We start from the raw sequence: 177478 nt of genomic DNA, 5'->3' as shown, positions 1-177478 counted from the left end.
TATGCGGTATTAGCTACCGTTTCCAGTAGTTATCCCCCTCCATCGGGCAGTTTCCCAGACATTACTCACCCGTCCGCCACTCGTCACCCGAGAGCAAGCTCTCTGTGCTACCGTTCGACTTGCATGTGTTAGGCCTGCCGCCAGCGTTCAATCTGAGCCATGATCAAACTCTTCAATTTAAGTTTGATGCTCGTGAATTAAACTTCGTAATGAATTACGTGTTCACTCAGAGACTTGGTATTCATTTATTGTCCGAAGACATTAAGAATCCATGTCACTTTTAGTGCCCACACAGATTGTCTGATAAATTGTTAAAGAGCAGTTGCGACGCGCTTCAGCGCTCTGTCGCGAGGTCCCGTATAATACGTTTTCCTCATTCAGAGTCAAGCGTTAATTTTTGCTTTTCCCTGTCGGTTTTCACGGTGACTTTTCACCGCTTAACCCCGCTGACCCGGCGGCTTGCGTGCCGTTGTTCCGTGTCAGTGGAGGCGCATTATAGGGAGTAATTCCGGTGTGACAAGGGGTAATTGCAAAAAACTTTCCAACTGTCTCTTTTTTCATCATTTTACTGTGTAATATGACAAAAACCGTTATTTTGCCGTTTTAACCAACCAGGTAAGCCGCCAGATGGCATACTGGCAGAGTCGAAAAGAAAGGAACTGCATTTATGTCTTTAAGCGCACAGCAACTGGCGGCACAAAAAAATATCTCCTGGGTTTTAGCGGAGAAACTGGCTCAAAAAATACTGACCGGTGAATATCAGCCAGAAAGCATTCTTCCGGGAGAGATGGAATTAGGCGAACAGTTTGGTGTAAGCCGTACCGCTGTGCGTGAAGCGGTTAAGACACTGGCAGCAAAAGGAATGCTTCTGCCACGCCCACGCATCGGAACCCGGGTTATGCCCCGCAGCAGTTGGAACTTTCTCGACAAAGAGTTACTGTCATGGTGGCTCACAGAAGATAACTTTGCAGAGGTTGTGAACCATTTTCTCATTATGCGCAGCAGCCTGGAGCCTCAGGCCTGCTTTCTGGCGGCAGCATCAGGCACTTCAGAACAAAAAGCGCAGCTCAATACCTTAATGGAGGAGATGGTTGAACTGAAAAGAAATTTTCAGCGTGAACGCTGGATTGACGTCGATATGGCCTGGCATGAACACATATATGAAATGAGCGGAAACCCTTTCCTGACCTCTTTCGCCTCCTTATTCCATTCGGTCTATCATACCTATTTCACGTCGATTACTCAGAATGAAGTAGTAAAGCTGGATCTTCATCAAGCAATAGTTGACGCAATTCTGGACAACGACGGTCCACGAGCATTTAACGCTTGCCAGGCGTTATTGAGCGCACCACCCCATTCAGGCAAATAACAAGGGCATCGAATGACCGGAAAAAAAGGGCACAGTATGGCCGGGCTGCCGTGGATTGCAGCAATGGCCTTTTTTATGCAGGCGCTGGACGCCACCATTCTGAATACCGCCCTCCCGGCTATCGCCCACAGTCTCAACCATTCTCCACTAGCGATGCAATCAGCTATCATCAGCTATACACTTACCGTAGCCATGCTTATTCCGATCAGCGGCTGGCTGGCCGACCGCTTCGGCACACGGAAAGTGTTTATCATCGCCGTGAGTCTGTTTATTCTGGGTTCGCTTGCCTGCGCCCTGTCGGGTTCACTGATGGAGCTGGTCATCTTCCGTGTCATTCAAGGCATCGGCGGAGCGATGATGATGCCGGTGGCGAGGCTGGCATTATTGCGCGCTTATCCACGTAGTGAATTACTGCCGGTATTAAACTTCGTTACGATGCCCGGACTGGTCGGCCCGATACTCGGACCGGTACTCGGTGGCGTCCTGGTCACCTGGGCCAGTTGGCACTGGATTTTCCTGATCAATATTCCCATTGGCATTATCGGGATTATTTACGCCCGCAAATATATGCCGAATTTCACCACCCCCAGACGCCGTTTTGATTTGTCAGGCTTTCTGCTATTTGGCTTCAGTCTGGTGCTGTTTTCCAGCGGAATAGAACTGTTTGGCGAAAAGCTCGTTGCGACATGGATTGCCCTGATTATCCTTGCCTTGAGTATTGTTTTACTGGTGATCTATATTCGCCACGCGCGCCATCATCCCACACCGCTCATTTCGCTTTCTTTATTTAAAACACATACGTTTTCCGTAGGCATTGCGGGGAATCTGGCCACCCGCCTCGGCACCGGGTGCGTTCCGTTCCTGATGCCTCTGATGCTACAGGTCGGCTTTGGCTATCCGGCGATTATCGCGGGCTGCATGATAGCGCCTACGGCTATCGGTTCAATTATCGCGAAATCAACCGTCACGCAGATTCTTCGCTGGTTTGGCTACCGGAAAACGCTGGTTGGGGTCACGGTATTTATCGGACTGATGATTTCTCAGTTTTCACTGCAATCACCGGATATGGCGCTCTGGATGCTGCTATTACCGCTATTTGTACTGGGAATGGCGATGTCCACTCAGTTCACAGCAATGAATACCATCACTCTCGCAGATTTGACCGATGAAAACGCCAGCAGCGGTAACAGTATGCTGGCGGTTACCCAACAACTCTCCATCAGCCTCGGTGTCGCCATAAGCGCAGCAGTACTGCGCTTTTATCAAGGATTCGATAGTGCAAATACTATTGAACAGTTTCACTACACCTTTATTACCATGGGGGCGATCACCGTGGTATCGGCGCTGGTATTTACCTTATTAAGCGCGAAGGATGGCCGTAATCTGATTAAGGAGCGGCACAAGCATTAGGCTGAGCCGCGAATCACCAGTTCCGGCGTCAATTGGACACGCTGTTGTTTTTGTTCTGGCTCGGCCATACGGTGGATTAGCACATCAATGGCCAGTTCGCCCAGTTCATCTTTCGGCTGATGAATGGTGGTCAGCGGTGGCGTCATGTAGCGCGCCAGTTCAATATCGTCATAACCCACCAGCGCCATATCCTGCGGAATATGCAATCCTCGCTGATAAAGGGCCTGATAGGCGCCCACCGCCATAGCGTCGTTACCGACAAATACCGCCTGCGGTCGCTCAGGCAGATCCAACAGCTTCTGCATGGCGCTAAACCCACCGCCAAATTCAAAATCGCTGCTAATCACATATCCTTCAGGTACAACTAACCCGGCGCGGGCCATCGCGGAGTGATAGCCTTCCAGACGTAGCCGCGACGGCGTTTTATCCAGCGGCCCGGCAATGCAGGCGATCCTTATATAACCTTGATCAATCAGATACTGCGTCGCCATATCGCCTCCCAGCAGAGAGTTATCCTGAATCAGGTCGCTATCGCCGTCGAATGGTGCCCAGTCCATCATTACTGTCGGTACAGAAGGATAGCGCTGCATAATCTCCGGGGAAGGTTGGTGAGTTTCAGTGCACAACAGCAGTAAACCATCGACGCGCTTTTGCATCAGCGTTTCCAGATTGCGGTTCATACGCTGCTCATCGCCTTCGGTATTACACAGCACGAGACTGTATCCGCGTTCAAAACAGCTACGCTCCACGCCGCGTACCAGCTCCGAGTAAAAGGGATTGGTACTGGCGGTAATGAGCATGCCTATGGTGCGAGTTTGATTTAATTTGAGGCTGCGCGCCAACGCAGAGGGCGCATAATTCAGGCTCTTAATCGCAGCATTAACTTTAGCGGTAATGGCGTCGCTGACGAAGCGATCTTTGTTGATGACATGAGAAACCGTCGAAGTGGAAACGCCCGCAATGCGGGCTACATCCTTCATGGTGGCCAAGCGTTACCCCTGTTGACGTAAAAATTCGTCTATCTCTTCTCGCCATGGCACGGAGGGCTGGGCGCCTTTACGGGTGACCGCGATCGCCGCAGCAGCATGGGCAAAACGAATCGCTTCAGACAGTACGCTGCCTTCAAGTAACGCGGTAACCAGGGCACCGTTAAAAGTATCGCCAGCGGCAATGGTATCAACTACCTGCACGTTAAAGCCAGGAACCCGGCGACCTTCACCGTCGCTGCTGGCCCAGACGCCACGGCTGCCAAGCGTAATAATCACTGTACCGATACCTTTATCATGGAGCACATTCGCCGCTTTTGCCGCATCATCGTCATTTTCCACTCGAACACCGGTCAGCTTTTCCGCTTCGGTCTCGTTAGGGGTAATAATATCCACCAGCGCTAACAGTTCATCAGGCAGTTCACGGGCTGGAGCAGGATTGAGTATCACTAAAGTCTGATTCTGGTGTGCGATTTTCGCCGCCGCCAGTACGCTTTCCAACGGTGATTCCAGTTGCATCAGCAATGCCTGTGCGCCGACGATACGATCTTTTTCTGCCTCAACCTGAGCAACGGAGAGCGCAGCATTAGCGCCGGCATGAATACCAATAGTATTTTCGCCTTCAGCGTTCACAAAAATCAGCGCCACGCCAGTTGATTCACCGGCAACGGCTCTGACTGGCGCGACATCGATGTTATCGCTTTTCATCTGGCGACAAATACGTTCGCCAATATCGTCATCGCCGGTACAGGCAATAAAGGAGATATTTGCTCCGCTACGCCCGGCAGCAACAGCCTGGTTTGCACCTTTACCGCCAAAGGCGACCTGATAATGATGACCAGTGACCGTTTCCCCCGGTGTAGGGAAATCGTCGAGGTTGAGGATATGATCGACGTTGATACTGCCAAGGACGACAAGTCTGCCTGCGGTTTTCATAATCAATATTCCCGGGAAGCGCGCCACCGGAACCCGGTGGCGCATGCCCTGCTTTTCTTTATTATGTTGTCCCTCGGACTGTCACCAGCCCGAATAACACATTATTGCTTAATGACCAGTTTCAACTCAACCGGGTAGCTGGCATCCACTTTTTCGCCCTTCAGCACTTTATCGGCAATCTCAACACCCTTCACGCCGATCTGTTCCGGTAATTGGGCGATGGTCGCAGCCAGTTTGCCACTTTTTACCGCTTTCTCGCCATCCGCAGTACCATCAAATCCAACAACCATCACATCAGATCTACCCGCAGTTTGCAGCGCACGCAGGGCGCCCAGCGCCATCTCATCATTCTGGGCAAATACCGCCTGCACATCCGGATGCGCCGTCAGCAGGTTTTGCATAACGTTCAGGCCCTTAGTACGGTCAAAATCTGCCGGTTGGCTGGCCAGAACGTTAAATTTATGCGCAGCAACGGCCTGCCGGAAACCTTCTCCACGTTCGCGTGCCGCAGATGTCCCCGCAATCCCCTGTAATTCAATGATTTTCGCTTTGTCGCCAAGTTTCTTCGCGATATAGTCACCGGCCATTTTGCCACCAAGCACGTTATCGGAAGCAATATGGCTAACCACTTCGCCTTTTGATGCCTGGCGGTCGAGAGTGATGACCGGAATTTTGGCCTGGTTCGCCAGCTTCACAGCGTTGCCAACCGCATCAGAATCCGTTGGGTTAATCAGCAGCAATTTCGTGCCGCGAACGGTTAAATCCTGAACGTTGGCCAGTTCTTTTGCCGGGTTGTTCTGCGAATCCAGCACCACCAGGTTATACCCCAGTTTGTCAGCTTCTTTTTGCGCGCCATCTTTCAGCGAGACGAAGAACGGATTGTTAAGCGTAGAGATAACCAGAGCGATGGTATCTTTGGCCATCGCGTTTGCGCTAATGGTCGCACTTAACGCGACAGCAGAGACCAGGGTCGCCAGTTTTTTCATATTCATAGTTAAGATGTCCTGTAGAGTTCTCAGTTACTGCTTCTTGTTATCTACCAGTACCGCCAGCAAAATGACCACCGCTTTCACGATCATCTGGTAATAGGATGAAACACCTAATAAATTCAGGCCGTTGTTCAGAAAACCAAGGATCAACGCCCCAATTAACGTGCCGACAATACGGCCTTTACCGCCAGAAAGACTGGTACCGCCGAGCACAACCGCAGCTATCGCATCCAGTTCATAACCGGTGCCCGCCGTCGGTTGCGCGGAAGAGAGACGAGCGACTTCAATAATTCCGGCCAGCGAGGCGGTCATGCCGCATAAAGAATAGACGATGATTTTAACTTTATTGACGCTGATGCCGGAAAGGCGCGTTGCTGCCTCATTACCGCCAAGCGCGTAAATATAACGACCGAGACGAGTCTGGTGCAGCATGTACCAGGCGGCGATAAAAACAATCGCCATAATCCATACCGGGGTAGGGATCCCCAGCGGGCGGCCAATCCCGAACCAGCCAAACAGATCGGCATTGTCGGTAAAGCCGGTATTTACCGGGCTACCATCGGTATAAACCATGGTCACACCGCGCAACAGCAGCATCATCACCAGCGTGGCGATAAATGCCTGGACTCGCCCTTTCGCCACAATCACGCCTGTGACTGCGCCGATGGCCGCGCCTAATGCCAGCGCAGCGACAACAGCCACCAGCGCGTTCACCTCAATCCCGACAATTGATGCGGCTACCGCCCCGGTAAGCGCCAGCAGGGAACCGACGGACAGGTCGATACCTGATGTCAGAATAACCAGCGTCATTCCCACCGCCATAATGGCGTTAACTGACGTTTGTTGCAGAATATTGAACAGGTTATTCACGGTAAAAAAGTTGGGGCTCATGGTGGAAACAATCGCGATCAGCACCAACAGGGCAATCAACGATTTTTGCTCCATCAGCCACGCTTTTGTGAAATAGCGACGACCAGAAACAGCCGGGTTATTCATCTTTTTTACTCCTGATTCACTCGGTTAAGCTTGCCCACGGCGGCAGCCATCAATACTTCCTGAGTGGCCTGCTCGCGTGTGAATTCACCGCCGAGATGCCCTTCATGCATCACGATGATGCGATCGCTCATACCCAGCACTTCTGGCATCTCCGAAGAGACCAGAATGATGCTCAGCCCTTCAGCTTTAAACTGGTTAATCAGTTGATATATTTCTTTTTTCGCGCCCACATCCACACCGCGAGTCGGCTCGTCGAGGATCAACACCTTCGGGCGGGTCATCAGCCCACGAGCTATCGCGACCTTCTGCTGGTTACCACCAGAAAGCAGTCCAATGGACTGCTCCATCGAGGGCGTTTTTACATTAAACAAACGGATAAAATCACTCACCGCCTGCTGTTCATCTTTGTGTTTGAGGCTCCCCCCACTGCGGCTGAAGTAACGCAGTGCGGTGAGGGACATATTTTCTTTGACCGACATGCCCAACACTAAGCCATCGCGCTTACGGTCTTCAGAAATGTAGACAATACCGTTCGCCAGGCCATCCTGCGGAGAACGAGTCACCACTTCGCGCCCATCAAGCGTGACCGAACCGCTGCTGCGTGGCAGAGCGCCGTACAGCACCTTCATCAGTTCAGTACGCCCCGCGCCCATCAGCCCGGCAACGCCAAGAATCTCGCCCTGATGCAACGTAAAGGAGATGTTTTCCACACCCGAACCACACAGGTTATCAACCTTCAGACGAACCGCACCTGGCGCTTTATCCAGATGCGGATACTGATCTTCCAGCTTGCGACCCACCATCATCTCAATCAGCAGATCTTCATTCAGACTGGCGACTTCGCGCTCGGCGATAAACTGCCCGTCGCGGAAAACCGTAACATCATCGCAAATCTCAAAGATCTCTTTCATACGGTGGGAAATATAGACAATACCGCGGCCCTGCGATTTCAGTTCACGGATCACACGGAACAGGGATTCGGTCTCGGTATCGGTCAGGGCGTCGGTCGGTTCATCCATAATGATGACCTTCGACTCGAAACTGAGGACTTTAGCGATCTCCACCATTTGTTGATCGCCGATTGACAGATCGCCCACCAGCTTTTGGCTGTTGAAGCGTAAATTCAGCTTTGCCAGCAGCTTGTCGGCTTCGGCATACATCATTTTCCAGTCGATTTTGCCAAAGCGATTGACGAACTCTCGACCGAGGAAAATATTCTCAGCAATCGTCAGTTGCGGGATAAGATTAAGCTCCTGATGAATGATGCCGATACCGGCTTCCTGAGAGAATTTGGGGCCGTTAAACGTGGTCTCTTTCCCCAACCACAACAACGAGCCCGCGTCGCGGGAGTAGATACCGGTCAGCACCTTCATCATGGTGGACTTACCGGCGCCATTTTCCCCGACCAGCGCCATCACGCGCCCTGGATAAACGTTTAGCGAAGCGCCGGAAAGCGCCTTGACGCCAGGAAAGGCTTTATCGATGCCTTTTAATTGCAATAAGGCTTCCATATTAACAGCCTCAGAACGTGACGCCGGCGCAGAGAATAATGTTCGCATACGGGGAACACTCCCCGCTGCGAATCACCGCCTGACTATCCGCGGTTTCTTTTTTGAACTGCTCATGACTGGTGTAACGAATTTCAATGGTGTTTCCCTGGTGTTGCTGCAGTTGCTCAAGATGGCTGAGCAACGTCGCGTGGAGCTGCGGATTAAGCGTTTTAATCTCTTCCGCGAGGATAGCCGCTTCAACCTGCATTTCGCTCGTCACAACCTCCAGAACCTGCATAAAGGAAGGCACCCCGTGAGTTAATGCCATATCAATACGCGCGCTGCTGCCGGGAATGGGTAACCCGGCGTCACAAACCACCAGCGTATCGGTATGACCCAGACGGGAAATGACCGACGAAATATCAGCATTAAGCACGACACCTTTTTTCATTTTCTCTTTTACTCCACGAGCGAAACGTTTCGCTGAGGTAAGTATGAGCACGACAAAAACAAAAAACCATCAGCAAGTGTGAGAATTGTGATCGCTATCGAAACGTTTCGCACACGGGAGAAAAGAAAGAGGGAACAGTTCAAATAAACAAAAACCCTTCATGAAGAAGGGTTTTAACTAATCAGATCTCAACCTGGGTTCCGAGCTCAATAACCCGATTAGGCGGAATTTCGAACTGGTCAGGCGCCCGCAAAGCATTGCGCTGCAGCAGAAGATACAGTTTGCCGCGCAGACGCAGATACCAGGGGCGTTTGCCGATGATCAGCGATTCATGCGACATAAAGAAGGAGGTCTCCATCATCCGGCAGCTCAAACCTTCCAGCCCGCAACGGTGGAAAACCTCTTCGACGTTCGGCGTTTCGCGCCAGCCATAGCTGGCAACCACCCGCCAGAATGAAGGCGACATTTGCTCGATTTGTACGCGGCGAACGTTATGCACGTATGGCGCATCTTCGGTACGCAGCGTCAGCAGAATGACTCGCTCATGCAGCACCTTGTTATGCTTCAGATTATGCAACAGGGCAAAAGGAATCACGTTCAGCGCCCGGGACATGTACACCGCGGTGCCGGGTACGCGCACCGGCGGCGATTTCTCAAGAGATGAGATCATCGCCTCCAGAGAATTACCATGCTCATGCATCCGGCGCAGCAGGCGAAAACGTTCGCTCTTCCAGGTGGTCATGATGATGAACATGATTAAACCAAGCGTCAGTGGCAGCCAGCCGCCGGAGACTATTTTATCCAGGTTGGCCGAGAACAGCGGGACATCAATGCACATAAAGGCCAGCAGCAACAGCGCCACAACAAACTTATTCCAGAGCCAGTTTTGCCGCGCCACCGTCGTGAACAGAATGGTGGTCAGCACCATCGTCCCGGTAACCGCAATACCGTATGCGGCAGCCAGATTCGACGAATGCTCAAAATTAACAATAACAATAACCACCGAGATATAGAGCAACCAGTTGATAAACGGGATATAAATCTGGCCCGACTCCATTTCTGATGTATGAATAATACGCATCGGCGACAGGTATCCCAGGCGCACCGCCTGGCGAGTCAGCGAGAAGACCCCGGAGATAACCGCCTGAGAGGCGATAACCGTCGCCAGGGTGGCGATAATCAGCATCGGAATCAATGCCCACCCCGGCGCCAGCAGGAAAAACGGGTTTTTAATCGCTTCCGGATGTTTTAACAACAGCGCGCCCTGGCCAAAATAGTTTAGTACCAGAGAAGGTAACACCACCGAAAACCACGCCAGGCGAATAGGTAATTTACCGAAATGCCCCATATCGGCATAAAGCGCCTCCACACCGGTAATCGACAGAACCACCGCGCCCAGCGCCACAAAGGAGACAGTTTTATATTCGAGGAAGAAGTGAACCGCCCAGTAGGGGTTTAGCGCCTGCAGAACGACCGGATTAGCAAAGATGCTACGCGCGCCAAGCACTGCCAGCAGCAGGAACCAGATTAGCATGATCGGCGCGAACAGCTTGCCCACCATACTGGTGCCGTGTTTTTGAATAACAAACAGCAGCGTCAGGACGATAATGGATATGGGGACAACCCAGGTATCCAGATCCGGGGCGATAATTTCCAGCCCCTCTATCGCCGACATCACAGAGATAGCAGGAGTAATCACCACCTCACCATAAAAAAAACTCCCACCGATAAGCCCGAGGATCACCAGAACGGATGTCGTTCGGGCAGACGTATTTCGTCCCGCCAAAGACATTAACGTCAGTATTCCACCTTCACCGGCATTATCCGCCCGCATAACGAAGGTAATATATTTGAGCGATACGGTGAGAATTAATAGCCAGAAAATGAGCGACAGGAAGCCAAAAACAGCATCATGCTCCACGCCGAAGCCAAACTGACCAGACAGACATTCACGAAGTGTATACAGTGGGCTGGTACCGATATCGCCGTATACCACGCCGATTGCCGCCAGCGTTATTGCCGACAACGATTGCTTATTATCAGAGCTCATAGACTAGTCTTTTCGTTTATACACAGCACTGTTCAGGCTGCCTCTGCGTTAGCTGCGCTCAGAAACCCGAGGTCATCTTTATGACGCTCCGAAGAATTCATCCCTTGCCGCCTTGACGCATCCTGAACAATTTTGTGTATATCAAACAGATGTGTTCCTGATCCCTTGGCCCACAAAAAGCGCACAGTATGCACGATTATTTGCTGAATCGTACCCCTAACCGACATCATCTTAACCTGAAGCAAAGAAAATAAATGGATTCTTCGGTCTATTACCACCCCTGATCAAGCATCTATACTCGACTCAACAACGACATCCTGAAAAGCACGCAACTCAATTATGGCTCAATCACATTTACTGGCAGAAAGAATTTCCCGTCTCAGCGCCGCTCTTGAAAATGGACTCTTTGAACGCAGCCATGCAATACGGCTTTGCCTGCTTGCTGCGCTAAGCGGCGAGAGCGTTTTTCTGCTGGGCCCGCCGGGTATCGCCAAAAGCCTGATAGCCCGTCGCCTCAAGTTTGCTTTTCAGCAAGCCCGCGCGTTTGAATATCTGATGACCCGCTTCTCGACGCCGGAAGAAGTCTTTGGCCCGCTCTCCATCCAGGCGCTGAAAGATGAAGGCCGCTACGAACGTTTAACCACGGGGTACCTGCCGGAAGCCGAAATTGTTTTTCTCGATGAAATCTGGAAAGCCGGTCCGGCGATCCTTAACACGCTGCTTACGGCGATAAACGAACGTCATTTCCGCAATGGCGCGACCGAGAAAAAAATCCCCATGCGCCTGCTGGTGGCGGCATCGAACGAATTACCTGAAGCGGACAACAGCCTCGAAGCTCTCTACGATCGTCTGCTCATCCGTTTGTGGCTCGATAAGGTACAGGACAAAACCAACTTCCGTTCAATGCTGATAAGCCAGCAGGATGAGAACAACAATCCCGTTCCGGCTAATTTGCAGGTCAGCGACGAAGAGTTCCGGCAGTGGCAACAGGATATCGGCAACGTCAAGCTACCGGACAGCGTTTTTGAACTGATTTTCCAGCTGCGCCAGCAACTGGATACGCTGCCAAATGCGCCTTACGTTTCAGATCGTCGCTGGAAAAAAGCCATCCGCCTGCTGCAGGCCAGCGCCTACTTTAGCGGCCGCGATGCGATTGCGCCTGTCGACCTGATCCTGTTAAAAGATTGCCTGTGGCACAATATTGAAACCATGAATCTGATGTCCGCGCAGCTGGAAACCTTAATGACCAGCCACGCCTGGCAGCAGCAGGCGATGCTTACCCGACTGGGGGCGATTCTCCAAAGGCGTATTCAGCTTCAGCAACAGCACAGCGACAAAACCGCGCTGAAGGTAACGCGCCTGGGCGGAATGTTTAGCCGTAAACCCCATTATGAACTGCCTGCGTCTGTGCAGGATGCCACCTTAACGCTGCTCCTCCAGCAGCCGCTCAAACTACACGATCTGGACGTTATTCATATTACATTTGTCCGTGACGAGCTATCCCATTGGCTGGAAAAAGGCGGTGAGATCCGCGGTAAACTCAACGGTATTGGTTTTGCCCAGCCGTTGAATATGGATGTCGATACCAGCCAGCACCTCGTCGTACGCGATGTCAGTTTACAGGGGTCGCGTCTCTCTCTGCCCGGCAGCGAATCGCAGGAAAATATGCCGACCGAAATCAGGCAGCAGTTAGAAGCACTGGATGACGAGTGGCATCAACAGCATCACCGATTCAGTGAACAACAAAAGTGTCTGTTTATTCCCGGTGAGTGGCTGGGGCGAATTGAAGCCAGCCTGCAGGACGTCCGGACGCAGATTAAACAGGCGCGCCAGTCATGACGCTGGACATGCTGAATGTCATGCTGGCAGTCGGCGAAGAGGGAATGATCGATGAGATGCTGTTGGCGCTGCTGGCGGCACCTCAGTTAGCCGTTTTCTTTGAAAAATTTCCTCGGCTTAAAAATATCATCGCGGACGACATTCCCCGCTGGCGTGAAACGATTAAATCGCGGCTAAAAGAAACTCACATTCCCGCCGAACTGGATGCGGAAGTTCAGTGTTATCAACAATCTCAACGACTTTCCACCTCGCAGTTCATCGTCCAGCTCCCGCAAATCCTGAACCAACTGGACAAGCTTCACTCCCCTTTTGCCGCCCAGGCGCAGCAACTGGTGGCGAACAACCCCACGTTTACCCCGTCATTACATACGCTCTTTCTCCAGCGCTGGCGTCTGAGTCTGGTGGTGCAGGCAACCTCTCTCAATCAGCAGTTGCTGGATGAAGAGCGCGAGCAACTGCTAAGCGAAGTTCAGGAACGAATGACCCTCAGCGGACAACTGGAGCCGGTGCTGGTGGAAAATGATAACGCCGCCGGACATCTGTGGGATATGAGCGCCGGAGAACTGAAGCGTGGGGATTATCAGTTGATCGTTCGCTATGGTGATTTTTTAACTCAACAACCTGAACTCATGCAGTTGGCCGAGCAATTGGGTCGCGCACGTGAAGCGAAAATGGTGCCCAAAAAAGATGCGCCGATGGAAACTTTCCGCCGTCTGGTACGCGAGCCAGCCACCGTGCCAGAGCAGATCGACGGACTTCAGCAGAGCGATGATATTCTGCGTTTGCTGCCGCCGGAGCTGGCGACGCTTGGCATTACCGAACTGGAATTTGAGTTCTACCGTAAGCTGGTGGAAAAGCAACTGCTGACCTATCGACTACACGGCGATGCATGGAAGGAAAAAATCACCGAGCGCCCGGTCACTCGCCAGGACGTCGATGAACAACCGCGCGGACCGTTTATCGTCTGCGTCGATACCTCCGGTTCTATGGGAGGGTTTAATGAACAGTGCGCGAAAGCGTTTTGCCTGGCGCTGATGCGCGTTGCGCTGGCGGATAACCGCCGCTGCTTTATTATGCTGTTTTCCAGCGAAGTAGTGCATTACGAACTCACCAGCCCGCAGGGCCTGGAACAGGCGATCCGCTTTTTAAGCCAGCGTTTTCGGGGGGGTACTGATCTGGCCAGTTGCTTGCGGGCCATTATTGAGCGAATGCAAAACCCGCAATGGGTGGACGCTGATGCGGTAGTCATTTCCGATTTTATCGCCCAGCGCTTGCCGGATGAGGTAATCAATAAAGTGGGAGAGCTACAGCGTAAATATCAGCACCGTTTCCATGCGGTTGCGATGTCAGTACACGGTAAGCCCGGCATTATGCGCATTTTCGACCATATCTGGCGCTTTGATACCGGGTTACGCAGCCGCCTGTTGCGACGCTGGCGACGTTAAGCCGTCATTAAAGAAGCGCGGTAACGCTTTGACGAACCTGCTGCGGCCATACGCCGCACTGGACCTGACCAATATGCTCAAGCTGCAGAAGCAGCATGGTCAGGCGAGACTGGCCAATGCCGCCGCCGATAGTCTGCGGCATTTCTCCGCGCAATAGCGCCTGATGCCAGTCCAGCAGCAGGCGATCCTCATCACCGGTGATGGCAAGCTGGCGTTTCAGCGCCTCAGCATCCACGCGAATCCCCATGGAAGAGAGTTCGAATGCATCTTCCAGAACCGGGTTCCACACCAGAATATCACCGTTCAGACCAGCAAAACCTTCCGTCGTCGGCGTACTCCAGTCATCATAATCCGGCGCGCGAACGTCGTGACGCTTGCCGTCAGACAGCTTACCGCCAATCCCCATCAGGAATACCGCCCCAAGCTCTTTGGCGATTGCCCGCTCGCGGCCTTTAGCGTCAAGCTCCGGGTAGCGGCTTAAAAGCTCCTGGCTATGGACAAACTGGATCGTCTCCGGCAGAAACGGCTTGAGGCCAAATTCTTTACTGACGGCGTCTTCGGTAGCTTTGATCCCGGCATAGATCGCGGCAACGGTTGATTTCAACGTTCCGCAGTGGCGTTCTTCGTCGCCCATTACGCGCTCCCAGTCCCACTGATCAACGTAAACGGAATGGATGGCGGTTAACCGGTCTTCATCGGGGCGAAGGGCTTTCATGTGCGTGTACAGCCCTTCTCCCGCACTGAAATCATGTTGTCCCAGGGTTTGACGCTTCCACTTCGCCAGTGAATGAACCACTTCAAACCGGGCATCTGGCAGCGTTTTCACTTTCACCTGCACCGCTTTCTCGCAACCAGAAAGGTTATCCTGGGTCCCGTCTCCCACACGGCTTAAGATTGGCGCCTGGACTTCAATCAGGCCGAGCTTCTCTTCAAGCTGACGGGAAAAGTGAGACTTAACGAAACTAATCTGTCGTTGTTTGGCGATATATGCGGTTTTCATTATTTATAACTCCTGCGTCCTGTTGCCACTGATTAAGCAACAAAAGCGCGATACAATTCAATAATCCAACAACAAAAAGGTCATCATAGTTTTAATCCATTAAAATATAGCGCTAAAATAGAGTGATCCATCAAACTTCATAAGAAAAAGCTATGGAAAATTATCAGATCGACAATCTGGATCGCGGCATCCTCGAAGCCTTAATGGCCAACGCGCGCACTGCCTATGCAGAACTGGCAAAACAGTTTGGCGTCAGTCCAGGAACCATTCACGTCCGGGTAGAGAAAATGAAGCAGGCGGGGATCATTACCGGCGCCCGTATAGATGTCAGTCCAAAACAGCTGGGTTACGACGTGGGTTGCTTTATCGGTATCATTCTGAAGAGCGCGAAAGATTATCCTTCCGCCCTGGCAAAACTGAATAGCCTGGATGAAGTAACGGAAGCGTATTACACCACCGGCCACTACAGCATCTTTATAAAAGTGATGTGCCGATCGATCGATGCCCTTCAGCATGTACTTATCAACAAGATCCAAACAATTGATGAAATTCAGTCCACTGAAACATTGATCGTCCTGCAGAACCCGATTATGCGTACCATTCGCCCCTGATCGGGCCTTTTAATCCCACATTTTTCCACAGGTAGATCCCAACTCTCACACAGCGTACAATACGCCACTCTGAATAGTTGAGGGGCGATCATGGCAGACATTACTCTTATCAGCGGTAGCACCCTGGGTAGTGCGGAATATGTATCAGAACATCTGGCGGAAAAGCTTGAAGAGGCTGGTCACAACACGACTATTCAGCACGGTCCATTGATTGAGGATCTGCAAGCAGAAGGGATCTGGCTGGTTATCTCTTCAACCCACGGGGCTGGCGATATTCCCGATAACCTGGTGCCATTTTACGAAGCGTTACTGGAGAAGCAGGTCGATCTTTCTGCGCTCCATTTTGGCGCGGTCGGCATCGGTAGCCGTGAATACGATACCTTCTGCGGGGCGATTGATAAGCTCGAAACAGCGCTCAAAGCCTGCGGAGCAAAACAGATCGGCGAAACGCTGAAGATTAACGTCCTCGAACACGAGATTCCTGAAGATCCGGCTGAGATTTGGCTGGGATCCTGGAAGAATTTGCTCTGAGAAATGTAAAGATCCTATTTTTTTTCTGTGGATAACCATGCTTAAAAGCTTGGATCAACCGGTAGTTATCCAAGTATAACCGTAGATTGTTTTTTGTGCTGTGTATAACCATTCATTTTGATCCCAGCTTATACGGACCAGGATCACCGATCATTCACAGATAGTGATCCTTCTTAAGCGTTTGATCTTAAATCGCGGATCTGACTTATCCACAACATGAGTCGATCCTAATAAGAGATCACAATAAAACAGATCTCTAAATAAAAGATCTTCTTTTTAATACTCAGGATCCCGGCGCTTTCTCCGAAGGTGAAAGTTGAGTAGAATCCACGGCCCGGGCTTCAATCCATTTTCAAACCGCTTTATGCGAGGCATACCACATGTTTTATCAGGATCCTTTTGACGTCATCATCATTGGCGGGGGTCATGCAGGCACTGAGGCCGCAATGGCCGCAGCGCGTATGGGGCAACAGACCCTGCTTTTGACACACAATATCGACACGCTGGGGCAAATGAGCTGCAACCCGGCAATTGGCGGTATTGGGAAGGGACACCTGGTAAAAGAAGTGGATGCACTCGGCGGGCTGATGGCAAAAGCCATCGACCAGGCGGGTATCCAGTTTAGGATACTAAACGCAAGCAAAGGTCCGGCCGTTCGTGCAACCCGCGCGCAGGCGGATCGCATGTTATATCGCCAGGCGATACGTACGGCACTGGAGAATCAGCCGAACCTGATGATCTTCCAGCAGGCGGTTGAAGATCTGATTGTTGAGAACGATCGCGTCGTGGGCGCCGTGACCCAAATGGGGCTCAAATTCCGCGCTAAAGCCGTTGTTCTTACCGTCGGGACGTTTCTCGACGGCAAGATCCATATCGGTCTGGATAACTATAGCGGCGGTCGCGCCGGTGATCCCCCGTCGATCCCGTTATCTCGCCGTCTGCGTGAACTTCCGCTGCGCGTCAGCCGTCTGAAAACCGGGACACCACCGCGTATTGACGCACGCACCATTGATTTCAGCGTTCTGGCGCAGCAGCACGGTGATAATCCAATGCCGGTTTTCTCGTTTATGGGGGATGCTTCCCGGCATCCGCGCCAGGTACCGTGCTACATCACGCACACTAACGAAAAAACCCATGACGTTATCCGCAATAATCTTGATCGTAGCCCAATGTACGCCGGCGTGATCGAAGGCATTGGCCCACGTTATTGCCCGTCGATCGAAGATAAAGTGATGCGTTTTGCCGATCGTAATCAGCATCAGATTTTCCTTGAGCCGGAAGGGCTGACCTCTAACGAAATTTACCCGAACGGTATCTCCACCAGCCTGCCGTTCGATGTGCAGATGCAGATCGTTCGCTCAATGCAGGGAATGGAAAATGCGAAAATCGTTCGCCCTGGTTATGCCATTGAGTACGATTTCTTCGATCCGCGGGACCTGAAACCAACGCTGGAGAGCAAATTTATCCAGGGTTTATTCTTCGCCGGGCAAATCAACGGCACGACAGGTTACGAAGAAGCGGCCGCGCAAGGCCTGCTTGCTGGTCTGAACGCCGCCCGTCTGTCCGCTGAAAAGGAGGGCTGGGCGCCTGTGCGTTCTCTGGCTTACCTCGGCGTGCTGGTGGACGATCTCTGCACGCTGGGTACCAAAGAACCGTACCGCATGTTTACCTCCCGTGCGGAATACCGCCTGATGCTGCGTGAAGATAACGCCGATCTGCGTCTGACCGAAGTAGGGCGTGAACTGGGTCTGGTGGATGATGAACGCTGGGCGCGCTTTAACGAGAAACTGGAACGCATTGAGCGTGAACGTCAGCGCCTGAAAGCAAGCTGGGTTAATCCGCAGGCGGAGAGCGCTGCGGAAGTTAACGCTCATCTGACAGCGCCTTTGTCTCGCGAAGCCAACGGCGAAGATTTGCTCCGTCGTCCGGAGATGACCTACGAACAGCTGGTGCAACTGTCGCCGTTTTCGCCGGGTCTTGACGATCAGCAGGCGGCTGAGCAGGTGGAAATTCAGGTAAAATACGAAGGCTATATCGCGCGTCAGCAGGATGAGATCGAAAAACAGCAGCGTAATGAAAATACTTTATTGCCAGCCACTCTTGATTATCGGCTGGTTAACGGACTGTCGAACGAGGTGATTGCTAAATTGAACGATCATAAGCCATCTTCGATAGGACAGGCATCGCGCATTTCCGGGATCACCCCGGCAGCAATATCCATTTTGTTGGTGTGGCTGAAAAAGCAGGGAATGCTGCGCCGCAGCGCCTGATCTTTCCCTGAACGATACATTAAGCGGATAACGTATCCGGTATCCGCCCGATTCATTTCTCAGCCCGGTCAGCGTATCGCCTCCGGGCTCATTATTTTTAGACAGGTACTGACCGTGCTCAATAAACTTTCTCGCCTGCTTGACGAAGCGAGTATTACGCTTACCGATCACCAGAAAAACCAATTGGTGGCCTACGTGGGCATGTTGAATAAGTGGAACAAAGCCTACAACCTGACATCCGTTCGCGATCCGAACGAGATGCTGGTGCGCCATATTCTCGATAGCATTGTCGTTGCACCCTACCTTAAAGGGACACGTTTTATTGATGTGGGTACCGGGCCTGGGTTACCGGGGATCCCGCTGGCTATTGTGCGTCCTGAGTCCCACTTTACCTTGCTGGACAGTCTCGGTAAGCGCGTGCGTTTCCTGCGGCAGGTACAGCATGAGTTAAAGCTGGATAACATCACCCCGGTGCAAAGCCGTGTAGAAGCCTTCCCGGCTGAACCGCCGTTTGATGGTGTGATTAGCCGGGCATTTGCGTCGCTAGCTGACATGGTGAGCTGGTGCAAGCATTTGCCTGCTGAGAACGGACTTTTCTATGCGCTCAAGGGATTAGCGCAGGAAGATGAAATGGCAAATCTGCCTCAGGGATATACCGTTAATGAGGTTCGTGAGCTACATGTTCCGCAACTGGAAGGGGCGCGTCACCTGGTCGTGATTCAGGCAAAAAAAATTTAATTTTTATCAAAAGATGTGACAAAAAGCCGGATTATGCATGTTACAGAAATACTGGTTTCGGCAGAGGATTACTGAAGACGCTTTAACCTTGCTTTTACTGCGCCTTTTCTTTCGGTTAACTTTGTCACCTGCTTTACACACTAAATAGTCAACATTGAAAATATCAGTATGCTAAAAATCAAGGAGATTGCAGCCCATAGTGATGTTAAAAAATTATTATGGATGTCAATGAAAGGTTTTTATTGTATATGGTGTTGTTTTAGAAAAAATACCTGATTTTTATGTTGATTATCAAAATGATGAAAAAATGCGTTTTATGTACAGAATTAATTCAACGATAAGCTCAATGTTTATTATGTGATCTAAAGCACGCTTTAATTGCCGTGTTTTCGCGTTGTTTGCGGTTTTGTACCCGTGCTCACAGATTGATGAAATTCAGGAAAAGTTGTCAGTCGGAAGATAATTAAACATTTATTCACTATTTTGCTACTTATTGTTTGAAATCACGAGGCGTCACCGTATAATTTGTCCGCTTTTTGATGCTTGACTCTTCGCCTCAAAGGACGTTTTATACGACACGCGACATACCTCAAAGGGAGCAGGAGTAAAAACGTGATGTCTGTGTCGCTCTTGAGTCGAAACGTTGCTCGTAAGCTTCTGTTTATTCAGTTACTGGCGGTAATGGCAAGTGGACTGCTGTTTAGCCTCAAAGACCCTTTCTGGGGCATCTCCGCCGTTAGCGGAGGTTTGGCGATTGTGTTGCCAAATGTAATTTTTATGATTTTTGCCTGGCGTCATCAGGCACATACACCTGTTAAAGGCCGTGTGGCCTGGACCTTCGCTTTCGGCGAAGCCTGCAAGGTGTTGCTGACCTTCACCCTTCTGGTGGTGGCGCTGGCGGTTTTCAACGTGGCATTTTTGCCGCTGATAGTGACGTGGGTTTTGGTGCTGGTGGTACAAGTTCTGGCGCCAGCTGTAATTAACAACAAAGGGTAAAAGGCATCATGGCTTCAGAAAATATGACGCCGCAGGATTACATAGGACATCACCTGAAGAACCTTCAGCTGGACCTGCGTACATTCTCGCTGGTGGATCCGCATAACGCCCCGGCCACCTTCTGGACGCTCAACATTGACTCCATGTTTTTCTCAGTGGTGCTCGGTCTGTTGTTCCTGTTTATGTTCCGCAGCGTGGCGAAAAAGGCGACAACCGGCGTTCCTGGCAAGTTTCAGACCTTTATTGAGATGATCATCGGCTTCGTCCATGGCAGCGTCAAAGATATGTACCATGGCAAGAGCAAGGTCATTGCGCCGCTGGCTCTTACCGTGTTCGTCTGGGTATTCCTGATGAACCTGATGGATCTGCTGCCAATCGACCTGCTGCCGTACATCGCTGAGCACTGGATTGGTCTGCCGTCATTGCGTGTCGTACCGTCCGCTGACGTCAACATCACTCTGTCGATGGCGCTGGGCGTGTTTATCCTGATTCTTTTCTACAGCATCAAAATGAAAGGCGTGGGCGGGTTCGTTAAAGAACTGACTCTGCAGCCGTTCAATCACTGGGCGTTCATTCCTGTCAACTTAATCCTTGAAGGGGTAAGCCTGCTGTCTAAACCTGTATCATTGGGTCTGCGACTGTTCGGCAATATGTATGCCGGTGAGCTGATTTTCATTCTGATTGCTGGTCTGTTGCCGTGGTGGTCACAGTGGATTCTGAATGTGCCGTGGGCCATTTTCCACATCCTGATTATTACGCTGCAAGCCTTCATTTTCATGGTTCTGACGATCGTTTATCTGTCGATGGCATCTGAAGAGCATTGATTTTTTACCAACATACTACGTTTTAACTGAAACAAACTGGAGACTGTCATGGAAAACCTGAATATGGATCTGCTGTACATGGCTGCCGCTGTGATGATGGGTCTGGCGGCAATCGGTGCTGCGATCGGTATCGGCATCCTCGGGGGTAAATTTCTGGAAGGCGCCGCGCGTCAGCCGGATCTGATTCCTCTGCTGCGTACTCAGTTCTTTATCGTTATGGGTCTGGTGGATGCTATCCCGATGATCGCTGTAGGTCTGGGTCTGTACGTGATGTTCGCCGTCGCGTAGTAAGTTGTTCGAAAGAAACCAAGCCACAGAGTAATTTTTTAAGAGGTATTGTGCTGTGAATATGAACGCAACAATCCTCGGCCAGGCCATCGCGTTTGTTCTCTTCGTATGGTTCTGCATGAAGTATGTATGGCCGCCTTTAATGGCAGCCATCGAAAAGCGCCAGAAAGAGATTTCTGACGGTTTAGCTTCTGCAGAACGCGCTAAGAAAGATTTGGACCTTGCACAGGCCAACGCGACCGACCAGCTGAAAAAAGCGAAAGCAGAAGCCCAGGTGATCATCGAGCAGGCGAACAAACGCCGTTCGCAGATTCTGGACGAAGCGAAAGCTGAAGCAGAACAGGAACGCACTAAGATCGTCGCACAGGCGCAGGCTGAAATTGATGCCGAACGTAAACGTGCTCGTGAGGAACTGCGTAAGCAGGTTGCTATCCTGGCTGTTGCTGGCGCCGAGAAGATCATCGAACGTTCCGTGGATGAAGCTGCTAACAGCGACATCGTGGATAAACTTGTCGCTGAACTGTAAGGAGGGAGGGGCTGATGTCTGAATTTGTAACGGTAGCTCGCCCCTACGCCAAAGCAGCTTTTGACTTTGCCGTCGAACACCAAAGCGTCGAGCGCTGGCAGGATATGCTGGCGTTTGCCGCTGAAGTGACTAAAAACGAACAAATGGCAGAGCTACTCTCTGGCGCGCTGGCGCCGGAAACGCTCTCTGATGCGTTTATCGCGGTTTGTGGTGAGCAACTGGACGAAAATAGTCAAAACCTGATTCGGGTGATGGCTGAGAATGGTCGTCTGAATGCGCTCCCTGATGTTCTTGAGCAGTTCATTCATCTGCGCGCTGCCAGTGAGGCAACCGCTGAGGTAGAGGTTATTTCTGCCACCCAAATGAGTGAAGAACAGCTTGCGAAGATCGCCAGCGCGATGGAAAAACGTCTGTCACGCAAAGTTAAGCTGAATTGCAAAATCGATAAGTCTGTAATGGCAGGCGTTATCATCCGTGCGGGTGATATGGTCATTGATGGTAGCGTACGCGGCCGTCTTGAACGCCTTGCAGACGTCTTGCAGTCTTAAGGGGACTGGAGCATGCAACTGAATTCCACCGAAATCAGCGAACTGATCAAGCAGCGCATTGCTCAGTTCAATGTTGTGAGCGAGGCTCACAACGAAGGTACTATTGTTTCTGTAAGTGACGGTGTTATCCGCATTCACGGCCTGGCCGATTGTATGCAGGGTGAAATGATTGCCCTACCGGGTAGCCGTTACGCTATCGCACTGAACCTGGAGCGCGACTCCGTCGGCGCGGTTGTGATGGGTCCGTACGCTGACCTTGCCGAAGGCATGAAGGTTAAATGTACTGGTCGTATCCTGGAAGTTCCGGTTGGTCGTGGCCTGCTGGGCCGCGTGGTTAACACCCTGGGCGCGCCAATCGACGGTAAAGGTCCGGTTGAGCACGACGGTTTCTCCGCCGTTGAAGCTATCGCGCCGGGCGTTATCGAACGTCAGTCAGTCGATCAGCCGGTGCAGACAGGTTATAAAGCCGTCGACTCCATGATCCCAATCGGTCGTGGTCAGCGTGAACTGATCATCGGCGACCGTCAGACCGGTAAAACCGCGCTGGCAATCGACGCCATCATCAACCAGCGTGATTCCGGCATCAAGTGTGTCTACGTGGCTATCGGTCAGAAAGCGTCCACCATTTCTAACGTGGTGCGTAAACTGGAAGAACACGGCGCGCTGGCTAACACCATCGTTGTGGTTGCTACCGCATCTGAATCTGCCGCACTGCAGTACCTGGCGCCGTATGCCGGTTGCTCAATGGGTGAATATTTCCGCGATCGTGGTGAAGATGCGCTGATTATTTATGACGACCTGTCGAAACAGGCTGTTGCTTACCGTCAGATCTCCCTGCTGCTGCGCCGTCCGCCTGGACGTGAAGCATTCCCGGGCGACGTATTCTACCTCCACTCTCGTCTGCTGGAGCGTGCTGCACGTGTTAACGTCGAGTACGTTGAAGCTTTCACCAAAGGTGAAGTGAAAGGGAAAACCGGTTCTCTGACCGCGCTGCCGATTATCGAAACCCAGGCGGGTGACGTTTCCGCGTTCGTTCCGACCAACGTAATTTCTATTACTGATGGTCAGATCTTCCTGGAAACCAACCTGTTCAACTCCGGTATTCGTCCTGCGGTTAACCCGGGGATCTCCGTTTCCCGTGTCGGTGGTGCAGCGCAGACCAAGATCATGAAGAAACTGTCCGGTGGTATCCGTACCGCACTGGCGCAGTATCGTGAACTGGCAGCGTTCTCCCAGTTTGCATCTGACCTTGACGATGCAACCCGTAAACAGCTTGACCACGGTCAGAAAGTGACTGAACTGCTGAAACAGAAACAGTATGCGCCAATGTCCGTTGCGCAGCAGTCTCTGGTTCTGTTTGCTGCAGAACGTGGTTATCTGGCGGATGTCGAGCTGGCGAAAATCGGTAGCTTCGAAGCCGCTCTGCTGGCTTACGTCGACCGTGATCACGCTCCGTTGATGCAAGAGATCAACCAGTCCGGTGGCTATAACGACGAAATCGAAGGTAAGCTGAAAGGCATCCTCGATTCCTTCAAAGCAACCCAATCCTGGTAACGTCTGGCGGCTTGCTTTAGGGCAGGCCGCAAGGCATTGAGGAGAAGCTCATGGCCGGCGCAAAAGAGATACGTAGTAAGATCGCAAGCGTCCAGAACACGCAAAAGATCACTAAAGCGATGGAAATGGTCGCCGCTTCCAAAATGCGTAAATCGCAGGAGCGTATGGCGGCCAGCCGTCCTTATGCAGATACTATGCGCAAAGTGATTGGTCACCTTGCGAACGGCAATCTGGAATATAAGCACCCGTACCTGGAAGAACGCGACGTTAAACGCGTGGGCTACCTGGTGGTGTCTACCGACCGTGGTCTGTGTGGTGGCTTGAACATTAACCTGTTCAAAAAGCTGCTGGCGGAAATGAAAGCATGGTCCGATAAAGGCGTTCAGTGCGAACTCGCAATGATTGGCTCTAAAGGCGTGTCGTTCTTTAATTCTGTTAGCGGTAATGTTGTCGCCCAGGTGACAGGTATGGGAGATAACCCATCCCTGTCCGAACTGATCGGTCCGGTAAAAGTGATGTTGCAGGCCTATGATGAAGGCCGTCTGGACAAGCTGTATATTGTCAGCAACAAATTTATTAACACCATGTCTCAGGTTCCAACCATTACTCAGTTGCTGCCGTTACCGGCATCAGAAGATGGTGAGTTGAAGCGTAAATCCTGGGATTACCTGTACGAACCCGATCCGAAAGCGCTGCTGGATACCCTCCTGCGTCGTTATGTGGAATCTCAGGTTTATCAGGGCGTGGTAGAAAACCTGGCCAGCGAGCAGGCCGCACGTATGGTGGCGATGAAAGCCGCGACCGACAATGGCGGCAGCCTGATTAAAGAGCTGCAGTTGGTATACAACAAAGCTCGTCAGGCCAGCATTACTCAGGAACTCACCGAGATCGTCGGTGGAGCATCCGCGGTATAACCAGGTTAATTCGTAGAGGATTCAAGATGGCTACTGGAAAAATTGTCCAGGTAATCGGCGCCGTGGTCGACGTCGAATTCCCTCAGGATGCCGTACCGCGCGTGTACGAGGCTCTTGAGGTACAAAATGGTAGTGAGAATCTGGTGCTGGAAGTTCAGCAGCAGCTTGGCGGCGGTATTGTTCGTACCATCGCGATGGGGTCTTCCGACGGTCTGCGTCGTGGTCTGGATGTCAAAGATCTTGAGCACCCGATCGAAGTCCCGGTCGGTAAAGCAACGCTGGGTCGTATCATGAACGTACTGGGTCAACCGGTAGACATGAAAGGCGAGATCGGTGAAGAAGAGCGTTGGGCTATCCACCGCGCAGCGCCTTCCTATGAAGAGCTGTCAAGTTCTCAGGAACTGCTGGAAACCGGCATTAAAGTTATCGACCTGATGTGTCCGTTCGCGAAGGGCGGTAAAGTCGGTCTGTTCGGCGGTGCGGGCGTAGGTAAAACCGTAAACATGATGGAGCTGATCCGTAACATCGCGATCGAGCACTCCGGTTACTCCGTGTTTGCGGGCGTAGGTGAACGTACTCGTGAGGGTAACGACTTCTACCACGAAATGACCGACTCCAACGTTATCGACAAAGTATCCCTGGTGTATGGCCAGATGAACGAGCCGCCGGGAAACCGTCTGCGCGTTGCGCTGACCGGCCTGACCATGGCTGAGAAGTTCCGTGACGAAGGTCGTGACGTTCTGCTGTTCGTTGATAACATCTATCGTTACACCCTGGCCGGTACGGAAGTATCCGCTCTGCTGGGCCGTATGCCTTCAGCGGTAGGTTACCAGCCGACCCTGGCGGAAGAGATGGGCGTTCTGCAGGAACGTATCACCTCCACCAAAACCGGTTCTATCACCTCCGTTCAGGCGGTATACGTACCTGCGGATGACTTGACTGACCCGTCTCCAGCCACCACCTTTGCGCACCTTGACGCAACCGTGGTACTGAGCCGTCAGATCGCCTCTCTGGGTATCTACCCGGCCGTTGACCCGCTGGATTCCACCAGCCGTCAGTTGGACCCGCTGGTTGTTGGTCAGGAGCACTACGACACCGCGCGTGGCGTACAGTCCATTCTGCAGCGTTACCAGGAACTGAAAGACATTATCGCCATCCTGGGGATGGATGAACTGTCTGAAGAAGACAAACTGGTGGTAGCGCGCGCACGTAAGATCCAGCGCTTCCTGTCCCAGCCGTTCTTCGTGGCGGAAGTATTTACCGGTTCTCCGGGCAAATACGTCTCCCTGAAAGACACCATCCGTGGCTTTAAGGGCATCATGGAAGGCGAATACGATCACCTGCCGGAGCAGGCGTTCTACATGGTCGGTTCTATCGACGAAGCCGTGGAAAAAGCCAAAAAACTTTAACGCCTTAATCGGAGGGTGATATGGCAATGACTTACCACCTGGACGTCGTCAGCGCAGAGCAACAAATGTTCTCTGGTCTGGTCGAGAAAATCCAGGTAACGGGTAGTGAAGGTGAACTGGGTATTTACCCGGGGCATGCGCCGCTGCTCACCGCCATTAAGCCTGGTATGATTCGCATCGTTAAGCAGCACGGTCATGAAGAGTTTATCTATCTGTCAGGCGGCATTCTTGAAGTGCAGCCCGGTAGCACGACTGTTCTGGCTGATACGGCAATTCGTGGCCAGGATCTCGACGAAGCGCGAGCTCTGGAAGCGAAGCGTAAGGCCGAAGAGCACATTAAGAGCTCTCACGGTGACGTGGATTACGCTCAGGCGTCTGCGGAACTGGCCAAAGCGATCGCCAAACTGCGCGTTATCGAGTTGACCAAAAAAGCGATGTAACACCGGCTTGCAAGTCAAAAAGCCAGTCTGGTTTCCAGGCTGGCTTTTTTTATGGAACCGTTTCATAAATAGCGAAACTAAAAAGCAGGTTTAAAATTTTGTGACTAATGTCTCATTTTTGTTGATCGATTAAACAATGAAGCGTAGACTTGTTTTTGTGATGTGAGTCACATAAAAATAATCCATCAAAACATAATCGCTATTCAGGAAGACATCATGAAACTGATCAATAAAATCGTCGCTTTCTTCAGTGCTATGAACATTACTTTTGGTACTTTCAACAACTAAGAAGCAAGCTCTCCAGACTGCACTTGCGCTGTACCGCTAACTAAAACGACAACACATGCGGTGTGAGGCAGGAAAGAAAGTGATAAGGTCGCCCTCCGGCGACCTTTGTTTTTTGTGGTGAGATTAGTTGCGGTTAAGAAAGTTACCGGTATTGAAACTCCCGTCCGCATTGCGTAGCAGCGGATCCGGCAGCGTCAGCGTCTGGTAATCGGCGCTGTTGATGCTTTGCCCTTTAGTATTGATACTGTTACCGCCGTGGATAAAGTAGTTGCTGTCGTCGATGTTACCGACCACGGCATCATCATATTTCCCCGGCTGAGTTCGTAGCGAAAGGTTGTCGCTAAACACGCCTTGCGTATCCGGTGCCCCATAAGGGCTTGGGCGGAAGATATAGTTGAAGCGCTGGTTATCCACCGCGACGTTATTTTCCACCACCAGCTTGCCGGGGTTAAAGTTGTCGGTAAAACCGTCCAGATGGTTGCCGATGGCGATGCTGTTACGTACCTCATGAGCAACCGGCTGCCCTTCTCCGCCGAGCTTAAAGCCGTTGCTGGTGTTATTGCGGGCAATTGAATTCTCGATCACCACAACGCCGTTAGCGCCGTCTTCAATCTTGTTAAACAGATCGAATCCGTCGTCGATATTATCGTGCGAATAACAACCCTCCAGCCTATTTCCCTCCCCTACGCGCATCTTCACCGCGAAGCCATCAGCGTTAATTTTCCCAGGATCTTCATTACTAAAGGACTCTGAATTGACCACCCGGTTATAGCTGGCCCATAGCGGTCGGCCAACATTTGCCGGAGAGGAAATTTGAATCCCGGTATCATCGTTACGATAAGTGACAACGTTCTCAATCAGGTTATGGTTACCCTGCACGCGCAGACTTTTGTCTGTAACCTCTATGCCATCAATATGCCAGTAACTGGCGTCCAGCAGCAGCCCGTGAATCACGGCTTTTCCTTCAACCTTCAGCGTCTTGACTTTATCTTTTAATCCACTGGCGCTAAGAGGAATTGTCGTTTGCGGATAATCTCCGGCAGCTAACAGAATTTGCCCGCCAGGCGGGATGAGTTCGACAGCGGAGGCTAAATCCAGCGGCGAATCTGCTGTTCCTTTCGCCTGGGGTTGTCCGTCAGGTGCGGCATAGAGCTTGTTCCCTGTCACATTGGTACTTTGTTCAACCGTCAGCGTTTGAGTTATCGCTTGTGCGCCGGAGGCTGGGGTAAAGCTGATTTCGAACGTGCTTTTATCTTTCAGTACGACAGGCTGGGTAAACATCTCTCCGGCTTTTACCGCTTTGTTCTGCCCGATCACCACTTCATCCTGGCGAACGGTTATGTGTCCGTCATCATTGGTACGAGCCTGTAACACGTAATCTTTGCTTTGGCTTTTTGTTCCAGAGGTTATTTGCATAACCGGTGGCCAGCTTTTGGCGACATAGGGTGCAGAAGGAACCGTTTTTGCCGTAGATGTGGTGAGCGAAGCATCGCTGATGGTGATTTTTGCGTTACGTGAGGCAAAGAAACCCACGTAGTAATGTTTTTTATCCTGCTGTGCGATCAGGTCGGCATGAGGAACCTTCAGGTCAACCCACTGATTGCTGTTCATCGGTGCCCACGCGGTTATAAACCCATCGTTAGTGCGCTCCAGCTTGAGCTGAAAAGTCGGTGTTTGCTGCAGGTCTATCTTCTCTTTATAGCTCTGGCGTTTTATTGTTGCGCCTGCGTTCCCCCAGGGGTGGATAATCCCCTCCCGGCTGATAGCCTGTAACTTGATATGTGAGTTATCTTTTTTATCCTGAGTCATAATGGCGTTCATCACCATATTGGATGCTGCCGGAAACTCTTCGTAGCCGACTTTTAGCGGTTGTTGGCGCGGATTGCCTTTCACGTCGCGGACCAGCAATCCGGCCCCTTCCTGAGCAGCCGGGCGAGCGCCATTTTCCGGTCCAAACTGATTGACGGTGACCGTCGCTTGCAGGATAAAATTCTGGCTGGTGGGCAGTTCGGTATAAAAGAAGGTCAACCCATCGTGGGAGTTGGCTATTTTACCGCCGCGGCTCTCAATGGTGATCGGTTGGCTAAGATCCGCGATATCGCTGGGCGTCAGCTTCTTCCCGGCGATCGTCACATCATTGACGCCAATTTTTTCTGGCAGGACGTTGGAGGAAAAATTGCTGTCGGTTGATTGTCCAAAGGTGATAGCCCGCCACTGATGCGCGTCGTTAGCCTGCAGCGGTAACGCAATCATCGTACTGCATAAGGTTAATGCCAGAGGTATTTTGTTCGTCATTTTTTTCTCCTGGGTAATATTTGAATGACATTATCAGGAAAATGAAATGGCGTTTCTATTTATTGCGTCACAATTAATGAATAGTAAAACCATGTTTTATTTTTATGGTTTTCTTTATTCATGCATCAAAAAAACAACGAAAGCAGTGGGATAGCCGTTATAACCCATCGTAAAATTGATGTTTTAGTGCCAAACAGGTTTGCGCCGGAGAAAAATCCCCCTCTAAAATGGAGTTGAGCGTGAAGCTTGTATGTTTTATCTCCGTCTCGTTTCATGATGAAAAATATGTAGATATTTCAACGTGAAAGGCTTTTACTTTTTGTTCTAACAGCTGTCAGGATGCGTATGTCAAATAGTGCGATGAGCGTGGTGATCCTTGCCGCAGGCAAAGGTACCCGCATGTATTCCGATCTTCCTAAAGTGTTGCATTCGCTGGCCGGGAAGCCGATGGTGCAGCATGTTATTGATGCGGCTAAAGACTTAGGGGCCTCAGCCGTGCATCTGGTGTACGGACATGGCGGCGATCTGCTTCGTCAGACGCTGCGCGAAGATAATCTTAACTGGGTCTTACAGGCGGAGCAGCTTGGTACCGGCCATGCAATGCAGCAGGCGGCACCGTTCTTCAGCGACGATGAAGATATCCTGATGCTGTATGGTGATGTGCCGCTGATTTCTGTTGAAACATTAACGCGTCTTAGAGAGGCGAAGCCGCAGGGTGGGATTGGTCTGTTGACAGTGAAGCTGGACGATCCGAGCGGTTACGGCCGTATTACGCGTGAGAACGGTAAAGTGACCGGTATCGTTGAGCATAAAGATGCTACCGACGAACAGCGTCAGATCCGGGAAATTAATACCGGTATCCTGATCGCTAATGGCGCGGACATGAAGCGCTGGCTGGCAAAACTGACCAACAATAACGCTCAGGGTGAATATTACATTACCGATATCATTGCGCTGGCGTATCAGGAAGGCCGCGAAATCGCTGCTGTACACCCGGATCGTTTAAGCGAAGTGGAAGGCGTAAACAACCGTCTGCAACTCGCTCGTCTGGAGCGCGTTTATCAGTCTGAGCAGGCCGAAAAGCTGCTGCTGGCCGGTGTGATGCTGCGCGATCCTGCGCGTTTTGACCTGCGCGGCGTTCTCACCCACGGGCGTGATGTTGAAATTGATACTAACGTTATCATTGAAGGCACAGTCATCCTTGGCCACCGCGTGAAGATTGGCGCGGGTTGCGTCATTAAAAACAGCGTGATTGGCGATGACTGTGAAATTAGCCCGTACAGCGTGGTGGACGATGCCCACCTGGAAGCGGCCTGTACTATTGGTCCGTTTGCCCGTCTGCGTCCTGGCGCGCAACTGCGGGAAGGTGTTCACGTGGGCAACTTTGTCGAAATTAAAAAGGCGCGCCTGGGTAAAGGCACTAAGGCCGGGCATTTGTCCTATCTGGGCGATGCCGAGATTGGCGATGACGTTAATATCGGCGCAGGGACCATCACCTGTAACTATGATGGCGCGAATAAACATAAAACGGTTATTGGCGATGATGTATTTGTCGGTTCGGATACGCAACTGGTCGCGCCGGTCACCGTGGGTAAAGGTGTGACCATCGCTGCGGGAACAACCGTTACCCGCGATGTTGCGGATAACGAACTGGTGTTAAGCCGCGTGCCGCAGGTGCACAAACAGGGCTGGCAGCGTCCGGTGAAGAAGAAGTAACTCTTTTTGCCGGATGGTGGCTTTGTCTTACCTGACCTACGTTCGATAATGTTCTGTAGGCCGGATAAGTGTAAGCGCCATCCGGCAGATGAGGGATGAGGCGATAAAGATATATCGCTCGCCCAAAAGCAGTACCTATAAAAATACCCCCACTCTCTACAAGGCTCGGGGCGCCCGAAATACGGGTATTAACAGGTCAGCGACAACGACAGGCATAATGCCAAAATCGGAATTAAAAACTATGTGTGGAATTGTTGGCGCAGTCGCGCAGCGTGATATTGCTGAAATCCTTCTCGAAGGTTTACGCCGTCTGGAATACCGCGGTTATGACTCCGCTGGTCTGGCGGTTGTGGATAACGAAGGCCATATGAACCGTGTTCGTCGCCTCGGGAAAGTACAAATACTGGCTCAGGCGGTAGAAGAACATCCTCTCCACGGCGGAACCGGGATTGCCCATACCCGCTGGGCAACGCATGGTGAGCCGTCTGAAGGTAACGCACATCCGCATGTTTCTGACCATATTGTGGTGGTGCATAACGGTATCATCGAAAACCATGAGCCGCTGCGTGAGCTGTTGCAGTCCCGGGGCTACGTTTTTGTCTCCGAAACGGACACCGAAGTGATTGCTCACTTAGTGCACTGGGAACTGGAGCAAGGCGGCACGCTACGTGATGCTGTTCTGCGTGCGATTCCGCAGCTGCGCGGTGCATATGGCACGGTAATCATGGATACCCGTCACCCGGATACGCTGCTGGCGGCGCGTTCTGGCAGCCCGCTGGTTATCGGTCTGGGTATGGGCGAAAACTTTATCGCTTCCGACCAGCTGGCGCTGCTGCCGGTAACCCGTCGCTTCATCTTCCTGGAAGAGGGCGATATTGCGGAAGTGACCCGTCGTTCGGTCTCCATTTTTGATAAATCCGGCGCGGAAGTGAAACGTCAGGATATCGAATCCAGTCTGCAATATGACGCGGGCGATAAAGGTATCTACCGTCACTACATGCAGAAAGAGATCTACGAACAGCCGAATGCGATTAAAAATACGCTGACCGGGCGTATCAGCCACGGTGAAGTGGATTTAAGCGAGCTGGGGCCAAAAGCGAACGAACTGCTGTCTCAGGTTGAACATATTCAGATTATCGCCTGCGGCACGTCGTATAACTCCGGTATGGTCTCTCGCTACTGGTTTGAATCGCTGGCCGGTATTCCGTGCGACGTCGAAATCGCCTCTGAATTCCGCTACCGCAAATCCGCCGTGCGGCGTAACAGTCTGATGATTACCCTCTCTCAGTCCGGCGAAACGGCGGATACCCTGGCCGGTCTACGCCTGTCGAAAGAGCTGGGCTATCTGGGTTCCCTCGCCATCTGTAACGTTCCGGGCTCTTCCCTGGTGCGTGAATCCGATCTGGCGATGATGACCAACGCCGGGACGGAAATCGGTGTGGCTTCTACCAAAGCGTTCACCACTCAGCTGACCGTTCTGCTGATGCTGGTGGCGAAACTGGCGCGTCTGAAAGGTCAGGATGCGTCTATCGAGCATGACATCGTGCACGGTCTGCAGGCGCTGCCGAGCCGTATCGAACAGATGCTGTCTCAGGACAAGCGTATCGAAGCGCTGGCGGAAGATTTTTCTGACAAACACCATGCCTTGTTCCTGGGGCGTGGCGATCAGTATCCGATCGCGCTGGAAGGCGCACTGAAGCTGAAAGAGATCTCTTATATTCACGCGGAAGCGTATGCGGCAGGTGAGCTGAAACACGGCCCGCTGGCGCTGATCGACGCAGATATGCCGGTTATCGTGGTGGCGCCGAACAATGAACTGCTGGAAAAACTGAAATCCAACATCGAAGAAGTCCGCGCCCGTGGCGGCCAGCTGTACGTCTTCGCCGACCAGGATGCCGGTTTTGTCAGCAGCGACAACATGCACATCATTGAGATGCCGCATGTGGAAGAGGTGATTGCACCGATCTTCTACACCGTTCCGCTGCAACTGCTGGCGTATCACGTTGCGCTGATCAAAGGCACCGACGTGGACCAGCCGCGTAACCTGGCGAAATCTGTTACCGTTGAGTAATCGTGACGATGCCCTGCGAAAGCGGGGCATTTTTTTCTGCGCTGTTCTGTTTTTAATCAATTATCCCGTCGTTTTAATGTGACAAACCGTCATCTTCAGCTACTGTTTTCAGTGTCATTAAAAGAAAATCTTCATGACATCTCAACGTCATAAAATGATTAAACATGTTGTTTATTAATGCTTTTTTTGGTGGTTTATTTCATCGTTTTTGATTGTCATAAAACTGTCATATTTCGTACATTTAACTGTCACCTGTTTGTCCTATTTTGCTCATCGTAGCCACTTAACAATGATTTACGAAAATCTTGCAGGAGACATTATGAAAGTCATGCGTACCACTGTCGCAACTGTTGTCGCCGCGACCTTATCCATGAGCGCGTTCTCTGCTTTTGCAGCAGCGAGCCTGACAGGTGCAGGTGCAACTTTCCCTGCGCCAGTGTATGCCAAATGGGCGGATACCTATCAGAAAGAGACCGGTAACAAAGTCAATTACCAGGGTATCGGTTCCTCTGGCGGTGTAAAACAAATCATTGCTAACACCGTAGATTTCGGTGCTTCTGATGCTCCTCTGACTGATGAAAAACTCGCTCAGGAAGGTCTGTTCCAGTTCCCGACCGTTATCGGCGGCGTCGTACTGGCGGTTAACCTGCCTGGTGTGAAATCCGGTGAGCTGGTGCTCGACGGTAAAACCCTGGGTGATATCTATCTGGGCAAAATCAAAAAATGGGATGATGCTGCGATTGCTAAGCTCAACCCTGGACTGAAGCTGCCTTCTCAGAATATCGCGGTGGTTCGTCGCGCCGATGGTTCCGGTACGTCCTTTGTTTTCACCAGCTACCTGTCGAAAGTAAACGAAGAGTGGAAATCTAAAATCGGTGCCGGTACGACCGTAAACTGGCCGACCGGTCTGGGCGGTAAAGGTAACGACGGCATCGCCGCTTTCGTTCAGCGTCTGCCGGGCGCTATCGGCTACGTTGAGTACGCTTACGCCAAACAGAACAACCTGGCCTACACCAGGCTGATTTCCGCTGACGGCAAGCCGGTTAGCCCGACCGAAGATAACTTTGCTAACGCCGCGAAAGAGATCGACTGGAGCAAATCCTTTGCCCAGGATCTGACTAACCAGAAAGGTGAGAACGCATGGCCGATCACCTCCACGACTTTTATCCTGGTTCACAAGACCTCGACTAAACCGGCGCAAACCACGGAAGTGCTGAAGTTTTTCGATTGGGCATACAAAAATGGCGGTAAAGAAGCTAATGCGCTGGACTATGCGACGCTGCCGGAAAACGTCGTTGAGCAGATTCATGCTGCATGGAAGACCAATGTGAAAGACAGCAGCGGTAAAGCGCTGTACTAATAGAATATCTTTAACGAACTGGCGGATGGCGCTACGCTTATCCGCCCTACAGTTCCGACTGTAGGCCCGATTTGTAGGCCGGATAAGCGTAGCGCCATCCGGCATGGGCAAACTTCGTAAACGCGTTTAATGAAAAGAGTAATTTATGGCTGCAACCAAGCCGACATTTAACCCTCCGGGGAAAAAAGGGGACATCATTTTCAGCGTGCTGGTAAAACTGGCGGCGCTGATTGTGTTATTGATGCTTGGCGGCATCATTGTCTCCCTCATCATCTCCTCCTGGCCGAGTATTGAGAAATTTGGTTTCTCCTTCCTGTGGACCAAAGAGTGGGATGCGCCAAATCAAATTTTTGGTGGCCTGGTACCGATTTACGGCACGCTGGTAACCTCTTTTATCGCACTGCTGATCGCCGTACCGGTGAGTTTCGGTATTGCACTGTTTCTGACGGAACTCTCTCCCGCATGGATGAAGCGTCCGCTGGGCATTGCCATTGAACTGCTGGCGGCGATCCCCAGTATCGTTTATGGCATGTGGGGCCTGTTTATCTTCGCGCCGCTGTTTGCCACCTGGTTTCAGGAACCGGTCGGGAATATTCTTTCCAATATTCCGTTTATCGGCGCGCTGTTCTCCGGCCCGGCATTTGGTATTGGTATTCTGGCGGCGGGCGTTATTCTTGCCATTATGATCATTCCTTACATTGCGGCCGTTATGCGCGATGTCTTCGAACAAACCCCGGTGATGATGAAAGAGTCTGCCTATGGCATCGGCTGCACGACCTGGGAAGTGATCTGGCGTATCGTCCTGCCGTTCACCAAAAATGGGGTGATTGGCGGCATTATGCTCGGGCTGGGGCGTGCGCTGGGGGAAACCATGGCGGTAACCTTTATCATCGGTAATACCTACCAGCTCGACAGCGCCTCGCTATATATGCCAGGCAACAGTATTACCTCTGCGCTGGCGAACGAATTTGCCGAAGCGGAGACGGGTCTGCACGTTGCCGCGCTGATGGAACTGGGCCTGATTCTGTTTGTGATTACCTTCATTGTGCTGGCGATTTCTAAGCTCATGATTATGCGCCTGGCGAAGAATGAGGGGGCACGCTAATGGCGACGCTTGAAATGCAAACCACCACAGAACTGGCGGAGTCCCGCCGTAAAATGCAGGCTAAACGCCGCATGATAAACCGCATCGCATTGACACTATCAATGGCGACGATGGTGTTCGGTCTGTTCTGGCTTATCTGGATCCTGATGTCCACCGTGACGCGTGGTTTCGACGGTATGAGCCTGGCGCTGTTTACCGAAATGACGCCGCCGCCGAATACGGCGGGAGGCGGTCTGGCGAACGCTCTGGCGGGGAGCGGGCTGTTAATTTTGTGGGCAACGGTACTGGGTACGCCGCTTGGCATCATGGCGGGGATTTATCTGGCGGAATATGGCCGTAAGTCCTGGCTGGCGGAAGTGATTCGTTTTATTAACGATATCCTGCTTTCCGCGCCGTCTATTGTGGTCGGTCTGTTTGTTTACACCATCGTGGTGGCGAAAATGCAGCACTTTTCCGGCTGGGCGGGCGTGATTGCGCTGGCGTTGCTGCAGGTGCCAATCGTCATCCGTACCACCGAGAATATGCTGAAGCTGGTGCCGGATAGCCTGCGTGAAGCGGCTTATGCGTTGGGAACGCCGAAATGGAAAATGATCTCGGCGATTACCCTGAAAGCGTCTGTTTCCGGGATCATCACCGGGGTACTGCTGGCGGTTGCCCGTATTGCCGGTGAGACTGCGCCACTGCTGTTTACCGCGCTCTCCAATCAGTTCTGGAGCACCGATATGATGCAGCCGATTGCTAACCTGCCGGTAACGATTTTCAAATTTGCCATGAGTCCGTTTGCAGAGTGGCAGCAACTGGCATGGGCCGGGGTATTGATTATCACCCTGTGCGTATTGCTGCTGAATATTCTGGCGCGCGTGATTTTCGCTAAGAATAAACACGGTTAATTTTTTGCGGCGTGGCGAAACGCGGCGCCGAATGAGGAAGAAAACGAGATGAGTATGGTGAATACGACCCCGGGTAAACTTTCAGTGCGTAACCTGAACTTTTACTACGGCAAATTCCATGCCCTGAAGAACATTAACCTGGATATTGCTAAAAACCAGGTGACGGCGTTTATCGGCCCGTCTGGGTGCGGTAAATCTACGCTACTCCGTACGTTCAACAAGATGTTTGAACTGTACCCGGAACAGCGTGCGGAAGGTGAAATTCTGCTGGATGGCGACAATATTCTTACCAATACCCAGGATGTCGCTCTGCTGCGTGCCAAAGTGGGGATGGTGTTCCAGAAGCCGACGCCGTTTCCGATGTCGATTTACGACAATATCGCCTTTGGTGTGCGCCTGTTTGAGAAACTTTCCCGTGCGGATATGGATGAGCGCGTGCAGTGGGCATTGACCAAGGCTGCATTGTGGAACGAAACCAAAGATAAGCTGCATCAAAGCGGATATTCTCTTTCTGGTGGTCAGCAGCAGCGTCTGTGCATTGCGCGTGGTATCGCCATTCGCCCGGAAGTTCTGCTGTTGGATGAGCCGTGTTCAGCGCTGGACCCAATTTCCACCGGGCGTATTGAAGAGCTGATCACTGAGCTGAAGCAGGACTACACCGTGGTGATCGTGACGCACAACATGCAGCAGGCTGCGCGTTGTTCCGACCATACGGCATTTATGTATCTTGGCGAGCTGATTGAATTCAGTAACACGGACGATCTGTTTACCAAGCCCGCGAAGAAACAAACTGAAGACTACATTACTGGCCGCTACGGTTGATTTGGAGCTAACCATGGACAACCTAAACCTTAACAAACATATTTCCGGCCAGTTCAACGCAGAACTGGAAAGTATCCGTACCCAGGTGATGACCATGGGCGGCATGGTGGAGCAGCAGCTTTCTGATGCCATTACCGCCATGCATAACCAGGACAGTGAACTGGCGAAGCGCGTTATTGATGGCGACAAACAGGTCAATATGATGGAAGTTGCCATCGATGAAGCCTGCGTGCGTATTATTGCCAAACGTCAGCCCACCGCCAGCGACCTGCGTCTGGTGATGGCGATTATCAAAACTATCGCGGAGCTGGAACGTATCGGCGATGTGGCGGATAAGATTTGCCGCACTGCGCTGGAAAAATTCTCCCACCAGCATCAGCCGCTGCTGGTGAGCCTGGAATCGCTGGGCCGCCATACCGTACAGATGTTGCATGATGTGCTTGACGCTTTCGCCCGTATGGATCTTGATGAAGCGGTGCGTATTTATCGCGAAGATAAGAAAGTCGACAAGGAATATGAAGGCATCGTGCGGCAACTGATGACGTATATGATGGAAGACTCGCGCACGATCCCAAGCGTCCTGACCGCGCTGTTCTGCGCCCGTTCTATTGAGCGTATCGGCGACCGCTGCCAGAATATCTGCGAGTATATTTTCTATTTTGTCAAAGGCCAGGATTTCCGTCATGTTGGCGGCGATGAGCTGGACAAACTGCTCGCCGGGAAAGACCCGAAAGAGTGATGCCAGTGCTGGCAGGCCCGATAAACATCCGCGCATCCGGTTGTCGGCCGGTAGCGTGAGCTTACCGGGCCGACAAAAATCTATCGTGTGATATCCCATCCGCGCGCTTTCCACAATTCTGGCAACTGCGCCAGATCGGTAAATGTCGTCACATGCGGATGATTGATTGGCTTGTTGTGCGGGTCGGCGCAGAAGTAGAACACCTCCATGCCTGCGTCAATCCCCGATCGGGCACCTGCGCTGGAATCATCGACCAGAATGCAGTTCTCTACGTTAACGTTCATCGCTTGTGCGGCATGCAACATCAGCGCCGGGTCCGGTTTCCAGCGCTGAATGTCGTAGCCGCTGTAAAGACGCTCGTGGAAATGGTGCAGCATGCCTGTTTTGCCCAGCGAGTGCGTCATTTTACTGACTGGCCCGTTGGAGACCACGCACATCGGCACGTTGACCGCATCCAGCAGCGCAGGCGCGCCAGAGATAACGTCCAGCTCAGTATCAAACAGGCGTGCGACTTCGGCGCGGTAAACTGGCTCAAGCGTCGCTTTTTCCAGATTAACACCGTACTCCGCATTAATGGTGTCGATAATCTCGTACAGCTTTACCCCTTTGAAGCGCTTAAAAATCTCGTCTAAATCCAGCGTAATGCCAAATTCTTTGAACATGTGAACGTAAGCACGGGAGCAGATCACCTCGCTGTCGACCAGCGTGCCGTCACAGTCGAAAAATACTGCTTCTGGTTGGGTCATATCGTTTCCATTTTAATAAGTTAACGTTTTCGTCATACTGATTTGTGAGACGCAATCGTTGCCGTATAAGCAAAATCGATGAAAAAAGTATCCCACAGCTGCCCTTATTGTCGCATTTTGGTATAGGATAGCGACGAATTTTCCCTCCTTTGTTCGGAAACCGATAATGAGTCAACAACAAACCAGCCAGTCTTCTGGCCAGGGACTGCTGGAGCGAGTGTTCAAACTACGCGAACACGGTACGACGGCACGCACGGAAGCGATAGCAGGGGTCACCACCTTCCTGACGATGGTGTACATCGTTTTCGTTAACCCACAAATTCTCGGCGTGGCGGGGATGGATACCAGCGCCGTGTTTGTTACCACCTGCCTGATTGCCGCATTCGGCAGCATCATGATGGGGCTGTTTGCTAACTTGCCGGTCGCGCTGGCACCAGCAATGGGACTGAACGCCTTTTTTGCTTTTGTGGTGGTTCAGGCGATGGGCCTGCCGTGGCAGGTTGGGATGGGTGCTATTTTCTGGGGTGCGGTCGGCTTGTTGCTGCTGACGATTTTCCGCGTACGCTACTGGATGATTGCGAATATCCCGGTCAGCCTGCGCGTGGGGATCACCAGCGGTATCGGCCTGTTTATCGGCATGATGGGCCTGAAAAACGCGGGCGTGATCGTGGCAAACCCTGACACCCTGGTAAGCATTGGCAAGCTGACTTCTCACAGCGTGCTGCTGGGCATTCTTGGATTCTTTATTATCGCGATTCTGGCTTCCCGCAATATTCATGCCGCGGTGCTGGTGTCCATTGTGGTGACGACGCTGCTGGGCTGGATGCTGGGAGATGTTCACTATACCGGTATTATTTCCGCGCCGCCGAGCGTCACAACAGTAATTGGGCATGTGGACCTGGCTGGTTCACTGAATCTTGGCCTGGCGGGCGTTATTTTCTCCTTCATGCTGGTGAACCTGTTCGACTCCTCCGGTACCCTGATTGGCGTCACCGATAAAGCCGGTCTGGCGGATGCGCAGGGCAAGTTCCCGCGCATGAAGCAGGCGCTGTTTGTCGATAGCGTCTCGTCGGTTGCAGGTTCCTTTATCGGTACTTCTTCCGTCACCGCTTATATCGAATCTTCTTCCGGAGTTTCCGTGGGAGGCCGTACCGGCCTGACGGCGGTCGTCGTGGGGATTTTGTTCCTGCTGGTTATTTTCCTGTCGCCGCTTGCCGGAATGGTGCCGGGCTATGCCGCCGCCGGGGCGCTGATTTACGTTGGCGTGCTGATGACCTCCAGCCTGGCGCGCGTGAAGTGGGATGATCTGACGGAAGCGGTTCCGGCGTTTATTACCGCCGTGATGATGCCGTTTAGTTTCTCTATCACCGAAGGTATTGCCCTGGGCTTTATTTCTTACTGCGTAATGAAGATTTTTACAGGCCGCCTGCGTGACCTCAGCCCGTGCGTGATTGTGGTTTCACTGCTGTTCTTGCTGAAGATTGTGTTTATCGACGCGCACTAAGCGCCGAATATCCGGAGGCCCGGTAAGACGCGTAAGCGCGCCGCCGGGCATTTCGGATTACGCTTTAACGCGCTGAATGTAATCGCCAAACGCGGTGAGCTGGCCGGTAAGATGATCAATCGTGCTTTGATCAACCACTTCCCCGGTTTGTGGGTCAACTTTATTCTGAATCACACCGCCCATAAACTCCGGTTTGTTCATTACCATCGCATCAAGGAATACCAGAATCTGACGCAGATGATACTGGCAGCGTGCACCGCCGATTGCCCCCATTGAGCTGGTCTGGATCAGTACCGGTTTCCCGGCTAACGGCTGTTCTGGCAGTCGGGACAGCCAGTCGATGGCGTTCTTCAGTCCACCAGGCACCGAGTAGTTGTATTCTGGTGTGACGATGACGACGCCGTCTGCTTTACGGATTTGTTCCGCCAGCGCTTCAACGCTTGCCGGGAAGCCCTCTTCCTGTTGCACATCAGCGTCATACAGCGGAATATCGCCAATCGAAGGTAATGCGCTGACCTCCATGCCTGCCGGGGCAATTTTCGGCAGCGTGCGGGCGACCATACCGTTAAATGAACCTTTGCGCAGGCTCCCCAGTAACGTAACAACATTCAACGTATCAGACATGATTGCTCCTTTGCATCATGATGGCCGGCAAAACCGGTCAGTTGAGAGATAAGGCCTTTTCTGGTGGTAAGCTGGTAAAGCGCATCAGTCGGGCGGACGGCGCTTTTGCACGCGCTTGCGCATCCGGCAGGCTACGCCAGCCCTCTTTTCCGTTATATTCCCATACTTTCAGTTGGCCAATATCCGGTGTTGCGGCGATAGACCATACCAGTACTGTTTCAGCATCGCAGACGGCTTCGATTGGCTCTGTTCCGGCCGTTCGCAGACGGCCGGACCCTGGAAGCAACTGCAGATGAAGCGGCGATTCGCAGGTGAGTTTCAGAACGCTTTTTCGCAATGCGATGAGCTGAGCGCGGGCTTCGTCAGGATCATGTTGATTGTTAATCCATAAATGCTCGTTGCTGTCAAAAGCATGGCACTCTGCGTCGTGCAAGGAATGTAAGCCGTGGGCAGCGTGCTGTAATTCCATATCCAGACCGCAATCGCCTTCGGTGGTTAATGCGACGCCAGCGATATTTCCGGCATAGGAGAGAGAAAAACGCGGAAGATGTTCATCGCGAAAAGCCGGTTTTCCATTCTCATCATCAATTATTTCGGGAAGTTCGCTGATGCCATACAACATAAAGAGTAGCTCGGCGAGTAACGATCGCGATGCATAATAGCGATTTTGACGGTATGCAGGCAGGTGTCTTGCGGACTGATGACAAGCCGCAGACAGGCGTGTTGATAGCGGTTCTCGCGTGTTAAGTATCCCTCTTGCAAAATGCGTTGCCATTCGTCGCTCCGTGATTAATGGTCAATGATAAAAACAGTGAATAACATTATCACTCAGAATTACCAGGTTTTACTGCGGAAATTCCCCCCTGGAAAGGGAAATAATGTGAATTTTACAATTTATTGCGTGAGACAATCAAAACAGGAGGATAGCGATTTGCCATGGGACTGTATGAGGAGGACAAAACCCGCTTTAGCGAGTGCTAAAGCGGGTTAGTCAATACTCACAAACTACACTTACTTACCGATACAAAAGCTGGAGAAAATCCGTCCTAACAGGTCGTCGGAAGTAAACTCGCCGGTGATTTCGCTTAATGCTTGTTGAGATAGCCTCAGTTCTTCCGCCAGCAGTTCGCCGGCCCATGCCCCCAGTAACTGCGCTTTACCCTGTTGCAGATGCTCTGCGGCCTCGGACAGCGCCTGAAGATGGCGACGGCGGGCAAGGAAGCCGCCTTCCATATTGGTTTCGAAGCCCATGCTCTGTTTAAGATGGTTGCGCAGTACGTCTACGCCCTCGCCGGTACGCGCGGAGAGGCGCACAACTGAGTGGCTATTTACTTCGCTTAGCCCCAGCGTCTCGCCGGTAATATCCGCTTTATTACGCACGACGGTAATCGGCAAGTTCTTTGGTAAACGGGCGATAAAGTCCGGCCAGATATTCACCGGGTCGGTGGCTTCAGTCGTAGTGCCATCCACCATAAACAGCACGCGGTCAGCTTGTTCAATTTCCTGCCAGGCGCGTTCGATACCAATGCGTTCCACTTCGTCGTTCGCGTCGCGCAGACCGGCGGTATCAATGATATGCAGCGGCATACCGTCGATATGAATATGTTCGCGCAGCACGTCGCGAGTAGTGCCGGCAATATCGGTGACAATAGCCGCTTCACGGCCCGCCAGGGCGTTCAGCAGGCTCGATTTTCCGGCATTCGGGCGGCCGGCAATCACCACCTTCATCCCTTCGCGCAGCAGGCTGCCCTGGCGCGCTTCGGCGCGGACGGCGTCGAGATCGGCGATCACTTCGTTGAGCTGCGCTTCGATTTTGCCGTCGGAGAGGAAGTCGATCTCTTCGTCCGGAAAGTCTATGGCCGCTTCCACATAGATGCGCAGGTGAGTGAGCGCTTCCACAAGATGGTTAACGCGGGTGGAGAACGCCCCTTGCAACGAGTTCAGGGCGGATCGTGCCGCCTGTTCGGAGCTGGCGTCAATCAGGTCGGCAATGGCTTCCGCCTGCGCCAGGTCAAGCTTGTCGTTGAGAAACGCGCGCTCGGAAAATTCGCCGGGTCTGGCGATACGTACGCCCGGTAGCGTCAGAATGCGTTTCAGCAGCAGATCGAGGATTACGGGGCCGCCGTGTCCCTGTAGTTCCAGCACATCTTCGCCGGTAAAGGAGTTAGGGCCGGGGAACCACAGCGCAATCCCCTGATCCAGCACGCTGCCGTCGCCGTCTTTAAATGGCAGGTAGTCGGCATAGCGCGGCTTTGGCAATTTGCCCAGCACCGCCTGCGCGACGTCGTGCGCTTTCAGGCCTGAGATGCGCAGAATGCCCACTCCACCGCGTCCCGGAGGGGTGGCCTGGGCGACGATAGTGTCGTTATGGCTCATAATGACTCTCTATGTAAATGTAAAAAAGGCGGTCTGTTGACCGCCTTCTCTGGCATTTAATTTACCGTAGACTCTCAAAATAATTCACGTTGCAGGACAAAACGGCTAATCGTTTTGAACCGCAGACGCGCTGGCTACGAAGCCTGCGCATCTGCTACCTGAAGAACAAAGAGTATCAGGTTTTTTTCTTCTCACGGCTATGCAGGCCGCGTTTTTCCAGACCACGGTAAATCAGCTGCTGCTGAATAATGGTGACCAGGTTGCTGACGATATAGTAAACCACCAGACCAGACGGGAACCACAGGAAGAACACCGTGAAGATGACCGGCATAAAGGTCATGATCTTCTGCTGCATCGGATCGGTCACGGTGGTCGGGGACATCTTCTGAATGAAGAACATCGTCGCGCCCATGATGATCGGCAGGATGTAGTACGGGTCCTGTGCAGACAGGTCGTGGATCCACAGGATAAACGGCGCATGACGCAGTTCAACCGAGGCGCTCAGCATGTAGTACAGCGCAAGGAAGATAGGCATCTGGATAATCAGCGGGAAGCAGCCGCCCAGCGGGTTAACCTTCTCCGCTTTATACAGCGCCATCATTTCCTGGCTTTGACGCTGTTTGTCGTCGCCCAGACGCTCGCGCATTGCCTGAATCTTCGGCTGTAGCATACGCATCTTCGCCATGGAGGTGTACTGCGCTTTAGTCAGCGGGTACATGATGCCACGAACGATGAAGGTGATAACGATGATGGAGAAGCCCCAGTTGCCGAGGAAGCTATGAATCCATTTCAGCAGTTTGAACAGCGGCTGAGAGATGAACCACAGCCAGCCGTAGTCAACGGTCAGATCAAGATGCGGCGCAACGGCGGCCATTTTATCCTGAATGGCCGGGCCAACCCACAGTACGCTATCCAGCTTATCGGTCTGGCCTGGCTGCACCAGGACCGGCTGCGATTTATAGCCGATAGCCACAAGACCGTTACCGAGGTTGGAGGTGTAGAAGCTGTTGGTACCGTTATTCTGCGGAACCCATGCGGTAGTAAAGTACTGCTGCAGCATGGCAACCCAACCGTTTTTGGTGCTGACGTTCAGGTTTTCGTTATCGAGAATGGTATCAAATTTGTATTTTTCGTATTTCGACTCGGAGGTTGAATACGCCGCACCACGGAAAGTGTGCATTGTCGTCAGGCCACCGGTCTGAGTGTCGCGATGGGTCGGCAGATTGGCGGTTTGTTTTAGTTGACCGAAAGTCGACACTTCCAGCGGTTTTTCGCTGGCGTTATGTACGCTGTAGCCAACGTTCACCGCATAGTCACCGCGCTTCAGGGTGAAGGTTTTAGTGAAAACGTTGCCTGATTTATCTGTGTACGTCAGTGGAATGACGATTTCGTTCTGGCCGTTAGCCAGCACAAACGCATCTTTATCGACGTTATACAGCGGACGTGGTCCGTTAGCCGGGTTGTCCGGGCCATCACGGCCGGTTAAACCGCTCTGTGCCTGATAGGTAAACTGCGGCGTGGTTTCCAGTAACTGGAACGGTTCAGTCGATTTCAGCTCTTTTGGATAATCCAGAAGCAGCGCTTGCTCAACATCTCCACCGCGGGTGTTAATGGTCAAATCAAGCACATCGGTTTTAACCGTAATCAGTTTCCCCTGGCCACTGGCCGGTACGCCCTGGTCGGCGGCGCTACCCGCTGCTGTGGTCGTTGTCTGCGTGGTCTGCTGCTGAGGCTGAGGATTGTTATCCTGCTCCCAGGCTTGCCAGATCATGAAAGACACGAACAACAAAGCGATGATAAGAAGATTGCGTTGCGAATCCATCGTTAGTGTTCTCTGGTATCAAATGGTCCAGGCGGGACGGGATCGTCACCACCAGGGTGTAAAGGGTGGCATTTTAATACGCGTTTCACCGTCAACCAACTGCCTTTTATCAATCCAAACCTGCGCAATGCCTCAATTCCGTATTGAGAACAGGTTGGCGTGAAACGACAGTGCGGCCCGAGTAGCGGACTAATCAGGCGTTGATAGACCCGAATCAGGCCTATCAGGACCCGCGAGCCAGGCGACAGTGGCGGCGCCATAATTTTTCCAACGCTTCCGAGAGAGCACGGTTATCGAGGTCGGCAACCCCTTTCTTTGCCACCACCACGAAATCCATCGGCGGGAGTTCGTGTTGACGTAAACGGAAGCTTTCACGCGTCAGACGTTTAATCCGGTTGCGTTCATGCGCGCGCTTAACGTTTTTCTTGGCGACCGTAAGACCGATGCGGGGATGCCCCAGCGAATTTTGGCGGCCGAGGATGGTGATTTGCGGCGTGCCAGCCCGTAATGGCTGCTGGAAGACGAAAGTGAAATGATTGGGAGTTAACAAACGTAACTCCCTGGGAAATGCGAGCTTAACCACTCAGGGTTAGCTTTATTACTTGGAAACGGTCAGACGAGCACGGCCTTTAGCACGACGACGTGCCAGAACCTGACGACCATTTTTAGTAGCCATACGAGCACGGAAGCCGTGAGAACGGTTGCGCTTCAGTACAGACGGTTGAAAAGTGCGTTTCATGGCGATTTCTACCTAAACTTGAATAATTTCACTGACTTTCACGTAAACCCGAACAAACTTTGCACGGCCTACGCCTCAGCGTGGGTGATTAAAGAGGCCGGATTGTAATAATTGTACACTCCGGAGTCAATTCTCTTTCCTTATTTCTCGCACCTTGCCGCACAAAAAATAAGCGATGACGCGTTGCGGAAAACGGTATTACGCGCCGGGTGGGGGATTATACGGCGTGATGAGTAAAGCGCAAGGATCGCAAAGGATCTTCGTTAGATCGATTAAGTCCAAAACGCGCGCAGGTCATTAATTTTTCCAATATGCGGCTGAAATCGTACTCTACTCCAGCCAGGATCGATTACACTTACCGGGCTTCGATCCTTCCTGTGGATAAATCGGGAAGAATCTGTTGAGAAACACAAGATCTCTTTCTCAGTTTAGGCTATGATCCCCGGTCCCGATCGGGATCCAGGGATCCGCATCGGGTAACAACCGCAAATAGCGGTTCGCACGTCACCCCTTTTGTGCAGGGGCTTTTCGGCTATGCAGGGTCTTGTCGACGTGTGCCAACAATCATGATTGTTTCAGTTTCTCTTTGTATATCGATTTTTGTTCGAGTGGAGTCCGCCGTGTCACTTTCGCTTTGGCAGCAGTGTCTTGCCCGATTGCAGGATGAGTTACCAGCCACAGAATTCAGTATGTGGATACGCCCTTTGCAGGCGGAATTGAGCGATAACACGCTGGCACTGTATGCGCCAAACCGTTTTGTGCTCGATTGGGTAAGGGATAAATACCTCAATAATATCAATGGGCTCCTCAATGATTTTTGTGGTGCGGATGCCCCGCAGCTGCGTTTTGAAGTCGGCGCTAAGCCTGCTGTTCAACCGCAGAGAGGCACGGTGAGCGTTGCGGCAGCCGCGCCTGCCGCGCAGATCCAGACGACGCGCGTTGAGCCAACTATCGTGCGGTCTGGCTGGGATAACGTCCCGGCGCCGGCAGAGCCGACCTATCGCTCCAATGTTAATGTAAAGCATACGTTTGATAACTTCGTCGAAGGTAAATCTAACCAGCTGGCGCGCGCGGCGGCACGCCAGGTTGCCGATAACCCAGGCGGGGCATACAACCCACTGTTCCTTTATGGCGGCACCGGTCTGGGGAAAACCCACCTGTTGCACGCGGTGGGTAATGGCATCGTGGCGCGCAAACCCAACGCGAAAGTGGTCTATATGCACTCTGAGCGCTTTGTGCAGGACATGGTAAAAGCCCTGCAAAATAACGCGATTGAAGAGTTTAAACGCTACTACCGTTCCGTTGATGCCCTGTTGATCGATGATATTCAATTCTTTGCGAATAAAGAGCGTTCGCAGGAGGAGTTTTTCCACACCTTTAATGCCCTGCTGGAAGGTAATCAGCAGATCATTCTGACGTCGGATCGTTATCCGAAAGAGATCAACGGCGTTGAGGATCGTCTGAAATCACGCTTCGGCTGGGGGCTGACGGTGGCGATTGAACCGCCAGAGCTGGAAACCCGCGTGGCAATCCTGATGAAAAAAGCTGACGAAAACGACATTCGCCTGCCCGGCGAGGTGGCGTTCTTTATTGCTAAGCGACTACGCTCTAATGTGCGTGAGCTTGAAGGGGCGCTGAACCGCGTGATCGCCAACGCCAACTTTACCGGCCGGGCGATTACCATCGATTTCGTGCGTGAAGCGCTGCGCGATCTGCTGGCTTTACAGGAAAAACTGGTCACCATCGACAATATTCAGAAGACGGTGGCGGAGTATTACAAAATTAAAATCGCGGATCTGCTTTCCAAGCGTCGATCTCGCTCGGTGGCGCGTCCTCGCCAGATGGCGATGGCGCTGGCAAAAGAGCTGACCAACCACAGTTTGCCGGAAATTGGCGATGCGTTTGGCGGTCGCGACCATACCACCGTCCTGCACGCCTGTCGTAAGATTGAGCAACTGCGTGAAGAAAGCCACGATATCAAAGAAGATTTCTCTAATTTAATCAGAACATTATCCTCGTGACGCTATGAAATTTACCGTAGAACGTGAACATTTATTAAAACCACTGCAACAGGTCAGTGGTCCGTTAGGTGGTCGTCCGACGCTACCGATTCTCGGCAACCTGCTGCTGCAGGTTACCGATGGCGCGCTGTCGCTGACCGGTACCGATCTGGAAATGGAAATGGTCGCGCGCGTCGCGCTGATTCAACCGCATGAAGCGGGGGCGACGACCGTTCCGGCGCGTAAATTTTTTGATATTTGCCGCGGTTTGCCGGAAGGTGCGGAAATCGCGGTGCAGCTGGAAGGCGAGCGGATGCTGGTGCGCTCCGGGCGTAGTCGTTTCTCGCTTTCCACGCTGCCTGCAGCAGACTTCCCGAATCTTGACGACTGGCAGAGCGAAGTGGAATTCACCCTGCCGCAGGCGACAATGAAGCGTCTGATCGAAGCAACCCAGTTCTCAATGGCGCATCAGGACGTGCGTTACTACTTAAACGGCATGCTGTTTGAAACCGAAGGGAGCGAACTGCGCACTGTCGCGACCGATGGCCACCGTCTGGCGGTCTGTTCGATGCCGCTGGAAGAGTCGCTGCCGAATCATTCGGTGATCGTGCCGCGTAAAGGGGTGATTGAACTGATGCGTATGCTTGACGGCGGTGAGACTCCGCTGCGCGTACAAATCGGCAGCAATAATATTCGTGCCCACGTCGGCGATTTTATCTTTACATCGAAGCTGGTTGATGGCCGTTTCCCGGATTATCGTCGCGTATTGCCGAAAAATCCGGACAAACACCTTGATGCGGGCTGCGATATTCTCAAACAGGCTTTTGCCCGCGCGGCGATTCTCTCCAACGAGAAATTTCGCGGTGTGCGCCTGTACGTCAGTGAAAATCAGCTGAAAATCACCGCCAACAACCCGGAACAGGAAGAAGCAGAAGAGATTCTGGACGTCACCTATGCCGGCGCTGAGATGGAGATCGGCTTTAACGTCAGCTACGTGCTGGACGTGCTGAACGCACTGAAGTGCGAGAATGTGCGTATTCTGCTGACGGACTCGGTATCAAGCGTGCAGATTGAGGATGCGGCATCGCAATCCGCAGCTTACGTCGTCATGCCTATGAGATTGTAGAATCTGCAAAGGGGCTGGTTTACTTGCCATTTCGCCTTCCGGCAGTGCTCGAAATGCTCACGTACTTCGTGTACGCTCCGCTTTCTGCGCGCTGGCGATAGACGAACTGGCTGCGACACCCACGCCCCTTGAATGATGACGAGCTGACTATGTCGCTATCCCGACTGCTAATCAAAGATTTCCGTAATATCGAAAATGCGGATCTCGCCTTATCTCCCGGCTTTAATTTTCTGGTTGGCGCCAACGGCAGCGGTAAAACCAGCGTGCTGGAAGCTATCTATACGCTCGGCCACGGTCGGGCGTTTCGCAGTTTGCAGATTGGTCGGGTGATCCGTCACGAGCAGCCGTCCTTTGTTCTCCACGGTCGTTTGCAGGGCGAGGAGCGTGAAGTCTCTATCGGCCTGACCAAAGATAAGCAGGGTGACAGCAAGGTTCGTATCGACGGCACCGACGGCCATAAAGTGGCGGAGCTGGCGCACCTGATGCCGATGCAGCTCATCACGCCTGAGGGCTTTACTTTACTCAACGGTGGCCCCAAATACAGAAGAGCGTTCCTTGACTGGGGATGCTTTCACAATGAAGCCGGGTTCTTCACCGCCTGGAGCAACCTGAAGCGGCTGGTAAAGCAGCGCAACGCCGCGCTGCGTCAGGTCAGCCGCTATGCCCAACTGCGGCCCTGGGATCTGGAACTGATCCCGCTGGCGGAACAAATCAGCCGCTGGCGCGCCGAATACAGCGCCGCTATCGTCGACGACATGGCGGACACCTGTCGGCAGTTTTTACCGGAGTTCGCTCTCACCTTTTCTTTCCAGCGCGGCTGGGAGAAAGAAACGGATTATGCCGAGGTGCTGGAGAAGAATTTCGAGCGTGATCGTATGTTAACCTACACCGCCCATGGCCCGCACAAAGCGGATTTCCGCATTCGTGCTGACGGTGCGCCGGTGGAAGATACTTTATCGCGTGGGCAGCTTAAACTGCTGATGTGCGCTTTACGACTGGCGCAAGGCGAGTTTCTGACTCGCGAGAGCGGGCGGCGTTGCCTGTACCTGATAGATGATTTTGCCTCGGAACTTGATGACGCGCGGCGCGGGCTGCTGGCCAGCCGTTTAAAAGCCACGCAGTCGCAGGTTTTCGTCAGCGCCATTAGCGCTGAGCACGTTATGGACATGTCCGATGAAAATTCGAAGATGTTTACCGTGGAAAAGGGTAAAATAGCGGATTAACCTAAGATGAAATGAGCGAGAAACGTTGATGTCGAATTCTTATGACTCCTCCAGTATCAAAGTCCTGAAAGGGCTGGATGCGGTGCGTAAGCGCCCGGGTATGTATATCGGCGACACGGATGACGGCACTGGCCTGCACCACATGGTATTCGAGGTTGTGGATAACGCTATCGACGAAGCGCTCGCGGGTTACTGTAAAGACATCGTGGTCACTATTCACAGCGATAATTCCGTCTCCGTACAGGATGACGGTCGCGGTATTCCGACGGGTATTCACCCGGAAGAGGGGGTTTCTGCTGCGGAAGTGATCATGACCGTGCTGCACGCGGGCGGTAAATTCGACGATAACTCCTATAAAGTCTCCGGCGGTCTGCACGGCGTGGGTGTTTCGGTGGTTAACGCCCTGTCCCAGAAGCTGGAGCTGGTTATCCAGCGTGATAACAAAATCCACCGTCAGATCTATGAGCATGGCGTACCGCAGGCGCCGCTGGCGGTAACCGGTGAAACGGAAAAAACCGGTACCATGGTGCGTTTCTGGCCAAGCTATGAAACCTTCACCAACGTCATTGAATTTGAATACGAAATTCTGGCGAAACGTCTGCGTGAGCTCTCCTTCCTGAACTCCGGCGTCTCTATTCGCCTGCGTGATAAGCGCGATGGTAAAGAAGATCATTTCCACTATGAAGGCGGCATCAAGGCGTTTGTTGAGTATCTCAACAAAAACAAAACGCCGATCCACCCGAATATCTTCTACTTTTCCACCGAAAAAGACGGCATCGGCGTGGAAGTGGCACTGCAGTGGAACGACGGTTTCCAGGAAAACATCTACTGCTTTACCAACAACATTCCCCAGCGTGACGGCGGTACGCACCTGGCGGGCTTCCGTGCGGCGATGACCCGTACCCTGAACGCCTATATGGATAAAGAAGGCTACAGCAAGAAAGCCAAAGTCAGCGCCACCGGCGACGATGCGCGTGAAGGCCTGATTGCCGTGGTTTCCGTGAAGGTGCCGGACCCGAAATTCTCCTCCCAGACCAAAGATAAACTGGTTTCCTCCGAGGTGAAATCGGCGGTGGAGCAGCAGATGAATGAGCTGCTGAGCGAATACCTGCTGGAAAACCCGTCCGACGCCAAAATCGTGGTCGGCAAAATTATCGACGCCGCCCGTGCCCGTGAAGCCGCGCGTCGCGCCCGTGAAATGACGCGTCGTAAAGGCGCGCTGGATCTGGCGGGTCTGCCGGGTAAGCTGGCGGATTGTCAGGAACGCGACCCGGCACTGTCCGAACTGTACCTTGTGGAAGGGGACTCCGCGGGCGGCTCTGCTAAACAGGGTCGTAACCGCAAGAACCAGGCGATTCTGCCGCTGAAGGGTAAAATCCTCAACGTGGAGAAAGCACGCTTTGACAAAATGCTCTCTTCCCAGGAAGTGGCGACGCTGATCACCGCGCTGGGCTGCGGCATTGGTCGTGATGAGTACAACCCGGATAAACTGCGCTATCACAGCATCATCATCATGACCGATGCGGACGTCGACGGCTCGCACATCCGTACGCTGCTGTTGACCTTCTTCTACCGTCAGATGCCGGAAATCGTTGAGCGCGGCCACGTCTACATTGCGCAGCCGCCGCTGTACAAGGTGAAGAAAGGCAAGCAGGAACAGTACATTAAAGACGATGAAGCGATGGATCAGTATCAGATCGCTATCGCTCTGGATGGCGCGACCCTGCACACTAACGCCAGCGCTCCGGCGTTAGCTGGTGAACCGCTGGAACGACTGGTCTCAGAGTATAATGCCACGCAAAAAATGATTGGTCGTATGGAGCGCCGCTTCCCGAAAGCGCTGCTGAAAGAGCTCATTTATCAGCCGACGCTGACGGAAGCCGATCTTAGCAACGAGCAGACGATTACCCGTTGGGTGAACGCGCTGGTTACGGAACTGAACGAGAAAGAGCAGCACGGTAGCCAGTGGAAGTTCGACGTTCGCGAGAACGCCGAACTGCAGCAGTTCGAACCGATTGTTCGCGTGCGTACTCACGGCGTGGATACCGACTATCCGCTGGATCACGAGTTTGTCACCGGCGGCGAATACCGTCGCATCTGCACGCTCGGCGAGACGCTGCGCGGTCTGATCGAAGACGATGCGTTCATTGAACGCGGCGAGCGCCGTCAGCCGGTTGCGAGCTTCGAGCAGGCGCTGGAGTGGCTGGTGAAAGAGTCCCGTCGAGGACTTGCGATTCAGCGCTATAAAGGTCTGGGCGAGATGAACCCGGATCAGCTGTGGGAAACCACGATGGACCCGGAAAGCCGTCGTATGCTGCGCGTCACCGTGAAAGATGCGATTGCCGCCGACCAGTTGTTCACTACGCTGATGGGCGATGCCGTTGAACCACGTCGCGCCTTTATCGAAGAGAACGCCCTGAAAGCGGCAAACATCGATATCTAATCAGCTTGTAGGCCTGATAAGCGAAGCGCCATCAGGCAGTTCATCAGCCTAAGCTGCCGGATGGCGGCTTAGGCCTTATCCGGCCTACAACCAATCTGCAAAAGGGGAATCCCGGTTCCCCTTTCTATCCCCCTTTTCGTTGCTGTTTTTTGAGCGGAATCGCGTTAGCATGAGGACGGACTCATTTAATCCGGGGAACTCATGGCTATCAAACTCATTGCTATCGATATGGATGGCACCCTTTTGCTGCCCGATCACACCATTTCACCTGCGGTAAAAACGGCGATTGCCGCCGCGCGCGCCCGTGGTGTTAACGTGGTGCTGACCACTGGCCGTCCGTATGCGGGTGTCCATAGCTATCTGAAAGAGCTTCACATGGAACAACCCGGCGACTACTGCATCACCTACAATGGCGCGCTGGTGCAGAAAGCGGGCGATGGCAGTACCGTTGCGCAAACGGCGCTGAGCTATGACGATTACCGCTTTCTGGAGAAGTTGTCCCGTGAAGTCGGCTCACACTTCCACGCGCTGGATCGCAACACGCTGTACACCGCAAACCGTGATATCAGCTACTACACCGTACATGAATCCTATGTCGCCACCATTCCGCTGGTGTTCTGTGAAGCGGAGAAAATGGACCCGGCAACGCAGTTCCTGAAAGTGATGATGATTGATGAACCCGTCATCCTTGATCAGGCCATTGCGCGTATTCCGGCGGAAGTCAAAGAGAAATATACCGTGTTAAAAAGTGCGCCGTACTTCCTCGAAATCCTGGATAAACGCGTCAATAAAGGCACTGGCGTGAAGTCGCTGGCCGATGCGCTGGGGATCAAACCGGAAGAAATCATGGCGATTGGCGATCAGGAAAACGACATCGCGATGATCGAATATGCAGGCATGGGTGTGGCGATGGACAACGCCATTCCGTCGGTGAAAGAGGTGGCCAATTTTGTCACCAAATCTAACCTGGAAGACGGCGTGGCATACGCAATTGAGAAATTTGTGCTGAATTAAGTGGCTGACCGGATTAATCCGGCAAAACAGACGTACCGTAACCCGCCTCTGCTGCGGGTTTTTTTACGCCATCATTTTCCCTTCATAACATTTCCATTACCGATTGTCGTTTTTGTGATCTAAATTGTAGTACAACACATTTATGTTGTACTACATTATCAACACAGCAACGATGAATGACATCACGTTAGTACTACAAAGTTGAGGCGAATTTCAGCGGTAACGGTAAAGTAGAGCGGTACATACAGAGCACAAGGACTCTCCATGACCCTCAATAAAACCGATCGCATCGTCATCACGCTGGGAAAACAGATTGTCAGCGGCAAGTACGTACCGGGTTCGGCACTGCCTGCGGAAGCGGATCTGTGTGAGGAGTTTGAAACCTCGCGCAACATCATTCGCGAAGTGTTCCGTTCGCTGATGGCGAAGCGACTCATTGAAATGAAGCGTTATCGCGGAGCGTTTGTCGCACCACGAAACCAGTGGAACTACCTCGATACCGACGTGCTGCAATGGGTACTGGAAAACGATTATGACCCGCGGCTGATCAGCGCGATGAGTGAAGTCCGTAACCTGGTGGAACCGGCTATTGCGCGCTGGGCGGCGGAACGCGCGACGTCGAGCGATCTGGCCGAAATTGAGTCGGCGCTCAATGACATGATCGCCAACAACCAGAACCGGGATGCCTTCAACGAAGCGGATATTCGCTATCACGAGGCGGTATTACAGTCGGTACATAACCCAGTTTTACAACAGCTTAGCGTGGCGATCAGTTCGCTACAGCGAGCGGTGTTTGAACGAACCTGGATGGGTGATGAGGCCAACATGCCAAAAACGCTCCAGGAACATAAGGCGCTATTCGATGCGATACGGCATCAGGATGGCGATGCGGCAGAGCAGGCGGCCTTAACGATGATCGCCAGCTCGACACGAAGGCTCAAGGAAATCACATGACAGCTCGCTACATCGCAATTGACTGGGGATCGACCAATTTGCGCGCCTGGCTTTACCAGGGCGACAAATGCCTGGAGAGCAGGCAATCAGAAGCAGGCGTAACGCGTCTGAAGGGTAAATCTCCTGAAGCGGTGTTAGCAGAAGTGACGCAAAACTGGCGCGACAGCGCCACTCCCGTGGTTATGGCGGGAATGGTCGGCAGTAATGTGGGCTGGAAAATCGCCCCCTATCTGCCGGTTCCTGCCCATTTCTCTGCCATAGGCGAGCAGTTAACCTCCGTTGGTGACAAGATCTGGATTATTCCCGGACTCTGTGTCTCACGCGACGATAACCGCAATGTGATGCGCGGCGAAGAGACACAGTTGCTTGGCGCCCGCACGCTTTCTCCTTCTTCTGTCTATGTGATGCCCGGTACGCACTGTAAATGGGTACGGGCTGATAACGCGCAAATTCACGATTTTCGCACCGTGATGACGGGTGAATTACACCATCTGTTGCTGCGTTATTCACTGGTTGGCGCAGGGTTGCCTGAACAGGAAACCTCGCCTGTCGCCTTTACTGCCGGGCTGGAGCGTGGTCTCGCTACCCCCGCCATCCTGCCGCAACTTTTTGAGGTTCGCGCCTCGCACGTCCTGGGAGCACTCCCGCGCGCACAGGTGAGCGAATTTTTATCCGGTCTGTTGATTGGCGCTGAAGTCGCCACCCTTAGCGAAAGCTTTGACGCCCGGCAGATCACCATTGTTGCCGGAGACGCGCTGGCGGAACGCTACCGGCAGGCGTTCAGCGCCATTGGCCGTCATGCAACCGTCGTTTCCGGTGAGAAGGCATTTCAGGCAGGAATAAGGAGCATCGCTCATGCAGTGGCAAACTGATCTTCCGCTTATTGCGATATTACGTGGCGTGACGCCCGATGAAGCGCTGGCGCATGTTGGCGCGGTCATCGAGGCTGGCTTTGATGCGGTGGAAATCCCGCTTAACTCCCCGCAGTGGGAAAAAAGTATCCCGGCGATAGTGGATGCGTATGGCGATAAGGCGTTGATCGGCGCGGGCACCGTACTTCAGCCCGATCAGGTAGACCTGTTAGCGCAAATGGGCTGCAAGCTGATCGTCACGCCAAATATTCAGCCTGAGGTGATTCGTCGCGCGGTGAGTTATGGCATGACCGTATGCCCTGGATGCGCGACCGCCAGCGAGGCCTTTACCGCGCTGGATGCGGGTGCGCAGGCGCTGAAAATATTCCCCTCATCGGCATTTGGCCCGGACTACATCAAAGCGCTGAAAGCGGTGCTTCCGGCTGATGTCCCGGTGTTTGCCGTGGGGGGCGTGACGCCGGAAAACCTGGCGCAATGGATTAACGCGGGTTGCGCAGGCGCCGGGCTGGGCAGCGATCTCTATCGCGCCGGGCAGTCCGTTGAGCGTACCGCGCAGCAGGCGACGGCATTTGTTAAAGCGTATCGAGAGGCAGTGAAATGAAGATAACCAAAATCACCACGTACCGTTTACCCCCGCGCTGGATGTTCCTGAAAATCGAAACGGATGAAGGCGTGGTTGGCTGGGGCGAACCGGTTATAGAAGGGCGTGCGCGTACCGTCGAAGCGGCGGTTCATGAGTTTGGCGACTATCTGATCGGTCAGGACCCGGCGCGTATCAACGATCTGTGGCAGGTGATGTACCGCGCCGGTTTTTATCGCGGCGGCCCAATAATGATGAGCGCCATCGCCGGTATCGACCAGGCGCTGTGGGATATCAAAGGCAAAGTGCTGAACGCGCCGGTATGGCAACTGATGGGCGGTCTGGTTCGCGACAAAATTAAAGCCTACAGCTGGGTGGGCGGCGACCGTCCGGCGGAAGTGATCGACGGCATCAGGAAACTGCGCGCTATTGGCTTCGACACCTTCAAACTGAACGGTTGTGAAGAGATGGGCGTGATTGATAATTCACGCGCGGTGGATGCGGCAGTCAATACCGTAGCGCAAATCCGTGAGGCTTTTGGTAACGAAATTGAATTTGGTCTCGACTTCCACGGTCGTGTCAGCGCCCCGATGGCGAAGGTATTAATTAAAGAGCTGGAACAATATCGTCCGCTGTTTATTGAGGAGCCGGTGCTGGCGGAGCAGGCGGAATATTATCCGAAGCTGGCGGCGCAGACGCATATTCCGATTGCCGCAGGCGAGCGCATGTTCTCACGCTTTGAGTTTAAACGCGTGCTGGAAGCGGGCGGGCTGGCGATTCTGCAACCGGATCTGTCGCACGCTGGCGGTATCACCGAATGCTACAAAATCGCCGGGATGGCGGAAGCCTACGACGTGGCGCTGGCGCCGCACTGTCCGCTGGGGCCGATTGCGCTGGCAGCCTGTCTGCACATCGACTTCGTATCGCGCAATGCGGTATTCCAGGAGCAGAGCATGGGCATTCACTACAACAAAGGCGCGGAGCTGCTCGACTTCGTGAAAAACAAGGACGATTTCAGTATGGAAGGTGGCTTCTTTAAACCGTTAACTAAACCGGGCCTTGGCGTGGACATTGACGAAGCTAAAGTCATTGAATTGAGTAAAAACGCGCCGGACTGGCGCAACCCGTTGTGGCGACATGAAGATGGCAGCGTAGCGGAATGGTAATCGCCATCCCGTAGACCCGGTAAGCCACCGGGCAAAAACCTTACATACAAAAATATAACCCTCTGTAAATTACAGGGCATGGTGAGCGGTCTCGCTATGCCCAAAATCTGGAGACAGATTGCGATGGATATTTCAGTTACAGCTGCAAAACCCGGGCGTCGTCGTTATCTGACGCTGATTATGATCTTTATTACCGTGGTTATTTGTTATGTTGACCGCGCGAACCTCGCCGTGGCGTCGGCGCATATTCAGGAAGAATTCGGTATCACCAAAGCGGAAATGGGCTACGTCTTTTCGGCTTTTGCGTGGCTTTATACGCTATGCCAGATTCCTGGCGGCTGGTTCCTTGACCGTGTGGGATCGCGACTGACCTACTTTATCGCTATTTTGGGCTGGTCTGTCGCAACGTTATTTCAGGGGTTCGCCACCGGATTAATGTCGCTGATTGGCCTTCGCGCCATCACCGGGATTTTTGAGGCGCCCGCATTTCCGACCAATAACCGGATGGTTACCAGCTGGTTCCCGGAGCATGAGCGCGCCTCCGCCGTCGGTTTCTACACCTCCGGGCAGTTTGTCGGCCTGGCGTTTCTGACGCCGCTGCTGATTTGGATTCAGGAGATGCTGAGCTGGCACTGGGTGTTCATCGTTACCGGGGGAATCGGGATTATCTGGTCGCTAATCTGGTTCAAGGTTTATCAGCCGCCGCGCCTGACCAAAAGCATCAGCCAGGCTGAGCTGGACTATATTCGCGATGGCGGCGGTCTGGTGGACGGCGATGCGCCAGTCAAAAAAGAGGCGCGTCAGCCACTGGCCAAAGCTGACTGGAAACTGGTGTTTCACCGCAAACTTGTCGGGGTCTACCTGGGGCAATTTGCGGTTACTTCTACGCTGTGGTTCTTCCTGACCTGGTTCCCGAACTATTTAACCCAGGAGAAAGGGATCACCGCCCTGAAGGCGGGTTTTATGACGACCGTACCGTTCCTTGCCGCTTTCTTTGGGGTGCTGCTCTCCGGCTGGCTGGCGGATAAGCTGGTGAAAAAAGGGTTCTCGTTGGGTGTTGCGCGTAAAACGCCTATTATCTGCGGGCTGCTGATTTCTACCTGCATCATGGGGGCGAACTACACTAACGATCCCGTATGGATTATGACTCTGATGGCGCTGGCGTTCTTCGGCAATGGTTTTGCATCTATCACCTGGTCATTGGTCTCTTCACTCGCACCGATGCGTCTGATTGGCCTGACCGGCGGCGTGTTTAACTTTGTTGGCGGACTGGGCGGCATCACCGTGCCGCTGGTGATTGGCTACCTTGCGCAGGATTATGGCTTTGGCCCGGCGCTGGTCTATATCTCCGCTGTTGCCCTGATTGGCGCGCTCTCTTATATCCTGCTGGTCGGCGACGTTAAACGGGTAGGCTAATTTCTTCCAATGCTATACCCTGATGCGAAAACCGCGCATCAGGGTATCTCCATGAAACAAATCACTTTCGCTTCGCGTCATCATCAGCTTACGAATACAAACACCTGGACGGCGGACAGCCAGTGGCTGGTTTTTGATGTGCGTCCGTCAGGCGCCTCGTTTACCGGTGAGACGATTGAGCGCGTCAACGTACGGACTGGCGAGGTTGAGGTCATTTATCGCGCTACGCAGGGCGCGCACGTTGGCGTGGTGACCGTTCATCCACAAGACGATCGCTATGTGTTTATTCATGGCCCGGAGAACCCGGACGAGACGTGGCATTATGATTTCCACCATCGTCGCGGCGTGATAGCGGCGCAAAATCGCGTGACGAATCTGGATGCAATGGATATCACCGTACCGTATACGCCCGGCGCGCTGCGCGGCGGCAGCCATGTGCATGTGTTCAGTCCGAACGGCGGGCGTGTCAGCTTCACCTATAACGACCATGTACTGCATGAGCGCGATCCGGCGCTGGACTTGCGTAACGTCGGCGTTGCGGTGCCGTATGGCCCGGTTACGGTGGCGGTTCAGCATCCTCGGGAGTACAGCGGCAGCCACTGGTGCGTGTTAGTGAGCCAGACCACGCCGGCGCCACGGCCGGGCAGTGATGACATTAACCGCGCCTACGAAGAGGGCTGGGTGGGCGATCATGCGCTGGCGTTTATTGGCGATACGCTATCGATAAAAGGCGATAAAGTACCGGAGCTTTTTCTTGTCGAACTTCCGAAAAGTGAACAGGGCTGGAAGCGGCAGGGAGATGCGCCGCTGGCAGGCACTGATGCCACAATGCCCGCCCCTCCGGCTGGCGTGATTCAGCGTCGCTTAACCTTTACTCATCAACGCCGTTATCCTGGACTGGTGAATATGCCACGCCACTGGGTACGTGCTAATCCACAGGCATCAGAAATTGCCTTTCTGATGCGTGATGATAGCGGCGTGGTTCAGCTATGGCTGGTTTCGGTGCCGGGGGGAGAAATGCGGCAGCTAACTTACAATCACTCAGACATCCAGTCGGCGTTTAACTGGCACCCGTCGGGAAAATTGCTCGGTTTTGTGTTGGAAAACCGCATCGCGCTGTGCGACGGGCAGAGTGGAGAAATCACCTTTTTAACTGTCGGACACAATAATCCTCCATCGGCGGATGCGGTCGTCTTTTCGCCAGACGGTAAACAGGTGGCCTGGATGGAGGAGGTGGACGGTTACCGGCAGCTATGGGTAACCGCAACGGGGCACGGCATTAAGGATTAGGCATTGGCGCGGGTGGGATCAATGAATTGGTCGCCAGCGTCTCTTTCTCGCTCTTTTCCACACGGGATTTGACTGAGCTATCGGTACGGAACATATCCCACGGCAGCAAGAGCGTATCCATTACGGCGGTGAACGGCATATCCAGTGCAACCAGAGACTTGACGCCCAAACTGGTATTGTCATCGCCCAGCATTTGCGCACTGGAACGGGTCCCTGGGTAGGTTCCTTCTTTGCCGCCGGTATGTGACATGACGCTGGAGCAACCACCCAAACTTATTATCCCGCTAAACAGGATTAGCTTTACCAGACTGCTTTTCATCATTCTTCCGTCATCGTTACGGGCGTTGATATAACTTTCTATCGGTTATATCGGGCCATTCCATGGATGCATAGTGTTATTGCGCCGCACTGTGGCAAGCATCGCACTTTGCCTTTGGTGCTGTCACTTCAGTCTAAGCAATAGATTGCAAACTGCAAAAAAAATCGCTGTCTTCGCCTTGAAAAAAACAGGGATATACCCATTTTAAGAGTGTAAACCGTTGAGAATATGCCGAATGGGTATTCCGGTGAATAACGGCCTGTCCAGTATGGAGGGCCAGATAAATCTCGCTGATTTCAGGAGCTAAGTATTATGCGTAATTTCGATCTCTCCCCATTATATCGTTCTGCTATCGGTTTCGACCGTCTTTTTAATCTGTTGGAAAATAATCAAAGTCAGAGTAATGGCGGCTATCCTCCGTATAACGTTGAGTTAGTAGACGAGAACAACTACCGCATCGCGATTGCCGTTGCCGGGTTTGCCGAGAGTGAACTGGAAATTACCGCCCAGGATAATCTGCTCATTGTGAAAGGTGCCCATGCTGCAGAGCAGAAAGAGCGCACATATTTGTATCAGGGAATTGCCGAGCGCAATTTCGAGCGTAAATTCCAGCTTGCGGAAAATATACATATTCGCGGCGCCAACCTGGTAAACGGTCTGCTGTATATCGATCTGGAGCGCGTTATTCCTGAAGCGAATAAACCGCGTCGTATCGAAATCAACTAATTAGGGTATTTACCCTAAAAATTGCCTGCCGTCAGGGGGCAATGCAAATCCACGGAATTTGCAGATATCTACTCGCTTCTTAGAAGGAGAAATACTATGCGTAACTACGATTTATCCCCATTGCTGCGTCAATGGATCGGTTTTGACAAACTGGCCAATGCCTTGCAAACCGCCGATGAAAGCCAGAGCTTCCCACCTTATAACATCGAAAAAAGCGATGATAACCACTATCGCATTACGCTTGCGCTGGCTGGTTTTCGTCAGGAAGATCTAGAAATTCAGCTGGAAGGCACACGTTTGACGGTAAAAGGTACGCCTCAGCAACCGGAAAAAGAGACAAAATGGCTGCATCAGGGACTGGTTAACCAGGCATTTAGCCTGAGCTTTACACTTGCCGAAAATATGGAGGTGACCGGGGCAACCTTTACCAATGGCCTTTTGCATATTGATTTGACCCGCAATGAGCCAGAACAGATAGCACCTCAGCGCATTGCAATCAGCGCACGTCCCGCGTTAACTCGCTAATTAAGCGAACAGTTATTAGCCCCGATTTTTCGGGGCTTTTTTTATGTGATTGAGAAAGCATTGTTCAGATTGCTGACATAGTGCGTTCTTCAGGAATTGCCCAACGGCGCTTTGGTTGATATTTAACCTATTGATATGTTAGATATTACAGGTTATATCAAACGTCGCCCGATACCCGGAATAAATGCGAACGCAGCATCTTATACAGATTTGTTATTTAATTTAATGCCGTGATTATTGTGCGCCAGGCGGCATACAGCCTGTCAGCTAGCAGTCATACTCCTCTTTGTTCGTAATGTTATTCACAGGGAATAGACGATGAGTGACATAGCATTGACTGTGAGCGTATTGGCGCTGGTGGCGGTAGTCGGATTGTGGATCGGCAATGTGAAAGTGCGCGGTGTCGGCTTTGGTATCGGTGGCGTGCTGTTTGGCGGAATTATCGTCGGTCACTTTGTGGACCAGGCAGGCGTTGCGCTCAGCGGCCCGATGCTGCATTTTATTCAGGAATTTGGCCTGATTCTCTTCGTATATACCATCGGTATTCAGGTTGGTCCGGGCTTTTTCGCTTCGCTGCGGGTTTCCGGTTTACGGCTTAATCTTTTCGCGATTTTAATTGTTATTCTCGGCGGTCTGGTGACGGCGGTCCTGCATAAATTGTTTGATATTCCTCTTCCTGTGGTGCTCGGTATTTTCTCCGGCGCGGTAACCAATACGCCGGCGCTGGGCGCCGGGCAGCAGATCCTGCGCGACCTTGGCGTGCCGCTTGATACCGTCGACCAGATGGGGATGAGCTATGCGATGGCCTATCCGTTCGGTATCTGCGGTATTTTGCTGACGATGTGGCTGGTACGGCTGTTTTTTCGGGTCAACGTTGAAAATGAAGCTCAGCAATTTGATAAGAACAGCGGCAATGGTCATGTGCATCTCCAGACTATCAACGTGCGGGTGGAAAATCCCAATCTGAACAATATGGCGATTCAGGATGTACCGTTGCTTAACAGCGACAAGCTGATTTGTTCGCGTCTCAAGCGTGAGGACATGTTAATGGTGCCGTCGCCGACTACCCTGATTCAGCTAGGCGACCTGCTCCATATGGTTGGGAGACCAGAGGATTTGCATAACGCCCAACTGGTCATTGGTAAAGAAGTCTCCACTTCGCTCTCGACCCGCGGTACCGATCTGAAAGTTGAGCGTGTCGTGGTCACCAACGAGAAAGTGTTAGGCAAAAAAATTCGCGATTTGCACTTTAAACAGCGCTATGACGTGGTGATCTCGCGCCTTAATCGTGCCGGGGTTGAGTTGGTCGCCAGCAGCCATTCCAGTCTGCAGTTTGGCGATATTCTTAACCTGGTCGGTCGCCCGGAGGCGATTGACGCCGTTGCCGCCGAGCTTGGCAACGTCCAGCAAAAACTGCAGCAGGTGCAGATGCTACCTGTGTTTATTGGTATCGGTTCAGGCGTGCTGTTGGGATCGATCCCCCTGTTTATTCCGGGGTTTCCGGTGGCGCTGAAACTGGGGCTGGCGGGCGGGCCGCTGATTATGGCGCTGATCCTCGGGCGGATTGGCAGTATCGGTAAGCTGTACTGGTTTATGCCGCCCAGTGCTAACCTTGCGCTACGCGAGCTTGGCATTGTGCTATTCCTGGCGGTAGTTGGGCTGAAATCCGGCGGCGACTTTGTGGCGACGCTAATTGAAGGCGACGGTATGCGCTGGATTGTCTACGGTATCTTTATCACGGCAATACCGCTGCTGACCGTCGGCATTCTGGCGCGTATGTTGGCGAAGATGAATTACCTGACGCTGTGCGGCATGCTGGCCGGCTCAATGACCGATCCGCCTGCACTGGCGTTTGCTAATAACCTGCATGCGACCAGCGGCGCGGCGGCGCTCTCTTACGCCACCGTCTATCCGCTGGTGATGTTCTTACGCATTATTACCCCGCAGCTACTCGCGGTGCTGTTCTGGGGGATGGGTTAACGGATTTTCCGCATGGACGCGGCGCAGATGGTAGTCCACCTGATACTCACTGGCGTTACGGAACATGACTGAATAGTTAAGAAACTCGCCGCTGTCGCTGTAGGAAAGGGAGGTAATGCGCAGCAGAGGCGTCTGCTCCGGTACATTCATGGACTGCGCCAGCTGCTTGTCGGCCAGCACCGGGGTTAGTGTTTCGTAGTTACCGCTGATCGTTATCCCGCATTCCTTCTCAATGTAGTCAAACTTTGACCCCTCCAGATGTACCAGCGACAGATTACGGAACAGCTTCACCGGCATATAACTGTCTTCCAACATTAGCGGTTTGCCCTCAACATAACGCACCCGGCGCGAGAAGTAGATCCGTTCATTAATTTGTATCCGCAACTGACTGGCGATAGCCGGGGGGGCGGGCATGACTTCGAAGACTAATACCTGACTTATAACCTCTTTACCCTGCTGGCGCAGCACTTCGGCCAGCCCGGTCAGATTGGTGGTTTCATGATGTACGTCTTTACGGGCGACATAGGTCCCGGAGCCGTGCCGACGTACCACCAGCCCCCAGTCGACCAGTAAATCAGTCGCTTTACGGATCGTCATGCGCGCGACGCCAAACTCTTCTGCCAGTTTCTGTTCACCAGGTAATGGGCTGCCAATGTTGTAATCAGATGAATTGAGCCGGATTCTTAGCCTTTCCGCTATTGATTTGTAGATCACTATCAGACCTCTTTTTCCCTTTAAATTCTGCGCAATGAGCCTTTTGATGTCTAATTTTTATGTAAAAAGTAGACATTATTGGTGGAATTAAAACCATGAATGCGATCACGAATCGAAGCGGCGCGTCATGTTCTCAGAATAGCAATTTCTTATTCTCGTCTCAGGCCAGCAATCACTACAAAAAAGGCCTCTCCCTACTGGTTGTTATATGAGGATGTAAAAATGCTCAGTCAAATACAACGCTTTGGCGGCGCTATGTTTACCCCGGTTTTACTCTTTCCTTTTGCCGGGATTGTGGTCGGTATCGCCATTATGCTGCGCAACCCGATGTTTGTTGGTGAAGCGCTCGCTGCACCGGATAGTTTATTTGCTCAAATCGTTCACATTATTGAAGAAGGCGGCTGGACGGTTTTCCGTAATATGCCGCTGATTTTCGCCGTTGGCCTGCCAATTGGCCTGGCCAGACAGGCTCAGGGGCGGGCCTGTCTGGCGGTACTGGTCAGTTTCCTCACCTGGAACTATTTCATTAATGCCATGGGGATGACCTGGGGCCACTTCTTCGGCGTCGATTTTTCTGTTGAACCGACGACTGGCAGCGGCCTGACGATGATTGCCGGAATTAAAACCCTCGATACCAGTATTATCGGCGCGATTGTCATCTCGGGGCTGGTGACTGCCCTGCATAACCGCTATTTCGATAAACCTCTGCCGGTATTTCTGGGTATTTTTCAGGGGTCGTCGTTTGTGGTTATTGTCGCTTTCCTGGTGATGATCCCCTGCGCCTGGTTAACTCTGCTCGGCTGGCCAAAAGTTCAGTCAGGTATTGAATCACTGCAGGCCTTTTTACGCTCGGCCGGGGCGCTGGGCGTGTGGGTCTACATCTTTCTTGAACGCATCCTGATCCCGACCGGATTGCACCATTTTGTCTATGGGCCGTTCATCTTCGGTCCGGCGGTTGTGGAAAGTGGTATTCAGGTCTACTGGGCGCAGCATTTGCAGGCGTTCAGCCAGAGCACCGAGGCGCTGAAAACCCTGTTCCCGGAAGGCGGATTTGCGCTGCACGGTAACTCGAAAGTCTTTGGTTCGGTGGGGATTGCGCTGGCGCTGTATTTTACCTCTGCGCCGGAAAACCGCGTCAAAGTCGCCGGACTGCTGATTCCCGCCACCCTGACTGCCATGCTGGTAGGCATCACCGAACCCCTGGAGTTTACCTTCCTGTTTATCTCGCCGCTGCTGTTTGCCGTCCATGCGGTTCTGGCGGCCACTATGGCGACGGTGATGTATATCTGCGGTGTGGTGGGCAATTTTGGCGGCGGTCTGCTTGACCAGTTCCTGCCGCAAAACTGGATCCCGATGTTTCATAACCACGCTTCAATGATGTTTATCCAGATAGGCATTGGCGTGTGTTTTACCGCGATCTACTTCGTTATCTTCCGCACTCTGATTCTGCGCCTGAACCTGAAAACGCCAGGCCGTGAAGAGAGTGAAATCAAGCTCTACAGCAAAGCGGATTACAAGGCTGCGCGTGGACAGACAACGACGCCCGCGCCGGACGCAAAACTTGGGCAGGCAGCCGGGTTCCTCCAGGCACTGGGCGGCGCGGACAATATCGAAAGCATTAATAACTGCGCCACGCGCTTACGTATCGCGCTCCACGATATGACGCAGACCCAGAGTGATGACGTCTTTAAAGCGCTGGGCGCGCACGGCGTGGTTCGCCGTGGCAATGGTATCCAGGTGATTGTCGGCCTGCATGTGCCCCAGGTCCGCGACCAGCTTGAAACCCTGATGAAAAATTCCCTACAGACCGAACAAACCACCATGACGGAGGCAGTATCATGAAAAAATTCTCAGTTGTTATCGCAGGCGGCGGTAGCACATTTACCCCGGGCATCGTTCTGATGCTACTGGCGAACCAGGACCGTTTCCCGCTGCGAGCGCTGAAATTTTACGACAATGACGGTGCGCGCCAGGAGATTATCGCCGAGGCTTGCAAAGTGATCCTCAAAGAGCAGGCGCCGGAGATTGCGTTTAGTTACACCACCGATCCCGAAGCAGCGTTTACCGATGTTGATTTCGTGATGGCGCATATCCGCGTGGGCAAATACCCGATGCGGGAAAAAGACGAAAAAATCCCGCTGCGCCACGGCGTGTTAGGCCAGGAAACCTGTGGTCCGGGCGGGATTGCGTATGGGATGCGTTCTATTGGCGGCGTGCTGGAGCTGGTGGATTACATGGAGAAATACTCCCCGAACGCGTGGATGCTGAACTACTCCAACCCGGCGGCGATAGTGGCCGAGGCGACGCGCCGTCTGCGCCCGAACGCCAAAATCCTCAATATCTGTGATATGCCGATCGGCATTGAAGGGCGGATGGCGCAGATTGTCGGCCTGCAAGATCGTAAGCAAATGCGCGTGCGTTATTACGGGCTGAACCACTTTGGCTGGTGGACGTCGATTGAGGACTTGCAGGGTAACGATCTGATGCCGAAACTGCGGGAATACGTCGCGAAACACGGTTATGTTCCGCCATCTAACGATCCGCATACTGAAGCGAGCTGGAATGATACGTTCGCCAAAGCGAAGGATGTGCAGGCGCTGGACCCGGACACCATGCCGAACACCTATCTGAAATACTATCTGTTCCCGGACTATGTGGTACAGCACTCGAACCCGGCGCGCACGCGTGCTAATGAGGTGATGGATCACCGTGAAAAACAGGTATTTGGCTCCTGCCGCGCGATTATTGAAGCGGGCCACTCCTCCGCTGGCGAGCTGGAAATTGATGAACATGCGTCTTATATCGTCGATCTGGCAACGGCAATCGCCTTTAATACGCAGGAACGGATGCTGCTGATTGTGCCAAACAACGGGGCGATTCATAACTTTGATGATGAAGCGATGGTGGAGATCCCTTGCCTGGTGGGGCATAACGGACCGGAGCCTCTGACGGTTGGCGATATTCCGCAGTTCCAGAAAGGGCTGATGAGCCAGCAGGTGGCCGTCGAGAAACTGGTGGTCGATGCCTGGGAGCATCGCTCTTATCAGCGTCTGTGGCAGGCGATTACGCTCTCCAAAACTGTGCCGAGCGCGTCGGTCGCCAAAGCGATTCTTGATGATTTGATTGAAGCCAATAAAGCATACTGGCCGGAACTGCGCTAACGATGCAGACTGGCATCCACCGGATGTCAGTCTGCGTGTTTCAAGGCCAACATGGCGGTATCGGCTGCAGAACTTTCTTTACCCAGAGGCGATTATTAATGCCTTCCGCTTTGGCTCTCAGGTAGAATCGCCGATATTTTACGCAATCGGGAGCCATGATGAAAATTTCCCGCCTCGGTGAAGCGCCGGACTATCGCTTTTCACTGGCCAATGAACGTACTTTTCTGGCGTGGATCCGCACGTCGCTCGGTTTTCTGGCCGGAGGCGTCGGTCTTGACCAGCTGGCGCCGGATTTCGCTACACCGCTGATTCGCGAGATCATTGCTCTTCTGCTGTGCTTGTTTGCCGGTGGTCTGGCGATTCACGGCTACTTGCGCTGGCTGAGCAATGAAAAGGCGATGCGGCTCAAGCAGGATCTTCCCTATACCCGCGCTCTGCTACTTATCAGTATCCTGCTGACGCTCGTTATTGTGGTGGTTACGGTCCTGGTGTTCTATGCCGAATAATCGTCGGATACGTCGCGAAAGCGACCCAGGGCTGCAGCCGGAACGCACGTCACTGGCCTGGTTTCGCACCCTTTTAGGCTATGGCGCGCTACTGGCGCTGGCGCTTAAGCACCACTGGCATCAGGCAGGGCTGCCATTCTGGCTCTCACTGTGTATTTTGCCGTTCGTCGCGATGATTCTTTGGCGCTATACCCGCAGCCGTAATTTGATGCATGTCGGGCAAAGCGATTTTGCCCGGCCGCAGGCGGTTCGTGATAAATTTTTGATCGCATTCGCAGTACTTTCGTTGTCATTGTTGTTTGCTATAACGCACATACGACAGATGATTTTGTTAATTAAGGATGTGACATGACAGGATGTCAGGCCGATTATAGTGACGTTTGGCACAGTGGCGACGGCAAAACCCTGATGAACGAGACTCCCGTTCGGGAAGTCATGATTTATCGCCACGAGTGTGAACACCCGGCGCGTGTTTATCACCAGTTAAGCGTGCAGGGCGCGACGGCTATCCAGTTTGTTCCCCATCTGCAGTCCGCTGACGCCAGGCTTTGGGGAGACTTCCTTTGCGCGGTATTTGCTATTTGGGTCAAAGAAGATGTTAACCGCGTCATGGTCTCGCTGTTTGAGGCCACGCTACATGCCTGGCGCGGCGAAGCGGTGCGTTATGACGATACGCCACCGGGGCCGACTTGCGCAGGCTGTATCTGGTTAAAATTATGCGGTGGCGGCTGCCCACAACTGCGTCTGGAGGATGGCACCAGCGCGTTATGCGAAGGGTACCGGCAGTTTTACAGCTGGAGCGCACCCTATATGCGCGTCATGCGGGATCTGATTAAACAGCATCGCTCACCGATGGAACTGATGGCGATGCTGCGTTAAGGTCAATGGCGTTTAGCTCCCTTTCGCCAGGTATCGGGCCATCTCCTCTTCCGGCACCATGCCGCCGCCGGTCGCCCACACCAGATGGGTCGCGTTCTGCATCTGTTCTGCGGTGAAATTGTGCATTTGCTGATATACCAGGCTGGCGCACACCCGTTGCGGCCCGGCCATTCCCGCCAGCGCGGACGGTTCCAGGCGAATACCATCTTCCTGCGCCAGCCAGCCCAGCATGTCATACATGGTCTGGTCATCAAGGGTGTAAAACCCATCCAGCAGACGCTCCATTGCCCTCCCCACAAAGCCCGAAGCGCGGCCAACCGCCAGACCGTCGGCGGCGGTCTGGTTATCGATTCCAAGATCCTGCACCGAAATTTGGTCATGCAGGCCGGTATAGACGCCCAGCAGCATACAAGGTGAGTGGGTCGGTTCGGCGAAGAAGCAGTGAACGTTGTCGCCAAATGCCAGCTTCAGACCAAACGCCACGCCGCCAGGGCCGCCGCCAACGCCGCAGGGCAGGTAGACAAATAAGGGGTGTTTGGCATCCACAACGCGCCCTTCGCGGGAAAACTGCGCTTTTAGCCGCTCTCCGGCCACGGAATAGCCGAGGAACAGCGTGCGCGAATTCTCATCGTCAATAAAGAAGCAGTTTGGGTCAGACTCCGCCGCTTTGCGTCCTTGCTCGACCGCCACGCCGTAATCCTCTTCGTATTCCACGACCGTTACGCCGTGGCTACGCAGTTTGGCTTTCTTCCAGGCGCGGGCATCGGCGGACATATGTACCGTCACCTTAAAGCCGATACGCGCGCTCATAATGCCAATCGACATACCCAGGTTACCTGTGGAACCGACGGCGATGCTGTACTGGCTGAAAAATTGCTCGAATTCCGGGGTTAACAGCTTGCGGTAGTCGTCGGAAGGCGCCAGCAAACCGGCATTGATCGCCAGCTTTTCTGCGTGGGCCAGCACCTCGTAAATGCCGCCCCGCGCTTTAATGGAACCCGAAATGGGCAAATGGCTGTCTTTTTTCAGCAGCAGATCGCCGCTAATGGGCTGGCTGAAGGCATTCTCCAGCCTGGCCTTCATTGCCGGGATGGCGACCAGATCAGATTCGATAATCCCACCGGTTGCGGCGGTTTCCGGGAAGGCTTCCGCCAGATATGGCGCAAAGCGATCGAGCCGGGCATGGGCATCTTCAACGTCATTTTCCGTCAGACCAACATAGGGTAAACCTTCCGCAAGGGAGGTGGTGCCTGGGTTAAACCAGGTCGTTTCTTTCAGGGCTATCAGCTCCTCCAGCAGAGGAAACCGGGCGATTAAGGTGGTCATATCAGCGTTTTTCATATTACGTCTCTTTGCGCTCAGATAATGAAAGAAAGCAGGAATGTGCTCGCCAGTGCAAGTAACGAAGCGATAAAGGTTGCGGTGGTATAATATTTGAACGTTTCGTTGAGGCTTGCGCCGCAGTACTGTTTAACCAGCCAGAACAGGGAATCCGTGACGATAGTGCAGCCAATCGCGCCGGAGCCGATGGCGATAGCGATGATCTCGGGGCTGACGTTGGGATAGAGTGGCAGCATTGGCGCCACGATGGCGGTTGCGCCCATCATCGCAACGGTAGCGGAACCCACTGCGGCGTGCAGAATCAACGCCACCAGCCAGGCCAGCAGAATTGGATGCATGTCCAGATTCGACAGAATTACCGCCAGAGTATCGGCCAGGCTGCTGGTCTTAAGGATTGCGTTAAAGGCCCCACCCGCGCCGATAATCAGCAGAATATTGGCAATCGAACCGAAGCCGTTTTCCGTATGCGTCAGCAGGGCACCCATGCCTATTTCCTGGCGGAGCCCCAGCACATAATAGGCGACAAAGACGGCGATAAACATCGCGGTGATGGGGTTGCCGATAAATTCCAGCAGCATATACAGCGTGCCGCCTTTGGTCATATTCAGTTCGGCTATGGTTTTGACCAACATCAGGCCAATCGGCAGCAGAACCGTAAACAGCGTTGCGCTAAGTGAGGGTAGCGTCTCTTCTTTACGTACTTCGAGATTGGAAAATTCAGTGGGAACCGCTTTAAACGGCAGACGGTTGCCGAGCAATCGCAGGAATAGCGGCCCGCCAACCAGCGAAGCCACCAACCCAACCAGCAGACCATAAACGATAACGGAACCGATATCCGCGCCCAGTTTATTCGCCACAAACAGTGCAGCCGGATGTGGCGGCACCACGCAATGCACCGCCATGAGCGCGGTACACAGCGGAATAGCCAGCTTGAGCAATGACGTGTTGGTCTTTTTCGCAATGGAAAACGCCAGTGGAATAAGCAGAACAACGCCCACTTCAACGAATAACGTGATCCCGCAAATCAGCCCCACCAGCACCATGATCACGTCAGCGGAAAGCCAACGGCAGCGCTGGAGCGTCAGGCCGATGCGTTCCGCTGCCCCGGAAACCTCCATCATTTTACCGAGAATGGTCCCGAGGCCAATAACCGCCGCCAGAAAGCCTAACGTGCCGCCAATACCGCTCTCAATAGCATTGACCATATCCAGTGGGCTCATCCCCATCATGGCGCCGACGAAAAAGCTCGCCAGCAGTAGCGCCAGGAATGGATGAAGCTTCAGTTTGATAATAGTTAGCACAATTAACACGATGCTTATCAGCAGCGTGCTGACAACCCAGATCTGAGATTCCATACCCCACCTCACCTGTGAATAATCTGTGGTTATTGAACAGAAAATCGGCAACTGCTGACAAACGATATAAATGGCGCTTCAGATGAATCAGATTGAATCAAAGTGGTGATTTGGCTCTAAATAAGATGGTTTAATGTGCAATGAGTCACTTTTATTCATCTTTAACCTAAGTCCGGGACGCAAAGTTTCTTACAATCGGCACAATGAAAGTGAAAGAACAGGAAAGGGAGGCGCAAAAAGCGATGGGGAATCGACTGCTTAACGGTTGGCAACTTTCGAAGCTATATACTTTCGAGGTCGCCGCCCGGCACGAGTCGTTTGCGCTGGCAGCGGAAGAGCTGTCGTTGACGCCGAGCGCGGTTAGCCACCGCATAAATCAACTGGAAGAGGAACTGGGGATTCAGTTGTTTGTGCGGTCGCATCGCAAGGTGGAACTTACCCATGAAGGCAGACGGGTGTTCTGGGCGCTGAAATCCTCCCTGGACAGTCTCAACCAGGAGATTCTGGATATTAAAAACCAGGAACTGTCGGGGACATTAACGGTCTATTCGCGCCCGTCCATCGCCCAGTGCTGGCTGGTTCCGGCGTTGGGCGATTTTACCCGCCGTTACCCCTCCATATCGCTCACCGTGCTGACCGGCAACGATAATGTCAATATGCAGCGAGCGGGAATCGATCTGGCGATCTATTTTGATGACACGCCTTCGTCGCAGCTTAGTCATTATTTTCTGATGGATGAGGCTATCGTGCCGGTTTGCACAGCGGATTACGCGCATCAGCATCAGCTTCAGCGGAACCCTGGCAATCTTCGTTACTGTACGCTGCTGCACGATCGCCAGGCATGGAGCAATGATTCCGGTACCGATGAGTGGTTTAGCTGGGCGCAACAGTTTGGTATTGACTTGCCGCAATCGTCGGGAATTGGCTTTGATCGTTCGGATTTAGCGGTGATAGCGGCGATGAATCACGTCGGCGTGGCGATGGGGCGTAAGCGGCTGGTGCAGAAGCGGCTCGACAGCGGTGAGCTGATGGCACCGTTCGGCGACATGACCCTGAAATGCCATCAGCACTATTACGTGACGACCCTGCCGGGCCGTCAGTGGCCGAAAATCGATGCGTTTATCAACTGGTTGCAGCACCATGCACAATAATAATGGCTCGTTTTCTATAATCCGGGTTAGACATTTGAGTCGCAACCCGGAAGAAGGCGACCCAGGGCTTAAACCGGCAGCCGGTGATGATGAAAACGAGATGCCAGCGGCAGCCAGCATAGCAGAATCAGCAATCCCATCAGCATCATCAGTAGCCCCAGGCTGCTCTGGCCGGTTTGCGGCATCATCGCGGACAGCCATGCCAGCACGCCGGAACCGATATTCTGCAATCCTCCCACCAGCGCTCCGGCAGTACCGGCAAGAAACGGGAATGGCTCCATTGCGCCGCTGGTCGCCAGCGGAAACAGCATTCCTGCGCCAAAAAAGAACAATGCGGCGGGCACCAGCAGCGTCCAGATGGTCATCACGCCTAACAGCGCAGGGAGCCACATCAGGATCCCTGCCAACAGGCAGCAAACTACCGACTGCCACATTAGCATCGGGAAGCGCTTATTCGGGCGTCCGGCAAACCAGGCGCCAAAAAATGCCGCCGGAATCGGCACGATAAACAGAATACTCACTGACATGCTGCTCAGGCCCAGCACGGCGCCCATCAGCACGCCGGAACAGGCTTCAAAAACGGCGATCCCCGCCAGACCACCAATCAACATCAGCAGATAGCAGTTAAATGCGCCGGTACCAAACAGGGTTTTATAATTGGTTATCAACCGGCTGCGCGGCGCGCTGGCTGGCCGGGTTTCCGGCATCCAGCGCGCCATGCTGAAAGTTACGCCAGCGCACAGCACTAGCAGAAAAATATAGCAGGCCCGCCAGCTCCAGAGGGTGCCAAGGATACCGCCTATCAGCGGCGCCAGCAGCGGGCTGACCAAAATCCCCATATTAAGCAGACTATTAGCATGTCTTAGCTGCGCGCCTTCATACAGATCACGCGGCAGAGTACGCGCCATAACGCCGCCGACACCGGTGCCCATCCCCTGCATGGCGCTGGCGGCAATCAGCACTGGCAGGCTATGGGTGGTGATAGCAATCAGCGTCGCCAGCATAAAAACAGACATCCCGGCCAGGATCACCGGGCGGCGGCCAATGCGGTCAGACAGCGGGCCATAGAAGAGCTGCGATACGCCATAGGTCAGTAAATAAGCGGCCATGACGCTCTGCACAGCGCCCTCGCGGACGTTGAGTGATACCGCCATATCAGCAATCGCCGGAATATAAATGGTTTGCGCCATCTGACCAACGGCCACCAGCAATACCAGCATCAACAATAAATTGACGTTCTTATGCCGTTTCATTCGATGAATACTTTGTAAAAAATAGATATAAAGAATATGTGACTGGAACATACGGTAATAGCGGAGAAATCTACCATATAAAAATAACAGGGCAACCATACGGCGGTGATTGTCGGAGGAGAATCGGGCTGGTTTTGTAAACCAAAATCGGCAACTAATGTTGCCATGTATAATTTATGATAACCGCAGCAGAATCGCCCCAACAGCAATCCCGCAAGCGGCAAGAATACGCAGCGGAGCGACTTTTTCTTTTAACAGGATCAAAGCGATAATCGCGCCGAAAAGAATCGATGTCTCGCGCAGGGCGGCGACCACCGCCAGCGGCGCCTGGGTCATCGCCCACAGCGCCAGACCGTAGGAGCCCATTGTACCGACTCCGCCGACCAGGCCTTTCTTCCAGTGCTGGCGCAAATAGCGGCTGGCCTGCGGGCGTCGGGCGATCAGCGCCCAGCCCAGCAGACAGAATCCATTCATAAAAAAGGTCCATAGCGTATAGCCCAGCGCGGTTCCCGAAAGTCGCACCCCGGTTCCGTCAACCAGCGTATAACCGGCAATAAAACAGGCGTTGATTAGCGCCAGTACGATACCCGTACTTGAGCTGGCCCGGCCGTTAAAGGCCATCGCCAGAATAGCCAGGCAGATGATGCCAATTCCGAGCCACGCCACCGGGGAGAGACGATCGCCGAGGAGGGCAACGCTGATTATGGCTACCAGTAGCGGCGCGGTGCCACGCATTAGCGGATAGGACTGGCTCATATCCGAGACCTGATACGTTTTCGCCACCAGTACCGTGTACACCACCTGTAGTGCGCAGGAGACGGCGAGAAACGGTACGCTGGCGAGTGCGGGTTGTGGGGCGAAAGGGAGTAGAGCAAGAGCGATTAATGAGGCTGAACCGGTGACGCCTGTCGCCGCGTACATCTTGTCGCCGCTCGCTTTGACAATAGCGTTCCAGCTGGCGTGCAGCAGGGCTGCAAACAGTAAAATGCAGAATACGGTAATGGTCATTACGGCCCGGGAACAGGGAAGAAGTCGTCACTGGACTGTAACATGCGTGCGCGTAGGCAGCCAGAGATGGCTAGCGCGCGCAGAGCAGACGATGCGTGACCCGCGGTTCATCATACACCGGGCGAAATCCCAGATTTTCATAAAACGACGGGGCATGGGGATTCCCCGCTGTGTCAGTTTTCCTCCAGGCGGCGCAGCATGTTGTCATTTTGCGCCAGGCTTTCGTCGCGTAGCGTGGCAAAACCGGGTGTGTTCGGCGTTGTTGCGGGTAATCTGCAGCGCTGGCATAGTCCTCTCCATCAGATCGGTTAATGGGTAGCCTGCAGAGGGGCGGTTTCCCGCCCCTCTCAGGTGCGACTTGAACCTGAATCAGCGGAACTGCTTCAGGACGGCATCAAGTAGTTGCAACACGGCAACCATGAGTTTCAGGATCAAAACGATAATATCCACTCCGCTCATACGCGTCTCCTCTGGTTCAGGAGCACGACCAGCTGGCGTACCTTTCCGCCGCCTGTTGCCAGCCAGAGTATATCCGTCATATTTCTGGTGCAGCCCCGTTGGCTGTGACCTAAATTATTCGGGATATTTGTTGACGTAACACAGTGTGCTCGGCTGGGGTTAAGGCGCTGACGGCACCACCCGTTTCAGCCAGGACTTGATTGCGCCGGTAAAAGTGCGGCCCCAGATGTCACTCTGCGTACTTTTGCAGTATAGAATAAATACTGTATGTATGAACAGTATTTATTGGACAAATTTACGCGCGCGATCGATACTCTAAATCAGCAAAAACCGTGGTCAAAATTGCGCCTTCTTCGCCGATCGCGTATACTTTTGCCGTTGACGTAATACAGTGTGTTTGCGGCCACCAACCGGAAAGCGCTGAGCAAAAAACCTCGCCGGGCGGGGTTTTTTGTTTTTATCCCCTCGCAAATTAATGTGATCTTCCACACAGTTTTTTGTGGATGAAAATAAATCCATTGTGAAATGGTACAAGCTGTGTTTGTATAAATTCATTCACTATTTCGATACAACAGGTCCCTAATGAACGCAGCCATGCTGACTCCGACCCTACTACTCACCGCGCCTGCCGCGGTGGTCGTCGTGTCTGTGGTGGTCGTCGTCGGCAATGCGCCGTAGGGTCCGGAACAACACGAATTCCAAAACCCCGCCGGCGCAAACCGAGCGGGGTTTTTCGTTTTATGCCCCCCGGTAAGTCGGCCCAGAATAAAAGGACTGGAGCATGGCAAGTTCGGGCACAACATCACAAAAAATGCGCTTCACTGGCGCGCAGTTAGTCGTTCATTTACTGGAACGTCAGGGGATCACCACCGTTAGCGGTATACCGGGCGGCTCCATCCTTCCCATTTACGATGCATTAAGCCAAAGCACGCAGATTCGCCATATTCTGGCGCGTCACGAGCAGGGGGCGGGGTTTATCGCTCAGGGTATGGCGCGTACCGAAGGTAAACCGGCGGTGTGTATGGCCTGTAGCGGTCCAGGAGCGACTAACCTGATCACCGCTATCGCCGACGCTCGTCTGGATTCGATTCCGCTGGTTTGCATCACCGGCCAGGTGCCTGCCTCAATGATTGGTACCGATGCCTTCCAGGAAGTCGACACCTACGGTATTTCTATCCCCATCACCAAACATAACTACCTGGTGCGTAATATTGCTGAATTGCCGCAGGTGATGAGCGATGCCTTTCGTATCGCCCAGTCCGGGCGGCCAGGGCCGGTGTGGATAGATATTCCTAAGGATGTTCAGGCGGCGACCATTGAGCTGGACGTGCTGCCGGAACCGGGTACCCGGACGGCGGCGCCGGCGTTCGATAGCGCCTGCGTGCGCGAAGCGGCAGCGATGATTAACGCCGCGCAGCGCCCGGTGCTCTATCTGGGCGGCGGGGTTATCAACGCTCCTGAGCAAATTCGCCATCTGGCGGAGAAAGCGAACTTACCGACGACCCAGACCCTGATGGCGCTGGGGATGTTGCCAAAAGCGCATCCGCTGTCGTTAGGCATGCTGGGGATGCACGGCGCGCGCAGTACCAACTTTATTCTTCAGGAAGCGGATTTACTGGTTGTTTTAGGCGCACGTTTTGATGACCGGGCGATTGGTAAAACCGAACAGTTCTGCCCGAATGCGAAGATTATTCACGTCGATATCGACCGTTCAGAGCTGGGTAAAATCAAACAGCCGCACGTGGCGATTCAGGGCGATGTGGGCGAAGTGCTGAACCAACTGATCCCGCAGGTTGAGGCGCGGCCTCGCAGCGAATGGCTGCAACTGGTGGCTGACTTGCAGCGTGAGTTCCCTTGCCCTATTCCGCAGGAGAAAAACCCGCTCTCGCATTACGGGCTGATTAACGCCGTTGCCGCCTGCGTTGATGATGACGCGATCATTACCACCGATGTGGGACAGCATCAGATGTGGGTTGCTCAGGCTTATCCGCTGAACCGTCCGCGCCAGTGGCTGACCTCTGGCGGTCTGGGTACCATGGGTTTTGGCCTGCCCGCCGCGGTTGGCGCGGCGCTGGCTAACCCGCAGCGCAAGGTTATCTGTTTCTCCGGCGACGGCAGCCTGATGATGAATATTCAGGAGATGGCCACCGCGGCGGAAAATCAGCTGGATGTGAAAATCATTCTGATGAATAACGAAGCGCTGGGGCTGGTTTATCAGCAGCAGAGCCTGTTTTATAAGCAGGGCGTGTTCGCTGCAACCTATCCGGGTATGATCAATTTTATGCAGATCGCTGCCGGTTTTGGTCTGCAAACCTGTGATTTAAATAACGAAGCTGACCCGCAGGCGGCGCTGCAGGCGATTATCGACCGACCGGGTCCGGCATTGATTCACGTGCGTATCGATGCTGAAGAAAAAGTGTATCCGATGGTACCGCCGGGTGCGGCCAATACTGAAATGGTGGGGGAATAAGCCATGCAACAGTCAACTCATGAAAACGTTATTCTACAGCTCACCGTGCATAACCATCCTGGCGTGATGACCCACGTTTGCGGTCTGTTTGCCCGCCGCGCGTTCAACGTGGAAGGCATCCTTTGTTTGCCGATTCAGGGTAGTGCCCAGAGCCGTATCTGGCTACTGGTGAACGACGATCAGCGTCTAGGGCAAATGATTAGCCAGATTGAAAAGCTGGAGGATGTCGAGAGCGTGGTGCGTAACCAGTCCGATCCTTCCATGTTCAGCAAAATTGCTGTCTTTTTTGAATAATTGTTCAAGGCTTTGGGCAGTAACGCGTTTATATACAAACGCACTCCAGTTGCATCAAGGCGGCGAGTCTGAGAAGCCCCCGGCGCTTACTTAAGTAAGTACCGGGGGAGCAGACGCAGACAGTGCAGAGGTAGCTTGAAGGATGACGTGTATCTCGCTAAGGTAGGCGCGTTTTTTACACCCGCCAGGACATGCCATGACCACTATCGCCCTTATTGACGATCATCTTATCGTCCGCTCCGGCTTTGCCCAATTGCTGGGGCTGGAAGCCGATTTTCAGGTTGTCGCCGAATTCGGTTCTGGTCGCGAGGCGCTGGCGGGACTGCCCGGTCGCGGCGTGCAGGTCTGCATCTGCGATATCTCCATGCCGGATATCTCCGGGCTGGAGTTATTAAATCAGCTTCCTAAAGGGATGGCGACGATAATGCTGTCGGTACATGACAGTCCGGCGCTGGTGGAACAGGCGCTGAACGCCGGTGCGCGCGGCTTCCTTTCCAAGCGCTGTAGCCCTGACGAGCTGATTGCCGCGGTACATACGGTGGCGACGGGCGGCTGTTACCTGACGCCGGATATCGCCGTTAAACTGGCGGCCGGACGGCAGGACCCGCTGACCAGACGTGAACGCCAGGTGGCGGAAAAGCTGGCGCAGGGAATGGCGGTGAAAGAGATCGCCGCCGAGCTGGGGCTGTCGCCAAAAACGGTACACGTACATCGCGCCAATCTTCTGGAAAAACTGGGCGTCAGCAACGACGTTGAGCTGGCGCGCCGCATGTTTGATGGCTGGTGATGAAAACCATCCTCTCCCGGTTAATTACCGTTATCGCCTGCTTTTTTATCTTCTCCGCCGCGTGGTTTTGCCTGTGGAGCATCAGCCTGCACCTGGTTGAGCGCCCGGAGCTGGCGGTACTGCTGTTCCCGTTCGGTTTACGCCTGGGGCTGATGTTGCAGTGTCCACGCAGCTACTGGCCGGTATTGCTGGGCGCGGAATGGCTGCTGGTCTGGTGGCTGGCGCAGGAAGTGGCGCTGGCGCATCTACCGCTTTTGATGATCGGAAGCCTGTTGACGCTGCTGCCTGTGGCATTAATCTCCCGCTATCGCCATCAGCGCGACTGGCGCACCCTGCTGTTACAGGGCGCGGCCTTGACGGCGGCGGCATTGTTACAGTCTCTGCCCTGGTTAGGCCAGGGGGAAGAGACGTTAAACGCGCTGCTGCTGACGCTTACCGGCGGGTTGACGCTGGCGCCCATCTGTCTGGTGTTCTGGCATTACCTGACCAGCACCACCTGGTTACCGCTCGGCCCGGCGCTGGTCTCTCAGCCGGTGAACTGGCGCGGGCGGCATCTGGTCTGGTATCTGCTGCTGTTCAGCGTCAGTCTGTGGCTACAGCTGGGTCTACCGGCTGAGCTGTCACGCTTTACGCCGTTCTGCCTTGCGTTGCCGATTATTGCGCTCGCCTGGCATTACGGCTGGCAAGGGGCGCTGATCGCGACGTTGATGAACGCCATCGCGCTGATTGCCAGCCAGACCTGGCACGATCATCCCGTTGATTTACTGCTTTCTCTGCTGGCGCAAAGCCTGACCGGGCTGCTGCTTGGCGCGGGGATTCAGCGCCTGCGCGAACTCAACCAGTCGCTACAAAATGAGCTGGCACGCAACCATCGTCTGGCGGAACGCCTGCTGGAAACGGAAGAGAGCGTGCGGCGCGACGTAGCGCGGGAACTGCACGACGACATCGGTCAGACCATCACCGCCATTCGCACTCAGGCGGGAATTGTACAGCGGCTGGCAGCGGATAATGGCGGCGTAAAACAGAGCGGGGCGCACATTGAGCAACTGTCGCTGGGCGTGTATGACGCGGTGCGTCGCCTGCTGGGGCGCTTGCGTCCGCGCCAGTTGGATGACCTGACGCTGGAACAGGCTATCCGTTCGCTGATGCGGGAAATGGAGCTGGAAAGTCGCGGCATCATCAGCCATCTCGACTGGCGAATAGACGAGTCTGCGCTCAGCGAAAGCCAGCGGGTAACGCTGTTTCGCGTTTGTCAGGAAGGGCTGAACAACATTGTGAAACACGCTAATGCCAGCGCGGTTACGCTACAGGGCTGGTTGCAGGATGAGCGGCTGATGCTGGTGATTGAAGACGATGGCAGCGGCCTGCCGCCGGATTCCGGCCAGCAAGGTTTTGGTCTGACCGGGATGCGCGAGCGCGTGACGGCGCTTGGCGGCGTGCTGGCCATCTCCTGTACGCACGGCACGCGCGTTAGCGTGTCGTTGCCTCTGCGTTACGTTTAAGGAGCGGCGATGCTGACGTTTCTGAAAGCTCCGGCAAATGCGCCGTTGATAACCGATAAACACGAAGTTGATGCGCGTTACCGCTACTGGCGGCGACAGATCTTACTGACCATCTGGCTTGGCTACGCGCTGTTCTATTTCACCCGTAAAAGTTTTAATGCCGCCGTGCCGGAGATCCTCGTCAGCGGCGTGCTGACCCGCAGTGATATCGGCCTGCTGGCGACGCTGTTTTACATCACCTATGGCCTGTCGAAGTTTGTCTCCGGCATCGTCAGCGACCGTTCCAACGCCCGTTATTTTATGGGCATTGGGCTGATCGCCACCGGCGTGGTGAATATCCTGTTCGGTTTCTCCACGTCGCTGTGGGCCTTTGCATTACTGTGGGCGTTGAATGCCTTCTTCCAGGGCTGGGGAGCGCCGGTGTGCGCCCGTCTGCTGACGTCCTGGTACTCGCGTAATGAGCGTGGCGGGTGGTGGGCTATCTGGAATACCGCGCATAACGTCGGAGGGGCGCTGATTCCGATCGTCATGGCTGCTGCCGCTCTGCATTACGGCTGGCGCGCCGGGATGATGATTGCCGGAACGCTGGCGATTATCGTCGGCATTTTTCTCTGCTGGCGGCTGCGCGACAGGCCACAGGCTATCGGTTTGCCAGCGGTCGGGGACTGGCGGCATGATGAGCTGGAAATCGCTCAGCAGCAGGAGGGCGCGGGGCTGACCCGCAAAGAGATCCTGACCAAATACGTGCTGTTGAATCCCTATATCTGGCTGCTCTCGCTGTGCTATGTGTTGGTGTACGTGGTACGCGCGGCGATCAACGACTGGGGCAACCTGTATATGTCGGAGACGCTGGGTGTCGATCTGGTCACCGCCAACACGGCGGTCACGATGTTCGAGCTGGGCGGGTTTATCGGCGCGCTGGTGGCGGGCTGGGGTTCAGATAAACTGTTCAACGGCAACCGTGGGCCAATGAACCTGATTTTCGCTGCCGGAATACTGCTCTCTGTCGGTTCGTTATGGCTGATGCCGTTCGCCAGTTACGTGATGCAGGCGGCGTGCTTCTTCACCACCGGCTTTTTTGTCTTTGGCCCACAAATGTTGATCGGCATGGCGGCTGCGGAATGTTCGCACAAAGAGGCGGCGGGGGCGGCAACCGGTTTTGTCGGTCTGTTTGCCTATCTTGGCGCATCGCTCTCCGGCTGGCCGCTGGCGCAGGTGATGGAAACCTGGCACTGGACCGGGTTCTTTGTGGTGATTGCCATTGCGGCGGGCATTTCCGCCCTGCTGCTGCTGCCGTTTTTGAACGCGCAGGCGCCGCGCGAGGCCAGCATTACGTGACGGACTTCACCTTTTTACCCCGAGTGGGGCAAAACTAAGACATTTTCCCGGTTTCGCCTGGACGCTGTCTCAGGCTGGTTGGGCGGCTGATTTTTACAATGCCTGCAATAAAGCAGGCTTAAAAAATCAGGAGATACCCGTCCCATGCTGAACTTCTTAAACCAGGTGCGTAAGCCGACCCTGGATCTGCCGCTCGATGTACGGCGCAAAATGTGGTTCAAACCGTTCATGCAGTCCTATCTGGTGGTCTTTATCGGCTACCTGACCATGTACCTGATCCGCAAAAACTTCAACATCGCCCAGAACGACATGATCTCCACCTACGGGCTGAGCATGACGCAACTGGGGATGATTGGTCTGGGCTTCTCGATCACCTATGGCGTAGGCAAAACGCTGGTTTCCTACTATGCCGACGGCAAAAACACCAAGCAGTTCCTGCCGTTTATGCTGATTCTTTCCGCTATCTGTATGCTGGGTTTCAGCGCCAGCATGGGGAGCGGTTCCGTTAGCCTGTTCCTGATGATCGCCTTCTACGCGCTGAGCGGTTTCTTCCAGAGTACCGGCGGGTCGTGCAGTTACTCCACCATCACCAAATGGACGCCCCGTCGTAAGCGCGGCACCTTCCTCGGCTTCTGGAATATCTCCCACAACCTCGGCGGCGCTGGCGCGGCAGGCGTGGCTCTGGTAGGCGCCAACTACCTGTTCGACGGCCATGTGATCGGCATGTTTATCTTCCCGTCGATCATCGCGCTGATTGTGGGCTTCATCGGCCTGCGCTTTGGCAGCGACTCCCCGGAATCTTATGGTCTTGGTAAGGCGGAAGAGTTGTTCGGCGAAGAGATCAGCGAAGAGGACAAAGAGACCGAAGAAAATGAGATGACCAAGTGGCAGATCTTTGTGGAATACGTCCTGAAAAACAAAGTGATCTGGCTGCTGTGCTTCTCCAACATCTTCCTCTACGTGGTGCGTATTGGTATCGACCAGTGGTCTACCGTTTACGCGTTCCAGGAACTGAAACTCTCTAAAGAAGTGGCGATTCAGGGCTTTACCCTGTTTGAAGTGGGCGCGCTGGTCGGCACGCTGCTGTGGGGCTGGCTGTCGGATCTGGCGAACGGTCGTCGCGCGCTGGTGGCCTGCGTTGCGCTGGCGCTGATTATCGCCACCCTCGGCGTTTACCAGCATGCCAGCAACCAGTACGTCTATCTGGCGTCCCTGTTCGCGCTCGGCTTCCTGGTGTTTGGCCCGCAGTTGCTGATTGGCGTGGCGGCAGTTGGCTTCGTCCCGAAAAAAGCGATCGGCGCGGCGGACGGCATTAAAGGCACCTTCGCTTACCTGATCGGCGACAGCTTTGCCAAGCTGGGGCTGGGGATGATTGCCGACGGTACGCCAGTCTTTGGTCTGACCGGTTGGGCGGGCACCTTCGCCGCGCTGGATGCCGCTGCCATTGGCTGTATCTGCCTGATGGCGATGGTCGCGGTGCTGGAAGAACGTAAAATTCGCCGCGAGAAAAAAATACAGCAACTGAAAGTCGCTTAAGTGTGTATTGGTAACGTTTTGCCCGGCCTGGCGCCGGGCTTTTTTATTGCTGCTTACAGGCGTTCCACGCCTCGATAAAGGCCTGGGCATTTCTTGCCGTCTGGTTTACGGGTTGTCCGGCGCGGTACAGATCGCTGCCTAATCCTGCGCCAATGCATCCTGCATTCAGATAGTCAGCCAGATTGTCGGGACGGATGCCACCGACGGCATAGAGTGGAATATGCGTCGGTAGAACGGCTTTTAATGCGCGGATGTATCCTGGCCCCAGTTCGCCTGCCGGGAAAATTTTTAATGCGCTGGCGCCGTGATGGATCGCGACAAACGCTTCGCTGGCGGTATGACAGCCGATACAGGTCGTCATTCCGGCATCTCGTGCCGCGTCAATAACTGACGGGTCGGTATTCGGCGTTAAAATAAACGAGCACTTGAATGCGGATAGCACGTTAACTTCGCTAACGGCGGTCACGGTTCCTGCGCCGATATGTATCGTCTGACCATAGTGTGCAACGGCTATGGCGATACTGGTTTGCCAGTCGGGGGAATTCAGCGGAATTTCTACGGTGGTAAAACCTGCTGTTGCGAGTACATCAATATGCGCCAGAACTTCATCGGGCGTTATACCTCGTAGTATTGCGACCAAAGGATTATGGATGTTCATGTAAAACACTCCTGATGCCGTTAATGAATGCTGTTTCACCGTTGAGGAGGCGACAGCGTTGGCCAAAAAGCTGGAATACGGTCTGGTAGCGGACGAGCAGCTCGTCGCTGCCGACCAGTACAATTTCTTCGTGTGCAGGGATTGCGTAATGTTGCAGCATTTGTGCGATTTCATGGCCGATCAGCAGACCGGATAAGGCATCAAAAAGCGCGTCCTGAGGAAGGATATGACTTAGTGTTCGTGCTCTGAGATCAAAGACGCCGCGAGAAAGGCAGTTTTCATGTTGACCACGCTTTGCGCCCGCTAAAAAAGCATCGACATTGTGCTGTTGTACCGTTGCGTGTTTTCCCACGATGGAGTGTCGGGTCAGCAGGTGGAAAAATTCGCCGGTCATGATGGTTTGAAAATCACGGACCGTATCGTTCTCCATGCGTACCCATTTACTGTGGGTGCCAGGGAAGGCATACCAGCTATTTTCTGATAACGCGCCAAGAAGCTGTGTTTCTTCACCACGCATCACATTACAGGTTTCAGATCCCGCTAACTGCAAACCAGGAATGATGAATACAGGGAGATGGCCCGCGTCATGAACTTGAGTGAGATGCTGCGACAGGGTTTGCAGGGAAACCGGACAGAGTAAATAGTGACTGTCTACCCAGCCAATATTGCTGCCAATCATGCCGCTCATGATAACCGTCGTATTATCTGCCAGAGTGTGCGGGCACTGTTCGAGCAATGTCAGCCAAATATCTTTGAACTGCCCTGCATGGTGATTGATCACCCCATCATGACTGGCGTGACGCCAGACACAGCTCCCCTTCTGGTAAACCCACAGGCGTAGGTTGCTGGAGCCCCAGTCGACGGCAATAAAGTTCTCTGAATTGAACATACTTCGTTCCTGATGCCATAAAAAATGGCCCGCGCGCGGGCCGGAGACGGGTAATTACTTTTCAGCAATATCCATTTTTTTATCGAAGTTAATGAGCAGCGAGCAGATGAGGTAACCCACTGCGGCCAGCGCAAAGAACATCATCGCGGCATAGTAATTACCGGTAGATTGCACCAGGAAGCCGATAAAAATAGGCAAAATGGCAGCGAACAGGTTACTGGTAAAGTTCATGGTGCCACAGATAGTCCCTGCTACCGATTGTGCTCCCAGCAGACCCGGTATTGACCAGTAGACACTGGCCCAACGTAACGGGAAGAGCGCGATTGTCAGCAACGTAATCGCAATGGCTGGTGTTGAACTTTGGGCGCACAGAAAAATCCCTACCCCTGCGGTAGTGGCGGAAATTGCCAACATGGTATGCATAACACGGCTGGTTTTTGCGCCTTTACTGCGCCATTTATCCATGATGTAACCGCCTGTGAGCTGACCAATAAAGCACAGCAGGAAGATCAGCGCCATCGCGCCACCCATCGACTTAATATCAAAGCCATAAGTGGCCTGGAAATAGAGCGGCAGCCAGGTCATCAGGCCATAGAATACAAAGCTGTAGCATACCCATCCGCCGATCAACGCAAGCACATTGCGCTGCTTGAGGTAAGGTTTGATATCAGCGAGACGGTATTTTTTACTGTTGGTGGCTGGGCCGTTTGCCGCGGTGATATGGTCCAGTTCCGCCTGGTTAATACGTGGGTGTTCTGACGGGTAAGTACGGATATACCACCATGCCAGTAAACCGACGAGCATCGTGCCAACCCCCGCGACAATAAACGCCATACGCCACGAGTCGAAAAAGGCAATCAACCCGGCGATGATGACCGCACCCAGCGCGGTTCCTAATGGCGCGCCGCCATCAAGCAACATTGAGCCGCGCCCACGCTCAGTTGGCGTTAACCATGTTCCCATTAATTTTGCGCCTGCGGGCATGATAGGGGATTCTGTGACGCCCAGACCAAGACGGGAAAGCGAAAGCGTGAAAATGGAGTGACATAAGGCGGCAACGGCCTGGAATGCTCCCCATAAGATGGTCGCCAGTGCGATAATATTTCTGGCTTTGAACTTATCTGCAATCACGCCGCTGGGAATTTGCATCAGCGCATAAGCCCAGAAGAAAGCACTATGGATAACACCGACAACCCGGGTATCAGTAATGCCAAATTCATCGGTAATATAGGGCATGGCAATAGAAAGCGATGTGCGATCAATATAATTAATCGCACCCAACAAAAGCATAATAATAAATATTCGCCATCTTACTGTTGTAGCCTTTAATTTTTCTTCTTCAGTATTTACGTTAACAATAGACATAGGAACTCCTTGCCATGCTCATAGTGAGCATGGCGGTACGAGGTATTGTTATATTGTGGAGCGTTACATTATGGAGCCAATTGTCCAGGGGACAAATTCCTGACTACCATAGCCAAATTCTTCACTTTTTGTTTTTTTGCCGGATGCCATATCAAGGATCATTTGATAAATACGTTCACCGACTTCTGCGATCGTCTCTTCACCTTCGACAATGGTGCCGCAGTTAATGTCCATATCTTCCTGTTGGCGCAGCCAGAGCGCGTTGTTGGTAGCCAGTTTCAGGCTGGGCGTTGGTTTGGATCCAAATGCCGAACCCCGGCCAGTGGTGAAGCAAAGCAGATTCGCGCCGCCTGCGATTTGCCCGGTAACGGCAATAGGGTCATAGCCGGGGGTATCCATAAAGACGAACCCTTTTGCTGTAACTGGTTCTGCGTATTCATAAACCTCTGTCAGATTAGTGGTTCCGGCTTTGGCAATACCGCCGAGGGATTTCTCCAGAATCGTGGTAAGTCCGCCAACCTTATTACCTGCTGAAGGGTTGTTATTCATTTCGCTTCCGCTGCGACGACAGTAGTCTTCCCACCAGTGAATCCGCGCAATCAGTTTTTCGCCAACCTCGCGCGAGACAGCGCGGCGGGTCAATAAATGTTCTGCGCCATAAATTTCTGATGTTTCAGACAGAATGGCCGTGCCACCCTGCTGTACCAGCTTATCCACCGCATAGCCGAGCGCTGGATTGGCGGAAATACCGGAATAGCTGTCAGAGCCACCGCATTCCAGCGCCAGAATAATTTCCGAGGCGGGAATGGGTTCGCGGATGACCCGGTTCGCGAGGGGAAGCATTTGATTTACCAGATCAATCCCTTTCTGAATGGCATGCCGTGTTCCGCCAACGTCCTGGATAGTATAGCTGTGCATCATTGGACCATCTTCCAACCCATGGGCATTCATCATGTCTTTGATTTGGCTGGACTCACAACCTAGCCCAATAATAATGACGCCAGCAAAGTTGGCGTGTGTGGCGTAACCTGCCATCGTGCGCCGCATGACCGCCATGGACTCACTTTTAGAGCCAATCGCGCAACCAAAACTTTGTGGAAGCGACACCACGCCATCGACATTTGGGTAATCGGCCAGACCGTGTAGACGAAAATGATCCTCAATTGCTCTGACGACCGTCGCGCTACAGTTAACCGAACTTAAAATGCCAATATAGTTACGCGTGGCGGCACGCCCGTCAGCGCGACGAATTCCCTGAAATATATCCTGATGTTCAGCGGGTGTGGGGGAATGCCGATCCACGCCCCAGGCGTAATCACGCTCAAAATCGCCCATGCCCAGGTTGTGCATATGTATATGCTCGCCGGATTGAATAGGTTGGGTAGCGAAACCGATAATCTGCCCATACCGTTTAACTGCCTCCCCGATGTTTAGCGAGCGTAGGGCAATTTTATGTCCTGCGGGAATGTCGCTGATAACTGTAATTTGTTCTTCTTCAAGCCAGGTGCCAGCGGGAACACACTGTCTTGCGATAACCACATCATCTTTTGGATTGAGTTTTAGTACAGGGTTGATGTTCATTATCATTGCTCTCATGCTGATTTACAGAGTAATACGGGCCAGAATATTTCGAACAAGGGCTGTTTTTTCCTCATTGAGTGGTAAGGCTGGTGGAACTACGGCAGTTGAAATATCCACTCCAGTTAATTTGATAGCTGTCTTGATGACGCCAAAAAAAGGTTGTTCTAATGCATACAGAGGAGAAAGCGTTGCCAGTTGCTGCTGTAGTGCTTTAGCCGTAGTGAGGTCTTCACGAATAAATGCCTGATATATGCCTCTGGTAATGTGTGGGGCAAAGTTAAATGTTGCAGGGATTCCACCGTGACCGCCCAACAATAGCGTATCAAGCAAATATTCGTCATAACCGCTAAAGACAATAAACTCCGGGCGGAATGGGTGGACGCGATTAATAATTTCCCGGGTGTGGCTGATGTTATCAATGGTGTCTTTAATTCCTACAATATTAGGCACTTCACGGGCGAGTCGGGTGATCACGTCCAGACCGATATCCTGGCCGGTTAACTCAGGGAAGTTATACAAAAAGACAGGTATACTGAGTGCTTCGGCAATGCGTTTGTAATGCGTAAAACGCGCGTCATCACTGAGTTTCGCATAGTAAGGATTCACCACCAGTACGCCCGTGGCGCCTGCGTTTTGTGCGTGTTCACCTAACTGGATGGTTTCTGCGGTGCTGGCGCAGGCAATACCAATTAACACCGGTACTCTTCCTGCAACATATTGCAGACTGAATTCGGCGATCTGTTTTCTCTGCTCAGTGGAAAAATGTGAAAACTCACCGCCGCTGCCCAGAATCAGCATTCCGTCAGCCCTGTTGTTAATGACATGGTCAATCATGGTGGCCATTCCGGCGCGATCTAATTCGCCATGATTGTCAACAATGGTTGGGACTGGCGGAAAGATACCTTTAAATACGTTCGACATTGCTACCTCTTGTTCAGTATATGGAACTAATGTTCTGTATATTGAAATTAGTACAGCAAATATCCAAATCATTCGTCAATGATTTTTGCAGAACAAATGAACAATTGTGATAGCGATCTGATTTAGGCGGTTAACATTTCAGGAATTGCCTGTGCTTCCTCTATGCGCAAAAAAGCCGCATTCCTGAGGAAAGTGATTGCGGTATACTGAGAGGAGTCTATGAATAGAAAAGATTAATTTCGTATGAGCCAGGATATTACGACCTCTGTTCCCGCACTGGATAAGACGGTAAAAATCTGTAATTACCTCTTCAATACACCAGGGGCGACGTTCAGCCAGATCCAACAAGATTTAGCATTACCTAAAAGCAGCACGTCATCATTGTTAAACGCATTGGTCGAACATCACCTTTTGCGTCTGGAAAAGGGGCGCTTTTTCCTGGGCCTGAAATTGTACGAATGGGGTAATCGTTCGCTGGAGCAATTTGATATCCGCAACGTTGCTCTGCCTGTTCTGGAGAAATTGCGTGAGCAAACCGATCTGACCTGCCATCTGGGTATCCTGGATGAAGTTGCGCCCATTTACCTGATGAAGCTTGAGAACACTCAGCCAATCGGTATTCGTACCTGGGTCGGTAAAAAGCTGCCGATGCACAGTTCCGGCGTGGGGAAAGCGCTTTGTGCCTGGTTACCGCAGGACAAAATGGACGAACTTTTGCCGGATGAGCAGTTACCGCAATACACTGAGACCACTATCACCAGTAAGAAAGCCTTGCTAAAAGAGTTTGCCAGAATCCGTGAGCAAGGATGGGTCTTTGATAACGCGGAAGATTCCCCAGGTATTTATTGTATCGCTGCGCCGGTGTTTAATCGTAATCATGAGGTGATTGCTGCGATCAGTATCAGCGGTGTTGAATTGCAAATGCCAAAAGAGTGCATTCCACAATATTCGCAGTGGGTTCGTGAAGCCTGTCAGGCGCTTTCTGCAAAGTTGGTTTAACAGGGCAGGTTATGATTTGGATTATGCTGGCCACGCTGGTCGTGGTGTTTATTGTTGGCTTCAGGGTGCTCACCTCGGGGGCCCGGCGTGCGATTCGTCGGTTAAGCGAGCGTCTGGGCATCAGCGTGGTGCCGGTGGAATCAATGATCGACCAGATGGGCAAAGCGCCTGGAGAGGCGTTTTTACAGTACCTGCATCGTCCTGATGAATCACATCTGCAAAATGCCGCCCAGATATTGCTAATCTGGCAGATCGTGATTGTGGATGGCAGCGATCAGAACCTGCAACAGTGGTATCGTCAGCTGCAAAAAACGCGTCTGGCCGCGCCAATTACTGACGCGCAGGTACGCCTGGCGCTGGGGTTTCTGCGCGAAATAGAACCGGATATGCAAGAAATTAACGCCTTCCAGATACGCTACAACGCCCTTTTTCAACCTGAAGATGGCGTGCACTGGTTGCATTGAGGTCGTCCATTCCCGCAGGCACGATGAATCTGTAGGCCGGATAAGCGTCAGCGCCATCCGGCTATTAATATAGTTGCTAAAACGTTAAATACGTCACACTTTAGATGTTACACTGCACGGCTTTTCTGGCAGAGAAAGACGCAGGTAACGAAATGAGTGCAAGAATCGAAGAACAATCCCATGCTGAGACGATTATCCGGCCAAACTGGTCGGCTGTTTTCGCTGTGGCGTTCTGTGTTGCCTGCCTGATCACCGTTGAGTTTTTGCCCGTCAGCCTGCTGACGCCGATGGCGCAGGACCTCGGAATCTCTGAAGGCGTCGCCGGGCAGTCGGTAACGGTAACGGCGTTTGTCGCCATGTTTGCCAGCCTGTTTATCACCCAAATTATTCAGGCGACCGATCGTCGCTATGTGGTGATCCTGTTTGCCGTTTTATTAACGCTTTCCTGTCTGCTGGTCTCGTTTGCAAATTCCTTCACGCTGTTGTTGGCCGGGCGTGCCTGCCTGGGGCTGGCGCTGGGGGGATTCTGGGCGATGTCGGCTTCGTTGACGATGCGTCTGGTGCCGCCGCGTACCGTGCCTAAAGCGTTGTCGGTTATTTTTGGCGCTGTCTCCATCGCGCTGGTGATCGCCGCGCCGCTGGGCAGTTTTTTAGGTGGGATTATTGGCTGGCGTCATGTTTTTAACGCGGCGGCGGTGATGGGCGTACTGTGTGTTATTTGGGTAGTGAAATCGTTACCTTCGCTGCCTGGCGAACCGTCTCACCAAAAGCAAAATATCTTCAGTCTGTTGCAACGTCCCGGCGTAATGGCGGGGATGATCGCCATCTTTATGTCCTTTGCCGGACAGTTCGCGTTCTTTACCTACATCCGCCCGGTGTATATGAATCTGGCGGGCTTTAATGTCGATGGCCTGACGCTGGTGCTGCTGAGCTTTGGTATCGCCAGTTTTGTGGGAACGTCGCTCTCCTCTTTTATTCTTAAACGCTCGGTCAAACTGGCGCTGGCAGGCGCGCCGTTGGTTCTGGCCGTCAGCGCGCTGGTGCTGACGTTGTGGGGAAGCGAAAAAGTGGTGGCGGCAGGGATCGCGATTGTCTGGGGGCTGTCGTTTGCGCTGGTGCCGGTAGGGTGGTCAACGTGGATCACTCGCTCCCTTTCCGATCAGGCGGAGAAGGCCGGGTCAATCCAGGTAGCGGTGATTCAGCTGGCTAACACCTGCGGCGCAGCCATTGGTGGCGTGGCGCTGGATCATTTAGGACTGCTGTCGCCGCTGGCGCTCTCCGGCACGTTGATGTTGCTTGCCGGCATATTGGTGGTAATGAAAGTACGGGTATAACGGGGGAGGAATGCTTCTGTCCCCCGGCCGGAATGGATGCGGCTGACCGGCGTATCTACCATGCCATACTCCCGAGACGAGTCGATCTCTGGCGTTCACAGCCTGATGCGTTGATAGCATCCAGTGCCGCCAGATTATCGTCAGGTCGTTTTCACTCGCCGCCGTGAATCAAGGGCTATCAGCACCACCGATGAGAGAATCAGTAGCGTTCCCAGCCAGTCCGGAAGGGTAAAGGTAATGCCCAGCAACAGCAGGGAAAGTAAGGCGCTGCTCAGTGGTTCCGCACAGCTGAGAATACCCGCCTTCGCGCCGCCAATCCGCTGTGCGCCGTTCAAATAAAGACTAAAGGTAAGCGATGTACCGATAACCACCAGGTAGAAAAACGCCAACAGCAGACCGCCAGTAACCACAAAATGATTGCCCTGCCCGGCATAGAACGGTAACAGCATCGCACCGCCGAGCAGCATGCTCCAGCCGACAATCGGCAAGGTTCCGTAGCGGGCTATCAGCGTTGATGGATAGGTGGTGTAGAAGGCGGCAGCAAACGCCGAGGCAATTCCCCAGAAGAGCGCGGCGGGGGAAATCGACAGGGTTGTCGGATTGCCGTGGGTGACCAGCAGAAATGTGCCAATGAGCGAAGTACAGATAGCCGCCAGCACCAGCGGATTGGGGCGCATTTTACGGGCGACAGCAAACCAGGCGACGATAATCGTCGGCGACAGAAACTGCAGCACCGTCGCGGTGGCGGCGTTTGATTTTTCGATAGTTATCAGGAAAGTGTATTGTACGGTCAGTGCGCCAAATAAGGAGAAGATCAGCAGTCTGAAGGTATCTTTGTGGTTTTGCAGGATACGGAAAATTTTATCGCCGTGAACGAACGAGAGCATCAGGATAATCATGCCGGCGAACAACAGGCGGGTCATGGTCAGAAACGGCGATGACATCTGACTTTGCTGCATAATGAATTGTGCACAGACGCCGGAACTTCCCCACAGCACGGCGGCTATCAGTACATTCAGCATTCCTTTTTTGCTGGAGCCCATCTTTCCCTCAGGTGAAATATCGCAAAGACGCATCATAGCATGAGTGCGCCCGCACAGTGGGGGCGGAGATGGTTTTCAGACGATTTGGTCCGTTGCTGATCTCTGCGGTTTTCGGCGCTATTGATGGGAACGAGTAACCCGGTAAGCGTTGCGCCACCGGGCCATTGCCGCAAACTGACGTGGTCAGCGATGTTAATCAGGGCGGCACCTTAACTTAAATCGACATTTTTACTGCCGAACAGCCAGGTCAGCGCGAAGCCGCACAGGTAAGACACTGCCAGCCCCGCGGCATATATCGCCATTCCGGCATAGATGCCGCTACCGGACGTCATCAGCGGCAGCGCCACCAGCCCGGAAGGGCCAAACACCGTATTCAGGCCGACCGGTAACCCCATCCAGGCAATAAAACCGAGGAAAAACCCGCCGCAGGCGCCGCCGAGGCAGGCGGTAATAAACGGCTTCATTCGCGGCAGCGTGACGCCGTAAATTAGCGGTTCGCCGATACCGAGCACGCCGGGAATTATCGCCCCTTTAATCTGGGTGCGCAGCAGCGAACCATGCTTTGCCCGCCAGAACAGCGCCAGCGCCGCGCCCACCTGCCCGGCTCCGGCCATCGCCAGGATCGGGAACAGCGAGTTAAAACCTTGCGCGTCCACCAGCGCGAAATAGACCGGCACAAAGCCCTGATGCACGCCAAACATGACCGCCAGCAGAAACAGACCGGCCAGCACCGCAGAGCCGAACGGGTTGCCGTTAAGATGCAGGAACAGCCATGACATCCCGGTGAACAGCCAGCCGCCAATCGGCATAATGACGGTAAAGGTTATCGCGCCCATTATTAGCAGCGTCACCGCTGAGGTGAGGATCATATCGAGGTTGGCGGGCATAATACGGCGCACCTGCTTTTCCACCCACGCGCCGATAATGCAGGCGATCAGCACCCCGATAATGTTGCCGCGCGGGTCGATACTTTGCCCGAAGAAGGTCGAGATACCGGAATAAAAACCGCTGGTGGCTTCCGGGTTATAGCCGAGAACAAATAGCGCCGCGATAATCGCGCCATTCACCCCGGAGCCGCCGAACGCCTTCTGGGCGTTATAGCCGATCAGGATGCTCAGAAAGGTAAACATCCCCTTGCTGAAGACCTTCATATAACCGATCAGCGCCACCAGCGCGGCATTCGGATGGGTATTTTCGAGGATAAACATCTGCTCCGCCAGGGTGGCAAACCCCAGCAGCAGGCCGACGGCGATAAAACCGGGGATCAGCGGCGTGAAAATGGTGGCAAATTTGGCGAGAAACTTTTGTACGCCGCTGGTTTGCTTGCTTTTCAGTGCCTGTTTTTTCTCCGCGGTGACATCGGCCAGAGAGGGGACCTCCCTAGGGGTCTCTTCCAGCAGGGCATTCATTATCTCCGCTGCGGTTTGCGCCTTGCCGGGACCCAATACCACCTGAAACTGTTCGTCGCTGATGATAACCCCCATCACGCCGTCAATCTGACGGATAGCCTCGCTATCGGCCTGTGACGCATTGCGCAGGGTCAGGCGCAGGCGGGTCATACAGTTGCCTGCCTGCGCGACATTCCCGGCCCCGCCAACGTGGCTGAGGATCCGCACTATCATTTCTTTATTTATTTTTGCCATTGCAGATTACCTGTTCGTCAGCGGTCAGGCGCGGCTCAGCGCCTTGCGGATATAGCCCTTATTTTTCGCCAGCAGCGCCCCGGCTTCTGCGGAGCTTAAATCAGCCAGCACCATCACGATGGCCGTTTTACAGTGGCGGGAGCAGGCATCCAGCGCACGTTGGGCGGTCACGCGATCGCACCCGGTGGCTTCCATGACGATGGACACCTGGCGCTCAATAAGTTTGGCGTTGGTGGCTTCAACATCCACCATCAGGTTGCTGTAGACCTTGCCGATGCGGATCATCGCGCCGGTGGAGATCATATTCAGCACCAGCTTTTGCGCGGTACCCGCCTTCAGACGCGTTGAGCCGGTCACTACTTCCGGGCCGACGACCGGCGTAATGGCGACATCCGCCAGTTGCGCCATTTCGCCGTGTGGGTTACAGCTGACCATAGCGACAAAGGCATTCTGACTGCGGGCATATTCCATCGCGCCAATCACGTATGGCGTGCGCCCGCTGGCGGCCAGGCCGACCAGCACATCACCGCTGCTGACGCTGAGGTTTTGCAGATCCATCGCGCCTTGCGCTTTGTTATCTTCAACGTTTTCGACGGCGCTCAGAATCGCTTTATGGCCGCCCGCGATGATCCCCACCACCTGCTCAGGGCGGGTACCGAATGTTGGCGGACACTCGCTGGCGTCAAGGATCCCCAGACGACCCGAAGTCCCAGCGCCAATGTAAATCAACCGCCCGCCTGCCTGCAGCGCCGCCGCAACCTTATCCACGACCTGGGCAATTTGTGCCAGCCAGGGGGTGATCGCGTGCGCCACCAGCTGATCTTCCTGATTAATCACCGTCAGCATCTCTTCGGTGGAGAGGGTGTCAATATTGGCGCTATTGGCGTTTCGGCGCTCGGTCGGCAGTTTGCTCAGGTCGATACTCATAAGAACCTCATTATTCACAGTGACAGGCAGTATAAGGAATTAATTATTCCTTTCGTGTGAAGATTATCACGATTGGGATGTTATGAATAATAGGAGATTTCAGTAAGAGCGGGAAACATGGCGGTAATAAAATTGGAATATTTTATTACCGCCAGAGGATGTTATTCGCTGACGTGTGGTTTTTTCAGGCCAATAAGCAGGGAGGCCAGGTAGGCAAGAGTCATGGCAAGGCTCATTTTTAGCATCGTTTCACCGCCGATCCCGGCCAGCGGCGCGGCAATGCCGCCAAAGACAAACATCAGCGTACCGAGCAGTGCCGACGCGGTGCCGGACTGGCGAGCGTTGATGGCATTCATTGCCTCCGCGCCTGCCACGGTACCGATTCCGCTCATGATGGAAACCGTGAAAAACAAGCCGATCAGGGCCAGCGTCGACAGGTGTAGCCAGGCAAACAACAGAGTGATGACAGCAAATGTCACCGCCAGCACCTGGCCGCTGCGTAGTAGCGGCTCGGCGCTGATGCGGCGTGCCAGACGCGAAAAAATCAGCGCGGTGATAATCAGCCCGATACCGTTAAGGCCGAACAGCAGGCTGAACTGCATCGCGCTCATGGCGTATTCATTCTGGATAACGAACGAAGATGAGCCGATATAAGAGAACAAACCGGCCATCATAAAGGCCTGAATCAGGCAGTAGCGCATAAAGCGGCGATTTTTCAGCACAGGAGTATCAGTCTGCTGCTGTGTCACGGAAGCGGCGCTTTTTTTCGGCAGCGTTTCATGGAGAACCACCAGGCTGAGCAGCAGCAATATGATGCCAATAGCCGCCATAGCCCAGAACAGAATGCGCCAGTTAAACGCGGTGATGATCCAGCCGCCAATCACCGGCGACAGCACAGGAGCGATGCCGTTGACGGTCATCAGCAGAGCGAAAAACTGGGTCAGAAGGGTGCCCTGGTATCGGTCACGGGCGATGGAGCGTGACAGCACCGAACCGCCCGCTCCGGCGAAGCCCTGCAGAAAACGCCAGGCGATCAGCATATGAATATCGTAGGTTATCGCACACATCACCGAGGAGAAGATAAACAGCAGCAGAGAAAGCGCCAGCGGTTTTTTACGGCCAATCCGGTCGCTCAGCGGGCCAAAAAAAAGCTGGCCAAGGCCGAGTCCAATCAGCGCCGCGGTCAGCGATAGCTGGGTTTGCGTGCCGCTGGCGTTAAGCTGTTGGGTGATTTCCGGCAGCGCGGGCAGATAGAAATCGGTACACAGCGGCCCGATGGCACTGAGTAACCCGAGAACCACCACCCAGGAGAGGGATATTCGGGACATATTTACTGGCTCCTTGTCAGCATACCGGGCGTTGCCGCCCGGAATAAGCGTTAACTGGCTCCGCCTCCCAGCGACTGCCAGAGAGTAATACGGTTTTCCAGATCGGTTTGTTGAAGAGAGATTAGCGTTGCCTGTGCCGACCACAGCGTCCGTTGGGCGGTGAGCACCGACAGGTAATCTCCAATGCCGGCCTGGTAGCTCTTCATCGCAATATCCAGCGATTTTTGTTCCGCCGCGACATATTTTTTCTGCGCGTCCAGCTGTTCGTTGAGCGTTTCCCGGCGCGCCAGCGCATCGGCCACGTCCTTGAAGGCGCTTTGAATCGTCTTCTCATAGGTGGCGATTAGCCCTTTTTTCTCCGCTTCAGCATAGCGCAGTTGCGCCAGATTACTGCCGCCGGTAAACAGCGGCAGGCTAATGGACGGTGCGAATGACCACACCTGCATGCCGTGACTAAACAGAGAAGAGAGCGAGTCGCTACCAACTCCGGCGCTGGCGGTCAGCGAGATCGACGGGAAGAAGTTGGCCCGCGCCGCGCCGATATCGGCGTTAGCGCTCTTCAGATTATGCTCTGCTTCCTGAATATCCGGGCGACGTAGCAGTACCGAAGAGGATACACCCGCCGGGACCAGGGCGATACTGTGGCCGCCGAGACTCTCCAGCGTGCCGGGCAGCAGACTATCCGGTACGGTTTCTCCGGCCAGCAGATTGAGCGCATTTTTATCCTGCGCCACCAGCGTACGGTAGCTGGCGACGCTGGCGCGCGCCTGCTGATAGACGCTTTCCGCATCGCTGAGGTCACTTGCCGAAGCGGTACCTACGTCCATCTGGCGGGTGACGATTTTGCGTGAATTCTCCGCGCTGGCCATCGTTTCCTGAGCCAGCGCCAGATTACTGTTATCCGCCGCCAGCGTTATCCAGGCGGTGGTCAGGTCGGCGATCATCGTCAGGCGCGTATTCTGCGCGGTGTATTCACTGGCAAGCCAGGTCTCCCGCGCCGCACGCGTCAGGCTTTGGTTCTTGCCGAACAGATCCAGCTCAAAGCTGGAAACCGCGCCGTCGGCTTCCGATGACGACGTGAGCCCATTGGCGACCGTTTTGCTGCGGGTATGGCTCAGTTCCGCGTCGAGGGTCGGGAATAACGAGGCGCGGGTTTCGCCAAACTGGGCGCGCGCGGCTTCGATATCGGCCAGCGCTTTCTGCACGTCGCGGTTGCTGGTCAGCGCAATACTCACCACTTTTTTGAGGCGGGCGTCATTCACCACCTGCTGCCAGTCATTCACTACCGCGGTTGCCTCGCCGTGGCTACCGGGCAGGGTGGCGGGAATGGGCGCCGCCGGGCGCTCATAGTGCGGATCGAGAGAGACACAGCCTGCCGTCAGGAGCGCAACAAACACGAGGGAAAAACGAAACATAGCTTACTCCTGAGAAGAACGATAGCGGGTGAAGAAACGTTTCACCAGCACGAAGAACAACGGCACGAAGAAGATTGCCAGCAGCGTCGCCGTCAGGGTCCCGCCGATAATCCCGGTACCAATCGCCACGCGGCTGTTGGCGCCAGCGCCGGTGGCGATTGCCAGCGGCAGAACCCCGGCGATAAACGCCAGCGAGGTCATCACAATGGGGCGTAAACGCGTTTGCGCAGCGCGCATGGCGGCACGCGACAGGGAGTAGCCCTCTTCCAGCGCCGATTCGGCGAATTCAACGATCAGGATGGCGTTCTTTGACGACAGGCCGATAGTGGTGAGCAGCGCCACCTGAAAGTAGACATCGTTATTCAGACCGCGCATCCATGTCGCCAGCGCCGCGCCAAGCAGCCCGAGCGGGATCACCATGATCACCGAGAACGGTACCGACCAGCTTTCATACAGCGCCGCGAGGCACAGGAATACCACCAGAATAGAGATCGCATAGAGGCTCATCGCCTGGCCGCTGGCGAGTTTTTCCTGCAGCGACATGCCGCTCCAGGCCCAGGTGCTTCCGGCAGGCAGCTTATTGGCTAAGGCTTCCATCTTGTCCATCGCCGCGCCAGAACTAAACCCGCTGGCATTCTCGCCCTGGATTTCAAAGGCGGCGGAGCCGTTGTAGCGCACCAGGCTTTCTGGTCCGTATTCCCAATGGGTGGTGGCGAAGGCGGAGAACGGCGTCATGCTATCGTCGCTACTCCGGACGAACCATTTTCCGAGGTCGGACGGTACGGCGCGGGCGTCGCTTTCCCCCTGGATATAGACCTTTTTGACGCGACCGCGATCGATAAAGTCGTTGACGTAGGTCCCACCCCAGGCGCTGGAGAGAGTATCGGTGACATCGCTTAACGACAGCCCAAGCGACACCGCTTTATTATTATCGATATCCACCCGGAGCTGCGGCATCTGCGGCAGATCGTTGGCGCGCACGGATTGCAGCTCTGGGCTTTGATGCGCCTCTGCCAGCAGCTGGCTGCGCATCTTCATCAGACTATCACGATCGGTGCCGCCGCTGGCCATCAGTTCAAAGGTGAAGCCATTGCTCTGCCCCAGACCATCCACCGAAGGCGGGGTCATGGCGAACAGCGTGGCGTCACGAATGCGGCCGAGTTCTTTATTGGCACGCAGAGCAATAGCCTGGGCGGTATTTTCCGCACCTTTACGTCCGGACCAGTTTTTTAGCGACACGAAAGCCATCCCGGTGTTCTGCCCACTACCGCTGAAGCTAAAGCCGTCGACGGTAAAGATAACGTCAGTATTGGCTTTCTCTGTGGTCAGGAACCAGTTGGTGACCTGGCGCCGGACCTCGGCGGTACGCACTGCCGTCGCCCCGGCGGGCAGGGTGTACTGGACCATGATTTCGCCCTGATCTTCTGTCGGCAGGAAGCTGCCCGGCAGTTTCCACATCGCCAGCGCCATGCCGCCGCAAATCAGCACAAAGGCACCCATCATCACCGCCGAGCGGCGCAGGCCGCCGACTACCCGGTGCTGGTAACCCTGTTCGGTGCGCCCCCACAGGCGGTTGAAGGCGCCGAAGAAGCCTTTGGTATGAGGTTTAGAATGGGTCAGCAGCGACCCGCACAGCGCCGGGGTTAAGGTCAGCGCGACCACTACCGACAGCATCATCGCCGAGATAATAGTGACCGAGAACTGGCGATAGATCACCCCGGTGGAGCCGCCGAAGAAGGCCATCGGCAGGAACACCGCCGAGAGGACCAGGGCAATGGCGATCAGCGCGCCGGAGATTTCTCCCATTGATTTTTCGGTGGCTTCGCGGGCGGGCAACCCTTCGTCGCGCATAATACGTTCGACGTTTTCCACCACCACGATGGCGTCATCTACCAGTAACCCGATCGCCAGCACCATCGCAAACAGCGTCAGGGTATTGATGGAGTAACCAAACAGCGCCAGTACGCCGAACGTTCCCAGCAGCACCACCGGAACCGCGACCGCCGGAATCAGCGTTGCGCGGAAGTTTTGCAGGAACAGATACATCACGCAGACGACGAGGACGATGGCTTCAAACAGGGTCTGAATCACATCTTCCACCGAGATTTTAATAAACTCGGTGCTGTCTTTCGGGTAGGCGATTTCGTAGCCCTGCGGCATCTGACGCTGGAATTCGGCAATCTTGCTTTTCACCAGCGTCGCGGTATTCAGGGCGTTGGCCCCTGGGGCCATCATCACCGCGATCCCCGCGGCCGGGTGGCCGTTGAGGTTGGCGGAGGCGGTGTAATCTTCACTTCCCATTTCGACGCGGGCGACATCGCTCAGGCGCACCACCGAACCGTCGGCTTTGCTTTTGACGATAATATTTTTGAACTGGTCGACGGTTTGCAACCGTGACTGGGCGCGGACCGTCGCGGTCAGCTGTTGATGACTGGATGCGGGCAGCGCGCCGATTTTACCGGCGGAGACCTGCACGTTCTGCGCCTCTATTGCTGATTCCACATCAGAGGGCATCAGCGAATAGGAAGCCAGTTTGGTCGGATCCATCCAGATACGCATGGCGTGTTCCGCGCCAAAAACCTTCAGACTGCCGACGCCTTCAAGACGCGCCAGCGGGTCCTGCATGTTACTGACCAGCCAGTCGGAGATATCGGAACTGGTGGCTTTGTTATTTTTGTCATATACCGCGAGGATCAGCAGGAAGCTGCTCTGCGATTTTTCCACCGTCACGCCGGACTGTTGCACTTCGCTGGGCAGGCGTGATTTGGCCTGCTCGACTTTGTTCTGTACCTGAACCTGTGCGGTATCCGGGTTGGTACCCTGCTCGAACGTCACGGTGATGCTGACTGAACCGTCCGAGCTGCTGGTGGAGGTAAAATAGAGCAGATTATCCAGCCCGGTAAGCTGCTGTTCGATGACCTGGGTCACGCTGTTTTCCAGCGTTTCCGCAGAGGCGCCAGTGTAGGTGGCGGAGATTTTTACCGCCGGCGGCGCGACGTCGGGATACTGGGCGACCGGCAGAGTACGGATCGCCAGAACCCCGGCAAGCATAATCAAAATGGCGATAACCCAGGCGAAAACCGGACGTCGCACGAAGAAACGGGAGAACATCAGGCGTTATCTCCGTCATTTTGGGTTTCTTTGACTTCAACGGCTTTCACCTGTTGGCCGGGGGCGACTTTGCTGGAACCCTCGACAATGAGCTTATCGCCACTTTTCAGACCTTTGACTATCAGCCACTTGTCGCCATAGGTGTCGCCGGTTTCTACGCTGCGTTGCTCAACTTTATTGTGAGCGTCGACGACCAGCGCGATAGCGTCGCCTTTGGCGTCACGGGTGATACCCTGCTGCGGGGCGAGGATCGCATCGTTCATGATGCCTTCATCAATGCGGGCGCGAACGAACATCCCGGGCAGCAGTATGTGCTGCGGATTGGGGAAGATTGCGCGCAGCGTCACCGACCCGGTGGATTCATCCACTGCCACTTCGGTCAGCGCCAGACGGCCTTTTTGGTTGTAGGTGCTGCCATCTTCAAGGGTCAGGGTCACGTTAAGCGTATCGCTGTTGGTCGCGAGGCTTTGCTTACGCAGGCGCAACAGGTCGACGCTGGAGCGGGTGAGATCGACATACATCGTATCCAGACCGCGGATCGTTGCCAGCGCAGTATCCTGATCGGCGGAAACCAGCGCGCCCGGCGTGACCGAGGAGATGCCGATGCGGCCGGAAATGGGCGCTGTGACTGTTGTCCAGTTCAGGTTGATACGCGCGCTCTCCAGCGCCGCTTTTTTCGACTCGACGCTGGCTTTGTCCTGGTTACAGGTCGATAGCGCGTCGTCGGCGTCCTGACGGGAGACGCCGTTATCTTTGACCAGCACCGCGTAGCGCCGGGCTTTTTGACAATCGGCTGTCACCAGCGCCTGGGCCTGCTTCAGCGATGCGGCAGCTTCGTCGAACGTCGCCCGATAGCTGGCCGGGTCGATTTGGTACAGCGCCTGTCCGGCTTTGACCATATCGCCTTCGGTAAACAGGCGTTTTTGTATGATACCGCCGACTTGCGGCCGCACTTCGGCGCTAAGCGAAGCGGTAGTACGGCCCGTAAGGTTGCTCACCACCGGGACTGGCTGGCTTTTCAGGGTGACGACGCCCACTTCCTGGAGCTGTTGTTGTTGGGAGGATGTTTGTGCATTATCGCATCCGCTAAGGAGAAATAATGCTATTGCGATGGGGGCTATAGTGTATTTCATTATATTTTCTCAGGATGAACGACGTCCGCCCCGTAAAACTCACAGTCGGGGTGATGGGGTAGACGATGATGCATCTCCGGGCAAGCATAAAATAACAAAATGGAAAATAAATATTCCTGTTTGCAGTAAATGACGCTGATATTACCGTTATGAACTAACCGGTTTTTTAGATAATGCCTCTGACGGCAAGATGGTATCAGATAGTGATTACAGACTCTGAACCAGGACGTTTTGCCTGTCACAGGGCGTACATATATACCCGTCATACTTTAAGTTGCTTATGCGTTGGCTACGCTCGAACACCTCAGTTACATAGTTATCTATGCTCCAGGGGACTCACGCCCTTGCCGCTTTTAAGCAACCCGAATTATTTAGGGTATCGGATAACCCTGATTTAAAATAATGAGAATAGTTATTCTCATTTTCTCCATTATACGTCAGTGCTGAATGATGGAAAGGCTTTTTACACAAATTTTAATGACTTAATTTTAGTCAGGGAATAATGGAGAAAAAAAGGATATTTTGTGAAAACCGAATAGGAAATGGTCTGTAAAAAATAAAAGGTGGAGATGACGGGTGACGCTGATAATAACAAATAACATTCAACCCACCGATCGGGAGGAATTGCTGGCTGTGCATTGAGTATCTGTGGATCAGGGAAGCCTCTCGCGGCAGCGGGTTGGGGCGCGAGTTGATGCAAGAAGCGGAAAACCCCGCGCGGTGGTGCGGTTGCAATCATATGCTGGTGGATACGTTCAGCTTTCAGGCGCTGCCGTTTTACCAGAAGCCGGGTTATCAACTGCTGATGATTTGGCAAATCGGCTGATCCTGTCTTCAGCATGGTACGGGGGCGCGTAAGCCGGGGAAGATGATTTTATTTCCAGTTGCCGCTTTTGCAGTTTAAAACCCAACCCGGAAGTCGTTATAGTTTTATACGGAAAAATAATAATTCTGTATGGATTAACGGGGTAATAACAATGACTTTGCGTTTACGGACAGCCGCCGCTGTCATGCTGGCAGGCCTGTTGCTGGTGGGCTGCGACCAGAAGGGCAGTGATGCGAAACATATTAAAGTCGGCGTCATTAATGGCGCTGAGCAGGATGTGGCGGAAGTGGCGAAGAAAGTGGCAAAAGAGAAATATGGCCTCAATGTCGAACTGGTGGGCTTTAGCGGTTCACTGTTGCCGAATGAGTCCACCAACGCCGGTGATCTGGACGCGAATGTTTTTCAGCATCGGCCGTTCCTCGAACAGGATAACAAAGCCCACAACTATCACCTGGTGGCAGTTGGTAATACTTTCGTCTTTCCAATGGCGGGCTATTCGCGCAAAATCAAATCTGTCGCTGAACTGAAAGACGGCGCGACTATTGCGATTCCTAACGATCCGACCAACCTGGGGCGTGCGCTGCTTCTGCTGCAAAAAGAGAAGCTGATCACGCTCAAGGCAGGTACTGGTCTGCTGCCGACGGCGGTCGATATTACCGACAATCCGCATCACCTGAACATCATGGAGCTGGAAGGGGCGCAACTGCCGCGGGTCATTGATGACCCGAAAGTTGACGTGGCGATCATCAGCACCACCTATCTTCAGCAGACAGGACTTTCGCCGGTACGAGACGGTCTCTTTATTGAAGATAAACATTCGCCGTATGTGAACATTATCGTGACCCGTGAAGACAACAAAGATGCGGAAAACGTAAAAGAATTTATACAGTCCTACCAGTCACCGGAAGTGGCGAAGGCGGCTGAGACTATCTTCAACGGCGGTGCGGTTCCCGGCTGGTAACGATTAACACAAGGAGGCGTGGCGATGACCCGGCAACGCCAGGCAGATTTGTTGCTCATAGCCGCGACGGTTATCGCCGCCTGCGGATGGATTTTTTCCCGTGAAGCGATTGCCGGCATGCCGGTTTTCGCCTTCCTTGGTCTGCGCTTTTTCTTCGCTGCGCTGTTGCTGCTGCCGTTCTGCCGCGGTTATCGCGTCAACAAGCAGCACTGGCCGCGCATCATTATCAGCGGCCTGTGGTTTGCGCTAAACCTGTGTCTGTGGATCTATTCGGTATCGACAACTCCATCGCTGGGTGAAGGGGCGTTTATTATGAGCCTGTCGATGCTGTTTGTGCCGCTTACCGCCTGGGTGATGATGAAGGCGCGACCGGCGCGGGCATACTGGGAGTGTCTGCCGGTTGCGGTTATCGGCCTCGGATTACTGAGTCTGCATATGCCGATTGCGTTCCATCCCAGCCAGGGCTGGTTTCTGCTCACTGCGCTGGTACAGTCAATCTGGTTTTGCTACACCAGCAACTGCGCCCGCGAGGTACCGCTGATCCCGTTGACTACCGTACAGTTAGGTATTACCGGGATTGTCGGACTGGGGATCTCCGCCGCTTTTGAAAGCTGGGATCAGCCGTTTACGCTGCCGACCTTTGGCTGGCTGCTGGCCAGTATCGTTATTGCGACCAGTCTACGCTTCGGTTTGCAAATGAAGGGGCAGAAGTATGCCGCGGTCGCCAGCGCTGCGATTATTATGGTGCTGGAACCGCTGCTGACGGTGATCGCCGCCGCACTGTGGTACGGCGAACAACTGCCATTACAGAAGATTATCGGTGGTGTGCTGATCCTCGTCGCCCAGTTGTGGTTTCGTTGGCGGATGCTGAAGCCGCTACGCTAAAGCGCCCCGTTTTCTCCTGCGGTTCGCTCCACCGTCTCGCGCGGGAAAACGTCCGTTGTCCGCCAGTCGCCATATCGATCTCACCTTGTGCATCAGCGCCGCTGCGTGTGCGGCACAGCCCTCTGTATTGCGCATATGGCGGCTGCCGTAAACTGGCCCAATCTCATCGCTCATTGACCAAACGGCCATATTTCGCCAGGACGGTGACAGGTACGATGTTTATCAGATGACTGCGAAGAGGAATGAACATCATGCAAATCACCCATATCCGTAATGCTACTCAGATTATTGAATACGCAGGTAAAAGATTTTTGATTGATCCTATGCTGGCGGACAAAGGCGCCTGGTCGGGATTCGCCGGTACTGCGCGTAGTGAGTTGCGTAATCCGCTGGTGGATCTGCCTTTTCCTGTCAAAGAGATAGTTGACGTTGATGCTGTTATCGTCACCCATACGCATGAAGATCACTGGGATGCGGCGGCGATCGCCGCGATCCCCAAAACGTTACCGGTTTATGTCCAGCATCAAGCCGATGGTCAGCTACTGTACGGGCAGGGTTTTTGCAATATTCATCTGCTTTCAGCGCACGGCAAGTTTGCTGATATCTCCCTGGTGAAAACGACGTCAGGTCAGCACGGTAGCGACCGTACTTATGCTATTCCGGCGATGGCTGAACGTCTGGGCGAAGCCTGTGGGGTCGTCTTCCGTCATCCGCAGGAAAAAACGTTATGGCTAGTGGGTGACACGATCTGGCGCGATGAGGTTGAAGCCGATATGGTCAGACTACATCCGGACGTCATCGTACTGAATGTCGGGTATGCTCACGTCATCGCTTTTGGGCCGATCATTATGGGTAAAGAAGATGTACTGAAGGCGCACTTCACTCTGCCGGAAGCCAAAATTGTCGCCAGCCATATGGAAGCGGTGAACCACTGTTTGCTGAGCCGGGATGAGCTGCAGCAGTACGTGGCTGATAATCGGATTGCCGATGCGATCAGCATCCCGCAGGATGGGGAAAGTATGTTTTTTTAAAGCCGGAGCGGGCGATGAAACTAACGGAAGTGGCGATTGTGGCGGTGGACGGGTTTAGCCCGTTTCATTACTCGGTTCCCTGTATGCTATTTGGCGATACGGTCTCGGAAACCAAACGCTTTAATCTGCATATCTGCGCCGAACGGCCTGGTCTTCAGAGCGCTCGCGACGGCTTTATGCTAAATGCCAGCGGCGACTTTTCGATCCTGGAGCAGGCGGATATTGTTGTGGTGCCATATTGGGGGGCGGTGAATCAACGTCCTCCTCAGTCGTTGCTCGATAGTCTGCTGCGCGCGCGCAATAACGGTGCGGAAATGGTCGGTCTGTGCCTCGGGGCATTTGTGCTGGGCTACGCCGGATTACTGGACGGTAAACGCGCTGCAACACACTGGGCATTTGAGCAGGATTTTCAACGCCTGTTCCCGCAAGTGCGTCTGGATATTAATGCCCTGTACGTGGACGATGAGCGGATTATCACTTCGGCGGGCACTGCGGCGGCGATCGACTGTTGCCTGTATATTATTCGCCAGCGTTTCGGTAGCCTGGCGGCGAATCAGATTGCCCGGCGGATGATAATCGCTCCGCACCGTGAAGGCGGGCAAGCGCAATTTATCGCTCAGCCCGTACCGAAAAGCACCCGAGATACGCGGATTAACGGTCTGCTTGAGTATCTCCAGCAGCATATTTGCCAGCCGCACAATCTTGACTCTCTGGCGCAGGTGGCTGCAATGAGCCGCCGTACTTTGACCCGCCATTTCGTGAAAGCAACAGGTATGAGCCTTACCGACTGGCTGTCTGCGGAACGTCTGCGCCGCAGCCAGCTCCTGCTGGAAGCCGGGGATTTGCCTGTTGAGCAGGTGGCGGAGGAAGTGGGTTATCTCTCTGCGGTAACTTACCGCCAGCAGTTTAAATCGCGTTTTGGCGTCAGCCCGGCAGAGTGGCGTCGTACTTTTCGCCGCCGGACTTAATCGCCGCTAAGGGCGCAGTCGATTCCCGGCGCCGCGACCAATGGCATTGATCTGCATAGCAAAATCTCTTTTGCATCACTCTTGCATAAACGCAGGCTGGAACGCCTTTTGAGCGATAACAGTAATATGAAGACTGACGGAATGAGCGTATTTTAGTCTGGCACGGACGGTTTTAAGCCATAACTTAGAGCCTATCCCACCAGGCGTTATTGGCGCAGACAGTTTGAACACGGCCAGCGCGGAAGAACCGGAGCGTACACGTAGTACGTGAAGATTCTGAGCACTGCCCTGGTTCAAAATGGCAAGCAAAATAGCCCTAATGGGATAGGCTCTTACTCTGCATAAGTAACCAAAAGCGTCTTTTGAGACATTGTCATACTAATAATGAAATTAAGAATTAGTGTAATAGACAATGCGTCATATTCTGATGATTATCTATCTGAGCGTATGCGAATTATCTCAACTGTTTTCTCATTAAAACATGCAGTGGTTGTTTTTAAGACGGTTCGACTTTTATTAATCAGTTGACTTCACTATGCGCTATATCAACATCTTGTTGAATAACTAAATTTTATTTTTTGATCTGATTCCAGATAATAATTCTGATAAATTTATTTTCCTAAAATTACATTTCGATACAAATTATTTCATATGGTTTCTTTTTTTGTTACAAGTTATTTGTTTTTCTACTAAAATTGGCTGGAACTATAATAAATAGATTTTTAATACTATCTGGATGTTATATTTTAAGATTTATCCTATTTGCTCGAAATATAAACTTATAAAACAGGCTATCCAACAGGAGTGCCCTTATGCCCTTTTTAAGCATTGTCGTCACAGCCCATGATTGTGAGCTAACTCTTGCTGAAACGTTGAAAAGTGTAAAAAAGGCCATTGATTGTGAAAATGATGTTGAAGTTATCATTCTTAATGACAGTTCTCATGATAGAACACAGCAAATTATTGAGCGCTATGCACAAAGCTTTTCTTCGGTTCAGATACAAGAAGTTCAGATGAGGAATGTCGGGAGCGTCAGAAACATTGCTGTACGGATGGCCCGTGGTGACTATATCACCATGGTTGACGATGATGATCTCCTTAAGCCCCGAAGTCTGCGTGATGCGGTGGCGTTTCTTAAGCAACACCGCCCCGATTTGCTGCTGACGCATCTGATTGAGACCCGTGACCCTGGCACGATTGATAACCACTGGGCGGGTTTTTCCCCGATTAAACTCACGCAGAACGAGGCCATTCGTCGTTTTCTGATCCATAAGGATTTTCAGGCGCATTTAATTGGTCAATTTATTCGTAAGGATATTTATCTTTGTGAGCCCATACCCGCCATGACCTGCTACGAGGATTTCGCCGTTTTCCCCTCTTTTCTGATGCGGTCGCAAAATATCTGGTTTCAGAAAGAGGGACATTATTATTATATTAAACGCAAAAATAGCCTCTCCAGTGCGTTGGATAGAGCAAAAATTAGTAATTTAGTTAACTGTACGAGAAAAATGGAAATCGTCTTTCCTCCCTCATTTCAGTGGCTGATTTACTGTCATTGGCTGGATATTTATCTGAAATATGCCCGCTTCTTGACTGAAAAACAGACTCATATTGTTGAAAAAAAGATAAAGGCAACATTGTCACCGGGATTTTTTATGTCTGGCGACGTGCGATTAAGTTATAAGAAAAAGGCAATCCAGGCATTATGGAAAAGATAAACCGCAATACTTATATGCTGACAATAATACTGTCGGCGATATCATTACTATTTTTGCTGCTGGATTCCGCTCAGCAGCGTGTTTTTTTCTATCTGGCGGTATATGCCAGCGTACTGGGATTCGTTGTTGAACGCAAAAATCTCAGAAAAGTACGCCTGAAGGTCGCTCTGTTGCCGATGATCATGGGGGCGATGGAGCTGCTATGGTTTCTCTTTTTCGAGGTCAGGAATGGTCATGTCAACCATTATAATGACCACTTTCTCGGCGGTAAAAAACTGCTGCTGGGCAGTATTCTGGTGTTATACCTGGATAGCTTTAAATATCATCTCCATCGCGACATGGCGAAGAAGATTTTTATTATTGTTTCGGGAGTGAGTCTGTTACTGGCAACCGGATATGGTTTTATTCAGGAATGGCAGGGGATGCAGCGTATTGAGATGGCGATCAGTCGCCCCACGATTGCCGCTTATATCTATTCAACGCTGTCGCTGGCGTTTATCTATGCGTTGTTCCAGTTACGCAAAAAATCGGCTTATATGTTGGCTGTCGCGGTGATACTTATCTCATACCTGAATATTATCTTCACCGGTACGCGGGCGGCGATGGGGGTCTACCCGATATTGATCTTCTTGTTAACACTGTTTAACTTCAAAAAAAATATTCCGCTTAAACCAATGCTGGGCGTGGCGGTGGTTATTCTGTGTATTGTGGGGATTAACTTTAACGCCCATGTTAAACCTAAAATTCTCCAGACGGTGCATGAGATCTCGTCTTATCAGACCGGTAATGACGATACGTCGCTGGGAGCAAGATTTTCGATGTGGACGCTGGGCATTTATAACGGAGTCCATAAACCGCTTGGGCAATCGATGGAGAGCCGTGAGCGTTTAAGCGCTGATTATGTTCAGACTCATCCGGAGAATAAAACCGCGATGATGTACATTAACGTCCATCTGCATAACGAGCTGATTGATACCTTTTCGTTACAGGGCGTGATTGGGTTAGTCCTGCTTCTGGGGTTCTATATCGGCGGTGTTCTGCTTGCTCTTCGGCGTAATAATTTGCTGTTGTTTTTCATTATGCTATCGATGCTGATTTATGGCCTTACGGACGTACTGTTAATCAGCGCTGAATTTGTTGCTTTCTTTATTATTCTGATGGCATTCAGTACGCTCATTACCGATGAAAAAGCGGCGCCGGTCAGCGTAGTGCGAACTGGGAAATTTCCGGATCGGGTCGAGCGCCATGATCGACATTACGTAAGCCATGGTTCTTAATGCTTTTCGCAAAAGCGTTATCGCCCTTCGGCGATATACCTGGCCAAAAAGTCATATACTTCAGGTCGATGGCAGTAAGAGACGTTAAAACGCAGCCAGGGCTCCTGACAGGGTTCAACATGAAACAGGTGCCCTGGCGCCAACAGGATGCCGCGTTCGGCAGCGCTGCGGGTCATGGCTAACAAATCAACCTCATGAGGCAGGCGCGCCCAGAGAAACGGGCCGCCGCTGGGGCGATGGAATAATTGCAGGCCGATGCTCTCCAGGCGGTTGCATACGGCCTGTTGCGCGTCGGCCAGGCGGGTTGCCAGGCTTTTAAGATGCAGGCTCCAGCCTTTCTCCGTTAAAATTGTCCACAGTAGCGTTTCGGTGAGTTCTGACGTCGTGAGACCGTGAATCATTTTGTAGAGCATCAGTTTTTCATTGAGTGCTTCGTCGCAAGCGATAAACCCTGCTCGCAGTTCAGGCGACAGGGTTTTAGAGAAACTGCCGATATAGCATACCCGTCGGAGTTGATCCTGACTGGCGAGGGTTGTGGGTACCATCGGCGTCAGCCCGGCCATAATGTCGTTTTCTACCAGTGTGAATTCATAGGTATGTGCCAACCGTAAGAGCTGGTTGACCATTGTCGCGCTCAAGGATGAACCGGTGGGATTGTGTAGCTGGCTGGTGGTGAAGAACAGTTTGGGCCGATACTGGCGCAACTGCTGTTCCAGTGCCGATAAATCATAGCCGTCAGGGCGGCGCTGAATTCCCACCAGATTCAGACCAAATGCCCGTAGCTGAATAAAGAAGGTGCTGTTTCCCGGGGAGTCGACAAACACGGTATCTCCCGCCCGTGTTAAACAGTGAACCAGCAGGATCTGCGCCTGGGTAGCCCCTGAAGTGGTCATGATCTGATGAGCCGGTACGTGGATACCACGTCGGGCAAGGACCTGTTCTATCTGCTGACGTAGCGGCAACAGCCCTTGTGGTGATGCGTATTGCGTCAAACCATGGGTTTTGTTGCGTGCCAGCCGGGTTAAGGCCTGGCGCATGCCTTCGCCATACAGCCACTGCGGATGGATCCAGCCGCAACCCGCCTTTAATAAGGAATTGTTCTCTTCATAGGCCCGTTGAATCAACCATAGTTTGTCCACTTTAACGCCGGCGGATTCCGGTTCAACGACACCTCGCGGCAGTGAATGACTCACGAAGTATCCCCGTCCCGCCTGAGAGACCAGATACCCCTCCGCAACCAGGCGACTGTAAGCGTTTGTCACCGTCATGACACTGACATGGAAAAAACGCGCCTGCTGGCGAATGGACGGTAGCTTGCTACCAGGGACGAGCTGCCTTTTGGCGATTTGTCCGGCAATTCGGTCGACAATTTGCCTGACCAACGGTTGTGCCGAGGCGGTGTTCAAAAGCCCCATATCCCCTCCGGGAATTGCTGATTTTTTGTTCTTTTCTGGTGCAGGACATGCACCGCAATGATGAGTTTTTACATCATTGCATACTGACGGTGCAGACCTAAGCTACTGTTATTAAATATTTCATTCTCGCTGTATATATGTGCTCAGACGGCCGGTTTCTATACTGACTACGCATCCCATTAATGTAAAGCGTGACTTCGTCCACTCGAAAATCTGAGGATATGGCAATGAAATATGACAGTGTATTCCCTGCGATTTTCGCTCCTCGTGTTCAGCGAGGTTTGCCATTGCTTGGCGCTTGTTCTATCGCCATCATGCAATGGTTTTTTACCGCCCCGGCCATAGCGAATACCTTACGTATTGTGCCCGCCTCCAATATCACGGTACTGGATCCAATATGGACCACCGCCTACGCCAGTCGTAATTTCGGTTATATGGTGTTCGATACACTATTTGGTACGGATGCCAAAGGGGCTATTCAGCCACAGATGGTGCAGAGCTGGCAGGTGAGTGATGACAAGAAAACCTGGACCTTCACACTGCGTGACGGTCTGGTATTCAGTGATGGCACGCCGGTGACCAGTGCCGACGTGATTTCTTCACTCAAGAGATGGATGGCGCGGGATACGCTGGGGGGGTTAATGGCCAGCGCGCTGGACCACCAGGACATCGTCAATGAGAAAACATTCAAATTAGTGTTCCGCACACCGTTTGGACCGGTGCTGGAAGCGCTGGGTAAACCATCGTCAAACGTTCCCTTTATCATGCCGAAACGTATTGCCGATACCTCAGCGGATACGCCAATTAAGGAGATTGTCGGTTCGGGGCCTTATATCTTTGAGGCGGATCGCTTCCGTCCAGGGGAAAGCTTATGGTTTCGTAAAAACCCCGCGTATAAGCCGCGTAATGAGCCACCGTCAGGAACGGCTGGCGGCAAGAAAGTGTATGTCGATGAAGTGGAATGGAAAATTATCCGCGATCCGCAGACGCAAATGAACGCGCTATTGGCTAATGAAGTCGATATTCTCGAACAGCCCGCCTTTGAACAACTTCCCACCCTGAGCAAAACGGCCCACATACGGCTGGTGAATGCGCAGCCGAATGGCTATCAGTTTATGTTTCGCTTCAACTTTATTCAGCCTCCGTTTAATGATGTGAAGGTGAGGCAGGCGGCGATGCTGGCGCTCGGTCAGGAACCGATGCTACGCACTCAGGTAGGCGATGCAAAATACTATCGTACCTGCGCCAGTCTGTTTCCGTGCGGTACCCCTTATGCCAGCGATCCGGGCACGGCGTTCACCGGCAAGGCCGACCTGGCAAAAGCGAGAGCGCTACTGCGACAGTCTGGTTATAAAGGTGAGCCGATTGTGCTGCTGCGCCCGACTGATAACGCCACCATCGGCAAACTGCCCTTAGTTGCCCAACAAATGCTGCAGCAGGCCGGGTTCAAGGTTCAGGTCATGAACATGGACTGGTCGAGTCTGGTATCCCGGCGGGCGAAAAAAGATGCGCCGGGCGCCGGCGGCTGGAATGCCTTTATCAGCGCCTGGGGCGCAGAGGATGTCCAGAACCCGCTCAATAATGCCATGTTAAATGCCACAGGCGATAAAGGGTGGTTCGGCTGGCAAAACGATCCGCATCTCGAAGCGTTGAAAGCGCGTTTTGCCCGGGCGACAGACGATGCTGAGAAGCAGCAACTGGCTCAGGAAATACAGACTTACGCCTATCAGGTTGTTACCCATGTTCCGTTGGGACAATACATGATCCCCGCCGCGGTGCGCGACAGCATCAGCGGCATTGTGCCCGCTGGCGCCCAGGTGTACTGGAATATCCGTAAGAACGGCCAATAAGCCGCCCGGGAGGATGTTATGTTGCTATTTATCACCAAACGGCTGTTAGGCCTAATCCCGGTACTGATGATCGTGGCGGCGATCGTCTTCCTGATCGTGCGCCTGACCCCCGGCGATCCGGCGGCCATTATCGGCGGCAATGGCGCCAGCAGTGATGATCTGGAGCGTATTCGCAGTCAACTGGGACTCAACTTGCCACTGTGGCGGCAGTTTGTTATCTGGTGCCAGCATCTGCTGAATGGCGATCTGGGTTACTCCTTCTTCCTTAATACTCCGGTCAGCACGCTAATCTCTCAGCGCCTGGGGCCGACGCTATCGCTGACATTGTTGACGCTACTCTTCACCGTGGTCATTGCCGTGCCGCTGGGCACGTTGGCAGCATGGCGGATGGGCGGGTGGCTGGACAGGGCCGTGATGGCATTTTCTGTTGCTGGTTTTTCCGTCCCGGTATTTGTTATCGGCTACGTGCTGATCTACTTCCTGGCAGTAAAAACGTCATTATTTCCGGTTCAGGGCTATCAGCCGTTGTCTGCGGGTTTCTGGCTCTGGCTGAACCATTTGATTTTGCCCTGTCTCTCTTTGTCTATTACCTACGTCGCTTTGTTGGCGAGGATGACGCGCGCGGCGGTCAGTGAGGCGCTGACTGAAGACTATATTCGCACTGCGCGGGCGAAGGGTATTCGCGAGTGGCAAGTGGTCACGTCTCATGCTTTGCGTAATGCGGCGGTACCCATCGCAACCATTATCGGCATTAGCGCGGCGTTATTGCTGGGTGGCGTTGTGGTCACGGAAACCGTATTTGCGGTACCGGGGCTGGGCCAGTTGACGGTAGACGCGGTACTTAACCGTGATTTTCCGGTACTACAGGGCGTGGTGCTGTTCTTTGCGCTGGCCTATGTGGTGGTGAATATGCTGGTGGATATTAGCTACCTGGTACTCGATCCGCGCATTCGTTATTGAGGCGTTAACTGAAGAGGCTAAGCAATGAACACACTGACAACGTTGTGGCATAACCTTTCGGTCCGTTCGGGTGGCGCAGTTCTCATATTGCTGCTGTGTTTAGGCGGGTTGGCGCCGCTGCTGGGAACGTTCGATCCCGCCACCATGGATTACAACTTTATTTCCGTTGCTGCCGGTACTCGGGGCGAGGTGACGCTGGTAGATGGTGAGGTCATTCCCCATCTGTTTCTGATGGGGAGCGACAGCATGGGGCGTGATATCTGGAGCCGGGTTCTGTTCGGTACCCGTATTTCGCTGTTGGTGGGGGTCGCCACTGCGCTGATTGCGGTGGCCGGTGGCAGTCTGCTAGGGATGCTTGCGGGCTATTACCGTCGGCTGGACATGATTCTGATGCGTATTGTCGACGGTATGATGGCCATTCCCTCCGTGCTGCTGGCAATTACGCTGGTAGCGATGCTGGGAGCCAGCCTGCCCACGGTAGTGCTGGCGATTGCGATCCCCGAAGTGCCGCGGGTAACACGATTGGTGCGTTCCCTGGTCATCAGCCTGCGTGACGAACCTTTTGTTGAAGCGGCAAGGACCATGGCAACGCCCTCAATCACCATTCTTTGGCGCGATATTCTGCCTAATGCTCTGGCGCCGATTCTGGTTCAGGGGACGTTTATTGCTGCTTCCGCCATCATCACGGAAGCCATCCTGAGTTTTCTGGGGCTCGGTCTACCGGCGGATATACCTACCTGGGGCAATATCATGTCTGAAGGGCGCATTCAGTTCGCCCAGCATCCCGGGAATGTGCTGTTCCCGGCGCTGTTTCTGGTTCCCGCCGTTCTGGCATTCAATCTGTTGGGTGATGGACTGCGTGATGTTTTCGACCCTAAACTCGCCCGGCGCGCCTGATGGCCGACCATAAGGAGGTAACCATGTCTGCCGTGTTTACGCTTGATTTCGACCCCGGCATCATTCCTCACAGCGATCCGGCGCTACTGACTATTGAGGGCCTGAAAATTGCGCTCCCCCCGGGCGGCGATCGCGCGGAGGCCATTGAAGATCTCTCTTTATCGCTGCCGGCAGGACGTACTTTGTGCGTGGTCGGGGAGTCCGGTTCCGGAAAATCAGTTCTCGCCATGACGTTGATGGGGTTGTTAGACCCTGAGCTGAGCGTACAAGCCGGCAGGGTGAAGATTGGAGAAACCCTGTTACTTGACCAGGGGCGTTATGCGTCGCCTTCGGTGATCAATGCGCTACGCGGCGCACAAATCGGCATGGTATTTCAGGAACCGATGACGGCACTCAACCCGGTGGTGACCTGCGGTAAACAACTTGACGAAATGCTACGGGCGCACCAGCGCTTATCCCGCCGCGAGCGGCGGGCAGCAATCCTGGCGATATTTGCCCGGGTCCAGTTGCCAGATCCTGAGCGTATCTATCACAGCTATCCCCATCAGCTCTCTGGCGGTCAGCGGCAACGGATTGTGATCGCGATGGCCGTGATCCTGCGCCCAAGGCTGTTGATTTGCGATGAACCCACCACGGCGCTGGATGTGACTACCCAAAAAGAAATCCTCGGTTTGATCCGCGAACTGCAACAGGAAAACGACTGCGCGGTGTTGTTTATTACGCATGACATGGGGGTGGTGGCGGAAATTGCCGACAGCGTCATGGTGATGCATCTCGGGAGGGTGGTTGAGCAGGGTGAGGCCGCCCAGGTGCTGCGCCAGCCGCGTCAGGCGTATACCCGAATGCTGCTGGGTAGCGTTCCTGACGGCATACCACGGCGTAGCGGAGATAAACGGCGTGGCCAGCCTTTGTTGAGTGCCGAGCTGGTCGCTAAAACCTATACCCGACGTTCGCTTCTGGGACGCAGCCAAAGGATAGCGGCTTTAAATGACGCCAGTCTGGCCGTGCATTACGGAGAGACGGTGGGCATTGTCGGGGAATCGGGCTCCGGTAAATCGACCTTTATCCGTTGTCTGATGCGGCTGATCGACCCATCCTGCGGCGTGATTCGTTGGGGGGAAAAAGAGGTGCAGTCTTGTCGGGAGAGCGAATTATGGGCGCTGCGTTCCCGGGTACAGATGGTATTTCAGGATCCTAACCGCTCGTTTAATCCCCGTCGTACCGTTGGATCGTCGATTTGTGAAGGCGCTATTAACTTTGGCCTCGACCGCGCGAGCGCATGGGCGCTCGCGGAAACATTAATGGATCGCGTGCGGCTGCCTCGCGAGGCGTTATTTCGCTTTCCTCGTCAGTTTTCCGGTGGTCAGCGTCAACGGCTGGCTATTGCCCGAGCGCTGGCTTGTCGTCCACGTGTTCTGGTGGCCGATGAAGCGGTATCGGCGCTTGATGTATCGGTCCAGCAACAGATCCTTTCATTGCTGGAAGAGATTCAACGCGATCTTGGGCTGGGAATGATTTTTGTTACTCACGATCTGCGTGTGGCTGCGCGTTTGTGCGATCGGCTAATCGTGATGCAGAAGGGCGAAATTATTGAACAGGGGCCGACAGCCGAGCTGTTTGCCGCGCCAAAACAGGCCTACACGCGGAGTTTATTGGCTGCGATGCCGCGCTGGGAAGCGCCAGCGACGCTTTAATCTGCCGTATCCGGTCCGCAAAACGACAATATTCAGTGTGACAAGTACAGGATAACGTGATGATGAAAAACGTAATGAGTTGGGATGAATGGGGTGCCTGTGATGCAACCGCGATGGCAGAGCTAATTAAAAAAGGAGATGTCACACCAACGGCGTTAGCGCAACAGGCGGTGCAAGCCACAGCGCTGGTGAATCCGCATCTCAGTGCCGTCGTTGAACTGTTCGATGATGTTATCGCCGATCCGCAACGCGATGGCACCCGACTTGACGGACCGTTCGCCGGCGTACCTTTTTTGATCAAAGACCTGGGGCCGGGAGTGAAAGGCCGTTTGCAGGAACAAGGGTCGAAATTTATGCGCGGCAACAGGCCTACTGAAGATGCGTTTCTTACCACCAAAATCCGTGCTGCCGGGCTGAACATCATTGGGCGTAGCGCCGCGCCAGAATTTGGCGTCTGCGGTTCGGCGGAAAATCCCGACATATATGTGACGCATAATCCCTGGAACCCGGATTACACCACGTTTGGTTCTTCTGCTGGGGCGGCTGCGTCGGTTGCGGCTGGAGTGCTTCCCCTTGCACATGCGACTGATGGCGGCGGTTCTATCCGCATTCCCGCCGGATCTCACGGGTTGATCGGTCTGAAATGTAGCCGCGGCGTTTTCTCTATTGCTCCCGGGCTTTCTGATATCAGCGGTTATGTTTCCACTCAAGGTTGCGTGAGTCGTAGCGTCCGGGATTCGGCTCTGTTTGTCGACAGCTGTCGTGGCGGCGCACCAGGGGAATTTATGCCCTACTGGCAAAGCAATGAGCCGTTTAGCGAACTGATTAAACGCGATCCTGGTCGATTGCGTATCGCGGTATCACACCAATGGGGGCAATATCATGCCGACCCGCATTTTGTCAGCGAGCTGGAGCGAACGGTAACGCTGTTACGAGAGCTGGGACATGAGGTGGAATGGGTGACGCCGGATATCGATTTTGACGCCGCATTCGCGGCGCAAACCACCTGCTATATTAGCAATTTTGCCCAGTTTATTCAGCGGTTACTGGAGAAGAAAGGCCTTTCCTCCCCGCCGGAAGATCAGGTGGAGCCAATTAACATCAAAATCTGGCAGAAAGGGATTGATATGTCCTATAGCGAACGGTGGAAGATGCAGGATGTGTTTAACACGACATCGCGCAAGCTGGGGCAGTTTTATGAACAATGGGATATCATTCTGACGCCTACTTTTTCAAAACCAACGCCATTGATGGGCGAAAAAAAGTACCTGACCCTGAGTGATAACCCGGATGTATTGAGCTGGTTTTATGACTTGTGGGACATTTTTTCTTATACACCGCTCGCCAGCTTAACCGGCACGCCCGGTATTTCTGTGCCGCTGGCCTGGCAGCAATCCGGCATTCCGCTGGGAATGCATTTTCAAACCCGGCAGGCCAATGACGGAACATTATTACAGTTGGCAGCTCAGTTGGAACGCGCTCTGGACGGGCATTTCCTGCGCGGAGCCCGACCTCAGGTACATGTGACACGCTAACTTGGCTTATTTTGGCCATTTTTATGGGAAATGGCCATTTTTACCGCTCTTACTTCAATAACGCGTTTTCTTCCCGCTTTGCCACGCGAATCGAGTATTCCGGGTGACAAACCATCAAATTTTTTGCTTGTGGGCTGAGGAAGTGATTGTCCTGCACTTTGCCAGTAGATTCAGCGTGTCCCCGTTGCCTTATGTGTTACGAGTGAGGGAGATTTGCGGATGAGGCATTTGTGAAAATAAAGCGACTTTTTGGATGTTATCGGCGGGGGGGAAATGACGTTTGGCGGAAGATCACAGGAGTTGAACCTGCCCGGGACCGCTGGCGGCCCCAACTGGATTTGAAGTCCAGCCACCTCACCGGAGATGACGATCTTCCGCGCCTCGATTGCTACATGGAGGCGGGCGCATTATAGCTACTTTCCTGCATTAACCACATCCCCCAACGCACTTTTTTACTGTGAAAACTGGGCTTTACAGAACCTTCCGAAACAATTCCTTGCAAAATCCGTGGGTTACAATTCTGAACGATTTTCAGGTTAACCCTGTTGCCACATTGCTGACAGATCGTTTGCTGACCTCTTATGCTGTATCCCGGTTTTTGGGCTGCAGAATTTTTTCTGATGGCGTGAAAAATATCAATAGTGGACGATGATAAGCACGTTATTCAGGATGACTCTGACCCTGTGTGTACGCGAAGGGAGCCTCGCTGCCGGGAACGCGTTAAATACCATCACCGTATTCAAAGGTATGGTGTATCCCATTGAAATGCTGATCCATATCCATCGCGGGCTTATCGCTCTCCGGCTTGCCGACGATGCGAGCGGGAACGCCTGCGGCGGTGGTATGCGGCGGTACCGGCTGTAACACCACGGAACCGGCGCCGATTTTCGCGCCACAGCCCACTTCAATATTGCCGAGAATCTTCGCTCCGGCACCAATCATCACGCCTTCGCGAATTTTCGGGTGGCGATCGCCGCTGGTTTTACCGGTACCGCCAAGCGTCACGGATTGCAGAATGGATACATCATCTTCAATCACCGCCGTTTCACCGACGACAATACCGGTGGCGTGGTCAAGCATGATCCCGCAGCCAATCTTCGCCGCCGGATGGATATCCACCTGGAAGGTTACAGAAACTTGATTTTGCAGGAAAATCGCCAGTGCCTGACGCCCCTGGTTCCACAGCCAGTGGCCGATACGATAGGCCTGCAGCGCGTGAAACCCCTTCAGGTAAAGCAGCGGCGTGGAATATTTATCCACCGCCGGGTCGCGGGTGCGCACGGCCTGAATATCGCAGGCGGCTGAGGCGATCATTTCCGGGTCAGCGGCATAGGCTTCTTCCACCACTTCACGAATCGCGATAGCGGGCATAATCGGGGAGGCCAGTTTATTTGCCAGCATATAGCTCAGCGCGCTGCCGAGGTTTTCGTGCTTGAGGAGTGTGGCGTGGTAAAAACTGGCGAGCATCGGCTCACAGTCTGCTAAAGCCCGGGCTTCGGCTTTAATATTATTCCAGATAGTATCCAGTTCTTCACACGGCATTGCTGACTCCAGACGATATAATAATGACCGGCCAGTTCTTTGCTGACCGGGTCATACAGACGATAAATGTTCCCTTGTGACGATCCCCATTATACTCGCCATCCTTCATGTTGCCTCTGTGGTGGCTGTGCTGATTCGCCCCGGTTTAGTAAGCCCCGGGGATTCGATCGCTTGCCGCCTTGATGCAACTTGCATGAATGATTTTGTGTATATACTTCAGGCTGCATAGACGCTGGCTGCTGATTTATTGGTCTCATTCATGAGACTTACCCTTGCGAGCCATTACTCCGCGACGGCGAGATCCTTTCCGGACATGCTTATCGCTTTCTGCAGCACGAATTATTTCGTGGAGAAACTGCTTCGCTCGTCCTTGCGTTCACGACCTAATAAGGTTAATGCTGCCTCGCGCGCAATTTTTCCGCAATACAATACCTGATAAATTTCCTCAGTTATTGGCATTTCGACGCCTAAACGCTGCGCCAGCACGCGAACTTCTTTGGTATTACGGTAGCCTTCAACCACCTGACCAATTTTATCCTGTGCGCTTTGCACATCCATGCCCTGACCGAGCATCATGCCGAAGCGGCGGTTACGCGATTGGTTATCGGTACAGGTCAGCACCAGATCGCCCAGCCCCGCCATGCCCATAAAGGTTTCCGGATCGGCGCCAAGCGCCTCTCCCAGACGAGACATCTCCACCAGCCCGCGGGTGATAAGCGCGGTGCGCGCGTTGGCGCCGAAGCCAATACCGTCCGACATCCCGGCGCCGATGGCGATAACGTTTTTCACCGCGCCGCCGAGCTGAACGCCAATAAAATCCGGGTTGATATAGACGCGGAAGCTCTTGCCGCAGTGCAGCAGGATTTGCAGGTCGTCAGCGAACTGCGGTTCGGTGGAGGCCAGGGAGATAGCCGTCGGCAGGCCTGCCGCCAGCTCTTTGGCGAACGTTGGACCGGAAATTACCGCCAGCGGGATATCATCGCCCAGCGCTTCCCGCGCCACGTCCTGCAGCAGACGGCCGGTTTCTGCTTCGAGGCCTTTTGTCGCCCAGACCAGGCGCGCATCAGGGCGCATCAGCGGTTTAATCTGCCGCAAAACCTCGCCAAATACATGGCTCGGTACGACGACCAGGATGTCGCGGCTGGCTGCCAGCGCGGTCGCCAGATCGCTCTCCAGATGCAGCGTATCAGGAAAAGGCACATCAGGAAGGAATGCGGCGTTGCAGCGATCGTGTTGCAGCGTCGCAATATGTTTCGGGTCATGGCCCCAGAGCACAACATGGTGGCCATTTCTTGCCAGGGTGATGGCAAGAGCGGTGCCGTAAGAGCCGGCACCGATCACAGTCATTGCAGCATTAAGCGCGTTCATCAGGCATCCTGATGTTGTTCAGCACCTTCGCCAGTTTGCTGCTGCAGATAGTTCATAAACAGCGCATCGAAGTTCACTGGCGCAAGGTTCAGTTGCGGGAAGGTACCGCGAGAAACCAGGCTGGTGATGCACTCACGCGCGTACGGGAACAGAATGTTCGGGCAGTATGCGCCGAGGCAGTGCGCCATCTGGGTGCCTTCAATGCCATCAATGGAGAAAATACCGCCCTGCTGTACTTCACACAGGAATGCAGTTTCTTCGCCCAGCGAGGCGGTGACGGTCACACGCAGCACCACTTCATACACGCCTTCAGCGAGTTGGCTGGACGCGGTATCCAGATCAAGTTTAACTTCCGGCTGCCAGTCTTTCTGGAAAACTTGCGGAGCATTCGGCGCTTCGAAGGAGATATCCTTGGTGTAGATACGCTGAATCTGGAAAGTCATTTCGGTGCTGTTTTGTTCTGACATAGTAAAACCCTTTCGTGTTGTCCTTAAATACGCCCGTCGATGGGATGGGCGTAAAAATTAGCGCAAGAGGGGATCGAGTCCACCACGTGAATCAAGCGCGTACAAGTCGTCACAGCCGCCAATGTGCTGCGTATCAATAAAAATCTGCGGAACCGTCGTCCGGCCGCTGCGCTGAATCATCTCTTCACGCTTTGCGGCATTGCCATCGATAGGCAACTCGTTGAACGTCACGCCCTTGCTGTTCAGCAGCGCTTTCGCACGCACGCAGAACGGACAGGTCGCTTTGGTATAGATATCAATATTGGCCATGACTTCACTCCTGTTTTACCCGCGAGGATTTTACGTCGCAGACATCATTTCCCCCTGACGAAAAGGCGCCAGAGGGAAAACGCGCTACGCCATAAAAGGCGCGGGTAAATTATTTACCGCGTACCAGCGGAAGGTTTTCGCCGCTCCAGCCGGCGATGCCTTCTTTCAGTACGAAGACCTTTTCAAAACCGGCTTTATTCAGCGCGCTGGCGGGTTCTTGCGCCTGCATACCGGAGCCGTCTACCACTATAATGGGTTGCGCTTTGTGCTTTTCCAACTCGCCGACGTTATTTGCTTTGATATCGCTCGGCAGCAGGTTAACGGAGCCAGCAATATGGCCTTTACGAAAATCGTCACGCTGACGCAGGTCGACAACCACAGCATCTTCTTTATTGATCAGGCGCGTCGCTTCACCACGGGTGATGACTTTAACTTTCGACATCAGCCCTTTAAAGGTAGTGAACAGCACCGCCACCAGCAACGCGACCCACGCGATGCTCAGGACGGGGTGACGGCCGATGAATTGCATTATTTCTTGCATGGGGGGTTACAACTCCCGACTAAGTGATAAAAAAACCAGGGAAGGAGTATACCTGTGCATTGCGGCAAATACAGCCAGTGAGCACGATGTAATGTATTTTCTGCGGTTCGTCACGAAAAAAAACCGCTTTCAAGCTAATGCTGCGCTCTGGCCGCTCTCTTTCTTTGATCTTTTACGGTAATTTGATCGATTCAGCTGTAGTAAAATTACGCAAATTTTTGTCTTTGAGCATGAGGTTGTCGCAATGTCGGTTTCTAAAAAACCTATGGTACTGGTGATTCTGGATGGCTACGGCTATCGCGAAGAGCAGCAGGATAACGCAATTTACAGCGCAAAAACCCCCGTTATGGACGCATTGTGGGCGAAACGTCCTCATACCCTGATTGATGCTTCCGGTCTTGAAGTGGGCTTGCCGGATCGTCAGATGGGCAACTCCGAGGTGGGCCACGTCAATCTTGGCGCAGGCCGCATTGTCTATCAGGATCTGACCCGCCTGGACGTTGAAATTAAAGATCGCGCATTTTTCGCTAACCCGGTACTGACAGGCGCTGTGGATCAGGCGAAAAACACAGGTAAAGCCGTGCACATTATGGGTCTGCTCTCTGCGGGCGGCGTACACAGCCATGAAGATCATATTATGGCGATGGTGGAACTGGCCGCGGAACGCGGCGCAGAAAAAATTTACCTGCATGCTTTCCTTGACGGTCGCGATACCCCGCCGCGCAGTGCTGAATCTTCGCTGAAAAAGTTTGAAGACAAATTTGCCGCATTAGGCAAAGGCCGCGTGGCTTCTATCGTTGGTCGTTACTATGCGATGGACCGCGACAACCGCTGGGATCGCGTTGAGCAGGCTTACGATCTGCTGACCCTGGCAAAAGGCGAGTTTCAGGCGGATACCGCCGTCGCGGGTCTGCAGGCGGCTTATGCTCGCGACGAAAACGATGAGTTTGTGAAAGCGACGGTTATCCGCGCAGAAGGCGAAGCCGATGCGGCAATGGAAGATGGCGATGCGCTGATTTTCATGAACTTCCGCGCCGACCGCGCGCGTGAAATCACTCGTGCGTTTGTTAATGCTGATTTTGACGGCTTCGCTCGTAAGAAAGTGGTTAATATCAACTTTGTGATGCTGACCGAATATGCTGCTGACATCAAAACCGCCGTCGCTTATCCGCCTGCTTCGCTGGTGAACACCTACGGCGAGTGGATGGCGAAGCACGATAAAACCCAACTGCGTATTTCTGAAACGGAAAAATATGCGCACGTAACCTTCTTCTTTAACGGCGGCGTCGAAGAGCCGTTCAGGGGCGAAGATCGTATTCTGATCAACTCGCCGAAAGTGGCAACCTACGATCTGCAGCCGGAAATGAGTTCTGCCGAGCTGACCGAAAAACTGGTTGCCGCGATCAAAGGCGGTCAGTACGACACTATCATCTGCAACTATCCGAACGGCGATATGGTTGGCCACACCGGGGTGATGGAAGCCGCAGTGAAGGCGGTGGAAGCGCTGGATCACTGCATCGACCAGGTCGCTCAGGCGGTAGAGTCGGTCGGCGGCCAACTGTTAATTACCGCAGACCACGGCAACGCCGAACAGATGCGCGATCCCGCCACCGGCCAGGCGCATACCGCGCACACTAACCTGCCGGTTCCTCTGATTTACGTTGGCGATAAAAACGTCAAAGCGGTCAACGGCGGCAAACTTTCCGACATCGCGCCGACGATGCTGACGCTGATGGGAATGGAAATCCCGCAAGAGATGACTGGCAAGCCGCTGTTCATCGTGGAATAATCCTTCCCCATGAGGGGAAAGGCGACTTATTCAACTACATGGATCGCAACGGCAGTTCGATCCGTCCTTTACGCCAGCGCGCTTAGCGCTGGCGTATTGCTGTGCGCCGCATCTGCGCATGCAGATGATCGTGACCAGCTAAAATCCATTCAGGCCGATATCGCCGCCAAACAGCGGGCGATTAAGCAGCAGCAGCAGCAGCGCGCTTCCCTGCTCGCCCAGCTTAAGGCGCAGGAAGAAGCCATTTCCGCCGCCGCGCGTAAACTGCGAGAAACCCAGGAGACGTTGAATCAGCTGAATAAGCAGATCGACGAAATGAACGCCGCGCTTGCGAAGCTGGAACGCCAGCGCGCTTCACAGGAGCGTAATCTGGCGGCGCAGCTTGACGCCGCGTTTCGTCAGGGGCCGCATACCGGCATCCAGATGATCCTCAGCGGCGAAGAGGGCCAGCGTAATGAGCGTCTGCAGGCCTACTTTGGCTATCTGAACCAGGCGCGTCAGGAGACCATCGCCCAGCTAAAGAAAACGCGTGAAGAGGTGGCGGTGCAGAAATCCATGCTGGAAGAGAAACAGAGCCAGCAGCAAACCCTGGTATATGAGCAACGCGCCCAGCAGAACAAACTGGAACAAGCGCGCAACGAACGTAAAAAAACCCTCGCCAGCCTTGAATCGTCGATCCAAAAAGGTCAGCAGCAGCTGAGTGAAATGCGGGCAAACGAATCGCGCCTGCGTAGTCGTATTGCGCAAGCGGAGGCGGCAGCCAAAGCCCGCGCGGATCGTGAAGCCCGTGAAGCGCAGGCGGTGCGCGATCGCCAGCAGGAAGCTTCACGTAAAGGTACCACCTATAAGCCCACTGAAAGCGAACGTTCGCTGATGTCCCGTACCGGTGGTCTTGGCGCGCCGCACGGCCAGGCTTTCTGGCCGGTACGCGGGACAATTCTGCATCGTTATGGCGAACGGCTGCAAGGTGAACTACGTTGGAAGGGGATGGTTATCGCTGCGTCTGAAGGCAGCGAGGTTAAAGCGATCGCTGATGGCCGCGTTATTCTTGCCGACTGGCTGCAGGGCTATGGCCTGGTCGTCGTCGTTGCGCACGGTAAAGGCGACATGAGTCTTTACGGCTATAATCAAAGCGCGTTGGTCAGCGTTGGCACTCAGGTCCGGGCGGGTCAGCCGATCGCGCTCGTTGGCAGCAGCGGTGGTCAGGGCCGTCCGTCGCTCTATTTCGAAATTCGCCGCCAGGGTCAGGCGGTCAATCCACTGCCGTGGTTGGGAAGATAAGTTTTGCTTCAGTTTCGCCGAATTGTACTCGCAGTAACCACTACACTGATTATGGCGTCGCCGGTTTTTGCCGGCAAACTCTCCATCGTTATTGACGACTTTGGTTACCGTCCGCAAACAGAAAATCAGGTGCTGGCGCTGCCTGCGACGATTTCCGTTGCCGTACTCCCTAATGCCCCTCACGCCCGTGAAATGGCGATCAAAGCGCATAATCTCGGGCACGAAGTGCTGATTCACCTGCCGATGGCGCCGCTAAGCAAACAGCCGCTGGAAAAAGACACGCTTCGTCCGGATATGAGCAGTGACGAGATCGCGCGTATTATCCGCGACGCGTATGGCAAAGTCCCCTACGCCGTGGGGCTGAACAACCATATGGGCAGCGCCATGACTTCGAATCTGTTTGGCATGCAGAAGGTGATGCAGGCTCTGGAGCACTACAACCTCTATTTCCTTGATAGCGTCACCATCGGCAACACTCAGGCCATGCGCGCGGCGCAGGGCACTGGCGTGAAGGTGATTAAGCGTAAGGTGTTCCTCGACGATACGCAGAACGAAGCGGATATCCGCTATCAGTTCAATCGCGCGATTGCTCTGGCGCGCCGTAACGGGTCGGCGATCGCCATTGGCCATCCCCATCCAACCACGGTACGCGTACTGCAGCAGATGGTGTATAACCTGCCGTCAGATATTACTCTGGTGCGCCCGAGTAGCCTGCTCAACGAGCCGCAGGTCGACACCTCAACGCAGCCGGTTCAGCCGCCGCGTAATCCGTTCCGCGGCGTGACGCTGTGTAAAACGAAGCATCCGCCGAAGCCGGTAAATGCCAGCCGCTTCTTTACCATTCTCAGCGAAAGCATCAGCCAGAGTACGCTGGTGCAGTACTATAAATTGAAGTGGCAGGGCTGGAATAGCCCAACTCACTAAACCGTTCGGGAATCCGTGTGCTTTTTCGCCGCGGGTTCCTGCTTATCCTGATGGGCATACCAGGCCTTAAAGTATTTCAGAAAGCTGTAAAACGTCGCGTATAGCCCGGTGACCACGCCTACCTTACCTTTCCGCCATGCGCCGCTGAACAGATACCACTTAAAGAACGCGCCAATCGCGCTGATAATTCCGCGCCCGATCGACGGCCTGATCTTCTGGTGCACAACCAGCCGCGTGGTGTAGCTATTCAGCTTACTGAATACCTCGTGCAGGGAATAGAAAGTGTCATGGCGAACGAAACCCGGCAGCTTACTGTCGTGTTTAAAACCCACTACCTGATCGTCCACCGGGCGGTCATTGAATCTGGCAACGGCGCGATTAAATAAGCGCACCGGAAAATCCGGCGATGACACCGGGTAAATGGTGCGCACTTCTTCACCCAAAACAAACCAGTAGCGCGGCAGACGCCATGCACAGGCTGGGTCAGGCTCATCACCCGCCTTTAGCGCCAGAATTGCCGCTGTTACCTCATCATCAAGAATTTCATCGCTATCCATACACAGTACCCAGTCATGCGTAGCCCGTGAGATGGCGTAATTCATCTGCGCGCCGTGAGTGACATAAGGATGATGGTGAGCGGTGAGGCCAAATTGCTGGCAAATCTGCAGCGTGGCATCCGTGCTGCCTGAGTCGATGACGATAAGTTCATCGGCTACCTTGAGCAAAGGGGGTAAAACTTCCCGTAACAAGCGGGATGAATTACAGGTCAATAAGCATACAGAAAGTTTAAGCATGTTTTTTGTAAGGGATAAACGTTGACTAAACAGACTGTATAAATGATTAAGTAAGAAAGCACTTTAAAAAAAGTGCGGCGTGGGAGCGATATCGTAAAACTGTAAGTTAATTCTCAAAAATCGTCCGGGTCATGCCGGTCAGTTAAGTAAGTCATCGGGTTTCTATGTGGCTTCATTTGCCAGCGAGTATTGTCTTTTTTATAACTTTCAGCACTCCGGTAGCTGAAGATTTGCAGGGGGTTGGGCGCGAGTAAAACGCCCCCATGCTGTTCACAGGCTGCGGAGATGGCGAATATCTTCTTTCTGACCGGTAATAAAGCCCGGCAAACAGTACCTGACTGACCGGCATGACCCGCAGGCGCTTTTTATGGCGCCGCGCGGGTTAAATTAATCCCAGTTGAGGATCACTTTTCCGGACTGACCGGAACGCATGGCATCAAAGCCCTGCTGGAAGTCATCAATCGCAAAACGGTGGGTGATAATCGGCGACAGATCGAGACCAGACTGGATGAGCGCAGCCATTTTGTACCAGGTTTCAAACATTTCCCGGCCATAAATCCCTTTGATAAACAGCCCTTTAAAAATCACCCTGGTCCAGTCGATAGACATATCCGATGGCGGAATTCCGAGCATCGCGATTCGCCCGCCGTGGTTCATGGTATCCAGCATGGTACGGAACGCTGATGGCGCGCCGGACATCTCCAGACCGACATCAAAACCTTCGGTCATGCCCAGCCCGGCCATCACCTCGTTAAGGTTCTCTTTCGCCACGTTTACCGCCCGGGTAACCCCCATTTTACGCGCCAGATCCAGACGATATTCGTTCACATCGGTGATCACGACGTTACGCGCGCCGACGTGCTTCGCTACCGCTGCCGCCATCACGCCGATCGGGCCTGCGCCGGAAACCAGTACGTCTTCGCCGACCAAATCGAAAGAGAGCGCGGTATGAACCGCATTACCAAATGGATCGAAAATCGACGCCAGATCGTCAGAGATATTGTCCGGGATTTTAAACGCGTTAAATGCCGGGATCACCAGATACTCAGCAAAGCAGCCCGGACGGTTTACGCCAACGCCGGTAGTATTGCGGCACAGATGCGTGCGTCCGGCACGGCAGTTACGGCAGTGGCCACAGGTAATATGCCCTTCACCGGAAACGCGATCGCCAGTCTTAAAACCGCGAACTTCCTGGCCAATACCTACCACTTCGCCGACGTATTCATGGCCTACCACCATCGGAACCGGAATGGTTTTTTGTGACCAGTCGTCCCAATTGTAGATATGCACGTCGGTACCGCAAATCGCGGTCTTACGGATTTTAATCAGCAAATCGTTGGGGCCGACCTCCGGTTCCGGTACGTCGGTCATCCAGATGCCTTCTTCCGCCTTCAGTTTGGATAATGCTTTCATATCACACCCTCAGGCAATGACGCCCAGTTGTTTACCGATGCGGGTAAAGGCCGCCACCGCACGTTCAATTTGTTCAGGGGTATGCGCCGCAGACATCTGGGTACGGATACGCGCCTGGCCTTTTGGCACCACCGGATAGAAAAATCCGGTGACGTAAATGCCTTCTTTTTGTAACTCGCGCGCAAACGCCTGCGCCACGGTAGCCTCGCCGAGCATCACCGGGATAATGGCATGATCGGCACCCGCCAGAGTGAAGCCCGCGGCGGTCATTTTTTCACGGAACAGACGAGCGTTAGACCACAGACGATTGCGTAATTCGCCGCCTGCCTCCACCATCTCCAGCACTTTGAGGGAGGCGGCAACAATCGCCGGAGCCAGCGAGTTGGAGAAGAGGTACGGACGAGAGCGCTGGCGCAGCCATTCAACAACCTCTTTACGCGCCGCGGTATAACCGCCGGATGCGCCGCCCAGCGCTTTACCCAGGGTGCCGGTGATAATGTCTACCCGGCCCATCACGTCGCAGTATTCATGGGAGCCGCGGCCGTTTTCGCCCACGAAGCCGACGGCGTGGGAGTCATCGACCATCACCAGCGCATCGTATTTATCCGCCAGATCGCAAATGCCTTTCAGGTTGGCGATCACGCCGTCCATGGAGAATACGCCGTCGGTGGCGATCAGCACATGACGCGCGCCGGCCTCACGGGCTTCTTTCAGACGGGCTTCCAGCTCCTGCATATCGTTATTGGCGTAGCGAAAGCGCTTCGCCTTGCACAGGCGCACGCCGTCGATAATCGATGCATGGTTCAGGGCGTCGGAAATAATCGCGTCTTCTGCTCCGAGCAGGGTTTCAAACAGACCGCCATTGGCGTCAAAGCAGGAAGAGTAAAGAATGGCATCTTCCATGCCGAGGAAATCCGCCAGCTTCTTCTCAAGCGCTTTATGGCTGTCCTGAGTGCCGCAGATAAAGCGCACGGAGGCCATGCCAAAGCCGTGGCTGTCCATCCCGCTTTTCGCGGCGGCAATGAGCTCCGGATGATTGGCAAGGCCCAGATAGTTATTGGCGCAGAAGTTAATCACCTGGCTGTTGCCGACGGTGATAGCGGCTTGCTGCGCCGAAGTGATAATACGTTCTTCTTTAAACAACCCCTCCGCACGCGCGGTATCCAGGTCATTGGTTAACTGTTTGTAGAAATCCCCACGCATTGCAATTCTCCAGATTCGGCCAAATTTGGCACATATTACCTAAAGCTATACGTTGATACGAGATGATGCATTACCAGATGAATTATTTGCAGCATATACCCGTCATACTTCAAGTTGCATGTGCGTTGGCTTTCCTCGTTCACCCCAGTCACGTACTGGAGTACGCTCCCGGGGATTCACTGCGTCGCCGCCTTCCTGCAACTCAAATAATTTAGGGTATAGATACGTTATCCGTCGGCTGCAACGCCGGTCACCGCGCTATCCTTGTTGCTGGCGGTTTCGCCGCCTGCCGCCCTGATGCATCCTGAATGATCTTGTGGATAAAACGTGAGACCAGCGGCACCTTCTCGGCGAAGGGCTGAAGCCTTTACGATGTGGTGATATGATAGAAATATTCGTGTCCGGATTGTCTCTGGACTCCCTACATTTAAAGGTTACAGTTATGATCATCGTTACCGGCGGCGCAGGCTTTATCGGCAGCAATATCGTTAAAGCGCTGAATGACCAGGGCATTACCGACATTCTGGTCGTGGATAACCTGAAAGACGGCACCAAATTTGTGAACCTGGTGGATCTGAATATTGCCGATTATATGGATAAAGAAGACTTCCTGATCCAGATTATGGCTGGCGAGGAATTCGGCGATATCGATGCTATTTTCCATGAAGGCGCTTGCTCTTCCACCACTGAGTGGGACGGCAAGTACATGATGGATAACAACTATCAGTACTCAAAAGAAGTGCTGCATTACTGCATGGAGCGTGAAATCCCGTTCCTGTACGCTTCTTCCGCGGCGACCTACGGCGGCCGCACCAGCGACTTTATCGAATCCCGCGAATATGAGCAGCCGCTCAATGTTTATGGTTACTCCAAATTTCTGTTCGACGAATACGTTCGCCAGATTTTGCCGCAAGCGGATTCGCAAATTGTCGGCTTCCGTTATTTCAACGTTTACGGGCCACGAGAAGGCCATAAAGGCAGCATGGCGAGCGTCGCTTTCCATCTCAATACTCAGTTGAATAATGGCGAAAACCCGAAACTGTTCGAAGGCAGCGACGGCTTCAAGCGCGACTTCGTCTACGTCGGCGACGTTGCCGCGGTGAACCTGTGGTTCTGGGAAAGCGGCGTGTCCGGTATTTTCAACCTTGGCACCGGTCGCGCGGAATCCTTCCAGGCAGTCGCCGATGCGACTCTGGCTTATCATCAGAAAGGCAGCATCGAATACATTCCGTTCCCGGATAAACTAAAAGGCCGCTATCAGGCGTTTACCCAGGCGGATCTGACTAACCTGCGCGCTGCGGGCTATGACAAACCGTTTAAGACCGTCGCCGAAGGCGTAACGGAATATATGGCCTGGCTCAATCGCGACGCGTAAGAAGTAAGCATGAAGATATTGGTGGTGGGCCCGTCTTGGGTGGGCGACATGATGATGTCGCAAAGTCTGTATCGCACGCTCAAGGCGCGCTATCCCCAGGCGATAATCGACGTGATGGCGCCCGCGTGGTGTCGTCCGTTGCTGTCACGTATGCCGGAAGTTAACGAAGCGATTCCGATGCCGCTCGGTCATGGCGCGCTGGAGATCGGCGAACGACGTAAGCTGGGACACAGCCTGCGCGAGCGTCGCTACGATCGCGCTTACGTGCTGCCGAACTCGTTTAAATCCGCTTTAGTTCCTTTTTTTGCCAATATCCCGCTGCGCACCGGCTGGCTCGGCGAGATGCGCTACGGCCTGCTAAACGATGCCCGCAAGCTGGATAAAGCGGCCTGGCCGCTGATGGTTGAACGCTATGTGGGTTTAGCCTACGACAAAGGGGTGATGCGCTCGGCGAAAGACCTGCCGCAGCCGCTGCTCTGGCCGCGACTACAGGTTCATGAAGGCGAGAAATCACAAACCTGTAGCGCGTTCAATATCTCAGCAGATCGGCCGATTATCGGCTTCTGCCCCGGCGCGGAGTTCGGCCCGGCGAAACGCTGGCCGCACTACCACTACGCAGAACTGGCAAAACAGCTTATTGATGACGGTTATCAGATCGTTCTGTTCGGTTCCGCTAAGGATAACGACGCGGGTAAAGAGATCGTTGCGACGCTGAGCAGCGAGCAGCAGGCATGGTGCCGCAACCTGGCCGGGGAAACTCAGCTTGAGCAGGCGGTCATTCTGATTGCCGCCTGCAAAGCGGTGGTCAGCAACGACTCCGGCCTGATGCACGTCGCAGCTGCGCTGGACCGCCCGCTGGTGGCGCTCTATGGTCCGAGCAGCCCCGACTTCACGCCGCCGTTGTCGCATAAAGCGCGCGTTATCCGCCTGATTAGCGGCTACCACAAAGTACGTAAAGGCGATGCTGCCGAAGGTTATCACCAGAGCCTGATCGATATTACCCCACAGCGCGTACAGGAAGAGCTAAATGCGCTGTTGCTGGAAAAAACGGAACAAAAGGAAGCGTAGCGGATGCGGGTATTAATCGTAAAAACCTCGTCCATGGGCGACGTGCTGCACACGTTGCCCGCGTTGACCGATGCCGCGCAGGCCTTTCCTGGTATTCGCTTCGACTGGGTGGTTGAGGAAGGTTTCGCCCAGATCCCTTCCTGGCATGAAGCCGTCGACCGGGTTATCCCGGTGGCGCTTCGCCGCTGGCGCAAGGCGTGGTTTTCCGCGCCAGTTAAAGCTGAGCGCAGGGCCTTTCACGACGCCATACAGGCGGAAAAGTATGACGCCATTATTGATGCTCAGGGGCTGGTGAAAAGCGCCGCGCTGGTGACCAGACTGGCTCGCGGCGTGAAGCACGGCATGGACTGGCAGACCGCGCGTGAACCGCTGGCGAGCCTGTTTTATAACCGTCGTCATCATATTGCTAAAGCGCAGCACGCCGTTGAACGCACCCGCGAGCTGTTCGCCAAAAGCCTCGGCTATACTCAGCCGCAAAGCCAGGGCGATTACGCCATCGCCCAACATTTTTTGCGCCAGGATGACACCTCTGCCGCGCCGTATCTGGTGTTTCTTCATGCCACGACCCGCGATGATAAACACTGGCCGGAAGAGAACTGGCGGGCGCTTATCGCGCTGCTGGCCGACAGCGGTCTGATAGTGAAGCTGCCGTGGGGCGCGCCGCACGAAGAGGCACGGGCCAGACGGCTGGCGGAAGGGCACGATTTTGTCGAGGTGCTGCCGCGTATGAGTCTGGAACAGGTCGCTCAGGTGCTGGCTGGCGCGCGCGGGGTGGTTTCCGTCGATACCGGACTGAGCCATCTCACCGCCGCGCTCGATAAACCGAACTTCACGCTGTACGGCCCGACCGATCCGGGATTGATTGGCGGCTACGGTAAAAATCAGTATGTGGTGCGCCCTGAAAGCGGTAACAGCACCGGGGATATTGCCGCTTCTCAGGTGCTGCAATTGTTGCAATCTCAGGGGCTGGCTTAATGGCGTGATGATTTACGCTGCCTGGCGCTACATGTATTGACAACATCATCTGTATCGCCAGCGCTAACGCCGTAACCTGTCGGACAAGAGGAAACGGCCACGCTGGTTAATCTGAGTGACATGAGGAATAGCCAGCAGAACGCTGTGCTGCTGATTACACCGATGCCGGGCCACGAGCTTTTATCGCTGCGCGTATTTCTGTTGGTAGTATTCCGCCAGCGTCATCCCCTTCACCTGCGGCGCCAGCCAGCTGAAAAACGCCTCCAGATCGGCGTATAAGCGCTCGATATCCTGCTCGTTCTTAAACGTCGGGCTGCCGCCAGGCATGTACTCGGAAGAGTGCAGCATATATTCGACGTAGTCATTGCCCTGCGCCAGCGTCTGCTGAACAACGTTCTTCATCGTCTCGACGTTGCCGCCCATCGGGCGCAGCCAGTGTACCGACGGGGAGCGCACTTTACCGCGCAGGCGGTCGTAACCCTGTTTCAGGCTATTCATCCACGCCGAATGCTTGAACTGAATGCTCATTGGCACTTCAAGCAGCGGTGAGTGGCCTTCGCGGCTGATATCATTTTCATCAAGGAAGTAGGCATGCTGGGGGAAGCGGCGATAATCGGTGCCGCCGTCGCCCTGCGGCGCGCCTTTGGCGGTTTTCCAGTTCACCCGCGGCGTTACCGAGCAATCCACCTGATAACCATACTCCACCAGCAGACGCGCGTAGCGCTCATCAAATGCCCAGCGTCCGGCGCGGTGGCTGACCATTTTGGTCTGGAAGGTGTCCTCCAGCAGTCGGGTCATATAGTCGACTTTTTCACGCATCAATGCATCGCTGTACTCGATCAAATACGGTTTATGCCGCCAGTCGTCATCGGTGAGCGGATCGGTCGGCGGACTGTTCCAGGCATGAAGATGCATACCGATTTCCGCAGTTCCCCGGGCGATGACATCTTTGGCGAATTCGATATACGCGGGATCGATGGCCATCTCATAGTTGGTCAAATATACCGGTTTGAAGCCATACTTTTCGCAAAGCTGCTGAAAACGCGGTAAATAGCGCGCATTCTCGGTGGTGATGCTGTCATGTTTTTGCCAGAGGTTGTCGCCCTCTGTATCAATCGTGATGAGAAATGCGGGTTTGTGCACGAAAACGTCCTCAGGTCATACCTATCGGCTCATGGTAGAGCAAGACAACGCTTCTCTCAATCTATCTGATCCCCTAGAATTGGAACCTTGATCCTGAATGAAGAACAGAGCATGACGCCTGAAACCCGCACTTCCGGCCGCGTGAACCCGGCGCGAATCCTGGTCATTAAGCTTCGCCATCATGGCGACATGTTATTGATAACGCCGCTTATTCATGTGCTAAAACAGCAATATTCCACCGCCTGTGTGGATGTGCTGCTTTATGAAGAAACCCGGGATATGCTGGCGGCAAATACCGATATCAACCACATTTATGGCATTGACCGGCGCTGGAAAAAACAGGGAACCGCGCATCAGCTTAAGATGGAGTGGCGGCTTATTCGCACCCTCCGCCAGCAGCGCTACGATATGGTGTTTAATCTTGCCGATCAGTGGCCCAGCGCGATCATCAGCAAACTGACCGGCGCGGCGACCCGTATCGGTTTTGACTTCCCAAAGCGTCGGCATCCGGCCTGGCGTTTTTGCCATACCGCACTTGCTTCCACGCAGCAGCATAATCAACTGCATACGGTTCAGCAGAATCTGTCGATTCTGGCGCCATTAGGGCTGAATATTGACGATGCGCCGGCAAAGATGGGCTACAGCGAGCAGGACTGGGCCACCAGTTGCGCGCTGCTACCAGATGGGTTTCAGGACCGCTACATTGTGATTCAGCCAACCTCCCGCTGGTTCTTTAAGTGCTGGCGAGAAGAGCGTATGAGCGCATTAATTAACGCCCTCTCTGCGGCGGGTTACCCGGTGGTGCTGACTTCCGGGCCGGACGCCAAAGAGAAGCAAATGATAGCCACCATTATGGCGGGCTGCCCCGATGCCCGCCTGCACTCCCTTGCCGGGCAACTGACCCTGCGCCAGCTGGCGGCGCTTATCGCTCATGCCCGCCTGTTTATCGGCGTCGATTCCGTACCGATGCATATGGCCGCCGCGCTGGGCACGCCGCTGGTGGCGCTGTTCGGCCCCTCCAAACTCACCTTCTGGCGACCCTGGCAGGCGCGGGGCGAGGTGATCTGGGCGGGGGATTTCGGCTCTATTCCCGATCCTGATGATATCGACACCGACACAGACGAACGTTATCTCGATTTAATTCCCACCGACGCGGTTATCGCGGCGGCGAAAAAGGTACTGGCATGAGTAAATTCAGGCTGGCTCTGGTACGCCAGAAATATCGCCCGGATGGCGGCGCGGAACGCTTTGTCTCCCGCGCGCTGGAAGCCCTCGACGACAGTGACCTTGAACTGAACGTCATCACCCGTGAGTGGCAGGGGCCGGTGAAACCGGAGTGGAACATTCATATCTGCAACCCGCGCAAATGGGGGCGGATCAGCCGCGAGCGTGGATTTGCCGAAGCCGCGCGCCAACTGTGGCAGCGCGAGTCTTTCGACCTGGTGCAGAGCCATGAGCGCATCCCCGGCTGCGATCTGTACCGCGCCGGAGATGGCGTACATCGTCGCTGGCTACAGCAGCGCTCGCGCATTTTACCCGGCTGGAAAAGTCGCCTGTTGTTTGCTGACCGCTATCATCGTTATGTGATGCAGGCTGAGCGCGATATGTACCTGGATTCGCACCTGCGCGGCGTTATCTGCAACGCGGAGATGATTAAACAGGAAATCATTGAAGACTTCGGTCTGCCGGCGGAGAAAATCCACGTTATCTATAACGCTATCGATAATCAGCGTTTTCTGCCGCCTGCGGAAGCTGACTTTGCCGCGCTGCGCGCCAAATGGGATCTTCCGCAGCAGGCGACCTGCCTGATCTACGTGGGCTCCGGGTTTGAGCGTAAGGGGCTGGATGCGGCGATTCGCGCCATCGCCCCCACCGATCGCTACCTGCTGGTGGTCGGTAAAGATAAAGAGCAGAAGCGTTACCAGCAACTGGCGAAAACCCTGGGCTGCGAGGCGCGGGTCCGCTTTTTCGGTATGCAGTCGGAAACCCTGCCGTTCTATCAGATGGCCGACGGTCTGCTGCTGCCAACGCTGTACGATCCGTTCCCTAACGTGATCCTTGAAGCGATGGCCTGCGGTCTGCCGGTGATCACCACCACTGGCTGCGGCGGCGCGGAATTTATCGTTCAGGGGCGCAACGGTTATGTTTGCGATGCGCTGGATATTCCGGCCCTGCGGGAGTCGGTTATTGCGCTCCCCGCCCGCGCTTTAGGTTCGGCAGAAGGCGAATGCGCCCGCGAGCGTATCATGGCCTGCACCAGCGAACGCTTATCGGCGCAGTTGCTCTCCCTTTATCAGGATTTGGTGAAATAACAATGCGCATACTGTTTGTCATCGACGGTCTGCCGGGCGGCGGCGCGGAAAAAGTGGTGTTGACCCTGGCGGAGCAGTTTCTCAGCGAGGGCGAACAGGTCTCGCTATTTTCCCTGCGCGACGTCTGCGATTATCCGTTGCCGGAAGGCCTGGATTATCAGGTCATCGTTGACCGTTGCCGCAAACCGTGGCGCAAGCTAACCGAGCTTTCCCGACGCGCGCGCCAGCTTGATGCGGCAGTGGAGAAAGCGGAACAGCAGGGGCGTTTCGACCTGGTGCTCTCGAATCTGCATAAAACCGACCGTATTGTCCGCCGCAGTCGACTGTTGCGCGGGCGTAACCTCTGGTTCTGCCTGCACGGTATGTTTTCCGCTTCATATCTCGGCCATCGCACCGGCTTCGATCGCTGGATAAAGCAACAGAAGATCAAGCGCGTTTACCAGGGGCGCAACATCGTTACCGTCTCCGATGCGGTTGGCAGGGATCTGGTGGAACAGTTCGCTATTCATCCCGCCCAGTTGAAAACTATTTATAATCCGTTTGATATCGCCGCCCTGCGCGCCGCGGCGGCAGAAGCCAGCGAGCGGCCTGAGGGCGACTATATCATTCACGTAGGACGCTTCCATCCCGGCAAACGTCACGATCGGCTGATTGAAGCCTATGCGCAGAGTGGTATTGATGCGCCGCTGGTGCTGTTGGGGCAGGGGAAAACGGAGCAGGAACAGCGCCTGCGTCAGCTGGCGCAGACGCTGCAGGTTGGCGATCGCGTCCTGTTTAAAGGCTTCCAGAAAAACCCGCTGCCGTGGATTAAAGGCGCGCGGATGCTGGTGCTGAGCTCCGATAGCGAGGGCTTCGGCAATGTGATCGTTGAAGCGCTGTTGCTGGAGACGCCGGTCGCCAGCACCCGCTGTCCGGGCGGCGTGAGCGAAATTTTAACCGGCGGGCTATCGCGCGGTCTGGCGGATCTGAACAGCCAGGCACTGGCTCAGACGATGCAAAGCATTTACCATAGCCCGCCTGCCATCGACGTATCGGCGCTGGAAAAATTTAGCGTCGCGTCGATTTGTCAGCAGTACCGTCAGCTGCGCAGCGTCTGACGCCGTTATTTAACCAGGACGAATGAGTGATGAGTCAAACGCCTTTGTTGAGCATCGTGGCCGCCGTTTATAACGGTGAAAAATTCCTTGCGCAATTTTTTGCGTGTCTTGAGCAACAGCAACTGGAAAGCTATGAGCTGATCCTGGTGAACGACGGTTCGACGGACGGCAGCCTCGGGGTTATTGACCAGTGGAAAGATCGTCTGCAAAACGTGAAGGTGCTGGAGCAGGAAAATCAGGGCGTTTCGGTGGCGCGGAATACCGGGCTTGCGGTGGCCGCCGGTAAGTACCTGGCCTTCCCGGATATTGACGATAAGTTTTACCCTGGCATGTATCGTACCCTGCTGGAGATGGCGGAAAAGGGCAACCTCGACGTAGCGACCTGCAATGGCCGCTACGTCTACGAGACGAAAAAAGATATCCACCCCATTTTCCCGCCCGACCGTCTGCGGTCTACCGGCGTGTTGCCCGGCCACGCGTGGTTAAAGCAGGCGCTGGATTCACGCAAGTTCCTGCATGTCACCTGGCTGAATATCTACCGTCGTGCGTTTATCGTTCAGCACAACTTCCACTTTGAGCCGGGTCTGCGCCATCAGGATATTCCCTGGACCACGGAAGTGTTGCTGGCGGCTGAACGGGTGCAGTACACCAGTGAGCCGTTCTACGATTACTATATTCATTCGCAATCGGTGTCGCATAAGCCGGATAACGACGATACGCTGATGCGCTCGGCGCGCCACTATATGAAGATTCTGGAGATGCTGGAGATTATCAACCAGCGTTATCCGGATAAGGTTCGCGATATTTCCGCCTGCCGCTGGCAGATAGCCAAAGAGGGGCTGGGAATTATCCATACCTTCGATAGCATGAAAGATGAGGCAAAAAAACATATTATCGTTAAAGAATTTTTTGAGCGCGGCATCTGGCGTCTGATCTGGAAAAACGCCCGTACGCCGCGTTTACGCTGGCGTCTCGGGCGCCGCTATCTGCGCATCAGGCGCTATCGCGACGCGGCTTAATACAGAATCCCTTCGTTTCTGCCAAAGAGATAGCTTTACGCGGGGTAAATGCTTAGAATTTGCCCGCAAAAACATAAATACGGATAAATCGCTTGGAATTGCTTTATACCGCCTTACTCTACCTTATTCAGCCGCTGGTGTGGCTGCGGTTGCTTTTACGCAGCCGTAAGGCCCCTGCCTATCGTAAACGCTGGGCGGAGCGTTATGGCTTCTGTCAGAACAAGGTAGAACCGGATGGCATTTTGCTGCATTCCGTTTCCGTAGGCGAAACTCTGGCGGCTATCCCGCTGGTACGCGCGTTACGCCATCGTTACCCCTCTCTGCCGATTACTGTCACTACCATGACCCCAACCGGTTCGGAGCGAGCGATGTCCGCTTTCGGTAAAGACGTGCATCACGTCTATCTGCCTTACGACCTGCCCGGTGCGATGAATCGTTTCTTCAATACTGTACAGCCGAAACTGGTTATCGTCATGGAGACCGAGCTATGGCCGAATATGATCGCAACGCTGCATAAGCGTAAAATCCCGCTGGTGATCGCTAACGCCCGTTTGTCCGAACGTTCGGCGAAGGGTTATGCCAGACTGGGCAAATTTATGCGCCGTTTGTTGAGCCGCATTACGCTTATCGCCGCGCAGAATGAAGAAGATGCAAACCGCTTTATTAGCCTGGGTCTGAAGCGCAATCAACTGGCGGTCACCGGGAGTCTGAAATTCGACATCTCGGTGACGCCGGAGCTGGCCGCACGCGCCATTACTTTGCGCCGCCAGTGGGCGCCGCATCGCCAGGTCTGGATTGCCACCAGCACCCACGACGGCGAAGAACAAATTATTCTCCAGGCGCACAGAAAGCTGCTGGAGACCTTCCCCGGTCTGCTGTTGATCCTCGTCCCTCGTCATCCGGAGCGCTTTATCGACGCCCGCGAGATGGTGCGCAAAGCGGGGATGAGCTACACCCTGCGCAGCACCGGTGAGATTCCCTCTGGCAGCACTCAGGTGGTGATTGGCGATACCATGGGGGAACTGATGCTGCTGTACGGCATTGCCGACCTTGCGTTTGTCGGCGGTAGCCTGGTGGAACGCGGGGGCCATAATCCGCTGGAGCCCGCTGCCCACGCAATCCCGGTGCTGATGGGCCCGCATACTTTCAATTTCAAAGATATCTGCGCCAGGCTGCAGCAGGCCGACGGCCTGATTACCGTCACCGACGTCAGTTCTCTGGTGACGCAGGTGTCTAACCTGCTGACGGATGAAGACTACCGCCTGTGGTATGGCCGCCACGCGGTGGAAGTGCTGCACCAGAACCAGGGCGCGCTCTCCCGTCTGCTACAGTTACTGCAACCCTATCTGCCACAGCGGAGCCATTAATGTCGCCTCGACTTTCGGTCGTGATGATCGCCAAAAACGCCGCAGATCTGTTGCCCGATTGCCTGGCGTCGGTAAACTGGGCCGATGAAATCATCCTGCTGGATTCCGGCAGTAGCGACAATACGGTTGAATTAGCCCGCAGCCTGGGCGTGCAGGTTCATATCAATCGCGACTGGCAGGGCTACGGAATTCAGCGTCAGCGGGCCCAGGAGTACGCCTCCGGCGATTACGTACTGATGCTCGATACCGATGAGCGCGTCACCCCAGAGCTTGCGCAAGCTATCCGCAGCGTGCTGGCCGCACCGCAAACCGGCGCGATATACAGCATCGCCCGGCGCAACTATTTTCTTGGCCGCTTTATGCGCCACAGCGGCTGGTACCCTGACCGCGTGATGCGCCTGTATCAACGCGAGCGTTATCGCTATAACGATAATCTGGTACATGAATCTCTCGACAGTAAAGGCGCGCAGGTCGTTGAACTTTCCGGCGACTTACTGCATTTAACCTGCCGTGATTTTTCCGCCTTTCAGCAAAAGCAGTTAGCTTATGCCGCCGCCTGGGCGCTGGAGCGTTACCAGAAAGGTAAAAAAACCTCGTTGGTTGCGATCTTCGGCCATACTCTGGGAGCATTTGTGAAAACGCTGCTGCTGCGCGGCGGAATTCTGGATGGCAGACAGGGCTGGCTGCTGGCGGTGGTCAATGCGCAATATACGTTTAATAAATACACCGAGCTGTGGGCGCTAAGCCGCGGCTACTCGGAGAAAGTGTCATTATGAGCACAAAAGCGATCTATCCGGGAACCTTCGATCCTGTCACTAACGGCCATATTGATATCGTCACCCGTGCGGCCAGCATGTTTGATAAAGTCCTGCTGGCGATCGCCGCCAGCCCGAGTAAAAAACCCATGTTCACCCTCGATGAGCGGATTGCGCTGGCAACGCAGGCCACGGCGCACCTGGTCAACGTTGAAGTTATTGGCTTCAGTGATTTAATGGCTAATTTCGCCCGCGCGCAGCAGGCGAATATTTTAATTCGCGGTCTGCGGGCGGTAGCGGATTTTGAATATGAGATGCAGCTGGCGCATATGAACCGGCATCTGATGCCAACGCTGGAAAGCGTTTTTCTGATGCCGTGCAAAGAGTGGTCGTTTATCTCATCATCGCTGGTCAAAGAAGTCGCGCGCCACCAGGGCGATGTCTCCCACTTCCTGCCCGCTAACGTACACCAGGCACTGCTGAAGAAGTTGTAGGTCGCCCCTCAATTTGCAGGCCGTTCACAGGCTGAGGATATAACCGATGTCCTCGTAATGGCGGTGAACGGAACAGTCCGCCGAACAAAAACAGGCGAAAAGAAAATCCCCCTCGCATTTAAGGCGTGGCAACTGTTGGAGCTGAAGGCTCCTGAGTCGTAGTGACGTCTCCATTGCGCATTATCTGCGCAACCTGCTGCTTCTCCATATTGATCGCACTAAGCTGGCCGTTGACGGTTGGCTTCAGCGACGCATCGGCCAGGACGCTGCCGGTAGCGGTCAACTGGAGATTACCGTCGCCGGAAATCGGCAGCGCCGGCCAGCCCCACGCCTGTAAAATATTCAGCGGCACGCCGCGGCCATTCAGACTTACATTAACCCGTCGCTGCGGGAGCTGTGAGACCACCGCTGTGGCCTGCAAAATGCCGCGTTCAGTAAAGGCGCTGAGTTCGTTAATGTTCACCGTTGAGGCGTTTGCGCTAAGCTTCAGCGATGGACGGCGGACGTCGATACGATTAAAGGTGGCGGCAGCGGCGTTCAGCGTCGCACTGCCGTTCCATATGCCCCAGCTGCGGTTTTTCACCAGCTGTAGCTCGCCGCCGTAGCCATCAAGGGCGGTAATCTGCCACGGGAATGTCGGTTCAACATCAATAATCAGGTTACGGCTGGCGCTAAATTTTTTCAGCGTCAGGCTTTGCAGCCACTCCGGTAGTGGTTCCATCCACAACTGCTTCCAGTTGGCGGGCAGGGTATATTCGAGACCCGCGAACGCGGTGTCATCCAGCACCAGGGCACGGTCGGCGCGCAGCCAGTTGCCGGACGTGCGCACCATCCCTCCCTCCCAGCGCGAGGTGAACTGGCGCAGGGCGAGGCCCTGCGGCGAGAAACCGGCGTTGAGAATAGGATCGAGAAAATGCAATGAGCCGTAAATAAATTCGTCGGCATTCATCGACAGCGCACCATCCTGGCTTTGCCAGTCGCCGTGATTCAGGGCGAGGTTGCGCAGATTTAGATCGAGGTTGGTGACCGCCCAGCCAGGCCCCTGCAGGCTGGCGTCGGTGATATCAATACGACCAATTTGCAGCGAAGGAAGGGTGCCCAGTGGCGCAAAAAAGTCGGCAAGCGATTTATTGCTTTGCAGGCGGATCTCGTTGAGGCGTAAATTATTGACCTGCCAGCCACCGTCGGCGCTACGTTTCGCCGTGCCGGTGAGTGTGCCGCGCGCAACATCCGCTCCGATGGTTGAGAGCGTCACTTCCCCGTTATCAATATTGCCCTGAATCAGCACATTGCTGGCTTCAATCCCGTTGAGCGTCATTGATCCGGCGCTCATCTGAATCTGTGTTTTCTTGCCAAGGACATTACCGGCTTCCGGTACCCATGGGCTGACGCCGCCGGTGACGCGTTGAGCGCTGAGATCCCAGTCGCTTTCCGGGCTGTTGAACGCCATGTTGCGCAACTGCAGACGGTCCGCAGCAAACGGCAGTGCCGCGGAAGACGGCGAGAAATTGAGCGTGCCGTTACTGAGAACAATATCGTCAGCGTGCAGCGGGTTGCTAAACTGGCGACTGCTAAAACCGATATCCACCGTTTTAGCGACCAGCGTGGCGGGTTTGCCGTCGCGACCGAGGGTGACGTTTTGCAGCCGCAGGTGCAGGGGCGAGGAGAAATTATGCTCCATCTTGTCGAAGGAGACCTGCCAGCCAGTACCGTCGCTTAGCCAGGCGCTGGCCTGGCGCGCCCCCCAGCGGGTTTGCAGCAGGAAATAAGCGGCGATAACCGCCACCAGCAGGGCAATCAACAGCCAGAGAATCAGCTTTTCGAGAAATTTCATGGTCTTCGATCCTGAGCGAGGCATATAAGGCTGTTATGCCCGAATTATGCACAATCCTCAAGACAGGAATTGTGTAATGAGATGATGTGGCGTTGATGATACTCGCGCCCCGACCATCAGTATGTGGCCGGGGCACCAGACAGGATCAGTTTTTTTCTGGCGGGAAAATCAGATTCAGTATAATTGCCGTGATACCACCGGCAGCGATACCGGAAGAGAGCAGATTCTTCAGCCAGTCAGGGGCGAACTGCAGGATCAGCGGCTGTTGGGAGACGCCAAGACCGACGGCCAGCGACAGGGCGATAATCAGGATTGCGCGGCGGTTCAGTGGCTCGCGGGAAACAATACGCACGCCGGAAGCGGCGATAGTCCCGAACATCACCAGCGTTGCGCCGCCGAGTACCGGCTCAGGAATATGCTGTACGAAACCGCTTACCGCCGGGAACAGACCGAGCACGATCAGCATCAACGCCACGACGAACCCGACATAGCGGCTGGCGACGCCGGTCAGTTGGATGACGCCGTTGTTCTGGCCGAAGCATGAATTGGGGAAAGTATTGAACACCGCAGAGACAAACGAGTTCAGACCGTTTGCCAGCACGCCGCCTTTCAGGCGTTTCATATATAGCGAACCGGAAACCGGCTGCTCGGAGACGTCAGAAGTGGCGGTGATATCGCCGATGGTTTCCAGCGAGGTAATCATAAATACCAACATCAGCGGCAGTAGCAGGTTCCAGTCGATGCCCAGCCCATAGTAAAGGGGGGTTGGCACCATAATCAGGCTGCTTTCCGTCGGGGCGCTATTGGTCGGCAGCATACCCAGGAACCATGCCGCCAGATAACCGGCCGCCATCGCGATAACCAGGGAAGCGATGCGCAGGTACGGATTGCGTTGGCGGTTAAGGATAATAATCAGCGCCAGGACGATACCTGCCAGTAGCAGATTTTTCGGCGCGCCGAAGGTGTGATCGGCCATCGCCCCGTAGCCGCCTCCGATGGAGGTCAGGCCAACCTGAATCAACGACAGGCCGATAATCATCACCACCACGCCGGAGACCAGCGGGGTAATGATACGGCGTGCGAGGTGCAGCACGCGGGAGAGTACCATTTCCGTGCAGCTGGCCAGCATCAGCGTACCGAACAGCGCGGCCATCATGGTCGGCACATCGGCGCCGCCGGTTTTCAGCGCGGTCCCCCCCATAATGAGCGGCGCGACAAAGTTAAAGCTGGTGCCCTGAATAGAGAGCAACCCGGAACCAACCGGGCCCCAGGCCTTAATTTGGATGATTGACGCCACACCGGAGGCGAAGAGGGACATGCTGATGATGTGTTGTGTGTCCTGAGCAGGAAGGCCCAGAGCCTGGCAAATTAACAGCGCCGGGGTGATTACCGCGACAAACATCGCCAGCAGGTGCTGGAAAGCGGCGAATAACGTTTGCGGTAACGGCGGGCGGTCTTCAAGCCGATAGATCAATTCGCTGGTTTGCTTATGCGCAATCGGTTGCGCATTTTCTGGCTCTGCGGTATTCACGGACATCACAACAATCCCAAAAGTGGCAAAGCAGGAATTTTATCGGACTGCCGGTCAAAAGCAAACGTTTGCCAATGTTTCATCGGTAAATATTGCTACAGGAGAAATACGCTAATTTATTGTTAACACTTTGCATCATTGATCGCAGCAGTATCCCGACAAAATATCTTTTTTTGTCACTTTTTCTCTGCTCTTCTGATGAAAAATTCTTCCTGATTTCTCGGGATCGGCCATCCGGCGCCTTGCGGTGTGCGAATGCATTCGGTGTCGATAAGACGTCGTTCCGGTCAGTGAGAGGACTGCCTGGACGTTGATGATCATAAAAACAGCGTATTGCAACCGAATCCGGGCAGAAAAAGCCCGGATTGGCGAGGTATGCCCGTCCGGGCCTGGGTGATTACCCTGCCAGCGGGCGAGAGTGGAACTCACCCGCGACAATATTACCCCTCGTCGTGCTCTTCCCACGCCAGGGCGCGTTTTACCGCTTTCTTCCAGCCGCTATAGCGATAGTTACGCTCGGTGGTTTCGATCCCCGGACGGAACTCGCGCTCAATAATCGCTTTTTCCTGCAGCTCATCCAGGTTCTGCCAGAAACCGACCGCCAGACCAGCCAGATAGGCTGCGCCCAGCGCGGTAACTTCACGTACTTCCGGGCGCTCCACGCGAGTGCCGAGAATATCGGACTGGAACTGCATCAGGAAGTTGTTGGCCACAGCGCCACCGTCGACGCGCAGAGCGTGCAGACGAATTCCGGAATCTGCCTGCATGGCTTCCAGCACATCGCGGGTCTGATAAGCAATCGACTCCAGCGTCGCGCGAATAATGTGATTCGCGTTCACGCCGCGGGTCAGACCGAAAATCGCGCCACGGGCATACGGATCCCAGTACGGCGCCCCAAGGCCGGTAAACGCCGGTACCACGTACACGCCATTGGTATCTTTCACTTTGGTGGCGAAATATTCGGAATCGAACGCGTCGCTAATCAGCTTCATTTCATCACGCAGCCACTGGATGGAGGCACCAGCCATAAACACCGCGCCTTCCAGGGCGTAGTTCACCTCACCGCGGGGGCCGCAGGCGATGGTAGTCAGCAGACCATGCGTTGACGCCACGGCTTTTTCGCCGGTATTCATCAACATAAAGCAGCCGGTGCCGTAGGTGTTTTTCGCCATCCCTTCTTTAACGCACAGTTGGCCGAATAGCGCAGCCTGCTGGTCGCCCGCGATACCGGCGATGGGAATACGCGTGCCGCCTTTACCGCCGATATTGGTCTGGCCGTACACTTCGGAGGACTTGCGCACTTCCGGCAGCATGGCGCGCGGGATATCCAGCGCATCAAGCATTTTGTCGTCCCAGTCCAGCGTGTGGATATTGAACAGCATGGTACGTGAAGCGTTGGTGTAATCGGTAACGTGGACGCGCCCCTGGGTCATTTTCCAGATAAGCCAGGTATCCACGGTGCCGAACAGCAATTCGCCGCGTTTCGCGCGTTCGCGCGCGCCATCGACATGGTCGAGGATCCACTTCACTTTGGTGCCGGAAAAGTAGGGGTCAACCACCAGGCCGGTGGCCTTGCGGATGTACTCTTCCATACCGTCGCGCTTAAGCTGCTCGCAGATTTCAGCGGTACGACGGCACTGCCAGACGATAGCGTTGTAAATCGGCTTACCGGTCTCTCGCTCCCACACGATGGCGGTTTCACGCTGGTTGGTGATGCCAATCGCCGCGATTTGATCGGAGCTGATATCGGCTTTTGCCAGCACTTCAACCAGCGTGGAACTTTGCGATGCCCAGATTTCCATTGGGTCGTGTTCAACCCAACCCGGGCGGGGATAGATTTGTTCGAATTCTCGCTGAGAGACGCTGACGATATTGGCATCGTGATCCATTACAACGGCGCGGGAACTGGTGGTGCCCTGGTCGAGCGCTACGATATATTTTTTGTCGGTCATAGTATGAGTCCCGTAGTCAGATTACAGCGAAGCTTTGTGTTGCGACGTTGAGTGTGAAGTGGTTGCTGCTTTTTCTTCGACTTCGACGACGCAGGTGTCGCAGGGGAGATGGCGGCCAATCAGCTTGCGGTAGCCGAACGCACCCAGTGCAGCACCGACCACTGGCGCACAGAGCGGCACCAGGAAATAAGGGATATCTTTGCCGCCAGTGAAGGCGATGTTTCCCCAGCCGGCCAGCCAGGCGAAGGCTTTTGGGCCAATATCACGCGCCGGGTTCATGGCGAAGCCGGTCAGCGGGCCCATAGATGCGCCAATAACGGCGATCAGCAGGCCGATCAACAGCGGGGCCAGCGGGCCACGCGGCACGCCATTACCATCGTCAGTCAGCGCCAGAATGACGCCCATCAGGATAGCGGTAATCACCATTTCTACCGCGAAGGCCTGCACAAAATTGATATGTGGATTGGGGTAAGTGGAGAATATGCCGGCCAGTTCAAGACTTTCGACGCTACCGCGCACCATATGGTGAGTATGTTCGAAATCGAAGAAAAGATTGTAATAAAGCCCGTAAACCAAAGCTGCAGCGCAAAAGGCGCCAGCGAATTGCGAAATGATAAAAGGAACGACTTTACGACCATCGAAACAGGCGAACAGCCATAGCGCGATGGTAACCGCCGGGTTAAGGTGCGCCCCGGACACGCCTGCGGTCAGGTAAATCGCCATTGCGACACCGAGACCCCAGATGATGCTGATTTCCCATTGACCGAAGCTGGCCCCCGCGACCTTGAGCGCAGCGACGCACCCAACGCCGAAAAAGATCAACAACCCGGTACCGAGGAACTCTGCAATGCACTGGCCTTTTAGTGTTGATGTTTGGCTCATAATTGAATCCTGAAGCGTAATGATGGTTATTGTATGTCTGAAGGTCGCGGGCGACCACGCTGCCGTGTAGGTATAGTGTTAATTTATCGTTAACGAGCAAAAACGAGAAATATCGAAATTCAAATGTGTGTGCTGCGTCAAGAAAATGAGCGTTTTCGCGCTATAAACGGGTGTTCAGCCATTTTGCGGGAGCGTTTCACCGCTCAATTTTTTAACCTGAAGATTAACAATTATGAAAAAGTCGCGGGGAAACACAGTTAGCAGACCAGGTAAAGGCTGAAAAGTGTTGCAAACCGCAATCTGCGCGGCTTGCCGCTGGACAGTGACGGCGGGGCTTCATACAATCGACTACATCATTACTGTAGTGCGCTAATTTTCGTTAAGGCGTCAACGCGTATACGAAACGGACGGTTTCTATCAACGCCTTGCAAGTTCAGGAGAGGTATGACGATGTCATTAGAAGTGTTTGAGAAATTAGAATCTAAAGTTCAGCAGGCGATTGATACCATCACTCTGTTACAGATGGAAATCGAAGAGCTGAAAGAAAAGAACAACACGTTGGCGCAGGAAGTACAGAGCGCGCAGCACACCCGTGAAGAAATTGAGCGTGAAAACGGTCAGTTGAAAGAACAGCTGCAGGGCTGGCAGGATCGTCTGCAGGCGCTGCTGGGCCGCATGGAAGAAGTATAATGATTTCCCCCTCTCCCGTTTGGGAGAGGGTATTCCCCCCCGCTTTATATATTCACAAGTTATAGCAAATCTTTTTTTATTCTTTAATCATCGATTGGCTTTCTGGCACGCTTAACCCCTCACAACACAACACAAAGAGAGCGGTGCGATGAATAAATGGGGCGTAGGGTTAACTCTGTTGCTGGCATCCGCCAGCGTTCTGGCAAAAGATATTCAACTATTAAACGTTTCTTACGATCCGACGCGTGAGCTGTACGAACAGTACAATAAAGCGTTTAGCGCGCACTGGAAGCAGGAAACTGGCGACAACGTGGTGATTCGCCAGTCTCATGGCGGCTCCGGCAAACAGGCGACCTCGGTAATCAATGGCATTGATGCCGATGTTGTCACTCTTGCGCTGGCCTATGACGTCGACGCGATTGCTGAGCGCGGCCGGATTGATAAAAACTGGCTGAAACGCCTGCCGGATAACTCGGCGCCATATACTTCAACCATTGTGTTCCTCGTACGTAAAGGCAATCCCAGGCAGATTCATGACTGGAACGACCTGATAAAACCAGGTGTGTCGGTGATTACTCCGAACCCGAAAACTTCCGGCGGCGCGCGCTGGAACTATCTGGCGGCCTGGGGCTACGCTCTGCATCATAACAATGGCGATCAGGCTAAAGCTCAGGCGTTCGTGAAAGCGCTGTTTAAGAACGTTGAAGTGCTGGATTCTGGCGCGCGTGGCGCAACCAACACCTTTGTCGAGCGCGGCATTGGCGATGTGCTGATTGCCTGGGAAAACGAAGCCCTGCTGGCGACGAGCGCGCTGGGTAAAGATAAATTTGAAATCATCACCCCGAGTGAATCGATTCTGGCTGAGCCGACCGTTGCTGTCGTTGATAAAGTGGTCGACAAAAAAGGAACCCGCCAGGTGGCGGAAGCGTATCTGAAGTATCTCTACTCGCCGGAAGGCCAGGAGATCGCGGCGAAGAATTTCTATCGCCCACGGGACCCTGAAGTGGCGAAAAAATATGCCAGTGAGTTCCCGAAACTGAAGTTGTTCACTATTGATGATGTATTTGGCGGCTGGACTAAAGCCCAGAAAGAGCACTTTTCTAACGGCGGCACCTTCGATCAGATTAGCCAGCGTTAATTCTCTTAGTTTGTCCCCGGCGGCACCCTTGCCTGTCGGGGAGCGACGTTCATGCAGCGTGGCGGTTTTGCCGCCTCACCGCCGGAAAAGGATTCCGTAACTCTCTTCTGTTTTCATTTAGTCATTAAACTGCGCTACTCTTCCGTTTCCGGTCGAGACAGGAAAACATAATGCGAAGAGTACGGTATCTTTTATTAGCGTTGCTGGTTGTGGTTCTGGCGGCGATTGCTGGCGGTTATCACTGGTTCCATTCCGGCAATCCTGACGCGTTGCGTCACATTGTGCTGCAACAGTGCGTCCCTGACCAACAGCAGAATCATAATCCTGCGCCCTGTGCGGAAGTGAACCTGAAGGCTGGCTATGTTCTGTTGAAGGATCGCAATGGTCCGCTGCAGTACCTGTTGATGCCGACTTACCGTATTAACGGTACCGAAAGCCCGTTGTTGCTTAACCCATTGACGCCAAACTTCTTCTGGCAGGCCTGGCAGAGGCGCGAAATCTTGAGTCAGCATCGTGGTTCCGCCGTATCGGATAATGTGGTCTCTTTGGCTATCAACTCACGCAGCGGGCGTACGCAAAATCATCTCCATATTCATATCTCCTGCCTGCGGCCTGATGTTCGAACGCAACTGGATAACGAAGCGTCCGCTATTAGCAGCCGCTGGTTGCCGCTGCCCGGTGGGTTAATGGGCCATAAATATCTGGCGCGTCGGGTTACCGAAACGGAGCTGGCGCAGCGCAGCCCGTTCCTGATGCTGGCGGAAGAGGTGCCGGAGGCGCGGGAGCATATGGGCCGCTTTGCGCTGGCAATGGCGAAACAGAGTGACGGATCGCTGGTACTGCTGGCGACCGAGCGTAATTTGCTGACGCTCAATCGCGCATCGGCGGAAGAACTTCAGGATCATCGTTGCGCGATCCTGCATTAACCCCGCGATATCCGCCATTTTTATGGCCTTCAGCATTGGGGGCCGCAAATTCATCGCGCACTTACCGCATGGAGGCGGTACGCATCAGGGACGCTGGTGAGAACGTAAGGGCGCATCCAGAAGTGGCCGCCAGATGAAAGTGGCGTGCTGATGGCTTGCTTAGCTGGCTGGCATTACATCATCTCAAGCGTTTACCTGTCTTACTGGCTGGCGTATTCTTGCTGAAAAAAACGACAGGAGACAGGTATGTCACTCTGGTTGTCCCATCCTCTGTTCCTTCCTACGATTATCGTTGGTATCACTATTCTTCTTTGGGCGACTTCGCTGCTGCCGGAGTTTTTGACCGCGTTGCTGTTTTTTGCCGCCGCAATGATTGCCAAAATCGCTCCGCCGGATGTTATCTTCGGCGGCTTCGCCTCATCGGCTTTCTGGCTGGTATTCAGCGGCTTTGTGCTGGGGATCGCCATTCGCAAAACCGGTCTGGCGGACAGAGCGGCGCGGGCGCTATCGTCGCGGTTGACCAATTCCTGGCCGCTGATGGTTGGTAGCGTAGTGCTGCTCAGCTATGCCCTGGCTTTCGTTATGCCATCCAATATGGGGCGCATTGCGCTGCTGATGCCGATTGTTGCGGCGATGGCGAAACGTGCGGGTATTGAGGATGGCACGCGCCCCTGGTACGGGCTGGCGCTGGCGGTTGGGTTCGGTACCTTTCAACTGTCCGCCACGATTCTGCCTGCCAACGTACCGAATCTGGTGATGAGCGGCGCGGCGGAAGGGTCATACGGTATCCACCTGAATTACGTGCCCTATTTACTGCTCCATACACCGGTGCTCGGCTGGTTGAAAGGGGCGGCGTTGATTGCGCTGATATGCTGGCTGTTTCCCGGGCAACCCCATCCGCCGAGCGATATGACGCCGCAGCCGCCAATGAGCCGTGACGAGAAGCGCCTGGCGTGGATGTTGGCGGCAGTATTGACGCTGTGGGTGACGGAGAGCTGGCACGGCGTCGGGCCAGCCTGGACCGGGCTGGCGGCGGCAGCGATCACGCTTCTGCCGCGGATCGGTTTTATTCGCGGCGAAGAGTTCTCCAGCGGGGTGAATATTCGCACCTGCCTCTATGTTGCCGGAATTCTGGGGCTGGCGATCACGGTGACTCAAACCGGTATTGGTCGTGTGATGGGGAATGCGTTGCTGCATATTATGCCGCTGGATCAAGAGAGCCCGTTCACCAGCTTTCTCGCATTGACTGGTATCACCAGCGCGCTGAACTTTATTATGACCGCTAACGGCGTGCCGGCGCTGTATACCACCTTCGCTCAGAGCTTTGCCGATGCCACCGGCTTCCCGCTGTTAAGTGTGATTATGATTCAGGTGCTGGGCTACTCTACGCCGCTGCTGCCGTATCAGGCGTCGCCGATTGTGGTGGCGATGGGGCTGGGAAAAGTCCCTGCGCGTGCCGGCATGCTGCTGTGTATTGCGCTGGCGGCAGTGAGCTATTTGATTCTGCTGCCGCTGGATTATCTGTGGTATCAGGCGTTGGGGAAATTGTAGCAGGATAAAAAGAACCCGGACGTTTTGTCCGGGCCATCTGTATTGTAACTATTGTATCTTACGCATTTTTTGCCGCTTCAGCGGCTTTAACGATCACTGCGAAAGCGTCAGCTTTCAAGGATGCGCCGCCAACCAGCGCGCCGTCGATATCCGGCTGGGTGAACAGCTCCGCCGCGTTGCCCGCGTTAACGGAACCGCCATACTGGATGATGACTTGCTCAGCCACTTTCGCATCGGCTTTCGCGATGTGGTCACGAATAAATTTGTGTACCGCCTGAGCCTGAGCCGGGGTAGCGGATTTGCCGGTACCGATTGCCCACACCGGTTCGTAAGCGATAACGGCGCCTTCGAACGCGCTCGCGCCCTGAGTTTTCAGAACGGCGTCGATCTGACGCGCGCACACTTCTTCCGTTTTTCCCGCTTCGTTTTCTGCTTCGGTTTCACCGATGCACAGTACCGGGATCAGCCCCTGTTCTTTCAGAACAGCGAATTTTTTAGCGATAAATTCATCGGATTCTTTGTGGTAGGTACGACGCTCGGAGTGGCCGATAATGATGTACTGAGCGCCGATGTCTTTCAGCATTGCGGCAGATGTTTCGCCGGTGAATGCGCCGGACAGGTTCAGGTCAACGTTCTGCGCGCCCAGGTGAATGTGGCTGCCTGCTGCGGCTTGTTTAGCCAGGTCGATGTACATCTCAGGCGGAGCAATGGCAACGGCACAGCCGGTTACGCCAGCCAGTTCGGTACGCAGGTTAGCGACCAGTTCGTTTACCATGTGGCGGCTGCCGTTCAGTTTCCAGTTACCCATCACTAAAGGATGTCGCATTTTTATTCTCCACGCTTTAAAGCGAATTAAGGAATATAGCCGCCCCCGCGGGCAGCATGGTCTGTGAAACAGTATAGAGATTCATCCCTGGAAAGGCTTTGCTTTTTGTCATTTATTGTTGTTTTCCAGCGTTTCAGATAGCGCCAGCTTAATCGGTTCAACAGCGAAGGTTAGCCCCTTTTCACCGTCGTCAGCCACAACATAGCGCACCGCGCCTTCGCTTTCCGTGAAATAACGCTTTCCTTTCCCTGCGGCCAGCAATTTTTGCAGCTTCTGCTGGCTTTGTATCTGGCTAAGCGTAGGCACGAAAGCGCGTATTACGGCACTCATATACTCCTGCGCTTTGGCTTTCGCCGCTCTTTGCTGCGGCCCCTCAATCGGCAGCCAGGTGATTTGCATTGATTTAATTTTGAGCGTCCCGCGCTCAAGGGCGGTAGAGGCGTAAAGGTTTTCGTTAATTTTGCTGGCGGCGCGGGTCAGGTTCGCCTGGTCCCGGCTGGAGGTAATGGCGCGAAATTCATTGAGTGGTAGATTTGGATTATTTGCGTTAAATTTTTCCCGAAACTCGCTGATGGAGGTATCAAAAACCGGCGAGCCCGGGAGAAGATAGGGCGCCGTGGTGGTGGACTCAGACCCGGCGGACAACGCTTCCGGGCCGACGGATAGCGCCGCCAGGCCAATAAAACATAAGGTTGTCCACTTCTTCATACCCATCTTTCCTTTTTTTGTCTGCAGATGATTAAAACGATAACCGCCGCGCTTGTCAAAAAGTCACTTCTCCAGGCTAAACTACGCCAGTGATGATCATAAGGAATAAAATATGTCCCTACAGCAGTGGCTATTCTCAATTAAAGGGCGGATTGGACGCCGCGATTTCTGGATCTGGATTGCTATCTGGATAATGACCATGAGCGCGCTGTTTACGCTGGCTGGCAGTAATCTTCTCAATTTGCAAACGGCGGCTTTTATTCTGGTGTGCCTGTTGTGGCCCACGGCGGCAGTCACCGTTAAACGCCTGCACGATCGGGGAAAATCCGGGCTCTGGGCGCTACTGCTGATTCTGGCGTGGATGCTGCTGGCGGGGAACTGGTCCATGTTGCCCGGCGTCTGGCAGTGGGGCGTAGGGCGGTTCATTCCGACGCTGATTATCGTCATGATGCTTATTGATCTGGGCGCATTTGTCGGCACCCAGGGGGCGAATAAGTTTGGTGCCGAGACGCTGGATGTACGCTGGAAAGCGGCGTCCTGACTACCAGTAGTGTTCGGCAGTCATATGGCCAGGGCGGCGACGCAGATGCTTACGCATCTGCCGGGTCTCTTTCAGCAACTGCTGGGTGTCGCGCACCATCTGCGGGTTCCCACACAGCATGACGTGGCTGTTATCGGCATTCATCGGCAGGCCAACGGCCTCTTCCAGCGCGCCGGTTTCAATCAGGAACGGAATCCGTCCCGTCAGCATACCCGGCACGCTTTCCCGGCTGACAACCGGCTGAATGCGGAGTTTACCCGCATAGCGTGCTGCCAGCGCCTGCATCTGCGGCAGGTAGCTGAGGTCGGCGGCATACCGCGCCGCGTGTACCAGCACCACGTTTTTAAAGCGCTCCAGGTCTTTCCCCTCTTCCAGAATCGACAGGTACGGGCCAATCGCCGTACCCGTGGCTAACATCCACAGCGTGTCGCAATCCGGTACTTCGTCCAGCACAAAGAAACCGGCGGCCTCGCTGACAACCTGCACTTCATCTCCCGGCTTCAGCGCCGCGAGCCGTGGGCTGAGTTTGCCCTCCGGTACGGTTACCAGGTAGAACTCAAGATCAGGATTCCCGGGCGCGTTGACGTAGGAATAGGCGCGCTGCACGCGTTCACCGTCAACATCCAGCCCCAGTTTGGCAAACTGCCCTGCGGTGAATGGATCAACCGGCGCGTGAACGGTGAGGCTAAACAGTGCATCAGTCCAGTTCTGCACTTTTATCACTTTGCCTGTAACCCAGTTTGCCATAACGTCTCTCCTTTCAATCTTGTTAGCGTATCTTCACCGCGACGAGAGCAGATTTCCAGCCCGAAAAGGCCGGAAAGCTCGATTGATCAAATGATTTACAGGATGTGTAACTGGATATCCGGATCTTTGCGATCGAGATAATGAATCGACTGAATACGGCGGATGGTACGGGATTTTCCGCGGATGAGCAGCGTTTCGGTGGTGGCCATATTCCCCTTGCGCGTGATACCGTCCAGCAGATCGCCTTTGGTGATGCCGGTGGCGGAAAAAACCACATTGTCGCTGCGCGCCATATCGTCCAGGCGCAGCACTTTGCCCGTTTCAATGCCCATTGCCTGGCAGCGCTGCAGCTCGTTTTCGCCGATGCGGCGGTTCTCTTCGTTGTCGCCTTTTACGTGATGACGCGCCAGCAGACGGCCATTCATATCGCCGTCCAGCGCGCGAATCACCGCTGCGGACACCACACCTTCCGGTGCGCCGCCGATACCGTACATGACGTCAACTTCGCTGTCTGGCATACAGGTGAGAATGGATGCCGCGACGTCGCCATCAGGGATGGCGAATACGCGCACGCCCAGTTTTTGTAGTTCAACAATAACGTCATCGTGACGTGGTTTGGCTAAAATGGTGACCGTTAATTCACTTAGCGGTTTGTTCAGCGCGCTGGCGATGTTATGCAGGTTTTCCGCCAGCGGCAGGTTGAGATCAATAGCGCCTTTCGCCCCCGGACCGACAATCAGCTTCTCCATGTACATATCCGGCGCGTTGAGGAAACAGCCCTTATCGCCTACCGCCATGACCGCCAGCGCGTTGGCCTGGCCCATCGCCGTCATGCGCGTGCCTTCGATGGGATCGACGGCGATATCCACCGCATCACCGTTGCCGGTACCGACGCGCTCGCCAATATACAGCATCGGCGCTTCATCGATTTCGCCTTCGCCGATCACGATCGTGCCGTCAATATTGACCAGGTTGAGCATAATACGCATGGCATTGACGGCTGCGCCGTCGGCAGTGTTTTTATCACCACGACCCAACCATTTATAGCCCGCCAGCGCGGCGGCTTCGGTGACACGCGAAAATTCGATGGCCAGTTCTCGTTTCATAATCCACTCATCTGAAGAAAAATTATGCGCAGCGTGGTGAGAGGACCTTTGCGCTACGCGTTGGAATAGCGTTCGGTTTCCGGCATCCAGCGCTCAATAAGCGCCTGAGCTTGCCGGGGATAGCGCTCGTGAATATGACGGGCGATACGCTGAACCTCCGGGATCATCGCCTGATCGCGCAGTAAATCCGCCACTTTGAATTCCGCGTTGCCGGTCTGACGGGTGCCGAGGAGCTCGCCGGGGCCGCGAATTTCCAGGTCTTTCTGGGCAATGACGAAACCGTCGTTGCTATCGCGCAGCACCTGCAGGCGCTTTTGTGCGGTTTTTGAGAGCGGCGATTTGTAGAGCAACACGCAGTGAGAGGCCATCGCTCCGCGCCCGACGCGCCCTCTGAGCTGGTGAAGCTGCGCCAGTCCCAGACGTTCCGGGTTTTCGATAATCATCAGGCTGGCGTTGGGCACGTCAACGCCGACTTCAATCACCGTGGTGGCGACCAGCAGATGCAGCGCACCTTGCTTAAACGCGCTCATTACCGCCTGTTTTTCGGCAGATTTCATACGCCCGTGTACCAGGCCGATATTCAGCTCCGGCAGAGCCAGTTTTAGCTCTTCCCAGGTGGCTTCCGCTGCCTGGGCTTCCAGCAGATCCGATTCTTCAATCAGCGTACAGACCCAGTAGGCCTGGCGGCCTTCATGGCTACAGGCGTTACGCACACGATCGATGATATCGCTGCGGCGGGTATCCGGAATCGCCACCGTAGTGACTGGCGTGCGGCCCGGCGGCAGTTCGTCGATAACGGAAGTGTCGAGATCGGCGTAGGCGGTCATCGCCAGAGTCCGTGGAATCGGGGTCGCGGTCATGATCAACTGATGAGGATGAAAACCCTGCTGTTGGCCCTTCTCCCATAACGCCAGGCGCTGGTGGACGCCAAAACGGTGCTGTTCGTCGATAATGACCAGCGCCAGGCCGTTAAACTGTACCTGTTCCTGGAAGATGGCGTGGGTACCGACAATCATCTGGACCTGGCCGCTGGCGATCGCCTCCTGTTGCGCCAGACGGGCTTTGCCTTTTTGCTTGCCCGCCAGCCAGCCGACTTCAAGGCCTAAAGGTTCGAACCAACTGCGGAAGTTATGCGCATGCTGTTCTGCCAGCAGTTCGGTCGGCGCCATTAGCGCTACCTGCTTGCCGTGGGCGATAGCGCGCAATGCGGCAAGCGCGGCGACCAGGGTTTTACCGGAACCTACATCACCCTGTACCAGACGCATCATCGGTACATCCAGCGCCATATCACGCTCGATTTCAGCCGTCACGCGCGCCTGAGCGCCAGTAGGTGTGAACGGAAGGGAGGCCAGCAGCTTATCTTTTAGCGTATTGTCAGCGCTGAGTGCGAGGGCGTGGTAGCGCTGGGCGCCCGCCCGCAACGCCAGCATGCTGAGGTTATGCGCCAGCAGTTCTTCCAGAATGAGACGCCTCTGCGCCGGATGCTTACCGCTTTCCAGTTCGCTGAGCTGTAAAGAGGGCGGCGGGCGATGCAGGGTGCGCAAGGCTTCTGGCAGGCTCATCATCCCCTGGGCCAGCTCCGGCGGCAGCAGCTCATTGATCGCGCAGGTTTCAAGTAGTTCCAGCGCCTGGTCGGTGAGCTTACGCAGGGTCGCCTGCTTGACGCCTTCTGTCGTGGGATAAACCGGGGTCAGCGTTTCCTGTAAATCGGGGGGACTCATATCGCCCTGAACCCGGTATTCCGGGTGGATCATTTCCGCCCCGTGTTTACCGCGTTTCGCTTCTCCGTAGGCCAGTACGCGGCGCCCGGTCGCCAGGCTATTTTTCATTGCCGCGCTGAAATTGAAAAAGCGTAGGGTGAGGATGCCGGAACCGTCGCTGATCTGACAGGTCATCATCCGGCGACCGCCGAAGGTGATGTTGCAGTTGAGAACTTCACCTTCGACGGTGGCGTACACGCCGGGCAACAGTTCGCTGATTTGATACAGGTGAGTACGGTCTTCATAACGCAGCGGCAGATGCAGAAGCAGATCCTGCACCGTATGCAGGCCAATTTTCGCCAGTTTGCTGCTCTGTGCCGCGCCAACGCCGGTTAGGGTATTGAGAGGGATGGCATCTAACAGGCGACCTTGCATAGTTTTATCCCGCCGCCTGCATGGTGGCCCACCAGGCGGCATCGGCTTCAACTTCCCCCTGCTCGTTGACGTGGGGGTAGGGCAGGCCTTTACGTTTCGCGACCTTTGCCAGCACCGGATAGCCGCCTTCAAACAGCAGACGCTGCTGGTCTTCTTCCGGCAGCATGCTGTTCTCGCGCTGGTACATGCCGGCATTTTGCCGCTGGCGCTGGGCTTCATACAGAATGAGCGCCGAGGCAACGGAGACGTTCAGCGACTGCACCATGCCAGTCATTGGGATAATGATGTCCTGATCCGCCAGGTCTAACGCTTCCTGAGTGATACCCGTTTTCTCCTGACCCATCAGGATGCAGGTTGGACGGGTATAGTCGATTTCACGAAAATCAACGGCTTTATCAGAGAGATGAGTTGCGAGGATTTGCATCCCCTGACTTTTTAAATGGGCGACCGCATCGCCAATAGTTCGGTGGGTTTTGACCTGTACCCAACTGTTGCTGCCAGCCGCCGCGGAGGCCATGGTGCGCATACGGCTACCCGGCCAGATGGCGTGGACTTCATGCACGCCGACGGCGTCTGCGGTACGGATCACCGCAGAGACGTTATGAGGTTTGTGGACCTGCTCCATGCAGACCGTCAGATCAGGCTGACGTCTGGCGAGCATTTCACAAATACGCGCATAACGCTGTGGGTTCATATGCTCTTATCCTTCAAATTGCGTCGGCGTTGGTTGCGGGTGACTCGATTTATCGCCTCCCCCCTTCGGGGCAGTGTAAGCGCTGTTCAAAATGCGAAAGCGTTTCGGGAGGCAAGCAAAATGATTTTGTGTATCAAGCTAGTTTCGGTTACGGGTGACTTTTATCACGTCCGGCATCACGCGGATCTTGCGCATAATATTTGCCAGATGCACGCGGTCGCGCGCGGTGAGACGAATAAAGGCGCTGTATACGCGGCCATCTTTTTCTTCCGTATTCAGACTTTGAATATTGGAAGATGCGGTGTTGATCGCCGCAGTCAGGTTAGCCAGCGCGCCCTGGTGGTTGAACATATCCACCTTAATTTCGGTGATAAACTCCTGCGCCGTCTCTTTATCCCACTCGACCGCCATAAATTTCTCCGGCTCTTTCTGATAGCCGCGAATATTACGACAGGACTCATGGTGGATAACCAGCCCTTTGCCGGGGCTGACGTGCGCAATAATGGGGTCGCCGGGAATCGGGCGGCAGCATTTGGCAAACGTCAGCAGCACGCCATCTGCGCCTTTAATCGGCAGATGGTTGTGCCCCGCAGGCGCTGGTTGTGCCGGCACGGCGGGGGTTTGCCCTTGCTGCAGATTCCTTGCGACCACGACGCTCATGGCATTGCCGAGGCCGATTTCAGCCAGCAGATCGTCAAGGGTTGCCAGCTTGATGCGCTCAAGTTCATGCTGAATATTCTCTGGCGGAATTTCAGCCAGCTTACGACTGCCGCCAAGCGCGTGGTTGAGCAAGCGGCGTCCGAGGCTGACGGAGTCTTCGCGCTTGAGGTTTTTCAATAACTGGCGAATCTTGGCGCGTGCTTTCGAGCTGACGACAAAATTCAGCCACGCCGCGTTGGGACGCGCGCCAGGCGCGGTAATAATCTCTACCGTCTGACCGCTGGAGAGCGGCTGCGACAGCGGGTATGGCTGACGATCTACCCGTGCACCGACGCAGGCATGGCCGATATCGGTATGCACCGCATAGGCGAAGTCTACCGGCGTAGCGCCAGTGGGCAGTTCAACAATGCGCCCTTCCGGGGTGAAAACGTAAATCTCATCCGGGAACAGATCGGATTTCACGCTTTCAATGAATTCAAATGAACTACCGGCGCTTTGCTGGAGCTCCAGCAGGCTCTGCATCCAGCGCTGGGCGCGGATTTGCGCGGTGGTGCTACTTTCGCCGCCGTGCTCTTTATAAGCCCAGTGCGCCGCAACCCCCATTTCCGCCATCTGGTCCATGTCCTCGGTACGAATTTGCACCTCAACCGGGACGCCGTGCGGGCCGATCATCGAAGTGTGCAAAGATTGATAGCCGTTCGCTTTCGGAATGGCGATATAGTCTTTAACGCGACCGGGACGCGGCTTGTAAAGGCTGTGCATCTGACCCAGCACGCGATAGCAGGTGTCAGAGTCATGCACGATTACGCGGAAGGCGTAGATATCCATGATCGAGTGAAAACGCTGCTCTTTGAGCACCATCTTGCAGTAGATAGAGTATAAATGCTTTTCACGCCCGCTCACGCGACAGGGAATCCCCGCTTCCTGCAAACGCCCTTCGATCTCAGAGAGGATTTTTTGAATCATCTCTTTGCGGTTGCCGCGCGCCGCTTTAACCACCTCTTTAATGACGCGGTAGCGGTTAGGGTACAGCGCCTCAAAGCCCAGCTCTTCGAGCTCGGTTTTGATGTGATGGATACCTAAACGGTGCGCCAGGGGGCTATAGATTTCCAGCGTTTCGCGGGCGATACGACGACGTTTATCCGGGCGCAATGAACCCAGCGTGCGCATATTGTGGGTGCGGTCAGCGAGCTTGATAAGGATGACGCGGATATCCTGCACCATCGCCATAATCATTTTGCGAAAGTTTTCAGCCTGGGCCTCTTTCTTATCGCGAAATTTCAGCTTATCAAGCTTTGACACCCCCTCAACCAGTTCAGCAACGCTTTTCCCAAAAAGCTGCTCCATGTCCTGGTAGGTGGCGGGGGTATCCTCTATCACATCGTGCAGCAGGGCGGCCATGAGCGTTTCGTGGTCGAGTTTCATTTCGGCCAGAATACAGGCTACCGCTACCGGGTGTGTGATATAGGGTTCACCGCTCGAACGTGTCTGACCCTCGTGAGCGTCACGTGCAACGAGATAAGCCTGCCGAAGACGTTTAATTTGCTCTTCCGGCAGGTAGTTTTGAATCAGCTGATTCAGGCTTTCAAACAGATACAAGGGCGACCCGCTGTGTGATTAACGACGACCTTCAGCAATAGCGGTAACGGCTTGTAATTCAGCGGCTTCCTGCTCTTGCTGTTCCTGGCGCTCACGAACGTCGAGGATCTTGTTGTTGATCAGACCTTCTTCGATTTCGCGCAGTGCGATTACGGTAGTTTTATCGTTTTCTTCCGGTACGAGCGGATCCTTTCCGCCTACCTGCATCTGACGAGCGCGACGCGCGGCGACCAGTACCAAGTCAAAACGGTTACCAATTTTCTCTACAGCGTCCTGAACAGTTACGCGTGCCATACTTAAAATGCTCCACAGGTGAAGAAATGACTGGGCATGATACTGAAAGTGGGTTCAGTCTGCCAACAGTTTGCTGATTAAAGCGCCATGTCGCAGCTTTTGGCGGCTCATGCGCAGGCGTTCGGCGCGAATAATAATTTTCAAATCGCTTAACGCGGTATCAAAATCATCATTCACTATAAGGTAATCATATTCCGCGTAATGGCTCATTTCTGCAACTGCCTGAGCCATACGTTTCGCGATAACCTCTTCGCTGTCCTGACCGCGGCCGCGCAGGCGACGGTCAAGCTCATCTTTGGACGGCGGCAAAATAAAGATGCTGCGCGCGCCAGGCATTCTGTTACGGATTTGCTGTGCGCCCTGCCAGTCGATATCAAGGAAGACATCGACGCCGGTCGCCAGTACCTGCTCGATAGCTTCGCGAGAGGTGCCGTAATAGTTGCCAAAGACTTCTGCATGTTCAAGAAAAGCGTCTCTGTCAATCATCTTTCTGAATTCGTCATGATTAACAAAGAAATAGTGTTCACCGTGCACTTCACCCGGGCGTGGCGCGCGTGTGGTATGCGAAACAGAAACCTGAGAGTCGTACAACGGTTGGGTTTTTAATAAAGCCTGAATCAGGCTGGATTTACCTGCGCCGCTAGGGGCGGAAACAATATAAAGCGTGCCTTGAGCCATGAGTGTCTTATGTATGTGGTGGTCAAAATAGAGCTTACATACGAGCCTATTATACACGCTGCCGCAGCGTGACGTAGTCCTTGTCACACTTTTTGCGTTGTTTCTTTCATTTTGCCTGCTGTTTTCCTGATTTCCTGGGGTGTTGCAGAAATAACGCAGAAAATCTGGATGTCAGTTGGTCCTGTTAAAAAATCACCCCTCGCCGAGGAAAACGCAACTGCGGCACAATGCCCGACGAGAAAACAGGAGGGCATCGTGATGCAAAAAGGAATCTGGGCACTGCTGCTATGGGGGCTGGTGTGTGATGGCTACGCCGCCTGTCCTGCGTGGCCGCAGGACAGAGCGGAACGGGAAATCGAGCGCCTCAGTCAGCAAATAACAAAATGGAATAATGCCTATTGGCATCAAGGAAACAGCCCGGTAAGCGACGAGGTCTATGATCAACTGGCGGCGCGACTGGCGTACTGGCAGCGCTGCTTTACCAGCAACATCCCCGCACATGATGAATTTCCTGCGTTAAAGGGCGACGTCAGGCATCCGGTGGCGCATACCGGCGTGCGCAAACTGGCGGATCAAGCCAGCGTGGCGCGCTGGATGCGCGATCGGAGTGGCTTGTGGGTACAGCCTAAGGTGGATGGTGTCGCGGTTACCCTGGTTTACCGGCAAGGTCGTTTGGCGCAGGCGATAAGTCGGGGAAATGGCCTGGCTGGTGAAGACTGGACGGCGAAAATCCTGCAGATCCCTTCCGTACCCAAGTCTGTGGATGCTGAACTTGCCAACAGCGTGCTGCAGGGTGAACTGTTCCTGCTGCGAGAGGGGCATGTGCAAAAACAGATGGGAGGCATGAACGCGCGGGCAAAAGTTGCTGGCATGATGATGCGCCAGGCAACTGCTGTGGATCTCGATAAGCTGGGCGTATTTATTTGGGCATGGCCCGATGGCCCGGCGAATATGAACCAGCGACTGGCATTACTGCAGCAGAATGGCTTTATTCATAGCGCGCATTTTTCACATTCCGTCGCTCATGTACAGCAGGTTGCGCAGTGGCGTCAACGTTGGTTCAGCTCGCCGCTGCCTTTTGTGACCGATGGCGTTGTGGTGCGACGGGAACGAGAGTCCGCCGGGCGCTTCTGGGGGCCGGGGCAGGGCGACTGGGTTATTGCCTGGAAATATCCGCCAGCTTCACGGGTTATGGAAGTTCACGGTATCAGCTTTAGTATCGGGCGCAGCGGTAAGATCGCGGTGGTCGCGCACCTTGAGCCACAGCAACTGGACGATAAGCGCGTGCGGCGAGTGAGCGTCGGCTCGCTCTCCCGCTGGCAAAATCTGGATATCGGCATTGGCGATCAGCTACAAATTAGCCTCGCCGGACAAGGCATACCGCGTATCGATTCCGTTGTCTGGCGCACGGCGCTGCGCAATAAGCCGCGGCCTCCTGAGGCGCATTTTAATTCGTTAAGCTGTTATTTCGCCACGCCTGAATGTGCGGAACAGTTTCTCTCACGGTTGGCGTGGCTTTCATCCCGGGCGGCTCTTGATATTGAGGGCGCGGGAGAGACGCTATGGCGGACAGTACACGATGCCCGGCACATGGATCACATCTTTTCATGGCTGGCGTTTACCCCGGAGCACCTGCAAACCATACCGGGAATATCAGCGCAGCGCGGGCTTAGGCTGTGGCATCAGTTTAATCTCACGCGTAAACAACCCTTTCTGCGCTGGGTGCAGGCAATGGGTGTTCCTGTTCCGCAGAGCGCATTTTCAGGATTGAGGAAAGACGACTGGCAGCGGTTACTGGAAAAAGATGAAGAGCAGTGGCGGCGTTTGCCGGGTGTTGGTGCGGAGCGGGCGCGACAGTTGGTGACATTTTTACATAGCCCGAATATTGCCGTGCTGGCAAAGTGGCTCAGCGAGCAACGAATTTCTGGGTTCTGAAACAATTGATGTGCGCTGTGATTGTAATGAAAAATAGGCCACTCCAAAGGCTTGCGCAGTACCCGGGTGGGTAATAAATCCGGGCAATATCACGTAATGCTTGTCAGTTAAGGGCTGTCAGTTGCGTTTATGGCTGGCTGAGCGGTTCCGTTAATCGGTGGTTCTGGCGAGCATGACGCATTTTTCGTTTTCACCCATTCAGATTCCGTGGTCTGTTCCGTTCACGATAAATACGCGGATATTCGTTATATCCACAGCGTGTGAACGGGCAGGGGGACGTTTCGCCCGTCCCCCTGCACCCCCGGCATGGCGCTGAAAACCTGCCGCTGCGCGGTCCGCTCCACTCCGGCTTCATCTGGCGGACCGGGCGGGACTCGACGCTACTCGTCCCATCCCTGGGACTCGCCCTTCCAGGGCCAGCGCAAGCGCTGTTCAAAATTGCTCCCGGCAATTTTGTCCCTGTCTCGACCCGCCCTCTGGCCGCCGTCCTGGCGGCCAGTCCTGGATGCGCGCCTGCGTTCTCGCCAGGTTTCCTTGATGCGCCCAACCCCCATGCGGTGAGTCCGTTATTCGTCAGTGGCTTTTCAGAGGCTGAAAATCATAAAAAAAGTCATATCCTTTATATTTCAGCCCGTATCAGCTCAGTAAGCGAATCAACCGAATTAGATTTTCGTTTAAACCACCAATAATGCGATTGCCGCTGACAAATAAAACAAAAGACAACACCGATGATTTGCTTAAGTGAGCGGCATTGGGGCAATATCACGGCAGTATTATCGACCCTTTGATAACATTATATGTCGTTGAGATCGCCTCCTCAGTTCCAGGCACGTTTAAGAACATTCAGTTCCCGCTCTCGCATGGTCAAACTTCTCCTTTCCCGCTACAGTTAATTTTCCACGGTACAAAAGGAGAGGACCATGCTCTATATCTTTGATTTAGGTAATGTGATTGTCGATATTGACTTTAACCGCGTGCTCGGGACATGGAGTGATTTAACGCGCATCCCTCTTGCGACACTGAAGCAGCATTTCACTATGGGGGAGGCGTTTCATCAGCATGAGCGCGGCGAAATCAGCGATGAAGATTTTGCCGCAAAGATGTGCCACGAAATGAATATGTCGCTGAGCTACGAGCAGTTTTCTCATGGCTGGCAGGCTGTTTTTGTTGCCCTGCGCCCGGACGTTATCACGATCATGCAAAAATTACGTGAACAGGGGCATCGGGTGGTGGTGCTGTCGAATACTAACCGTTTACATACCACTTTCTGGCCGGATGAATACCCGGAGATACGCGCTGCCGCTGACCATATCTATCTTTCGCAAGAGATGGGGATGCGTAAACCCGAAGCGCGGATCTACCAGCGTGTTCTCGAATCAGAAGGTTTCCCGGCTGAGAATGCGATCTTTTTCGACGATAACGCCGATAATATCGCGGGGGCTAATCTGTTAAGCATCACCAGTATTCTGGTGACCGGAAAGGAGACCATCCCTAACTATTTTGCCAAACAGTTATGTTAAAAACCGTTCATCAAAAAACAACGCGCAATGTGCGGCTGCTGGCAGGCTGGCTAAAGCTGTTATGGCGGCGTATTGATGAAGATAATATGACGACTCTGGCGGGCAACCTTGCCTATGTATCGTTGCTCTCCCTTGTGCCGCTTATCGCCGTGATTTTCGCGCTGTTCGCGGCATTTCCGATGTTTTCTGACGTCAGTATTCAGATTCGTCATTTTATTTTTGCCAATTTTATCCCGGCGACCGGGGATGTCATTCAGGGCTATATTGAGCAGTTTGTGGCTAACTCCCGGCGAATGACCGCCCTGGGCGCTTTCGGTCTGATCGTGACATCGTTGCTGCTGATGTATTCCATTGATAGCGCGTTGAATACGATCTGGCGCAGTACCCGAAAGCGACCAAAGACATACTCCTTTGCGGTTTACTGGATGATCCTGACTCTGGGGCCGCTACTGGCGGGGGCCAGCCTGGCGATCAGTTCTTATCTGCTGTCGTTACGGTGGGCAAGTGAACTGAATAGCTTTATTGATGATGTCCTGCGCATTTTCCCGTTGCTGTTATCCTGGGTGGCATTCTGGCTGCTCTACAGCATTGTGCCGACGACACAGGTATGCAACCGCGATGCGGTGGTTGGTTCGCTGGTCGCCGCGCTGCTCTTTGAAGCGGGCAAGAAGGCCTTTGCTTTATATATCACCGCATTCCCGTCATATCAGTTGATTTACGGCGTGATTGCCGTGGTGCCTATTTTGTTCGTCTGGGTGTACTGGACGTGGTGTATCGTCTTGCTTGGCGCTGAAATTACTGTCACTCTCGGTGAATACCGCAAACTGAAAAAAGAAGAAACAGAACAATCATGATTGCATTAATTCAACGCGTATCCCGAGCCAGCGTTACCGTGGAGGATGACGTGACGGGTGAAATTGGCCCAGGGCTTCTGGTGCTGCTGGGTGTCGAGAGCGACGATGATGAGCAAAAGGCGAACCGTCTATGCGAACGCGTACTGGGATACCGTATTTTTAGCGATGCCGAAGGCAAGATGAACCTTAACGTACGGCAGGCTGGCGGCAGCGTGCTGGTGGTCTCACAGTTTACGCTGGCGGCGGATACCGGGCGCGGAATGCGTCCCGGATTTTCTAAAGGGGCGGCGCCGGATAAAGCGGAAGCGCTGTACGAATATTTCGTTGAGCGCTGTCGCCACCAGGAAATGAATACACAGACCGGAAGATTTGCTGCCGATATGCAAGTTTCGCTGGTGAATGATGGCCCAGTGACTTTTTGGTTGCAGGTATGAGCCAGTTTTCAGTCAGGCAGCGGATAACAAAAGAGAGTACAGCTATGTATCACCTTCGTGTACCGCAAACAGAAGAAGAGTTAGAGAGCTACTATCAGTTTCGCTGGGAGATGCTGCGTAAGCCGCTGCATCAGCCGAAAGGCTCCGAGCGGGATGCCTGGGATGCGATGGCGCACCACCAGATGGTGGTCGATGAAGAGGGCAATCTGGTTGCCGTCGGGCGACTATATGTCAATGCGGAGAATGAAGCTTCCATTCGCTTTATGGCTGTGGATCCCTCGGTACAGGATAAAGGTCTGGGGACCCTGATGGCGATGACCCTGGAGTCCGTTGCCCGTCAGGAAGGCGTTAAACGCGTGACCTGTAGCGCCCGCGAAGATGCGGTGGACTTCTTTGCTAAGCTCGGTTTTGTCAATCAGGGTGAAATTACCACTCCGACCACCACCCCGATTCGCCATTTTTTGATGATCAAGCCGATTGCCTCGCTGGACGATATTTTACACCGCGGCGACTGGTGCGCTCAGCTACAACAGGCCTGGTATCAGCATATCCCGCTTAGCGAGAAAATGGGCGTGCGCATTCAGCAGTATACCGGGCAAAAATTTATCACCACCATGCCGGAATCCGGCAACCAGAACCCGCACCATACGCTGTTTGCCGGCAGCCTGTTTTCACAGGCAACGTTAACCGGCTGGGGGCTTATCTGGCTGATGCTGCGTGAGCGGCATCTCGGCGGCACAATTATTCTTGCCGATGCGCATATTCGTTATAGCCAGCCCATTAGCGGACGCCCCAGCGCCGTTGCCGATCTCGGCTCCCTGAGCGGCGATCTCGATCGTCTGGCGCGAGGGCGCAAAGCGCGCGTTCAGCTACAGGTTGAACTCTTTGGCGATGACCAGTTGGGTGCGGTTTTTGAGGGGATCTACATTGTTCTTCCCGCGAAGCCGTTCGGCTCGTATGAAGAGGGCGGGAACGAAGAAGAGTAGTTTCCCTGCGTGCTTATCTCTATTGGCCTGGTGATTTAACCCGCCAGGCGATATCCCTCATAGCGCTTCGTGCCGCCGGGCTGATTCCCCCTGACTGAAAGAAGCCATGAATCACCCCGAGATAGCGCTGACAGGTGCAGTCAACGCCCTGCTCAACCATGTGCCGATACAGCGCTTCGCCTTCATCACACAAGGGATCGTATTCCGCGGTCAGAATATGCACTGGCGGTAAGCCATTAAAGTCGTTACGCCACAGCGGGCTGGCTTCCGGATGACGGCGTTCTGTTGATGAGAGGTACATTTCATAGCCACTGAGCAGCGTATCCTCGGTGATGATGTAATCTTTACCGTTGTCGATATAGCTCTTCATGCTGGCGGTGGCATCCAGCATCGGGTAAATCAGAATCAGTTGCGCTGGCTGCCAGCTATGGGCAGCTTTAAGGCGCAGAGCGGTCACTAATGCCAGATGTCCTCCGGCGCTATCGCCAGCAAGCGTAATACGTGAAGCGTCGATTGCGAGTCGTTCTGCGTGGCGATGAATAATCAGCGTTCCCTTTTCCGCATCGTCATGCGCGGCAGGGAAAGTCTGCTCTGGCGCTAGCCGGTATTGCATGGCGATAACCCGACAGCCGCTATGGTATGCTAACTGGCGGAGCTGATTGTCATGAGTGGCGAAACCGCCGCTGATAAAGCAGCCGCCGTGGAAATAGATAACGGCAGGGAGAGCGCCAGAAGCGTTAAGGGGAGAGACAACGCGAAATGCCATGCCCTCAAGCTCGATATCTTCTACCTGAACGCGCTTTTCCTGTTCTCCAGCCAGTACCGTACTGGCGATATAGCCGCGTCTACGGTCATCAATATTCTGTTCGCGCGATGAGGGGCGGCCTGCATCGATAAATTCCTGAACCAGTTCTGCAATGCCTTTTTCAAGCGCCATTTGTTATTCTCTTTCCTGTTTGGATATACAGTATTTTGGCCTGGTTTTTAATAGAAGAAAACGGCAGATTTCAGTCAAGGGATGCAATGCGATGCTAAAGAGTTTACTGGAATACCAGACGTGATGACGTCTTACTTATTTGTAAGCCGGGCAGCAAGCGCCGCCCGGCATAACGTCAGCAACTACTCCCCTTCTCCCGGGAACAGGAATGGGTTGATGGAGCTGCGGGCAAAACCCTCTTGTTCCATACGCGCGTCCAGCACCAGAGATGCCAGGTCATCGGCGACGGCGTCAACGTTTGGATCTTTTTCCTGATAGAGAATTTTCAGGTAAGTCCCACAGTCGCCACAGCTTTCGGCTTTAATCGCCGCTTGCTCGTTATCCAGCGACCAGTAGTGCAGATCCCGGGTCTGTTCGCAGTTGCTGCATTTCACGCGTACCACGTGCCACTCGGTTTCACACAGGTTACAGTGGAGATAACGCAGACCCTGGGTGGTGCCAATTTGTACCACGCTGGAGACCGGCATAGAACCGCATACCGGACAGAACTGACGCTGCTCACCATATTCCGCGCGGGCTTTTCCAGGGATCAGGCTGGCCATCTGCGCCCAGTAGAGCGACAGCGCGGCCCAGATGAACGGTGCTTTATCGCTGCTGACCGACGTGAAATCAGACGCAAACAGCGCGCTTGCCATCAGTTCCAGCTCCTGCTCCGAGGCCTTCTCCAGATTCTCGATAACCGCCAGCGCCGGGCCGCTCATTTCAGGCTTCAGCTCGGCAATCAGCGAATGCAGCAGCTTATGCCAGTGCTTATCACGAGGCAGAATGTGGATATCGAGCGGCGGTTTACCCTGCGCGTTCGCTTCTTTGATGCGCGTAGTCAGATCCATCTCCAGCGGGTGGTCGTACAGCACCACTTCCTGCGCATGGGCGATCAGCGCGGCAAAGCGCAGGTAATCGCCCAGCGGGTTATTTTCAGCCAGTTCGCGCAGGCGTGTGGCGCGACGGTGATATAAATTTTTTAGCCGGGGGAATAATAGCGGCGGGATCATATCCGTCGCGCGTTTTTCGCTCTGTTCCAGCTCGTCTTGCGGGATGATACGAATGCTCATTGAGTCACTTCCTGGTTGGGCAGGCTATCCCCTGGTTTTTCAGGCTGCGCCAGCGTTGGTTGCGCGCGTTTGCCGTTTTGATGCGACCAGAAATCCATGAGGTATAAAGTGGCCTGCTCTGTAATTTGGCGGGCATCATGTCGTCCGCTCTGTGAATATCGCTAATGATAACCGTAATTGACCTACGGGATATACCTATGGCATCGCAATGTGTACGTTACGATACCCGATGTTGATACCGCAGACTATGCGCCGTGCAGCTGTGAATAGCTCGTCGTGGACTCAAGCGGTGCAATAGCTAAGCTGCATGTCTGCTCTGTTTGCGACGCAATACCGATTTTCGCGCGAGGGCGAACCCACGCAGTCCGGGGATTCACGATATGTCTTTTTAGTAAAAGTATCTATTCGATGCTCATATGACCAGAATCCCGGTTGGTTCGCTGTCTATATAAAGCGGTATCCGCTAAAAAAATGGCGTCGATGCACGACGCCATTTTCGCGAGCCACAACATACTTGCGCTAATGGTTAGCGCTTATCCTGCTTTTCGCTAACCTCACGGTACCAGCGTGGGTGATGCTTCTTCGCCCATGTCTTCGTGACCCAGCCTTCCACCATCGCGGTAATCGTGCCTTTTACCCACAGCGCGGCGTAAATATGCACCATGATAACCACAATTAGCGCCACGGCGGAAAACGAATGCAGCAGCAGCGCAAAGCGGATCACCGGAACGGAGAACGCTGGCGCAAAGTACGGACGCCAGATAATCACCCCGCTTACCAGCAGCAGCACCAGGAGGATAATCGCCGCCCAGAACACGCATTTCTGGCCGAAGTTATAGCGCCCGGTGTCGCCCACTTCCTCATTAACGACGATCTTGCGAATATTCTTCGCCCAGAAGATATCGTCCCGGTTGATCAGGTTGTGATGCCAGTAACGGAAGAACATGATGATGAACGAAGCAAACATGATTACGCCGACAAACGGGTGCAGAATGCGCGCCAGCTGTGGGGTACCCATGATTTGCATCAGCCAGTTGAAGGACGGGAAGAAGAAGCCCAACCCGCTCACCGCCGCCAGCACGAAGCAGAAGGCGGTGACCCAGTGGTTGATTCGCTCTGGCGCTGTGTAGCGCACGATGGTGTCACGTCTTTTCATTTGCGCACCTCGTCATTCTCTTCATGCAGGTTGTCTTCTTCCTCTTCTGCGCGGTTCGGGCCGACACCGACATAGTGGAAGATGCTGGCGGCGAAGGTAGCCGCAAAGCCGACCGCCGCAAGAGGTTTCCAGATGCCTTTCCAGAACTTCACGGTGGCGCTGATTTCCGGATTCTCCGGCAGGCCGTGATACAGATTCGGCTTGTCGGCGTGGTGCAGCACGTACATCACGTGCGTACCGCCGACGCCTGCCGGATCGTACAGTCCGGCGTTGTCGTAGCCGCGGGTTTTCAGCTCGGTCACGCGCTCAGCCGCCAGGGTTTTCATATCCTCTTTGGAGCCAAAGTGGATAGCGCCGGTGGGGCAGGTTTTCACGCAGGCCGGTTCCTGTCCCACTGTTACGCGGTCGACGCACAGGGTGCATTTGTAGACGCGGTTGTCTTCCGGGTTCAGGCGCGGCACGTTAAACGGACAGCCGGCGATGCAGTAGCCGCAGCCGATGCACTGCTCGGACTGGAAGTCGACGATGCCGTTGGCATACTGAATGATCGCCCCTTCCGCCGGGCAGGCCTTCAGACAGCCCGGATCGGCGCAATGCATACAGCCATCCTTGCGGATAAGCCACTCCAGTTTGTCGTTCTGCTCTACTTCCGAGAAGCGCATCACCGTCCAGGATTTGGCGGTCAGATCGGCGGGGTTATCGTATACCCCGACGTTATGACCGACTTCATCACGGATGTCGTTCCATTCTGAACAGGCCACCTGACAGGCTTTACAGCCGATACAGGTGGTGACGTCGATAAGCTTCGCCACCTCTTCCTGATACTCTCGCGCACGCGGCGCGGGAGTGAAACCGTTAGTCGCGGAACGACGAACGATGTCTTGCGATTGATAAGCCATAGGTCGTCTCCGTTACACCTTTTCCACATTCACCAGGAAAGATTTGAACTCCGGCGTCTGTGTGTTCGCATCACCGACAAATGGCGTCAGGGTATTGGCGATAAAGCCTTTCTTCGCCACGCCCTCATAGCCCCAGTGAATCGGAATACCGATAGTGTCGATATCTTTACCGTCTGCTTTCAGCGTGCGAATACGCTTCGTCACCACCGCCTTGGCTTTGATATAGCCGCGGTTAGAGGAGACCTTAACGGTATCGCCGTGAGCGATGCCGAGTTTATTCGCCAGCTTCTCGCCGATCTCCACAAACTGTTCTGGCTGTGCGATGGCATTCAGCAGCGCGTGCTTGGTCCAGTAGTGGAAGTGCTCGGTCAGGCGGTAAGTGGTGCCGACGTACGGGAATTTCGCCACTTTGCCCATCTGCTCAAGGTCGTCTTTAAAGACGCGAGCGGCCGGGTTAGAGACCACATTCGGGTGCAGCGGGTTAGTTCCCAACGGCGTTTCAAAGGGTTCGTAGTGTTCCGGGAACGGCCCTTCCGCCATCTTATCGATCGCGAACAGGCGCCCCATCCCTTCCGGCTGCATGATAAACGGCCCAACGTCGCTGCCAGGCGCGGCGGCGCTGTAGTCCGGGATATCAATACCCCCCCATTTTGCGCCGTCCCATTTCAGCAACTGGCGTTTCGGATCCCACGGTTTCCCCTGGGTGTCAGCGGAGGCGCGGTTATACAGAATGCGGCGGTTAAGCGGCCATGCCCACGCCCAGCCCAGCGTATTGCCGAGGCCTGACGGGTCGGCGTTATCGCGGCGCGCCATCTGGTTGCCGTCCGGCGTCCAGCTACCGGTGAAGATCCAGCAGCCGCTGGCGGTGGTACCGTCATCCCGCAACTGCGCGAACGAACTCAACTGCTGGCCTTTCTTGACGATCACCGCACCGGTTGCCGGATCGATAAGATCCGCCAGCGCTTTACCGTTGCTCTCCATCGCCACTTCTTCCGAAGCGGGTTCATGAGGGGTGGCGTAGTTCCACGTCATGTTCAGCACCGGCTCTGGCGTTGTGCCGCCCTGTTCGGCGTACATCTTACGCAGACGCAGGAAGATACCGGCCAGAATCTCGCCATCGGTGACGGCAATTCCGGGGGCGTCCGCGCCTTTCCAGTGCCACTGCAGCCAGCGGCCGGAGTTAACGATAGAACCGTTCTCTTCGGCGAAACAGGTGGATGGCAGGCGGAACACTTCGGTCTGGATTTTCGACGGATCAACGTCGTTCGACTCACCGTGGTTTTGCCAGAAGGTGGACGTTTCGGTATTGAGCGGATCGATGGTCACCAGATACTTCAGTTTTGAAAGCGACGCCACGATCTTGTTTTTATTCGGGAATGAGGCCACCGGGTTAAAGCCCTGGCAGATATAGCCATTCACTTTACCCTGGCTCATCATCTCGAAATACTGCAGCACGTCGTAGCCTTTATCCCACTTCGGCAGCCAGTCAAAGCCCCAGTTGTTTTCTGCTGTGGCTTTATCGCCAAAGAAGGCCTTCATCATGGAAACGAAGAATTTCGGGTAGTTGCCCCAGTAGTTCACCTGGCCCTTCAACAGCGGTTTTGGCGTGTTGGCGGCGAGGTAGGTTTGCAGATCGGTCTGTTTTTCGTTCGGCAGCGTCAGGTAACCCGGCAGGCTCTGCGATAGCAGGCCGAGGTCAGTCAGCCCCTGGATATTGGAGTGACCGCGCAGGGCGTTGACGCCACCGCCAGCCATCCCCATATTGCCGAGCAGCAGCTGGATCATCGCCATCGTACGAATGTTTTGCGCGCCGATGGAGTGTTGCGTCCAGCCGAGCGCATACAGGAACGATGCGGTTTTATCATGGGCGCTGGTTTCCGCGATATATTCGCAGACTTTCAGGAAGTCGGCTTTTGGCGTACCGCAGATGTTTTCGACAACTTCCGGTGTATAACGGGAAACGTGCTGTTTCAGCAGGTTCCAGACGCAGCGCGGATGTTGCAGCGTGGTATCGCGTCTGGCAAAGCCGTTTTCATCCAGCTCATAATTCCAGGACGTTTTATCGTACTTGCGGGCTTCCGCGTCGTAGCCGCTGAACAGACCGTCTTCAAAGCTGTAATCCTCACGCACGATCAGGCTGGCGTTGGTATAGGCTTCGGTATATTCACGGTTGATTTTTTCGTTGTTCAACAGGTACAGCATGACGCCTGACAAGAAGGTAATGTCAGTACCGGAGCGAATGGGGGCATAGAAATCGGCCACCGATGCGGTACGCGTAAAACGGGGATCGATCACAATCAGCTTCGCGCCATTGTGAATTTTGGCTTCCATCGCCCAGCGGAACCCGACAGGGTGCGCTTCAGCGGCGTTACCGCCCATTACCACGACGAGGTTGGCGTTTTTGATGTCGACCCAGTGGTTGGTCATCGCACCGCGACCAAATGTTGGAGCAAGACTTGCTACCGTTGGTCCGTGTCAGACGCGCGCCTGGTTGTCGACCGCGAGCATGCCGAGCGATCGGGTAAATTTCTGGGTTAAATAACCGGTTTCGTTACTGGAAGCGGAGGCGCACAGCATACCGGTGGTCAGCCAGCGGTTAACGGTGGTGCCCGCGCTGTTTTGCGCGATAAAGTTGGCGTCGCGGTCCTCTTTCATCAGCTTAGCGATGCGGTCAAACGCCTCATCCCAGCTGATTTGCTGCCACTTATCGGAGCCTGGCGCACGGTATTCCGGGAATTTCAGGCGGCTTTCGGAGTGGATAAAGTCCACCAGACCGGCCCCTTTCGGGCAGAGCGCACCACGGTTGACCGGGTGATCCGGGTCACCTTCGATATGGAAGATTGACGCTTTGGCATTTTTTGCGCCGTCGCCGAGGCTGTACATTAACAGCCCGCAGCCAACGGAACAGTAAGTGCAGGTGTTACGGGTTTCGCGGGTGCGCAGCAGTTTGTACTGCCTGGTTTCCGCGAGCGCTGCGCCGGGGGCAAAGCCCAGCGCCGCTGCCGTCGTTCCTGCCATACCGCCAGCGCAGATCTTAAAGAACTGCCTTCTGCTGACCTGCATGGTTTGCTCCTTGTTTCGACATTGTCACGTATAGTTATTTGCTTTGCGGTAAGAGCCGCGAAGGTTCAGAATTGAGGTAATTTCCCTCGTTCCTGAAGGGATATAAATAGAATACCACATTGTGTGTGTGCCTGTTCCAATACGGTTAAGATAAAGTGAACAAGAACCCTCATAAACAAGTCGAAAACGTGATGGATATCACGGGTTGTCGCCAGGTCGCGCTCTGGAAGCGTGAAAATTTGCAACAGCCTCAGCCAGACACGCTGGCTGAAGAAGTTCCGGTCGCGTTGGTTTACAACGGGATCTCGCACGTGGTGATGATGGCGACGCCGAAAGATCTGCAGCAATTCGCCGTAGGCTTTTCCTTATCTGAAGGGATTATTGAAAGCCGACGCGAGATTTATGGGATCGATGTCGTACAGGCCTGTAACGGTCTGGAGGTGCAAATTGAGCTCTCCAGCCGCCGTTTTATGGGGCTGAAAGCGCGTCGTCGCGCGCTGGCCGGGCGCACCGGATGTGGGGTATGCGGCGTTGAGCAGCTCAACGATATCGGCAAACCGGTGCAGCCGCTGCCGTTTACTCAGACATTCGATCTGGCGAATCTCGATCGCGCGCTGGCGCATCTGCATGATTTTCAACCGATAGGTCGCCTTACCGGCTGTACGCATGCTGCGGCCTGGGTTGACCCTTGCGGCGCTCTTGCGGGCGGCTACGAGGACGTTGGCCGGCACGTGGCGCTGGATAAACTCCTCGGACGCCGCGCCGACGTAGAGGGGGACTGGGGCAGCGGCGCCGCGCTGGTCTCCAGCCGCGCCAGCTATGAGATGGTGCAGAAGGCGGCGATGTGCGGAGTAGAAATCCTGTTTGCGGTTTCCGCCGCCACCACGCTGGCGGTGGAGGTTGCCGGACGTTGCAACCTGACGCTGGTGGGATTTTGTAAGCCGGGCAGAGCGACGATCTATACCCATCCACAGCGGTTAATTGCGGGTTAAATTTAAGTCAATTTTTTTGAATGATAAAGACAAATCCTTCCGCTTTTTGTTTGGTCATGTGAGGGCTACTATTTATCACATCAAGGCACAACGCCTTATCTAAACAACTAACGTAAAGGGTTTATATCATGAAAAGCATCAAAACTTTTGTCGCAGTTATCGCTATGGCCGCTTCTTTTGGTTCCTTCGCCGCTGAAACCGTAACCGCTTCCGCGGCAACGATGGACGGCGCGGAAGCGAAAATCGCCGCTCAGGCCCAGGCCGCTGGCGCAGCGTCTTATAAAATTACCGAAGCCTTTACCGGTAACCATGTGCATATGACGGCGGAACTGAACAAATAAGCTTAAGAGCTACTGTCGAAAGAGCGCCTGCGGGCGCTTTTTTTGTGTCTGGTGGTTCAGGTGCGGCAATTTACTGAATTGCGTTACCTCTCGACTCAGCGGGGTGACCAATCATTCAGGTGAATTTAATATCATCGTGTTGTCTGAATTAATCCGCTTTCTCCTCATCTGGTTCCCGGAAACCGCGATTCCCGGTGCGTCATCATTAGCATTAGCGACTTTCGGTGGATTCTACCGTCACGACTATTTTGTAATTGTACATTGCAGATTCCCTTAATTTTGCAGGCGATGCGAACACCTTATCCGACCTACCCTCTCTTTATTTGCAACAGCGCCGTCGCGACATTGTCGTCCGGAGAATGTCTGGCGACGGCCCTGGGGCTCTCCAGTTCGGTGCATTAAATCGATTTCAGGCGAGAGAATCGCGCATTTTTGTTTGCTTCCGTTTTGCCTGAAAACATGAGATTGATGTCACTCTTCCGCCCTCAGACGGCTCGTATACTGCAATGGTGGCATCGGGGTTAATTATGTTTCTTGAAGAACGTAGAAAGTCTATTTTGCGATATTTAGATGAGCATGAACGTGGCCATGTTAATTATTTTTCTACTTATTTTAATGTCACGAAAGAAACGATACGCAGTGATTTAAATGCGCTTGCAAATATGGGTCTGGTGCAGCGCTGTTATGGTGGGGCCATTATTTTACGCCGTAGTTTGCAGGCCGAGCTTATTTCGGAAACCGGTGATAGTTTTGAGGTACTGCTGCGACCTGTTAATCACCGTAAATCACCAGGTGATGAACGCCAGAAAGGAAAATTTATGCAGGGTAAGGTATGTGTATTCGGCTCGTTCAATGTTGATATTGTCGCTAAGGTTGAGCGTTTCCCGCGGGGAGGCGAGTCGCTGATGGCGCTGGGCAGCAGTCTGGGGCCTGGCGGGAAAGGGGCAAACCAGGCAACCGCCGCCAGCAAAGCGGGTGCCCAGGTGCATTTTGTCGCCAAAGTGGGCAAAGATCAGTTCAGCAATTTGGCGGCAGAACATTTAACGCGTTCGGCCATTCACTCTTACACCCTGTATCAGTCAGAGAGTGAGCCGACCGGGAATGCGATTATTTACGTTTCTCAGGAGAATGGCGAGAATATGATCGCTATTTATTCTGGGGCAAATACCACCATTACCCACAGTGAAATTCAGGCAATTATTCCTGAGTTATCGTCATCTGATGTGTTATTAGTGCAACTGGAAAATAACTTCGATGCGACGCATTCAATTATTAAAATAGCTCACGATTTGGGTAAGCGCGTTATTCTCAATCCGGCACCTTATTCTGCTGAAATTATTCATAGCATTCCCTTTGTTGATGTGATTACGCCGAACGAAACGGAAGCCTCTCTATTATCGGGTATCGATATCAAGGATCTTGATACGGCAAAAGAAGCCGCCCTGCACATTGCCGGGCTGGGCGCTAAGAAGGTGCTGATTACCATGGGATCGCGCGGTGCGTTGCTGCTGGACAACCATCAGTTTAGCCATATCCGCGCTTTCCCTGCCGTCACCGTGGATACCACCGGTGCTGGCGATGCTTTTAACGGCGCGCTG

The 177478-nt window shown here is 54.0% G+C and carries 156 protein-coding genes, 1 tRNA gene, 1 rRNA gene, 2 pseudogenes and 1 other annotated feature (1 of these 161 running past the window's edge); of the genes and pseudogenes, 93 read left to right on the top strand and 67 right to left on the bottom strand.

Going from position 1 to position 177478, the window contains the following annotated elements:
• A 16S ribosomal RNA gene (locus FN037_RS23135) occupies positions 1-179 on the bottom strand; the annotation flags it as partial.
• A gap of 488 nt (positions 180-667) precedes the next feature.
• Here FN037_RS23135 and FN037_RS23130 point away from each other — a divergent pair.
• Together FN037_RS23130 and mdtD are read left to right on the top strand one after the other, a co-directional pair.
• Positions 668-1369, top strand: coding sequence for a FadR/GntR family transcriptional regulator (locus tag FN037_RS23130; protein WP_138362624.1), 702 nt, complete (start codon positions 668-670; stop codon positions 1367-1369).
• Between the two features lie 12 nt (positions 1370-1381).
• Positions 1382-2779, top strand: coding sequence for a multidrug transporter subunit MdtD (gene mdtD / locus FN037_RS23125; protein ID WP_142503245.1), 1398 nt, complete (start codon positions 1382-1384; stop codon positions 2777-2779).
• Here mdtD and rbsR read toward each other — a convergent pair.
• From rbsR to kup, 7 genes are all read right to left on the bottom strand, one after another.
• Positions 2776-3759 carry a ribose operon transcriptional repressor RbsR gene (gene rbsR / locus FN037_RS23120; protein ID WP_171034933.1) on the bottom strand — a complete coding sequence of 328 codons (984 nt, stop codon included), beginning with the start codon at positions 3757-3759 and terminating at the stop codon, positions 2776-2778. The two genes, mdtD and rbsR, sit on opposite strands and share 4 nt — an antisense overlap.
• A 12-nt stretch (positions 3760-3771) precedes the next feature.
• Positions 3772-4701 (bottom strand): ribokinase, encoded by a 930-nt coding sequence (rbsK, locus tag FN037_RS23115; protein WP_142503244.1) that lies wholly within the window; start codon positions 4699-4701, stop codon positions 3772-3774.
• 101 nt (positions 4702-4802) lie between these two features.
• Positions 4803-5693: a ribose ABC transporter substrate-binding protein RbsB gene (rbsB, locus tag FN037_RS23110; RefSeq protein WP_138362620.1), complete on the bottom strand. Its 891-nt coding sequence runs from the start codon at positions 5691-5693 to the stop codon at positions 4803-4805.
• Between the two features lie 27 nt (positions 5694-5720).
• Positions 5721-6686, bottom strand: a complete 966-nt coding sequence (gene rbsC, locus FN037_RS23105) for a ribose ABC transporter permease (RefSeq protein WP_138362619.1) — start codon at positions 6684-6686, stop codon at positions 5721-5723.
• Positions 6687-6691: 5 nt separating this feature from the next.
• Positions 6692-8197 carry a ribose ABC transporter ATP-binding protein RbsA gene (gene rbsA / locus FN037_RS23100; protein WP_142503243.1) on the bottom strand — a complete coding sequence of 502 codons (1506 nt, stop codon included), beginning with the start codon at positions 8195-8197 and terminating at the stop codon, positions 6692-6694.
• A gap of 10 nt (positions 8198-8207) precedes the next feature.
• Positions 8208-8627, bottom strand: a complete 420-nt coding sequence (gene rbsD / locus FN037_RS23095) for a D-ribose pyranase (protein ID WP_138362617.1) — start codon at positions 8625-8627, stop codon at positions 8208-8210.
• 181 nt (positions 8628-8808) lie between these two features.
• On the bottom strand, positions 8809-10677 hold the full coding sequence (kup, locus tag FN037_RS23090) for a low affinity potassium transporter Kup (protein ID WP_142503242.1): 1869 nt from the start codon (positions 10675-10677) through the stop codon (positions 8809-8811).
• Between the two features lie 339 nt (positions 10678-11016).
• Here kup and ravA point away from each other — a divergent pair, with 339 nt between their 5' ends.
• Positions 11017-12516 (top strand): ATPase RavA, encoded by a 1500-nt coding sequence (gene ravA, locus FN037_RS23085; RefSeq protein WP_142503241.1) that lies wholly within the window; start codon positions 11017-11019, stop codon positions 12514-12516.
• Positions 12513-13961 carry an ATPase RavA stimulator ViaA gene (viaA, locus tag FN037_RS23080; RefSeq protein WP_142503240.1) on the top strand — a complete coding sequence of 483 codons (1449 nt, stop codon included), beginning with the start codon at positions 12513-12515 and terminating at the stop codon, positions 13959-13961. Before ravA ends, viaA begins: the two co-directional genes overlap by 4 nt.
• Positions 13962-13968: 7 nt before the next feature.
• On the opposite strand, the gene asnA is transcribed toward viaA, so the two are convergent.
• Positions 13969-14961, bottom strand: coding sequence for an aspartate--ammonia ligase (gene asnA / locus FN037_RS23075; RefSeq protein ID WP_142503239.1), 993 nt, complete (start codon positions 14959-14961; stop codon positions 13969-13971).
• A 152-nt stretch (positions 14962-15113) separates the two neighbouring features.
• Here asnA and asnC point away from each other — a divergent pair, with 152 nt between their 5' ends.
• From asnC to FN037_RS23010, 13 genes are all read left to right on the top strand, one after another.
• Positions 15114-15572 (top strand): transcriptional regulator AsnC, encoded by a 459-nt coding sequence (asnC, locus tag FN037_RS23070; protein WP_138362612.1) that lies wholly within the window; start codon positions 15114-15116, stop codon positions 15570-15572.
• A 90-nt stretch (positions 15573-15662) separates the two neighbouring features.
• Positions 15663-16103 (top strand): FMN-binding protein MioC, encoded by a 441-nt coding sequence (gene mioC / locus FN037_RS23065; protein ID WP_138362611.1) that lies wholly within the window; start codon positions 15663-15665, stop codon positions 16101-16103.
• 380 nt (positions 16104-16483) lie between these two features.
• On the top strand, positions 16484-18373 hold the full coding sequence (gene mnmG, locus FN037_RS23060; RefSeq protein ID WP_142503238.1) for a tRNA uridine-5-carboxymethylaminomethyl(34) synthesis enzyme MnmG: 1890 nt from the start codon (positions 16484-16486) through the stop codon (positions 18371-18373).
• A gap of 114 nt (positions 18374-18487) precedes the next feature.
• Complete coding sequence (gene rsmG, locus FN037_RS23055) at positions 18488-19111, top strand: 16S rRNA (guanine(527)-N(7))-methyltransferase RsmG (protein WP_138362609.1); 624 nt, start codon at positions 18488-18490, stop codon at positions 19109-19111.
• Positions 19112-19726: 615 nt separating this feature from the next.
• Entirely contained in the window at positions 19727-20107 is a 381-nt protein-coding gene (gene atpI / locus FN037_RS23050) for a F0F1 ATP synthase subunit I (protein WP_138362608.1), read from the top strand.
• An 8-nt stretch (positions 20108-20115) separates the two neighbouring features.
• Positions 20116-20931 (top strand): F0F1 ATP synthase subunit A, encoded by an 816-nt coding sequence (gene atpB, locus FN037_RS23045; RefSeq protein WP_138362607.1) that lies wholly within the window; start codon positions 20116-20118, stop codon positions 20929-20931.
• 48 nt (positions 20932-20979) lie between these two features.
• Complete coding sequence (atpE, locus tag FN037_RS23040; RefSeq protein ID WP_000429386.1) at positions 20980-21219, top strand: F0F1 ATP synthase subunit C; 240 nt, start codon at positions 20980-20982, stop codon at positions 21217-21219.
• 55 nt (positions 21220-21274) lie between these two features.
• Complete coding sequence (atpF, locus tag FN037_RS23035; RefSeq protein ID WP_110276038.1) at positions 21275-21745, top strand: F0F1 ATP synthase subunit B; 471 nt, start codon at positions 21275-21277, stop codon at positions 21743-21745.
• Positions 21746-21759: 14 nt separating this feature from the next.
• A complete protein-coding gene (gene atpH / locus FN037_RS23030) occupies positions 21760-22293 on the top strand; it encodes a F0F1 ATP synthase subunit delta (protein ID WP_138362606.1) in 534 nt (177 codons plus the stop codon).
• A 12-nt stretch (positions 22294-22305) separates the two neighbouring features.
• Positions 22306-23847, top strand: a complete 1542-nt coding sequence (gene atpA / locus FN037_RS23025) for a F0F1 ATP synthase subunit alpha (RefSeq protein ID WP_138362605.1) — start codon at positions 22306-22308, stop codon at positions 23845-23847.
• A 50-nt stretch (positions 23848-23897) separates the two neighbouring features.
• Entirely contained in the window at positions 23898-24761 is an 864-nt protein-coding gene (gene atpG, locus FN037_RS23020; protein ID WP_004107278.1) for a F0F1 ATP synthase subunit gamma, read from the top strand.
• Between the two features lie 26 nt (positions 24762-24787).
• Positions 24788-26170 (top strand): F0F1 ATP synthase subunit beta, encoded by a 1383-nt coding sequence (atpD, locus tag FN037_RS23015; RefSeq protein WP_142503237.1) that lies wholly within the window; start codon positions 24788-24790, stop codon positions 26168-26170.
• Between the two features lie 20 nt (positions 26171-26190).
• Positions 26191-26610, top strand: a complete 420-nt coding sequence (locus tag FN037_RS23010) for a F0F1 ATP synthase subunit epsilon (RefSeq protein ID WP_001251970.1) — start codon at positions 26191-26193, stop codon at positions 26608-26610.
• A 411-nt stretch (positions 26611-27021) separates the two neighbouring features.
• On the opposite strand, the gene FN037_RS23005 is transcribed toward FN037_RS23010, so the two are convergent.
• Positions 27022-29193, bottom strand: coding sequence for a right-handed parallel beta-helix repeat-containing protein (locus tag FN037_RS23005; protein WP_142503236.1), 2172 nt, complete (start codon positions 29191-29193; stop codon positions 27022-27024).
• A gap of 345 nt (positions 29194-29538) precedes the next feature.
• Between FN037_RS23005 and glmU the strand changes: the two genes are divergently transcribed.
• The 7 genes from glmU (at position 29539) to phoU (ending at position 37896) form a co-directional block, all read left to right on the top strand.
• Positions 29539-30909: a bifunctional UDP-N-acetylglucosamine diphosphorylase/glucosamine-1-phosphate N-acetyltransferase GlmU gene (gene glmU / locus FN037_RS23000; RefSeq protein ID WP_138362602.1), complete on the top strand. Its 1371-nt coding sequence runs from the start codon at positions 29539-29541 to the stop codon at positions 30907-30909.
• A gap of 241 nt (positions 30910-31150) precedes the next feature.
• Entirely contained in the window at positions 31151-32980 is a 1830-nt protein-coding gene (gene glmS, locus FN037_RS22995) for a glutamine--fructose-6-phosphate transaminase (isomerizing) (RefSeq protein ID WP_138362625.1), read from the top strand.
• 319 nt (positions 32981-33299) lie between these two features.
• A complete protein-coding gene (pstS, locus tag FN037_RS22990; protein WP_138362601.1) occupies positions 33300-34340 on the top strand; it encodes a phosphate ABC transporter substrate-binding protein PstS in 1041 nt (346 codons plus the stop codon).
• Between the two features lie 145 nt (positions 34341-34485).
• Positions 34486-35445, top strand: a complete 960-nt coding sequence (pstC, locus tag FN037_RS22985; protein ID WP_138362600.1) for a phosphate ABC transporter permease PstC — start codon at positions 34486-34488, stop codon at positions 35443-35445.
• Complete coding sequence (pstA, locus tag FN037_RS22980) at positions 35445-36335, top strand: phosphate ABC transporter permease PstA (protein WP_138362599.1); 891 nt, start codon at positions 35445-35447, stop codon at positions 36333-36335. The genes pstC and pstA overlap by 1 nt, the downstream gene beginning before the upstream one ends.
• A gap of 48 nt (positions 36336-36383) precedes the next feature.
• Positions 36384-37157: a phosphate ABC transporter ATP-binding protein PstB gene (gene pstB / locus FN037_RS22975; RefSeq protein WP_138362598.1), complete on the top strand. Its 774-nt coding sequence runs from the start codon at positions 36384-36386 to the stop codon at positions 37155-37157.
• 13 nt (positions 37158-37170) lie between these two features.
• Positions 37171-37896 carry a phosphate signaling complex protein PhoU gene (gene phoU / locus FN037_RS22970; protein ID WP_138362597.1) on the top strand — a complete coding sequence of 242 codons (726 nt, stop codon included), beginning with the start codon at positions 37171-37173 and terminating at the stop codon, positions 37894-37896.
• A gap of 80 nt (positions 37897-37976) precedes the next feature.
• Here the strand turns inward: phoU and yieH are convergent, their stop codons facing one another.
• On the bottom strand, positions 37977-38642 hold the full coding sequence (yieH, locus tag FN037_RS22965; protein WP_142503235.1) for a 6-phosphogluconate phosphatase: 666 nt from the start codon (positions 38640-38642) through the stop codon (positions 37977-37979).
• 166 nt (positions 38643-38808) lie between these two features.
• On the opposite strand from yieH, the gene FN037_RS22955 reads away from it, so the two are divergent.
• The gene (locus tag FN037_RS22955) at positions 38809-40146 is read left to right on the top strand and encodes an NCS2 family permease (RefSeq protein ID WP_142503234.1); all 1338 of its coding nucleotides are present in this window, start codon (positions 38809-38811) and stop codon (positions 40144-40146) included.
• Between the two features lie 57 nt (positions 40147-40203).
• Here FN037_RS22955 and FN037_RS22950 read toward each other — a convergent pair whose 3' ends face one another.
• The 7 genes from FN037_RS22950 to rpmH all read right to left on the bottom strand — a co-directional run bounded on the left by FN037_RS22950 (position 40204) and on the right by rpmH (position 45707).
• The gene (locus FN037_RS22950) at positions 40204-40770 is read right to left on the bottom strand and encodes an NADPH-dependent FMN reductase (RefSeq protein ID WP_142503233.1); all 567 of its coding nucleotides are present in this window, start codon (positions 40768-40770) and stop codon (positions 40204-40206) included.
• A 37-nt stretch (positions 40771-40807) separates the two neighbouring features.
• On the bottom strand, positions 40808-41392 hold the full coding sequence (locus tag FN037_RS22945) for a 4'-phosphopantetheinyl transferase superfamily protein (protein ID WP_374043501.1): 585 nt from the start codon (positions 41390-41392) through the stop codon (positions 40808-40810).
• Between the two features lie 389 nt (positions 41393-41781).
• Positions 41782-43146 (bottom strand): tRNA uridine-5-carboxymethylaminomethyl(34) synthesis GTPase MnmE, encoded by a 1365-nt coding sequence (mnmE, locus tag FN037_RS22940; protein WP_142503231.1) that lies wholly within the window; start codon positions 43144-43146, stop codon positions 41782-41784.
• A gap of 175 nt (positions 43147-43321) precedes the next feature.
• Complete coding sequence (gene yidC / locus FN037_RS22935) at positions 43322-44968, bottom strand: membrane protein insertase YidC (protein ID WP_138360901.1); 1647 nt, start codon at positions 44966-44968, stop codon at positions 43322-43324.
• 2 nt (positions 44969-44970) lie between these two features.
• Positions 44971-45228 carry a membrane protein insertion efficiency factor YidD gene (gene yidD, locus FN037_RS22930; protein ID WP_004871831.1) on the bottom strand — a complete coding sequence of 86 codons (258 nt, stop codon included), beginning with the start codon at positions 45226-45228 and terminating at the stop codon, positions 44971-44973.
• Complete coding sequence (gene rnpA, locus FN037_RS22925) at positions 45192-45551, bottom strand: ribonuclease P protein component (RefSeq protein WP_138360902.1); 360 nt, start codon at positions 45549-45551, stop codon at positions 45192-45194. The genes yidD and rnpA overlap by 37 nt, the downstream gene beginning before the upstream one ends.
• Positions 45552-45566: 15 nt before the next feature.
• Positions 45567-45707 (bottom strand): 50S ribosomal protein L34, encoded by a 141-nt coding sequence (rpmH, locus tag FN037_RS22920; protein ID WP_000831330.1) that lies wholly within the window; start codon positions 45705-45707, stop codon positions 45567-45569.
• A 620-nt stretch (positions 45708-46327) separates the two neighbouring features.
• Here rpmH and dnaA point away from each other — a divergent pair.
• The 11 genes from dnaA to FN037_RS22865 all read left to right on the top strand — a co-directional run bounded on the left by dnaA (position 46328) and on the right by FN037_RS22865 (position 59791).
• Positions 46328-47728, top strand: coding sequence for a chromosomal replication initiator protein DnaA (gene dnaA / locus FN037_RS22915; RefSeq protein WP_138360903.1), 1401 nt, complete (start codon positions 46328-46330; stop codon positions 47726-47728).
• Positions 47729-47732: 4 nt separating this feature from the next.
• Positions 47733-48833 (top strand): DNA polymerase III subunit beta, encoded by a 1101-nt coding sequence (dnaN, locus tag FN037_RS22910; protein WP_138360904.1) that lies wholly within the window; start codon positions 47733-47735, stop codon positions 48831-48833.
• A 149-nt stretch (positions 48834-48982) separates the two neighbouring features.
• Positions 48983-50056 (top strand): DNA replication/repair protein RecF, encoded by a 1074-nt coding sequence (gene recF, locus FN037_RS22905; protein ID WP_142503230.1) that lies wholly within the window; start codon positions 48983-48985, stop codon positions 50054-50056.
• Positions 50057-50084: 28 nt separating this feature from the next.
• Positions 50085-52499 carry a DNA topoisomerase (ATP-hydrolyzing) subunit B gene (gene gyrB / locus FN037_RS22900; RefSeq protein WP_142503229.1) on the top strand — a complete coding sequence of 805 codons (2415 nt, stop codon included), beginning with the start codon at positions 50085-50087 and terminating at the stop codon, positions 52497-52499.
• A gap of 201 nt (positions 52500-52700) precedes the next feature.
• Entirely contained in the window at positions 52701-53513 is an 813-nt protein-coding gene (gene yidA / locus FN037_RS22895) for a sugar-phosphatase (RefSeq protein ID WP_012000803.1), read from the top strand.
• A 264-nt stretch (positions 53514-53777) separates the two neighbouring features.
• Positions 53778-54467 carry a D-galactonate utilization transcriptional regulator DgoR gene (dgoR, locus tag FN037_RS22890; RefSeq protein ID WP_049008770.1) on the top strand — a complete coding sequence of 230 codons (690 nt, stop codon included), beginning with the start codon at positions 53778-53780 and terminating at the stop codon, positions 54465-54467.
• Positions 54464-55339: a 2-dehydro-3-deoxygalactonokinase gene (locus tag FN037_RS22885; RefSeq protein ID WP_142503228.1), complete on the top strand. Its 876-nt coding sequence runs from the start codon at positions 54464-54466 to the stop codon at positions 55337-55339. The genes dgoR and FN037_RS22885 overlap by 4 nt, the downstream gene beginning before the upstream one ends.
• Entirely contained in the window at positions 55323-55940 is a 618-nt protein-coding gene (locus tag FN037_RS22880) for a 2-dehydro-3-deoxy-6-phosphogalactonate aldolase (RefSeq protein ID WP_104867979.1), read from the top strand. Before FN037_RS22885 ends, FN037_RS22880 begins: the two co-directional genes overlap by 17 nt.
• Positions 55937-57085: a galactonate dehydratase gene (dgoD, locus tag FN037_RS22875; protein WP_049008765.1), complete on the top strand. Its 1149-nt coding sequence runs from the start codon at positions 55937-55939 to the stop codon at positions 57083-57085. Before FN037_RS22880 ends, dgoD begins: the two co-directional genes overlap by 4 nt.
• Positions 57086-57163: 78 nt before the next feature.
• Positions 57164-58501: an MFS transporter gene (locus tag FN037_RS22870; protein ID WP_142503227.1), complete on the top strand. Its 1338-nt coding sequence runs from the start codon at positions 57164-57166 to the stop codon at positions 58499-58501.
• Positions 58502-58552: 51 nt separating this feature from the next.
• Positions 58553-59791 (top strand): DUF3748 domain-containing protein, encoded by a 1239-nt coding sequence (locus FN037_RS22865; RefSeq protein ID WP_142503226.1) that lies wholly within the window; start codon positions 58553-58555, stop codon positions 59789-59791.
• Here FN037_RS22865 and FN037_RS22860 read toward each other — a convergent pair.
• Positions 59781-60110 (bottom strand): YceK/YidQ family lipoprotein, encoded by a 330-nt coding sequence (locus tag FN037_RS22860; RefSeq protein WP_171034869.1) that lies wholly within the window; start codon positions 60108-60110, stop codon positions 59781-59783. The two genes, FN037_RS22865 and FN037_RS22860, sit on opposite strands and share 11 nt — an antisense overlap.
• A gap of 243 nt (positions 60111-60353) precedes the next feature.
• Positions 60354-60429 (top strand) — a sequence feature (ROSE (Repression Of Heat Shock gene Expression) occurs in the 5'-region of heat shock genes and acts as an RNA thermometer to modulate expression.).
• Here FN037_RS22860 and ibpA point away from each other — a divergent pair.
• The 3 genes from ibpA to FN037_RS22845 all read left to right on the top strand — a co-directional run bounded on the left by ibpA (position 60423) and on the right by FN037_RS22845 (position 63341).
• Complete coding sequence (gene ibpA, locus FN037_RS22855; protein WP_004126917.1) at positions 60423-60836, top strand: small heat shock chaperone IbpA; 414 nt, start codon at positions 60423-60425, stop codon at positions 60834-60836. It overlaps the preceding feature by 7 nt.
• 96 nt (positions 60837-60932) lie before the next feature.
• Positions 60933-61361, top strand: a complete 429-nt coding sequence (ibpB, locus tag FN037_RS22850) for a small heat shock chaperone IbpB (protein ID WP_138360914.1) — start codon at positions 60933-60935, stop codon at positions 61359-61361.
• Positions 61362-61679: 318 nt separating this feature from the next.
• The gene (locus FN037_RS22845) at positions 61680-63341 is read left to right on the top strand and encodes a putative transporter (protein ID WP_138360915.1); all 1662 of its coding nucleotides are present in this window, start codon (positions 61680-61682) and stop codon (positions 63339-63341) included.
• On the opposite strand, the gene FN037_RS22840 is transcribed toward FN037_RS22845, so the two are convergent.
• Positions 63309-64055, bottom strand: coding sequence for a GntR family transcriptional regulator (locus FN037_RS22840; protein ID WP_138360916.1), 747 nt, complete (start codon positions 64053-64055; stop codon positions 63309-63311). The two genes, FN037_RS22845 and FN037_RS22840, sit on opposite strands and share 33 nt — an antisense overlap.
• Positions 64056-64277: 222 nt before the next feature.
• On the opposite strand from FN037_RS22840, the gene FN037_RS22835 reads away from it, so the two are divergent.
• The 5 genes from FN037_RS22835 to FN037_RS22815 all read left to right on the top strand — a co-directional run bounded on the left by FN037_RS22835 (position 64278) and on the right by FN037_RS22815 (position 68601).
• Positions 64278-65897: an alpha-glucoside-specific PTS transporter subunit IIBC gene (locus tag FN037_RS22835; RefSeq protein ID WP_142503225.1), complete on the top strand. Its 1620-nt coding sequence runs from the start codon at positions 64278-64280 to the stop codon at positions 65895-65897.
• On the top strand, positions 65894-67216 hold the full coding sequence (locus FN037_RS22830) for a 6-phospho-alpha-glucosidase (RefSeq protein WP_142503224.1): 1323 nt from the start codon (positions 65894-65896) through the stop codon (positions 67214-67216). Before FN037_RS22835 ends, FN037_RS22830 begins: the two co-directional genes overlap by 4 nt.
• Before the next feature lie 158 nt (positions 67217-67374).
• Positions 67375-67722 (top strand): YidH family protein, encoded by a 348-nt coding sequence (locus FN037_RS22825; RefSeq protein ID WP_142503251.1) that lies wholly within the window; start codon positions 67375-67377, stop codon positions 67720-67722.
• Positions 67712-68074, top strand: coding sequence for a DUF202 domain-containing protein (locus tag FN037_RS22820; RefSeq protein WP_142503223.1), 363 nt, complete (start codon positions 67712-67714; stop codon positions 68072-68074). The genes FN037_RS22825 and FN037_RS22820 overlap by 11 nt, the downstream gene beginning before the upstream one ends.
• A complete protein-coding gene (locus FN037_RS22815; RefSeq protein WP_142503222.1) occupies positions 68071-68601 on the top strand; it encodes a radical SAM protein in 531 nt (176 codons plus the stop codon). The genes FN037_RS22820 and FN037_RS22815 overlap by 4 nt, the downstream gene beginning before the upstream one ends.
• A 12-nt stretch (positions 68602-68613) precedes the next feature.
• On the opposite strand, the gene dsdA is transcribed toward FN037_RS22815, so the two are convergent.
• Both dsdA and dsdX read right to left on the bottom strand, forming a co-directional pair.
• On the bottom strand, positions 68614-69942 hold the full coding sequence (gene dsdA / locus FN037_RS22810) for a D-serine ammonia-lyase (RefSeq protein ID WP_142503221.1): 1329 nt from the start codon (positions 69940-69942) through the stop codon (positions 68614-68616).
• Between the two features lie 17 nt (positions 69943-69959).
• A complete protein-coding gene (gene dsdX / locus FN037_RS22805) occupies positions 69960-71297 on the bottom strand; it encodes a D-serine transporter DsdX (RefSeq protein WP_142503220.1) in 1338 nt (445 codons plus the stop codon).
• A gap of 203 nt (positions 71298-71500) precedes the next feature.
• On the opposite strand from dsdX, the gene dsdC reads away from it, so the two are divergent.
• On the top strand, positions 71501-72448 hold the full coding sequence (gene dsdC, locus FN037_RS22800) for a DNA-binding transcriptional regulator DsdC (RefSeq protein ID WP_260607930.1): 948 nt from the start codon (positions 71501-71503) through the stop codon (positions 72446-72448).
• A 68-nt stretch (positions 72449-72516) separates the two neighbouring features.
• On the opposite strand, the gene emrD is transcribed toward dsdC, so the two are convergent.
• The 4 genes and pseudogenes from emrD to tisB all read right to left on the bottom strand — a co-directional run bounded on the left by emrD (position 72517) and on the right by tisB (position 75168).
• Entirely contained in the window at positions 72517-73701 is a 1185-nt protein-coding gene (emrD, locus tag FN037_RS22795; RefSeq protein WP_138360923.1) for a multidrug efflux MFS transporter EmrD, read from the bottom strand.
• A gap of 174 nt (positions 73702-73875) precedes the next feature.
• The gene (locus FN037_RS22790) at positions 73876-74709 is read right to left on the bottom strand and encodes a DMT family transporter (RefSeq protein ID WP_142503219.1); all 834 of its coding nucleotides are present in this window, start codon (positions 74707-74709) and stop codon (positions 73876-73878) included.
• Positions 74710-74779: 70 nt separating this feature from the next.
• Positions 74780-74981 (bottom strand): annotated as a pseudogene (locus FN037_RS24690) (hypothetical protein); the annotation flags it as partial.
• Between the two features lie 97 nt (positions 74982-75078).
• Positions 75079-75168, bottom strand: coding sequence for a type I toxin-antitoxin system toxin TisB (gene tisB / locus FN037_RS22780; RefSeq protein ID WP_138360924.1), 90 nt, complete (start codon positions 75166-75168; stop codon positions 75079-75081).
• Positions 75169-75750: 582 nt separating this feature from the next.
• On the opposite strand from tisB, the gene ivbL reads away from it, so the two are divergent.
• The 7 genes from ivbL to uhpT all read left to right on the top strand — a co-directional run bounded on the left by ivbL (position 75751) and on the right by uhpT (position 83095).
• Positions 75751-75846 (top strand): ilvB operon leader peptide IvbL, encoded by a 96-nt coding sequence (ivbL, locus tag FN037_RS22775; RefSeq protein WP_138360925.1) that lies wholly within the window; start codon positions 75751-75753, stop codon positions 75844-75846.
• A gap of 103 nt (positions 75847-75949) precedes the next feature.
• Entirely contained in the window at positions 75950-77638 is a 1689-nt protein-coding gene (ilvB, locus tag FN037_RS22770) for an acetolactate synthase large subunit (protein WP_138360926.1), read from the top strand.
• Positions 77639-77641: 3 nt separating this feature from the next.
• Positions 77642-77932, top strand: a complete 291-nt coding sequence (gene ilvN / locus FN037_RS22765; RefSeq protein WP_138360927.1) for an acetolactate synthase small subunit — start codon at positions 77642-77644, stop codon at positions 77930-77932.
• Positions 77933-78128: 196 nt separating this feature from the next.
• Complete coding sequence (gene uhpA / locus FN037_RS22760; protein WP_138360932.1) at positions 78129-78719, top strand: transcriptional regulator UhpA; 591 nt, start codon at positions 78129-78131, stop codon at positions 78717-78719.
• Entirely contained in the window at positions 78719-80221 is a 1503-nt protein-coding gene (uhpB, locus tag FN037_RS22755; RefSeq protein WP_142503249.1) for a signal transduction histidine-protein kinase/phosphatase UhpB, read from the top strand. The genes uhpA and uhpB overlap by 1 nt, the downstream gene beginning before the upstream one ends.
• 9 nt (positions 80222-80230) lie before the next feature.
• Complete coding sequence (locus FN037_RS22750; RefSeq protein WP_012000766.1) at positions 80231-81559, top strand: MFS transporter; 1329 nt, start codon at positions 80231-80233, stop codon at positions 81557-81559.
• Between the two features lie 144 nt (positions 81560-81703).
• Complete coding sequence (gene uhpT, locus FN037_RS22745; protein WP_142503218.1) at positions 81704-83095, top strand: hexose-6-phosphate:phosphate antiporter; 1392 nt, start codon at positions 81704-81706, stop codon at positions 83093-83095.
• Between the two features lie 43 nt (positions 83096-83138).
• Here uhpT and FN037_RS22740 read toward each other — a convergent pair whose 3' ends face one another.
• From FN037_RS22740 to FN037_RS22720, 5 genes are all read right to left on the bottom strand, one after another.
• Positions 83139-83753, bottom strand: a complete 615-nt coding sequence (locus tag FN037_RS22740; protein ID WP_142503217.1) for a 2-dehydro-3-deoxy-6-phosphogalactonate aldolase — start codon at positions 83751-83753, stop codon at positions 83139-83141.
• A complete protein-coding gene (locus FN037_RS22735; RefSeq protein WP_049008034.1) occupies positions 83740-84642 on the bottom strand; it encodes a 2-dehydro-3-deoxygalactonokinase in 903 nt (300 codons plus the stop codon). Before FN037_RS22735 ends, FN037_RS22740 begins: the two co-directional genes overlap by 14 nt.
• A gap of 54 nt (positions 84643-84696) precedes the next feature.
• Positions 84697-86007: an MFS transporter gene (locus FN037_RS22730; RefSeq protein WP_142503216.1), complete on the bottom strand. Its 1311-nt coding sequence runs from the start codon at positions 86005-86007 to the stop codon at positions 84697-84699.
• Between the two features lie 63 nt (positions 86008-86070).
• On the bottom strand, positions 86071-87588 hold the full coding sequence (locus FN037_RS22725) for a UxaA family hydrolase (RefSeq protein WP_185929295.1): 1518 nt from the start codon (positions 87586-87588) through the stop codon (positions 86071-86073).
• A gap of 21 nt (positions 87589-87609) precedes the next feature.
• The gene (locus tag FN037_RS22720) at positions 87610-88509 is read right to left on the bottom strand and encodes a dihydrodipicolinate synthase family protein (protein WP_024131072.1); all 900 of its coding nucleotides are present in this window, start codon (positions 88507-88509) and stop codon (positions 87610-87612) included.
• 243 nt (positions 88510-88752) lie between these two features.
• On the opposite strand from FN037_RS22720, the gene FN037_RS22715 reads away from it, so the two are divergent.
• The 3 genes from FN037_RS22715 (at position 88753) to nepI (ending at position 91306) form a co-directional block, all read left to right on the top strand.
• Positions 88753-89508 carry an IclR family transcriptional regulator gene (locus FN037_RS22715; RefSeq protein WP_012135815.1) on the top strand — a complete coding sequence of 252 codons (756 nt, stop codon included), beginning with the start codon at positions 88753-88755 and terminating at the stop codon, positions 89506-89508.
• Between the two features lie 11 nt (positions 89509-89519).
• Positions 89520-89972 (top strand): DUF1198 domain-containing protein, encoded by a 453-nt coding sequence (locus FN037_RS22710; RefSeq protein ID WP_012135814.1) that lies wholly within the window; start codon positions 89520-89522, stop codon positions 89970-89972.
• Positions 89973-90124: 152 nt separating this feature from the next.
• Positions 90125-91306 (top strand): purine ribonucleoside efflux pump NepI, encoded by a 1182-nt coding sequence (nepI, locus tag FN037_RS22705; RefSeq protein ID WP_142503215.1) that lies wholly within the window; start codon positions 90125-90127, stop codon positions 91304-91306.
• 140 nt (positions 91307-91446) lie between these two features.
• On the opposite strand, the gene FN037_RS22700 is transcribed toward nepI, so the two are convergent.
• The 7 genes from FN037_RS22700 to FN037_RS22670 form a co-directional block, all read right to left on the bottom strand.
• Positions 91447-92349, bottom strand: coding sequence for a DMT family transporter (locus FN037_RS22700; RefSeq protein WP_308562220.1), 903 nt, complete (start codon positions 92347-92349; stop codon positions 91447-91449).
• Between the two features lie 209 nt (positions 92350-92558).
• The gene (murP, locus tag FN037_RS22695) at positions 92559-93992 is read right to left on the bottom strand and encodes a PTS N-acetylmuramic acid transporter subunit IIBC (protein ID WP_142503214.1); all 1434 of its coding nucleotides are present in this window, start codon (positions 93990-93992) and stop codon (positions 92559-92561) included.
• A 24-nt stretch (positions 93993-94016) separates the two neighbouring features.
• Complete coding sequence (gene murQ / locus FN037_RS22690; protein WP_142503213.1) at positions 94017-94919, bottom strand: N-acetylmuramic acid 6-phosphate etherase; 903 nt, start codon at positions 94917-94919, stop codon at positions 94017-94019.
• Between the two features lie 161 nt (positions 94920-95080).
• Positions 95081-96247, bottom strand: a complete 1167-nt coding sequence (locus FN037_RS22685; protein ID WP_142503212.1) for a multidrug effflux MFS transporter — start codon at positions 96245-96247, stop codon at positions 95081-95083.
• Positions 96248-96297: 50 nt separating this feature from the next.
• Positions 96298-97662: an efflux transporter outer membrane subunit gene (locus FN037_RS22680; protein ID WP_142503211.1), complete on the bottom strand. Its 1365-nt coding sequence runs from the start codon at positions 97660-97662 to the stop codon at positions 96298-96300.
• 3 nt (positions 97663-97665) lie between these two features.
• A complete protein-coding gene (locus tag FN037_RS22675) occupies positions 97666-100773 on the bottom strand; it encodes an efflux RND transporter permease subunit (protein WP_142503210.1) in 3108 nt (1035 codons plus the stop codon).
• Positions 100773-101906, bottom strand: a complete 1134-nt coding sequence (locus FN037_RS22670) for an efflux RND transporter periplasmic adaptor subunit (protein WP_138360942.1) — start codon at positions 101904-101906, stop codon at positions 100773-100775. Before FN037_RS22670 ends, FN037_RS22675 begins: the two co-directional genes overlap by 1 nt.
• A gap of 628 nt (positions 101907-102534) precedes the next feature.
• Between FN037_RS22670 and FN037_RS22665 the strand changes: the two are divergent.
• From FN037_RS22665 to FN037_RS22635, 7 genes and pseudogenes are all read left to right on the top strand, one after another.
• A pseudogene (locus FN037_RS22665) lies at positions 102535-102732 on the top strand (GNAT family N-acetyltransferase); the annotation flags it as partial.
• Positions 102733-102883: 151 nt separating this feature from the next.
• Positions 102884-103693: a lipoprotein NlpA gene (nlpA, locus tag FN037_RS22660; RefSeq protein WP_138360943.1), complete on the top strand. Its 810-nt coding sequence runs from the start codon at positions 102884-102886 to the stop codon at positions 103691-103693.
• Between the two features lie 24 nt (positions 103694-103717).
• A complete protein-coding gene (locus tag FN037_RS22655; protein ID WP_142503208.1) occupies positions 103718-104578 on the top strand; it encodes a DMT family transporter in 861 nt (286 codons plus the stop codon).
• A gap of 251 nt (positions 104579-104829) precedes the next feature.
• Complete coding sequence (locus tag FN037_RS22650; protein WP_142503207.1) at positions 104830-105609, top strand: MBL fold metallo-hydrolase; 780 nt, start codon at positions 104830-104832, stop codon at positions 105607-105609.
• Positions 105610-105623: 14 nt separating this feature from the next.
• Positions 105624-106577: a GlxA family transcriptional regulator gene (locus tag FN037_RS22645; RefSeq protein WP_138360946.1), complete on the top strand. Its 954-nt coding sequence runs from the start codon at positions 105624-105626 to the stop codon at positions 106575-106577.
• 812 nt (positions 106578-107389) lie between these two features.
• Entirely contained in the window at positions 107390-108295 is a 906-nt protein-coding gene (locus FN037_RS22640; RefSeq protein WP_142503206.1) for a glycosyltransferase family 2 protein, read from the top strand.
• Positions 108283-109572 carry an O-antigen ligase gene (locus FN037_RS22635; RefSeq protein WP_142503205.1) on the top strand — a complete coding sequence of 430 codons (1290 nt, stop codon included), beginning with the start codon at positions 108283-108285 and terminating at the stop codon, positions 109570-109572. The genes FN037_RS22640 and FN037_RS22635 overlap by 13 nt, the downstream gene beginning before the upstream one ends.
• A gap of 17 nt (positions 109573-109589) precedes the next feature.
• Here FN037_RS22635 and FN037_RS22630 read toward each other — a convergent pair whose 3' ends face one another.
• Positions 109590-110987 (bottom strand): PLP-dependent aminotransferase family protein, encoded by a 1398-nt coding sequence (locus tag FN037_RS22630; protein ID WP_142503204.1) that lies wholly within the window; start codon positions 110985-110987, stop codon positions 109590-109592.
• A gap of 227 nt (positions 110988-111214) precedes the next feature.
• On the opposite strand from FN037_RS22630, the gene FN037_RS22625 reads away from it, so the two are divergent.
• The 5 genes from FN037_RS22625 to FN037_RS22605 are packed head-to-tail and all read left to right on the top strand — an operon-like array spanning position 111215 to position 117923.
• Complete coding sequence (locus tag FN037_RS22625; RefSeq protein WP_138360950.1) at positions 111215-112837, top strand: ABC transporter substrate-binding protein; 1623 nt, start codon at positions 111215-111217, stop codon at positions 112835-112837.
• A gap of 18 nt (positions 112838-112855) precedes the next feature.
• Positions 112856-113797: an ABC transporter permease gene (locus FN037_RS22620; protein WP_142503203.1), complete on the top strand. Its 942-nt coding sequence runs from the start codon at positions 112856-112858 to the stop codon at positions 113795-113797.
• 24 nt (positions 113798-113821) lie between these two features.
• Entirely contained in the window at positions 113822-114694 is an 873-nt protein-coding gene (locus FN037_RS22615) for an ABC transporter permease (protein WP_138360952.1), read from the top strand.
• Between the two features lie 23 nt (positions 114695-114717).
• On the top strand, positions 114718-116388 hold the full coding sequence (locus FN037_RS22610; RefSeq protein ID WP_138360953.1) for a dipeptide ABC transporter ATP-binding protein: 1671 nt from the start codon (positions 114718-114720) through the stop codon (positions 116386-116388).
• A gap of 59 nt (positions 116389-116447) precedes the next feature.
• Positions 116448-117923 carry an amidase gene (locus FN037_RS22605; protein ID WP_260607929.1) on the top strand — a complete coding sequence of 492 codons (1476 nt, stop codon included), beginning with the start codon at positions 116448-116450 and terminating at the stop codon, positions 117921-117923.
• Positions 117924-118204: 281 nt separating this feature from the next.
• On the opposite strand, the gene FN037_RS22600 is transcribed toward FN037_RS22605, so the two are convergent.
• The 6 genes from FN037_RS22600 to FN037_RS22575 form a co-directional block, all read right to left on the bottom strand.
• Positions 118205-118299: transfer RNA gene (locus tag FN037_RS22600), tRNA-Sec, on the bottom strand.
• 344 nt (positions 118300-118643) lie between these two features.
• On the bottom strand, positions 118644-119465 hold the full coding sequence (gene cysE / locus FN037_RS22595) for a serine O-acetyltransferase (RefSeq protein ID WP_138360954.1): 822 nt from the start codon (positions 119463-119465) through the stop codon (positions 118644-118646).
• 339 nt (positions 119466-119804) lie between these two features.
• Positions 119805-120833 carry an NAD(P)H-dependent glycerol-3-phosphate dehydrogenase gene (gpsA, locus tag FN037_RS22590; protein ID WP_138360955.1) on the bottom strand — a complete coding sequence of 343 codons (1029 nt, stop codon included), beginning with the start codon at positions 120831-120833 and terminating at the stop codon, positions 119805-119807.
• Positions 120833-121300: a protein-export chaperone SecB gene (gene secB / locus FN037_RS22585; RefSeq protein ID WP_138360956.1), complete on the bottom strand. Its 468-nt coding sequence runs from the start codon at positions 121298-121300 to the stop codon at positions 120833-120835. Before secB ends, gpsA begins: the two co-directional genes overlap by 1 nt.
• Before the next feature lie 57 nt (positions 121301-121357).
• Positions 121358-121609 (bottom strand): glutaredoxin 3, encoded by a 252-nt coding sequence (grxC, locus tag FN037_RS22580; RefSeq protein WP_138360957.1) that lies wholly within the window; start codon positions 121607-121609, stop codon positions 121358-121360.
• A gap of 109 nt (positions 121610-121718) precedes the next feature.
• A complete protein-coding gene (locus FN037_RS22575; protein ID WP_138360958.1) occupies positions 121719-122150 on the bottom strand; it encodes a rhodanese-like domain-containing protein in 432 nt (143 codons plus the stop codon).
• 244 nt (positions 122151-122394) lie between these two features.
• Here FN037_RS22575 and gpmM point away from each other — a divergent pair, with 244 nt between their 5' ends.
• Genes gpmM through FN037_RS22560 form a run of 3 tightly spaced genes read left to right on the top strand, consistent with a single transcriptional unit; the run spans position 122395 to position 126144 of the window.
• Positions 122395-123939: a 2,3-bisphosphoglycerate-independent phosphoglycerate mutase gene (gene gpmM / locus FN037_RS22570; RefSeq protein WP_138360959.1), complete on the top strand. Its 1545-nt coding sequence runs from the start codon at positions 122395-122397 to the stop codon at positions 123937-123939.
• 9 nt (positions 123940-123948) lie between these two features.
• A complete protein-coding gene (envC, locus tag FN037_RS22565) occupies positions 123949-125220 on the top strand; it encodes a murein hydrolase activator EnvC (RefSeq protein ID WP_138360960.1) in 1272 nt (423 codons plus the stop codon).
• Positions 125221-125223: 3 nt separating this feature from the next.
• Positions 125224-126144: a divergent polysaccharide deacetylase family protein gene (locus FN037_RS22560; protein WP_185929294.1), complete on the top strand. Its 921-nt coding sequence runs from the start codon at positions 125224-125226 to the stop codon at positions 126142-126144.
• Here FN037_RS22560 and FN037_RS22555 read toward each other — a convergent pair.
• The 3 genes from FN037_RS22555 to kbl form a co-directional block, all read right to left on the bottom strand.
• The gene (locus tag FN037_RS22555) at positions 126141-126938 is read right to left on the bottom strand and encodes a glycosyltransferase family 2 protein (RefSeq protein ID WP_138360961.1); all 798 of its coding nucleotides are present in this window, start codon (positions 126936-126938) and stop codon (positions 126141-126143) included. The genes FN037_RS22560 and FN037_RS22555 overlap by 4 nt on opposite strands.
• Before the next feature lie 387 nt (positions 126939-127325).
• Entirely contained in the window at positions 127326-128351 is a 1026-nt protein-coding gene (gene tdh, locus FN037_RS22550) for an L-threonine 3-dehydrogenase (protein ID WP_138360962.1), read from the bottom strand.
• 9 nt (positions 128352-128360) lie between these two features.
• A complete protein-coding gene (kbl, locus tag FN037_RS22545; RefSeq protein ID WP_138360963.1) occupies positions 128361-129554 on the bottom strand; it encodes a glycine C-acetyltransferase in 1194 nt (397 codons plus the stop codon).
• Between the two features lie 442 nt (positions 129555-129996).
• On the opposite strand from kbl, the gene rfaD reads away from it, so the two are divergent.
• The 3 genes from rfaD to rfaC are packed head-to-tail and all read left to right on the top strand — an operon-like array spanning position 129997 to position 132972.
• Positions 129997-130929, top strand: coding sequence for an ADP-glyceromanno-heptose 6-epimerase (gene rfaD, locus FN037_RS22540; RefSeq protein WP_142503202.1), 933 nt, complete (start codon positions 129997-129999; stop codon positions 130927-130929).
• A gap of 9 nt (positions 130930-130938) precedes the next feature.
• Complete coding sequence (gene rfaF / locus FN037_RS22535) at positions 130939-131997, top strand: ADP-heptose--LPS heptosyltransferase RfaF (protein ID WP_138360965.1); 1059 nt, start codon at positions 130939-130941, stop codon at positions 131995-131997.
• Positions 131998-132000: 3 nt separating this feature from the next.
• Entirely contained in the window at positions 132001-132972 is a 972-nt protein-coding gene (gene rfaC, locus FN037_RS22530) for a lipopolysaccharide heptosyltransferase RfaC (RefSeq protein WP_138360966.1), read from the top strand.
• A gap of 180 nt (positions 132973-133152) precedes the next feature.
• On the opposite strand, the gene FN037_RS22525 is transcribed toward rfaC, so the two are convergent.
• A complete protein-coding gene (locus FN037_RS22525) occupies positions 133153-134115 on the bottom strand; it encodes a polysaccharide deacetylase family protein (RefSeq protein WP_138360967.1) in 963 nt (320 codons plus the stop codon).
• Positions 134116-134226: 111 nt separating this feature from the next.
• Between FN037_RS22525 and rfaQ the strand changes: the two genes are divergently transcribed.
• From rfaQ to coaD, 7 genes are all read left to right on the top strand, one after another.
• Positions 134227-135303 carry a putative lipopolysaccharide heptosyltransferase III gene (rfaQ, locus tag FN037_RS22520; RefSeq protein ID WP_142503201.1) on the top strand — a complete coding sequence of 359 codons (1077 nt, stop codon included), beginning with the start codon at positions 134227-134229 and terminating at the stop codon, positions 135301-135303.
• A complete protein-coding gene (locus tag FN037_RS22515; RefSeq protein WP_142503200.1) occupies positions 135300-136427 on the top strand; it encodes a glycosyltransferase family 4 protein in 1128 nt (375 codons plus the stop codon). The genes rfaQ and FN037_RS22515 overlap by 4 nt, the downstream gene beginning before the upstream one ends.
• A 2-nt stretch (positions 136428-136429) precedes the next feature.
• Positions 136430-137524 (top strand): glycosyltransferase, encoded by a 1095-nt coding sequence (locus FN037_RS22510; protein WP_142503199.1) that lies wholly within the window; start codon positions 136430-136432, stop codon positions 137522-137524.
• A 29-nt stretch (positions 137525-137553) separates the two neighbouring features.
• On the top strand, positions 137554-138543 hold the full coding sequence (locus FN037_RS22505; RefSeq protein ID WP_142503198.1) for a glycosyltransferase: 990 nt from the start codon (positions 137554-137556) through the stop codon (positions 138541-138543).
• A gap of 92 nt (positions 138544-138635) precedes the next feature.
• On the top strand, positions 138636-139910 hold the full coding sequence (gene waaA / locus FN037_RS22500; RefSeq protein WP_138360972.1) for a lipid IV(A) 3-deoxy-D-manno-octulosonic acid transferase: 1275 nt from the start codon (positions 138636-138638) through the stop codon (positions 139908-139910).
• The gene (locus tag FN037_RS22495; RefSeq protein ID WP_138360973.1) at positions 139910-140686 is read left to right on the top strand and encodes a glycosyltransferase family 2 protein; all 777 of its coding nucleotides are present in this window, start codon (positions 139910-139912) and stop codon (positions 140684-140686) included. Before waaA ends, FN037_RS22495 begins: the two co-directional genes overlap by 1 nt.
• The gene (gene coaD, locus FN037_RS22490; protein ID WP_138360974.1) at positions 140683-141159 is read left to right on the top strand and encodes a pantetheine-phosphate adenylyltransferase; all 477 of its coding nucleotides are present in this window, start codon (positions 140683-140685) and stop codon (positions 141157-141159) included. Before FN037_RS22495 ends, coaD begins: the two co-directional genes overlap by 4 nt.
• A gap of 118 nt (positions 141160-141277) precedes the next feature.
• Here the strand turns inward: coaD and FN037_RS22485 are convergent, their stop codons facing one another.
• The 4 genes from FN037_RS22485 to FN037_RS22470 form a co-directional block, all read right to left on the bottom strand.
• Entirely contained in the window at positions 141278-142993 is a 1716-nt protein-coding gene (locus tag FN037_RS22485; RefSeq protein ID WP_142503197.1) for an AsmA family protein, read from the bottom strand.
• Positions 142994-143138: 145 nt separating this feature from the next.
• The gene (locus FN037_RS22480; RefSeq protein ID WP_138360976.1) at positions 143139-144530 is read right to left on the bottom strand and encodes a nucleobase:cation symporter-2 family protein; all 1392 of its coding nucleotides are present in this window, start codon (positions 144528-144530) and stop codon (positions 143139-143141) included.
• A 434-nt stretch (positions 144531-144964) separates the two neighbouring features.
• Positions 144965-146476, bottom strand: a complete 1512-nt coding sequence (gene glpK, locus FN037_RS22475; protein WP_142503196.1) for a glycerol kinase GlpK — start codon at positions 146474-146476, stop codon at positions 144965-144967.
• A gap of 21 nt (positions 146477-146497) precedes the next feature.
• A complete protein-coding gene (locus FN037_RS22470) occupies positions 146498-147358 on the bottom strand; it encodes an MIP/aquaporin family protein (RefSeq protein WP_142503195.1) in 861 nt (286 codons plus the stop codon).
• Between the two features lie 444 nt (positions 147359-147802).
• On the opposite strand from FN037_RS22470, the gene zapB reads away from it, so the two are divergent.
• The 4 genes from zapB to FN037_RS22450 all read left to right on the top strand — a co-directional run bounded on the left by zapB (position 147803) and on the right by FN037_RS22450 (position 151663).
• A complete protein-coding gene (gene zapB, locus FN037_RS22465; protein ID WP_171034868.1) occupies positions 147803-148048 on the top strand; it encodes a septal ring assembly protein ZapB in 246 nt (81 codons plus the stop codon).
• Between the two features lie 148 nt (positions 148049-148196).
• Positions 148197-149186, top strand: a complete 990-nt coding sequence (locus FN037_RS22460) for a sulfate ABC transporter substrate-binding protein (protein ID WP_138360979.1) — start codon at positions 148197-148199, stop codon at positions 149184-149186.
• A gap of 170 nt (positions 149187-149356) precedes the next feature.
• Positions 149357-150112 (top strand): CDP-diacylglycerol diphosphatase, encoded by a 756-nt coding sequence (locus tag FN037_RS22455; RefSeq protein WP_138360980.1) that lies wholly within the window; start codon positions 149357-149359, stop codon positions 150110-150112.
• A gap of 246 nt (positions 150113-150358) precedes the next feature.
• Positions 150359-151663, top strand: coding sequence for an SLC13 family permease (locus FN037_RS22450; RefSeq protein WP_142503194.1), 1305 nt, complete (start codon positions 150359-150361; stop codon positions 151661-151663).
• Positions 151664-151721: 58 nt separating this feature from the next.
• On the opposite strand, the gene tpiA is transcribed toward FN037_RS22450, so the two are convergent.
• Together tpiA and FN037_RS22440 are read right to left on the bottom strand one after the other, a co-directional pair.
• On the bottom strand, positions 151722-152489 hold the full coding sequence (gene tpiA, locus FN037_RS22445; protein WP_138360982.1) for a triose-phosphate isomerase: 768 nt from the start codon (positions 152487-152489) through the stop codon (positions 151722-151724).
• Between the two features lie 108 nt (positions 152490-152597).
• A complete protein-coding gene (locus tag FN037_RS22440) occupies positions 152598-153197 on the bottom strand; it encodes a DUF1454 family protein (RefSeq protein ID WP_138360983.1) in 600 nt (199 codons plus the stop codon).
• Positions 153198-153309: 112 nt separating this feature from the next.
• On the opposite strand from FN037_RS22440, the gene FN037_RS22435 reads away from it, so the two are divergent.
• Positions 153310-153738: a DUF805 domain-containing protein gene (locus FN037_RS22435; RefSeq protein ID WP_138360984.1), complete on the top strand. Its 429-nt coding sequence runs from the start codon at positions 153310-153312 to the stop codon at positions 153736-153738.
• Here the strand turns inward: FN037_RS22435 and fpr are convergent, their stop codons facing one another.
• The 7 genes from fpr to gmk all read right to left on the bottom strand — a co-directional run bounded on the left by fpr (position 153739) and on the right by gmk (position 161651).
• The gene (gene fpr, locus FN037_RS22430; protein WP_142503193.1) at positions 153739-154485 is read right to left on the bottom strand and encodes a ferredoxin--NADP(+) reductase; all 747 of its coding nucleotides are present in this window, start codon (positions 154483-154485) and stop codon (positions 153739-153741) included.
• A 95-nt stretch (positions 154486-154580) separates the two neighbouring features.
• The gene (gene glpX, locus FN037_RS22425; RefSeq protein WP_138360986.1) at positions 154581-155591 is read right to left on the bottom strand and encodes a class II fructose-bisphosphatase; all 1011 of its coding nucleotides are present in this window, start codon (positions 155589-155591) and stop codon (positions 154581-154583) included.
• A 53-nt stretch (positions 155592-155644) separates the two neighbouring features.
• Complete coding sequence (gene recG / locus FN037_RS22420) at positions 155645-157726, bottom strand: ATP-dependent DNA helicase RecG (protein WP_142503192.1); 2082 nt, start codon at positions 157724-157726, stop codon at positions 155645-155647.
• Between the two features lie 4 nt (positions 157727-157730).
• On the bottom strand, positions 157731-158420 hold the full coding sequence (trmH, locus tag FN037_RS22415) for a tRNA (guanosine(18)-2'-O)-methyltransferase TrmH (RefSeq protein ID WP_138360988.1): 690 nt from the start codon (positions 158418-158420) through the stop codon (positions 157731-157733).
• Positions 158421-158558: 138 nt separating this feature from the next.
• Positions 158559-160679, bottom strand: coding sequence for a bifunctional GTP diphosphokinase/guanosine-3',5'-bis pyrophosphate 3'-pyrophosphohydrolase (gene spoT / locus FN037_RS22410; protein WP_138360989.1), 2121 nt, complete (start codon positions 160677-160679; stop codon positions 158559-158561).
• Positions 160680-160697: 18 nt separating this feature from the next.
• A complete protein-coding gene (gene rpoZ, locus FN037_RS22405) occupies positions 160698-160973 on the bottom strand; it encodes a DNA-directed RNA polymerase subunit omega (protein WP_004106927.1) in 276 nt (91 codons plus the stop codon).
• 54 nt (positions 160974-161027) lie between these two features.
• Positions 161028-161651, bottom strand: a complete 624-nt coding sequence (gmk, locus tag FN037_RS22400) for a guanylate kinase (protein ID WP_138360990.1) — start codon at positions 161649-161651, stop codon at positions 161028-161030.
• A gap of 258 nt (positions 161652-161909) precedes the next feature.
• Between gmk and ligB the strand changes: the two genes are divergently transcribed.
• The 5 genes from ligB (at position 161910) to fabY (ending at position 167380) form a co-directional block, all read left to right on the top strand.
• Complete coding sequence (gene ligB / locus FN037_RS22390) at positions 161910-163586, top strand: NAD-dependent DNA ligase LigB (RefSeq protein ID WP_142503191.1); 1677 nt, start codon at positions 161910-161912, stop codon at positions 163584-163586.
• Between the two features lie 920 nt (positions 163587-164506).
• Positions 164507-165106: a glucose-1-phosphatase gene (yihX, locus tag FN037_RS22380; protein ID WP_138362808.1), complete on the top strand. Its 600-nt coding sequence runs from the start codon at positions 164507-164509 to the stop codon at positions 165104-165106.
• Positions 165100-165960 carry a virulence factor BrkB family protein gene (locus FN037_RS22375; protein WP_138362809.1) on the top strand — a complete coding sequence of 287 codons (861 nt, stop codon included), beginning with the start codon at positions 165100-165102 and terminating at the stop codon, positions 165958-165960. The genes yihX and FN037_RS22375 overlap by 7 nt, the downstream gene beginning before the upstream one ends.
• Positions 165957-166394, top strand: a complete 438-nt coding sequence (gene dtd / locus FN037_RS22370; RefSeq protein ID WP_138362810.1) for a D-aminoacyl-tRNA deacylase — start codon at positions 165957-165959, stop codon at positions 166392-166394. The genes FN037_RS22375 and dtd overlap by 4 nt, the downstream gene beginning before the upstream one ends.
• Before the next feature lie 44 nt (positions 166395-166438).
• Positions 166439-167380 (top strand): fatty acid biosynthesis protein FabY, encoded by a 942-nt coding sequence (fabY, locus tag FN037_RS22365; RefSeq protein WP_171034944.1) that lies wholly within the window; start codon positions 166439-166441, stop codon positions 167378-167380.
• A gap of 19 nt (positions 167381-167399) precedes the next feature.
• On the opposite strand, the gene FN037_RS22360 is transcribed toward fabY, so the two are convergent.
• The 5 genes from FN037_RS22360 to fdnG form a co-directional block, all read right to left on the bottom strand.
• The gene (locus FN037_RS22360) at positions 167400-168317 is read right to left on the bottom strand and encodes an alpha/beta hydrolase (RefSeq protein ID WP_142503189.1); all 918 of its coding nucleotides are present in this window, start codon (positions 168315-168317) and stop codon (positions 167400-167402) included.
• Positions 168318-168499: 182 nt separating this feature from the next.
• Entirely contained in the window at positions 168500-169429 is a 930-nt protein-coding gene (fdhE, locus tag FN037_RS22355; RefSeq protein ID WP_138362813.1) for a formate dehydrogenase accessory protein FdhE, read from the bottom strand.
• A 526-nt stretch (positions 169430-169955) separates the two neighbouring features.
• Positions 169956-170585 (bottom strand): formate dehydrogenase cytochrome b556 subunit, encoded by a 630-nt coding sequence (gene fdoI, locus FN037_RS22350; RefSeq protein WP_142503188.1) that lies wholly within the window; start codon positions 170583-170585, stop codon positions 169956-169958.
• Positions 170582-171484 (bottom strand): formate dehydrogenase subunit beta, encoded by a 903-nt coding sequence (gene fdxH, locus FN037_RS22345; protein ID WP_138362815.1) that lies wholly within the window; start codon positions 171482-171484, stop codon positions 170582-170584. The genes fdoI and fdxH overlap by 4 nt, the downstream gene beginning before the upstream one ends.
• A 12-nt stretch (positions 171485-171496) precedes the next feature.
• Entirely contained in the window at positions 171497-174547 is a 3051-nt protein-coding gene (fdnG, locus tag FN037_RS22340) for a formate dehydrogenase-N subunit alpha (RefSeq protein WP_142503187.1), read from the bottom strand.
• 191 nt (positions 174548-174738) lie between these two features.
• Between fdnG and fdhD the strand changes: the two genes are divergently transcribed.
• From fdhD to FN037_RS22325, 3 genes are all read left to right on the top strand, one after another.
• Positions 174739-175539: a formate dehydrogenase accessory sulfurtransferase FdhD gene (fdhD, locus tag FN037_RS22335; RefSeq protein ID WP_374043500.1), complete on the top strand. Its 801-nt coding sequence runs from the start codon at positions 174739-174741 to the stop codon at positions 175537-175539.
• A gap of 128 nt (positions 175540-175667) precedes the next feature.
• The gene (locus FN037_RS22330; RefSeq protein ID WP_138362818.1) at positions 175668-175880 is read left to right on the top strand and encodes a YdgH/BhsA/McbA-like domain containing protein; all 213 of its coding nucleotides are present in this window, start codon (positions 175668-175670) and stop codon (positions 175878-175880) included.
• Between the two features lie 527 nt (positions 175881-176407).
• On the top strand, positions 176408-177478 hold the 5' portion of the coding sequence (locus tag FN037_RS22325; protein WP_142503186.1) for a PfkB family carbohydrate kinase. It continues 141 nt past the right edge of the window; only the first 1071 of its 1212 coding nucleotides appear in the window; its start codon is at positions 176408-176410; its stop codon lies beyond the right edge, outside the window.

The sequence above is a fragment of the Klebsiella sp. 2680 genome, from assembly GCF_900198535.1.
In the GTDB taxonomy this organism is placed as follows: Bacteria; Pseudomonadota; Gammaproteobacteria; order Enterobacterales; family Enterobacteriaceae; genus Klebsiella; species Klebsiella indica.
The sequence above is the reverse complement of the archived record's forward strand: the minus strand, read 5'-3'. Positions and strand labels throughout refer to the sequence as shown.

Bases quoted from the DNA above. Each gene is read 5' to 3' on its own strand.
- rbsR (WP_171034933.1), bottom strand. From the start codon at position 3,759: ATGAAGGATGTAGCCCGCATTGCGGGCGTTTCCACTTCGACGGTTTCT.
- FN037_RS22865 (WP_142503226.1), top strand. From the start codon at position 58,553: ATGAAACAAATCACTTTCGCTTCGCGTCATCATCAGCTTACGAATACA.
- FN037_RS23005 (WP_142503236.1), bottom strand. From the start codon at position 29,193: ATGACGAACAAAATACCTCTGGCATTAACCTTATGCAGTACGATGATT.
- ibpB (WP_138360914.1), top strand. From the start codon at position 60,933: ATGCGTAACTACGATTTATCCCCATTGCTGCGTCAATGGATCGGTTTT.
- yidA (WP_012000803.1), top strand. From the start codon at position 52,701: ATGGCTATCAAACTCATTGCTATCGATATGGATGGCACCCTTTTGCTG.
- uhpA (WP_138360932.1), top strand. From the start codon at position 78,129: ATGACCACTATCGCCCTTATTGACGATCATCTTATCGTCCGCTCCGGC.
- dgoD (WP_049008765.1), top strand. From the start codon at position 55,937: ATGAAGATAACCAAAATCACCACGTACCGTTTACCCCCGCGCTGGATG.
- FN037_RS22610 (WP_138360953.1), top strand. From the start codon at position 114,718: ATGTCTGCCGTGTTTACGCTTGATTTCGACCCCGGCATCATTCCTCAC.
- FN037_RS22615 (WP_138360952.1), top strand. From the start codon at position 113,822: ATGAACACACTGACAACGTTGTGGCATAACCTTTCGGTCCGTTCGGGT.
- uhpT (WP_142503218.1), top strand. From the start codon at position 81,704: ATGCTGAACTTCTTAAACCAGGTGCGTAAGCCGACCCTGGATCTGCCG.
- pstC (WP_138362600.1), top strand. From the start codon at position 34,486: ATGGCTGCAACCAAGCCGACATTTAACCCTCCGGGGAAAAAAGGGGAC.
- FN037_RS22700 (WP_308562220.1), bottom strand. From the start codon at position 92,349: ATGGGCTCCAGCAAAAAAGGAATGCTGAATGTACTGATAGCCGCCGTG.
- ilvB (WP_138360926.1), top strand. From the start codon at position 75,950: ATGGCAAGTTCGGGCACAACATCACAAAAAATGCGCTTCACTGGCGCG.
- FN037_RS22955 (WP_142503234.1), top strand. From the start codon at position 38,809: ATGAGTCAACAACAAACCAGCCAGTCTTCTGGCCAGGGACTGCTGGAG.
- FN037_RS22730 (WP_142503216.1), bottom strand. From the start codon at position 86,007: ATGTCTATTGTTAACGTAAATACTGAAGAAGAAAAATTAAAGGCTACA.
- dsdA (WP_142503221.1), bottom strand. From the start codon at position 69,942: ATGAAAAACGCTGATATGACCACCTTAATCGCCCGGTTTCCTCTGCTG.
- glmU (WP_138362602.1), top strand. From the start codon at position 29,539: ATGTCAAATAGTGCGATGAGCGTGGTGATCCTTGCCGCAGGCAAAGGT.
- FN037_RS22630 (WP_142503204.1), bottom strand. From the start codon at position 110,987: ATGGGGCTTTTGAACACCGCCTCGGCACAACCGTTGGTCAGGCAAATT.
- FN037_RS22650 (WP_142503207.1), top strand. From the start codon at position 104,830: ATGCAAATCACCCATATCCGTAATGCTACTCAGATTATTGAATACGCA.
- rbsK (WP_142503244.1), bottom strand. From the start codon at position 4,701: ATGAAAACCGCAGGCAGACTTGTCGTCCTTGGCAGTATCAACGTCGAT.
- fdxH (WP_138362815.1), bottom strand. From the start codon at position 171,484: ATGGCTTATCAATCGCAAGACATCGTTCGTCGTTCCGCGACTAACGGT.
- kup (WP_142503242.1), bottom strand. From the start codon at position 10,677: ATGAGCTCTGATAATAAGCAATCGTTGTCGGCAATAACGCTGGCGGCA.
- FN037_RS22685 (WP_142503212.1), bottom strand. From the start codon at position 96,247: ATGTCCCGAATATCCCTCTCCTGGGTGGTGGTTCTCGGGTTACTCAGT.
- fpr (WP_142503193.1), bottom strand. From the start codon at position 154,485: ATGGCAAACTGGGTTACAGGCAAAGTGATAAAAGTGCAGAACTGGACT.
- ivbL (WP_138360925.1), top strand. From the start codon at position 75,751: ATGAACGCAGCCATGCTGACTCCGACCCTACTACTCACCGCGCCTGCC.
- FN037_RS22640 (WP_142503206.1), top strand. From the start codon at position 107,390: ATGCCCTTTTTAAGCATTGTCGTCACAGCCCATGATTGTGAGCTAACT.
- FN037_RS22625 (WP_138360950.1), top strand. From the start codon at position 111,215: ATGAAATATGACAGTGTATTCCCTGCGATTTTCGCTCCTCGTGTTCAG.
- FN037_RS22575 (WP_138360958.1), bottom strand. From the start codon at position 122,150: ATGCAAGAAATAATGCAATTCATCGGCCGTCACCCCGTCCTGAGCATC.
- rfaC (WP_138360966.1), top strand. From the start codon at position 132,001: ATGCGGGTATTAATCGTAAAAACCTCGTCCATGGGCGACGTGCTGCAC.
- fdhE (WP_138362813.1), bottom strand. From the start codon at position 169,429: ATGAGCATTCGTATCATCCCGCAAGACGAGCTGGAACAGAGCGAAAAA.
- atpH (WP_138362606.1), top strand. From the start codon at position 21,760: ATGTCTGAATTTGTAACGGTAGCTCGCCCCTACGCCAAAGCAGCTTTT.
- FN037_RS22830 (WP_142503224.1), top strand. From the start codon at position 65,894: ATGAAAAAATTCTCAGTTGTTATCGCAGGCGGCGGTAGCACATTTACC.
- FN037_RS22435 (WP_138360984.1), top strand. From the start codon at position 153,310: ATGTCCCTACAGCAGTGGCTATTCTCAATTAAAGGGCGGATTGGACGC.
- FN037_RS22715 (WP_012135815.1), top strand. From the start codon at position 88,753: ATGAGCCAGGATATTACGACCTCTGTTCCCGCACTGGATAAGACGGTA.
- pstB (WP_138362598.1), top strand. From the start codon at position 36,384: ATGAGTATGGTGAATACGACCCCGGGTAAACTTTCAGTGCGTAACCTG.
- rbsC (WP_138362619.1), bottom strand. From the start codon at position 6,686: ATGAATAACCCGGCTGTTTCTGGTCGTCGCTATTTCACAAAAGCGTGG.
- FN037_RS22880 (WP_104867979.1), top strand. From the start codon at position 55,323: ATGCAGTGGCAAACTGATCTTCCGCTTATTGCGATATTACGTGGCGTG.
- pstS (WP_138362601.1), top strand. From the start codon at position 33,300: ATGAAAGTCATGCGTACCACTGTCGCAACTGTTGTCGCCGCGACCTTA.
- FN037_RS22680 (WP_142503211.1), bottom strand. From the start codon at position 97,662: ATGTTTCGTTTTTCCCTCGTGTTTGTTGCGCTCCTGACGGCAGGCTGT.
- nepI (WP_142503215.1), top strand. From the start codon at position 90,125: ATGAGTGCAAGAATCGAAGAACAATCCCATGCTGAGACGATTATCCGG.
- gpsA (WP_138360955.1), bottom strand. From the start codon at position 120,833: ATGAACGCGCTTAATGCTGCAATGACTGTGATCGGTGCCGGCTCTTAC.
- FN037_RS22835 (WP_142503225.1), top strand. From the start codon at position 64,278: ATGCTCAGTCAAATACAACGCTTTGGCGGCGCTATGTTTACCCCGGTT.
- FN037_RS22750 (WP_012000766.1), top strand. From the start codon at position 80,231: ATGCTGACGTTTCTGAAAGCTCCGGCAAATGCGCCGTTGATAACCGAT.
- rpmH (WP_000831330.1), bottom strand. From the start codon at position 45,707: ATGAAACGCACTTTTCAACCGTCTGTACTGAAGCGCAACCGTTCTCAC.
- FN037_RS22950 (WP_142503233.1), bottom strand. From the start codon at position 40,770: ATGTCTGATACGTTGAATGTTGTTACGTTACTGGGGAGCCTGCGCAAA.
- atpB (WP_138362607.1), top strand. From the start codon at position 20,116: ATGGCTTCAGAAAATATGACGCCGCAGGATTACATAGGACATCACCTG.
- FN037_RS22330 (WP_138362818.1), top strand. From the start codon at position 175,668: ATGAAAAGCATCAAAACTTTTGTCGCAGTTATCGCTATGGCCGCTTCT.
- dtd (WP_138362810.1), top strand. From the start codon at position 165,957: ATGATTGCATTAATTCAACGCGTATCCCGAGCCAGCGTTACCGTGGAG.
- nlpA (WP_138360943.1), top strand. From the start codon at position 102,884: ATGACTTTGCGTTTACGGACAGCCGCCGCTGTCATGCTGGCAGGCCTG.
- mdtD (WP_142503245.1), top strand. From the start codon at position 1,382: ATGACCGGAAAAAAAGGGCACAGTATGGCCGGGCTGCCGTGGATTGCA.
- FN037_RS22450 (WP_142503194.1), top strand. From the start codon at position 150,359: ATGTCACTCTGGTTGTCCCATCCTCTGTTCCTTCCTACGATTATCGTT.
- FN037_RS22605 (WP_260607929.1), top strand. From the start codon at position 116,448: ATGATGAAAAACGTAATGAGTTGGGATGAATGGGGTGCCTGTGATGCA.
- yidD (WP_004871831.1), bottom strand. From the start codon at position 45,228: ATGGCGCCGCCACTGTCGCCTGGCTCGCGGGTCCTGATAGGCCTGATT.
- FN037_RS22735 (WP_049008034.1), bottom strand. From the start codon at position 84,642: ATGTTCAATTCAGAGAACTTTATTGCCGTCGACTGGGGCTCCAGCAAC.
- FN037_RS22480 (WP_138360976.1), bottom strand. From the start codon at position 144,530: ATGTCCGTGAATACCGCAGAGCCAGAAAATGCGCAACCGATTGCGCAT.
- FN037_RS22740 (WP_142503217.1), bottom strand. From the start codon at position 83,753: ATGAACATCCATAATCCTTTGGTCGCAATACTACGAGGTATAACGCCC.
- atpG (WP_004107278.1), top strand. From the start codon at position 23,898: ATGGCCGGCGCAAAAGAGATACGTAGTAAGATCGCAAGCGTCCAGAAC.
- cysE (WP_138360954.1), bottom strand. From the start codon at position 119,465: ATGCCGTGTGAAGAACTGGATACTATCTGGAATAATATTAAAGCCGAA.
- atpD (WP_142503237.1), top strand. From the start codon at position 24,788: ATGGCTACTGGAAAAATTGTCCAGGTAATCGGCGCCGTGGTCGACGTC.
- dsdC (WP_260607930.1), top strand. From the start codon at position 71,501: ATGAAAGTGAAAGAACAGGAAAGGGAGGCGCAAAAAGCGATGGGGAAT.
- FN037_RS22825 (WP_142503251.1), top strand. From the start codon at position 67,375: ATGAAAATTTCCCGCCTCGGTGAAGCGCCGGACTATCGCTTTTCACTG.
- kbl (WP_138360963.1), bottom strand. From the start codon at position 129,554: ATGCGTGGGGATTTCTACAAACAGTTAACCAATGACCTGGATACCGCG.
- FN037_RS22710 (WP_012135814.1), top strand. From the start codon at position 89,520: ATGATTTGGATTATGCTGGCCACGCTGGTCGTGGTGTTTATTGTTGGC.
- atpE (WP_000429386.1), top strand. From the start codon at position 20,980: ATGGAAAACCTGAATATGGATCTGCTGTACATGGCTGCCGCTGTGATG.
- FN037_RS22790 (WP_142503219.1), bottom strand. From the start codon at position 74,709: ATGACCATTACCGTATTCTGCATTTTACTGTTTGCAGCCCTGCTGCAC.
- yihX (WP_138362808.1), top strand. From the start codon at position 164,507: ATGCTCTATATCTTTGATTTAGGTAATGTGATTGTCGATATTGACTTT.
- murP (WP_142503214.1), bottom strand. From the start codon at position 93,992: ATGGCAAAAATAAATAAAGAAATGATAGTGCGGATCCTCAGCCACGTT.
- rbsB (WP_138362620.1), bottom strand. From the start codon at position 5,693: ATGAATATGAAAAAACTGGCGACCCTGGTCTCTGCTGTCGCGTTAAGT.
- ravA (WP_142503241.1), top strand. From the start codon at position 11,017: ATGGCTCAATCACATTTACTGGCAGAAAGAATTTCCCGTCTCAGCGCC.
- atpI (WP_138362608.1), top strand. From the start codon at position 19,727: ATGTCTGTGTCGCTCTTGAGTCGAAACGTTGCTCGTAAGCTTCTGTTT.
- FN037_RS22860 (WP_171034869.1), bottom strand. From the start codon at position 60,110: ATGAAAAGCAGTCTGGTAAAGCTAATCCTGTTTAGCGGGATAATAAGT.
- FN037_RS22555 (WP_138360961.1), bottom strand. From the start codon at position 126,938: ATGCTTAAACTTTCTGTATGCTTATTGACCTGTAATTCATCCCGCTTG.
- FN037_RS23010 (WP_001251970.1), top strand. From the start codon at position 26,191: ATGGCAATGACTTACCACCTGGACGTCGTCAGCGCAGAGCAACAAATG.
- FN037_RS22720 (WP_024131072.1), bottom strand. From the start codon at position 88,509: ATGTCGAACGTATTTAAAGGTATCTTTCCGCCAGTCCCAACCATTGTT.
- FN037_RS22675 (WP_142503210.1), bottom strand. From the start codon at position 100,773: ATGTTCTCCCGTTTCTTCGTGCGACGTCCGGTTTTCGCCTGGGTTATC.
- mioC (WP_138362611.1), top strand. From the start codon at position 15,663: ATGGCAGACATTACTCTTATCAGCGGTAGCACCCTGGGTAGTGCGGAA.
- secB (WP_138360956.1), bottom strand. From the start codon at position 121,300: ATGTCAGAACAAAACAGCACCGAAATGACTTTCCAGATTCAGCGTATC.
- yidC (WP_138360901.1), bottom strand. From the start codon at position 44,968: ATGGATTCGCAACGCAATCTTCTTATCATCGCTTTGTTGTTCGTGTCT.
- coaD (WP_138360974.1), top strand. From the start codon at position 140,683: ATGAGCACAAAAGCGATCTATCCGGGAACCTTCGATCCTGTCACTAAC.
- FN037_RS22885 (WP_142503228.1), top strand. From the start codon at position 54,464: ATGACAGCTCGCTACATCGCAATTGACTGGGGATCGACCAATTTGCGC.
- FN037_RS22635 (WP_142503205.1), top strand. From the start codon at position 108,283: ATGGAAAAGATAAACCGCAATACTTATATGCTGACAATAATACTGTCG.
- grxC (WP_138360957.1), bottom strand. From the start codon at position 121,609: ATGGCCAATATTGATATCTATACCAAAGCGACCTGTCCGTTCTGCGTG.
- FN037_RS22505 (WP_142503198.1), top strand. From the start codon at position 137,554: ATGAGTCAAACGCCTTTGTTGAGCATCGTGGCCGCCGTTTATAACGGT.
- FN037_RS22510 (WP_142503199.1), top strand. From the start codon at position 136,430: ATGCGCATACTGTTTGTCATCGACGGTCTGCCGGGCGGCGGCGCGGAA.
- FN037_RS22485 (WP_142503197.1), bottom strand. From the start codon at position 142,993: ATGAAATTTCTCGAAAAGCTGATTCTCTGGCTGTTGATTGCCCTGCTG.
- FN037_RS22670 (WP_138360942.1), bottom strand. From the start codon at position 101,906: ATGAAATACACTATAGCCCCCATCGCAATAGCATTATTTCTCCTTAGC.
- FN037_RS22820 (WP_142503223.1), top strand. From the start codon at position 67,712: ATGCCGAATAATCGTCGGATACGTCGCGAAAGCGACCCAGGGCTGCAG.
- glmS (WP_138362625.1), top strand. From the start codon at position 31,151: ATGTGTGGAATTGTTGGCGCAGTCGCGCAGCGTGATATTGCTGAAATC.
- pstA (WP_138362599.1), top strand. From the start codon at position 35,445: ATGGCGACGCTTGAAATGCAAACCACCACAGAACTGGCGGAGTCCCGC.
- FN037_RS22360 (WP_142503189.1), bottom strand. From the start codon at position 168,317: ATGGCGCTTGAAAAAGGCATTGCAGAACTGGTTCAGGAATTTATCGAT.
- FN037_RS22495 (WP_138360973.1), top strand. From the start codon at position 139,910: ATGTCGCCTCGACTTTCGGTCGTGATGATCGCCAAAAACGCCGCAGAT.
- rfaD (WP_142503202.1), top strand. From the start codon at position 129,997: ATGATCATCGTTACCGGCGGCGCAGGCTTTATCGGCAGCAATATCGTT.
- asnC (WP_138362612.1), top strand. From the start codon at position 15,114: ATGGAAAATTATCAGATCGACAATCTGGATCGCGGCATCCTCGAAGCC.
- emrD (WP_138360923.1), bottom strand. From the start codon at position 73,701: ATGAAACGGCATAAGAACGTCAATTTATTGTTGATGCTGGTATTGCTG.
- FN037_RS22440 (WP_138360983.1), bottom strand. From the start codon at position 153,197: ATGAAGAAGTGGACAACCTTATGTTTTATTGGCCTGGCGGCGCTATCC.
- gyrB (WP_142503229.1), top strand. From the start codon at position 50,085: ATGTCGAATTCTTATGACTCCTCCAGTATCAAAGTCCTGAAAGGGCTG.
- glpX (WP_138360986.1), bottom strand. From the start codon at position 155,591: ATGAAACGAGAACTGGCCATCGAATTTTCGCGTGTCACCGAAGCCGCC.
- FN037_RS22725 (WP_185929295.1), bottom strand. From the start codon at position 87,588: ATGAACATCAACCCTGTACTAAAACTCAATCCAAAAGATGATGTGGTT.
- mnmG (WP_142503238.1), top strand. From the start codon at position 16,484: ATGTTTTATCAGGATCCTTTTGACGTCATCATCATTGGCGGGGGTCAT.
- glpK (WP_142503196.1), bottom strand. From the start codon at position 146,476: ATGACCGACAAAAAATATATCGTAGCGCTCGACCAGGGCACCACCAGT.
- fabY (WP_171034944.1), top strand. From the start codon at position 166,439: ATGTATCACCTTCGTGTACCGCAAACAGAAGAAGAGTTAGAGAGCTAC.
- zapB (WP_171034868.1), top strand. From the start codon at position 147,803: ATGACGATGTCATTAGAAGTGTTTGAGAAATTAGAATCTAAAGTTCAG.
- fdoI (WP_142503188.1), bottom strand. From the start codon at position 170,585: ATGAAAAGACGTGACACCATCGTGCGCTACACAGCGCCAGAGCGAATC.
- FN037_RS22655 (WP_142503208.1), top strand. From the start codon at position 103,718: ATGACCCGGCAACGCCAGGCAGATTTGTTGCTCATAGCCGCGACGGTT.
- phoU (WP_138362597.1), top strand. From the start codon at position 37,171: ATGGACAACCTAAACCTTAACAAACATATTTCCGGCCAGTTCAACGCA.
- dnaN (WP_138360904.1), top strand. From the start codon at position 47,733: ATGAAATTTACCGTAGAACGTGAACATTTATTAAAACCACTGCAACAG.
- rbsD (WP_138362617.1), bottom strand. From the start codon at position 8,627: ATGAAAAAAGGTGTCGTGCTTAATGCTGATATTTCGTCGGTCATTTCC.
- trmH (WP_138360988.1), bottom strand. From the start codon at position 158,420: ATGAACCCACAGCGTTATGCGCGTATTTGTGAAATGCTCGCCAGACGT.
- recG (WP_142503192.1), bottom strand. From the start codon at position 157,726: ATGCAAGGTCGCCTGTTAGATGCCATCCCTCTCAATACCCTAACCGGC.
- FN037_RS22515 (WP_142503200.1), top strand. From the start codon at position 135,300: ATGAGTAAATTCAGGCTGGCTCTGGTACGCCAGAAATATCGCCCGGAT.
- FN037_RS22620 (WP_142503203.1), top strand. From the start codon at position 112,856: ATGTTGCTATTTATCACCAAACGGCTGTTAGGCCTAATCCCGGTACTG.
- FN037_RS22870 (WP_142503227.1), top strand. From the start codon at position 57,164: ATGGTGAGCGGTCTCGCTATGCCCAAAATCTGGAGACAGATTGCGATG.
- rfaQ (WP_142503201.1), top strand. From the start codon at position 134,227: ATGACGCCTGAAACCCGCACTTCCGGCCGCGTGAACCCGGCGCGAATC.
- rpoZ (WP_004106927.1), bottom strand. From the start codon at position 160,973: ATGGCACGCGTAACTGTTCAGGACGCTGTAGAGAAAATTGGTAACCGT.
- FN037_RS23130 (WP_138362624.1), top strand. From the start codon at position 668: ATGTCTTTAAGCGCACAGCAACTGGCGGCACAAAAAAATATCTCCTGG.
- uhpB (WP_142503249.1), top strand. From the start codon at position 78,719: ATGAAAACCATCCTCTCCCGGTTAATTACCGTTATCGCCTGCTTTTTT.
- yieH (WP_142503235.1), bottom strand. From the start codon at position 38,642: ATGACCCAACCAGAAGCAGTATTTTTCGACTGTGACGGCACGCTGGTC.
- envC (WP_138360960.1), top strand. From the start codon at position 123,949: ATGAGGGGAAAGGCGACTTATTCAACTACATGGATCGCAACGGCAGTT.
- gpmM (WP_138360959.1), top strand. From the start codon at position 122,395: ATGTCGGTTTCTAAAAAACCTATGGTACTGGTGATTCTGGATGGCTAC.
- tdh (WP_138360962.1), bottom strand. From the start codon at position 128,351: ATGAAAGCATTATCCAAACTGAAGGCGGAAGAAGGCATCTGGATGACC.
- asnA (WP_142503239.1), bottom strand. From the start codon at position 14,961: ATGAAAACCGCATATATCGCCAAACAACGACAGATTAGTTTCGTTAAG.
- ilvN (WP_138360927.1), top strand. From the start codon at position 77,642: ATGCAACAGTCAACTCATGAAAACGTTATTCTACAGCTCACCGTGCAT.
- fdhD (WP_374043500.1), top strand. From the start codon at position 174,739: ATGGATATCACGGGTTGTCGCCAGGTCGCGCTCTGGAAGCGTGAAAAT.
- FN037_RS22815 (WP_142503222.1), top strand. From the start codon at position 68,071: ATGACAGGATGTCAGGCCGATTATAGTGACGTTTGGCACAGTGGCGAC.
- FN037_RS22645 (WP_138360946.1), top strand. From the start codon at position 105,624: ATGAAACTAACGGAAGTGGCGATTGTGGCGGTGGACGGGTTTAGCCCG.
- atpA (WP_138362605.1), top strand. From the start codon at position 22,306: ATGCAACTGAATTCCACCGAAATCAGCGAACTGATCAAGCAGCGCATT.
- ligB (WP_142503191.1), top strand. From the start codon at position 161,910: ATGCAAAAAGGAATCTGGGCACTGCTGCTATGGGGGCTGGTGTGTGAT.
- ibpA (WP_004126917.1), top strand. From the start codon at position 60,423: ATGCGTAATTTCGATCTCTCCCCATTATATCGTTCTGCTATCGGTTTC.
- recF (WP_142503230.1), top strand. From the start codon at position 48,983: ATGTCGCTATCCCGACTGCTAATCAAAGATTTCCGTAATATCGAAAAT.
- FN037_RS22455 (WP_138360980.1), top strand. From the start codon at position 149,357: ATGCGAAGAGTACGGTATCTTTTATTAGCGTTGCTGGTTGTGGTTCTG.
- rbsA (WP_142503243.1), bottom strand. From the start codon at position 8,197: ATGGAAGCCTTATTGCAATTAAAAGGCATCGATAAAGCCTTTCCTGGC.
- gmk (WP_138360990.1), bottom strand. From the start codon at position 161,651: ATGGCTCAAGGCACGCTTTATATTGTTTCCGCCCCTAGCGGCGCAGGT.
- tisB (WP_138360924.1), bottom strand. From the start codon at position 75,168: ATGAGCGGAGTGGATATTATCGTTTTGATCCTGAAACTCATGGTTGCC.
- mnmE (WP_142503231.1), bottom strand. From the start codon at position 43,146: ATGAGCCATAACGACACTATCGTCGCCCAGGCCACCCCTCCGGGACGC.
- viaA (WP_142503240.1), top strand. From the start codon at position 12,513: ATGACGCTGGACATGCTGAATGTCATGCTGGCAGTCGGCGAAGAGGGA.
- FN037_RS22945 (WP_374043501.1), bottom strand. From the start codon at position 41,392: ATGTTGTATGGCATCAGCGAACTTCCCGAAATAATTGATGATGAGAAT.
- dsdX (WP_142503220.1), bottom strand. From the start codon at position 71,297: ATGGAATCTCAGATCTGGGTTGTCAGCACGCTGCTGATAAGCATCGTG.
- FN037_RS22470 (WP_142503195.1), bottom strand. From the start codon at position 147,358: ATGAGCCAAACATCAACACTAAAAGGCCAGTGCATTGCAGAGTTCCTC.
- FN037_RS22460 (WP_138360979.1), top strand. From the start codon at position 148,197: ATGAATAAATGGGGCGTAGGGTTAACTCTGTTGCTGGCATCCGCCAGC.
- FN037_RS22845 (WP_138360915.1), top strand. From the start codon at position 61,680: ATGAGTGACATAGCATTGACTGTGAGCGTATTGGCGCTGGTGGCGGTA.
- murQ (WP_142503213.1), bottom strand. From the start codon at position 94,919: ATGAGTATCGACCTGAGCAAACTGCCGACCGAGCGCCGAAACGCCAAT.
- FN037_RS22375 (WP_138362809.1), top strand. From the start codon at position 165,100: ATGTTAAAAACCGTTCATCAAAAAACAACGCGCAATGTGCGGCTGCTG.
- tpiA (WP_138360982.1), bottom strand. From the start codon at position 152,489: ATGCGACATCCTTTAGTGATGGGTAACTGGAAACTGAACGGCAGCCGC.
- dgoR (WP_049008770.1), top strand. From the start codon at position 53,778: ATGACCCTCAATAAAACCGATCGCATCGTCATCACGCTGGGAAAACAG.
- rfaF (WP_138360965.1), top strand. From the start codon at position 130,939: ATGAAGATATTGGTGGTGGGCCCGTCTTGGGTGGGCGACATGATGATG.